At 52.9% G+C, this 230,686-nt stretch carries 201 protein-coding genes, 2 pseudogenes and 1 riboswitch (1 of these 204 cut by a window edge); of the genes and pseudogenes, 83 read left to right on the top strand and 120 right to left on the bottom strand.

Annotated features, from left to right (window positions below; genetic code table 11):
• Window positions 1-145: 145 nt before the first annotated feature.
• The gene (gmhB, locus tag OGX67_RS04870; protein ID WP_003829138.1) at window positions 146-712 is read right to left on the bottom strand and encodes a D-glycero-beta-D-manno-heptose 1,7-bisphosphate 7-phosphatase; all 567 of its coding nucleotides are present in this window, start codon (window positions 710-712) and stop codon (window positions 146-148) included.
• A 189-nt stretch (window positions 713-901) separates the two neighbouring features.
• On the opposite strand from gmhB, the gene metN reads away from it, so the two are divergent.
• The 6 genes from metN to proS all read left to right on the top strand — a co-directional run bounded on the left by metN (window position 902) and on the right by proS (window position 6,496).
• A complete protein-coding gene (gene metN, locus OGX67_RS04875) occupies window positions 902-1,933 on the top strand; it encodes a methionine ABC transporter ATP-binding protein MetN (protein ID WP_003018468.1) in 1,032 nt (343 codons plus the stop codon).
• Entirely contained in the window at window positions 1,926-2,579 is a 654-nt protein-coding gene (locus OGX67_RS04880) for a methionine ABC transporter permease MetI (protein ID WP_003018471.1), read from the top strand. Before metN ends, OGX67_RS04880 begins: the two co-directional genes overlap by 8 nt.
• A 44-nt stretch (window positions 2,580-2,623) precedes the next feature.
• A complete protein-coding gene (metQ, locus tag OGX67_RS04885; RefSeq protein ID WP_003018474.1) occupies window positions 2,624-3,439 on the top strand; it encodes a methionine ABC transporter substrate-binding lipoprotein MetQ in 816 nt (271 codons plus the stop codon).
• Between the two features lie 116 nt (window positions 3,440-3,555).
• A complete protein-coding gene (rcsF, locus tag OGX67_RS04890) occupies window positions 3,556-3,960 on the top strand; it encodes an envelope stress sensor lipoprotein RcsF (protein ID WP_003018477.1) in 405 nt (134 codons plus the stop codon).
• The gene (tsaA, locus tag OGX67_RS04895; RefSeq protein WP_049015783.1) at window positions 3,957-4,664 is read left to right on the top strand and encodes a tRNA (N6-threonylcarbamoyladenosine(37)-N6)-methyltransferase TrmO; all 708 of its coding nucleotides are present in this window, start codon (window positions 3,957-3,959) and stop codon (window positions 4,662-4,664) included. Before rcsF ends, tsaA begins: the two co-directional genes overlap by 4 nt.
• 113 nt (window positions 4,665-4,777) lie before the next feature.
• The gene (gene proS / locus OGX67_RS04900) at window positions 4,778-6,496 is read left to right on the top strand and encodes a proline--tRNA ligase (RefSeq protein ID WP_016149584.1); all 1,719 of its coding nucleotides are present in this window, start codon (window positions 4,778-4,780) and stop codon (window positions 6,494-6,496) included.
• Window positions 6,497-6,540: 44 nt separating this feature from the next.
• Here the strand turns inward: proS and nlpE are convergent, their stop codons facing one another.
• The 3 genes from nlpE to OGX67_RS04915 are packed head-to-tail and all read right to left on the bottom strand — an operon-like array spanning window position 6,541 to window position 8,234.
• Window positions 6,541-7,239, bottom strand: coding sequence for an envelope stress response activation lipoprotein NlpE (gene nlpE, locus OGX67_RS04905; RefSeq protein WP_085951559.1), 699 nt, complete (start codon window positions 7,237-7,239; stop codon window positions 6,541-6,543).
• A gap of 30 nt (window positions 7,240-7,269) precedes the next feature.
• Entirely contained in the window at window positions 7,270-7,692 is a 423-nt protein-coding gene (gene arfB, locus OGX67_RS04910; RefSeq protein ID WP_003018489.1) for an alternative ribosome rescue aminoacyl-tRNA hydrolase ArfB, read from the bottom strand.
• Complete coding sequence (locus OGX67_RS04915) at window positions 7,689-8,234, bottom strand: YaeQ family protein (protein WP_003018497.1); 546 nt, start codon at window positions 8,232-8,234, stop codon at window positions 7,689-7,691. Before OGX67_RS04915 ends, arfB begins: the two co-directional genes overlap by 4 nt.
• A gap of 188 nt (window positions 8,235-8,422) precedes the next feature.
• On the opposite strand from OGX67_RS04915, the gene OGX67_RS04920 reads away from it, so the two are divergent.
• Both OGX67_RS04920 and rof read left to right on the top strand, forming a co-directional pair.
• The gene (locus tag OGX67_RS04920; RefSeq protein ID WP_003018499.1) at window positions 8,423-8,623 is read left to right on the top strand and encodes a YaeP family protein; all 201 of its coding nucleotides are present in this window, start codon (window positions 8,423-8,425) and stop codon (window positions 8,621-8,623) included.
• Window positions 8,610-8,870 (top strand): Rho-binding antiterminator, encoded by a 261-nt coding sequence (rof, locus tag OGX67_RS04925; RefSeq protein WP_003018503.1) that lies wholly within the window; start codon window positions 8,610-8,612, stop codon window positions 8,868-8,870. Before OGX67_RS04920 ends, rof begins: the two co-directional genes overlap by 14 nt.
• 62 nt (window positions 8,871-8,932) lie before the next feature.
• Here rof and tilS read toward each other — a convergent pair whose 3' ends face one another.
• The 20 genes from tilS to rpsB all read right to left on the bottom strand — a co-directional run bounded on the left by tilS (window position 8,933) and on the right by rpsB (window position 32,410).
• On the bottom strand, window positions 8,933-10,225 hold the full coding sequence (gene tilS, locus OGX67_RS04930; RefSeq protein ID WP_003018504.1) for a tRNA lysidine(34) synthetase TilS: 1,293 nt from the start codon (window positions 10,223-10,225) through the stop codon (window positions 8,933-8,935).
• A gap of 61 nt (window positions 10,226-10,286) precedes the next feature.
• Complete coding sequence (locus OGX67_RS04935; protein WP_003018507.1) at window positions 10,287-10,676, bottom strand: VOC family protein; 390 nt, start codon at window positions 10,674-10,676, stop codon at window positions 10,287-10,289.
• A gap of 66 nt (window positions 10,677-10,742) precedes the next feature.
• A complete protein-coding gene (ldcC, locus tag OGX67_RS04940) occupies window positions 10,743-12,881 on the bottom strand; it encodes a lysine decarboxylase LdcC (RefSeq protein ID WP_032948560.1) in 2,139 nt (712 codons plus the stop codon).
• Window positions 12,882-12,980: 99 nt separating this feature from the next.
• Window positions 12,981-13,940: an acetyl-CoA carboxylase carboxyl transferase subunit alpha gene (gene accA, locus OGX67_RS04945; RefSeq protein WP_003018513.1), complete on the bottom strand. Its 960-nt coding sequence runs from the start codon at window positions 13,938-13,940 to the stop codon at window positions 12,981-12,983.
• Between the two features lie 12 nt (window positions 13,941-13,952).
• Window positions 13,953-17,435, bottom strand: coding sequence for a DNA polymerase III subunit alpha (gene dnaE, locus OGX67_RS04950; protein ID WP_003018516.1), 3,483 nt, complete (start codon window positions 17,433-17,435; stop codon window positions 13,953-13,955).
• A 24-nt stretch (window positions 17,436-17,459) separates the two neighbouring features.
• Window positions 17,460-18,056, bottom strand: a complete 597-nt coding sequence (rnhB, locus tag OGX67_RS04955; protein ID WP_003018518.1) for a ribonuclease HII — start codon at window positions 18,054-18,056, stop codon at window positions 17,460-17,462.
• Window positions 18,053-19,201: a lipid-A-disaccharide synthase gene (gene lpxB, locus OGX67_RS04960; RefSeq protein WP_003018522.1), complete on the bottom strand. Its 1,149-nt coding sequence runs from the start codon at window positions 19,199-19,201 to the stop codon at window positions 18,053-18,055. Before lpxB ends, rnhB begins: the two co-directional genes overlap by 4 nt.
• Complete coding sequence (lpxA, locus tag OGX67_RS04965; RefSeq protein WP_003018525.1) at window positions 19,201-19,989, bottom strand: acyl-ACP--UDP-N-acetylglucosamine O-acyltransferase; 789 nt, start codon at window positions 19,987-19,989, stop codon at window positions 19,201-19,203. Before lpxA ends, lpxB begins: the two co-directional genes overlap by 1 nt.
• Before the next feature lie 3 nt (window positions 19,990-19,992).
• Window positions 19,993-20,448 (bottom strand): 3-hydroxyacyl-ACP dehydratase FabZ, encoded by a 456-nt coding sequence (gene fabZ, locus OGX67_RS04970; RefSeq protein WP_003018528.1) that lies wholly within the window; start codon window positions 20,446-20,448, stop codon window positions 19,993-19,995.
• Window positions 20,449-20,551: 103 nt separating this feature from the next.
• Window positions 20,552-21,577, bottom strand: coding sequence for a UDP-3-O-(3-hydroxymyristoyl)glucosamine N-acyltransferase (gene lpxD, locus OGX67_RS04975; RefSeq protein ID WP_003018531.1), 1,026 nt, complete (start codon window positions 21,575-21,577; stop codon window positions 20,552-20,554).
• Window positions 21,578-21,580: 3 nt separating this feature from the next.
• The gene (gene skp / locus OGX67_RS04980; RefSeq protein WP_003018533.1) at window positions 21,581-22,066 is read right to left on the bottom strand and encodes a molecular chaperone Skp; all 486 of its coding nucleotides are present in this window, start codon (window positions 22,064-22,066) and stop codon (window positions 21,581-21,583) included.
• A 122-nt stretch (window positions 22,067-22,188) separates the two neighbouring features.
• Window positions 22,189-24,612 (bottom strand): outer membrane protein assembly factor BamA, encoded by a 2,424-nt coding sequence (bamA, locus tag OGX67_RS04985; protein WP_016149580.1) that lies wholly within the window; start codon window positions 24,610-24,612, stop codon window positions 22,189-22,191.
• A 29-nt stretch (window positions 24,613-24,641) separates the two neighbouring features.
• Entirely contained in the window at window positions 24,642-25,994 is a 1,353-nt protein-coding gene (rseP, locus tag OGX67_RS04990; RefSeq protein WP_044714937.1) for a sigma E protease regulator RseP, read from the bottom strand.
• A gap of 11 nt (window positions 25,995-26,005) precedes the next feature.
• Complete coding sequence (gene cdsA / locus OGX67_RS04995; protein WP_003018541.1) at window positions 26,006-26,863, bottom strand: phosphatidate cytidylyltransferase; 858 nt, start codon at window positions 26,861-26,863, stop codon at window positions 26,006-26,008.
• Window positions 26,864-26,875: 12 nt separating this feature from the next.
• Entirely contained in the window at window positions 26,876-27,634 is a 759-nt protein-coding gene (gene ispU, locus OGX67_RS05000) for a (2E,6E)-farnesyl-diphosphate-specific ditrans,polycis-undecaprenyl-diphosphate synthase (RefSeq protein ID WP_071696627.1), read from the bottom strand.
• A gap of 187 nt (window positions 27,635-27,821) precedes the next feature.
• Window positions 27,822-29,018, bottom strand: coding sequence for a 1-deoxy-D-xylulose-5-phosphate reductoisomerase (ispC, locus tag OGX67_RS05005; RefSeq protein WP_003845810.1), 1,197 nt, complete (start codon window positions 29,016-29,018; stop codon window positions 27,822-27,824).
• A gap of 110 nt (window positions 29,019-29,128) precedes the next feature.
• A complete protein-coding gene (gene frr / locus OGX67_RS05010; protein ID WP_003018547.1) occupies window positions 29,129-29,686 on the bottom strand; it encodes a ribosome recycling factor in 558 nt (185 codons plus the stop codon).
• A 139-nt stretch (window positions 29,687-29,825) separates the two neighbouring features.
• Window positions 29,826-30,551 (bottom strand): UMP kinase, encoded by a 726-nt coding sequence (pyrH, locus tag OGX67_RS05015; RefSeq protein WP_003018549.1) that lies wholly within the window; start codon window positions 30,549-30,551, stop codon window positions 29,826-29,828.
• A gap of 145 nt (window positions 30,552-30,696) precedes the next feature.
• Window positions 30,697-31,548, bottom strand: coding sequence for a translation elongation factor Ts (gene tsf / locus OGX67_RS05020; RefSeq protein ID WP_003018551.1), 852 nt, complete (start codon window positions 31,546-31,548; stop codon window positions 30,697-30,699).
• A 136-nt stretch (window positions 31,549-31,684) separates the two neighbouring features.
• Complete coding sequence (gene rpsB, locus OGX67_RS05025) at window positions 31,685-32,410, bottom strand: 30S ribosomal protein S2 (RefSeq protein WP_003018553.1); 726 nt, start codon at window positions 32,408-32,410, stop codon at window positions 31,685-31,687.
• Window positions 32,411-32,734: 324 nt separating this feature from the next.
• Here rpsB and map point away from each other — a divergent pair, with 324 nt between their 5' ends.
• From map to OGX67_RS05045, 4 genes are all read left to right on the top strand, one after another.
• Window positions 32,735-33,529, top strand: coding sequence for a type I methionyl aminopeptidase (map, locus tag OGX67_RS05030; protein ID WP_003018555.1), 795 nt, complete (start codon window positions 32,735-32,737; stop codon window positions 33,527-33,529).
• Between the two features lie 113 nt (window positions 33,530-33,642).
• Window positions 33,643-36,315, top strand: coding sequence for a bifunctional uridylyltransferase/uridylyl-removing protein GlnD (gene glnD, locus OGX67_RS05035; RefSeq protein WP_003837534.1), 2,673 nt, complete (start codon window positions 33,643-33,645; stop codon window positions 36,313-36,315).
• Window positions 36,316-36,346: 31 nt separating this feature from the next.
• Window positions 36,347-37,171 carry a 2,3,4,5-tetrahydropyridine-2,6-dicarboxylate N-succinyltransferase gene (gene dapD, locus OGX67_RS05040; protein ID WP_003837532.1) on the top strand — a complete coding sequence of 275 codons (825 nt, stop codon included), beginning with the start codon at window positions 36,347-36,349 and terminating at the stop codon, window positions 37,169-37,171.
• Between the two features lie 109 nt (window positions 37,172-37,280).
• Window positions 37,281-37,667 (top strand): DUF3461 family protein, encoded by a 387-nt coding sequence (locus OGX67_RS05045; protein ID WP_003018562.1) that lies wholly within the window; start codon window positions 37,281-37,283, stop codon window positions 37,665-37,667.
• Window positions 37,668-37,754: 87 nt separating this feature from the next.
• On the opposite strand, the gene cdaR is transcribed toward OGX67_RS05045, so the two are convergent.
• The 3 genes from cdaR to dgt all read right to left on the bottom strand — a co-directional run bounded on the left by cdaR (window position 37,755) and on the right by dgt (window position 42,140).
• Window positions 37,755-38,912: a DNA-binding transcriptional regulator CdaR gene (gene cdaR, locus OGX67_RS05050; protein WP_003018564.1), complete on the bottom strand. Its 1,158-nt coding sequence runs from the start codon at window positions 38,910-38,912 to the stop codon at window positions 37,755-37,757.
• A gap of 147 nt (window positions 38,913-39,059) precedes the next feature.
• Window positions 39,060-40,493 carry a serine endoprotease DegP gene (gene degP, locus OGX67_RS05055; RefSeq protein WP_257651216.1) on the bottom strand — a complete coding sequence of 478 codons (1,434 nt, stop codon included), beginning with the start codon at window positions 40,491-40,493 and terminating at the stop codon, window positions 39,060-39,062.
• A gap of 129 nt (window positions 40,494-40,622) precedes the next feature.
• Window positions 40,623-42,140 (bottom strand): dGTPase, encoded by a 1,518-nt coding sequence (gene dgt, locus OGX67_RS05060; protein WP_003845805.1) that lies wholly within the window; start codon window positions 42,138-42,140, stop codon window positions 40,623-40,625.
• An 83-nt stretch (window positions 42,141-42,223) separates the two neighbouring features.
• On the opposite strand from dgt, the gene mtnN reads away from it, so the two are divergent.
• Genes mtnN through OGX67_RS05075 form a run of 3 tightly spaced genes read left to right on the top strand, consistent with a single transcriptional unit; the run spans window position 42,224 to window position 44,376 of the window.
• Window positions 42,224-42,922: a 5'-methylthioadenosine/S-adenosylhomocysteine nucleosidase gene (mtnN, locus tag OGX67_RS05065; RefSeq protein ID WP_003018572.1), complete on the top strand. Its 699-nt coding sequence runs from the start codon at window positions 42,224-42,226 to the stop codon at window positions 42,920-42,922.
• Entirely contained in the window at window positions 42,915-43,715 is an 801-nt protein-coding gene (btuF, locus tag OGX67_RS05070; protein WP_003018575.1) for a vitamin B12 ABC transporter substrate-binding protein BtuF, read from the top strand. The genes mtnN and btuF overlap by 8 nt, the downstream gene beginning before the upstream one ends.
• A 37-nt stretch (window positions 43,716-43,752) precedes the next feature.
• Window positions 43,753-44,376, top strand: coding sequence for a TRIC cation channel family protein (locus OGX67_RS05075; RefSeq protein WP_003018578.1), 624 nt, complete (start codon window positions 43,753-43,755; stop codon window positions 44,374-44,376).
• Window positions 44,377-44,495: 119 nt separating this feature from the next.
• Here OGX67_RS05075 and erpA read toward each other — a convergent pair whose 3' ends face one another.
• The 3 genes and pseudogenes from erpA to clcA all read right to left on the bottom strand — a co-directional run bounded on the left by erpA (window position 44,496) and on the right by clcA (window position 46,343).
• Window positions 44,496-44,840 carry an iron-sulfur cluster insertion protein ErpA gene (gene erpA, locus OGX67_RS05080; protein ID WP_003018581.1) on the bottom strand — a complete coding sequence of 115 codons (345 nt, stop codon included), beginning with the start codon at window positions 44,838-44,840 and terminating at the stop codon, window positions 44,496-44,498.
• Window positions 44,833-44,898: pseudogene (yadW, locus tag OGX67_RS05085) on the bottom strand (small protein YadW). Before yadW ends, erpA begins: the two are co-directional and overlap by 8 nt.
• A gap of 23 nt (window positions 44,899-44,921) precedes the next feature.
• Window positions 44,922-46,343, bottom strand: a complete 1,422-nt coding sequence (clcA, locus tag OGX67_RS05090) for a H(+)/Cl(-) exchange transporter ClcA (protein WP_071696623.1) — start codon at window positions 46,341-46,343, stop codon at window positions 44,922-44,924.
• Window positions 46,344-46,511: 168 nt separating this feature from the next.
• On the opposite strand from clcA, the gene hemL reads away from it, so the two are divergent.
• The gene (gene hemL, locus OGX67_RS05095; protein ID WP_003837523.1) at window positions 46,512-47,792 is read left to right on the top strand and encodes a glutamate-1-semialdehyde 2,1-aminomutase; all 1,281 of its coding nucleotides are present in this window, start codon (window positions 46,512-46,514) and stop codon (window positions 47,790-47,792) included.
• Between the two features lie 73 nt (window positions 47,793-47,865).
• On the opposite strand, the gene fhuB is transcribed toward hemL, so the two are convergent.
• The 6 genes from fhuB to hrpB form a co-directional block, all read right to left on the bottom strand.
• On the bottom strand, window positions 47,866-49,848 hold the full coding sequence (fhuB, locus tag OGX67_RS05100) for a Fe(3+)-hydroxamate ABC transporter permease FhuB (protein ID WP_257651217.1): 1,983 nt from the start codon (window positions 49,846-49,848) through the stop codon (window positions 47,866-47,868).
• Complete coding sequence (gene fhuD, locus OGX67_RS05105; protein ID WP_003837517.1) at window positions 49,845-50,735, bottom strand: Fe(3+)-hydroxamate ABC transporter substrate-binding protein FhuD; 891 nt, start codon at window positions 50,733-50,735, stop codon at window positions 49,845-49,847. Before fhuD ends, fhuB begins: the two co-directional genes overlap by 4 nt.
• Window positions 50,735-51,532, bottom strand: coding sequence for a Fe3+-hydroxamate ABC transporter ATP-binding protein FhuC (gene fhuC, locus OGX67_RS05110; protein ID WP_257651218.1), 798 nt, complete (start codon window positions 51,530-51,532; stop codon window positions 50,735-50,737). The genes fhuD and fhuC overlap by 1 nt, the downstream gene beginning before the upstream one ends.
• Before the next feature lie 46 nt (window positions 51,533-51,578).
• Complete coding sequence (fhuA, locus tag OGX67_RS05115; RefSeq protein WP_044714923.1) at window positions 51,579-53,828, bottom strand: ferrichrome porin FhuA; 2,250 nt, start codon at window positions 53,826-53,828, stop codon at window positions 51,579-51,581.
• A gap of 303 nt (window positions 53,829-54,131) precedes the next feature.
• Window positions 54,132-56,669, bottom strand: a complete 2,538-nt coding sequence (gene mrcB, locus OGX67_RS05120; protein ID WP_003018611.1) for a bifunctional glycosyl transferase/transpeptidase — start codon at window positions 56,667-56,669, stop codon at window positions 54,132-54,134.
• Window positions 56,670-56,749: 80 nt separating this feature from the next.
• Window positions 56,750-59,179: an ATP-dependent helicase HrpB gene (gene hrpB / locus OGX67_RS05125; RefSeq protein WP_257651219.1), complete on the bottom strand. Its 2,430-nt coding sequence runs from the start codon at window positions 59,177-59,179 to the stop codon at window positions 56,750-56,752.
• A 73-nt stretch (window positions 59,180-59,252) separates the two neighbouring features.
• Here hrpB and thpR point away from each other — a divergent pair, with 73 nt between their 5' ends.
• The 18 genes from thpR to panD all read left to right on the top strand — a co-directional run bounded on the left by thpR (window position 59,253) and on the right by panD (window position 76,515).
• Window positions 59,253-59,783, top strand: coding sequence for an RNA 2',3'-cyclic phosphodiesterase (gene thpR, locus OGX67_RS05130; protein ID WP_204584088.1), 531 nt, complete (start codon window positions 59,253-59,255; stop codon window positions 59,781-59,783).
• A 15-nt stretch (window positions 59,784-59,798) separates the two neighbouring features.
• Window positions 59,799-60,503 carry a DNA/RNA nuclease SfsA gene (gene sfsA / locus OGX67_RS05135; RefSeq protein WP_257651220.1) on the top strand — a complete coding sequence of 235 codons (705 nt, stop codon included), beginning with the start codon at window positions 59,799-59,801 and terminating at the stop codon, window positions 60,501-60,503.
• A gap of 177 nt (window positions 60,504-60,680) precedes the next feature.
• Window positions 60,681-61,136: an RNA polymerase-binding protein DksA gene (gene dksA, locus OGX67_RS05140; protein WP_003018625.1), complete on the top strand. Its 456-nt coding sequence runs from the start codon at window positions 60,681-60,683 to the stop codon at window positions 61,134-61,136.
• A gap of 69 nt (window positions 61,137-61,205) precedes the next feature.
• A complete protein-coding gene (gene gluQRS / locus OGX67_RS05145) occupies window positions 61,206-62,102 on the top strand; it encodes a tRNA glutamyl-Q(34) synthetase GluQRS (protein WP_003837490.1) in 897 nt (298 codons plus the stop codon).
• A 71-nt stretch (window positions 62,103-62,173) separates the two neighbouring features.
• Entirely contained in the window at window positions 62,174-63,571 is a 1,398-nt protein-coding gene (pcnB, locus tag OGX67_RS05150) for a polynucleotide adenylyltransferase PcnB (RefSeq protein WP_204584345.1), read from the top strand.
• On the top strand, window positions 63,568-64,044 hold the full coding sequence (gene folK, locus OGX67_RS05155) for a 2-amino-4-hydroxy-6-hydroxymethyldihydropteridine diphosphokinase (RefSeq protein WP_071696616.1): 477 nt from the start codon (window positions 63,568-63,570) through the stop codon (window positions 64,042-64,044). Before pcnB ends, folK begins: the two co-directional genes overlap by 4 nt.
• A 601-nt stretch (window positions 64,045-64,645) precedes the next feature.
• Complete coding sequence (locus OGX67_RS05160; protein WP_071696615.1) at window positions 64,646-65,236, top strand: fimbrial protein; 591 nt, start codon at window positions 64,646-64,648, stop codon at window positions 65,234-65,236.
• Between the two features lie 453 nt (window positions 65,237-65,689).
• Window positions 65,690-66,274, top strand: coding sequence for a fimbrial protein (locus OGX67_RS05165; protein ID WP_071696614.1), 585 nt, complete (start codon window positions 65,690-65,692; stop codon window positions 66,272-66,274).
• A gap of 80 nt (window positions 66,275-66,354) precedes the next feature.
• Window positions 66,355-67,098, top strand: a complete 744-nt coding sequence (locus OGX67_RS05170; protein WP_081368684.1) for a fimbrial chaperone — start codon at window positions 66,355-66,357, stop codon at window positions 67,096-67,098.
• Window positions 67,099-67,127: 29 nt separating this feature from the next.
• Window positions 67,128-69,728 carry an outer membrane usher protein gene (locus tag OGX67_RS05175; RefSeq protein WP_071696613.1) on the top strand — a complete coding sequence of 867 codons (2,601 nt, stop codon included), beginning with the start codon at window positions 67,128-67,130 and terminating at the stop codon, window positions 69,726-69,728.
• Window positions 69,729-69,744: 16 nt separating this feature from the next.
• A complete protein-coding gene (locus OGX67_RS05180) occupies window positions 69,745-70,317 on the top strand; it encodes a fimbrial protein (protein ID WP_071696612.1) in 573 nt (190 codons plus the stop codon).
• A 15-nt stretch (window positions 70,318-70,332) separates the two neighbouring features.
• Entirely contained in the window at window positions 70,333-70,923 is a 591-nt protein-coding gene (locus tag OGX67_RS05185; protein WP_257651222.1) for a fimbrial protein, read from the top strand.
• A gap of 6 nt (window positions 70,924-70,929) precedes the next feature.
• The gene (locus OGX67_RS05190; RefSeq protein WP_071696610.1) at window positions 70,930-71,505 is read left to right on the top strand and encodes a fimbrial-like protein; all 576 of its coding nucleotides are present in this window, start codon (window positions 70,930-70,932) and stop codon (window positions 71,503-71,505) included.
• 548 nt (window positions 71,506-72,053) lie between these two features.
• The gene (locus tag OGX67_RS05195) at window positions 72,054-72,812 is read left to right on the top strand and encodes a fimbrial protein (protein ID WP_257651223.1); all 759 of its coding nucleotides are present in this window, start codon (window positions 72,054-72,056) and stop codon (window positions 72,810-72,812) included.
• A 217-nt stretch (window positions 72,813-73,029) separates the two neighbouring features.
• Window positions 73,030-74,268, top strand: a complete 1,239-nt coding sequence (locus OGX67_RS05200; protein ID WP_257651224.1) for a fimbrial protein — start codon at window positions 73,030-73,032, stop codon at window positions 74,266-74,268.
• Between the two features lie 116 nt (window positions 74,269-74,384).
• The gene (gene panB, locus OGX67_RS05205; RefSeq protein WP_071696607.1) at window positions 74,385-75,176 is read left to right on the top strand and encodes a 3-methyl-2-oxobutanoate hydroxymethyltransferase; all 792 of its coding nucleotides are present in this window, start codon (window positions 74,385-74,387) and stop codon (window positions 75,174-75,176) included.
• 9 nt (window positions 75,177-75,185) lie between these two features.
• Complete coding sequence (panC, locus tag OGX67_RS05210) at window positions 75,186-76,040, top strand: pantoate--beta-alanine ligase (protein WP_071696606.1); 855 nt, start codon at window positions 75,186-75,188, stop codon at window positions 76,038-76,040.
• Window positions 76,041-76,134: 94 nt separating this feature from the next.
• Window positions 76,135-76,515, top strand: a complete 381-nt coding sequence (panD, locus tag OGX67_RS05215; RefSeq protein WP_000621526.1) for an aspartate 1-decarboxylase — start codon at window positions 76,135-76,137, stop codon at window positions 76,513-76,515.
• Window positions 76,516-76,521: 6 nt separating this feature from the next.
• On the opposite strand, the gene OGX67_RS05220 is transcribed toward panD, so the two are convergent.
• The 4 genes from OGX67_RS05220 to OGX67_RS05235 all read right to left on the bottom strand — a co-directional run bounded on the left by OGX67_RS05220 (window position 76,522) and on the right by OGX67_RS05235 (window position 80,050).
• Window positions 76,522-77,751 (bottom strand): polysaccharide deacetylase family protein, encoded by a 1,230-nt coding sequence (locus OGX67_RS05220; protein WP_071696605.1) that lies wholly within the window; start codon window positions 77,749-77,751, stop codon window positions 76,522-76,524.
• 61 nt (window positions 77,752-77,812) lie between these two features.
• Window positions 77,813-78,253 (bottom strand): PTS sugar transporter subunit IIA, encoded by a 441-nt coding sequence (locus tag OGX67_RS05225; protein ID WP_003837482.1) that lies wholly within the window; start codon window positions 78,251-78,253, stop codon window positions 77,813-77,815.
• A gap of 103 nt (window positions 78,254-78,356) precedes the next feature.
• Window positions 78,357-79,127, bottom strand: coding sequence for an ABC transporter permease (locus OGX67_RS05230; RefSeq protein ID WP_003018647.1), 771 nt, complete (start codon window positions 79,125-79,127; stop codon window positions 78,357-78,359).
• Window positions 79,124-80,050 (bottom strand): ABC transporter ATP-binding protein, encoded by a 927-nt coding sequence (locus OGX67_RS05235; protein ID WP_003837480.1) that lies wholly within the window; start codon window positions 80,048-80,050, stop codon window positions 79,124-79,126. Before OGX67_RS05235 ends, OGX67_RS05230 begins: the two co-directional genes overlap by 4 nt.
• A 108-nt stretch (window positions 80,051-80,158) precedes the next feature.
• On the opposite strand from OGX67_RS05235, the gene can reads away from it, so the two are divergent.
• A complete protein-coding gene (gene can, locus OGX67_RS05240; RefSeq protein WP_003018654.1) occupies window positions 80,159-80,821 on the top strand; it encodes a carbonate dehydratase in 663 nt (220 codons plus the stop codon).
• Between the two features lie 93 nt (window positions 80,822-80,914).
• On the opposite strand, the gene hpt is transcribed toward can, so the two are convergent.
• The 3 genes from hpt to cueO form a co-directional block, all read right to left on the bottom strand.
• Window positions 80,915-81,451 carry a hypoxanthine phosphoribosyltransferase gene (gene hpt / locus OGX67_RS05245; RefSeq protein ID WP_003018658.1) on the bottom strand — a complete coding sequence of 179 codons (537 nt, stop codon included), beginning with the start codon at window positions 81,449-81,451 and terminating at the stop codon, window positions 80,915-80,917.
• A gap of 251 nt (window positions 81,452-81,702) precedes the next feature.
• Window positions 81,703-83,358, bottom strand: a complete 1,656-nt coding sequence (gene tcp, locus OGX67_RS05250) for a methyl-accepting chemotaxis citrate transducer (protein WP_003837476.1) — start codon at window positions 83,356-83,358, stop codon at window positions 81,703-81,705.
• Between the two features lie 184 nt (window positions 83,359-83,542).
• Entirely contained in the window at window positions 83,543-85,138 is a 1,596-nt protein-coding gene (gene cueO / locus OGX67_RS05255; protein WP_257651225.1) for a multicopper oxidase CueO, read from the bottom strand.
• Between the two features lie 153 nt (window positions 85,139-85,291).
• Here cueO and OGX67_RS05260 point away from each other — a divergent pair, with 153 nt between their 5' ends.
• Window positions 85,292-85,639, top strand: a complete 348-nt coding sequence (locus tag OGX67_RS05260; RefSeq protein WP_003018667.1) for a YacC family pilotin-like protein — start codon at window positions 85,292-85,294, stop codon at window positions 85,637-85,639.
• 30 nt (window positions 85,640-85,669) lie between these two features.
• Here OGX67_RS05260 and OGX67_RS05265 read toward each other — a convergent pair whose 3' ends face one another.
• The 6 genes from OGX67_RS05265 to acnB form a co-directional block, all read right to left on the bottom strand.
• Window positions 85,670-86,437 carry a DeoR/GlpR family DNA-binding transcription regulator gene (locus OGX67_RS05265; protein ID WP_008786221.1) on the bottom strand — a complete coding sequence of 256 codons (768 nt, stop codon included), beginning with the start codon at window positions 86,435-86,437 and terminating at the stop codon, window positions 85,670-85,672.
• Between the two features lie 9 nt (window positions 86,438-86,446).
• Entirely contained in the window at window positions 86,447-87,430 is a 984-nt protein-coding gene (locus tag OGX67_RS05270) for a D-threonate 4-phosphate dehydrogenase (protein WP_081368681.1), read from the bottom strand.
• On the bottom strand, window positions 87,420-88,691 hold the full coding sequence (dtnK, locus tag OGX67_RS05275) for a D-threonate kinase (RefSeq protein WP_257651227.1): 1,272 nt from the start codon (window positions 88,689-88,691) through the stop codon (window positions 87,420-87,422). Before dtnK ends, OGX67_RS05270 begins: the two co-directional genes overlap by 11 nt.
• Window positions 88,688-89,641 carry a 2-keto-3-deoxygluconate permease 1 gene (locus OGX67_RS05280; protein ID WP_032937563.1) on the bottom strand — a complete coding sequence of 318 codons (954 nt, stop codon included), beginning with the start codon at window positions 89,639-89,641 and terminating at the stop codon, window positions 88,688-88,690. The genes dtnK and OGX67_RS05280 overlap by 4 nt, the downstream gene beginning before the upstream one ends.
• 181 nt (window positions 89,642-89,822) lie before the next feature.
• Window positions 89,823-90,185, bottom strand: a complete 363-nt coding sequence (gene yacL, locus OGX67_RS05285; protein ID WP_020996227.1) for a protein YacL — start codon at window positions 90,183-90,185, stop codon at window positions 89,823-89,825.
• 174 nt (window positions 90,186-90,359) lie between these two features.
• Window positions 90,360-92,957 (bottom strand): bifunctional aconitate hydratase 2/2-methylisocitrate dehydratase, encoded by a 2,598-nt coding sequence (gene acnB, locus OGX67_RS05290; protein ID WP_003845763.1) that lies wholly within the window; start codon window positions 92,955-92,957, stop codon window positions 90,360-90,362.
• Window positions 92,958-93,405: 448 nt separating this feature from the next.
• Between acnB and OGX67_RS05295 the strand changes: the two genes are divergently transcribed.
• Entirely contained in the window at window positions 93,406-95,010 is a 1,605-nt protein-coding gene (locus tag OGX67_RS05295) for a DUF3300 domain-containing protein (protein ID WP_257651228.1), read from the top strand.
• Window positions 95,011-95,020: 10 nt separating this feature from the next.
• The gene (locus OGX67_RS05300; RefSeq protein ID WP_016149562.1) at window positions 95,021-95,815 is read left to right on the top strand and encodes a DUF2950 family protein; all 795 of its coding nucleotides are present in this window, start codon (window positions 95,021-95,023) and stop codon (window positions 95,813-95,815) included.
• A gap of 63 nt (window positions 95,816-95,878) precedes the next feature.
• Here the strand turns inward: OGX67_RS05300 and traT are convergent, their stop codons facing one another.
• The 6 genes from traT to pdhR form a co-directional block, all read right to left on the bottom strand.
• Complete coding sequence (gene traT, locus OGX67_RS05305; protein WP_003837465.1) at window positions 95,879-96,610, bottom strand: complement resistance protein TraT; 732 nt, start codon at window positions 96,608-96,610, stop codon at window positions 95,879-95,881.
• 197 nt (window positions 96,611-96,807) lie between these two features.
• Window positions 96,808-97,092 (bottom strand): hypothetical protein, encoded by a 285-nt coding sequence (locus OGX67_RS05310; RefSeq protein WP_060855471.1) that lies wholly within the window; start codon window positions 97,090-97,092, stop codon window positions 96,808-96,810.
• Window positions 97,093-97,361: 269 nt separating this feature from the next.
• The gene (gene lpdA / locus OGX67_RS05315) at window positions 97,362-98,786 is read right to left on the bottom strand and encodes a dihydrolipoyl dehydrogenase (RefSeq protein WP_003018686.1); all 1,425 of its coding nucleotides are present in this window, start codon (window positions 98,784-98,786) and stop codon (window positions 97,362-97,364) included.
• Window positions 98,787-98,961: 175 nt separating this feature from the next.
• Complete coding sequence (gene aceF / locus OGX67_RS05320; protein ID WP_003018689.1) at window positions 98,962-100,851, bottom strand: pyruvate dehydrogenase complex dihydrolipoyllysine-residue acetyltransferase; 1,890 nt, start codon at window positions 100,849-100,851, stop codon at window positions 98,962-98,964.
• A 14-nt stretch (window positions 100,852-100,865) separates the two neighbouring features.
• Window positions 100,866-103,529 carry a pyruvate dehydrogenase (acetyl-transferring), homodimeric type gene (gene aceE, locus OGX67_RS05325; RefSeq protein ID WP_003845758.1) on the bottom strand — a complete coding sequence of 888 codons (2,664 nt, stop codon included), beginning with the start codon at window positions 103,527-103,529 and terminating at the stop codon, window positions 100,866-100,868.
• A 163-nt stretch (window positions 103,530-103,692) separates the two neighbouring features.
• Window positions 103,693-104,457 (bottom strand): pyruvate dehydrogenase complex transcriptional repressor PdhR, encoded by a 765-nt coding sequence (gene pdhR / locus OGX67_RS05330; protein ID WP_003018699.1) that lies wholly within the window; start codon window positions 104,455-104,457, stop codon window positions 103,693-103,695.
• 564 nt (window positions 104,458-105,021) lie between these two features.
• Between pdhR and aroP the strand changes: the two genes are divergently transcribed.
• From aroP to OGX67_RS05345, 3 genes are all read left to right on the top strand, one after another.
• Complete coding sequence (gene aroP / locus OGX67_RS05335) at window positions 105,022-106,395, top strand: aromatic amino acid transporter AroP (protein ID WP_085951556.1); 1,374 nt, start codon at window positions 105,022-105,024, stop codon at window positions 106,393-106,395.
• 157 nt (window positions 106,396-106,552) lie between these two features.
• A complete protein-coding gene (locus OGX67_RS05340) occupies window positions 106,553-107,959 on the top strand; it encodes a glycoside-pentoside-hexuronide (GPH):cation symporter (RefSeq protein WP_257651229.1) in 1,407 nt (468 codons plus the stop codon).
• Window positions 107,959-108,909, top strand: coding sequence for a glycoside hydrolase family 43 protein (locus OGX67_RS05345; RefSeq protein ID WP_257651230.1), 951 nt, complete (start codon window positions 107,959-107,961; stop codon window positions 108,907-108,909). The genes OGX67_RS05340 and OGX67_RS05345 overlap by 1 nt, the downstream gene beginning before the upstream one ends.
• 92 nt (window positions 108,910-109,001) lie before the next feature.
• On the opposite strand, the gene ampE is transcribed toward OGX67_RS05345, so the two are convergent.
• Together ampE and ampD are read right to left on the bottom strand one after the other, a co-directional pair.
• Window positions 109,002-109,856, bottom strand: coding sequence for a beta-lactamase regulator AmpE (ampE, locus tag OGX67_RS05350; protein WP_003018711.1), 855 nt, complete (start codon window positions 109,854-109,856; stop codon window positions 109,002-109,004).
• Entirely contained in the window at window positions 109,853-110,416 is a 564-nt protein-coding gene (gene ampD, locus OGX67_RS05355; protein ID WP_003018719.1) for a 1,6-anhydro-N-acetylmuramyl-L-alanine amidase AmpD, read from the bottom strand. Before ampD ends, ampE begins: the two co-directional genes overlap by 4 nt.
• A gap of 87 nt (window positions 110,417-110,503) precedes the next feature.
• Here ampD and nadC point away from each other — a divergent pair, with 87 nt between their 5' ends.
• From nadC to hofC, 4 genes are all read left to right on the top strand, one after another.
• Window positions 110,504-111,397 carry a carboxylating nicotinate-nucleotide diphosphorylase gene (gene nadC / locus OGX67_RS05360; RefSeq protein ID WP_257651232.1) on the top strand — a complete coding sequence of 298 codons (894 nt, stop codon included), beginning with the start codon at window positions 110,504-110,506 and terminating at the stop codon, window positions 111,395-111,397.
• Window positions 111,398-111,640: 243 nt separating this feature from the next.
• Window positions 111,641-112,078 carry a prepilin peptidase-dependent pilin gene (ppdD, locus tag OGX67_RS05365; RefSeq protein ID WP_003018724.1) on the top strand — a complete coding sequence of 146 codons (438 nt, stop codon included), beginning with the start codon at window positions 111,641-111,643 and terminating at the stop codon, window positions 112,076-112,078.
• A 9-nt stretch (window positions 112,079-112,087) separates the two neighbouring features.
• Entirely contained in the window at window positions 112,088-113,470 is a 1,383-nt protein-coding gene (gene gspE / locus OGX67_RS05370) for a type II secretion system protein GspE (protein ID WP_257651233.1), read from the top strand.
• Window positions 113,460-114,662, top strand: a complete 1,203-nt coding sequence (hofC, locus tag OGX67_RS05375; RefSeq protein WP_032948529.1) for a protein transport protein HofC — start codon at window positions 113,460-113,462, stop codon at window positions 114,660-114,662. The genes gspE and hofC overlap by 11 nt, the downstream gene beginning before the upstream one ends.
• A 56-nt stretch (window positions 114,663-114,718) precedes the next feature.
• Here hofC and OGX67_RS05380 read toward each other — a convergent pair whose 3' ends face one another.
• Window positions 114,719-115,762: a GMP reductase gene (locus tag OGX67_RS05380; protein WP_003018732.1), complete on the bottom strand. Its 1,044-nt coding sequence runs from the start codon at window positions 115,760-115,762 to the stop codon at window positions 114,719-114,721.
• Between the two features lie 225 nt (window positions 115,763-115,987).
• On the opposite strand from OGX67_RS05380, the gene coaE reads away from it, so the two are divergent.
• The 3 genes from coaE to yacG are packed head-to-tail and all read left to right on the top strand — an operon-like array spanning window position 115,988 to window position 117,555.
• On the top strand, window positions 115,988-116,608 hold the full coding sequence (coaE, locus tag OGX67_RS05385) for a dephospho-CoA kinase (protein ID WP_016149556.1): 621 nt from the start codon (window positions 115,988-115,990) through the stop codon (window positions 116,606-116,608).
• The gene (gene zapD, locus OGX67_RS05390) at window positions 116,608-117,351 is read left to right on the top strand and encodes a cell division protein ZapD (RefSeq protein ID WP_003837445.1); all 744 of its coding nucleotides are present in this window, start codon (window positions 116,608-116,610) and stop codon (window positions 117,349-117,351) included. Before coaE ends, zapD begins: the two co-directional genes overlap by 1 nt.
• 9 nt (window positions 117,352-117,360) lie before the next feature.
• A complete protein-coding gene (gene yacG, locus OGX67_RS05395; protein WP_003018740.1) occupies window positions 117,361-117,555 on the top strand; it encodes a DNA gyrase inhibitor YacG in 195 nt (64 codons plus the stop codon).
• Window positions 117,556-117,643: 88 nt separating this feature from the next.
• Here yacG and mutT read toward each other — a convergent pair whose 3' ends face one another.
• The 23 genes from mutT to leuO all read right to left on the bottom strand — a co-directional run bounded on the left by mutT (window position 117,644) and on the right by leuO (window position 144,771).
• The gene (mutT, locus tag OGX67_RS05400; RefSeq protein WP_032950785.1) at window positions 117,644-118,033 is read right to left on the bottom strand and encodes an 8-oxo-dGTP diphosphatase MutT; all 390 of its coding nucleotides are present in this window, start codon (window positions 118,031-118,033) and stop codon (window positions 117,644-117,646) included.
• Between the two features lie 56 nt (window positions 118,034-118,089).
• A complete protein-coding gene (secA, locus tag OGX67_RS05405) occupies window positions 118,090-120,795 on the bottom strand; it encodes a preprotein translocase subunit SecA (protein WP_071696596.1) in 2,706 nt (901 codons plus the stop codon).
• Window positions 120,796-120,855: 60 nt separating this feature from the next.
• Entirely contained in the window at window positions 120,856-121,362 is a 507-nt protein-coding gene (gene secM / locus OGX67_RS05410; protein WP_071696595.1) for a secA translation cis-regulator SecM, read from the bottom strand.
• Between the two features lie 283 nt (window positions 121,363-121,645).
• Complete coding sequence (lpxC, locus tag OGX67_RS05415; protein WP_003018750.1) at window positions 121,646-122,563, bottom strand: UDP-3-O-acyl-N-acetylglucosamine deacetylase; 918 nt, start codon at window positions 122,561-122,563, stop codon at window positions 121,646-121,648.
• Window positions 122,564-122,663: 100 nt separating this feature from the next.
• Window positions 122,664-123,815: a cell division protein FtsZ gene (gene ftsZ / locus OGX67_RS05420; protein WP_003018753.1), complete on the bottom strand. Its 1,152-nt coding sequence runs from the start codon at window positions 123,813-123,815 to the stop codon at window positions 122,664-122,666.
• A 62-nt stretch (window positions 123,816-123,877) separates the two neighbouring features.
• Window positions 123,878-125,140, bottom strand: coding sequence for a cell division protein FtsA (ftsA, locus tag OGX67_RS05425; RefSeq protein WP_003018755.1), 1,263 nt, complete (start codon window positions 125,138-125,140; stop codon window positions 123,878-123,880).
• Window positions 125,137-125,970, bottom strand: a complete 834-nt coding sequence (ftsQ, locus tag OGX67_RS05430) for a cell division protein FtsQ (protein WP_003018758.1) — start codon at window positions 125,968-125,970, stop codon at window positions 125,137-125,139. The genes ftsA and ftsQ overlap by 4 nt, the downstream gene beginning before the upstream one ends.
• A gap of 1 nt (window position 125,971) precedes the next feature.
• On the bottom strand, window positions 125,972-126,892 hold the full coding sequence (locus OGX67_RS05435) for a D-alanine--D-alanine ligase (protein ID WP_003018760.1): 921 nt from the start codon (window positions 126,890-126,892) through the stop codon (window positions 125,972-125,974).
• Entirely contained in the window at window positions 126,885-128,360 is a 1,476-nt protein-coding gene (murC, locus tag OGX67_RS05440) for a UDP-N-acetylmuramate--L-alanine ligase (RefSeq protein WP_048236139.1), read from the bottom strand. Before murC ends, OGX67_RS05435 begins: the two co-directional genes overlap by 8 nt.
• A 51-nt stretch (window positions 128,361-128,411) precedes the next feature.
• Complete coding sequence (gene murG, locus OGX67_RS05445) at window positions 128,412-129,479, bottom strand: undecaprenyldiphospho-muramoylpentapeptide beta-N-acetylglucosaminyltransferase (protein WP_003018767.1); 1,068 nt, start codon at window positions 129,477-129,479, stop codon at window positions 128,412-128,414.
• Window positions 129,476-130,720: a cell division protein FtsW gene (ftsW, locus tag OGX67_RS05450; protein ID WP_003018770.1), complete on the bottom strand. Its 1,245-nt coding sequence runs from the start codon at window positions 130,718-130,720 to the stop codon at window positions 129,476-129,478. The genes murG and ftsW overlap by 4 nt, the downstream gene beginning before the upstream one ends.
• Window positions 130,720-132,036: a UDP-N-acetylmuramoyl-L-alanine--D-glutamate ligase gene (murD, locus tag OGX67_RS05455; protein WP_016149555.1), complete on the bottom strand. Its 1,317-nt coding sequence runs from the start codon at window positions 132,034-132,036 to the stop codon at window positions 130,720-130,722. The genes ftsW and murD overlap by 1 nt, the downstream gene beginning before the upstream one ends.
• A 2-nt stretch (window positions 132,037-132,038) precedes the next feature.
• A complete protein-coding gene (gene mraY / locus OGX67_RS05460; protein ID WP_003018774.1) occupies window positions 132,039-133,121 on the bottom strand; it encodes a phospho-N-acetylmuramoyl-pentapeptide-transferase in 1,083 nt (360 codons plus the stop codon).
• Window positions 133,115-134,473: a UDP-N-acetylmuramoyl-tripeptide--D-alanyl-D-alanine ligase gene (gene murF / locus OGX67_RS05465; RefSeq protein ID WP_071696592.1), complete on the bottom strand. Its 1,359-nt coding sequence runs from the start codon at window positions 134,471-134,473 to the stop codon at window positions 133,115-133,117. Before murF ends, mraY begins: the two co-directional genes overlap by 7 nt.
• Window positions 134,470-135,957, bottom strand: a complete 1,488-nt coding sequence (gene murE, locus OGX67_RS05470; protein ID WP_003018780.1) for a UDP-N-acetylmuramoyl-L-alanyl-D-glutamate--2,6-diaminopimelate ligase — start codon at window positions 135,955-135,957, stop codon at window positions 134,470-134,472. The genes murF and murE overlap by 4 nt, the downstream gene beginning before the upstream one ends.
• Complete coding sequence (ftsI, locus tag OGX67_RS05475; RefSeq protein WP_003018783.1) at window positions 135,944-137,710, bottom strand: peptidoglycan glycosyltransferase FtsI; 1,767 nt, start codon at window positions 137,708-137,710, stop codon at window positions 135,944-135,946. The genes murE and ftsI overlap by 14 nt, the downstream gene beginning before the upstream one ends.
• A 15-nt stretch (window positions 137,711-137,725) precedes the next feature.
• Entirely contained in the window at window positions 137,726-138,091 is a 366-nt protein-coding gene (gene ftsL, locus OGX67_RS05480; protein ID WP_000625651.1) for a cell division protein FtsL, read from the bottom strand.
• Window positions 138,088-139,029: a 16S rRNA (cytosine(1402)-N(4))-methyltransferase RsmH gene (rsmH, locus tag OGX67_RS05485; protein ID WP_003018789.1), complete on the bottom strand. Its 942-nt coding sequence runs from the start codon at window positions 139,027-139,029 to the stop codon at window positions 138,088-138,090. Before rsmH ends, ftsL begins: the two co-directional genes overlap by 4 nt.
• Before the next feature lies 1 nt (window position 139,030).
• The gene (mraZ, locus tag OGX67_RS05490; protein WP_003018792.1) at window positions 139,031-139,489 is read right to left on the bottom strand and encodes a division/cell wall cluster transcriptional repressor MraZ; all 459 of its coding nucleotides are present in this window, start codon (window positions 139,487-139,489) and stop codon (window positions 139,031-139,033) included.
• A 613-nt stretch (window positions 139,490-140,102) separates the two neighbouring features.
• Window positions 140,103-141,107 (bottom strand): catabolite repressor/activator, encoded by a 1,005-nt coding sequence (cra, locus tag OGX67_RS05495; RefSeq protein ID WP_003018794.1) that lies wholly within the window; start codon window positions 141,105-141,107, stop codon window positions 140,103-140,105.
• Window positions 141,108-141,286: 179 nt separating this feature from the next.
• Window positions 141,287-141,778 carry an acetolactate synthase small subunit gene (gene ilvN, locus OGX67_RS05500; protein ID WP_003829566.1) on the bottom strand — a complete coding sequence of 164 codons (492 nt, stop codon included), beginning with the start codon at window positions 141,776-141,778 and terminating at the stop codon, window positions 141,287-141,289.
• Window positions 141,779-141,780: 2 nt separating this feature from the next.
• Window positions 141,781-143,505: an acetolactate synthase 3 large subunit gene (gene ilvI / locus OGX67_RS05505; RefSeq protein ID WP_257651235.1), complete on the bottom strand. Its 1,725-nt coding sequence runs from the start codon at window positions 143,503-143,505 to the stop codon at window positions 141,781-141,783.
• A 318-nt stretch (window positions 143,506-143,823) separates the two neighbouring features.
• The gene (gene leuO, locus OGX67_RS05510; RefSeq protein WP_032948523.1) at window positions 143,824-144,771 is read right to left on the bottom strand and encodes a transcriptional regulator LeuO; all 948 of its coding nucleotides are present in this window, start codon (window positions 144,769-144,771) and stop codon (window positions 143,824-143,826) included.
• Window positions 144,772-145,424: 653 nt separating this feature from the next.
• On the opposite strand from leuO, the gene leuL reads away from it, so the two are divergent.
• The 5 genes from leuL to leuD all read left to right on the top strand — a co-directional run bounded on the left by leuL (window position 145,425) and on the right by leuD (window position 150,284).
• Window positions 145,425-145,511 carry a leu operon leader peptide gene (gene leuL / locus OGX67_RS05515; RefSeq protein ID WP_048998978.1) on the top strand — a complete coding sequence of 29 codons (87 nt, stop codon included), beginning with the start codon at window positions 145,425-145,427 and terminating at the stop codon, window positions 145,509-145,511.
• A gap of 91 nt (window positions 145,512-145,602) precedes the next feature.
• Window positions 145,603-147,174, top strand: coding sequence for a 2-isopropylmalate synthase (gene leuA / locus OGX67_RS05520; protein ID WP_061548362.1), 1,572 nt, complete (start codon window positions 145,603-145,605; stop codon window positions 147,172-147,174).
• Complete coding sequence (gene leuB / locus OGX67_RS05525) at window positions 147,174-148,265, top strand: 3-isopropylmalate dehydrogenase (RefSeq protein WP_003845728.1); 1,092 nt, start codon at window positions 147,174-147,176, stop codon at window positions 148,263-148,265. Before leuA ends, leuB begins: the two co-directional genes overlap by 1 nt.
• 2 nt (window positions 148,266-148,267) lie before the next feature.
• Window positions 148,268-149,668, top strand: a complete 1,401-nt coding sequence (leuC, locus tag OGX67_RS05530) for a 3-isopropylmalate dehydratase large subunit (protein WP_257651236.1) — start codon at window positions 148,268-148,270, stop codon at window positions 149,666-149,668.
• Between the two features lie 10 nt (window positions 149,669-149,678).
• Complete coding sequence (gene leuD / locus OGX67_RS05535) at window positions 149,679-150,284, top strand: 3-isopropylmalate dehydratase small subunit (RefSeq protein WP_204584110.1); 606 nt, start codon at window positions 149,679-149,681, stop codon at window positions 150,282-150,284.
• 45 nt (window positions 150,285-150,329) lie between these two features.
• Here the strand turns inward: leuD and idnR are convergent, their stop codons facing one another.
• The 5 genes from idnR to sgrT form a co-directional block, all read right to left on the bottom strand.
• Entirely contained in the window at window positions 150,330-151,322 is a 993-nt protein-coding gene (idnR, locus tag OGX67_RS05540; protein WP_032948520.1) for a DNA-binding transcriptional regulator IdnR, read from the bottom strand.
• A gap of 82 nt (window positions 151,323-151,404) precedes the next feature.
• Window positions 151,405-152,688, bottom strand: coding sequence for an MFS transporter (locus OGX67_RS05545; protein ID WP_032948519.1), 1,284 nt, complete (start codon window positions 152,686-152,688; stop codon window positions 151,405-151,407).
• A 58-nt stretch (window positions 152,689-152,746) separates the two neighbouring features.
• Window positions 152,747-153,511: a gluconate 5-dehydrogenase gene (idnO, locus tag OGX67_RS05550; RefSeq protein ID WP_257651237.1), complete on the bottom strand. Its 765-nt coding sequence runs from the start codon at window positions 153,509-153,511 to the stop codon at window positions 152,747-152,749.
• A 276-nt stretch (window positions 153,512-153,787) separates the two neighbouring features.
• Window positions 153,788-154,966, bottom strand: coding sequence for a sugar efflux transporter (locus OGX67_RS05555; protein WP_032948516.1), 1,179 nt, complete (start codon window positions 154,964-154,966; stop codon window positions 153,788-153,790).
• 373 nt (window positions 154,967-155,339) lie between these two features.
• On the bottom strand, window positions 155,340-155,468 hold the full coding sequence (gene sgrT, locus OGX67_RS05560) for a glucose uptake inhibitor SgrT (RefSeq protein ID WP_003018817.1): 129 nt from the start codon (window positions 155,466-155,468) through the stop codon (window positions 155,340-155,342).
• 99 nt (window positions 155,469-155,567) lie between these two features.
• On the opposite strand from sgrT, the gene sgrR reads away from it, so the two are divergent.
• The 4 genes from sgrR (at window position 155,568) to thiQ (ending at window position 160,662) form a co-directional block, all read left to right on the top strand.
• The gene (sgrR, locus tag OGX67_RS05565) at window positions 155,568-157,223 is read left to right on the top strand and encodes an HTH-type transcriptional regulator SgrR (RefSeq protein WP_210959171.1); all 1,656 of its coding nucleotides are present in this window, start codon (window positions 155,568-155,570) and stop codon (window positions 157,221-157,223) included.
• A 33-nt stretch (window positions 157,224-157,256) separates the two neighbouring features.
• Window positions 157,257-157,380: riboswitch (TPP riboswitch) on the top strand.
• A 30-nt stretch (window positions 157,381-157,410) separates the two neighbouring features.
• Entirely contained in the window at window positions 157,411-158,394 is a 984-nt protein-coding gene (gene thiB / locus OGX67_RS05570; protein WP_032937529.1) for a thiamine ABC transporter substrate binding subunit, read from the top strand.
• Window positions 158,370-159,980, top strand: a complete 1,611-nt coding sequence (gene thiP, locus OGX67_RS05575) for a thiamine/thiamine pyrophosphate ABC transporter permease ThiP (protein ID WP_003018826.1) — start codon at window positions 158,370-158,372, stop codon at window positions 159,978-159,980. Before thiB ends, thiP begins: the two co-directional genes overlap by 25 nt.
• Window positions 159,964-160,662 carry a thiamine ABC transporter ATP-binding protein ThiQ gene (gene thiQ / locus OGX67_RS05580; RefSeq protein WP_071696584.1) on the top strand — a complete coding sequence of 233 codons (699 nt, stop codon included), beginning with the start codon at window positions 159,964-159,966 and terminating at the stop codon, window positions 160,660-160,662. The genes thiP and thiQ overlap by 17 nt, the downstream gene beginning before the upstream one ends.
• 47 nt (window positions 160,663-160,709) lie before the next feature.
• On the opposite strand, the gene OGX67_RS05585 is transcribed toward thiQ, so the two are convergent.
• Window positions 160,710-161,477, bottom strand: a complete 768-nt coding sequence (locus OGX67_RS05585) for a DedA family protein (RefSeq protein WP_003837398.1) — start codon at window positions 161,475-161,477, stop codon at window positions 160,710-160,712.
• A gap of 119 nt (window positions 161,478-161,596) precedes the next feature.
• Window positions 161,597-162,442, bottom strand: a complete 846-nt coding sequence (gene araC / locus OGX67_RS05590) for an arabinose operon transcriptional regulator AraC (RefSeq protein ID WP_003018834.1) — start codon at window positions 162,440-162,442, stop codon at window positions 161,597-161,599.
• Window positions 162,443-162,781: 339 nt separating this feature from the next.
• Between araC and araB the strand changes: the two genes are divergently transcribed.
• The 6 genes from araB to rluA all read left to right on the top strand — a co-directional run bounded on the left by araB (window position 162,782) and on the right by rluA (window position 172,949).
• On the top strand, window positions 162,782-164,491 hold the full coding sequence (araB, locus tag OGX67_RS05595; RefSeq protein ID WP_268043212.1) for a ribulokinase: 1,710 nt from the start codon (window positions 162,782-162,784) through the stop codon (window positions 164,489-164,491).
• A gap of 10 nt (window positions 164,492-164,501) precedes the next feature.
• Window positions 164,502-166,004, top strand: a complete 1,503-nt coding sequence (gene araA, locus OGX67_RS05600; RefSeq protein ID WP_071696581.1) for an L-arabinose isomerase — start codon at window positions 164,502-164,504, stop codon at window positions 166,002-166,004.
• 97 nt (window positions 166,005-166,101) lie between these two features.
• Window positions 166,102-166,797: an L-ribulose-5-phosphate 4-epimerase gene (gene araD, locus OGX67_RS05605; RefSeq protein WP_003018841.1), complete on the top strand. Its 696-nt coding sequence runs from the start codon at window positions 166,102-166,104 to the stop codon at window positions 166,795-166,797.
• A 91-nt stretch (window positions 166,798-166,888) separates the two neighbouring features.
• Window positions 166,889-169,240 (top strand): DNA polymerase II, encoded by a 2,352-nt coding sequence (polB, locus tag OGX67_RS05610; RefSeq protein WP_257651239.1) that lies wholly within the window; start codon window positions 166,889-166,891, stop codon window positions 169,238-169,240.
• 131 nt (window positions 169,241-169,371) lie between these two features.
• Window positions 169,372-172,278: an RNA polymerase-associated protein RapA gene (rapA, locus tag OGX67_RS05615; RefSeq protein WP_016149538.1), complete on the top strand. Its 2,907-nt coding sequence runs from the start codon at window positions 169,372-169,374 to the stop codon at window positions 172,276-172,278.
• A gap of 11 nt (window positions 172,279-172,289) precedes the next feature.
• A complete protein-coding gene (gene rluA / locus OGX67_RS05620; RefSeq protein WP_032948503.1) occupies window positions 172,290-172,949 on the top strand; it encodes a bifunctional tRNA pseudouridine(32) synthase/23S rRNA pseudouridine(746) synthase RluA in 660 nt (219 codons plus the stop codon).
• 95 nt (window positions 172,950-173,044) lie between these two features.
• On the opposite strand, the gene djlA is transcribed toward rluA, so the two are convergent.
• On the bottom strand, window positions 173,045-173,860 hold the full coding sequence (djlA, locus tag OGX67_RS05625; RefSeq protein WP_003845702.1) for a co-chaperone DjlA: 816 nt from the start codon (window positions 173,858-173,860) through the stop codon (window positions 173,045-173,047).
• A gap of 255 nt (window positions 173,861-174,115) precedes the next feature.
• On the opposite strand from djlA, the gene lptD reads away from it, so the two are divergent.
• The 6 genes from lptD to apaH are packed head-to-tail and all read left to right on the top strand — an operon-like array spanning window position 174,116 to window position 180,858.
• Window positions 174,116-176,473 (top strand): LPS assembly protein LptD, encoded by a 2,358-nt coding sequence (lptD, locus tag OGX67_RS05630; RefSeq protein ID WP_257651240.1) that lies wholly within the window; start codon window positions 174,116-174,118, stop codon window positions 176,471-176,473.
• Between the two features lie 53 nt (window positions 176,474-176,526).
• Window positions 176,527-177,813 carry a peptidylprolyl isomerase SurA gene (gene surA / locus OGX67_RS05635; protein WP_003018860.1) on the top strand — a complete coding sequence of 429 codons (1,287 nt, stop codon included), beginning with the start codon at window positions 176,527-176,529 and terminating at the stop codon, window positions 177,811-177,813.
• Window positions 177,813-178,805 (top strand): 4-hydroxythreonine-4-phosphate dehydrogenase PdxA, encoded by a 993-nt coding sequence (gene pdxA / locus OGX67_RS05640; RefSeq protein WP_003018862.1) that lies wholly within the window; start codon window positions 177,813-177,815, stop codon window positions 178,803-178,805. The genes surA and pdxA overlap by 1 nt, the downstream gene beginning before the upstream one ends.
• A complete protein-coding gene (rsmA, locus tag OGX67_RS05645) occupies window positions 178,798-179,619 on the top strand; it encodes a 16S rRNA (adenine(1518)-N(6)/adenine(1519)-N(6))-dimethyltransferase RsmA (RefSeq protein ID WP_003018865.1) in 822 nt (273 codons plus the stop codon). The genes pdxA and rsmA overlap by 8 nt, the downstream gene beginning before the upstream one ends.
• 2 nt (window positions 179,620-179,621) lie before the next feature.
• Window positions 179,622-179,999, top strand: coding sequence for a Co2+/Mg2+ efflux facilitator ApaG/CorD (gene apaG / locus OGX67_RS05650; RefSeq protein ID WP_003018867.1), 378 nt, complete (start codon window positions 179,622-179,624; stop codon window positions 179,997-179,999).
• A gap of 10 nt (window positions 180,000-180,009) precedes the next feature.
• The gene (apaH, locus tag OGX67_RS05655) at window positions 180,010-180,858 is read left to right on the top strand and encodes a bis(5'-nucleosyl)-tetraphosphatase (symmetrical) ApaH (RefSeq protein WP_016149534.1); all 849 of its coding nucleotides are present in this window, start codon (window positions 180,010-180,012) and stop codon (window positions 180,856-180,858) included.
• A 96-nt stretch (window positions 180,859-180,954) separates the two neighbouring features.
• On the opposite strand, the gene folA is transcribed toward apaH, so the two are convergent.
• From folA to OGX67_RS05700, 9 genes are all read right to left on the bottom strand, one after another.
• On the bottom strand, window positions 180,955-181,434 hold the full coding sequence (gene folA, locus OGX67_RS05660; protein ID WP_003018873.1) for a type 3 dihydrofolate reductase: 480 nt from the start codon (window positions 181,432-181,434) through the stop codon (window positions 180,955-180,957).
• Between the two features lie 198 nt (window positions 181,435-181,632).
• Window positions 181,633-183,495, bottom strand: coding sequence for a glutathione-regulated potassium-efflux system protein KefC (kefC, locus tag OGX67_RS05665; RefSeq protein ID WP_003018875.1), 1,863 nt, complete (start codon window positions 183,493-183,495; stop codon window positions 181,633-181,635).
• Window positions 183,488-184,018 (bottom strand): glutathione-regulated potassium-efflux system oxidoreductase KefF, encoded by a 531-nt coding sequence (kefF, locus tag OGX67_RS05670; protein WP_003018878.1) that lies wholly within the window; start codon window positions 184,016-184,018, stop codon window positions 183,488-183,490. Before kefF ends, kefC begins: the two co-directional genes overlap by 8 nt.
• Before the next feature lie 103 nt (window positions 184,019-184,121).
• On the bottom strand, window positions 184,122-184,355 hold the full coding sequence (locus OGX67_RS05675) for a YgdI/YgdR family lipoprotein (protein ID WP_003018880.1): 234 nt from the start codon (window positions 184,353-184,355) through the stop codon (window positions 184,122-184,124).
• Between the two features lie 91 nt (window positions 184,356-184,446).
• The gene (locus OGX67_RS05680; RefSeq protein WP_257651242.1) at window positions 184,447-185,790 is read right to left on the bottom strand and encodes an MFS transporter; all 1,344 of its coding nucleotides are present in this window, start codon (window positions 185,788-185,790) and stop codon (window positions 184,447-184,449) included.
• Between the two features lie 147 nt (window positions 185,791-185,937).
• Window positions 185,938-186,225, bottom strand: coding sequence for a ferredoxin-like protein FixX (fixX, locus tag OGX67_RS05685; RefSeq protein ID WP_000203736.1), 288 nt, complete (start codon window positions 186,223-186,225; stop codon window positions 185,938-185,940).
• Window positions 186,222-187,508 carry an FAD-dependent oxidoreductase gene (locus OGX67_RS05690; protein ID WP_257651243.1) on the bottom strand — a complete coding sequence of 429 codons (1,287 nt, stop codon included), beginning with the start codon at window positions 187,506-187,508 and terminating at the stop codon, window positions 186,222-186,224. The genes fixX and OGX67_RS05690 overlap by 4 nt, the downstream gene beginning before the upstream one ends.
• A gap of 48 nt (window positions 187,509-187,556) precedes the next feature.
• On the bottom strand, window positions 187,557-188,498 hold the full coding sequence (locus tag OGX67_RS05695) for an electron transfer flavoprotein subunit alpha/FixB family protein (RefSeq protein ID WP_257651244.1): 942 nt from the start codon (window positions 188,496-188,498) through the stop codon (window positions 187,557-187,559).
• A gap of 15 nt (window positions 188,499-188,513) precedes the next feature.
• Window positions 188,514-189,284, bottom strand: coding sequence for an electron transfer flavoprotein FixA (locus OGX67_RS05700; protein WP_003018893.1), 771 nt, complete (start codon window positions 189,282-189,284; stop codon window positions 188,514-188,516).
• A 480-nt stretch (window positions 189,285-189,764) separates the two neighbouring features.
• Between OGX67_RS05700 and caiT the strand changes: the two genes are divergently transcribed.
• The 6 genes from caiT (at window position 189,765) to caiE (ending at window position 196,841) form a co-directional block, all read left to right on the top strand.
• Window positions 189,765-191,282 carry an L-carnitine/gamma-butyrobetaine antiporter gene (gene caiT / locus OGX67_RS05705; protein WP_003018896.1) on the top strand — a complete coding sequence of 506 codons (1,518 nt, stop codon included), beginning with the start codon at window positions 189,765-189,767 and terminating at the stop codon, window positions 191,280-191,282.
• 34 nt (window positions 191,283-191,316) lie between these two features.
• Window positions 191,317-192,459, top strand: a complete 1,143-nt coding sequence (caiA, locus tag OGX67_RS05710; protein WP_003018898.1) for a crotonobetainyl-CoA dehydrogenase — start codon at window positions 191,317-191,319, stop codon at window positions 192,457-192,459.
• Window positions 192,460-192,565: 106 nt separating this feature from the next.
• Entirely contained in the window at window positions 192,566-193,783 is a 1,218-nt protein-coding gene (gene caiB / locus OGX67_RS05715; RefSeq protein ID WP_044699018.1) for an L-carnitine CoA-transferase, read from the top strand.
• A 61-nt stretch (window positions 193,784-193,844) separates the two neighbouring features.
• Complete coding sequence (gene caiC, locus OGX67_RS05720) at window positions 193,845-195,398, top strand: crotonobetaine/carnitine-CoA ligase (protein ID WP_257651245.1); 1,554 nt, start codon at window positions 193,845-193,847, stop codon at window positions 195,396-195,398.
• A 54-nt stretch (window positions 195,399-195,452) separates the two neighbouring features.
• Window positions 195,453-196,238: a crotonobetainyl-CoA hydratase gene (gene caiD, locus OGX67_RS05725; RefSeq protein ID WP_003018906.1), complete on the top strand. Its 786-nt coding sequence runs from the start codon at window positions 195,453-195,455 to the stop codon at window positions 196,236-196,238.
• A gap of 6 nt (window positions 196,239-196,244) precedes the next feature.
• Complete coding sequence (caiE, locus tag OGX67_RS05730; protein WP_003845681.1) at window positions 196,245-196,841, top strand: carnitine operon protein CaiE; 597 nt, start codon at window positions 196,245-196,247, stop codon at window positions 196,839-196,841.
• A 75-nt stretch (window positions 196,842-196,916) separates the two neighbouring features.
• On the opposite strand, the gene caiF is transcribed toward caiE, so the two are convergent.
• The 5 genes from caiF to OGX67_RS05755 form a co-directional block, all read right to left on the bottom strand.
• Window positions 196,917-197,312 (bottom strand): carnitine metabolism transcriptional regulator CaiF, encoded by a 396-nt coding sequence (caiF, locus tag OGX67_RS05735; RefSeq protein WP_003018912.1) that lies wholly within the window; start codon window positions 197,310-197,312, stop codon window positions 196,917-196,919.
• 273 nt (window positions 197,313-197,585) lie between these two features.
• Window positions 197,586-200,813 (bottom strand): carbamoyl-phosphate synthase large subunit, encoded by a 3,228-nt coding sequence (gene carB / locus OGX67_RS05740; RefSeq protein ID WP_003018915.1) that lies wholly within the window; start codon window positions 200,811-200,813, stop codon window positions 197,586-197,588.
• 17 nt (window positions 200,814-200,830) lie between these two features.
• The gene (gene carA, locus OGX67_RS05745; RefSeq protein WP_003018918.1) at window positions 200,831-201,979 is read right to left on the bottom strand and encodes a glutamine-hydrolyzing carbamoyl-phosphate synthase small subunit; all 1,149 of its coding nucleotides are present in this window, start codon (window positions 201,977-201,979) and stop codon (window positions 200,831-200,833) included.
• A 456-nt stretch (window positions 201,980-202,435) separates the two neighbouring features.
• Complete coding sequence (dapB, locus tag OGX67_RS05750; protein WP_003018920.1) at window positions 202,436-203,257, bottom strand: 4-hydroxy-tetrahydrodipicolinate reductase; 822 nt, start codon at window positions 203,255-203,257, stop codon at window positions 202,436-202,438.
• A gap of 133 nt (window positions 203,258-203,390) precedes the next feature.
• Window positions 203,391-204,398 carry a LacI family DNA-binding transcriptional regulator gene (locus OGX67_RS05755; RefSeq protein WP_003837354.1) on the bottom strand — a complete coding sequence of 336 codons (1,008 nt, stop codon included), beginning with the start codon at window positions 204,396-204,398 and terminating at the stop codon, window positions 203,391-203,393.
• Between the two features lie 189 nt (window positions 204,399-204,587).
• Here OGX67_RS05755 and OGX67_RS05760 point away from each other — a divergent pair, with 189 nt between their 5' ends.
• The 5 genes from OGX67_RS05760 to OGX67_RS05780 are packed head-to-tail and all read left to right on the top strand — an operon-like array spanning window position 204,588 to window position 208,901.
• On the top strand, window positions 204,588-206,333 hold the full coding sequence (locus OGX67_RS05760; protein ID WP_257651246.1) for a class I mannose-6-phosphate isomerase: 1,746 nt from the start codon (window positions 204,588-204,590) through the stop codon (window positions 206,331-206,333).
• Window positions 206,334-206,337: 4 nt separating this feature from the next.
• Complete coding sequence (locus OGX67_RS05765; RefSeq protein WP_257651247.1) at window positions 206,338-206,766, top strand: PTS sugar transporter subunit IIA; 429 nt, start codon at window positions 206,338-206,340, stop codon at window positions 206,764-206,766.
• Between the two features lie 11 nt (window positions 206,767-206,777).
• The gene (locus OGX67_RS05770; RefSeq protein ID WP_003837349.1) at window positions 206,778-207,272 is read left to right on the top strand and encodes a PTS sugar transporter subunit IIB; all 495 of its coding nucleotides are present in this window, start codon (window positions 206,778-206,780) and stop codon (window positions 207,270-207,272) included.
• Window positions 207,273-207,282: 10 nt separating this feature from the next.
• Window positions 207,283-208,083, top strand: a complete 801-nt coding sequence (locus OGX67_RS05775) for a PTS mannose/fructose/sorbose/N-acetylgalactosamine transporter subunit IIC (RefSeq protein ID WP_071696570.1) — start codon at window positions 207,283-207,285, stop codon at window positions 208,081-208,083.
• A complete protein-coding gene (locus OGX67_RS05780; RefSeq protein ID WP_003837346.1) occupies window positions 208,083-208,901 on the top strand; it encodes a PTS system mannose/fructose/sorbose family transporter subunit IID in 819 nt (272 codons plus the stop codon). Before OGX67_RS05775 ends, OGX67_RS05780 begins: the two co-directional genes overlap by 1 nt.
• A gap of 40 nt (window positions 208,902-208,941) precedes the next feature.
• Here OGX67_RS05780 and OGX67_RS05785 read toward each other — a convergent pair whose 3' ends face one another.
• The 9 genes and pseudogenes from OGX67_RS05785 to OGX67_RS05825 form a co-directional block, all read right to left on the bottom strand.
• Window positions 208,942-209,724 (bottom strand): glucose-6-phosphate isomerase family protein, encoded by a 783-nt coding sequence (locus OGX67_RS05785; protein ID WP_257651248.1) that lies wholly within the window; start codon window positions 209,722-209,724, stop codon window positions 208,942-208,944.
• The gene (locus OGX67_RS05790; protein WP_003837342.1) at window positions 209,717-210,280 is read right to left on the bottom strand and encodes a glucose-6-phosphate isomerase family protein; all 564 of its coding nucleotides are present in this window, start codon (window positions 210,278-210,280) and stop codon (window positions 209,717-209,719) included. Before OGX67_RS05790 ends, OGX67_RS05785 begins: the two co-directional genes overlap by 8 nt.
• A 97-nt stretch (window positions 210,281-210,377) precedes the next feature.
• A complete protein-coding gene (rihC, locus tag OGX67_RS05795; protein WP_003018923.1) occupies window positions 210,378-211,292 on the bottom strand; it encodes a ribonucleoside hydrolase RihC in 915 nt (304 codons plus the stop codon).
• A gap of 66 nt (window positions 211,293-211,358) precedes the next feature.
• Window positions 211,359-212,309 (bottom strand): 4-hydroxy-3-methylbut-2-enyl diphosphate reductase, encoded by a 951-nt coding sequence (gene ispH, locus OGX67_RS05800; RefSeq protein ID WP_257651249.1) that lies wholly within the window; start codon window positions 212,307-212,309, stop codon window positions 211,359-211,361.
• Window position 212,310: 1 nt separating this feature from the next.
• Window positions 212,311-212,760, bottom strand: coding sequence for an FKBP-type peptidyl-prolyl cis-trans isomerase (fkpB, locus tag OGX67_RS05805; RefSeq protein ID WP_003018929.1), 450 nt, complete (start codon window positions 212,758-212,760; stop codon window positions 212,311-212,313).
• Window positions 212,761-212,877: 117 nt separating this feature from the next.
• Window positions 212,878-213,375, bottom strand: a complete 498-nt coding sequence (gene lspA / locus OGX67_RS05810) for a signal peptidase II (protein ID WP_003018932.1) — start codon at window positions 213,373-213,375, stop codon at window positions 212,878-212,880.
• Complete coding sequence (gene ileS / locus OGX67_RS05815; protein ID WP_016149528.1) at window positions 213,375-216,191, bottom strand: isoleucine--tRNA ligase; 2,817 nt, start codon at window positions 216,189-216,191, stop codon at window positions 213,375-213,377. Before ileS ends, lspA begins: the two co-directional genes overlap by 1 nt.
• 37 nt (window positions 216,192-216,228) lie before the next feature.
• Window positions 216,229-217,167, bottom strand: a complete 939-nt coding sequence (gene ribF, locus OGX67_RS05820; protein WP_003837336.1) for a bifunctional riboflavin kinase/FAD synthetase — start codon at window positions 217,165-217,167, stop codon at window positions 216,229-216,231.
• A 7-nt stretch (window positions 217,168-217,174) separates the two neighbouring features.
• Window positions 217,175-217,378 (bottom strand): annotated as a pseudogene (locus OGX67_RS05825) (DUF2575 domain-containing protein).
• 117 nt (window positions 217,379-217,495) lie between these two features.
• Here OGX67_RS05825 and rpsT point away from each other — a divergent pair.
• The 3 genes from rpsT to OGX67_RS05840 all read left to right on the top strand — a co-directional run bounded on the left by rpsT (window position 217,496) and on the right by OGX67_RS05840 (window position 221,676).
• Window positions 217,496-217,759 (top strand): 30S ribosomal protein S20, encoded by a 264-nt coding sequence (gene rpsT, locus OGX67_RS05830; RefSeq protein ID WP_257651250.1) that lies wholly within the window; start codon window positions 217,496-217,498, stop codon window positions 217,757-217,759.
• A 463-nt stretch (window positions 217,760-218,222) separates the two neighbouring features.
• Entirely contained in the window at window positions 218,223-219,596 is a 1,374-nt protein-coding gene (locus OGX67_RS05835) for an MFS transporter (protein ID WP_003837335.1), read from the top strand.
• 40 nt (window positions 219,597-219,636) lie between these two features.
• The gene (locus OGX67_RS05840) at window positions 219,637-221,676 is read left to right on the top strand and encodes a glycoside hydrolase family 31 protein (RefSeq protein ID WP_257651251.1); all 2,040 of its coding nucleotides are present in this window, start codon (window positions 219,637-219,639) and stop codon (window positions 221,674-221,676) included.
• A 49-nt stretch (window positions 221,677-221,725) separates the two neighbouring features.
• Here the strand turns inward: OGX67_RS05840 and nhaR are convergent, their stop codons facing one another.
• The 8 genes from nhaR to dnaK form a co-directional block, all read right to left on the bottom strand.
• Window positions 221,726-222,625, bottom strand: a complete 900-nt coding sequence (gene nhaR / locus OGX67_RS05845) for a transcriptional activator NhaR (RefSeq protein WP_204584133.1) — start codon at window positions 222,623-222,625, stop codon at window positions 221,726-221,728.
• Between the two features lie 38 nt (window positions 222,626-222,663).
• Entirely contained in the window at window positions 222,664-223,830 is a 1,167-nt protein-coding gene (gene nhaA, locus OGX67_RS05850) for a Na+/H+ antiporter NhaA (protein WP_003018952.1), read from the bottom strand.
• Between the two features lie 131 nt (window positions 223,831-223,961).
• Entirely contained in the window at window positions 223,962-225,221 is a 1,260-nt protein-coding gene (locus OGX67_RS05855; RefSeq protein WP_257651252.1) for an IS1/IS1595 family N-terminal zinc-binding domain-containing protein, read from the bottom strand.
• 26 nt (window positions 225,222-225,247) lie between these two features.
• Window positions 225,248-226,447 (bottom strand): anaerobic sulfatase maturase, encoded by a 1,200-nt coding sequence (locus OGX67_RS05860; RefSeq protein ID WP_071696634.1) that lies wholly within the window; start codon window positions 226,445-226,447, stop codon window positions 225,248-225,250.
• Between the two features lie 102 nt (window positions 226,448-226,549).
• A complete protein-coding gene (locus tag OGX67_RS05865; protein WP_257651253.1) occupies window positions 226,550-228,043 on the bottom strand; it encodes a sulfatase family protein in 1,494 nt (497 codons plus the stop codon).
• 20 nt (window positions 228,044-228,063) lie between these two features.
• Complete coding sequence (locus tag OGX67_RS05870; RefSeq protein ID WP_071696564.1) at window positions 228,064-228,828, bottom strand: outer membrane protein OmpK; 765 nt, start codon at window positions 228,826-228,828, stop codon at window positions 228,064-228,066.
• A gap of 353 nt (window positions 228,829-229,181) precedes the next feature.
• The gene (gene dnaJ / locus OGX67_RS05875) at window positions 229,182-230,315 is read right to left on the bottom strand and encodes a molecular chaperone DnaJ (RefSeq protein ID WP_201442871.1); all 1,134 of its coding nucleotides are present in this window, start codon (window positions 230,313-230,315) and stop codon (window positions 229,182-229,184) included.
• 85 nt (window positions 230,316-230,400) lie between these two features.
• Window positions 230,401-230,686, bottom strand: the final stretch of a protein-coding gene (gene dnaK, locus OGX67_RS05880) for a molecular chaperone DnaK (protein WP_286526126.1). The gene runs 1,637 nt beyond the window's last position; 286 of the gene's 1,923 nt are visible here — the last part of the coding sequence; the start codon falls outside the window, past its right edge — the gene reads right to left on this strand; it ends in the stop codon at window positions 230,401-230,403.

Below are 230,686 nucleotides of genomic sequence, written 5' to 3' on the forward strand. Positions count from 1 at the left end.
GTTTTTCTCTTCAACCGAACCGGCTGTTTGTGTGAAGTGATTCACATCCGCCGTGTCGATGGAGGCGCATTATAGGGAGTCGACTCAGGAAGACAAGCGGAAAAATGCATTTTTATTTCAACCGCTCACCTTTTGCCCACAACGCTTACTTTTGCTGCTTTTTTATCGCCATTGGCAGGTCTGCCAGACTATTTATGACCAAATCTGCCGCATTTTCTGCTTCCGGTGTGACGGGTTTGCCTGTGCGCACCAATACCTTCGTGCCAACATTTGCAGCTGCCGCCGCCTGCATATCTTCAATTTTGTCGCCTACCATATAAGAAGCGGCCATATCGATGTGCAAGAAGTCTCGGGCGGAGATAAACATGCCAGGATGCGGTTTACGACAGTCGCAGACCTGACGATACTCTTCCACGGTGCCTTGTGGGTGATGCGGGCAGTAGTAGATGCCATCCAGCTCAACATCGCGATCGGCCAGCGACCAGTCCATCCATTCGGTCAACGTTTCAAACTGCGCCTCAGTAAATTTACCACGCGCGATACCAGACTGGTTCGTCACAATAATGAGCGCGTAACCCATCTTTTTAAGTTCACGCATGGCATCAATAACGCCGTCGATAAACTCAAACTCGTCGATCTCATGTACATAACCGTGGTCCACATTAATGGTACCGTCACGGTCGAGAAAAATTGCGGGTACAGACTTTGCCACCTTTTATAGCTCCTGAATAAGGCATGTGGCTCTAGTATCGCATGTTTCAGCGGGCAAGAAAGTGCTCATCGCGCAAAGCCTGATTGATTTAGACGTCTGGATGCCTTAACATCCATCTTGTTGACGGCTTCGACCGTACCTGACAGACGAAAATGCCACGGCTAACTTAATTACGATAATAAATAACCAATGATTAAACTTTCGAATATCACCAAAGTGTTCCAGCAGGGGACTCGCACCATTCAGGCGTTAAATAACGTCAGCCTGCATGTTCCTGCCGGGCAGATTTATGGCGTTATTGGCGCCTCCGGTGCCGGTAAAAGTACGCTCATCCGCTGCGTTAACTTACTTGAACGCCCAACCGAAGGCAGCGTTCAGGTCGGCGGTCAGGAACTCACGACGCTTTCTGAGTCAGAGCTGACCAAAGCTCGCCGTCAAATCGGCATGATTTTCCAACACTTTAACCTGCTCTCTTCCCGCACCGTGTTTGGCAACGTCGCGCTGCCGCTGGAACTGGATAACACGCCAAAAGAAGAGATCAAACGCCGTGTAACAGAACTGTTGGATTTGGTTGGTCTTGGTGACAAGCACGATAGCTACCCGGCCAATCTTTCTGGTGGACAAAAACAGCGTGTGGCAATCGCCCGTGCGCTGGCAAGCAATCCCAAAGTGTTGCTGTGCGATGAAGCCACCAGCGCACTCGATCCGGCAACGACCCGCTCGATTCTTGAATTATTGAAAGACATTAACCGTCGTCTGGGACTCACCATTCTGCTGATTACCCATGAGATGGACGTTGTAAAACGCATTTGTGACTGCGTGGCGGTCATCAGTAATGGTGAACTGATTGAGCAAGACACCGTCAGCGAAGTTTTCTCTCATCCGAAAACGCCGCTGGCACAGAAATTTATCCAGTCCACGCTGCACCTGGATATCCCGGAAGATTATCTGGAACGGTTAAAAGCCGAGCCAGAAGCAGACAGTGTGCCAATGCTGCGCATGGAATTCACCGGTCATTCCGTTGATGCGCCATTGCTCTCTGAGACGGCCCGTCGCTTTAACGTGAATAACAACATTATTAGCGCGCAGATGGATTACGCCGGCGGTGTGAAATTCGGCATCATGCTGACTGAAATGCACGGCACACAGGAAGATACACAAGCAGCCATCAACTGGTTGCAGGAACACCATGTAAAAGTAGAGGTACTGGGTTATGTCTGAGCCGATGATGTGGCTGCTGGTTCGCGGCGTATGGGAAACGCTGGCAATGACCTTTGTGTCCGGTTTTTTTGGTTTTGTGATCGGTCTGCCGGTTGGCGTGTTGCTGTACGTAACGCGTCCGGGGCAAATCATTGAGAACGCGAAGCTCTACCGTACGCTCTCTGCGCTGGTGAACATTTTCCGTTCCATCCCGTTCATCATCTTATTGGTGTGGATGATTCCGTTCACCCGCATGATCGTAGGCACCTCTATCGGACTGCAGGCCGCTATCGTCCCGCTGACCGTCGGCGCCGCACCGTTTATCGCCCGTATGGTGGAAAACGCGCTGCTCGAAATCCCGACCGGGCTGATAGAAGCCTCTCGTGCGATGGGCGCCACGCCCCTGCAAATTGTACGTAAGGTATTACTGCCAGAAGCGCTGCCAGGACTGGTCAATGCGGCCACCATCACCCTTATCACGCTGGTTGGTTACTCCGCGATGGGTGGCGCCGTTGGTGCCGGTGGTCTTGGACAGATTGGTTATCAGTACGGCTATATTGGTTACAACGCTACAGTAATGAATACAGTACTGGTATTGCTCGTCGTTCTGGTTTATTTAATTCAGTTATCCGGCGATCGCATCGTCCGGGCTGTCACGCACAAATAACGTTGCACACAACACTAAAAACTCATTAAGAAAAGGAAATAAGCATGGCGTTCAAATTCAAAACCTTTGCGGCAGTTGGAGCCCTGATCGGTTCTCTGGCACTTGTGGGTTGCGGTCAGGATGAAAAAGATCCTAATCACATCAAAGTGGGCGTTATTGTTGGCGCAGAGCAGCAGGTTGCAGAAGTCGCGCAGAAAGTAGCTAAAGAAAAATACGGTCTGGACGTTGAGCTGGTCACGTTTAACGATTACGTTCTGCCTAACGAAGCGCTGAGCAAAGGCGATATCGATGCTAACGCCTTCCAGCACAAACCGTACCTGGATCAGCAGATCAAAGATCGCGGTTACAAGCTGGTTGCTGTAGGCAATACTTTTGTTTACCCGATTGCGGGCTATTCCAAAAAAATCAAATCACTGGATGAGCTGCAGGACGGTTCACAGGTCGCGATTCCAAACGACCCGACTAACCTTGGCCGTTCCTTGCTGCTGCTGCAAAAAGTGGGCTTAATCAAGCTGAAAGATGGTGTTGGCCTGCTGCCGACCGCGCTGGACGTGATTGAAAACCCGAAAAACCTGAAGCTGGTTGAACTGGAAGCGCCGCAGCTGCCGCGTTCTCTGGACGATGCTCAAATCGCACTGGCGGTCATCAACACCACCTACGCCAGCCAGATCGGCCTGACCCCGGCAAAAGACGGTATCTTTGTTGAAGATAAAGATTCTCCGTACGTAAACCTGATCGTGACGCGTGAAGACAACAAAGATGCTGAGAACGTGAAGAAATTCGTTCAGGCATATCAGTCTGATGAAGTGTACGAAGCAGCAAACAAAGTCTTTAACGGCGGTGCTGTTAAGGGCTGGTAATTTTAGGCTGTTTACAGAATATGTAATATCATCAGGACGGGCGCTTGCCCGTCTTGTCATTTATGCAAGCACCTGATTCAATATCTGACGTTTAGATCATTCATTGAGGAAATATTATGCGTGCTTTACCGATCTGTTTAGTAGCACTCTTGCTGAGCGGCTGTTCTATGTTAAGCAGATCCCCTGTTGAACCCGTTCAAAGCACCGCAACCCCGCCGAAAGCGGAGCCGGAAAAACCGAAAGCACCGCGCGCGACGCCGGTAAGAATCATTACTAACGCTGAAGATTTAGTAGGCAAGCCGTTCCGCGATCTTGGCGAAGTTAGCGGTGAATCCTGCCAGGCATCCAACCAGGATTCCCCTCCGAGCATTCCAACCGCGCGCAAACGCATGCAGATTAACGCATCAAAAATGAAAGCTAATGCGGTATTGCTGCACAGTTGCGAAGTGACCAGCGGAACACCGGGTTGCTATCGTCAGGCGGTTTGCATCGGTTCTGCACTGAACATTTCGGCGAAATGAGCCATTTTCAGTTCGAGCAAATAGGCGTTATCCGCTCACCATATAAAGAAAAGTTCGCCGTTCCACGCCAGCCAGGTCTGGTGAAAAGCGCCTGCGGCGAACTGCATTTGCTCGCACCTTATAACCAGGCCGATGCCGTTCGCGGCCTGGAAGCCTTCAGTCATTTGTGGGTGATTTTTGTTTTTCACCAGACAATGGAAGGTGGATGGCGTCCGACCGTGCGCCCTCCCCGTCTTGGTGGCAACGCCAGAATGGGTGTCTTTGCCACACGTTCAACGTTTCGTCCTAACCCTGTTGGCATGTCGTTGGTAGAGCTGCGGGGCATCCGCTGCCATAAAGAGCACGTAATCCTCGAACTCGGTGGACTGGACCTTGTTGACGGAACGCCAGTAGTGGATATTAAGCCGTATCTGCCGTTTGCCGAATCGCTGCCTGATGCTCGCGCCAGCTATGCCCAGGACGCACCTCAGGCCAGCGTCGAGGTGACGTTCAGTGAAGATCTCGCGGAGCAGCTACCAAAGCTCGAACAACGTTACCCGCGTCTTCGTCAGTTTATTACCGAAGTGCTGGCGCAGGATCCGCGTCCTGCCTACCGTAAAAATGAGGAAGAAGGCAAAACCTACGCCGTCTGGCTGCTGGACTTTAATGTCCGCTGGCGCGTCACACCGTCAGGATTTGAGGTCTTTGCTCTGGAAGCCCGCTAATTTGCGTCGCGTACTCTTTTGACATCCCTTTCTCGCTGGTAAACTAAACCACTTTTGTTTTGTGCCAGGCTCGTTTTGAGCCTGTTCGATCGTTCAACTGGAACCGTAACAACATGCGTACTAGCCAATATCTGCTCTCCACTCTGAAGGAGACACCTGCCGACGCCGAAGTCATCAGCCACCAGCTGATGCTGCGCGCCGGGATGATCCGCAAGCTGGCCTCCGGGTTATATACCTGGCTGCCGACCGGCGTGCGCGTCCTGAAAAAAGTCGAAAATATCGTGCGTGAAGAGATGAACAACGCCGGTGCGATCGAGGTGTTGATGCCGGTCGTTCAGCCTTCTGAACTGTGGGAAGAGAGCGGCCGTTGGGAACAATACGGCCCGGAACTGCTGCGTATTGCTGACCGTGGCGATCGTTCGTTCGTCCTCGGCCCAACGCATGAAGAAGTGATCACTGACTTGATCCGTAACGAGCTGAGCTCTTACAAACAGCTGCCGCTGAACTTCTATCAGATCCAGACAAAATTCCGTGACGAAGTCCGTCCGCGTTTCGGCGTGATGCGTTCCCGCGAATTCCTGATGAAAGATGCCTACTCTTTCCACACCTCTCAGGAATCCCTGCAGGAAACCTACGATGCGATGTACGCTGCGTACAGCAAAATCTTCAGCCGTATGGGGCTGGATTTCCGTGCAGTACAAGCGGATACCGGTTCTATTGGCGGCAGCGCCTCTCACGAATTCCAGGTGCTGGCGCAGAGCGGCGAAGACGATGTGATCTTCTCCGACTCCTCCGATTATGCGGCGAACATCGAATTCGCCGAAGCCGTTGCGCCGAAAGAGCCGCGCGCAGCAGCAACTCAGGAAATGACGCTGGTTGATACTCCGAACGCCAAAACCATCGCCGAACTAGTTGAGCAGTTCAACCTGCCTATCGAAAAAACCGTGAAAACCCTGCTGGTGAAAGCGGTTGAAGGCAGCAGCTACCCGCTGGTCGCCCTGCTGGTTCGTGGCGATCACGAGCTGAACGAAGTCAAAGCGGAAAAACTGCCGCAGGTTGCCAGCCCGCTGACCTTTGCCACCGAAGAAGAAATTCGTGCGTTGGTAAAAGCAGGTCCAGGCTCGCTCGGTCCGGTGAATATGCCGATTCCGGTGGTTATCGACCGTACCGTTGCAGTAATGAGCGATTTCGCTGCCGGTGCCAACATCGACGGTAAACACTATTTCGGTATCAACTGGGATCGCGACGTAGTCACCCCGGAAGTTGCAGACATCCGTAACGTGGTCGCCGGCGACCCGAGCCCGGACGGCAAAGGTACGCTGATGATCAAACGCGGTATCGAAGTCGGCCACATCTTCCAGTTGGGTACCAAGTACTCTGAAGCGATGAAAGCCGCCGTACAGGGCGAAGATGGTCGTAACCAGATCCTGACCATGGGTTGCTACGGTATCGGGGTCACTCGCGTGGTTGCTGCTGCTATCGAACAGAACTATGACGATCGCGGCATCGTATGGCCAGACGCCATTGCTCCGTTCCAGGTCGCGATTCTGCCGATGAACATGCACAAGTCCTACCGCGTGCAGGAACTGGCTGAAAAACTGTACGCTGAGCTGCGCGCTCAGGGTATTGAAGTGCTGATGGACGACCGTAAAGAGCGTCCGGGCGTGATGTTTGCCGATATGGAACTGATCGGTATTCCGCACACTATCGTGCTGGGCGACCGTAACCTCGACAACGACGATATCGAATACAAATACCGTCGTAACGGCGAGAAAGAGCTGATTAAAACCGGCGACATCGTCGACTTCCTGGTCAAAGCCATTAAAGGCTAATACCAACAAAAAGGCCCTGATTATCAGGGCCTTTTTTCTATCGATTAATTACACGCTTTACCGGGGATAAATTTCGCGTCTTTATCCGCCATCAACGTTTTCACTTTCTCACCCGTATCCGGGTTTGACTCCAGCGTGAAATGCGCCTCAAGCGTCAGCAATACGGACTGTCCGTTTTCCGCACGCGCAGCTAAATAGTCACGTTCAAGCTGGGCATTATTCGCCACCGGCATCCGTTTACCCGTTGCGCAGTCGGTAAAGATTGCCGCGTCAGCCATATAGAAATACATGCCTCGCATCGGCATTGGCGTCACCGGTAAGCTGGCGGAAACTGGCTGGAGCGTGTAGTTAAACTGTGACTCAATCGGGTTACCTTCACGATCGAGCATTTCCAGCGCCTCGCCTTTAGCCCGGTAGTACGACTTTTCACCTTTGCTGTCGGTCAGCACCAGCTTGTCGGCAGTGCGCGCCCATGTGCCATAAGAGGCAAACGAAGACGGTTCATCCCGCACGCCCTGATAACGTTCGTTCATCACCCATGTACCGTCTTTTTCCAGAAACAGAGAGGTTTCAATCCCTTCACAGTCCGCGCAAGGTAAGATGCCACGCCAGCTTTGCTGCATCGGTTTTAATTCTGCCGCCCGCGTCGGCTGTAGTACTTCAACTTCAGTACGGTTATTACAGCCGATCAAGGAAAAAAGCGTGCATGCAGCGACTACGGACAATATTGCTGTTTTCACTATCAATTCCTTATAAATTTTTATTCCCGCTCGTCAGTCTTGTGTTCGACGAACTCTCCCACGCAGTGCTTTCACTGTGGATTTTTGCGCCTTCGATGACAACCTGCGCTCTTTCGAGGCGCGTGTAGGGCGAGTTGCCTGTCGGCTTTTTTGCACTGCGGTTAATTCTTTTATCACCGCTACCAGCCGGGAGATTGCCGCTTCCCGATTAAGTTCCTGGCTACGGTATTCCTGCGCCTTAATGATAATAACGCCATCACCGCTAATCAGATGATGGCTGGCGGCAAGCAAACGTTCCTTGTAATACTCTGGCAGGCCAGAGGCCCGAATGTCAAAGCGCAAATGGATAGCCGTCGAGGTCTTGTTAACGTGCTGACCGCCCGCGCCCTGCGCCCGAATCGCCGTGATTTCCAGCTCATTATCAGGGATAGAGACGTTTCGGGAGATAACAATCATGAACGCGGCTGCCACGCGGTCAGATGAATTTCCAGATTGTTCTGAGAGTCAGACAGCCAGATAGCACCGTCCTGGATAGTTGCCTGCAGCGCCATTGTACGACCTGCAAAATCACTCAGTTGCGCCAGTTGTTCATCATCCAGATACCACACGGTCAGATTTTTAAACTGCGCGCACTTGTTCTGATTTTGCTGCCACCAGATCTGAGCCGCACGGCTGTTGTAAGCAAACAGGGCAACCTCTCCAGACTGGGTACAGGCTTTTTTAATACGGCGCTCATCCGGCAGACCCAGCTCAATCCAGAGATCGATACCCAGATGGTCGTTACGCAGCCATGCTTCAGGCTCGTCTTCCGCACTCAGACCACGCGTGAACTGCAGCCGTTCATCGGCATATTTGATCCAGGCCAGCAGGCGCAACATCATGCGCTCCTGGGTTTCAGAGGGGTGACGCGCCAGCGTCAAGGCCGCGTCAAGGAACTGGTTGCGGTCAAGATCCGCTACGTTGACGACGGCTTTATAAATTGTCGCTTTAAGCGCCATGAGAGAACTCCTTTCGAATCAGGCGCACATTGTAGCGAAAACTGCGGCAAAAGGCTGCTAACTGCTCCACTATCAAGGCGCTGATATTGCTTGAATGAGTATGGTATAGTCACCTTGCTAAACAGAGTTTATCTTCGTAGGCTTAGACTTGCATCCACGGTTAAGTCAGAGTGCTGACAGGAGGGCATGTGGAAAAATATTGTGAGTTAATACGCAAGCGGTACGCGGAAATCGCCAGCGGAGACTTAGGGTATATCCCGGATGCGCTGGGTTGCGTATTGAAGGTGCTTAATGAAGTGGCGGCAGACAGCGCCCTTCCAGAGTCGGTCAGGGAAAAAGCGGCGTATGCTGCCGCGAACTTACTGGTGAGCGATTATGTCAATGAATGAAACGTATCAACCCATCAACTGCGATGATTACGACAATCTTGAACTCGCCTGCCAGCACCATTTGTTACTGACGCTGGCGCTAAAAGATGGCGAAGTTTTGCAGGCGAAAGCGAACGACCTGGTTTCACGTAAAAACGTGGAGTATCTGGTCGCAGATGTCGCAGGTGAAACCCGGGAGCTTCGTCTCGACAAAATTGCCAGCTTCAGCCACCCGCAGATCGGTACCGTGGTGGTCAGCGAATCTTAACTTTTTTCGCCTTATCCGGCCTACTTTCCATGTGAAACGTAGGCCTGATAAGCGCAGCGCCATCAGGCATGCCATACCAGACTTACGCCTTCTTCACCTTCTGCCGTCCCCTCACGCGTCACGAAAACACCCGCAGCCGAAATCAACGTTTCGCCGTAAAACAGCAGCGGTGTGGTATCTCGTCGCCAGGGCGGGATCCCCTGCTCCTGCCAGATTTTCTTTAATTTCCGTCCGCCGTTACGCCCGACAATATGCAATAACCCTGGCGCTTTAAAACGGATACTGACGACTTCATCCGCTTGTGGCAAGCGCAAATCACCCGCAGAGATTAACTGAACCGAACCCAATCCGGTAGGCAGCGTCAACGGTGTTTTCCACTCTAACCACGGGATAACAGTTTCGCTTTGCCCATCGACTGACTTCACCCACCACAGCTGTGACTGATAACGACGGACCTCGTACTCACCGAGGCGAAAACTTGGTGACGCATCTTCCCGCGCCAGCGCCACTTCCTGCCAGATACGTTCCAGCCCATCACGGGAAGGCATCGGCGCATTTAACCCCGCCAGCCAGCGACGAAGCAGCGCGGCACGACGCACGCCACTCATCATCATTAATGGCGTCAGTAACAGTGTTCCGCGGGGTGTGATGCAATCGGCTAAATCGCTGGCCAGCAGTTCATCCAGTAAACTCTCCTGCTCAGCGCACAGCGCAGCGCTGCGGGCAACGGCTTGCGCGAAGTGCGGCCAGCGCTGTTGGAGCAATGGGGTAACGCGCAATCTGAGGAAATTGCGATCGTAGGTATCATCCTGATTACTTTCATCTTCAATCCAGCATAATTCATGCTGCTGTGCCCATGCTTCAAGCGCCTCTCGCGTTTGCGCCAGCAGCGGTCGAATCAGCTGGGTTCCGGCAAACGGAGAGCTTTCCCCCATGGCGGAAAGTCCGGCAGGACCACTGCCGCGCTTAAGCGCCAACAGAAAGGTTTCACACTGGTCATCGAGATGCTGTGCGGTCATCAGCACCTCGCCCGGTAGTAAGGTCTGCGCAAACGCCTGATAGCGCGCGCGTCGCGCCTGGGCTTCGATGCCCAGACCATCATCCTCAAGGTATACCCGCTCAACCACCAGCGGCACCTGCCACTGCGCGCATACCGACTCACAGTGCTGTACCCAACTGTCTGCGTGTGGGCTTAATCCGTGGTGAATGTGGATTGCGCGTAAAGCAACATCAGGATGCAGCGCTCGCCACTGCACCAACTGATGCAGCAATACGGTGGAATCCAGCCCGCCGCTAAAGGCGACCAGAATCGATTGAGAATTCAGCAGCGAAGTGTTCAGCGTGAGTGTCGTCATGATGGTTACTTACAATGGCATTGCCCGGCACGTTACCGGGCTAACGCCACAATGACAAGCCCTACAGCTCGTACAGTTCGAGGGGTAATCCGTCTGGATCGTTAAAAAACGTAAAACGTTTGCCGGTAAACGGATCGATTCGTACCGGCTCGCATTTCACATCATGGCTTTCCAGATGAATTATCGCCTTTTCCACGTCATCTACGCTGAACGCCAGATGACGCAAACCGCAGGCTTCCGGTCGGCTCGGACGGCAAGGTGGAAACGGGAAAGAAAAAAGCTCAATCACATACTGGCCGTTCAATGCCAGATCGCCTTTCCACGAGTCTCTCTCTTCCCGATAGGCTTCGCTCATCAGCGTAAAGCCAAGCACATCGCAGTAAAATGCCTTACTCGCCGCGTAGTCCGTCGCAATAATGGCAATATGGTGAACCTGTTTTAATCCCAGCATAGCGTCATCGCCTCTTTCATTTTTCTGTCAGAACGTTACTCGAACGTCTTGGGGTCAGGCAAGTCGTTATGCCATTTTTAAGACTCTCACGCGATACAGGCCATCCTCACCCAGTTTAGCGCCATGGATATCGGTTTCAAATCCAGGGTAGCGCTGCCCTACCGAGCACAGCATCAGAAGAAAATCGAGGACAGCCCGGCTTTTGGCAGTGATCATTTCCCCGGGCATCAAAAGCGGCACGCCGGGGGGATAAGGCAGGATCATATTGGCAGAAACGCGCCCCACCAGTTGATCAAGTGCTACCGTTTCGACTTCACCTTTGATCTGCCGCTGCCAGGCCTGGTGCGGCGTCATTTTCATTTCCGGCAAGGTATCAAATGCCCGCAGCATCAACCCGGAGAGATCGTGCTGGCGGATCAACTGATGGATCCCCTGCGCCAGATCCTGAATACGCATATTGCGATAGAAATCGGGATCTTCAGCATATAGATCCGGCAGCATATTTTTCACACGTAAATTCAGATCGTACGAGCGCTTAAATTCCGTCAGGCCACGTAGCAGCCCCATCGCCCGGGTTTTATCAATACCAATGCTGAACAGGAACAACAGGTTATACGGTCCCGTCTTCTCGACTACGACGCCGCGTTCATCAAGGAATTTCGCCACCAGCGCCGCGGGGATCCCCTCTTCGCTCATATTTCCCTGTTCATCCATTCCCGGCGTCAAAATCGTGACCTTCACCGGGTCAAGGAACATGTGGTCGGCATCAGCATCAACAAATCCGTGCCAGTCTTCACCTGGCGCTACCGGCCAACATTCTGCTTCATCTACCTTTTCCGGCTGCCAGATATCAAAGAACCAACCATCCGACTCTTCACGCAGACGCTGCACTTCTTTACGGAAATGCAGCGCCCGTTCCACCGAACGATTGATTAACCGCTTGCCTGAATTGCCACGCAGCATTGCCGCCGCCGTTTCTATCGACGCCACTATCGGATAGCTCGGAGACGTAGAGGTGTGCATCATAAAGGCTTCGTTGAACGTGTCTTCATCATAGTCGCCCTTAATGTGGATCAGCGAAGCCTGTGACAACGCCGCCAGCATCTTGTGGGTGGACTGGGTTTCAAAAATCACCTTTCCCGGTACCCGTTCGCCGCTCATCCCGCTTTTCCCCTGATAGATCGGATGAAAATGGGTATACGGCACCCAGGCTGAATCAAAATGGATGGAGGGCACATCCAGCGTTTGTTTGATCCAGTTGGTGTTATACAACAGGCCATCATAGGTGGAGTTGGTGATCACCGCGTGGACCGGCCATTGCGCCTGATTGGTTTCCTCAACTTTGCGTTCAATGCTTGCGTGGGTAAATTCCCGACGGGGTATACCGCCGAGGATCCCCAGCGCGTTACGCGTGGGCTTCAGCCAGATTGGCACCACATCACTCATCATCAGCAAATGCGCCAGTGACTTATGGCAGTTGCGGTCAATCAGGAGCGTACTGCCTGCAGGTGCAGCATACATACCGACAATCTTGTTCGATGTCGAGGTGCCGTTGGTCACCATATAGCTCTGCTCGGCACCAAAAGTACGCGCGATATACTCCTCCGCTTCCAGGTGCGGACCGGTATGATCAAGCAATGAGCCCAGTTCGGTTACGGAAATGGACACGTCGGCTTTCAGCGTATTACCGCCAAAGAAATCATAGAACAGGCAGCCGACCGGACTTTTCTGGTACGCCGTTCCCGCCATGTGCCCAGGCGTGCAGAAGGTATACTTCCCTTCCTTCACATAGGTAAACAGCGCTTTGGTGAAAGGAGGCGTGATGTTATCGAGGTATTCGCTGGTGTACTGGCGGATGCGGGTGGCAATGTCTTCAGACTGACCCAGCGCATACTCAAAAAACCACAGCGCCATGCGCAGGTCGTGCGCACTGACATCCATCGTCGAATGGGTATTAATAAAGGCGTAGAGCGGGAGATACTCGTTGAGCTGGTTGATGTCGCTGCACAGCTCCAGACTGTATTCATCCCAGTCAAAAATGACGCCGCAAATTCGCGGGTTATGTTCGATAAACTTCAGCAGATCGACGCTATTCTGCGGCCAGATAATCTGAAACCCCTGCTGCTGCAGCGCACATTCAAGTTCCTTGATGGGCTCATCTTTATAAAAGACGCCATGCGGTCCCATGATGGCAATGATATTCATGCGTTCCTCCTGGAAAAACCTTAGTTAATCATAGCCTGGCCAAACCACAGGTAAAAAAAAGGGCCACAGCATTGTGGCCCTTTTCAGAATTAATGCAGTTTACGCGTAACCGTAGCTCATCAGACGCTGGTAACGACGGTTTTTCAGATCATCTTTGCTTAACACGTCGAGATCGGCGAGATCGGCCAGCAGCTGTGCCTTCAGGGACGCAGCCATTACTTCAGGGTTGCGGTGCGCGCCGCCCAGCGGTTCCGGGATGATAGAGTCAATCAGCTTCAGCTCTTTCAGACGCGGCGCGATAATTCCCATTGCTTCTGCGGCCAGCGGCGCTTTGTCGGCGCTTTTCCACAGAATGGAAGCACAACCTTCCGGGGAGATAACGGAATAGGTGCTGTACTGCAGCATATTCACTTTATCGCCCACACCGATAGCCAGCGCGCCGCCGGAACCACCTTCACCGATAACGGTGCAGATTACCGGCACGCTCAGACGTGACATTTCGCGCAGGTTGCGCGCAATCGCTTCTGACTGACCACGTTCTTCCGCGCCCACGCCCGGGTAAGCCCCTGGGGTGTCGATGAAGGTAATGATCGGCATGTTGAAGCGCTCGGCCATTTCCATCAGGCGCAGCGCTTTGCGATAGCCTTCCGGCGCTGGCATGCCGAAATTACGGCGAATCTTTTCTTTGGTCTCACGGCCTTTCTGATGACCAATGATCATCACCGGACGGCCATCCAGACGCGCGATACCGCCGACAATAGCTTTATCATCCGCATAGGCTCGATCGCCCGCCAGCTCATCAAATTCATCAAACGCCAGGCGGACATAATCCAGGGTGTACGGACGCTGTGGATGGCGCGCCAGTTGGGCTACCTGCCATGCGCCAAGATCGGCGAAGATTTTACGCGTCAGTTCTACGCTTTTTTCACGCAGACGATGCACTTCTTCATCGATGTTAATATCCAGTTTCTCATCCTGACGGCTAACCGCAGTCAAAGAATCGATTTTTGCTTCCAGCTCTGCAATCGGCTGTTCAAAATCAAGGAAATTCAGACTCATAGTATTCCTGTATTAGTCAAACTCCAGTTCCACCTGCTCCGAACCAATAAGGCCACGGAGATCGTTTAGCAAACGATCGCTCGGAGAGACACGCCACGTCGCGCCAAAACGCAACCGCGCACGTGCATCCGCCCTCTGATAGTAGAGATGTACTGGAATTGTCCCCGAGCGGTGGGGTTCCAGAGACTGACGGAGTCGGTTTAAAAGCTGGTCATCAATTTGCCTGTCCGTCAGCGAGATAGCAAGCCCGCGAGCATATTTTTCCCGGGCTTCGTCAATATCCATGACTTCACGGGCCATCATTTTAAGCCCGCCACTGAAGTCATCAAAGCTGACCTGTCCGCTGACGATAAGTATGCGGTCTTTTTCCAGCAATTGCTGGTATTTATCCAGAGCATCGGTAAACAACATAACCTCCAGACGTCCGGAACGGTCATCCAGTGTACAGATGCCGATACGATTGCCGCGCTTGGTGACCATTACCCGCGCAGCAATGACGAGCCCCGCAGCCGTGGTGACTTTACCACGTTCTGTCGGATGCATGTCTTTCAGCCTGTAGCCTCCGACATAGCGCTCAATTTCTTTTAAATACTGGTTGATGGGGTGTCCCGTCAGGTAAAGCCCCAACGTTTCACGCTCACCGTCTAATACCACCTGCTCCGGCCACGGTTGGCAGCTGGCATAGGATTGTTCAATTTGCTCCGGTTCTTCCGCCAGCACGCCAAACATATCGGCCTGACCAATAGCTTCGGCTTTTGCATGCTGATCGGCGGCTTTTAGTGCGTCGTTGAGCGAATTCATCAACGCCGCACGATGCGGGCCAAGGCGATCAAACGCCCCGGACATGATTAGCTTTTCCAGCACCCGGCGGTTAAGTTTTTTGATATCCGTGCGCGCGCAGAGATCAAACAGCTCACGGAAGTAGCCGCCTTCGTTACGCGCCTCAATAATAGCTTCAATTGGCCCTTCACCCACGCCTTTTATCGCGCCGATGCCATAAACAATCTCGCCATCATCATTCACGTGAAAATGGTAAAGCCCGGAGTTGATATCCGGCGGCAGGATTTTGAGCCCCATGCGCCAGCATTCATCCACCAGTCCGACGACTTTCTCGGTGTTATCCATATCGGCGGTCATTACCGCCGCCATAAACTCGGCAGGATAATGCGCCTTCAGCCACAGAGTCTGGTAAGAAACCAGCGCATAGGCAGCGGAGTGCGATTTGTTAAATCCGTAACCGGCGAATTTCTCCACCAGGTCAAAGATTTTCATCGCCAGTTCGCCGTCTACGCCGCGCTTTTTCGCCCCTTCTTCAAAGGTGCCGCGCTGCTTGGCCATCTCTTCCGGCTTTTTCTTACCCATCGCACGACGCAGCATATCCGCGCCGCCAAGGGTGTACCCGGACAACTCCTGGGCAATCTGCATAACCTGTTCCTGATACAGGATAATGCCGTAGGTCGGCTCCAGTACCGGTTTCAGACACTCATGCTGCCATTGTACATCCGGATAGGAAATCTCTTCGCGACCATGCTTACGATCGATAAAGTTATCTACCATCCCCGACTGTAGCGGGCCAGGGCGGAACAGAGCCACCAGTGCGATCATATCTTCGAAGCAGTCAGGCTGCAGACGTTTGATCAGGTCTTTCATGCCGCGGGATTCAAGCTGGAAGACCGCCGTGGTCTCCGAGCGTTGTAGCATATCGAAGCTTTTCTTGTCATCCAGCGGGATAGCCGCAATATCCAGCGGTGGCTCACCGTTCTTTTCACGGCGCGCGTTGATCATTTCCAGCGCCCAGTTGATGATGGTGAGCGTACGCAGGCCGAGGAAGTCGAACTTCACAAGACCGGCATATTCCACATCGTTCTTATCAAACTGAGTAACCGGGTGCAGCCCCTGTTCATCGCAGTACAGCGGAGCAAAATCAGTAATTTTGGTCGGTGCGATAACCACACCACCGGCGTGCTTACCGGCGTTACGCGTGACGCCTTCCAGCTTACGCGCCATATCGATCAGCGCTTTAACCTCTTCATCTGCCTCATAGATTTCCGGCAGTTGGGGTTCGGCTTCAAAGGCTTTTGCCAGCGTCATGCCCGGATCGGGCGGTACTAGCTTCGAAATACGGTCAACGAAGCCGTACGGATGCCCCAGTACGCGGCCCACGTCGCGGATAACCGCTTTTGCTGCCATCGTACCGAAGGTAATAATCTGCGAAACCGCATCACGACCGTACATTTCCGCCACGTGCTCGATGACCTGGTCGCGTTTCTCCATACAGAAGTCAACGTCGAAGTCGGGCATTGAGACACGTTCCGGGTTAAGGAAACGTTCGAACAGCAGGTCAAATTCCAGCGGGTCGAGATCGGTAATTTTCAGCGCATAGGCAACAAGTGAGCCAGCACCGGAACCACGTCCCGGGCCTACCGGTACGCCGTTATCTTTCGACCACTGGATAAATTCCATAACGATCAGGAAGTAGCCCGGGAATCCCATCTGGTTGATAACTTTAAGTTCAACTTCCAGACGTTCATCGTAAGGTGGGCGCTTCTGCGCACGAACTTCAGGGTCAGGGAACAAAAATTCGAGACGTTCTTCCAGCCCTTCGCGTGATTTCGCCACAAGGAAATCTTCGGTGGTCATATCGCCGGTCGGGAACTGCGGCAGGAAATATTCGCCCAGACGCACCGTCACGTTGCAGCGTTTAGCTATCTCGACGGTGTTTTGCAGTGCTTCCGGAATATCGGAGAACAGCTCGCACATCTCATCTTCGCTGCGCATGTACTGCTGCGGCGAATAGTTACGCGGGCGTTTCGGGTCATCAAGGGTAAAGCCGTCGTGGATCGCTACGCGGATTTCATGCGCATCGAAATCTCCGGTTTCAAGGAAGCGGACATCGTTAGTCGCCACCACCGGTAGACCACGCGTTTCGGCCAGTGCTACGGCTGCGTGCAGATAATTTTCTTCATCTTGCCTGCCAGTGCGAATCAGTTCGAGGAAATAGCAATTGGGAAAATGTTCTTCGTAAAACGCCACGCACTCGTCAACCAGTGCGTTATTGCCGCGCAGCAGACTTCGTCCGACATCGCCCATGCGACCGCCGGAGAGCAAAATCAAACCTTCTTTTAACTCGACCAACCAGTCCCGGTCGATAACCGGTCCTTCTGCGCCATAGCCGCGCTGATAGGCTTTCGAAATCAACAACGTCAGGTTCTGATAGCCGGTATTATTTGCGGCCAGCACGGTAAGCTGCGTGAGTTCATCGCCCAACAGCTCACTGCGGACATGAAAATCTGCGCCAACTATCGGCTTGATACCCGCGCCATGGCCCGCTCCGTAAAACTTCACCAGACCACACAGGTTGGTAAAATCGGTGATCGCCAGCGCAGGCATGCCTAACGCGGCCGCCTTTTTTACCAGCGGTCCGGTTTTCGCCAGCCCATCGATCATGGAGTAGTCGCTGTGCACCCGTAGGTGGACGAAACGTGGTTCAGACATCTTCAGATTCCTTCGACACAAGAATCAGGACGAGAGTCCCAGTGCGCGTTTGACGGGGCCAAAGCTGCGGCGATGGTGCTCAGTCGCACCATGCAGTGCCAATTTTTCCAGATGAAATGCGGTTGGATAACCTTTGTGCTGTGCAAAACCATACTGTGGAAAAACCGTATCCAGCGCCGCCATTTCAGCGTCACGGGTCACTTTTGCCAGAATCGATGCGGCGCTGATCTCCGCCACACGGCTATCACCTTTGACCACCGCCATCGACGGTACCGGTAATGCCGGGCAACGATTGCCGTCAATCAGCACGTATTCGGGCGCAATATGCAGACCCGCAACCGCACGCTGCATGGCCAGCATGGTAGCATGCAAAATGTTCAGTTCGTCGATTTCATGCGGTTCCGCCCGACCCAGGCTCCAGCTTAACGCCTTTTCTTTAATTTCATCAAATAGCGCCAGGCGACGTTTTTCTGACAGTTTTTTTGAGTCGTTAAGACCGATAATAGGGCGAGCCGGATCCAGAATGACGGCAGCAGTGACGACCGCGCCGACCAAAGGGCCGCGTCCGACTTCATCCACACCCGCCACTAAATGCGTATGCGGATACACAAATTCAATCATTGCGCTAACTCCAGGACCGCATCCGCTGCCTGCTCATCAGCATTGCAACGGATCTGCTGGTGCAGTTCACGGAATGTGTCGTGCATCGCATGGCTGGTTTTACCCTTCGCCAGCAACGGCAACAGCGCTTGCGACAGCGCCTGCGGTTCACACTCTTCCTGCAACAGCTCTTTAACCAGTTCTCTTCCCGCCAACAGGTTAGGTAGCGAAACGTAATCAGTCTTCACCAGACGCTTCGCCAGCCAGAAGGTGAAGGGTTTCATACGGTAGCCAACCACCATCGGGCATTTTGCCAGCATACATTCCAGCGCGGCGGTACCTGAAGCCAGCAGTGCGGCGTCGCTGGCCACCATTGCTTCACGTCCCATACCATTGAGCAGATGTACGGAAAGCTCCGGTGCAACTTCCGCTTTAATGCGTTCAAACTGCTCGCGACGTTTGGCATTCACCAACGGCACCACCACTTCGAGATCCGGATAATGCTGGCGTAATAGCTGCGCCGTTTTCAGAAAATCGGCGCTGAGCATCTCCACTTCTGCACCACGGCTTCCTGGCAGTAGCGCCAGGCAGTGAGCGTCATGAGGAATGCCCAGAATATCACGTGCCGCGTTTTTATCCGGGTCCAACGGCATGGCATCCGCCATGGTATGACCGATAAAGCGGCACGGGACGTTAAATTTGTCATAAAACGCTTTTTCGAAAGGCAGAAAGGCCAGCACCATGTTGGTGGATCTGCCTATTTTGAAAACGCGTTTCTGTCGCCACGCCCAGACGGACGGACTGACATAATGAATAGTTTTAATGCCCTGTTTTTTCAAGTTCCCTTCGAGGGTAATGTTGAAATCAGGTGCATCAATGCCAACGAAAACATCCGGCTTTAAGTCGGTGAATCGGCGAGTGAGGTCGGCACGAATATGCAGTAAACGGCGCAGACGTCCGAGCACTTCAACAATGCCCATGACCGCCAGCTCTTCCATTTCGTACCAGGCTTCACAGCCTTCGGCCTGCATCAGCGGACCGGCCACACCAACAAAACGCGCATTGGGAACGCGAGCCTTGAGTGCACGGATTAACCCTGCACCAAGAATATCGCCGGAGGTTTCTCCGGCGACGAGGGCAATCGTTAAAGGACGCTGTTCAGTCATTAACGAATCAGGCCACGCGTTGAGCGCTCAAAGAAGTCGCTGAAAGCCTGAACTTCGGGGTACTGTTTCGCCAGTTCCGCGATTTCTGGTTTCACTTCTTCCAGAGTTTTACCACTACGGTACAACGCTTTGTAGGCGTTACGAATCGCGGTAATCGCTTCGCGGGTGAATCCACGACGCTTCAGACCTTCGATATTGACGCCAAACGGCGTCGCGTGGTTGCCCTGGGCGATAACGTACGGAGGCACGTCCTGGGCTACACCAGAACAGCCGCCAACCATCACATGAGCACCGATGATGCAGAACTGATGCACCGCAGTCATGCCGCCGATGATAACAAAATCATCCAGCGAAACATGTCCGGCAAGCGTGGCGTTATTCGCCAGAATACAGCGGTTTCCTACCGTACAATCATGCGCGACATGCGCATTAATCATCAGTAAGTTATCGCTGCCCACCTTCGTCACTCCACCGCCCTGCACTGTGCCACGATGAATGGTGACGCTTTCGCGGATGCGGTTGCGATCGCCAATTTCCACACGGGTCGGTTCGCCAGCATATTTAAGATCCTGGTTAACTTCACCGATGGAGGCAAACTGATAGATCTCGTTATCGCGACCAATTTTTGTATGGCCATTCACGACAACGTGAGACTTCAGTACGGTACCCTCACCAATTTCAACATGGGGTCCAACAATACAAAATGGGCCAATGTGAGCATTGGCACCAATGCTGGCGCCCTCTTCTACAATGGCGGTCGGGTGAATAAAGGCGGATTTATCAATCACGTATCAGGCCTCCCGGCTACGGGCACACATCATCGTTGCTTCGCACACAACTTTACCGTCGACCAGCGCAACCCCTTTAAAACGGGTCAGGCCACGGCGCGTTTTCTCGAAAGTCACTTCCATGATCATCTGATCGCCAGGCACGACAGGACGCTTAAAGCGTGCTTCGTCAATACCCGCGAAATAATACAGTTCGCCTGGTTCCAGTTTTCCTACGCTTTTAAACGCAAGGATACCGGTAGCCTGTGCCATCGCTTCCAGAATCAATACGCCAGGGAAAATAGGTTTACCCGGGAAGTGGCCCTGAAAGAAAGGCTCGTTAACGGATACATTTTTCACTGCGCGCAGAAAACGACCTTCTTCAAAATCCAGCACGCGATCAACCAGCAGAAACGGAAAACGGTGCGGCAGAAGTTCTAAAATCTCTTCAATATGCAGAGTATGAGTGTTAGTAGTCAAAATACTCTTCCTGTCAAAATATACTAAAAGGCAATAATAACACGGCCTGTCGCAATCGTATGAATGGGACAGGCCGAAAAGTCAGACATGCAAAAACGGTGCTTTAGTCTTGTTGATTAACCTTGCGCTCAATCGCTTTGAGGCGCTTGCTCATATCATCAATATTCATCACCAGTGCAGCTGTTTTACGCCATACCTTATTGGGTTGTAGCGGAATGCCTGAGGAATAGACGCCAGGTTCGGTGATAGGACGCATCACCATACCCATGCCAGTCACCGTGACTTTGTCGCATATTTCCATATGCCCATTGATCACGCTGGCGCCGCCAATCATGCAGTAACGGCCAATCTTCAGGCTACCCGCCATAATGACGCCACCGGCTACTGCCGTATTGTCGCCAATCACAACGTTATGCGCAATCTGGCACTGGTTATCAATGATAACACCATTACCGATCACAGTATCGTCCAGAGCACCACGGTCAATGGTGGTACAAGCGCCGATCTCGACGCGATCGCCGATAATCACGCGACCAAGCTGCGGGATCTTTACCCAGTTACCGCGATCGTTCGCGTAACCAAATCCATCAGATCCAACGACAGTGCTTGACTGGATCAGGCAATTCTCACCGATCTGAATGTCGTGGTAAATCGTCACATTCGCCCACAAGCGTGAACCTGCACCGATTTTAGTATTTTTTCCGACGAAGCAGCCTGCGCCGATAACGACGTTATCACCCAGTTCTACGCCAGACTCAATGACCGCATTTGCGCCCACAGAGACATTATTACCCAGCTTCGCCGTTGCATCGATCACTGCACTCGGTGCAATGTTCTGTGCAGGCTGAGGCGTGGTATCTAGAATTTGCGCCATACGTGCATAGGTCAGATAGGGATTCTTCACTACCAACGCGGCACTTTTAGCAAAAGGAAGATCGTCCTGCGTCATTACTACGGCAGAAGCCTGGCATACGCCTAAGTGTTCACGGTACTTAGGATTCACCATGAACGTGATATTGCCAGTTTGCGCAGATTGCATGGACGCTACGCCGGTGATGACGATATCGCCATCACCGTGTAATTCTGCATCCAACTGCTCTGCTAAATCAGCCAGTCGAATTGAAGGCATTACTTATTTAACCTGTTTCAGTACGTCAGCGGTGATGTCTTTTACATCGCTGCTGTTGTATGCAACGGTGTTTGCGTCAACGACCAGATCGATGCTCTGGCTGCTGGCAACAGATTTCACAGCAGTCTGGATACGAGTAACCAGTTTGCCACGTTCTTCGTTGGAGCGACGCGCACGATCCTGCTCAAAAGCCTGAGCTTTCTGAGAGAAAGTCTGGCGCTGAGCCATAACGTCTTTTTCCAGCTTGGTACGATCGCTACCTGCTTTCATTGATTGCAGACGCTGCATCTTAGATTGCAGATCGGATTCCATACGCTGCAGTTCGCTGGCACGGCCTTTGAACTCGTTTTCCAGCGTAGCAGAAACGCCTGTCTTCTGTGCAACCTGTTGGAACAGGCTACCCATGTTGACGATTGCAATTTTGTCAGCCGCTTGTGCGGACGTTGCCATCGCTAAACCGAGACCTGCAGCTAATAACCACTTTTTCACAATTAACTCCTTACCATCCCATTTGCACCCGAAGGTGCAGTTCTTTGCGTGGCCAGGCGATCCCATGCAAGATCGCCTAAAGTCATCGCTACACTACCACTACATTCCTTTGCGAAGAACAATTACCAGGTTTTACCAATGTTAAACTGGAACTGTTCCGCTTTGTCTCCATCGTACTTCTTGAACGGCTGGGCGTAGGAGAAAACCAACGGCCCCAATGGGGACATCCATTGTAAAGCGATACCCGCTGACATACGGATATTACTTGGATCACTGTAGTCCGGCACACCTATAGCACGTGTTTGAGCGCTATCCTGCCAGTTAGTATCCCAAACGGTACCCATGTCCCAGAAGAACGAGGTACGAACCGAGTTGGCATACTTGTCGCTAATGAATGGCGTTGGGGTAATAAACTCCAGGCTGGCGACAGCCATGGCGTTACCGCCCACTGCGTCATCCGATTTACAGTCCTTACCGTCTGCGTTGGAACACTCTTCGTAGTCACTATTATCAGAACCACTGGCGTAAGCACCGTTTTTGTAGACTGCTTTTGGACCGATAGTATTCGACTGGAAGCCACGCACGGTGCTGGAACCACCTGCATAGAAGTTCTCATAGAACGGCATTTCTTTGCTGCCAATGCCGTCGCCATAGCCTACCTTCGTACGTCCTAAAACCACCCACTTGTGATCGTCATCGATCGGCACATAGGTCGCGGTATCCATCGACACTTTGTAGTATTCGTTATCAGACCCCGGAATGGTAACTTTACCGTTCAGGTTGACGCGTGTACCGTCCGTTGGGAAATATCCACGGTCCAGTTTGTTGTACGTCCAACCGTAGTTAAAGGTGAAGTCATCAGCGGCAAAGCTGTTGGTATTGGTCTCGCCCATTGACTCAAGATAACGATCCATCGCAACCTGCGGCTGCATGTTGGACAGTTTGTTATGTACATAACCCAGGCCGGCACGCAACGTGTTGTATTCGTTTACCGGGAAGCCAAGCGTTACGTCTGTACCATAACTTTTGTTGGTATAGTCGGACAGATCCGCATCATTCGCTTCAAAGTCGTTATAGAAGACACGGCCACCCAGGCTCACACCATCAACGGTGAAGTACGGGTTAGTCACAGACAACTCAGTATAGGTCTGGTAGTCGTTTTTGGTGCCGTTGATGCCAACAGAATAACCGGTACCTAACCAGTTATCTTGCTGAACGCCAGCCTGGAAGCTCACACCGCTCTCGGTACCGTAACCGACGCCGAAGTTAAAGCTACCGGTATTACGCTCTTTGACCTTGTAGACTACATCAACCTGATCCGGGCTGCCCGGAACACGCTGAGTATCGGTATCAACTGTTTCAAAGTAACCCAGACGGTTCAGACGCTCTTTACCCTGGTCGACCAGATCGCTGCCCAACCATGCACCTTCCATCTGACGCATTTCGCGACGCAGAACGGAATCTTTAGAGGTGTCGTTACCTTCAAAACGAATCTTACGCACATAGAAACGGTTACCCGCATCCACGTTTACGCGTAATTTAACGGTTTTGTCAGCGTCGTTGATTTCAGGCTGCGACTGTACGCGCGGATAGGCATAGCCATAGCGACCCAGGAGCTTCTTGATATCATCTTCCATTTTGGTCACTTTGGTGCCGTTATAGAGTTCACCTGGCTCGATCTTCGTCAGGGTCTCAATTTCGGCGGAGTGACCGGCCAGGTTACCGCTCACCTGAACACCAGAAAGCTTGTACTGCTCGCCTTCTGTGATGTTAACGGTGATGTAGATACCTTTTTTATCCGGCGTCAGGCTGACCTGAGTGGAATCGATATTGAAGCGGGCATAACCGCGATCCAGATAGTAACTGCGCAGGGTTTCAAGGTCGCCCGCCAGTTTCTGTTTCTGGTATTTGCGATCGCCCACCACGTTCCACCACGGTACTTCATCACGCAACTGGAAGTGAGAGATAAGTTCGTCAGTCGTGAAGGCATGGTTGCCGACGATATTGATCTGTTGGATCTTCGCCGAAACACCTTCCTGGAAGACCAGCTTGAGGTCAACGCGGTTACGCGGCAACGGCGTCACCACCGCTTTCACACTGGCGCTGTACTTACCGACGCTATAGTAGAAATCTTCCAGGCCTTTTTCGATATCGGCAAGCGTGGTGCGATCCAGAGACTCGCCAACACGCACGCCAGACGCCTCGAGGTTTTGCTTGAGCATGTCATCTTTCACCGATTTATTACCGGAGAAAGTGATGCTGGCAATCGTCGGACGCTCTTTTACCTGAACCAGAAGGGTATCACCATCGCGCAGGACGCGGACATCCTCAAAGTTACCGGTGGCGAACAGAGCACGAATGGTATTACTGATGTCTTCATCATTAACCGTGTCGCCTGTGCGCACCGGCATACTGAGGAGAGCCGCACCAACGGCGACTCGCTGTAGGCCTTCGAAATGAATGTCCTTCACTACGAACCCTTCAGCACCGTATACGGTGGCGCTGCTAAACAGCAGCGACGCTATGAGCAACTTTTTCATCGCCATCGTTATTATGCGTTCTTCCTAACACTCTCTTACAACCGAGAGAAATCATTGAAAAGTGCAAGCCCCATTAACAACACCAGCAAGATAGAGCCAATGCGATAACTAAAGTCTTGAACCCGCTCGGATACCGGACCGCCCTTCAGCTTTTCTATCGCCAGGAACAGCAGATGCCCCCCGTCTAGAACGGGCAACGGAAACAGGTTGATTATCCCTAAGTTCACGCTGATAAGCGCAAGGAACATCAGGTAATAAATAATCCCGAATTCCGCTGACATCCCAGCCCCCTGGGCGATAGAAATCGGCCCACTGAGGTTGTTCAGTTTTACATCACCGGTAATCAATTTTCCCAGCATACTGACCGTCAGCTTCATCAACTGCCACGTTTTATCCGAGGCTTCGAGGACGGCGCTGAATGGCCCATACTGGCGTACAGTCTTATACTCATCAGGCAGAGGAATAACTTTAGGCACCACGCCCGCAAAACCTTCTGCCTTCCCGTTAACCTGTTTTGAATCTGGGGTTAACGTTAAAGACAAGGAACTTCCTTGTCTTTCAATATCTAGCGCTAACGGCTTATCCGGATTATCGCGCACCAGCGTCACAAACGTCATCCATTGCGTCAGCGGCTGACCATTGACTTTAACGATCCTGTCGCCTGCTTGCAAACCTGCCTTACTTGCAGCGGAGTTAACCTGCACTTCTGACAGCACCGGTTCAATCTGCGGACCGCGCGGACGAATCCCTAAACTGGAGACGGGATCCTCTTTGTCTGGCTCAAATGCCCACTGACGTAAATCCAGCGTTTTGTCCTGACGCTGGTTACTGCCAAACTGCGCTACGCTGAGAGTCGTATGCTCATCGCCAATTTTGGCTACCAGTTGCAATCTCACGGCATCCCAATCAGGGGTTTCGATACCATCAACCGCTTTTAGTTCCGTACCCGGCTGAATTTGCGCCTGCGCGGCAATCGAGTTGGGTGTTATTTCACCAACAACCGGACGAACGCCAGGGACACCGATGATAAACACTAGCCAGTAAGCGAAAATAGCAAAAAGGAAGTTTGCAATCGGACCTGCGGCGATGATGGCTGCGCGTTGTCCAACCGTTTTATTGTTGAAAGCGTAATGGCGCAGCTCTGGTGCGACTGGTTCAGCGCGCTCATCCAGCATTTTGACGTAACCGCCGAGGGGAATCAGGGCGATAACGTATTCCGTACCTAATTTATCGGTACGCCGCCAAAGCGCTTTTCCAAAACCAATGGAAAAGCGTTCGACGCGGACTCCGCAGCGCCGCGCAACCCAGAAATGACCAAATTCATGCACGGTGATAAGCACACCAAGTGCGACAATGAATGCAGCCAGATTCCAGAGAATACTCAGCATAAGACCATCCGTTAGAGCGTCCTGAATACCAGTAACAACAGGCAGGCAAAGACCGGTACCGCAGCCGTCAGGCTATCAATACGGTCCAGAATACCGCCGTGTCCTGGAATTAAGTGACCACTGTCCTTAATACCTGCTTCACGCTTAAACATACTCTCGGTCAGGTCACCCAGCACGGAGGCCAGGGCTGCAACGATGGAGCAAATGAGCAAGGTGACAGGCGCAACTTCAAGATTCGCCCACATGCCATAACCCCATGAGATCACGGCCGCAGTGGCGAGTCCGCCAATAAAACCCTGCCAGGTTTTACCAGGAGAAACCTTCGGTGCCAGCTTATGTTTGCCAAACAGCTTACCAAACATATACGCACCAGAGTCCGCTCCCCAAACGAGGATCATGACATACAGCAGCCATAGCGCGCCACTATAATGATTCTCATCATAGTGCCATGCACGTAGCGCCAGCATTCCCCAAAAGAACGGAACAATGGTTAACACGCCGAAAATTATGCGTAATGTTTTGGAATTACGCCAGACCGACGCAGAGCCGGGATAAAACAATACCAGCAACAGCGCCACGACCCACCAGCCCAGCGACGCCCACAGCGATACTTCAACCAGCGGCTGATGAATATTGCGATGGTATTCCGGCAGTAAGAACAGCATTAGCGCCAGCAATAGCCCGCACAAAACCGCCAGCCAAACTCGCTGTGTACGCGTGGTAAAACCGCTTAACTGTCCCCATTCCCAGGCGGCCAGCATACAAACGACCAGCGTGACAATGGCGAACCCCACCGGCGGCAGCAAAAACAGCGCCGCGATGACAACGGGTATTAAAACAAAAGCAGAAATCAGGCGATACTTCAGCAAAAGCGACCCCCATCAGGCTTTTTCATCACCGGGCTCGGTGCCGCCGAAACGACGCTCACGATTAGCAAAGGCATGCAGCGCACCTTCAAAGTCTTGTTCATCGAAATCGGGCCAGAGAACATCCGTAAAGTAAAGTTCGGCGTAGGCAATTTGCCACAACAGAAAATTACTAATTCGATGCTCTCCCCCAGTCCTTATCACTAAATCCACAGGAGCCAGTTCATGCATACAAATTTGCTGCCCAAGCATCTCTTCATCGATTTGCTCTGGATGCAGCAGACCATCCTGCACCTGTTGTGCCAGTTGCCTGACCCCCTGGACTATATCCCACCGTCCACCGTAATTCGCTGCAATATTCAGCGTCAACCCGGTATTCTGGGCAGTAATCGCTTCTGATTTGCGAATCCGTTCTTGCAAACGAGAGTTAAATCGACTGATATCCCCGATAATACGCAGACGTACGTTATGGCGGTGCAGGTTTTTCACTTCACTATCAAGTGCCCACACAAACAGTTCCATTAACGCGCTCACTTCCTGCGCAGGTCGGTTCCAGTTCTCACTGCTAAAGGCATACAGCGTTAACGCATCAATACCGTTATTGGCAGCAAAAGAGACAGCCCGGCGGACGGATTTTGCTCCGGCCTTATGCCCAAAGGCGCGAATCTTCCCTTGCTTTTTCGCCCAGCGGCCATTGCCATCCATGATAATTGCGACATGGCGACAACCATGTGCTGGCAAATTTTCGCTTAATGGTTTAGTTGCAGACAACATAACGCGTTATTAGTCCCTGAAAGGATTTACGGTACTCAGGAATACTGAAGCCCATCCACAAAAAAGCCGTGTCAAACCACGGCTTACCCGACCGAAAAAAAGCAAATACCCGCGATCGGGTGGCGCAGACTATATCACTGAAGCCCAACGCTAACAAATAGCACGATTCTCCGTAGAGGGATTATCATCAGCTTGAGAGTCGCATCACTTCTTTTCTGGCGACGTCCCGCGCGATGGCATCAACCTTCAGCACGTCATCAACGCTCTGCGGCTCCTGCAAATCCATCTTATCCAGCACGGATAAATTCAGGTCAGCAATATCGGTAAATCGGATCTGCTGCGCCAAAAACGCGGCAACGGTAATTTCATTCGCGGCATTAAGTGCAGTCGTCGCCGCCTGCCCTTGCTCAAACGCGTCCATCGCCAGCTTCAGGCACGGATAACGCTGGTAATCAGGTGCTGAAAACGTCAGCGCACTGAGTTTGCAAAAATCGACAGGCTTAACACCGGACGTCACTCGTTCTGGCCATGCCATGGTATGGGCAATAGGTGTACGCATGTCCGGTTCACCCAACTGCGCCAGAACACTACCATCCTGATAACGGACCATCGAATGAATAACCGACTGCGGGTGAATCAGCACTTCCATCTGGCTTGCACTGGCATTAAATAACCAACGCGCTTCAATGTATTCCAGACCTTTGTTCATCATGGTGGCGGAATCGACAGAGATTTTTCGTCCCATCGACCAATTCGGATGACGACATGCCTGATCGGGGGTCATAGAGACCAGATCGCGCAATGGCGTTTCACGGAATGGGCCACCAGACCCGGTAAGCAGAACTGACATAACGCCGTTTTGCTCAAGGTCAGCGTATCCCAGATTGTGTTGGATAGGTTGCGGTAAACTCTGAAAAATCGCGTTATGCTCGCTATCTACCGGCAAAAGCTGCGCTTTGTGACGTTTCACGTCGTCCATAAACAGACGACCGCAGGTCACCAGAGACTCTTTGTTCGCCAGTAAAATACTTTTGCTCGCACGAATTGCCGCCAGCGTTGGCAATAAGCCCGCTGCGCCGACAATTGCAGCCATGACCTGATCAACATCATCCAGCGCAGCCATATCACAGGCAGCCTGCTGACCGCTCATGACCTCAGTGCGACTGCCCTGCTCCAGCAGAGCTGCTTTTACCAACGCAGCGCTTTTTTCATCGTCCATTACCGCATAGCGAGGAGAAAACTCCAGGCATTGCTCTACCATGCGGGCGACATTTTTACCCGCCACCAACGCAGCAACACGAAATTTTTCCGGGTTATGGCGTACTACATCCAGCGTACTGCAACCAATGGAACCGGTTGATCCCAGGATGGTTAATTGCTTCATGAGACATCCAGAAGAATTTTACCCTTTAAGGTATATAGACAGAAAAAAGCAAAACGCCGCCATCCAGCCTTCTCAGGCCTTCTAAGCGGCGTTTTTAGCGTACAGGCGAATCAGAACTGCATCAGTTCCGCTTCTTTCTCTGCCAGCGCCGCATCAACTTTCTTGATTGCAGCGTCAGTCAGTTTCTGTACGTCGTCCTGAGAACGGCGATCGTCATCTTCGCTGATCTCTTTTTCTTTCAACAACGCTTTCACTTTGTCGTTTGCATCGCGGCGTACATTACGTACCGCAACACGCGCGCCTTCAGCTTCGCCACGCACGATCTTGGTCAGATCTTTACGACGTTCTTCGGTCAGCGGCGGCAGCGGAACGCGGATGTCGGAACCCGCAGAGCTTGGATTCAGACCGAGGTCGGAAGCCATGATAGCTTTCTCAACGGCTGGCCCCATAGAACGGTCAAACACGTTGATTTTCAGGGTACGGGAATCTTCAACCGTTACGCTTGCCAGCTGGCGCAGCGGAGTCGGTGTGCCGTAATATTCCACGACAATACCATCCAGCAGGCTGGGAGAAGCACGACCCGTGCGAATTTTGCTGATTTGGTTTTTGAACGCTTCGACGCATTTGTCCATGCGTACTTCAGCATCTTTTCTGATATCGTTGATCACGTTACGAATCCTTGAAAGCTTGTTTCAGTCAGACCATACCCGCCGCGCAAGATGTGACAAGTATAGTCTTGATTAATTTTGAGGGACGTATCCCGCGACATTAAAGCGGAATATTACCTGCATTTAGCCGCAACGGGAATTATTCCGTGATTAACGTGCCTTCTTTTTCACCCATAACAACACGGCGCAGTGCACCTGGTTTGTTCATGTTAAAGACACGAATCGGTAATTTGTGGTCACGAGCCAGCGTGAACGCAGCCAGATCCATGACTTTCAGCTCTTTATCCAGTACTTCAGTGTAGGTCAACTGTTCGTACATGGTCGCCGTTGGATCTTTAGCCGGGTCGGCAGTAAATACGCCATCGACTTTGGTGGCTTTCAGTACCACATCCGCTTCAATTTCAATACCACGCAGGCAGGCTGCTGAATCGGTGGTGAAGAACGGATTACCGGTACCCGCAGACAAAATAACAACGCGGTTGTTACGCAGCAGGCTAATAGCTTCAGCCCAACTGTAGTTATCACACACGCCGTTCAGAGGAATTGCGGACATCAAGCGAGCGTTCACATAGGCGCGGTGAAGCGCATCGCGCATCGCCAGACCGTTCATTACGGTGGCTAACATGCCCATGTGGTCGCCCACAACGCGGTTCATCCCTGCTTTCGCCAGACCAGCGCCACGGAACAGGTTACCACCACCAATCACTACGCCAACCTGAATACCCAGCTCAACCAGCTCTTTGATTTCCTGAGCCATACGGTCAAGGATGCTTGCATCAATACCGAAGCCTTCTGAACCTTGCAGAGCTTCGCCACTTAACTTAAGCAGAATACGTTTGTAGACGGGTTTTGCATTGGTAGCCATGTTTCTTTCCTGAGACTGTCAACGAATGAGATGAGTTAATTCCGGCGACATTGTATGTCGCTTTTCAGCAGGACCACTATAGCGGTTCGCTGAATTTACAAGCCAGACACAAAAAGAAGCCGCCCTCAGGCGGCTCCTTTCAAAATTAAGACTGCTTGGACATCGCAGCAACTTCTGCTGCAAAGTCAGTCTCAACTTTCTCGATGCCTTCACCCACTTCAAAGCGGATGAAGCCTGTTACGTCAGCGTTATGCTCTTTCAGCAGCTGACCAACAGATTTGCTCGGTTCCATGACGAAAGGCTGACCGGTCAGAGAAACTTCGCCGGTGAATTTCTTCATGCGGCCTTCAACCATTTTCTCTGCGATTTCTTTCGGCTTGCCAGACTGCATAGCGATGTCCAGCTGAACCTGGTATTCTTTTTCTACCACTTCAGCGGAAACGTCTTCCGGCTTAACGAATTCTGGTTTGCTTGCAGCAACGTGCATTGCCAGCTGTTTAACCAGTTCTTCGTCAGCGCCAGTTGCAGCAACCAGAACACCGATACGAGCACCATGCTGGTAGTTACCCAGAACTTCGCCTTCCAGGGAAGCAACGCGACGGATGTTGATGTTCTCACCGATTTTAGCAACCAGAGCAACACGTTCTTCTTCGAACTGTGCTTTCAGAACTTCAACGTCAGTGATTTTGCCAGCAACGGCAGCGTCCAGTACTTTGTCAGCAAATGCCTGGAAACCAGCATCTTTAGCAACGAAGTCAGTCTGGCAGTTAACTTCCAGAATGAAAGCGATGTTGCCGTCGATTTTGGTTTTGATTACGCCGTCAGCAGCAACGTTGCCTGCTTTTTTCGCCGCTTTGATTGCACCGGACTTACGCATGTTTTCGATTGCCAGCTCGATGTCGCCATTAGCTTCAGTCAGTGCTTTTTTGCAATCCATCATGCCTGCGCCAGTACGCTCACGCAGCTCTTTTACCAGGGATGCGGTAATTTCAGCCATTCTAAAATCCTCGGAAGATTTGATCTGCCCGGCATGAAACCGCACAGATTTAAAAGTGAAAAAGGGGGCCATATACAGGCCCCCTAACCAAACGTGATACTACCTGGTCTATAAGGGCTCTAACGAGCGTGCCTTATTATTCAGCTTCTACGAAGCTTTCTTCCGCCTGGGAAGCCAGATCCTGAGAACGGCCTTCACGAACGGTAGTAGCTACAGCGCCCAGGTACAGGGTCACAGCACGGATTGCGTCGTCGTTACCCGGGATAACGAAGTCAACACCGTCCGGATCAGAGTTGGTATCAACGATAGCAAATACTGGGATACCCAGGTTGTTTGCTTCTTTGATAGCAATGTGCTCGTGGTCAGCATCGATTACGAACAGAGCGTCCGGCAGACCGCCCATGTCTTTGATACCGCCCAGGCTGTTTTCCAGTTTCTCAAGCTCACGAGTACGCATCAGCGCTTCTTTCTTGGTCAGCTTTTCGAAAGTACCGTCCTGAGACTGAGTTTCCAGATCTTTCAGACGTTTGATGGACTGACGAACGGTTTTCCAGTTAGTCAGCATACCGCCCAGCCAGCGATGGTTCACGAAGAACTGGTCGCAGCTGTTAGCAGCTTCTTTCACCGCTTCGCTTGCAGCGCGTTTAGTACCAACGAAAAGGATTTTACCTTTACGAGCAGAGATCTTGTTCAGTTCAGCCAGAGCTTCGTTGAACATCGGTACAGTTTTCTCAAGGTTGATGATGTGAACTTTGTTACGCGCACCGAAGATGAACGGCTTCATTTTCGGGTTCCAGTAACGGGTCTGGTGACCGAAGTGAACACCAGCCTTGAGCATGTCGCGCATGGAAACAGTTGCCATGATTAAAACCTCTATATATAAAAGTTGGGGTTAAGCCTCCACGCATCCCATATTACCGACCCCAAAGGGCACCCCGGAATATGTGCCGATACGTGTGTGTTGTTACACAAAGTGAGATTTGTCGCTCCCGTCCATCGTGTGTAGTCTTCGAATGGATCGGAAGTCCGGCGCGCTTTATACCACAAATACGCCATAGACACCAATAATTGTTGGCACTGTGTGCTGTTAATGATTCTCAATTTGGCAGCACGTATGCGGGACTGATACCATTGGCAGCACTTAAACAATTATTGCCGATATCATCGGCACTGATGGACAGAATTCATGGCTATCTCAATCAAGACCCCTGAAGAAATCGAAAAAATGCGCGTCGCTGGCCGCCTGGCCGCTGATGTACTGGAAATGATCGAACCGTTTGTTAAACCGGGCGTCAGCACCGGCGAACTGGATCGTATCTGTAATGACTATATCGTGAATGAGCAGCAGGCCATTTCCGCCTGCCTGGGTTACCACGGCTATCCGAAGTCCGTGTGTATCTCTATTAATGAAGTGGTGTGCCACGGGATCCCGGACGACGCCAAACTTCTGAAAGACGGCGATATCGTCAACATCGATGTGACTGTGATTAAAGACGAGTACCACGGCGACACCTCGAAAATGTTTATCGTCGGCAAACCTACTATTCTGGGCGAGCGTCTGTGCCGCGTCACGCAGGAAAGCCTGTATCTGGCGCTGCGGATGGTGAAACCGGGCATTCGCCTGCGCACGCTGGGCGCTGCAATTCAGAAATACGCGGAAGGTGAAGGTTTCTCTGTCGTTCGTGAATACTGCGGTCACGGTATCGGTCGCGGCTTCCATGAAGAGCCGCAGGTTCTGCACTACGATGCAGACGACGGCGGTGTGGTACTGCAGCCGGGCATGACGTTCACCGTAGAACCGATGCTGAATGCCGGTGATTACCGCATCCGCACCATGAAAGACGGCTGGACGGTGAAAACCAAAGACCGGAGCTTGTCTGCACAGTACGAGCATACTATTGTAGTGACGGAAAACGGCTGTGAGATTCTGACGTTACGCAAGGATGACACCATCCCGGCGATCATCACACACGGCGAATAATGTTTTGCCTGATGGCGATGCATTCGCATCTTATCAGGCCTACAAATTGTACTACTTAGTAGGCCGGGTAAGGCGTTCACGCCATCATCCGGCTTTTTAATGGGTGGCGCATAATGAATACTCTTCCTGAACAGCACGCAAATACTGCCCTCCCCACCCTGCCTGGCCAGCCACAAAACCCAGGGACATGGCCACAGCACGACCTCAACTGCACCGGTATTAAAGCGCATATCGACACCTTCCAGAGCTGGTTAGGCGAAGCGTTTGACAGTGGAATTTCCGCAGAACAGCTCATTGAGGCCCGCACCGAATTTATTGATCAGTTGCTTCAGCGCCTGTGGATTGAAGCCGGTTTCGGTCAAATTGCCGACCTGGCGCTGGTTGCCGTTGGCGGCTACGGGCGCGGCGAACTGCATCCGCTCTCCGATATTGACCTGCTAATCCTCAGTCGTAAAAAGCTACCTGATTCGCAGGCAGAAAAAGTCGGTGAGCTGTTAACGCTGCTATGGGACGTGAGGCTGGAGGTTGGGCACAGCGTGCGTACGCTGGAAGAGTGTCTGCTGGAAGGATTATCAGATTTAACCGTCGCCACTAACCTGATTGAAACACGCCTGCTTATCGGCGATGTGGCGTTATTTCTTGAGCTGCAAAAGCATATTTTTAGCGAAGGTTTCTGGCCGTCCGATAAATTTTACGCCGCCAAAGTGGAAGAGCAAAATCAGCGCCACCAGCGTTATCACGGCACCAGCTACAACCTGGAGCCGGATATCAAAAGCAGTCCCGGCGGCCTGCGCGATATCCATACTCTGCAATGGGTGGCCCGTCGCCATTTTGGCGCCACCTCGCTGGACGAAATGGTCGGCTTCGGCTTTTTGACGCTGGCAGAACGCGCCGAACTGAATGAATGTTTGCATATCCTGTGGCGGATTCGCTTCGCCCTGCATCTGGTCGTTAGTCGTTACGACAACCGCCTGCTGTTTGACCGCCAACTCAGCGTGGCGCAACGGCTAAACTACGGCGGCGAAGGCAACGAGCCGATCGAGCGGATGATGAAAGACTATTTCCGGGTCACGCGACGGGTCAGCGAACTGAACCATATGCTGTTGCAACTGTTCGACGAGGCGATCCTCGCCCTGCCAGCCGATGAAAAACCGCGCCCGATTGATGACGACTTTCAACTGCGCGGCACATTGATCGATCTGCGCAACGACGACCTGTTTATCCGTAAACCCGAAGCGATATTGCGGATGTTCTACATCATGGTACGTAACAGCGCGATCAGCGGGATTTACTCCACCACGCTGCGCCATTTGCGTCATGCCCGCCGTCATTTAACCCAGCCACTCTGCTACATTCCGGAAGCGCGTTCGCTGTTTCTCAGTATGTTGCGCCATCCGGGCGCGGTGAGTCGCGGCCTGCTGCCGATGCATCGGCACAGCGTTTTGTGGGCCTATATGCCGCAATGGTCGCACATTGTCGGCCAAATGCAGTTTGACCTGTTTCATGCCTATACGGTGGATGAGCACACTATCCGTGTGATGCTCAAGCTGGAGAGTTTTGCTAACGAAGAGACCCGTCCGCGCCATCCGCTGTGCGTGGATCTGTGGCCGCGCTTGCGACAGCCGGAGCTAATTCTGATTGCCGCGCTGTTCCACGATATCGCCAAAGGTCGCGGCGGCGATCACTCGGTTCTCGGCGCCCAGGACGTGCTCAAATTCGCCGAGCTGCACGGTCTGAACTCGCGTGAAACGCAACTGATCGTCTGGCTGGTGCGTCAGCATTTGCTGATGTCGGTGACTGCTCAGCGCCGTGATATTCAGGATCCGGAAGTGATCAAGCAATTCGCTGAAGAAGTACAAACGGAACATCGTCTGCGCTTTTTAGTGTGCCTGACTGTCGCGGATATTTGCGCTACTAACGAAACGCTGTGGAATAGCTGGAAGCAAAGTCTGCTGCGCGAGCTGTACTTTGCGACGGAAAAACAGCTACGTCGTGGGATGCAAAACACGCCGGATATGCGCGAACGCGTTCGCCATCATCAGCTTCAGGCGCTGGCGCTACTGCGTATGGACAACATTGATGAAGAAGCGCTGCACCACATCTGGTCGCGCTGTCGCGCCAACTATTTCGTGCGCCACAGCCCAAATCAACTGGCCTGGCATGCGCGTCATCTGCTGCAGCACGATCTCAGTAAGCCGCTAATCCTGCTCAGCCCGCAGGCCACACGCGGTGGAACGGAAATTTTCATCTGGAGCCCCGATCGCCCTTACCTGTTTGCCGCCGTCTGCGCCGAACTGGACAGGCGCAATCTAAGCGTTCACGATGCGCAGATTTTCACTACCCGCGATGGGATGGCGATGGATACGTTCATCGTGCTGGAACCGGACGGCAGCCCGCTGTCTTCAGACAGACACGAAGCGATCCGTTTTGGACTGGAACAGGCCATCACGCAGCGCAGCTGGCAGCCACCGCAACCACGTCGTCAGCCGGCAAAATTACGCCACTTTACCGTCGATACCGAGGTTACTTTCCTGCCGACCCACACCGACCGAAAATCATTCCTTGAACTTATCGCTCTCGACCAGCCTGGACTGCTGGCGCGGGTCGGGCAGATTTTTGCCGATCTGGGAATTTCGCTGCATGGCGCCCGAATTACAACCATTGGCGAGCGAGTAGAAGATTTATTCATAATCGCCACCGCCGACCGGCGCGCCCTTAATAATGAGCTGCAGCAGGAAGTGCATCAACGGTTGACAGAGGCCCTCAATCCAAACGATAAAGGGTGATGTTTTTATTTATTATGGAAAGAGTTTAACAATGCAGCAGTTACAGAACGTTATTGAGTCCGCTTTCGAGCGCCGTGCCGACATTACTCCGGCAAATGTAGATACCGTAACCCGCGAAGCGGTGAATCAGGTTATTGCTTTACTGGATTCCGGTGCACTGCGCGTCGCAGAAAAGATTGAGGGTCAGTGGGTCACGCATCAGTGGCTGAAAAAGGCGGTCCTGCTCTCTTTCCGTATTAACGATAATCAGGTTATCGAGGGTGCGGAAAGCCGTTACTTCGATAAAGTGCCGATGAAATTCGCCAACTACGACGAAGCACGCTTCCAGAAAGAAGGTTTCCGCGTGGTTCCGCCAGCGGCCGTACGCCAGGGTGCGTTTATCGCCCGTAACACCGTGCTGATGCCGTCTTACGTGAACATCGGCGCTTATGTGGATGAAGGTACGATGGTTGATACCTGGGCGACCGTGGGTTCCTGCGCGCAAATTGGTAAAAACGTTCACCTGTCCGGCGGCGTTGGCATCGGTGGCGTACTGGAGCCGTTACAGGCTAACCCGACCATCATCGAAGACAACTGCTTCATCGGCGCACGTTCTGAAGTGGTTGAAGGCGTGATCGTCGAAGAAGGCTCTGTTATCTCTATGGGCGTGTACATTGGTCAGAGCACCCGTATTTACGATCGTGAAACCGGCGAAGTGCATTATGGCCGCGTTCCGGCGGGCTCTGTGGTTGTCTCCGGCAACCTGCCGTCGAAAGATGGCAAATACAGCCTGTACTGCGCGGTGATTGTGAAGAAAGTCGATGCCAAAACGCGTGGCAAAGTAGGAATCAACGAACTGTTACGCACCATCGACTAACAGTGATTTGAAAAAGCGGGCTTAGCCCGCTTTTTTTACATCTGCGAGTGGCATAAACAAGGCTTTTCGTTAATTATTCAATGGTTATGGTGAGCTTAAGGGTACCGCTATGTATGACAATCTGAAAAGTCTGGGCATTACTAATCCTGAAGAAATCGATCGTTACAGCCTGCGGCAAGAAGCCAACAACGATATCCTGAAAATCTATTTCCAGAAGGATAAAGGCGAGTTTTTTGCCAAGAGCGTGAAGTTCAAATATCCCCGTCAGCGTAAAACGGTTGTCGCCGATGGCGTCGGCCAGGGTTACAAAGAAGTGCAGGAGATCAGTCCCAACCTGCGCTATGTGATCGACGAACTGGATCAGATCTGCCAGCGCGATCGCAGCGAAGTCGATCTTAAACGCAAGATCCTTGATGATTTACGTCATCTGGAAAGCGTCGTGACCAACAAGATCAGCGAAATTGAAGCCGATCTGGAAAAACTAACGCGTAAATAACCGCGAGTGAATGTGTTCGTAGGCCGGGTAAGGCGAAGCCGCCCCCCGGCATTTTGCCTGATAAGCGTAGCGCCAACAGGCAAGGAATTAATGCTGCTCATCCAGTTGTAGCGCGACATACAGCAGCAATCGGTCATCAAAATTCCCTAAATCCAGCCCGGTCAGCTCTGAAATTCGATTCAGGCGATATTCCAGCGTATTACGGTGGATAAATAACGCTTTTGAGGTCGCCAGCGGCTGAACGTTATGCCGAAACCACGCCGCTAATGTTCGACGCAGTAAGCCGTTGTTATCCATTGCTTTCAGCCGTACCAACGGACGCGCCAGCTCGTTGGCCTGCCAGCCGCCGCGCAGGCTGTCCAGCAGAACTGGCAGCATCAAATCCTGGTAGAAATAGCTACGGCTTTCCGGCATCCGTTGCTTGCCGACCATCATGGTCGTGCGCGCCGTACGATACGAACGGGCAATACTGCCTGGCCCGGTAAAATAGTTGCCCAGCGACACGCGAAAACGCAGCTGTCCGTTCTCTTTCATGCGAGCAATGAGCTGCTCAACACGCTTGCGGTGATCTTCCGCGTCCCAGCGACCAAACTGATTGAGCGCCGGTTTCAGCACCACCATCTCGGTCAGGGAAACAATCGCAATCAGATTATTACGTTCAGGCGTAGTCAACGCGTTCTGCAATTGCTGTAGCTCCGCCATCGCGCTGTCAACGCCAAGCTGGCCACTATCAACCTCTACCACTGCCACCACGCGCGGCTGGTTCAAATCAATGCCTAAACGTTGCGCCCACTCCATCAGCGCCGGGGTATTCTCTTCCGCCTGAATCAGATTCATCACCAGCTCTTCACGCAGGCGGCTATCCTGCGCTAACAGATGCATCAGGCGCGACTGCTCCAGCATCATTTCGGCTGTCATGCACACCAGCTCGCCGTATTTACGCAGATGTTCCGGTTCACCGGTAAGCCCGATAACGCCAACGATTTCACCTTCCAGGCGCAACGGCAGGTTTATCCCCTGACGCACGCCGTGCAAATGCCTCGCCACTGCATCGTCAATGTCCACCACCCGGCCCTGCGAAAGCACCAGCAGCGCACCTTCGTGCAATTCACCAATGCGTTCGCGATCGCCACTGCCAATGATCCGCCCACGGGCATCCATTACGTTGATATTGGTATCAATGATGCGCATGGTTCGCGCCACGATATCCTGCGCCATTTTGGTATCAAGATGCCAGCCAGCCATAAACCCCTCCTGTGAGCAGAGCTCAAGCATAGGGAAGATAATAAGCGGCGACATTGTGCAAATGCACAAAGCGGAAGGGAGAAATATGGAGTTGTGGGAGGTATCACAAAAAGAACCCCTTCCTGTACAGGAAGGGGTTGAGGGAGATTACTGCATCAACAGATAGATGGAGCTGTCGCCACGCTGAATGTTCAGCGCCAGTACAGCGGGTTTGCTGTCGAGGATTTTGCGCAATTCGGCGATGTTTTTCACTGGCTGCTGATTCGCACCTATAATCACATCCCCTTTCTTCAGGCCGATCTGTGCAGCCGGAGAATTCGGTTTCACGTCGCTTACCACGACACCTTTATCCAGGCCTTTGTTGCTCATATCGGCACCTTCAATGCCTTTGAAGATAGAGCTGGAATCAACCTGAGTCTGGCTGCTCTGCTGCAATTCCAGGTTCACGGTGACCGGCTTACCGTCACGCAGCAGACCCAGAGTGATTTTGCTGCCGACCGGCATCGTACCCACCTGCGCACGCAGGGCGGCGAAGCTGCTGATAGGTTTGCCGTTCAGGGAGGTAATCACATCCCCGGCTTTAATACCGGCTTTCGCTGCGGAAGAGTTCGGCATTACCTGGCTGACGAATGCGCCACGCTGAGCGTCAACTTTCATCGCTTTCGCCAGCTCGGAGCTCAGTTCGGTCCCCATAATACCCAGCTCACCACGTTTAACCTGACCAAACTCAACCATCTGCGAAGTCAGGTTTTTCACCATGTTGCTTGGGATTGCAAAACCGATACCGATGTTACCGCCGTCCGGCGCGAGGATCGCGGTGTTAATGCCGATCAGCTCACCGTTCAGATTGACCAGCGCGCCACCGGAGTTACCCCGGTTGATCGCAGCATCCGTCTGAATAAAGTTTTCATAGTTCTCCGCATTCAGGCCGCTACGGCCCAGAGCAGAAACGATGCCGGAGGTCACGGTCTCACCGAGGCCAAACGGGTTACCGATTGCTACGGTGTAATCCCCCACGCGCAGCGCGTCGGAGTCTGCCAGCTTAATCGCCGTCAGGTTTTTCGGATCCTGAATTTGGATCAGCGCGATATCGGAGCGTGGATCTTTGCCCACGATCTTCGCGTCAAATTTACGGCCATCGCTCAACTGAACCTTAATTACCGTAGCGTTATCCACCACGTGGTTGTTGGTCACGACATACCCTTTCGCAGCATCAATAATTACGCCGGAACCCAGCGCCATAAATTTCTGCTGCTGGCCGCCGCCGTTACCAGCGCCCGGTGCGCCGCCCTGGCAGAACGGTGAACTCTGGAACGGAGATCCGTCCTGGCAGAACGGTGAATTATCACCAAAGAACTGCTGGAAATTACGCGGCATACGCGGCGTATTCACCGTCGTGCTCCCCTCGACGTTAATACTTACCACCGATGGCATCACTTTTTCGAGCATCGGGGCCAGGCTTGGCATCTGTTGGGCGGTCATTGCTGAAGACGACGTCTCAGCCGCAGTTGCAGACAGGGGGGACAACGCCAAACCTAAACTCAGAGCCAGTGCACTCATTGCTAATGTGGTTTTTTTCATGTGTTTCGTTCTCGATTAACAGGTAACGCAAAATTGCTGTATACGTCAGAGTCGTTTTATAACGCTAAGTTCCAGAATTGAGTTTAAGGAAAAAGTAAAATTTTATTGGCCGTCTTTACAAATGAGTATTTATTGTTCTACGGCCATCAAGCGACGATATTCATCCCAGGCATACAAATCTGTCATCCCGCTGATATAATCCTGGATCAACCTGCAGCGATAATAATATTCCAGAACCGAATACTCAGCGCACTCCGTCGATATTTTACTAACAGCCTCAACATACGCAAGACGATGGCGGGTAGACAACTTCTGAAATAAACGGGACTCGATAGGAAAACGTTTTACTCTTTCATTGTCGACCAGTTCAGTAAAATCTGACTGAGACATTTTCAATAACGGTTGATAGATCTCCAGCAACCCGCTGATCACCCGATAGCCCTGTAATTCCAGTTGCTCAACATCCGGATGGCTAAACACATGTTTTACCGCCACATTCTTATAAACGCCCAGTAACTGGCTGAAGCTACTGGCATCTTCTAACAGCGCATGATTAAAGCTGCCTTCATAAATCTGCGGCAAATTATCAATAAACCGCTGGGCCGCATACGGAACCAGTTTATTCAGCGTATTGACGCGTAAATACATAAAGAACTGATCTTCGGTGCTGCGGCTTAATGTATTTGAACGTGATTTTTCCCAGGCGTTCTCAACAACCTGACTAAACAGAGAGCCTTTTTCGTGATGCCCCCACGCTTCATGCAGATGATGGTAAAGTTGCTCGACGCTAAAGATTCTTTTCTCAACGGCATCTTCCAGGTCGGCCACGCAATATGAGATATCATCGGCAGCTTCCATAATCCAGGTTAATGGAAAACGACTGTAAGGTGCTAATGATAATTCTTTACGTAACCGCTCAATATACGGTTCCTCGGAAAGGTAATAACCAGGCTTCTTCATTAAATAGTTGTGCGTCTCGGGTGCACTGCCGCGCCACCATGCCGGACGGGTATATTTTAAAATACCGCCAACCTGCGCCCAGGTAAGGTTCATACGCATCAAAGTATGCACCAGACGAATACCCTGCGCATTGCCTTCAAAATGACACAAGTCCTGGCGCACCTTGCGGCGAATATCATTCAGCGACTCTTCACCTTCACGCAAACGTAATGCCGTCACCTGGCAGCGGTCATCACTCAGGGGCTGACTTTCCGCGTCGGCGGGATACAACCGCTGGCGAAACCAGTCATTAATCGCCGCTTCGCCAAAATGACCAAACGGAGGATTACCAATGTCATGCATCAGGCACGACATTTCGACAATACTCTCAAACGGTCCCGTCAGTTCATCCAGACCATACTGCTCCAGCAGCTTTAGCTCTTTCAGTCGGCTGAGGATCTCTTTCGCGATATAGCGCCCAACCTGCTGCACTTCCATCGAGTGCGTCAGGCGCGTACGCACCGCTGCATTACGCTCTAGCGGAAAGACCTGGGTTTTTTGTTGTAGCCGGCGAATAGCCGGAGAATTGATAATACGTCCACGATCGCTTTCAAAAATTCGCAGGATCTCATGCTCCGTCTTCACGCCCTGCGGCGAACGGTAACGGCGATGCCAGTTTATTTTTTTTCGGAAATCGATCTGTACCATATCCTCTCCCGCCTGAGAAATGCGCAACCCCTTAAGCGCATGATAGACTATGCCCTCAAATCTGGCTTATCGCGAGTAAATCTATGAAAATCGGCATCATTGGTGCAATGGAAGAAGAAGTTACGCTGCTGCGTGACAAAATCGAAAACCGTCAGACCATCACGCTCGGCGGTTGTGAAATTTACACCGGCCAACTGAACGGTACTGAGGTTGCGCTTCTGAAATCAGGTATCGGTAAAGTGGCTGCGGCGCTCGGCGCTACGCTGCTGCTTGAACGCTGCAAGCCGGACGCCATCATTAATACCGGTTCCGCGGGTGGCCTGGCCTCTACGCTGAAAGTCGGCGATATCGTAGTTTCTGATGAAGCGCGCTATCACGACGCCGACGTCACTGCCTTTGGTTATGAATTTGGTCAGCTACCGGGTTGCCCGGCTGGTTTTAAAGCCGATCCTGCGTTGATTGCAGCCGCAGAATCTTGCATCGCCGAACTCAATCTGAACGCTGTTCGCGGACTTATCGTCAGCGGCGATGCATTCATTAATGGTTCCGTGGGGCTGGCTAAAATTAAGCATAACTTCCCGCAGGCGATTGCCGTTGAGATGGAAGCGACCGCAATTGCGCACGTTTGCCATAACTTTAAGGTGCCATTTGTCGTGGTTCGCGCTATCTCTGACGTTGCCGATCAGCAGTCCCATCTCAGCTTTGACGAATTCCTGGTGGTTGCCGCGAAGCAGTCAAGCCTGATGGTTGAAACGCTGGTGCAGAAACTGGCGCATGGCTAAATTATTCTCCAGGGCGCTGGTCGCCCTGCTTTTCACTCTCCCGGCGTTCCTTTACGCCGCACCGCGTGTTGTAACGCTTTCTCCTGCCAATACCGAACTCGCTTTTGCCGCAGGCATTACCCCCGTTGGCGTCAGCAGCTACTCAAACTACCCGCCAGAAGCCAAAAATATTGAAGAGGTCTCAACATGGCAAGGTATGAATCTTGAGCGTATTGTGGCGCTGAAACCTGATTTGGTCGTCGCCTGGCGCGGGGGAAATGCTGAGCGGCAGGTGAATCAACTGACCTCCCTGGGAATTAAGGTCATCTGGGTGGACGCCGTTTCCATTGAGCAGGTTGCCGATGCGCTACGCCAGTTGGCTGCGTGGAGCCCCAAGCCTGAACAAGCTAAACAGGCGGCGCAAACCATGCTTGATGACTATGCTTTACTTAAATCTCAGTATGCCAACAAACCGAAAAAACGCGTGTTTCTCCAGTTTGGTGCCAATCCTCTGTTTACCAGTGGAAAAGGTTCTATTCAGCACGAAGTTCTTGAGGTATGCGGAGGAGAAAACATCTTTGCCGGTAGTCGGGTTCCCTGGCCGCAGGTTAGCCGTGAGCAGGTCCTGGCACGAGCCCCCCAGGCTATTGTTGCAACCGGCGGTCCGGGCGAAACTCTGAAAATTGAGCAATACTGGGGAAACCAGCTAAAAATACCCGTTATTACACTTAATAGTGACTGGTTCGAACGCGCGAGCCCGCGTATTATCCTCGCCGCAAAACAACTCTGTAATGCGCTTTCACAGATAAATTAGCGCCTGCCCCCACCAGGTCTGTTGTGAGGATTTAAAAATGCTCGTCTATTGGCTTGATATTGTCGGCACCGCGGTATTTGCAATCTCTGGCGTATTACTGGCCGGAAAATTACGTATGGATCCGTTTGGCGTCCTGGTCCTCGGCGTGGTTACCGCCGTCGGAGGTGGCACGATCCGCGATATGGCGCTGGATAATGGACCGGTTTTTTGGGTTAAAGATCCAACCGATCTGGTCGTAGCGATGATCACCAGTATGCTGACGATCCTGTTGGTACGGCAGCCAAGACGCCTGCCGAAATGGATCCTTCCGGTGCTTGATGCCGTTGGCCTGGCGGTGTTCGTGGGTATTGGCGTCAACAAGGCCTTTCTCGCAGGAACAGGACCCTTGGTTGCGATTTGTATGGGGGTGATTACCGGCGTCGGCGGTGGGATCATTCGCGATGTATTAGCACGTGAAGTCCCGATGATTTTGCGCACCGAGATCTACGCCACAGCCTGTATTATCGGCGGGATCGTGCATGCGACGGCGTTTTATACCTTTGATGTTTCACTGGAAAACGCCAGTATGATGGGGATGATTGTCACCCTGCTGATTCGGCTTGCCGCAATTCGCTGGCATTTGAAATTACCGACGTTTGCGCTGGATGATAACGGACGTTGACATGATGATGCAGAATATGTAGGCCGGATAAGGCGTTTACGCCGCCATCCGGCACATTGCCCGGTGGCGCTACGCTTACCGGGCCTACACCATCAGACCACTGGTATTACAGACAGCAATCAGATGCTGAAAGAAGAACCACACCCGCAGGTGCTTTTCGCATTCGGGTTAGTCACAACGAAGCGGGAACCTTCCAGACCTTCGGTATAGTCAACCGCGCCGCCCACCAGATATTGCAGGCTCATCGGGTCAACCACCAGACCAACACCTTGTTTCTCAATGGTCATATCACCATCGTTCACCTGATCGTCAAAGGTGAAACCGTACTGGAAACCGCTGCAACCACCGCCGGTGATATACACGCGTAATTTCAGATTCGGGTTATCTTCGTCAGCGATCAGGCTTTTTACTTTATTGGCTGCTGCTTCAGTAAATTGCAGTGGCAGCGCTACGTCATCACTCATATTTTGCTCCAAACGACATTGGCAATTGGGCAAATTATAACCCAATGGTTAAGGCCATTATCTAATACCCTGGTATTTCGTTCAAGTATTCTCGCCAGCGGCTGTACCCTGGCTTTTAGCCGCCTGCTCCGCTTCCTGTTTTGCCAGCGTACGGGCAAGGATAGTCGAGTATAGCGGCTTTCCGCCCATAAATTGGGCTAATAGTGTTGCGCCAAGACAGGTAATAATCATTGGCAAAATGAGCTGATAGTTATCGGTCATCTCCAGCACCAGCACAATACCGGTGAGCGGTGCCCTTACCGACGCCGCCAACAATGCCCCCATTCCGGCGATGGCAAAGGTCCCGGCCTCCAGATGATAATGCGGAAAAGAGGCCGCTGCCGCCATACCGAACGCGGTGCCAAGCAACGTGCCCAATGCCAGCATCGGGGCAAATATCCCGCCGGGCGCGCCGGACGAGAAGCACAGCAGCGTGGTAATGACGCGGGCAATAAAGATAAACAGCAGTAAACCAACGCTGAAATTCCCTGCCGCAGCGATAGGTATCAGGTTAAACCCGCCTCCAGCCGCTTCAGGTGTAATTAAGCCAAGAATCCCGCACAGACCGCCGATCGCCCCCCCCATCAGCACCCATTTTTTAATTTCACCGCCGTGGAAACGCTGGAACATATCCTGAGTCCGTAACACCATGGTGTTGAACAACGGTCCGACACAGCCAAAAATAATCCCCAGGACCAGATACAACCACAGCGTGTTCACCGGTGCATTGGAGAGCTTCCCAACTTCAATAAGCGGTGCCTCGCCGTTGAAAACACGAAACACAATGCTAGACATGATGACGCCGGTAAACACGGCTTTGATCGAGACAAGGTTATAGCGAAACTGCGGGCGCATCTCTTCAATAATGAACAGGATCCCCGCCAGCGGAGCGTTAAACGCCGCCGAAAGGCCCGCTGCCGCACCGGTAGCCAATAAGGTATGTCGCGCTTCTGCGCTACGCATGCGGAAAATATCCAGCACCATGCGCCCGAGGTTACCACCGATCTGTACGGTCGGCCCTTCGCGCCCGAGCACCATACCGGCACCCAGCGTACCCATACCGCCGAAAAATTTCACCGGCAGTACGCGCCACCAGCGCACAGGCCGCAGCTCTTCCAGCGCGCCTTCAATCTCTGGGATCCCCGAACCACCGGCTTCCGGCGCAAACTTACGCACCAGGAAATAGCCGACCATCGCCAGCAACGCAGAGAGAATAAATGCCAGCGGCCACAGCAGAATGGCATGGTCCGCAACCTGAGCCAGCGCGCCAATGCGCTGATTCTGCACCCAGGTCACCGCTTTCTCAAATGCCACGCCAACAAACCCTGTCACTGTACCCACTACGGCAGCCATCAACAGGATCGCCAACGGCGTTTTGTCTCGTTCCAGGAGTCGACGGATTTGATCCCTGCGGCGTAAACGCACAATTTGTTGTGCTTCAAAAGAGGGAGTGTCTGTCTTCATCAGATGATCATTAATTGGTAATACAAATACGGAATCGGCATTCTACTCGCACATTTCACGAAAATCCCCTGCAAATCGTATTGTTTCAAATGCGTAAAACTTTCATAACCTTCTCTGAATAACTAGAATAGCGGGCATTTACTTTTTCTACGAACCAGGACCCCATCCATGAGTAAGTCTGAAAATCTCTACAGCGCAGCACGCGAACTTATCCCAGGCGGCGTTAACTCCCCCGTTCGCGCCTTTACTGGCGTGGGTGGTACTCCGCTGTTTATCGAAAAAGCCGACGGCGCGTATCTGTACGATGTCGATGGTAAAGCCTATGTTGACTACGTCGGTTCCTGGGGACCGATGGTGCTGGGCCATAATCACCCAGCAATCCGTAATGCGGTGATTGAAGCTGCGGAGCGCGGTTTAAGCTTTGGCGCACCGACCGAAATGGAAGTGAAAATGGCGGAGCTGGTCACTGAACTCGTGCCGACCATGGACATGGTGCGCATGGTGAACTCCGGCACGGAAGCGACGATGAGCGCAATCCGTCTGGCGCGCGGTTTCACCGGTCGCGATAAGATCATCAAATTTGAAGGCTGCTACCACGGTCATGCCGACTGTCTGCTGGTCAAAGCGGGTTCGGGAGCGTTAACGCTGGGTCAGCCTAACTCCCCGGGCGTTCCGGCTGATTTCGCGAAACACACCCTGACCTGCACCTATAACGATCTCGCTTCAGTACGTGCGGCATTTGAACAATATCCGCAGGAGATCGCCTGCATCATCGTTGAGCCGGTCGCAGGCAACATGAACTGCATCCCGCCGCTGCCGGAATTCCTGCCGGGCCTGCGTGCACTGTGCGATGAGTTTGGCGCGCTGTTGATCATCGATGAAGTGATGACCGGTTTCCGCGTGGCGCTGGCCGGTGCACAGGATTATTACGGCGTCGTGCCGGATCTGACTTGTCTTGGCAAAATCATCGGTGGCGGAATGCCCGTTGGCGCATTCGGTGGCCGTCGCGATGTGATGGACGCACTGGCGCCGACTGGACCGGTTTACCAGGCGGGGACGCTTTCCGGTAACCCAATCGCGATGGCGGCAGGTTATGCCTGTCTGACCGAAGTCGCCCAGCCGGGTATTCATGAAACGCTGAACGAACTGACGACGCGTCTGGCGGAAGGTCTGCTGGAAGCTGCTGAAGAAGCGAATATTCCGCTGGTAGTTAATCATGTAGGCGGGATGTTCGGGATTTTCTTCACCGATGCAGAAACCGTAACCTGCTATCAGGATGTGATGGCATGCGACGTTGAACGCTTCAAGCGTTTCTTCCACATGATGCTGGATGAAGGAATTTATCTGGCGCCGTCCGCGTTTGAAGCAGGCTTTATGTCCGTGGCGCACAGTGAAGAAGATATCAATAACACCATCGACGCCGCGCGCCGGGTGTTTGCGAAACTGTAAAGGATGAATTGCCGGGTGGCGCTTACGCTTACCCGGCCTACATTCTACGCCGTAGGCCGGATGGCGGCATAACTTACCGGCTCTGCTTACGTAGCAGATAGATAAAGTACGGCGCGCCAATAAACGTCGACAGTAATCCCGCCGGGATCTGATACGGAAACAACACCATCCTGCCGCACCAGTCAGCAAAGACCAGCAACACGCCACCCGCCAGCGCCGAAATCAGCATATGCGGCATCGCCCGACGAAAACCCATCATCCGGGCAATATGCGGCGCCATCAGCCCGACAAAGCTCAACGGTCCAATGGTCATGGTGGCTGTCGCCGTCAGCCCTGCCGCCAGCAGCAGTAATCCCACGCGTGATGGCGTAATAGCCATACCGACAGCCCGCGCCGTATCGCCGCCGAGCGGTAAAATTGTCAGCCAACGGCGGCACAACGGCGTCATCGCCAGCAGGATAACCATTACAATCCCGGTGCGCAGCACCTGTTCGCCACTCGCGTTATAGGTTGAGCCGGAGATCCAGGTTAGCACCCCCGCCATACGCGGATCGCCGCTGGCCTGCAGCATCATCAGCAGCATTGTAAACGCCGTGCTGAGCGCCATCCCTGCCAGCAACATGCGGTGCGGTGAAAAGCCCCCGCGCCCGGCGGCAATCATAATGATAAGCAAGGTGGCTGCCGCACCGAGGCTCCCGGCCGGCAGCAGCCAGCCAAAGGCATTGCCGGGGACCAGAAATAACATTAGCACCACGCCAAATGCCGCCCCGGAGCTAATTCCTAATACTTCCGGACTGGCCATTGGATTTCCGGTCAGACGCTGAATAATACAGCCAGCTACCGCTAACATTACCCCGGCAATCAGCGCCGCCAGAACACGTGGCCAGCGCCAGGGCATGAGCTCGTCCAGCATCGCGCCGCTGGCCCATGTCCAGCCGTGCGCATCGCGGCCAAACGCGAGCGCCACAATAACGGTAAGCAGCAATATCGCCCCGCCCGCCAGGGCAAACATCAGTACATTCTGGCGCTCAGCAGCGATGCGGTTACTGGCATTCATATCCGGCGCGCTCATACTTCTAAGGCGCGGCAACAGCCACAGCAGCAATGGCGCGCCAATCAGCGCCGTCACCGAACCAGTGGAGACTTCCATCCATACGCGGGTCAGCCACAGAATGATTTGGTCGGAGAGCCAGAGGATCAACGCACCAATCAGAGGGGCCAGCATCAGACGCGCCAGCAGACGACGCGCGCCGAGCATTTTCGCCAGCAGCGGTGCAAACAGGCCAATAAAGCCGATAATCCCAACCGCGTTAACCAGTAAGGCGCTGATAACAATGGCCAGCGATAACGCCGCCAGACGTGCCAGCGACAGCGCCAGACCGAGGTTACGCGCCACGCCGTCATCCAGTCCCATCAGCGTCATTGGACGTAATAACAACAGCGTCAGCATCACACCGCCCAGCAGTTGCGGCCACAGACGCTGTACGCCGCTCCAGTCGGTCTGCGTTAGCGTACCGCTGCTCCATAAAAACATGCTTTGCAGTTGATCGTGATGGAAGATAACCATCAACTGGTTAATTGCCCCGCAGTACAGGCTGACCACCAGCCCGGCAAGGATTAACGTCACCGGAGAAAGACGTTTGCCCCAGGCAACGCCAAACACCAGAGCCCCAACAACACATGCTCCCGCCAGCGCCGCAAATTGCGTGGTCAGCGCACCGGGAATAGCCCACAGCGTGGTAACCGTAATGCCCAACTGCGCCCCGGTTGCAACACCTAACGTAGTGGGTTCTGCCAGTGGGTTACGCAGCACCTGCTGAAACAAGACACCGACCAGCCCCAGCCCGGTACCGACCAACAGCGAAATCGCCAGCCTCGGCAGCAGACTGTAGTGGAAAACCCTCTGCTCAATAGCATTGATATCCGGTGACCAGATAGCCTGTTGCCACTGACTGCGCGGTAGTGCAACAGAGAAGTTAACCCAGGTCAGCCAACAGGCAGCGACAAACAGAACCGCCAGAAGAAGGGTCGGGAATAGCGCAATTCGTTTACTCACGCTTTGCCTCCCAGCGCATTATCCAGAATGCGGGCAAAATGCATCGCCGAGAGCGTGGCGCCATAGAACCAGACGGCAGGCACACGCTGAAAACGTCCGCTGCGGACAAACGGCATCGCCTGCCATAATGGCGTAGACATCAGCGCAGCCATCTCTTTATCGTTGCCGTGGTCAAAACACAGCACATCGACATCCTTATAAGCAGCCAGACGGTCAATACTCACGGCAGTGCTGCCCCAAAAATTTGTCTCGCCCTGCCAGGCGTTGGGGATCCCATAATCATCCAGCACGTCCTGAAACAGGCTGTTTGGGCCAAACACCAGCATATGTCGTGAATCGAGCAGGGAAGTGAGAAGTACAGGGCGCGCGCCACGTTGAATGAAGCGCGGTTTCAGGCTGGCGATAAAACGATCGTACTCGGTCAGATGGCGTTCAGCAGAGGCTTGCAGATTGAACAATTGCGCCATTTCCTGTAGCGATTGTCGCGCAACGGCCAGCGGCTTTTTACCGTCACTGAAGTTAAATCCCCGGCCAGGCGCAATCCGCGCCAGCTTTTCAGGGGAAGGACCATAGCCTGCTGACCACAGCAAAAATGAGGGTTTCATTTCGGTCAACAGTTCGAGATTGGGCTCCGTACGTAGCCCGACGTCAATCACCGAATCCGGCAACGGGGGCTCACTGACCCACAGCTTGTAGTTAGGGATATCCGCGATACCATACGGCGTAATACCCAGCGCCAGCAGTAGCTCTACCGGTAGCCATTCCAGCGCCACAATGCGCTGCGTATCAACCGCCGCAGCGTGCGCCGTATTCATCCGCCACAACAGCGGCGACAGCGCCATCGCCGCAAGCAGCCGCCGACGGGTAATATGATGTAATTCAATCATTAATAGACAAAACTCACGGGTGCAGCACCAGCCGGATGCGGCAAAATGCCCATCGGGATACCGTAAATCTGTTCCAGAGTTTCACTGCGCATCAGTTCAGCAGGCGTCCCTTGTGCAATCATTTCACCACCGCGCAGCGCAACTAAGTAATCACAGTAGCGGGCCGCCATGTTGATATCATGCAGCACCGCAATCACCGTCAGCCCGCGCTGCTGACTTAAGCGATGCACCAGCGCCAGTACGTCAACCTGATGAGCGATATCCAGCGCGGAAGTCGGTTCATCAAGCAGCAGACAGCGGCTGTCCTGCGCTACCAGCATGGCAATCCACGCGCGCTGGCGTTCTCCGCCGGACAGACTATCAACCAAACGGTGCGCCAGCGGTTTTAAGCCAACCAGCGAAATCGCCTCTTCTACTTTCTCTCTGTCGGCAACGCCAAAACGTCCCAGCGCCCCATGCCACGGATAGCGGCCAATCGCCACCAGTTCGCGCACCGTCATCCCTTCGGCCTGCGGCAACTGTTGCGGCAGATAGGCGACCTTGCGGGCAAACGCTTTACTGCTCCAGTTCTCCAGTGGCTGTCCGTCGAGCAGGATGTCACCTTCTGACGGCGGCTGATGACGTCCCAGCATTTTCAATAACGTCGATTTTCCGGAACCGTTGTGGCCGATAAGGCCGGTCACTTTACCCGCAGGAAAAGTTAATGAGAGAGGATGCAAAAGCGTGCGGCCAGGCACACGAAAGGAGACATTACGCAACGCAAAAGTAGTGTCGGGATGGGATCTGTTTTCCTGCATAGCAGCCAACTTGTAAAACGGGCACGCAAAGCGTGCCCAAAAGAAATTAGAAACGGAAGGTTGCGGTTGCAACGACCTGACGTTCTGCGCCCCAGAAGCAGCCATAGGTATTGAAGCAGCTGGCGACGTATTCACGGTCAAACAGGTTGTTCACATGCAGCGCCACGTTGGAGCCCGCCATGCCGACGCGCGCCAGATCGTAACGTACTAACGCATCCACCAGCGTATAGCTCCCCACTTTAAAGGAGTTTGCCGGATCGCCATAACTGGAACCAGTATAACGAACGCCAGTACCCAACGTCAGCCCAGAAAGCGCGCCGTCATAAAGGGTGTAATCGCCCCACAATGATGCCATGTGTTTTGGCACCTGCGCAGGCGTATTGCCCTTGTAGTTGGTGTCGGTGGTGTATTCCGCGTCGGTGTAGGTATAAGAACCCACTACGTTGACGCTGGCAGACAGCGCCGCTTTCGCTTCAATTTCCACTCCGCGAGAACGAATTTCACCGCCTTCAACTGACCAGAACGATCCGTTCGGATCGGCCATCAGATTGTTGGTTTTAGTCAACTGATAGACAGCACCGGTGATCACGATTGGACGATCGTTCGGCACGTACTTCACGCCAGCTTCGTACTGCTTACCTTTGGACGGCGCAAAGATATTACCGCTTGCACCCGTCTGAGAAGCCGGTTCAAACGACTCGCTGTAGCTGAAATACGGGGTTACGCCGTTGTCGAACAGATAGTTAACCCCACCGCGCCAGGTGAATTGCTTATCATCGCGGGAATCCGTTACACCAGAAACACGGTTCAGAGAGTCCTGTTTAGCCCAGTCGTAACGACCGCCCAGAGTAACCAGCACCTTATCCCATTGCGCCTGATCCTGAACATACAAGCCAGTCTGCTTCTGTTTGTTCAGCACTTTGTAAGGACCTGAAGGGCCTGGGTGTGAGCCAAAATCGAAGTCGCTACGGTCGAGGTTATAGATATCGGACGGCGCAACAGAGCCCGCATAGCCAAACCAGGAGTTGATATCGTTCCGCATACGCATAAAGTCAACGCCGGTCAGCAGCGTGTGATCTACGTCGGCAGTAGCGAACTTGCTTTGCAGCTGAGTATCGACGGAGAAGTTCTGCAATTTCTCATTATCGATAACATACTGACGCGTCAGCGTATGATCCCAGTCGGCCTGAGGAACGCTGGCACAAGGGCTGTTAGCCGGATCCTTGGTATAGAGCGGATCGGAGCACATACCGTAGCCATACACGCTGTTCTGCGAGACTTTATTTTGCGCGTAACGCAGGTTCTGACGCACGGTAAAGGTGTCGTTAAATTCGTGATCGAAGCTGTAGCCCACCATCTTCTCGTTACGAGAATAGGTATTGTTGTTAGCCCCTTCGTTGAAATCGGTAGGCAGACGCTTGCCATTCGGCAACTCAGTCACCGTCCCTTCTTTCGGCAACCAGCCGTAATAACCGGTTTCCGGCTCGTTCTGGAAGTAGGAGAGGAAGGTGAAGTTTGTCTTATCGTCCGGACGCCATGAGAAAGATGGCGCGATGGCATAGCGTTGTTCTTCTGCGCCCTGCTGCTGCGCATTGGCGGAACGCGCCAGGCCAGTTAAGCGGTAAGAGTATACGCCGTCATCATCCAGCGCATCGCTGAAATCAAAACCGGTCTGGAACAGGCTGTCAGTGCCCATCTTGAACTGAATTTCTTTCAATGGTTCTGTGGTCGGGCGTTTGCTGACCATATTCAACAACCCACCTGGGTTGCTCTTTCCGTACAGAACGGAAACCGGACCACGCATCACTTCGGCGCGTTCCAGCATATAAGGGTCGATCACCGCATCATTGTAGAAGTTACCCTGCATCTTCAGGCCATTCAGATAGTTATTCTGACTTTGGCCATCGGCAGCGAAGCCACGGATGATCAGGTAATCATAGGTATTGGACGCACCACGCGTACCCACGGCAACGCCCGGGGTGTAGCTAAGCGCCTCTTTGACCGATTTTGGCTGATGCAACGCCATCTCTTCGGCGGTGACCACTGAAATAGACTGAGGAACTTTTTGAATCGGAGTGTCGGTTTTGGTCGCCGTAGCAGACTGTCGTGCGGCGATGGTTGCCGCTGGCCCCCATGCGCTTTCCTGCGGAGCAGGAGCTGCAGTTACGGTGATGGTTTCTTCTTTCGGGTCAACCGCCGCCTGTGCATAGACAGACATGCCGCTAACCGCTGTGGCTACCACTACTGCGATTTTACGCAGTGATGAACTTGGCTGAGCAGTTTTAAGACGCGCCATTGGTATTTCTCTGATGAAAGTGAATGATAACGTAAACGAGAATTATTATTATAACGGCAGCATAATATTCGAAACTCTGGCGAGATAGCAAGCAATACGCGCCCCTACTAAAACTGAGGGGTTAAGAAATAACCAGATGAAAAGAAAGGGTTAATAAATTAGGCTGAAATGTTTTAACGAATAATGTACCGGATGGCTACCTTAATGCCGCAGGCCTGATAAGCGCAGCGCCATCAGGCAAGGCAAAGTAAAACCATATAGCGCAAAAAGAAAAACCCGCCGAAGCGGGTTTTTAAGCTGGCGTTAGTTACCGCCAAACATATCTTTTATCCAACCAGCCACGCCATCGCTGTCTTTCTTCTCTTGCTGCGGCGGTTGCTGCTGTTGAGGCTGCTGCTGCGGCTGTTGAGAAGATTGATCGAACGGATTCCCCGACTGCTGCAGCATTTCACCCTGCTGACACAGCGAATCAGGATCGGTGGTCCATACCGGAAGCGTGCGCATCCCGCCGCTACACACAAAGTTACCATCATAGTCCACGCCCATATCCACCACATCTTCCGGCGGCGTCAGCACCAGCGGTGTTGGCGTCTGGTTAGCCAGATAACGCTGATAAATCGACATCGCGCCGCTGGCACCGTACAGCTTGGTTGGCTGGTTGTTATCGCGGCCCACCCAGGTGATGGTCACCTGGCTGCCGTCGATCCCGGCAAACCAGGTATCCACGTTGTTGTTGGTGGTCCCGGTTTTCCCTGCCAGATGCAAGCCAGGATATTTCGCGCCAAGCTGACGACCCGTACCACGCTGAACCACCTGCTGCATGGTCCACAGCGTCATATACGCCGCCTGCGCCGGAACGGCACGCTCAGCCTGCGGGAAGCTCTGGTACAGCACGGTACCATCTTCGGCAATAACCGAACGCAGCGCCGACAACGGCGCACGGTTCCCGCCGCTGGCGATAGTCTGGAACGCCTGTGCTACTTCGATTGGCGTCAGGTTCAACGCCCCCAGCAGCATGGCCGGAACCGGGTTAAGCTGATCTTTCGGCGCGCCCAGTTTCAACCAGGTATCGGTTACCGCAGGCAAGCCCAGCGCCATCCCCAGATTTACCGTCGGTACGTTCATGGAGCGGGTTAACGCATCCACCAGCATCACTCTTCCGCTTTCGCTATAGCGACGATCATCGTTCTGTGGCGACCAGACCTGACCGTTCGGCTGACGTAGCGCAATCGGCGCATCAGCAATCCAGGTATTCAGGCGGTAAAGCTTCGGCTGGCTGAGCGCAGTCAGATAGGTCGCCGGTTTCGCCAGAGAACCAATCGAACGACGCGCCTGCATCGCACGGTTATAGCCCGCGAACTGCGGCTCTGCCCCGCCAACCATGGCGCGAACTTCGCCACTGAATCGGTCAACCACCACAATCGCGGTTTCCAGATCGCTTAGCTTACGCTGTTTCTTCAGCACCGGAATGCCTTCCACCGCCGCTTTTTCCGCAGCGTCCTGCGCCACGGAATCAAAGGTGGTGAAAATTTTCACGCCGGAGAGATCTTTAACTTTATCGCCCAGCTTCGCCTGAAGCTCCTGACGCACCATCTGCATAAAGGCTGGCTGTGGCGAGATCACTCCACCACGCGGCTGTACGCCTAACGGACGCGCGCTCAGCATGTCATACAGATCCTGATCGATGATCTGCTGCTGTTGCAGCAAACGCAGCACGAGGTTACGACGCTCCAGCGCCAGCTTCGGGTTACGCCATGGGTTATAGATTGACGCCCCTTTAACCATCCCCACCAGCAACGCCTGCTGGTCGAGACTCAGTTCTTCCACCGGACGACCGAAATAATAGAGGCTCGCCAGCGGGAAGCCGCGAATTTCATTATCGCCGCTTTGACCGAGATAGACTTCGTTCATGTACAGCTCAAGAATGCGATCTTTGCTGTAACGCGCATCCATCAGCAGCGCCATGTAAGCTTCGTTGGCCTTACGCCAGTAAGAACGTTCGCTGGACAGGAACAGGTTCTTCACCAGTTGCTGAGTCAGCGTACTCGCCCCCTGCACCGTGCGACCGGCCGTCAGGTTGGCCAGCACCGCACGACCAATCGAGTAGAGGCTGACGCCATCATGCTCATAGAAGTGACGGTCTTCGGTTGCCAGCAGCGTATCTACCAGCAGATCCGGGAATCCACTGCGCGGGACAAACAGGCGCTGCTCGCCGTTAGGTGAAGAGAGCATGGTAATCAGACGCGGATCGAGACGGAAGAAACCGAACTGGCGGTTGTTATCCATATTCTCGATAGTGTCCAGATGATCGCCATCAAAGGTCAGACGTGCGCGCACCTGCCCTTCTTTACTGTCCGGGAAGTCAAACGGACGACGAATCATCTCAATGCTCTTCGCCTGTACCGTGAATTCGCCCGGACGCGTCATCTTCGAGACCTGACGATACTGCGTGGCCTCCAGCAGCTTCACCATCTCGTTCTTGCCGATGGGCATTTCTGGCTCAAGGTTAACCATGCGGCCATATACTGCCGCCGGAAGCTGCCAGACTTTACCGTCGATACGGCTACGGATTTTTTGGTCCAGATAGACGCCGTAAATGGCGATCAGCACCAAAAAAACAATCGACAGTTTTACCAGCAGCCAGAACCAGCCGCGTTTACCACGAGGCTTACGCCCTTTGCCTTTACCCTTACGCGGCATCGGTTCTTCATCCTCATAGTCATCATCATCATAATCGTCGTCATACTCTTCATCTCTGAGTTGACGACGGCTCACCTTTTGTTTCACTGGACGCGAGGGTTTCCCTTTACGTCCAATTGGCTCGCGGTCATTCCCCGCCATGCTTTTTCTCCGCAACATTCAGGCGCAAAGGCCCGATTCTCTGTTCTTCCGCCCTGCGACAGAAGAAGAAATCTCTCAATTTATGAATACTTTTTGGTGCGCCGCGTTGGCGCGGTATTCGCCGGATCGTCCGGCCAGACATGTTTGGGGTAACGCCCTTTCATCTCTTTTTGCACCTCACGGTACGATCCCTGCCAGAACGCACTCAAATCGCTCGTTACCTGTAGCGGTCGTTGGGCCGGAGACAGCAGCTCCAGTACCAGAGGCACGCGTCCCTGGGCGATGGTTGGGGTCTTCGCTTCACCAAACATTTCCTGCATCCGAACGGCCAATACCGGAGGATTATCCTCATGATAGCGAATGGCAATCCGGCTTCCCGTCGGCACAGTGTAATGCGCCGGCAGTTCACTATCCAGACGTTGCAGCATTGACCAGTCCAGCAAATCGCGCAATGCCTGACCCACATTTACTGCTTTTAACGCGCGTAGAGAGTGCACACCGCTCATGTGCGGCAGCAGCCAGCGCTCCAGCGTCGCCAGAAGAGAATCTTCATCTACCGCAGGCCAGTCGTACTCCGGCAACCAGATTGCCGCACATTGCAAACGCAGCCGAAACTGCTCGGCTTCCGGCGTCCAGTTGAGCACACTGAGTCCTTTATCGCGAATGCCATTCAACATCGCCTGGTGCAACTCCTCTTCCGAGGGTTTGGCCAGCGGCTGTACTTTTACCGTCAATGAGCCAATACACGACCGACGCAACGCCTTTAACGTTCCCTGAGTTTCATCCCATTCGATGGTGTCGGACTGTTGCAGCAGTTCAGGACACGTCTGCATCAACACTTCAATATCCAGCGGCAACGCTAACAAAATACGCGCATCCGGTGACGCGCTGCCCTGCAGTAACAGTGGTACTATCAGCCATTCATGGCGTCCAAGGGCGTCATCGACATCCAGCATAGCTCCCATGCCGTTGGCCAGTTGATAGCGCCCTTCTTGCCCACGTCGACGGGCGATCCGATCGGCAAACGCCTGCGCCAGCAACGAGGGAAGCAGCGCGCTGTCGGGCTGCCCGCTGCGTACGTTAAGCCGTTTCAATAATTGTTGACTGCGCTGCTGCCAGGCGGACTGATTTCGTGAAAACGCAACAGCTAAATCAGTGCTGCCCCCGCGCGGCGGTTCTTCCAGAATTGCTGCCAGTTTTGCCGCCGTTGCGGCTTCATTGTCATTGTTGGCGCTAACCAGCATAGCCGCTAAACGGGGATCATTACCCAATGCCGCCATTTTCTGCCCACGGGCGCTGAGCCTGTCGCCCTCAAGCGCACCCAGCATCTGCAACAGCCGTTTTGCCGCCTGCAGGTTGATAGCGGGCGGCGTATCCAGCCAGTTCAGTTGCTCAGGATCGGTACATCCCCATTGCAGCAGCTCCATCAGTAGTCCGGACAGATCGCTCTGTAATATCTCCGGCTCTCCCTGCGCCGTCGCTCTTTCCGCCTGCTCTTTGGCAAGCAAATGTACGCAGATACCTGGCTCCAGACGACCTGCACGCCCGGCTCGCTGTGTCATCGATGCCTGGCTAATGCGCTGGGTAATCAACCGCGTTAAACCGGTACGCGCGTCATAGCGCGCCACGCGCTCCTGGGCGCAGTCCACCACCAGCCGGATACCTTCAATTGTTAAGCTGGTTTCGGCAATATTGGTCGCCAGCACCACTTTGCGCTTACCTTGCGGCGCGGGCAAAATCGCCAGGCGCTGCTCGGCCAGCGTCAACGCGCCGTACAACGGACATAACACAACATCGCCGCCCACACGCGTTGCCAGTTGTTCCTGCACGCGCAGGATTTCCCCAACGCCCGGTAAAAACAGCAGCAGCGACCCGCTTTCATGGCGCAGTAGCTCCGCCGTGGCTATCGCCACCGCTTCGTCAAAACGCAGATGTGCCGCCAGCGGCTGATACCGTCGCTCGACCGGGAATGTGCGGCCTTCAGAGATAATCATGGGCGCATCGGGCAATAACTGCTGCAAGCGCCCGTTATCGAGCGTTGCGGACATGATCAATAGTTTCAGATCGTCACGCAGACCTTGCTGTACGTCCAGCAGCAAAGCCAGCGCCAGGTCGGCCTGCAGGCTCCGTTCGTGAAATTCATCGAGGATCACTAACCCGACGCCAGTGAGTTCGGGATCGCGCTGGATCATGCGCGTCAGAACGCCTTCCGTCACCACTTCCAGCCGGGTCTGCGACCCCACGCAGCTTTGCGCACGCATCCGGTAACCCACGGTCTCACCGGGCTTTTCGTTCAGCAACTCCGCCAACCGCTGCGCCACGTTGCGTGCCGCCAGACGGCGCGGCTCCAGCAAAATAATCCGCCCCTTGATGCCACCATGTTCAAGCAGTCGCAACGGCAGCCAGGTCGATTTCCCGGCACCGGTCGGCGCGGTCAGCAGCACCTGCGGCGAGGCATCAAGGGCGGTAAGCAGTTCAGGCACTACGGCGGCAACGGGCAACGACGTCACAAATAGCTCCAGAGGGTTAACATTCTTCGCGCTGCATTGTAGCATCGCGTTAATTCATAACCGAGTATCCATCATGTCTGAGCCAAAAAGGCTGTTCTTTGCGATTGAATTGCCAGGCGAGGTTCGGGAGCAGTTAATCCACTGGCGGGCCGCGCAGTTCCCTCCTGAAGCAGGTCGCCCCGTCGCCGCCGATAATCTGCATCTGACGCTGGCCTTTTTAGGCGACGTCAGCGCTGAGAAGCAGCAGGCGCTGTCGCAACTCGCGGGACGCATTCGCCAGCCGGGTTTTACGCTCAAACTCGATGATGCCGGACAATGGCTGCGCTCGCGGGTCGTGTGGCTGGGGATGCGTCAGCCGCCGCGCGGACTGTTACAACTGGCGAATATGCTGCGGGCGCAGGCCGCGCGCAGCGGATGTTATCAAAGCCCGCAGCCGTTTCACCCACATATCACGCTGCTGCGCGATGCCGGACACGCGGTTCCCATCCCCCCACCGGGCTTTGGCTGGTCATTTCCGGTCACGGAGTTCGCACTTTACTCCTCTTCATTCGCACGAGGACGCACGCGTTACACACAGTTGCAACGCTGGACGCTGACTGAATAATTAAAGGGACTGTTGATGCAATTTTCTCCACCTTTACAACCTGCAACGCTCATCCAGCGCTACAAGCGTTTTTTAGCGGATGTGATCACCCCGGATGGCTCAACGTTAACGTTACACTGCCCCAATACCGGCGCGATGACCGGATGTGCAACGCCGGGGGACACAGTCTGGTTTTCGACATCAGAAAATACTAAACGGAAATATCCTCATACCTGGGAATTAACACAAACGCAAAAGGGTGCTTTTATTTGTGTTAACACACTGTGGGCCAACAGATTAACGAAAGAAGCTATTCAGAATGAGCTTATTTCGGAAGTTTCAGGCTACAGTGCCTTGAAAAGTGAAGTAAAATACGGCGCAGAAGGGAGCCGTATCGACTTTTTGTTGCAGGCGGATTCCCGACCTGACTGCTATATTGAAGTGAAATCAGTCACGTTGGCGGAAAATGATCAGGGTTATTTTCCCGATGCCATCACTGAACGAGGTCAGAAGCATCTTCGGGAATTGATGAGCGTAGCGGCAGAAGGCAAGCGGGCGGTGATATTTTTCGCGGTGCTGCATTCAGCCATTACACGGTTTTCACCCGCGCGCCATATCGATGCAAAATATGCGCAATTGTTAGTTGAAGCACAGCTTAAGGGGGTAGAAATTCTGGTTTATAAAGCGGAACTTTCTGCCCATGGCATGACTCTTAAAGAGCCGTTGCCCATTACCTTGTAATGGTGTAAACATTTGGTTAATTAGTATTCTGGGCGCGTGGGCAAATACGCTTTTCCTCACAGGGTTGTCAAGTGTTACGTTTAGATAATTGCTATCCGGAAAAGCATCTGCTATTTATAGCGACCTGATTTTTCCCCCGAACATGGGGATCGATAGTGCGTGTTAAGGAGAAGCAACATGCAAGAAGGGCAAAACCGTAAAACATCGTCCCTGAGTATTCTCGCCATCGCTGGGGTGGAGCCGTACCAGGAGAAACCGGGCGAAGAGTATATGAACGAAGCCCAGCTGTCGCACTTCAGGCGTATTCTTGAGGCATGGCGTAATCAACTTAGGGATGAAGTTGATCGCACCGTATCTCATATGCAAGACGAAGCGGCTAACTTCCCTGATCCGGTGGACCGCGCCGCGCAGGAAGAAGAATTCAGCCTTGAGCTGCGTAACCGTGACCGTGAGCGCAAACTGATCAAAAAGATCGAGAAGACGCTGAAGAAAGTAGAAGACGAAGATTTCGGCTACTGCGAATCGTGCGGCGTAGAAATTGGTATTCGCCGTCTGGAAGCGCGTCCAACAGCCGATCTATGTATCGACTGCAAAACGCTGGCAGAAATCCGCGAAAAACAGATGGCAGGTTAATCCGGTCATTTTTACCACATTTACTACAGGCGGGAGTTTCTCCCGCCTTATTATTTGTCAGTCCGCAAAATGAGCGATTCACACTATATTGGCCGCTTCGCCCCTTCCCCCTCCGGCGAACTGCATTTCGGTTCACTGATTGCCGCCCTCGGCAGTTACCTGCAGGCTCGTGCCCGGCGCGGAATCTGGCGAGTACGCATTGAAGATATTGATCCCCCTCGTGAAGTTCCCGGTGCTGCAGATACGATCCTGCGTCAGCTGGAACATTACGGCCTGCACTGGGATGGCGATATTTTATGGCAATCCCAACGCCACGAAGCCTACCGCGAGGCGCTTACCTGGCTGCATCAGCAAGATCTGAGCTATTACTGCACCTGCACGCGAGCGCGTATTCAAAGCGTCGGCGGTATTTACGACGGTCACTGCCGTGAGTTACGCCTCGGGCCAGAACAGGCGGCCGTCCGTATTAAACAACGCCATCCCGTGATGCAGTTTACTGACCGGCTACGCGGTGTGATTCAGGCTGACCCGCAACTTGCTGGTGAAGATTTTATCATCCACCGCCGCGACGGGCTGTTTGCCTATAATCTCGCCGTGGTAGTTGATGACCATTTTCAGGGCGTAACGGAGATTGTTCGCGGCGCCGATCTCATCGAACCCACGGTGCGACAAATCTCTTTGTATCAGCAGTTTGGCTGGCAAGCGCCTGACTATATTCATCTTCCGCTGGCGCTCAACGAACAAGGCGCTAAACTTTCAAAACAAAATCATGCACCTGCGCTACCGCAAGGCGATCCGCGCCCGGTGATTATTGCCGCGCTACGCTTTCTCGGCCAGCGTGCCGATATCCCGTGGCAGGAGATGCGTGTGGACCAGATCCTGGAGTTTGCCGTTGAGAACTGGCGTCTGACAACAGTGCCAGAATCAGCGATCTTAAATCCGGCATTCTCAAATGCGCCACGCTGAGCTATGATTAGCCGCTATTTTTACACAGCAACACTTGTTCTGATTGAAGTTTGACACTACCGAGGTGCACTATTTTTACCCGAGTCGCTAATTTTTGCCGCAAGGTGCTAAGCCGCGAGGAGCGCGAGGCTGAGCTCGCCGTCACCCGTCCACATATGACGGTAATTCCGCGTGAGCAGCACTCTATCTCCCGCAAAGATATCAGTGAAAATGCCCTGAAGGTAATGTACAGGCTCAATAAGGCCGGATACGAGGCATGGCTGGTTGGCGGTGGTGTACGCGATCTTTTGCTGGGCAAAAAGCCGAAAGATTTTGATGTCACCACTAACGCAACGCCGGATCAGGTGCGCAAACTGTTTCGTAACTGTCGCCTGGTCGGTCGCCGTTTCCGTCTGGCTCATGTCATGTTCGGCCCAGAAATTATCGAAGTGGCGACGTTCCGCGGCCATCATGAAGGCAGCGAAGCCGATCGCACCACGTCGCAACGCGGGCAAAACGGTATGTTGCTGCGCGACAACATCTTCGGCTCCATTGAAGAAGATGCCCAACGTCGCGATTTCACGATAAACAGCCTGTATTACAGCGTGGCCGATTTCACCGTACGTGATTACGTCGGCGGTATGCAGGACCTCGAAGAGGGCATCATTCGCCTGATCGGTAATCCGGAAACGCGCTATCGCGAAGATCCCGTGCGTATGCTGCGCGCCGTGCGCTTTGCCGCCAAGCTCGACATGCGTATCAGCCCGGAAACCGCAGAGCCGATCCCGCGTCTGGCAACGCTGCTGAACGACATTCCTCCCGCACGCCTGTTTGAAGAAGCACTGAAGCTGTTACAGGCGGGCTATGGGTATGAAACCTATAAAAAACTGCGTGAGTACAGCCTGTTCCAGCCGCTGTTCCCAACCATTACACGCTACTTCACCGAAGACGGTGACAGCCCGATGGAACGCATTATCGCTCAGGTACTAAAGAATACCGATAACCGCATTAACAATGATATGCGCGTTAACCCGGCGTTCTTGTTCGCCGCGATGTTCTGGTATCCGTTACTGGAAGCCGCGCAGAAAATTGCGCAAGAAAGCGGTTTGGCTTACTACGACGCTTTCGCGCTGGCAATGAACGACGTGCTGGACGAAGCCTGCCGCTCGCTGGCGATCCCGAAACGTCTGACCTCGCTAACTCGCGATATCTGGCAGTTGCAATTACGTATGTCCCGTCGTCAGGGTAAACGCGCCTGGAAGCTGATGGAACATCCAAAGTTCCGCGCAGCTTACGACCTGTTAGCACTGCGTGCCGAAGTAGAACACAACGCTGAACTGCAACGGCTGGCGAAATGGTGGGGTGAATTCCAGGTTTCAGCGCCGCCGGAACAAAAAGGCATGCTGAACGAACTGGATGAAGAGCCTGACGTACGCCGCCGCCATCGTCGCCCGCGTAAGCGTGCACCGCGTCGCGAAGGTAGCGCGTGACCGTCGTTTATATCGCCATCGGCAGTAATTTAGCTTCTCCCCTGGAGCAGGTGAATGCTGCCGTGCAAGCGATCGGCGAAATCCCTGACAGCCGTATCGTTGCGGTTTCTTCGTTTTATCGTACCCCCCCGTTGGGTCCACAGGATCAGCCCGACTATCTGAACGCCGCCGTAGCGCTGGATACCGCTCTCGCCCCCGAAGCGTTGCTGGATCATACCCAACGAATTGAACTGCAACAGGGCCGGGTGCGCAAAGCTGAACGCTGGGGACCGCGAACACTGGACCTCGATATTATGCTGTTTGGCGACGAAGTGATTAACACCGAACGCCTGACCGTGCCGCACTACGACATGAAAAACCGTGGTTTTATGCTGTGGCCGCTGTTTGAAATTGCGCCCGAACTGCATTTCCCCGATGGACAGCTGCTGGCAGAATGCCTGCGTCAGCTGCCTCCCTGCCCCGCCCTCTGGTAAACCGCCCCTGTATTACCCTTCCAGGAATAAATCAGAAATTTAATGTGCAAAAGGCCCAGACACACCGAATGGGCGTTGTCTTCGTTATGCAGAAAAAAGGGCAACAGAAATCACAATAAAGTTATTTAAAACCATATTAAATAATATCTAACCCTTTTAATTCACATTATGGGAATAATTTAAAATCATTTCACATGATATTTTTTAAATTCAATATTTAAAATATCTAAAACAATAACACTCATCAATATCGGAAATAAATTAAATAAAAACCGTTCAATATACTCGCTATTGCCGATCAATTAACCATAACAATTCATTCAGCAAATCGTCTATATATTACGAAAAAAAACTCAAATCATTACATTATTCCATTTAATCAAAGGCAATCCATAACCAAAACAAATGACATACAAACAATTTCCTTACCGGAGAGATAAAACAACAAAATAAAATAGCCAATAAGAATAAATAAATTATTCTTATACGCGGGGTGAATTTTACAAATCTGCGCAATATCAGGTTTAATGCCCCTGAATTAAAATAACATTTTGTTACAGCTTCAATTCATCTATTACCACTCTATATAAGGATATTCGTTGTGAAGAAAAACATCATCGCGCTGTCGGTCGCGCTCTCTGCCGCACTGCTCTCCTCTTCTGCATTCGCCCTCGACGGCGGCCAGATCGATTTTGCCGGTCTGGTCAGCGACAATACCTGCATCCCACGCGTTAACGGCGGCAGCCAGGATGGCCAGGTTCAGCTGAACACGGCCAAAGTGGCAGATATCCAGGCCGATAGCGGCGTCCAGCTTGGCGCAGTCGGCGTACAGCCTGAATCGTTCTACATCACCGTCGACTGTGGTTCAGCCAACACCAACGCAAATGCCAACCTGAGCATGGCCTCTACGTTCTTCAGCAACAGCAACGGTACGCTGAATAACGATGATTCCATCTCCAGCCCGGCGGCTGGCGTGAACCTGGCGATTCATGAAGTTGACAGCTCCGGCGCGGCGCTGGCTTACAAGCAGGTTAAAATCAACAACACTAGCGACGTCCACAAACAAAAATTTGGTGCTGACGGCGTGGCGAAATTTAACTTCGTGGTTTCTTACGTTAAGCAGTCAACCGCAGTGCAGATCAAGGCGGGCTACGTGAAGTCCAATACCGCATATACTCTGGTTTACGATTAATTAAGCCCTTTCAAGGGGCTATTTTACGCCGTGAAGTAGCTCCTTTTTAAAGTACGGCGATTGATGAACGAAGGGATGGCGAACGCTCAAGCTTTTAAGTTCAACTTCAGCCACATTTCATTTTTTATAATAGTAAAAAATGAAATGTGATTATCAAACTCAATAAAAATAAAACATACTTAAATCAGATAATAGTGAGTAAAAAAACTCACCTCACAAATAAAACAATACAGATACTGTACAAAACACATTATTTACATAAAAAACAGCCTTACATTAAACAAGCATCACACTTAAACAACATAATTAGGCCTAACACAAACATAATATATTAACAAAATAAATAAGAAGCGAAGGAAATATCCATGTGAGTTATTTTTACACAGCGAGGGTATTCTCTATAATTGCGCCGGCTTGACGTAATATTTATTTTTTTAACAAGGATATTTCTAAATGAAATTAAAGTTAATTGCACTGTCTCTCGTTCTGTCTGCAGCCTCCACCTCGGCATTTGCCATTGATGGCGGCCAGGTTGATTTCGCCGGTCTGGTCAGCGATAACACCTGTGTTCCACACGTTAACGGCGGCAGCCAGGACGGTCAGGTTCAGCTGAACACTGCTAAAGTGGGTGATATTCAGGCCGATCTGGGCGTCCAGCTTGGCGCTGTTGGTGTACAGCCAGAGTCGTTCTACATCACCGTAGACTGCGGTTCAACGAATACCAACACCAAAGCTCACCTGAGCATGGCGTCCACCTTCTTCAGCAACAGCAGCGGTACGCTGAATAACGATGACTCCATCAGCAGCCCGGCAGCCGGCGTGAATCTGGCAATCCACCAGGTCGACGGTTCCGGCGCGACGCTGGCCTACAAACAGGTCAAAATCAACGATGCTGCCGATATCCATGATAGCGAATTCGGCGCCGACGGCGTGGCGAAATTCAACTTCGTCGTTTCTTACGTCAAGCAGTCCAGCGCAGTACAGGTTACGTCGGGCTACGTGAAGTCCAACACCGCGTATACCTTGACCTATAACTAATCGTTAATACCTAAGAGGGGGAATAGCGTGCGCTTAAACGCGCAATATTCCCCCTGAATCATCTCCATGGAGGAATCATAATGACCAGGATGCGTCGTTCTCTTTATTTCACTCTTTCTGCCGTTGCTGCCTGTTCAGTCATACCTTCAGCAATGGCAGATATCGTTCTGTCCGGCACGCGCGTTATTTATAAAGAAGCGCAAAAAGATATTTCTATCCGTCTGGAAAATAAAGGTTCCCGCCCTGCATTGGTACAAAGCTGGCTGGACGACGGTAACCAAAATGCCGACCCGAGCACAATCAACGTTCCCTTTAACGCCACGCCGCCGGTTTCCCGTATCGAGCCGGGCCGCGGGCAAACCGTCAAGTTTACCTACACCGGCAGCCGCTCATTGCCCAACGATCGCGAAAGCATCTATTGGTTTAACGTGCTGGAAGTGCCGCCCAAAATGAAAGACGAAGACGTTAAAGAAAAAAACATTCTTCAGTTAGCGTTCCGTACGCGCATCAAGCTGTTTTATCGCCCCAACGGTCTTGACGGCACCGCCGCAGAAGCCCCGCAAAAATTACAGTGGCGGATGCAGCAAAAAGCCGGAAAGCCGGTCGTTCATGTCACCAATCCCACCGGCTATTTCGTTTCCTTTAACAAAGTGGAGGCCATGGTCGGCGGGCGAAAATATACCGTTTCGGCCTCAATGGTCGCCCCCAAAGGCGAATCTGATTTCACTATTTTGGGGTTAACCGGTACGCCAGCCAAAACCAGCATTAGCTATGTCGCAATCAGCGATTTTGGCGGCGCCATTAATGGCAAGGTGGATATTTAACGCTTTTATTTAATACTTCGGATGCGCCAATGAAACAGCGGTCAACACAATTCAGGATAACATTCCTGACTCGTTTTATTGCCTTTACCCTCCTGTCCGGCAGTCTCTCTGCGCGGGCCGAAAATGAAACGCTAGAATTTGACAGCTCGTTTTTAATGGGGCCGGGCGCCAGCCAGGTCGATCTCAGCCGTTATTCCAACGGTAACGCGATCTCCCCCGGCGTCTACGAAGTGAGCGGCTACGTCAATAACGATCTGGTGACCACGCTAAAAGTCGAATTTATTGAAACCGCAAAAGGTAAAACACAGGCCTGTGTAACGCCGAAAATGCTAAGCCAGCTGCATATCCGCATGCCCGATGATCTGCCCGACAATGCGCTGCTGCTAACCCGGGAAGACAGTGCGGACAGCTGCCTTAACCTCGCATTAGCGATCCCTCAGTCTACGCTCAACTTCGACGGCGGCGACCAGCGGCTGGACGTGGGCGTACCGCAAATATGGGTGCAAAAAGGCTTCGCCAGCTATGTTGATCCATCGCTATGGGATGACGGCGTTCCGGCCGCGATGCTGTCTTATAACGTCAGCGCCTGGAAAAGCCAGAACGACTACGGTGACGAAGACAGCGTGTACGCAGGCTTTAACGGCGGCATCAACCTTGGCGCATGGCACTTCCGCGCACAGGGTAACTACTCGTGGCAAAAAGACGGCAGCAGCAATATTGAATACCAGAACCGCTACGTTCAGCGGGATATTGCCGCGCTGCGTTCTCAACTGGTGATCGGTGAAGCCAGCACCAGCGGCGAAAGCTTTGATACCGTCAGCCTGCGCGGCGTACGCCTGTACAGCGAATCGCAGATGCTGCCGCCGCAGCTTGCCAGCTATGCGCCAACGATTCGCGGCGTCGCCAAAAGCAACGCTAAAGTGACCATCACGCAGAACGGCTACAAAATCTACGAAACCACGGTGCCGCCGGGGCCGTTTTCGATCGACGATCTTTCGCCGTCCGGCTACGGCGCGGACCTTGAGGTCACCATTACCGAAGCCGACGGCTCGAAGCACAGCTTTAGCCAGGCCTTCTCGTCGCTGGTGCAAATGATGCACCCCGGCGTCGGCAGCTGGGATATCAGCATCGGCCAGGTCAACGACGACAGCCTGCATGACGAGCCGGGCCTCGCGCAGGGCACCTTCTACTACGGCCTCAACAGCACCTTCACCGGCTTTAGCGGCATTCAGGCCACCGACAACGGCTATTTTGCCGGGCTGCTGGGCGTCGGGATGAACACCCTCGTCGGCGCCCTCTCCTTTGACGTGACGCAATCGCAGGCGGAGATCCCCGATGACAAAACCTACCGTGGTCAAAGCTACCGTATTTCCTGGAACAAGTTCTTCGCCCCGACGGACACATCGCTGAACATTGCCGCCTATCGCTATTCCACCAAAGATTATCTGGGGCTGAGCGACGCGCTGAGCATTATTGACGATGCCGAACACAGCAGCGGCGACAACGCTCGCGGCATGAACGACTACTCGCGAATGAAAAACCAGTTCACCATCAGCCTCAACCAGAGCCTGAAGGATGAGGATATCAACTACGGTTCGCTGTACCTCACCGGCAGCTGGGCCGACTACTGGGTGACCAATGATTCGCGCAGCAGCTTCTCCGCTGGCTACAGCAACAGCATCGGCTGGGCCAGCTACAGCATCAACCTGCAGCGTACCTACGACGAAGACGATAACCGCGACGATTCGGTCTACCTCAGCGTGACCATTCCGCTGGATAAACTGCTGGGCACCGACCGCGACAGCGGCGGCTTCCGTACGCTGAACAGCAGCGTAAGCAGCGATTTCGACGGCAGCAACCAGTTTAATACCAGCGCCAGCGGCTACAGCGCCGACAACCGCTGGAGCTATAGCGTCAGCACCGCGTACAACATGGAAAAAGAGGGCAAAGACCTCTCCACCGTCAGTTCCTACGTCAGCTACGACTCCAGTTACGGCAATATCGCCGCCTCGGCGTCGGCCAGCAACGACAGCTCGCGTCAGTATTCATTAAATACCGACGGCGGCTTTGTGCTGCACAGCGGCGGCTTAACCTTCAGTAATCAGAGCTTTGGCGACAGCGATACGCTGGTGGTGATCGACGCCCCTGGCGCGCAGGGCGCGCGCATCGACTACGGCAACAGCACCGTTGACCGCTTTGGTTACGGTATCGGCAGTTCATTAACCCCGTACCGGGAAAATATCGTCTCGCTTGATGTCAACGAGCTGGATAACGACGTCGAAATGAAGAGCACCAGCGCCACCGTGATCCCCAGACGCGGCGCGGTAGTGGTCAGCAAATTCGAAACCGACCAGGGGAAATCCGCCATTCTCAACCTGGTGCGCAGCGACCGCCAGCCGGTGCCGTTCACCGCCGAAGTGTACGACCTCAGCAACAACCTGCTGGGCACGGTAGGCCAGGGTAGCCAGGCCTTCGTACGCGGCATCGGCGAAAGCGGCGAACTTGAAGTGCGCTGGAGTAAGCAGAATCAAACGCAGCGCTGCCGCGCGCGCTACCAAGTGGCGTCGGGCAACGACAAGCAGATGGGTAAAACCATCGTCCTGGGCGCCGTGCCCTGCCAAATGCAATAAATTGCGAGGATCAAGGATGAGAACTTACCGCGTAATCCGCTCGCTGACGCTCGCCGCCGCGCTGCTGGCGCCGCCGGGCTTCGCCACAACCCAGGGGTTAAGCCTGGATTTCACCGCGGTGATTGAAGAAACCACCTGCCTCATGAGCGTCGTCAGTCTCAATAACGCCTCGGTCAGCGGCAGCGGAACGCAATACGATCTCACTATTCCAAACTTCGGGATTGCCGAGCTGCTCAGCGCCACCGCCAGCACCGAGGCCAGCTTTAAATTGCTGCCGAAGGAGTGCAATAACGAGATCACCTCACTGAAGATGACCGTACAAGGCGTCACGCTGTCAAATACCCTTTTTATGCTGAAAAACACGCTAACCAGCGGCAACGCCGAAAACGTTGGGCTGGGCTTTAAACCGAACGGCAGCGATGAGGGCAGCCGCTTTAAGGTCGACGGCACGCAAAAAATCGACTGGAGCGCCGGCCAGATAGCCAACGGTATGGAGCTGAACGCTTTTTTCCGCCGCGCCAGTACCTCGCTGACCCCAACACCAGGCGACTTTCAGGCCAAGGCGCTCTTTACGTTTACCTATGAATAACCGAGGGCTGCATTGATGCGATATCTGTTACCGCCGTGTACCGCGCTGGTGCTGCTTCTGAACACGGCGCCAGGCTTTGCGGGCTCTAACTCGCTGGAGTTAACGGTTTCCACCACCATTACGCCCTCAACCTGCCTGGCTACCCTGCACGACGACAGCGGCACGGCGAATACGACTGTAGATATGGGCGACGTCTATATTCCTCAGATCGTCAATAAGAGCAAATCGCGCCCCTTTTCGCTGGTGTTCAGCGACTGCATAGGGCTTGCCAAAAAGCAGGCGACCGTCACGCTAACGGCCAAAACCGGCTGCGACGGCGCCTCCGGCGGCGGTAACGGTTTTCGCAACGCGCTGAGCGGCAGCGATGACGCCGCTGGCGTGTCAGCGGAAGTCTGGACGGGGGCCACGCCTGAAGCCAGCGGCAGCAAGCAGCTGCGCTGCGCCAGCCCGGCGCAGCAGTTAATCGATCTCGCCGAAGCCAGCGATACCACCACCGTCGTGTGGCCGCTCAGCGCGCGCATCGTGCTGGCTTCGGGCAGCACGATTGCTGATTTACACACCGGCTCGTTTTCGACCCAGGGCCTGTTTACCATTACCTATGAGTAACGTGCGATGAGCAAACTATTGTGCGGCGCAGCGGCGGTTGGCCTCTTGCTTCTGTCCCCCCAGATCCAGGCCGATACCGACGTCGAAATCAAAGCCAACGTCGTCAACACCACCTGTCAGGTCTCGGTCGACAATAACGGGCTGGTCAGCCTCGGCTCCTGGGGCATCGACTATTTTGCCAGCGGCATCACCGCAGAAGATCTCTATAAAGGCGGCAGCACCTTCTACGTACACGTCAAAGACTGCATGCCGGTTAGCGGTAAAACGCCCTCAACGCTCATCGTCCATTTTTCGCCGCTGTCCGGCAGCTTCGCCGTGGGCTCGACGCAAATTTTCGCCAACGACGAAGCCGACGGTGCCAAAAACGTGGGAGTGGTCATTTTCTCGGTTAACGACGCCAACAACGTTTACAACGTGATGAATACCGACGGGACGCCGCGCAGCCGCTATGACGTTACCGCCGCCAACTACGCCGACAGCCGCTATTCGTTTTACGCCCGAATGCAGAAAATACAGTCTGGCCAATCCATCGTCAGCGGCCCGGTAAAGTCCAGCGTGCTGGTGTCGGTGTATTACGAATAGTGGGTTTTCTGATTTTAAAAAAGGTTAGAACAATGAAATGGATATCAACCAGCCAATACGATCAACGCCAGAACAGATTCTGGCAAACCACACGTCAAATGACGATATCAATACTGCTCGCAACATTGGCGTTTATTTCAGGCGAGGCTTATGCCATACAGACTTTTACCCTGGGGAATTATGTTCCCCCCTCGGACCTTAGCGGGCCATCAGGCAATGGCAACAAAGTACTCACCTACCCTGGCGGCCGTACCGTCTATTTCAGCCAGACACCAGAACTGGCACCCGCAAACGTCATCATCAACTGGAACGGATCTCACGGTTCCTCAAGTTCAGAGACTGATAGTCTTTTTTGTACCCAGTCAGATCAAGGCTCGGGGAATGGATCACTATCTGTAGAATCAGGACTCATTACAGCGGGGAGCTATGGCGGTGTTGCAATATTTAAAACCAATATTACAGGCCTCTATTTTTCACTCGCCTTACGTTCTTTTAGTTCATATGCACTTATTGTAACGGCACCAACGCTGCAAATCCGGGATGGTGTTATGAAAAATGTTATTTCAGTACAAGATAATGGCCACCTTTGCAGCCAAACTAACGAAACTGGCGATATCAACTACAAATCGATGGGCACTTTAGGGTTTTACGCGGCCATTACGTTTTACACCGACCAAACCTATACACCCGGAACTTCAACAATCAGCTTACTCAAAAGCGGTGATTACCACGTGCGCATTTGGAATGAAAACCCTGGCGCAGGAATTACCGGCTATTACCAGAATGTGACCTTCGATATCAGCGCCGTGACCGTCGCCGAGCCTACCTGCACCACCCAACCGGTCGCCAGCGGCAACAGCGTGAGCGGCTCGACCGTCAACCTGGGTAGCTACAGCCCGAACGATATCATCAACGGGGCAACCGCCGTGCCGTTTGCCATCAACCTGGGAGGCTGTAAGGGGCTGCGCAATATTAACGTCACGCTCGCATCCACCAACGTCGCAACCGATGCTACCCTGCTCGGCAATATTCTCACCCTTAACCACGCCACCGGCGTCGGGCTGGAAATTCGCGGCGCGGCCAATAACTACAGCACAGAAACGCTAATCATTCCGAACGAGAGCACCTCGGTATATAACGACCAGCGCGACACCGCGAGCGATGACAATATTTACGGCTCCAGTGAAAACGGCAAGGTGCAAACCCATACCCTGAATTTCCTCGCCACGCTTAAGCGCGACAGCAATCAGAAAATCGGCTCCGGTAACTTTAAGGCCAACGGCATCTTTACGCTGGATTACCCCTGAGCACTGCCCCGGCGGCCTGCCGCCGGGAGGATATTGAACGCGGTGTCGCCCCGAACGCCGGCATTACAAAAATACACAGGTTACATATTTAGCGACAAAGTGCTCGAACGCCGCGGACCTTGTTGTGTCATGATAAGAAAAATCTCAAGCCCACTACTGAGGGAAGAGAAAGCTATTACGGACAATAGCGTTATCGTGGACAAGCAAGGATATAACGATGGGAAGGAGCCCTAACGTACCGTTTTACCGCCGCCTGATGGCCGTTTTACGCACGGCACTCATAATACTGCTGTTCTCTGCCAGCGCGCAGGCCGCGACGCAAACGTTCGTGCTGGGCGGCACCACCTACGCTTCGGACGGCGGGCCGGTTGGCGACGGTACGAACACTCTTACTTACCCCAGCGGGCGAACCGTCTACTTCAGCCGCAGCGACACGCTGGCCCCCGCCAACGTCACCATAAACTGGAACGGCTCACACGGCTCGTCCAGCGGCAAAGACCGCCTGTACTGTACCTCGACGGGCGCGGCCACCAGCAACCACTTATCCGTCGAGTCCGGGCTGGTGCCCGCTGGTCGCTATGGCGGCGCAGCGTTATTTAAAACCAATATTACCGGCCTCTACTTCTCGCTCACGTTGCGATCGTTCAGCTCATACACCCTCAGCGTGACCGCCTCAACGCTGCCCGTCGTGGACGGAATCATGCACAACGTGATTACGGTCAAAGATAACGGCCATGTTTGTTCCGACACCAGCGGCAGCGGTATGCAATACAACAGTCTGGGCGGGCTCGGGTTCTACGCGGCCATCACCTTCTATACCGACCAAACCTATACGCCAGTCAGTTCGAAGATTAGCCTGCTAAAAAATGGCGACTATCACGTACGCATCTGGAACGAAAACCCCGGCAGCGGTATCAAAAGTTATTATCAAAACGTCACAATTGATGTCAGCGCCGTTAGCGTCAGCGAGCCGACCTGCACCACGCAGCCGGTTGCCAGCGGCAGCAGCGTCAACGGCACCACTGTAAACCTGGGCAGCTACAGCCCAAACCAGATTATTCGCGGCGCCGCCGCGGTGCCGTTTGCCATTAATCTCGCCGGCTGCCGCGGCCTGCGCAATATTAACGTCACGCTGACCACCACTACGCTCGCCAGCAACCGCACGATGCTCGGCAACATCCTGACCATGAACCAGGCCACCGGCGTCGGCGTGGAGATCAGCGGCGTCGCCAACGGCTATAGCCCGCAGATGGTACTGCTGCCTAACGACACCACCTCAGTCTATAGCGAGCAGCGCGATACGTCGGGCGACGACAATATCTACGGCACCAGCGAAAACGGGAAAAACCAGTCGCTGACGCTCAACTTTCTGGCCACGCTCAAACGCGACGGCAATCAGAAAATTGGCTCAGGCAACTTCAAAGCCAACGGTATTTTTACGCTCGACTATCCCTGATGACGCCCGAAAGCGCCATCAGGATGGATATGCCCACAAAGGGCTAACGTTCCGTCCTCTCTTCCCCTACAATGCGCGCATTGCATTCATACAATTTATGACCAACAGGGGTTATGATGAAACCAACCACCATCGCCTTGCTGCAGAAATGCAAACAGGAAAAGAAACGCTTCGCCACCATCACCGCCTACGACTACAGTTTTGCCAAACTGTTCGCTGACGAAGGCATTAACGTGATGCTGGTTGGCGACTCCCTGGGGATGACCGTTCAGGGTCATGATTCCACCCTGCCTGTGACCGTTGAAGATATCGCTTACCACACCCGCGCCGTCCGTCGCGGCGCGCCGAACTGCCTGCTGCTGTCTGACCTGCCGTTTATGGCTTACGCCACGCCGGAGCAAACCTTCGAAAATGCCGCTACGGTCATGCGTGCCGGCGCCAATATGATCAAAATTGAAGGCGGCGCATGGCTTGCTGATACCGTCAAAATGCTGGCCGAGCGCGCGGTGCCGGTCTGTGGCCATCTGGGACTAACGCCGCAGTCGGTGAATGTGTTTGGCGGCTATAAAATTCAGGGTCGTGGCGATGCCGGAGACGTTCTGCTGGCAGATGCGCTGGCGCTGGAAGCCGCAGGCGCACAGCTCCTGGTACTCGAATGCGTACCGGTTGAGCTGGCGAAACGCGTCACCGAGGCACTGTCAATTCCGGTGATTGGTATTGGCGCAGGTAACGTCACCGATGGTCAGATTCTGGTGATGCACGATGCGTTCGGCATTACCGGTGGCCACATTCCAAAATTCGCCAAAAATTTCCTCGCCGAAGCGGGCGACATGCGCGCCGCAGTACGGCAGTATATTACCGAGGTTGAATCCGGCGTCTATCCGGGTGAAGAACACAGTTTCCATTAAGGAGTCAACGTGTTAATTATTGAAACTCTGCCGCTGCTGCGCCAGCACATTCGTCGTCTGCGCCAGGAAGGCAAACGCGTCGCGCTGGTCCCTACCATGGGCAACCTGCACGACGGTCATATGAAGCTGGTTGATGAAGCAAAGGCTCAGGCTGATGTGGTGATCGTCAGTATTTTCGTTAACCCAATGCAGTTTGATCGAGTGGAAGACCTGGTGCGCTACCCACGTACGCTGCAGGAAGATTGCGAAAAACTGAACAAGCGTAAAGTTGATATTGTCTTTGCACCGTCAGAGAAAGAAATCTATCCGCAAGGTACGGAAGGTCATACCTATGTTGATGTTCCGGGACTGTCTACCATGCTGGAAGGCGCCAGCCGTCCGGGTCACTTTCGTGGTGTTTCCACTATCGTCAGCAAGCTGTTTAACCTGATCCAGCCAGATATCGCCTGCTTTGGCGAGAAGGATTTCCAGCAACTGGCGCTGATCCGCAAAATGGTAGCGGATATGGGGTATGACATTGAGATCGTCGGCGTACCGATTATTCGCGCCAAAGACGGCTTAGCCCTAAGCTCGCGTAATGGTTATCTGACCACAGAGCAGCGTAAAGTTGCCCCGGGCTTGTACAAAGTAATGAGCCATATCAGCGAAAAATTGCAGGCAGGGGAACGCGATCTGGAAGAGATTATCGCCATTGCTGAACACGAGCTGAATGAAAAAGGCTTTCGCGCCGACGATATTCAGATCCGCGACGCCGACACGCTGCTCGAGCTGACAGAAACCAGTAAACGCGCAGTGATTCTGGTCGCCGCCTGGCTGGGTCAGGCACGTCTGATCGATAATCAAAGCGTTACATTAGCCCAGTAGACAGGGGTTAAAAATCAGGCAATACTGCCTGAAAATTCTCAAAGCAGGTCAGTAGCGCCTGCTTAGCCAAGATAAACGACAGGGTAAAGAAGTTATGATTCGCACCATGCTGCAAGGCAAGCTCCACCGTGTAAAAGTCACGCAGGCGGACCTGCACTATGAAGGCTCCTGTGCCATCGACCAGGATTTCCTTGATGCCTCCGGTATTCTGGAAAACGAAGCGATTGATATCTGGAACGTGACCAACGGAAAACGTTTCTCAACCTACGCAATTGCGGCTGAACGCGGCTCCAGAATCATCTCGGTGAACGGTGCTGCAGCGCATTGTGCAGAGGTTGGCGACATTGTGATTATCGCCAGCTTCGTCACCATGTCTGATGAAGAAGCCCGCACCTGGCGTCCGAAAGTGGCCTACTTTGAAGGCGACAATGAAATGAAACGCACCGCGAAAGCCATTCCGGTACAGGTTGCCTGACGACCCTTACCCCTGCGGCTGATTGACTATCAGCCGCGACATCGTCTCCAGCGAATCCGTCCTTAAAATATAAAGCCTTTTCAATAAGAACGGATTATCTCCCGGCTTAACCTTCCCCCTCACCGTAGTGACCGCCATGTGAAATCCCGCGTCACCCGCCGCTTTTACCGCCGTGGCGTTATAACCGCCAAACGGGTAAGACAAATACAGAACGTGAGGATTGAACTGGGACAGCGCCCGGCGCGAGCGAGCGAAATCGAACAAAATATTGTGATAGCTGCGACTCAGCAGGATCGGTCGGCGATTCGCGTCAACCCGATGTAAAAAATGGGTATGCGACTGGAAGTCGAACACGTCCCGGATCTCGTTCAGTTCAGAGAGGCTCATAAACTGCAGCGATTTCGGATCCCATTTCTGCGGGTGGCGTTTGATGCGTGATGAGATGATAAACGCCGTGGCCTTCATACCATGTTGTTTCAGAATCGGGTAAGCATAACGACTTACCGACTTCAGCCCATCATCAAAGGTCAGCACCACCGCTCGGGCCGGGAGATTCATGCTATTGCGGATATAGCCTTCCAGTTGGTACATCGTCAACGTGGTGTAGCCGCGATCCTGGAGCCAGGCCATCTGGTTGCTGAAAGCGCGTACGGAGGTGGTGGTGGAAGTATGGCGAAAGCGGGTATTCTCTTCATCGCGCAAAATATGATGATAGGTTAACACCGGGATGCCGTTGTCTTCCTGCGCATCCAGCGCGCTAACATAGGCCAGTCGGCCACCAATGCGGATCTGGTACCAGGTCTGGTTGAGTCGGTCTTTAAGCTTGCTGATGACCGGATAACGCAGATTATCCGCCAGCACGCCAAACGGGGCGCTACCGACATCCGGAGCGTTATAAACTGGCGTATCTTTCCAGGTTACCAGGCTTTGGTTGCTGAGCGGTTTATTGAGATCGCCCAGACCATCATCGACTTTCTGCCGCCCCTGAACGGGCTCCAGATGCCCCTTATCAATAAACCCGGTGCCAAAGCCGAAGGTAAATTCGTAATAGTCTGCGGCAATTGGCTCAACGGCGAGGATCTGCCCGGCGCGAATATTCCCTACCGTCACCATTTTATTGCCAATCTGCGCCCATACGGCGGCGGCTTCGGTGGTTTGCATATAACGAGCAGGCAAAGCCGCAGCGACGCTGCCAGAAAACAGGAGCAACAGAACAAACAGAACGCGCATAACCATATGAGATAACCGAGGCGAGTAACCTCGGCTATTGTAGCAAAAGCATAATCAATACCAATGATTAATACTCATACAAATCATGCTTCAACACGAAGGGGGGATTTTTTTGTTGTTGATGCCAGAGGCTGGATACTTCGGGGCCTCCAAGTGCGACGATGCAATCCCGAAACGCAGAACTACTCAGCGATTCCCGTGACGAAATCATTCGCTCAAGCAATGGATAGCTGATACCTGAAATCACTTCACACTGGGGATGTTTATGACTCATTAGCGACGCTACACGGTAAGGCGCAGCCCCAGCCATATCCGTCAGGAATACCACACCCTCACCTGAATCTGTAGCATGCAGAGCATGGCACATCATGCGGCTTAGCATATTCGAGCTGAGTCCACGCCAGAAACTTACAGCCTGACATTGGGCCAACGGGCCGTACTTTTTCTCCAGACGATGCAGCATATCCTGTGCCTTATCGTCATGACAGGTAATTACCCAACCTAACATTGCCTACCTCCTTAGCAGGCAAGTAGTTTATCAGTGTGATAAATCCGTAATGGTGACAAGCATCAAAAGTCTTCCTCTCCCAGGCAAGGAGAGGAAGAAAGAATTAGCTGCGCAGGCCGCGTCCGCGCTGAATCAGGTACCAGCACAGCAAATAAAACGCAGCGATAAACACCACCAGCACACCAAACGTGGTGACCAGCGGAACATCATGAATCCCCAGGAAGCCGTAGCGGAAACCGCTAATCATGTAGACAATCGGGTTCAGATGCGACAGCCCCTGCCAGAACGGTGGCAGCAGCGTTAGCGAATAGAACACGCCACCCAGATAGGTCAGTGGTGTCAGTACGAAGGTTGGGATCAGGCTGATATCGTCAAAGGTTTTAGCAAAGACTGCGTTAAGCAAACCGGCCAGCGAGAACAGTACCGCCGTTAACATCAGCGTAAGCGCCACAAAGACCCAGGAATGCACCTGGAAAGGCACGAAGAACAGTGAAATAGCCGTTACCAGAATGCCTACGCACAAGCCACGTGCCACACCGCCGCCGACGAAACCGGCGATGATCACGTGCGTTGGTACCGGGGCGACCAGCAGCTCTTCAATATTGCGTTGAAACTTGGCGCTGAAGAATGACGATGCCACGTTCGCGTACGAGTTGGTGATCACCGCCATCATAATCAGCCCTGGCACGATAAACTGCATGTAGCTAAAACCATGCATTTCGCCGATACGCGAGCCGATTAGGTTACCAAAGATAATAAAATAGAGCGTCATGGTGATGACGGGGGGAACCAGAGTCTGAACCCAGATACGCATAAAGCGGTGGATCTCTTTCGCCCAGATGCTTTTCAGCGCCACCCAATAAAGCTGCATCATGCGCGATCTCCTTGTTTTTCATGAACCAGAGAAACAAACAGTTCTTCCAGTCGGTTCGCTTTGTTACGCATACTCAATACCTGAATGCCCTGCGCGCTCAGCTGAGAGAAGACGCTGTTAACCCCCTGTTCACGCAGCACCTCCACTTCCAGCGTGGAAGTGTCGACCAGCCGGTACTGATAACCGTCCAGTTTCGGCAGCGGGCTTTTCGGCGCCAGATCGAGGATAAAGGTCTCGGATTTCAGCTTGGAGAGCAGCCCCTTCATCGAGGTGTTTTCCACCAACTCGCCGTGCTGAATAATGCCGATATTGCGACACAGCATTTCTGCTTCTTCGAGGTAGTGAGTGGTCAGAATAATGGTGGTGCCTTTGTCGTTTAAATCCTTTAAAAAGCCCCACATTGAACGACGCAGTTCAATGTCGACACCCGCCGTTGGTTCATCCAGGATGAGTAATTTTGGTTCGTGCATCAGAGCACGAGCAATCATCAGACGGCGTTTCATCCCGCCGGAAAGCATGCGCGCACGCTCGTTACGTTTTTCCCATAAATCGAGCTGCTTTAAATATAATTCGCTGCGTTTGACCGCCTCTTTATGCTCAACGCCGTAGTAACCCGCCTGGTTGACCACGATCTGCTGCACGGTTTCAAACGGGTTAAAGTTAAATTCCTGCGGTACCAGACCAAGCTGGCGTTTCGCGTTAACCGTATCTTTTTCGAGATCGTATCCGAAGACGCTCACCCGCCCGGAGGTTTTGTTCACTAGCGAGCTGATTATTCCAATGGTGGTGGACTTTCCTGCGCCATTCGGTCCCAAAAGCGCATAAAAATCACCCGCTTCGACTTGCAAATCTATCCCGCGTAACGCTTGAACGCCACCAGGATAGGTTTTTTTAAGTTGTTGAAGTTCCAGAGCAATGGTCATGTTTTTTTACTTACCTTACGTTCTGACATTTTATATATAGTTTAATTAATGCTGGAGTTACCCTATATTAGCCCATCGAATTTATCTGGCTTCGGGTCGTACAACTCCATGAAAGACATAGATACACTCATCAGCAACAATGCACTATGGTCAAAGATGCTGGTAGAAGAGGATCCCGGATTTTTTGAAACGCTGACGCATGCGCAGAATCCGCGTTTTCTATGGATTGGATGTTCCGATAGCCGCGTTCCCGCTGAACGATTAACCGGTCTTGAACCGGGCGAATTATTTGTTCACCGCAATGTTGCCAATCTGGTTATTCACACCGACCTGAACTGTCTCTCAGTCGTTCAGTATGCGGTGGATGTGCTGGAAGTGGAACATATTATTATATGCGGCCACTACGGATGCGGCGGCGTCCAGGCGGCGATTGAAAATAAAGAACAAGGGCTGATTGATAACTGGTTACTGCACATCCGCGATATCTGGTTCAAACACAGCTCACTGCTGGGCGAAATGCCGCAGGAACGTCGCATGGACACCCTATGCGAACTAAATGTCATGGAGCAGGTCTACAACCTAGGCCACTCAACCATTATGCGTTCAGCCTGGAAGCGCGGTCAGAAAGTTACTATTCACGGCTGGGCTTACGGTATTCATGACGGTCTATTACGCGATCTCGACGTCACCGCCACCAGCCGCGAAACGCTGGAGCAGCGCTATCGCCAGGGGTTGTCTAACCTGAGTCAGAAGCACAGCAACCATAAATAATGTGACATTGCCGGGAGGCGGAGACGCCTTACCCGGCCTACAAACCTACGCCGTAGGTCTGATAAGCGAAGCGCCATCAGGCGCTCCCGCCAATTACTCGTCCAGCAGCACCACTTTGCCAACATACGGCAGATGGCGATAACGCTGGGCATAGTCAATGCCGTAACCGACCACAAACTCATCTGGAATAGAGAATCCGATAAATTCGACCGGAACATTCACTTCACGACGAGAAGGTTTGTCCAGCAGCGTGCAGATAGCCAGGGATTTCGGCTCGCGCAGGCTCAGAATTTCACGCACCTTGGACAGCGTATTGCCGGAGTCGATGATGTCTTCGACAATCAGCACGTCTTTGCCACGAATGTCTTCATCCAGGTCTTTCAGGATTTTAACATCACGCGTAGTAGACATTCCGCTGCCATAGCTGGATGCCGTCATGAAATCGACTTCGTGGGAGACATGCACTTCACGGCACAGATCCGCCATAAACATAAATGAGCCACGTAACAGACCAACCAGCACCATATCGCTGCCGCTGTCTTTGTAACGTTCATTAATCTGGCGCCCCAGTTCAGCAATACGCGCTTTGATCTCCGCTTCCGGGATCATCACTTCAACAGTATGTTTCATAAACCCTATAACTCACTGATTTTTATCAGTTGACACATCATGCAGATCGAAAGAAAGCGCTTACGTTGATACACCGACTGACAGACGGCGACCCGCTCTAACCACAAAACTTGCGACAGCATACAAACAATTCAGTTGATGAAGTATACCAGTAAAGAGAGCGGGTTCCTCTGATAGTTCACAGGAGAACCCGTTTGCGTCGTTTTTTGTATGCTTATTAAGCAAAACCTGGTTCGCACGACAGCATGTGGCTAAAACGTTTCCCAATGCGGGTCTTGTGTCGTACTCCCCGCAGAGGTTGCTTGCGGAGCATCCTTAGGCGGTTTCCGATGCTCACTGTTGGAGGTATCGCGTGTGATGCGAAATGCTGCCACGGCCAGGCGTAACTGTTCAGCTTGTTGTTCCAACGAAGCAGCGGCGGCGGCAGACTCTTCTACCAGCGCGGCGTTTTGTTGTGTGACACTGTCCATCTGCGAGACCGCGAGACTCACCTGCTCAATCCCCCGGCTCTGTTCCTCTGAGGCTGAGGCGATTTCCCCCATGATGTCCGTCACGCGGGTGACCGCAGCGACAATCTCTTTCATCGTTTTACCCGCGTCCGACACCTGCTGAGATCCCATCCCCACGCTGTGAGTTGAGTTATCAATCAACGCTTTGATCTCTTTGGCTGCCTGAGCGCTACGGCTTGCCAGAGTACGGACTTCACCCGCTACAACAGCAAATCCTCGTCCCTGCTCTCCTGCTCTGGCTGCCTCAACCGCCGCGTTGAGCGCCAGGATATTGGTCTGGAAAGCAATACTGTCGATGACGCTGGTGATCTGCGCAATTTGCTGTGAACTACCGGCAATTTCACTCATCGTGTGCACGACAGTATCAACAACCCGTCCACCACGCGCGGCAGTATCAGACGCATTCTTAGCCAGTTGAGTCGCCTGTTTCGCATTGTCCGTATTTTGCTTCACGGTTGCAGTAAGCTGTTCCATGCTGGCGGCAGTCTCTTCAAGTGAAGCAGCCTGCTGCTCGGTACGCGAAGACAGATCGTTGTTACCTGACGAGATTTCCGCTGCACCGCTATGAATCGTTTCTGAGCTGTTACGCACCGACGTGACTGTCGAAATCAGCGACTGTCGCATTTCATCTAACCCCGTCGCCAAACGCCCCATTTCATTACGTCCCTGGACGTCGAGTTGATGGGTCAAATCACCGCGGGTAATAATGCGGATATGCTCCATAATCTGCGCCAGGGGTTTAAGCAGCATATGCTGCAACCCACTCCAGATCATGCCCAAAACGATGAGCACAGCGACGACAATCGCCCCTAATGTCCATTGCATGCGGGTAAAGCTGTGCTGATTCTCCGCCGCCGCGTGCTGAAGCAATGCGTTATTTTCGTTACGCCACTGGTCATAGCTGGCTTCCATTTCATCTTGCGCCTTCTGAGCATCAAGATCGCCATAGGCCTGATAGTTATTTGCGCGCAGATACTCTATCGATAACGCCATCACGTCGTGCATCTGCCGATACTGTTTTTCCATTTCAGATGCAATTTGCGGATTCTGCCCCGACACCTGCGGCAATGACTGATAATGCGCGAAGTATCCCTCAGCCTTCTTCATCGACTCACTCGCCGTTTTTAGCAAAGTATCAATTGCCGCCAGTGAGGCCGGATCGCGTTGGTTCTTTAAGAAACGAATTGCTACGCGGGTTACCGTTACCCGGGTTTTAATCAGCGTATTGACGCTATCACTCAGATTTTCCTGTTGGGCATTCAGGGTGCCTGAGTTCTGGAAATTATGGCGATCATTGTTTACTGCAGAATAAAAAAAACTTCCTGTCACGGCCTGTAGCAAACAGAAAATGGCGAGAACCAGAAGAATGCCGGTAATAACGCGCACATTTTTAATCATAGTATTTCATCCATTGAACTCACATTGGGTACCCAATGATTATCGGCTCTAAAGGCGATTACTTTATGTGCAATAGCAGAATTTGCAGGAGGTGGGAGTCGCGCGATGAAACACTGTAAAGAGACTGTGTCTCATCCGGCTTACGAGAGATTTCTGCAGGCCGGATAAGCACAGCGCGATTTGTTTAGACGGTGAAGCCGAGCATCATCCCGGTATCTTCATGCTCTAACAGATGGCAGTGCGCCATATAGGCATGCTCCTTTGGCGCGTCATGGTCAAACTTAACCAATACCTCGCTCACGCCGCCTTCTACCCGCACCGTGTCCTTCCATCCCGCACGGTGTGCGGCAGGCGCTTTGCCATTCTCAGACAGAATGCGGAACTGCGTGCCATGAATGTGGAACGGATGCAGCATCATGTCGCCCTGACCGGAAATCACCCAGCGTTCATGCTGCCCTTTTGCCGCGGCAAACATCGGTTTATTCATATCAAACGCCTGACCATTAATCCGGTTGGCATTATGGAAATCAAACGATCTGCCATGCTGCATATTCCCCATCTCACCGTGGTTCATATTGCCATGATTCATATTGCCGTGGTCCATATTGTCATTATTCATATGGCCCATCATCTTTCCATGATCCATACCCGCCATGGCCTGACCGCCGAATTTCTTCATCAGCATTTGCATGCCCATCATATCGAGCATCGGATCCATCGACAGCTGCAGCTTGCGCACCGTCAGACCTTCCAGTGACGGCAGCGATGGCATGGATGTCAGCGTATCCGGCAGCGTGCCGGAAGCGGTAATCAGCAGCGGCTGAACGCGCATCACCGGGTGCGGCTTATCAAATGGCGCAATTGCCATCCCCATCTGGCTGACCGGCAGAGTGACCAGATCAAAAGCTTTGCCGTCACTGACATCCACCAGCACTTCAAAGCGCTCGCCCATCAGCATAGGAAGCTCGGTCACTTTTACCGGTTCCGCCAACAGTCCACCGTCGCTGGCAATGACGTACAAAGGACGATTGTCGCTGGCCGCAATGTTCAGCGAGCGCGCGTTACAACCATTCAACAGACGCAGGCGCAGCCAGCCGCGCGGTGCGGCATGCTGAGGATAAATCGCCCCGTTGGTAAGCAGCGTATCGCCAAACCAGCCGACTGCGGCGGTCATGATGTCCAGTTGATAATCAACCTGCCCATCAGCAGAGAACTGTTTGTCCTGAATAATTACCGGCACATCATCAATTCCCCACTGCTTAGGCAGCATCAGCTTGCGAATCTCTTCGTCTTCAATCAGCACCAGTCCGGCCAGCCCCATCGCTACCTGATGACCGGTCTTTCCATGCTGATGAGGGTGGAACCAGCAGGTTGCCGCGCGCTGATCCGGCGTGAAGGTCACTGAACGTTTCCCGCCCGCCGGGATTATGCCTTGCGGCCCACCGTCGACTTCACCAGGGATTTCCAGCCCGTGCCAGTGCAACGTCGTCTCTTCGGCAAGCTGGTTATGGATATCCACGGTCACCGATTGCCCTTTGTTCAGCTTGACCGCAGGTCCAAGTAAATTGCCGTTATATCCCCAGGTCGTCGCTGTTTTACCAGCAAAACTCGACTGTCCGGCTTGCACCACCAACTGCATGCGATTAGATGCATCCGCGGTTAGCAGATCAGGAATGGGCAATACAGGGCGGTCTGCGGCAAATACGCTCCGGCTCCACAGAGGTAACGCTGACGCTACGCCCAGCGCCACGGAGTACTTTAAAAAGTCACGACGTTGCATAATCACTTCCTTATATTCAGCAGCTTAAGCAGGCTATCTTTTAAGCATAAGCCTTCCCCTTACGGGAAGGTCAAGTGAACGGCTAATAATAAAGGTCGTCGCTTCGCTCGCAGTATGCTAACGTTTAAATTCCGTGATGCAGTGGTAGAAGCAATGAAGACGTTTTTCAGAACAGTTTTGTTCGGCAGCCTGATGGCCGTATGCGCAAACAGCTACGCGCTCAGCGAGTCCGAAGCCGAAGATATGGCCGATTTAACGGCAGTTTTTGTTTTTCTGAAAAATGACTGTGGATACCAGAATTTGCCTAATGGGCAGATCCGTCGCGCACTGGTCTTTTTTGCCCAGCAAAACCAGTGGGACCTGAGTAATTACGACACCTTCAATATGAAAGCGCTGGGTGAAGACAGCTACCGCGATCTCAGCGGTATCGGCATCCCCACGGCAAAGAAATGCAAAGCACTGGCGCGTGATTCTCTGAGCCTGTTGGCCTACGTTAAATAATCTCCGGCGCAATCAGTATTGAGAGAGCCGTTACTCTGGCTGTACCAGCGTCAGGGCAACGGATTGCGCTTTTAATTCAGTCTGCGCGTTTGGCGGTAGATTCACATCGGTAACAACATCGGTAAAGCAACTAAGCGGCGCGACGTTAAATAACGAATGTGCACCGTACTTACTGCTATCCGCCAGTAATACCTTCCGTTGGGCATTCGCAATAATTTCCTGCTTTAATCCCGCTTTGTCTTCCGTTGGCGTGGTTACACCCTTTTCCATACTCCAGGTGTTACAACTCATAAAAGCGATATCTGGATAGACACTACGCAACATTTTCCGGCCAAACTCACCAATACAGGACTGGCTGCTGTCATCGATGCGCCCACCGACAATCGTCACCTCTATCTGACGGAATTCTGACAAAAACAGGGCAATGTGCAGATCAACGGTAATTACTCGCAGCGGCAAATGCGTCAGACATTTTGCCAGCTCCAGCATTGTGGTACCGGCATCAAGCACCACGGCATCGCCCGCACGCACCATTGAGGCGGCAAAACGCGCAATCGCCCGTTTCTCAGCAGGCGATCGCAGTTGCTTTTCGTTCGTGGTCGGCTGCGCCGCTTCAAAGCGCCGTAACGCAACACCGCCGTGGCTGCGGCTGATCACGCCCTGTTCATCCAGCTTGATGAGATCGCGCCTGATCGTTGCTGGAGAGGCGTCAACCGCGTCAACCAACTGTTCCACGGTAACCAGCGTATGATTTTTCAAATACGCCACAATCTTATCCAGACGATGTTGCCCTTTCATAACAGTAAATTACGCCAGTTGCATTGCCAGTTTGATCGATACGGCCATGCTCTCAGATTTTGCTTTTCCCGTCCAGGCGATATCAAATGCCGTACCGTGATCGGCAGAGGTACGAATAAACGGCAAACCTGCTGTGATATTTACACCGTCATAGAAACCAAGCAATTTCAGCGGGATATGCCCCTGATCGTGGTACATCGCCACCACCATGTCATACTGACCTTCATAAGCCTGTAAAAACACGGTATCCGGCGGGCACGGACCGTAAACATCCATCCCTTTCGCTTTCATATTCTCAATCGCGGGTCCGACAATACGAATTTCCTCATCGCCAAACAAACCATTCTCTCCGGCATGTGGATTCACCCCCGCAACGGCAATACGCGGATGTGCAAAGCCTACGCGCTTCAGGAAGGTATTCGCGATACCAATCACCGTTTCGACACGTTGCCCATTGAGCGTATCAAGGAATTTGCGCAGTGCGATATGCGTCGAAACATGGATAACTTTCAGCTTATCGGTGTACAGCACCATCGCGTAGTCACGGCTTTCGGTCAGCGTTGCCAGCAGCTCGGTATGTCCCGGATAATTGTGTCCGCCGAGATGCAGCGCCTCTTTGTTCAACGGCGCGGTCGCGATGGCATGCACATCCCCCTTCATCGCCAGTTCAGTCGCCCGTTTCACACAGCGATAGGCCAGATCGCCCGCCTGGGCCTGTACTTTTCCGGGAACAAGTTCTTCGGGTTGTGCCAACGGCTCATCAATCACATGAATCGTATCTGGCGTAAATCGGGCATCAGCAACCTGTTCGATTGCGCGAAATGTTACTCCGTCAGCCAGCCCCTGAGCCTGCAATCGCTGCAGCGTTTTCAGGCACCCGACCACCACCAGCGGTGCACCATTAAGTTCATCTTCGCGTAGCGCTTTAACAATAATTTCCGGACCAATCCCCGCCGGATCTCCCATCGTAATCGCAATTGTTTTAGTTACCACGGTACATCTCCTCAATAAAATACAGCGCATCGCAAAGGGTCGTATCAGAACCGAATCCACCCGCTTTGGTAATTACCGGCAAGTCGTCAATCTCGCTATTCACAAACGTTCCGCACGGAATACAGGGGGCAACCTCACTGTGGATGCGATACCCTTCAGCACCCAACGCACTGGCGACCGCCGTGGCAATATCGCCTCCGGTCAGGAACAAACCGCCGATACGTGCTTGTTCAATAATGCGCAGCGTTGTCTCCCCAAGACGCTGACTCAGCAGTTCTCCCAACTGCTGGCGACTCATCCCTATGTTGAAGCACAGCGTGTCAATCATGTCCCGGTCTTCTGCACACCGACTGGTACGCAGGATTGTGTGTTGCTGCTGGCTCAACTGCGCGCAAGCCTGTTCAATAACAGAGTCCATTTCCGGTGCAAATGACGATGCAACCAATCGCGCGGCATCGATATCAACAACTTTTGCCCGGCCCTGACACACTGCTTTTTCCACCTGACGTCGCGTTGCCTCACTCATTGAGCCAGCCACAACCAACACCGGTAATTCCTGCTTCTCTTGCATAAACGTTCCGGCCGGTAATGCATTGGCCAGCCCTGCCGCCCCTACGAGCAGCGGCATCTTTTTTTGCTCACAAACTGCCTGTGCAATGAGCGCGAGATCTCGCTCTTCCACAGCATCCACCACCACCATACATTCGCCGGCTTTTGCAAAAGCGCTCAGCAGCGCACTCAAACTTCCCCGACGCACATCCACCAGCGACACCTCATGTACAGGGATATCGCTTTGCAGCGCGACCAGTTCAGCAATACGCGAAGAGTGAATAGGCGTTTTTGGATCGCTGGCGAATTCCGTTTCCAGCAGTGGTACACCATGGACCAGGCACAAGCCATCCTGCGTGGTGCGCCCGGCAGCAGGAATCGCCGCCGCAATCACGGCCAGCGTCCGACCAGCTATACGCATGGCTGCAGTGACTTCAGCTCCCACATTGCCACGGAATGTCGAGTCAATTTTTTTGTATACCAGCGGTGTTGTTACGTCCCCACACCATGGCGCTAACGCTTGTTGTACAGCCGTAGCGGCCTGCATTGCTGGCATCGCCCGGCTTTCCGTATTGATGACCAGAACATCGGCGCGGCGCGACGGTTTCTGCGCTGGGGTCAGCATTACTTCGGTACGCGCCCCTTTTTTCGCCAGTTGTACGCCGGTATCGTTAGAGCCCGTAAAGTCATCGGCGATAACGATCATTTTCATGCTTTCTTCTCCTGCACGGTCTGACGCGCCTGTTTTTTCGCGACCCACGACGTAAGAATTGGCGTCAGAATGGCGGTTGTAATGACTGATGCAGCGATCAGCGGCGCTGCCGCAGCGGCAACCTCTGCCAGCGAGGGATCGGCCTGTGCTATGGCCAGTGGCGTCGCGACGGCGTTCCCCGCCGTACTGGATGCCGCAGCACCAGCAATACCACTCCCGCCAACCAGACGATCGGCACGAATGTTAAAGAAGCCGCCCACAAAGGTGGTCAGCACGCCCAACAGAATGCCCGCCAAACCGCCTTGCAGCAGCATTTCCAGGTTAATACCGGCTCCAAGGGCAAACGCAAAGAAAGGAATGAGCAGTGGGCCGCCTTTCGTCAGGAAGTCACGCATGTTGGCGTCGAGGTTACCAAGGATCATGCCAACCACCAGCGGAACAAGAACCGCCACCAGCGCCATGATAGGAATATTTGCCATACCCGCCGCGCCCAGCGCTATCATGGTAAAGAAAGGTCCGTCATTCAGAGACAAAATGGAGATCGCGCCGACATCGCGTTCATTGCCAAACTCGCCAACCAACGCCGCGTAAAGCCCACCATTGGAGTTACTCATTGCCGCAATAATGGCGACACCACTTAAGCCAAAGATGCCTTCCGCGCCAAACAGGTGTTCAACCCCGAGACCAATCGCAATCGCGACCAGTAACTTGGTCAGCGTAATCGTGCCGCCTTGTAGCAAAGCTTGCGGCGCGGCCTTTACACTAATTCCCGCGCCCATGCAAAGCAGGAACGCGCCAATCAAGGGAGCCGCGCCATTTTTAAATAAAGCAGTGGTGAATCCACCGATCTGCAACGCCTGCGGGGCAAAAGTGTTGATAATGGCACCGATAACCAACGGCACAACCATCATGCCGCCGGGTACGCGTTCTATTGCCTTCTTGATGTTCATGGTCTTCCCGCCTGTTGTTATGTTGTGATTAAATAAAATCATAACGATTATATTTAATCAAAATAAGATCACAAACGCGCCAGATCACAGTTTTAGAATGATTAATAAAAATCAAACAATCATTCCTGGCGAAAAAAAAGCCGGGATTGTCTCACCCGGCTTCATTGATATCTGAAATATCTCAGGATTGATGCACAAATTCGCGGTATGCCGCCACAACCTGAAGAAAGTCCTCTACACCACAAAGCGAAAAACTTTCTTCGTCGTAATAGCTCATCCCTTCTTCCATCTCATCTCCAGAGAACTCCAACTGATTAGCGCGAACCATCACTTCTTCGCCATCCAGCCAGAGCGTGTATTCATGCCCTGCTCGCTGCCAGGAGCGCTCACTGCCCTTAACCGCACGCGCCGCCTGTTCCACTTCATCAAGTAAGGCCAGGTTTTCTTTCACTTCTTCATTAAACCAGTGCCCCACCACCTCGTGGCCCATGGACATACGCACTTTTACCACCCCGGTAATATCGCGCAGAAATTCGTAATCCATAATGTCTTCCTCTACTCCCGGCAATGCGCCAATACCGCATCGCGCCTTGTTGTAATTATCGCAGCAGCGCGGCAGAAAAAAAGCGTAGTGGGTATAAGGAATAGAAATAAAAATGCCCGGAGAAGCAGACTTCTCCGGGCATTGATGTGTTTTTACACAAAACGCGTTAGCGCATTACACTGCGGTCTGGAAAATCACACCATCGGCTTTCTCCGTATACTGAGACAGCTGGTCGAAGTTCAGATAACGGTAAGTATCCACGGCAGTTTTATCCACCTGCGCCACATAGGTCTGGTACTCTTCCGCCGTCGGCAGTTTGCCGATCAGCGCCGCAACCGCCGCCAGCTCCGCAGAAGCCAGGTAGACGTTTGCCCCGGTACCTAAACGGTTCGGGAAGTTACGAGTAGAGGTCGAGACAACCGTTGCGCCGTCGGCGACACGCGCCTGGTTACCCATGCACAGAGAGCAGCCTGGAATTTCGATACGCGCACCGCTCTTACCGAACACGCTGTAATAACCTTCTTCGGTCAGCTGTGCCGCATCCATACGGGTTGGCGGAGCCACCCACAGACGCGTCGGCAGTTGGCCTTTGTGCGCATCCAGCAGCTTACCAGCGGCACGGAAGTGGCCGATGTTAGTCATACAGGAGCCGATGAACACTTCGTCGATCTTCTCACCCTGTACGTCAGACAGCAGACGCGCGTCGTCCGGATCGTTCGGTGCACACAGGATTGGTTCTTTGATGTCAGCCAGGTCAATGTCGATCACCGCCGCGTATTCTGCGTCAGCGTCGGCTTCCAGCAACTGCGGATCCGCCAGCCATTTTTCCATGCCCTGCACACGACGTTCCAGCGTACGGCGATCGCCGTAACCTTCCGCGATCATCCACTTCAGCAGAACGATGTTAGAGTTCAGATACTCAACGATCGGCTCTTTGTTCAGCTTGATGGTACAGCCCGCAGCAGAACGCTCTGCGGAAGCATCGGTCAGTTCGAACGCCTGCTCCACTTTGAGATCCGGCAGACCTTCGATTTCAAGGATGCGGCCAGAGAAGATGTTCTTCTTACCTTTCTTCTCAACGGTCAGCAGACCCTGTTTGATCGCGTACAGCGGAATGGCGTGAACCAAGTCACGCAGAGTGATACCCGGCTGCATTTTACCCTTGAAGCGCACCAGTACCGATTCCGGCATATCCAGCGGCATCACGCCGGTCGCTGCAGCAAACGCCACCAGGCCAGAACCTGCCGGGAAGGAGATCCCAATAGGGAAACGGGTATGGGAGTCACCACCGGTACCTACGGTATCCGGCAGCAGCATACGGTTCAGCCAGGAGTGGATAACACCATCGCCCGGACGCAGGGAAACACCACCACGGTTCATGATGAAGTCTGGCAGCGTGTGGTGCGTGGTCACGTCAACCGGCTTCGGATAGGCGGCAGTGTGACAGAAGGACTGCATCACCAGGTCAGCTGAGAAGCCCAGGCACGCCAGGTCTTTCAGTTCGTCACGGGTCATTGGACCGGTGGTATCCTGAGATCCCACGGAGGTCATCTTCGGTTCGCAGTACGCGCCCGGACGGATACCTTTCACGCCGCAGGCGCGGCCAACCATTTTCTGTGCCAGGGAGAAGCCACGGCTGCTTTCCGCCACGTCTTTCGCCTGACGGAAGACGTCTGAGTGCGGCAGACCCAACGCTTCGCGCGCTTTGGTGGTCAGGCCACGACCGATGATCAACGGAATACGACCACCGGCACGTACTTCGTCGATCAGGACATCGGTTTTCAGCTCAAAGCTTGCCAGCAGTTCGCCTGTTTCGTGGTTGCGTACTTCGCCTTTGAACGGGTAAACGTCAATCACGTCGCCCATGTTCATGTTCGACACGTCCACTTCAATCGGCAGTGCGCCCGCATCTTCCATGGTGTTGAAGAAGATAGGTGCAATTTTGCCGCCGAGGCACAGGCCGCCGCCGCGCTTGTTCGGCACATGAGGAATGTCGTCACCCATGAACCACAGCACGGAGTTGGTCGCGGATTTACGCGAAGAACCGGTACCGACAACATCACCCACATAAGCCAGCGGGTAACCTTTTTTCTGCAATTCTTCGATCTGTTTGATCGGGCCAACTACGCCCGGCTGATCCGGTTCGATACCTTCACGGGCGTTTTTCAGCATCGCCAGCGCGTGCAGCGGGATATCCGGGCGGGACCATGCGTCCGGTGCCGGAGAGAGGTCATCGGTGTTGGTTTCACCGGTCACTTTAAAGACGGTAACGGTGATTTTTTCAGCCAGAGCCGGACGGTTCAGGAACCATTCGGCATCGGCCCAGGATTGCATTACCTGCTTCGCATATTCGTTGCCAGCTTTGGCTTTTTCTTCCACATCGTAGAAGTTATCGAACATCAGCAGCGTTGAAGAGAGCGCTTTGGCGGCAATCGGTGCCAGTTTGGCGTCATCCAGCGCGTCGATCAGCGGATGAATGTTGTAACCACCCTGCATGGTGCCCAGCAGTTCAATGGCTTTTTCTGGAGTAACCAGCGGGGAGGTGGTGTCGCCTTTCGCGACGGCAGCGAGAAAACCAGCTTTAACATAAGCGGCTTCATCTACGCCAGGAGGAACACGGTTGATCAACAGGTCTAACAGGAATTCTTCTTCGCCCACAGGCGGGGTCTTCAGCAGCTCGACAAGTGCGGCCATTTGGGTTGCGTCTAAAGGTTTTGGCACAATCCCCTGGGCAGCACGCTCAGCTACGTGCTTACGGTATTCTTCTAGCACGACGATATCTCCTCGCTCTCATTGTCATAATGCGGCGCTTTTGTAGATGGGCGATTCTCTTCACGCTCCTGTGAGACAGTAGTTAGTAGGGTAAATGCCCGGTACCGCATAAGGCACAATAACAGGATTTTCATTAAGTGTTAATCCGTTTACAAAAAAGCAACATAAAAAATTGGCTGAATCGTTAAGAATGGTGTAGCGGCAAGGCGGAACGCAATTCAGGCTACCTAAAACCACCCTGAAACGGTTGATTTTCAAGCGCGAGATGCTGAATTTTCCAGCGACTTTTCAGCCATCAGATATAATTGTGTAATAAATCCTCACACTCTTTTTCCGGACCTACCGGGTGAATCCCCAATAAAAGTCAAAACTGTCTAACACGGGTGAATAATACTCGCGGCAACAGGAACGCCTCACGGCACAGCGCTTGTCTCGTTGGAGTCATTTTATGAAGTTGCCCCTTAAGCCACATCTGCTTGTTCTTTTGTGCAGTGTCGGGCTGTTTGCCGCCTCAGGCGTGATGTTCGTTAAAAGTCGTGCTACGGAGCCTGCAGTTCCGGCCCCCGTTGCACAGCAACCGTCAGCACCGGCTCCAGCGCCCGTAGCGGCCCCTGCCCCGGCCGACCAAACAGCGCCCGTCGTGGCACCAACCTACTCGGCAGCACAAATCGATCAGTGGGTTGCACCTATCGCACTCTATCCAGACTCGCTGCTGTCGCAAATTTTGATGGCCTCAACCTATCCGGCTAACGTCATCCAGGCCGCACAGTGGTCAAAAGACAATCCCAAAATGCAGGGCGACGCCGCCATTCAGGCCGTTGCCAGCCAGCCCTGGGATCCCAGCGTGAAATCGCTGGTCGCCTTTCCTCAGTTGATGTCGCTGATGGATGAAAATCCGCCGTGGGTACAAAGTCTGGGCGATGCTTTCCTTGCGCAGCCAAAAGATGTTATGGATTCCGTTCAACGCCTGCGTGCACTGGCGCAACAGACAGGTGCGTTGCAATCGACACCGCAGCAGACAGTCACCACCGTGACCAAAGCGGCGCCGGCTAAAACCGTCACCAGCGAGTCGACGACCAGTTCAGCGACCACAACAGCCACGACCGCCTCAACAAGCCCAACGGTAATCAAAATTGAATCCGCCGATCCGCAGGTGGTGTACGTTCCTACCTATAACCCGAATACGGTTTACGGTACCTGGCCGAACACCGCCTATCCGCCAACCTATCTGCCGCCAACGCCCGGCGAGCAGTTTGGTAACAGCTTCGTTAATGGTTTAGGCTTCAGCCTCGGTGTTGCCACAACCTATGCCATCTTCAGCAACATCGACTGGGATGACGACGACGATCACCATCATAATGATGACTGGGATAACCATGGCGGCTATAACCGTAATGGTGATAACAACATCAATATTAACGTTGATAACTTTAATAAAATCAGTGGACAACGACTGACAGACGCCAACCGTACCTGGCAGCACAACCCGGCCTATCGTGAGGGTGTGCCATACCCAAATAACCAGCTCAATAACCGCTTCCACTCCACTAACACGGCTACAGGTTTAAGTTCAACCCAGCAAAGACCGGTCAACCGTGATAGCCAACGCCAGGCTGCGATGAGCCAAATGGAAAAATCAACGGGAAAAACATTCCCGCAGACGGCGCGTACGGGCACGAAAGACGCCCAGCGTCAGGCATCCAGCCAACAGCTGAAGCAAATTTCCCAACGTAATAACTACCGTGGTTACGATACCAAACCGCAAACCGCGAAACGGACAAGCACACAGCAAGGTGAGAATCGTCAGGCAGCCGCCCAGCGACAGGAGAAACGGGTCACGCAACCGGCGCAGCAACGCAATGTGCAACAGCGCAATCTTCAACAACGGACCAGCCAGCCACGCGCCAATGCGCTGAGCGGGAACGACAGTCGCTCCGCCAACTGGCAGGCGCAGCAACAGCGAGGGGCACAGAGCCGGCAGGTCGCCCGTAATCAGTCATCGCGCCAGCCTTCTGGCGGGCGTGCTGAACACCGTGAATTCCGTCATCGTTAAGGGAACCGACATGAAAAATAAACTACTCAGTGGAATGGTGTTGTTCATGGTTTCGGCTGCCGCGATGGCACAACAATCCTTCAGCACACCAGACCAAGCGACCGATGCGCTGGCAAACGCGATTAGTGAGCAAAATGAAAGTGCAATGAGCAACCTGCTCGGGGAAAACTGGCGTGATTTTCTACCGCCAGAAGGCGTCGATCCTGATGCGGTTGATCGTTTCCTGCGCGACTGGAAGGTTCGCCATAATACCGTTGTCGACGGCAATACCGCGCATCTGGTGGTCGGGGATAGCGACTGGCAACTGCCAATCCCGGTCGTCAAAAACGCTTCAGGCTGGCAATTTGATATCAAGGAAGCGGCCGAAGAGATCCTGACCCGTGAGATTGGACGAAACGAACTCGCGGCTATCGAGGCGTTACACGCTTATGTAGATGCCCAGCAGAGCTATTTTGCGATGAACCAGAAATACGCGCAAAAGATTGTCAGTTCTGAAGGGAAAAAAGATGGTCTGTACTGGCCTGTTTCACCCGGCGAAGCGCCAAGCCCGCTCGGCCCGGCCTTTAGTCCACAGGAACCTGGCACGGGCTATCACGGCTATCATTTTCGTATCCTTCCCGACAAAACCAGCGGTTTTGCCATGGTGGCCTGGCCTGTTAGCTATGATCACACCGGCGTGATGAGTTTTATGATTAACGGTGATGATAAAGTCTATCAGGCCGATCTCGGCGTTGATTCTCAGCAAAAAGCACAGGCGTTAACCACATTCCATCCGGATAAAACCTGGCAGCCCGTAGCGCCCTGATACCAATTCGAAAGATTAGTTGGCCGGGTAAGGCGTAGCCGCCCCCCGGCAACCCACAGCAAATTACAGGATGTTAGCGACAGATTTCGCCAACTGAGCTTCCAGAACCGGCTTCGCTTCTTCGAACTTCAGATTCACTTTGTTAGCATTAGACACGACGCGAGTCTGATATTTTGCACGATCGCCTTGCGCGCTGCTGGTTTGCAACTTGATACCGGATGTCCCTTGACGCAACGCCGCAACGTTATCCGTTGTCACTTTCGCTTTGCTGCGTTCAGAGATCTGCAGGTCAGTGACCATGGTGTAGTTTACGTCTTCCACCATCGCATCCGCAGCCATGCCGATCAGCCCCGCCGCGATACCAACACCCAGCGCCGCACCAGAGGAGTTGCTATTATAGGCGGTAATCCCCGCACCCAACGCTGCGCCCATCGCGGCTCCTTCATAACCCGTTTTCAGGAAGCCCTGAGCTTCACGCAGATCCATTTTGTCCGCTTTCAATACGTTCGCCTGTACCCAGTAATAAGCGCTGTCTGGTGAGCTGGTCACTTTATAACCTTTCGCGGACAGGTCATTTGCCAGCAGGGTTTGCAGGTTACTCATGTCTTTGTCAGAGGTATTTTTTACCTGAATGTAGACGGTCTTCTCGCTGGAAGGCTCCAGCCAGATGGTTTCACTCATCTGCGTTTTCACTTCAAGGTTACGTTTTTTAACGGCGGTGGTCATCGCGCCACAACCGGTCAGTGTCATTGTCGCGACAATCATGCCAACAACCGCGATTTTTTTTAAAGACATGTATTTTCCTTTTTTCGTGTAATAGAGAGTCCAGAGCCTCTTAACCGCGCGGCCAGTAGCCACACAATGGCGAAAAAAGTATCGGCAGTTGCGCAATTTTTTTTAGTGGAGATATCAATAAGATGACTACCAGAACTGGTAGTTTGGGATTGGTGACGCTCACGTCAGCGTGGATTTGTCTGACGTGAGCGGGAGAGTTAATTCTGATGCGGCATTAATTCAGGATAACCTTTAAACGCCGGCTTCGTGCTGGTAAGTGCTACTTCGTCAGCTCGAATGCTGCCAGAGTTTGTGGCCCACACACCTTCCTGTGTCTGGCTAATCTGCTGATGCTGCGCATTCAAATTTTGTCCCATTGCCGCAATATGCGTGCTTTCAGTGCCACCGCTGTTGGTAGCCCATGGAATGACGGCATCCTGTGCCAGTGCCATGCCGGAAATAAACACAGTAGTCATTACTGCTGCTTTTAAAAAACGTTTCATCATTTCCCCTCTCAATTTGTTATCACACTATTAGTTTAGAGGGTTATTAATTTCATCTAATGACAAGATACGGTGATTTATTTCTTGTGAAACAGTACGTTGATTTGGAATGGCGATTTCATGCGGTTCGGGCGTATCGTGCAGTACGGGAAAAAATATTTTCTGGCAATTCGGTGATTTACCTTAATTTTTGCCAGATTTTGACACTATTGTGTAACAAACACATAAAAAAAGCGGCCATTCAGCCGCTTTTTATCATTTTGGAAAAATTACTTTTTCTTCGCTTTCGGGTTCGGCAGGTCGGTGATGCTACCTTCGAACACTTCAGCTGCCAGGCCAACAGACTCGTGCAGAGTCGGGTGAGCGTGGATAGTCAGCGCGATGTCTTCAGCGTCACAGCCCATTTCGATCGCCAGACCGATTTCACCCAGCAGCTCGCCGCCGTTGGTACCGACAATCGCACCACCGATCACACGGTGAGATTCTTTGTCGAAAATCAGTTTGGTCATACCGTCTGCGCAGTCAGAAGCGATAGCACGGCCAGAAGCAGCCCACGGGAAGGTGGCGGTTTCGTAGCTGATGCCTTTTTCTTTCGCTTCTTTCTCAGTCAGGCCAACCCATGCAACTTCTGGTTCAGTGTACGCGATGGATGGAATAACTTTCGGATCGAAGTAGTGTTTCTTACCGGCGATAACTTCAGCGGCAACGTGACCTTCGTGAACACCTTTGTGCGCCAGCATCGGCTGACCGACGATATCGCCGATAGCAAAGATGTGCGGCACGTTGGTGCGCAGCTGTTTGTCAACGCGGATGAAGCCACGGTCATCAACTTCAACGCCAGCTTTGCCCGCATCGAGGTTTTTACCGTTCGGTACACGACCGATAGCTACCAGCACAGCATCGTAACGCTGAGCTTCGGCAGGGGCTTTTTTGCCTTCCATGGAAACGTAGATACCGTCTTCTTTCGCTTCAACGGCGGTCACTTTGGTTTCCAGCATCAGGTTGAATTTCTTGCTGATACGCTTGGTGAAGACTTTAACCACGTCTTTGTCGGCAGCTGGGATAACCTGGTCGAACATTTCAACCACGTCGATCTCTGAACCCAGCGCATGGTACACGGTACCCATTTCCAGACCGATAATACCGCCGCCCATAACCAGCAGGCGCTTAGGAACAGTTTTCAGTTCCAGCGCGTCAGTGGAGTCCCACACGCGCGGATCTTCGTGCGGAATGAAAGGCAGTTCGATCGGACGGGAACCCGCCGCGATGATCGCGTTGTCGAAGTTGATTACGGTTTTGCCGTTTTCGCCTTCAACTTCCAGGGTGTTCGCCCCAGTAAATTTACCCAGACCGTTAACCACTTTCACTTTACGGCCTTTGGCCATACCAGCCAGACCGCCAGTCAGTTGAGTGATAACTTTTTCTTTCCAGGTACGAATCTTGTCGATATCGGTTTTCGGCTCGCCAAAAACGATACCGTGTTCAGCCAGCGCTTTGGCTTCTTCGATAACTTTTGCTACGTGCAGCAGCGCTTTAGAAGGGATACAGCCGACGTTCAGACAAACACCACCGAGGGTGCTGTAACGTTCTACGATGACGGTCTCCAGACCTAAATCTGCGCAACGGAAGGCAGCAGAGTAACCTGCAGGGCCTGCCCCAAGTACCACGACCTGAGTTTTGATTTCAGTGCTCATCATGACCTCTTAATTTATACCCGTCGTCCACCGGGTCGTTCTATCCGCCCGTATTTTACAAAATTGTTAACAATTTTGAAACAACAAACGGCAACCGATTTGTCTTTCGCACAATAACCTCACTGACTTCATGAGATTACCAGAAAAAAGCCGGCCGTCGGGCCGGCTTTTTCGCTTACATCACCAGGCGGCGAATGTCAGACAGCATGTTGTTGATGATGGTGATAAAGCGCGCACCATCCGCACCGTCAATTACACGGTGGTCGAAGGAGAGCGAAATCGGCATCATCAGACGCGGCATAAACTCTTTACCGTTCCACACTGGCTCCATAGAGGACTTGGAGACACCGAGGATAGCCACTTCCGGCGCGTTCACAATCGGCGCGAAGTGGGTAGTACCCAGGCCACCGATGCTGGAGATGGTGAAGCAACCGCCCTGCATTTCGCCAGCAGTCAGCTTGCCATCACGCGCTTTCTTGGAGATCACGGTCAGTTCACGAGACAGCTCGGTAATGCTCTTCTTGTTCACGTCTTTGAAGACCGGAACAACCAGACCATTCGGAGTATCAACCGCTACACCGATGTTGATGTATTTCTTCAGGGTCAGGCGCTGACCGTCTTCAGACAGGGAGCTGTTAAAGCGCGGCATCTGTTCCAGAGCTGCGGCAACGGCTTTCATGATGAAGACTACTGGGGTAAATTTCACGTCCAGTTTACGTTTTTCAGCTTCGGCGTTCTGCTGTTTACGGAACGCTTCCAGATCGGTGATATCGGTCTTATCGAAGTGAGTAACGTGCGGGATCATCACCCAGTTACGGCTCAGGTTAGCACCAGAGATTTTCTGGATACGGCCCAGTTCCACTTCTTCGATTTCACCAAACTTGCTGAAGTCCACTTTCGGCCAAGGCAGCATGCCCGGGATACCGCCGCCTGCTGCTGCAGCCGGAGCCGCTTCAGCACGCTTGATAGCGTCTTTCACGTAAGCCTGTACGTCTTCACGCAGGATACGACCTTTACGGCCAGAACCTTTCACTTTCGCCAGGTTCACACCGAATTCGCGCGCCAGGCGACGAATCAGCGGTGTTGCATGAACGTAAGCGTCGTTTTCAGCAAACTCAGATTTGCCTTCCGCTTTCGCGGCCGGAGCTGCGGCTTGCGCAGGCGCTGGTGCTGCGGCCGGAGCCGGAGCAGCTGCTTGTGCTGGAGCGGCTGCAGGTGCTGCGCCTTCGACTTCGAAGACCATAATCAGAGAACCGGTTTTAACTTTGTCGCCGGTGCTGATTTTGATTTCTTTCACGGTGCCCGCGAACGGTGCCGGAACTTCCATTGACGCTTTATCGCCTTCAACGGTGATCAGTGACTGCTCAGCGGCAATTTTATCGCCCACTTTAACCATCACTTCAGTGACTTCGACTTCGTCACCGCCGATATCCGGTACGTTAACTTCTTTCGAGCCGGAAGCAGCCGGAGCCGCCGCTGCTGCTGGAGCCGCCGCCTGAGCCGGTGCTGCAGCAGGCGCTGCGCCCGCCACTTCGAAGACCATAATCAGGGAACCGGTAGACACTTTGTCGCCGGTGTTGATTTTGATCTCTTTAACGGTACCCGCGAACGGTGCCGGAACTTCCATTGACGCTTTGTCACCTTCAACGGTGATCAGAGACTGTTCAGCCGCAACGGTGTCGCCCACTTTAACCATGATCTCGGTAACTTCAACTTCGTCGCCGCCGATGTCCGGTACGTGTACGTCTTTCGCCGCCGCAGCAGCAGGTGCTGCTGCCGGAGCCGCTTCTTTCTTCTCTTCTGCCGGAGCAGGTGCAGCTGCTGCTGCACCGTCGGCGGAATCGAAAATCATGATCAGTTTGCCGGTCTCAGTTTTATCGCCAACAGAGACTTTGATCTCTTTAACGATACCAGCCTGAGGAGACGGAACTTCCATAGAGGCTTTGTCGCCTTCTACGGTGATCAGCGACTGTTCAGCTTCAACTTTGTCGCCCACTTTGACCAGGATCTCGGTGATTTCAACTTCATCAGCCCCGATGTCCGGTACATTGATTTCGATAGCCATTATTCTTTTACCTCTTACGCCAGACGCGGGTTAACTTTATCTGCATCGATGTTGAATTTGGTGATTGCGTCTGCAACCACTTTCTTATCGATTTCGCCACGTTTAGCCAGTTCGCCCAGGGCCGCTACTACCACGTAGGAAGCATCAACTTCGAAGTGGTGACGCAGGTTTTCACGGCTGTCAGAGCGACCGAAACCGTCAGTACCCAGTACGCGATAATCATCAGCCGGTACATAAGTACGAACCTGTTCGGCAAACAGTTTCATATAGTCAGTAGATGCTACTGCCGGAGCGTCGTTCATCACCTGAGCGATGTACGGAACGCGCGGAGTTTCCATCGGGTGCAGCATGTTCCAGCGCTCACAATCCTGGCCATCACGCGCCAGTTCAGTGAAGGAGGTCACGCTGTAAACGTCAGAACCTACACCGTAGTCGTTCGCCAGGATCTGTGCTGCTTCACGCACGTGACGCAGGATAGAACCGGATCCCAGCAGCTGAACTTTACCTTTCTTACCTTCGAGGGTTTCAAGTTTGTAGATACCTTTACGGATACCTTCCTCAGCACCTGCTGGCATTGCCGGCATGTGGTAGTTTTCGTTCAGCGTGGTGATGTAGTAGTAAACGTTCTCTTGTTTCTCACCGTACATACGCTCCAGACCATCGTGCATGATGACCGCAACTTCGTACGCGTAAGACGGATCGTAAGAGATACAGTTCGGGATAGTCAGAGACTGAATATGGCTGTGACCATCTTCGTGCTGCAGACCTTCACCGTTCAGCGTCGTACGACCGGAAGTACCACCAATCAGGAAGCCACGAGCCTGTTGGTCGCCTGCCTGCCAGCACAGGTCACCGATACGCTGGAACCCGAACATGGAGTAGTAGATGTAGAACGGAATCATCGGCAGATCGTTGGTGCTGTAAGAGGTCGCAGCAGCCAGCCAGGATGCGCCAGCACCCAGTTCGTTGATACCTTCCTGCAGGATCTGGCCTTTCTCGTCTTCTTTATAGTAAGCAACCTGCTCACGGTCCTGCGGGGTGTACTGCTGACCGTTCGGGCTGTAGATACCGATCTGACGGAACAGACCTTCCATACCGAAAGTACGTGCTTCGTCAGCGATGATCGGAACCAGACGATCTTTGATCGACTTGTTCTTCAGCATCACGTTCAGGGCACGAACGAAAGCGATAGTGGTGGAGATTTCTTTGTTCTGCTCTTCCAGCAGCGCACCGAAGTCTTCCAGAGCCGGCAGTTCCAGCTTCTCAGTGAAGTTCGGCTGACGAGCTGGCAGGTAGCCATGCAGTTTCTGACGCTGAGCGTGCAGATAAGTGTGCTCTTCAGAACCTTCCGGGAAGGTGATGTAAGACAGGTTTTCAACCTGCTCATCGGTCACAGGAACGTTGAAACGGTCGCGGATATAACGCACGCCGTCCATGTTCATTTTCTTAACCTGGTGAGCGATGTTTTTACCTTCAGCGGTGTCACCCATGCCGTAACCTTTAATGGTATGGGCGAGGATTACAGTTGCTCTGCCTTTGGTTTCCTGCGCTTTTTTCAGTGCAGCGTAAACTTTCTTCGGATCGTGACCACCGCGGTTCAGAGACCAAATTTGCTCATCAGTCCAGTCAGCAACCAGTGCTGCGGTTTCCGGGTATTTACCGAAGAAGTGCTCACGTACGTATGCACCATCTTTGGATTTGAAGGTCTGGTAGTCGCCGTCAACGGTTTCGTTCATCAGCTGGATCAGTTTACCGCTGGTGTCTTTACGCAGCAGCTCATCCCAACGACCGCCCCACATGACTTTGATAACGTTCCAGCCAGCGCCCGCGAAGATGCCTTCCAGTTCGTTAACAATCTTGCCGTTACCGGTTACCGGGCCGTCAAGACGCTGCAGGTTACAGTTGATCACAAAGACCAGGTTGTCCAGTTTTTCACGGGTCGCGATGGTGATCGCACCTTTTGATTCTGGCTCATCCATCTCGCCGTCGCCCAGGAAGGCGTAAACGGTTTGTTTAGAGGTATCTTTCAGACCACGGTGTTCCAAATATTTCAGGAATTTAGCCTGGTAGATAGCACCGATTGGGCCCAGACCCATAGATACGGTCGGGAACTGCCAGAATTCTGGCATCAGTTTCGGGTGCGGGTAGGAAGACAGGCCTTTGCCATGAACTTCCTGACGGAAGTTGTTCATCTGCTCTTCAGTCAGACGACCTTCCAGGAATGCGCGTGCATAGATGCCCGGAGAGATGTGGCCCTGGAAGTACACCAGATCGCCGCCATCTTGCTCGTTGCGTGCACGGAAGAAGTGGTTGAAGCAAACATCATATACCGTTGCGGAGGACTGGAAGGATGCCATGTGGCCACCCAGCTCGAGGTCCTTTTTAGACGCGCGCAGTACGGTCATGATGGCGTTCCAACGGATAGCAGAACGAATACGACGTTCCAGCTCCAGATTGCCCGGGTATTCCGGTTCATCTTCAACGGCAATAGTGTTTACATAATTGCTGGCCCCTGCACCTGCCGCTACTTTCACGCCGCCTTTGCGGGCTTCTGAAAGCAGTTGGTCGATCAGATACTGAGCACGCTCAACACCTTCTTCACGGATGACCGATTCGATCGCCTGTAGCCAGTCGCGAGTTTCGATCGGATCCACGTCATTTGGGAAACGTTCTGACATGGGGGTATTCCTTATCTATCTAATACGTTGAGTTATCTGGAACCTGTCCCATTACGTTCTCGCCAGAGAGCGTAATAAGACAGGTTCTGCGTTTAGTTGCCGCGCACTTTATATGGCGCTTGATTTACAACATCTTCTGGTTAACGTTCTGCCAGAAAAATCACTAATTCTTTCGTTGCTCCAGACGGCGTAAGGCGCGTTCACGACGGCTTTCCTCACGGCTTCTGTCCAGCAGAATCTCTTCGATAAACGCCAAGTGACGGTGGGACGCTTCACGCGCCTCTTCCGGCTTCCCGGCAATAATTGCTTCAAAAATACGGGTACGGTGACTGCTAACCAGTGGCAGCATTTCACGACGCGCATACAGCAATTCGAAGTTTTGCCGAACGTTCTGGGCCAGCATCGGCTCCATACACCTTAGCAAATGGAGCAGCACCACATTATGTGCCGCTTCGGTGACAGCAATTTGATACTGGAGTACTGCATCAGATTCACCGTCAAGATCGCCGGACTGTTGAGCAAGCTCGATCGCATGGTGGAGTTCACGGATACGCGTTTTGTCTTCATCCGTGCTGCGCAGTGCAGCGTAATAAGCTGCAATACCTTCCAGCGCATGGCGCGTCTCAAGCAGGTCAAACTGGGATTCAGGATGGTCGGAGAGCAGCTCTACCAGTGGGTCGCTAAAGCTCTGCCACAGGCTGCTCTGAACAAAAGTGCCACCGCCCTGACGACGAAGCAGTAACCCCTTCGCTTCAAGGCGTTGGATCGCCTCGCGTAAGGAGGGGCGGGAGACGTCGAACTGTTTTGCCAGCTCGCGTTCCGGTGGGAGTTTTTCTCCGGGGCGAAGTGTCCCCTCAAGAATTAAAAACTCCAGCTGCTGCTCAATCACATCGGAGAGTTTTGGTTGGCGGATTTTGCTGTAGGCCATGATTTCCTGTCTTAAGCCATTTGCCCGGAGTCAATTGGTCTTACCAATTTCATGTTCTTGACGCTAAAGTAACAAAGTATTCACCTTCTGTCCATACAGGTTTTGATTGAAATCAGTAAAGGAGGCATATTTTAACAACATTACAGAAATAACGTTTCAAACATGTAACTATGCACAAATGTTAAATTTACCCACCTCGAGGTAGTTTTAACGGAATTGAAACGAAAAATTATCTCATCTGAACCGATTCACCTGCTTATTTATCGATACTTAAATCACTATTAATGAATAGAAATTCAAAATAGAAATTTTGTGGTAGATAAACTCGCATTTACAAATGGTTTCTTTTTATTCAACTCGTCATCTCCCCCGCATAAAGCAGGTGCATTCGCGCTCACATATCATTATTCTGATCAAGACAAAAGCATTAAGGCAACATTTCATCAAAAGCATCTGTAAACAAATTAATACAACAAACGGAATTGCAAACTTACACACGCATTGCTGCGTAGTTCAAAAAATAAGTACTCGAAATATGAAGAGTAAAACCACACACGAGGTTTCATGATGGAAAGTCAACAGCATGGCGATCAGCTCAAGCGCGGTCTTAAGAACCGCCATATACAGCTAATCGCGCTGGGCGGCGCGATTGGTACCGGGTTATTCCTCGGTAGCGCATCCGTTATCCAGTCTGCAGGACCGGGTATTATTCTGGGTTACGCTATTGCCGGCTTTATCGCCTTTTTGATTATGCGTCAGTTAGGTGAAATGGTGGTTGAAGAGCCGGTAGCAGGCTCCTTTAGCCACTTTGCTTATAAATACTGGGGCAGTTTCGCGGGTTTCGCCTCTGGCTGGAACTACTGGGTACTGTACGTGCTGGTTGCCATGGCTGAGCTGACTGCAGTCGGTAAATATATCCAGTTCTGGTACCCGGAGATCCCAACCTGGGCCTCTGCTGCAGCCTTCTTCGTGATTATCAACGCCATTAACCTGACCAACGTGAAAGTGTTTGGTGAGATGGAGTTCTGGTTCGCCATTATTAAAGTCATTGCTGTCGTCGCGATGATCATCTTCGGCGGCTGGCTGCTGTTCAGCGGCAACGGCGGGCCGCAGGCCAGCGTCAGCAACCTGTGGAACCAGGGGGGCTTCCTGCCGCATGGCTTCACCGGTCTGGTGATGATGATGGCGATTATCATGTTCTCTTTCGGTGGACTGGAGCTGGTTGGGATCACCGCAGCAGAAGCGGATAACCCGGAGCAAAGCATTCCCAAAGCAACCAACCAGGTTATCTACCGTATCCTGATTTTCTATGTGGGTTCGCTGGCGGTTCTGCTTTCCCTGATGCCGTGGACGCGCGTTACGGCTGATACCAGCCCGTTTGTCCTTATTTTCCACGAACTGGGCGACACGTTTGTTGCTAATGCCCTGAACATCGTGGTGCTGACTGCTGCCCTTTCTGTCTATAACAGCTGTGTGTACTGCAACAGCCGTATGCTGTTCGGTCTGGCACAGCAGGGCAATGCGCCGAAAGCGCTGATGAACGTCGACAAACGCGGCGTGCCGGTGAACACCATTCTGGTTTCCGCACTGGTGACGGCTCTGTGCGTGCTGATCAACTACCTGGCGCCAGAATCTGCCTTTGGCCTGTTGATGGCGCTGGTAGTTTCCGCACTGGTGATCAACTGGGCAATGATTAGCCTTGCGCACATGAAGTTCCGCAAAGCCAAACAGCAGCAGGGTGTTACCACCCGCTTCCCGGCGCTGCTCTATCCGCTGGGTAACTGGGTGTGCCTGATTTTCATGGCTGCAGTACTGGTGATTATGCTGATGACGCCGGGCATGGCGATCTCGGTGTACTTAATCCCGGTATGGATTGCTATTCTTGGCATTGGTTACCTGTTCAAACAGAAAACGGCCGGCACGGTTAAAGCACATTAATTTTTCCTCCCCCACCTGCGCCAGGTGGGGGTTGTTACCTGCCTCACACTTTCCCACTCACGACTGTTTAGTCCATATCAGCGGCGTTATCCTGCAACGCAAAAACACCGGTACCAGACAATAATTCTCTCCATATTTCATTCATGGAGTGCAGTTGATGGAAACCAGTAAGCTCACGGTGAAAGAAAAGATTGGCTATGGAATGGGCGACGCCGGATGCAACATCATCTTTGGCGCCATCATGTTGTTTGTTAACTATTTTTACACAGACATTTTTGGTCTGGCGCCTGCTCTGGTCGGCGTATTACTGCTCTCAGTACGCGTTATTGATGCCGTTACTGATCCCATTATGGGCGCAATGGCCGACCGTACGCGCAGCAAATATGGTCGATTTCGTCCATGGCTTTTGTGGATGGCTTTCCCGTACGCATTATTCAGCGTACTGATGTTTACCACCCCAGAATGGACATATAACAGCAAAGTTATCTATGCTTTTGTCACTTACTTCCTGCTCTCTATCACCTATACGGCGATCAATATCCCCTATTGCTCTCTCGGCAGCGTCATCACCAACGATCCGCAAGAACGCGTCGCCTGCCAGTCATATCGCTTTGTATTGGTAGGCATTGCAACTCTGCTGCTGTCACTCACCCTGCTCCCCATGGCCGACTGGTTCGGCGGGGAAGACAAAGCCAAAGGGTATCAAATGGCGATGGCGGTACTGGCCTTCATCGGCATGTGTATGTTCCTGTTCTGCTTTGCAACCGTCCGTGAGCGTGTCCGTCCTGCCGTCCCGACCACTGACGATTTAAAAGCCGATCTGAAAGACGTATGGAAGAACGATCAATGGGTAAAAATCCTGCTATTAACCTTGTGCAACGTCTGTCCGGGCTTTATTCGCATGGCTGCCACCATGTACTACGTGACCTGGGTTATGCAGCAGAGTACACAATTTGCGACGTTGTTTATCAGCCTTGGCGTTGTAGGCATGATGATCGGCAGCATGTTGGCGAAGGTGTTAACCGATCGCTGGTGCAAACTGAAAGTGTTCTTCTGGACCAATATCATCCTGGCGATTTTCTCCGCCGCGTTTTACTTCTTCGATCCGAAAGCCACCATGATGATTATGGTGCTCTACTTCCTGCTCAACATCCTGCATCAGATCCCATCCCCGCTGCACTGGTCGCTGATGGCGGATGTCGATGACTACGGCGAGTGGAAAACCGGTAAACGCATCACCGGGATCAGCTTCTCCGGCAACCTGTTCTTCCTGAAACTGGGTCTGGCGATTGCCGGAGCGATGGTCGGCTTCCTGCTCTCCTGGTACGGCTACGACGCTGGGGCGAAAACGCAAAGCGACTCCGCCATTAACGGTATTATGCTGCTGTTTACCATCATACCGGGCGCAGGCTACCTGATTACTGCAGGCGTGGTTCGTCTGCTGAAAGTTGACCGCGAGTTTATGCAGCAAATCCAGACAGATTTAGAAAAGCGCCGCGCCAACTACCGTGAACTGAATGAATACCACGATATAAAAACGACTGAAACCGTAAGGAAAGCCTAATGAATCAGTGGCCAAATCCCTTTATTGAACAGCGTGCCGATCCGTTTATCTTACGTGACGGTAGCCACTACTATTTCATTGCTTCAGTACCTGAATATGACCGGCTGGAGATACGCCGGGCCGACTCGCTGGAAGGGTTGCGCACTGCCGCCCCGGTTATCATCTGGCGCAAGCCAGAAAGCGGCCCCATGAGCCAACTCATCTGGGCGCCCGAAATCCATCATCTGGCAGGCAAGTGGTACATCTATTTTGCCGCCACCCACACACAGTCGCTCGACAAGCTGGGGATGTTCCAGCATCGCATGTTTGCGCTCGAATGTGCCGACACCGATCCGCTGACCGGAAAGTGGACGGAGAAAGGTCAGATTAAAACGCAGTTTGATACCTTTGCGCTCGATGCCACCACCTTTAACCATCAGGGAAAACAGTGGTATCTATGGGCGCAGAAATCGCCCGATATCGCCGGAAACTCCAATATCTATCTCGCAGAACTGGAAAATCCATGGACGATTAAAGGCGAGCCGGTCATGCTAAGCCATCCTGAATATGACTGGGAATGCCGGGGTTTTTGGGTCAACGAAGGTCCTGCCGTCATGGTTCACGGCGACAAGTTGTTTATCAGCTATTCCGCCAGCGCTACCGATGAGAACTACTGTATGGGATTATTGTGGATTGACTTAGACGCAGATCCGCTCACCCCGCAGAACTGGCACAAATCACCGCGCCCGGTCTTTACCACCAGCTATGAAAACCGCCAGTATGGGCCAGGACACAACAGCTTTACGCAAACGCCAGAAGGTGAAGATGTGCTGGTGTATCACGCGAGAAATTACACCGAAATCGAGGGCGATCCGCTGTACGACCCAAACCGCCACACTCGTCTGAAGCTCGTGCGTTGGGACGAAAACGGCATGCCAGATTTTGGCATCCCGCCTGCTGATACGAACTAAACTGTTGCACTGCCCGGTGGCGCTAACGCTTACCGGGCCTACACGTTTTTCCATTGTAGGCCGGATAAGCGTTAGCGCCATCCGGCACAACGCTATACTAATGCCCCATAAATGGTCAGCAATGCAATAATCACCACCACCACAAACGAGGTCTTCTTCGCCATCGAAACAGCCGCTTTTGGCGTTTCGACTTTATCGGTATGAGGTTCGCGCGCCAGCGAGAACTGCGCCAGACGCGTAAGCACCTGATATTGCGAAGTATGCAGATCAGCAAGCGACGCAAACCAGGCTGGCAACGCCTTCTCGCCGTGTCCTAACAGCGCATAGACCACGCCCGCCAGACGCACCGGGATCCAGTCCAGCACATGCAGGATCGCATCAATACCCGATTGCAGACGCTGGTGCGGTGTCTGATAGCGCGCCAGCCAGGACTGCCAGGCACGTAAAAAGGCATAACCAACCAGCGTCACAGGTCCCCACGGGCCACCGACAATCAGCCAGAATAACGGCGCCAGGTAAAAGCGAAAGTTGTTCCATAACAGCGCGTTCTGCAGTTCACGCAGGAACTCACGCTCGTCACAGTCCGGCGGAACACCATGGATAAGCGTCAGCTCGCTGGCCATCGCCTCACGAGCGTGAGCATCATCGCGAGCAGCCGCGTTCAGGTAAGCGTGATAGTGAAGGCGTGCCTTGCCTGCGCCGATGCACAGCAAGCCAATTAAGATCCACGCCACCAGCAACGGAACGTTAAACAGCAGCCCATGAAGTGCGCGCAGTAGCAGAAACGTCACTCCCATCGCAATAAGAGTCATGCCTACCGTACGCATCATCGAGAAATGCTTAATCCGGCGGAAAAAAGCTTCAACCCGGTGATCAAGCTGCCAGTGCTCACCCAGCTTAAACAGGCGTTCAACAATCAACACCAGTAATGTTGTAAACAGCGTCATGTCATCTCCTTGTGCGACGAGGGGGTGACCAGGGCGCGAAACCTTGCCCAGTCAAATGAGGGCCCGGGATCGGTCTTACGCTCGGGCGCAATATTGCAATGTCCTGTCATATTGTTAGCAATAGCCGGATAACGCGTAATCAGGGCATTGGTCACGGCTGCTAGTTGCTGGTACTGCGCGTCGGTATAGGCCAGCGTATCCGTCCCTTCCAGCTCAATACCAATTGAGAAATCATTACAGCGTTCACGGCCCTGATAGCTCGAGACGCCGGCATGCCAGGCGCGTTTATCAAAGGGGACATACTGCACGATTTCACCATCACGGCGAATTAAACAATGGGCCGAAACGCGCAAATGGGCGATTCCGGCAAAATAAGGATGGGCGTTGGGATCAATCGTGCCGGTAAACAGCGCGTCTATCCACGGGCCGCCAAACTCGCCGGGCGGCAGGCTGATATTATGCACCACCAGCAGAGAAGGGTTTTCGTCATCCGGGCGGCAATCGTAATGCGGAGAGGGAACGCGTCGCGCCTCTGCCAGCCAGCCCTCGTCTAACAACATGCAGAATCTCCTTATTGGTGGTGCTCATATCAGGTTCAGGGTAGCATGTTTCCACCTTATGATTCGTTAGCAATTTGGAGTTTTATCATGCCGCCTCGCCGCTATAACCCTGACTACCGACGTGACGCGCTGTTGGAACGCATAAATCTCGATATCCCTGCCGCTGTCGCTCAGGCGCTGCGTGAAGATTTAGGCGGAGAAGTTGATGCCAATAACGATATCACCGCACAGCTTTTACCCGAAGACATGCGCTCCCACGCTACCGTAATTACCCGCGAAGATGGCGTTTTTTGTGGGAAACGTTGGGTGGAAGAGGTCTTTATTCAACTGGCTGGCGATGATGTAAACATCACCTGGCATGTCGAAGATGGCGACAGCATTAAGGCTAATCAGCCACTGTTTGAACTGGACGGCCCTTCCCGCGTGTTACTGACCGGTGAACGTACCGCGCTTAATTTTGTGCAGACGCTTTCAGGTGTAGCAAGCGAGGTGCGTAAATACGTCGACCTGTTAGCTGGGACCAAGACCCAACTGCTGGATACGCGTAAAACCCTGCCAGGACTGCGTACCGCGCTAAAATACGCCGTATTGTGCGGCGGCGGGGCGAATCATCGTTTGGGGCTGTCCGACGCTTTCCTGATTAAAGAAAACCACATTATTGCTTCCGGCTCGGTACGTCAGGCCGTAGAAAAAGCATTCTGGTTGCACCCGGATGTGCCGGTTGAAGTCGAAGTAGAAAGCCTGGATGAGCTGGACGACGCGCTGAAAGTCGGGGCCGACATCATCATGCTCGATAACTTCGAAACCGACCAAATGCGCGAAGCGGTAAAACGCACCAACGGCCAGGCGCGTCTGGAAGTCTCGGGCAATGTCACCCATGAAACGCTGCGCGAATTTGCCGAAACCGGCGTGGATTTCATCTCTGTTGGCGCGCTGACCAAACATGTTCGCGCACTCGATCTCTCCATGCGTTTTCGCTAATTGCTGATTGTATTGCCCGATGGTGCTTCGCTTATCGGGCATCCTACACAGGTTTATTCTGTAAGCCGGATACGGCATCTACGCCACCATCCGGCAGTTTCTTCGAGCCTCTTAGCAAATACATTGTCTGATTCTGTAATTTCGTAAAAGTCCTCGGAATCCGCCTTCCCATTCTGTTTTTTGTCTCTCGCCGTCCTCCCGTCGGTTTGCCAAAGTAGCGCCAGCAAACTCAAGGAGTGAACAATGAACAAGCAACGAGGCTTTACGCTTATCGAACTCATGGTGGTGATTGGCATTATTGCCATTCTTAGCGCCATCGGTATTCCGGCATATCAAAACTATCTGCGCAAGGCCGCGCTGACAGACATGCTGCAAACCTTTGTCCCCTATCGCACAGCGGTTGAGCTCTGTGCACTGGAGCATGGAGGAACAGATACCTGCGATGCCGGAACGAATGGTATTCCCACGCCAACAACTACCCGTTACGTCTCAGCCATGAGCATTGAAAAAGGCGTTGTCAGCCTTAGTGGGCAGGAAAGCCTGAACGGGTTAAGCATCACCATGACGCCGGCTTGGGACAATGCCAACGGCATTACCGGTTGGAACCGTAACTGCATCATCCAGAACGACAGCGCATTGCAGCAGGCCTGTGAAGATGTTTTCCGCTTCGATACCCACTAAGGAACAGAGATGAATACCACCCAGCTTACAGCGCTATGCCAACGTTATCAGGGAATATTACTGGATGCAGACAATGAAGTGGTGCATATCGCCGTCGTAGACGCCCCATCACACGAACTGCTGGATGCACTGCATTTTGCCACCACCCGGCGCATCGACATTGTCTGCTGGACACGTCAGCAAATGGAAGGCCACACGCATACACCGCAGAAAATGCTCCCTGCAGTAGTCACAAAAAGCAGCGCCAGCGCAGCAGACTTGCTGAATCAGACGTTTCATTCCGCTCTGGAGAAACGGGCTTCTGATATTCATTTTGAGCCAGCGGAAAATCACTATCGGATCAGATTACGTGTGGATGGAGTACTCCACGCTTTACCGGAAGTCACGACCGAGATGGGCATTGCCATCACCGCGAGGTTAAAAGTATTAGGCAGTCTGGATATTGCCGAGCATAGGCTTCCACAAGACGGACAATTTACCGTTGAGATTTCAGGAGAACCTATCTCGTTTCGCATCGCCACCCTGCCCTGTCGCTACGGCGAAAAAGTCGTGTTGCGGCTACTTCATCAGGTCGATCAGTCACTGGAGATCGCCGAACTGGGAATGCAGGACGCGCAACTGGCCGCATTTTCGCAAGCCTTGCAGCAGCCTCAGGGGCTGATTCTGGTTACCGGGCCTACCGGAAGCGGTAAAACGATCACACTGTACAGTGCGCTGCAAACCCGAAACACCCCAGATGTAAATCTCTGTAGCGTGGAAGATCCGGTAGAGATCCCGATCGCAGGCCTCAACCAGACGCAAATTCACCCACGCGCCGGTTTGACTTTTCAGGGAGTCTTACGTGCTCTGTTGCGCCAGGATCCCGACATTATCATGGTGGGTGAAATCCGCGATGGAGAAACAGCAGAAATAGCCCTTAAAGCCGCACAAACCGGTCATCTGGTTCTTTCTACGCTGCATACCAATTCCACCAGTGAAACGCTGGTGCGTCTGCAACAAATGGGGGTCGCACGCTGGATGATCGCCTCCGCGCTGACGCTCGTCATTGCACAGCGGTTGGTCAGAAAGTTGTGCCCCCATTGCCGACAACGTCAGAGTACGCCTATCACACTCCCGAAAGCTGTCTGGCCTACACCACTACCGAATTGGCAGGCCCCTGGCTGCAAACATTGTTATCACGGATTTTATGGCCGTGCGGCATTGTTTGAAGTACTCCCTGTTACTCCGGCATTACGTCAGAGTATTGCCAGTGGCCCCCCCGTAGACGGAGTGGAACCTGATGCTCAGCTATCAGGGAGAACGCTTTTCGAGAATGGCTGTCAGGCCGTCGAGCAAGGATTAACGACATTTGAAGAGCTGATTCGTGTACTGGGCATGCCTCATGTCCGCTAAACAGCTTTGGCGCTGGCAAGGCATTAACAACAAAGGTAAATCGCTGGAAGGTACACTATGGGCCGATACCCGACCGTCATTAATGCTGGCTCTTGAGAAACAACAGATTACGCCGCTACGCATTAAGCGTATGCGTGTCAAAACCTCGCACTGGAGCCGTACAAGAAGTGCCGAAACCATACACCAGTTGGCGACATTGCTAAAAGCAGGGTTAACGCTCTCAACAGGGCTAGCTCTGCTTGCTGAACAGCATCCCAGCAGTCAATGGCAGGCGCTACTGCGTACGCTGGCTTACGATATGGAACAGGGCATTACCCTCTCCACCTCACTATCACAATGGCAACACGTTTTTCCGCCCCTTTACCAGGCAATGATCCGCACCGGAGAGCTTACGGGTAAGCTGGACGACTGCTGTTTTGAACTCGCCTACCAGCAAAAGAAACAACAGCAACTTGCTGATAAAGTTAAAAAAGCCCTGCGTTATCCGCTTATCATCATCACAATGGCGGTGTTGGTCGTATTTGCGATGTTGCAGTTTGTACTCCCTGAATTTGCCGCCATCTACCAGACATTCAACACCCCGCTACCGGCCCTCACTCAGTGGATTATTACCATCGCACACTATAGCAGCCAATGGGGATGGCTGGCGGTAGCACTTGGCCTGGTAGCGGTTGCGGCACATCATTTGATAAATCAGAAACCGTACTGGCTCGTTCTGCGCCAGAAATTGCTGCTCAGCCTCCCGGTCATAGGGCCGATGGTGAGAGGGCAAAAGCTCACGCAGATCTTCACCGTTCTGGCGTTAACGCAAAATGCGGGCATTCCCTTTTTGCAGGGTCTTGAGAGCGTTACCGAAACGCTGGCTAACCCTTTCTGGTCGCAGCGTTTAGCGCTGGTTCAGCACGACATTAGCGCCGGAAAGCCGGTCTGGTTAGCGCTTAAAAATAGCGGTGAATTCAGCCCATTGTGCATACAGCTGGTCCGAACAGGTGAAGCTTCCGGCTCGCTGGATGCAATGCTGCGCAATCTCGCGCATCACCATGGCGAGAAAACCCTGGCTCAAGCTGAGAATTTGGCTGCATTACTTGAGCCTGCGTTGCTGGTCATTACGGGGCTTATCATCGGTACGCTGGTTGTCGCGATGTATTTACCGATTTTCCATTTGGGAGATGCGATGAGCGGAGTGGGATAAATTCAAATGCCGGATGGCGACGTAACGCCATCCGGCATTTCACAGAACGACCTGTTTTACAGGCTATTGAATACGCGGTTCTCTTGTTCCTGTACACGAATAAACGTTGTACGTTTGGTCAGCTCTTTCAGACGGGATGCGCCTACATAGGTGCAAGCAGAACGCAAACCGCCGAGAATATCGCGAGCGGTATTATCAACCGGGCCGCGCAGTGGCAGCTTGACGGTTTTACCTTCTGCAGCGCGGTACTGTGCAACACCACCAACGTGACGCGTCATGGCTGATTCTGAGCTCATACCGTAGAACAGCATGAATTTCTCACCGTTTTCTTCAACAATTTTGCCGCCGCTTTCTTCGTGACCGGCCAACATACCGCCGAGCATAACGAAGTCTGCGCCGCCGCCAAACGCTTTTGCAACGTCACCCGGCATTGTGCAACCGCCGTCGCTGACAATCATGCCGCCCAGACCGTGGGCTGCATCGGCACATTCAATAACCGCAGAAAGCTGTGGATAGCCAACGCCGGTTTTTACACGCGTGGTACATACAGAACCCGGGCCAATACCTACTTTGACAATATCAGCACCGGAGAGCACCAGCTCTTCACACATTTCACCGGTGACCACATTGCCCGCACAAATCGTTTTTGTCGGCCATGCTTCACGCGCTTTCGACACAAACTGAACAAAATGCTCTGAGTAGCCATTTGCCACATCAATGCAGATAAAATTCAGCGCTGGGTTGAGCGCCAGAATCTGTTTGGTTTTTTCGAAGTCTGCGTCAGACGTGCCGGTTGAAACCATTACGTGTTTGAGTACATCGGCAGAAGTCTCTGCGATGAAGGCGGCCCAGTCTTCAACAGAATAGTGTTTGTGCACAGCGGTCAGGATGTCGAAGGATGCCAGCGCCGTTGCCATGGCAAACGTCCCGACAGTGTCCATGTTCGCGGCAATAATAGGTACACCGGACCAGGTCTGACCTGAATGCTTAAAGGTAAATTGACGTTCCAGCTCAACATCGGAACGGCTTTTAAGAGTAGAACGCTTAGGGCGGATAAGAACGTCTTTGAAACCTAACTTCAGATCTTCTTCGATACGCATGTGCGGATTCCTGGGGTTAATGGCGAAAAATCGAAACTCACAACTCCAGTGACGCTATCATACGCACTAATCAATGCCGCGCAAGACTGCGAAATTCTCTTTTTTTACGCTACAATCCCATAAATTTACCTGGCGAATAGTAGGTTAATCCTGCAACAGCCTCGCCTTCGCACGCTTAACTTTTAACTGTTTGATAATCAAACTTAAACTCCAGGATCGGCATCTATGAGGTATACGGTAGCCTTAACCGGCGGCATTGGCAGTGGTAAAAGCACCGTTGCAAATGCGTTCGCTGACCTCGGAATAAACATCATTGATGCAGATATTATTGCGCGCCAGGTGGTTGAACCCGGCACACTTGCTCTTAAGGCGATCGAAGAACATTTTGGTTCCGAGGTTATCGCCGCAGACGGATCGTTGCAGCGGCGCATTTTACGCGAACGCATTTTTTCCGCCCCAGAGGAGAAAAGCTGGCTGAATGCCCTGCTCCATCCGCTTATTCAGCAGGAAACGCAGCGCCAGTTTCAGCAAGCGACCTCACCTTACCTGTTATGGGTTGTCCCTTTGCTGGTGGAAAATTCGCTGTATAAAAAAGCCGACCGCGTACTCGTGGTGGATGTCACGCCCGAAACCCAGCTCAGACGCACCATGCAGCGTGATGACGTCACACGTGAGCATGTTGAACAAATTCTTGCTGCCCAGGCAACGCGTGAAGCGCGGCTGGCCGTGGCAGACGATGTTATTGATAATAATGGCGCACCGGAAGCCATCGCCTCGGATGTCGCCCGCCTGCACGCGCTCTATTTGCAATGCGCGTCGCAGTTTGTCTCACAGGAAAAACCGTAATGCACACCCAGGTCCTTTTTGAACACCCTCTCAATGAGAAGATGCGTACATGGCTGCGCATTGAGTTTTTAATCCAACAGCTCTCCGTTAATTTACCCATTGCTGACCATGCCGGCGCTCTGCATTTTTTCCGCAATATCGGAGATTTACTGGATGTATTTGAACGCGGCGAAGTCCGTACCGAACTCCTCAAAGAACTGGAGCGACAGCAGCGTAAACTCCAGGCCTGGGTCGAAGTTCCCGGCGTCGATCAAAGCAGAATCGACTCTTTGCGCCAGCAGTTAAAAAGTGCAGGCAGCATTCTGATTTCTGCCCCGCGTATTGGACAGACGCTGCGCGAAGATCGTCTGATTGGTCTCGTACGTCAACGTTTAAGTATTCCTGGCGGGTGCTGCAGTTTCGATCTGCCGACTCTGCATATCTGGTTACACCTGGCGCAATCGTATCGTGACGCGCAGGTTGAAACCTGGCTTGCCAGCCTGAATCCGCTCAATCAAGCGCTGTCGCTGGTGCTGGATTTAATTCGCAACTCAGCGCCGTTTCGTAAGCAAACCAGCCTGAATGGTTTTTATCAGGACAACGGCGAAGATGCAGATCTGCTGCGCTTGCAGCTGCCGCTAGATTCGCAGCTTTATCCGCAAATTTCTGGTCATAAGAGCCGTTTTGCCATCCGCTTTATGCCGCTGGATAGCGAGAATGGTCAGGTGCCTGAGCGCCTCGATTTTGAACTGGCGTGCTGTTAAGGAGTCAACATGTCTGAACAAACCATCGTCAACTGCCCAACCTGTGGCAAACCTGTAGTATGGGCTGAAGTCAGTCCGTTTCGCCCATTCTGCAGCAAGCGCTGCCAGTTAATCGATCTGGGAGAGTGGGCTGCAGAAGAGAAACGCATCCCAAGCTCAGGCGATCTGTCGGAAAGCGACGACTGGAGTGAGGAGCAGAAGTAATTGTGCTAATACGTAGGGCGGGCAAGCGTAGCACCCCCGCCATAATTTGCCGGATGGCGGTGTTGCCTTATCCGGCCTACGAACACCATTATCCAGTAATCAGCTTTTCAATGACCGGTGCATTCGCCGGCGGGAAATCTTCCGCATTCAGAGCATATTGCGCAATCCACTGCGCCGGTTGCCCCTCTTTTCCCCACGGCTCGCCTTCCCAACTTTCAACCAGCCAGAACCACAGAGTGATATGCCTGTCCGGAAACTGATACTCCAACTTTTCGAACAATGAACTTTTAGTCGGCGTGATCCCTACTTCTTCCTGTAGTTCGCGAATCAGCGCCTGCTCCGGCGTTTCGCCCGCTTCAATTTTCCCGCCGGGGAACTCCAGCTTATTGGCCATGTGGGCATCAGCCGCACGCTGGGTGATAAAAATTTCATTGTGCTGATTACGAATAATCCCGACGGCGATCTGCAATATTTTCATTTTCATCGTCCATAAAAAAGGCGCAGAAGTCTGCGCCTTTTCAATAAGTTATTTTCTTAGCTCAGACGGCCATGACACTGTTTGTATTTCTTGCCGGAACCGCAAGGACACGGATCGTTACGACCCACTTTACGATCGCCGGTTTGTGCCGCCAGCTCTTCTGCCGCAGCAGAATCATCACCTTTATGGCTCAACTGCTGCATCTGCGCTAAACGCTCAGCTTCTTCGCGACGCTGCTGCTCCATCGCTTCTACTTCTTCAGGCATACGCACCTGAACTTTGCTCAGAGTGCTGATCACTTCGTACTTCAGTGATTCCAGCATTGATGCAAACATAGAGAAGGATTCACGCTTGTATTCCTGCTTCGGATCTTTTTGCGCGTAACCACGCAGGTGGATACCCTGACGCAGGTAATCCATCGCCGCCAGGTGCTCTTTCCACAAAGAGTCGAGCGTTTGCAGCATCACGCCTTTTTCGAAGTGACGCATCATCTCCGCGCCCACAACTTCTTCTTTGCGCTGATAAACTTCTACTGCGTTTGCCAGAATACGTTCGCGCAGCGTTTCTTCGTGCAGCTCAGGTTCTTTATCCAGCCACTCTGAAATCGGCATATCCAGCTCGAAGTCGTTTTTCAGGCGCTCCTGCAGACCCGGAATATCCCACATTTCTTCCAGAGACTGCGGTGGAATATAGGCATCAATCGTCGCTTTGAAGACGTCTTCGCGAATGCTGTTAATGGTTTCGCTAACATCAGTTACGTCCAGCAGTTCGTTACGCTGGGTGTAGATAGCACGACGCTGGTCGTTGGCAACATCATCATATTCCAGCAACTGCTTACGAATATCGAAGTTGCGGCTTTCCACTTTACGCTGCGCGTTAGCAATTGCTTTGGTCACCCATGGGTGTTCAATGGCTTCACCAGGCTTCATACCCAGTTTACGCATCATGCCGGACACGCGGTCAGAGGCAAAAATACGCATCAGCGCATCTTCCATCGACAAATAGAAACGAGAAGAACCCGCATCCCCCTGACGACCCGAACGACCACGCAGCTGGTTATCGATACGACGAGATTCGTGACGCTCAGTACCGATAATATGCAAACCACCAGCAGCTAACACCGCGTCGTGGCGAACCTGCCACTCGGCTTTGATCTGCGCGATTTGTTCCGGAGTTGGGTTTTCCAGCTCGGCAACTTCTGCCTGCCAGCTACCGCCCAGCACGATATCGGTACCACGACCCGCCATGTTAGTAGCGATTGTCACGGCAGACGGGTAACCCGCCTGTGCGACGATATCCGCTTCGCTGGCATGGAACTTGGCGTTCAGAACGTTATGTTTGATGCCTGCCTTGGTCAGCTCGTTAGAGACTACTTCAGATTTTTCAATGGAGATAGTACCCACCAGCACCGGCTGGCCATTTGCAGTACGCTCTTTAATATCTTCAATGATCGCCTGAATTTTTTCCGCTTCGGTCATGTACACCAGATCCGGTAAATCCTTACGGATCATCGGACGGTTAGTTGGTACAACTACGGTATCCAGCTTGTAGATGGAGCTAAATTCAAAGGCTTCGGTATCTGCTGTACCGGTCATACCGGCCAGTTTTTCGTACAAACGGAAGTAGTTCTGGAAGGTAATAGATGCCAGCGTCTGGTTCTCGTTCTGGATCTCTACGCCTTCTTTAGCTTCAACAGCCTGGTGCAGACCATCAGACCAGCGACGCCCCTGCATGGTACGGCCGGTGTGTTCATCAACGATGATAACTTCGCCGTCTTTCACGATGTAGTCAACATCGCGGGTAAACAGCACGTGCGCACGCAGTGCGGCAGTCACGTGGTGCATCAGCATAATGTTGCCTGGAGAGTACAGAGACTCGCCCTCATCCATAATGCCTTCGTTAACCAACAACTCTTCAATCAGTACCAGACCACGTTCGGTCAGGTTAACCTGGCGCGCTTTCTCATCAACAGAGAAGTGGCCTTCCCCCTGGAACGTGTCGGAATCTTCCTTCTCCTGACGGATCAGGTGTGGGATGATTTTGTTCACTTTTTTATACATTTCCGAGCTGTCTTCAGCCGGGCCGGAAATGATCAGCGGCGTACGCGCTTCATCGATCAGGATGGAGTCAACTTCATCGACCAGCGCATAGTGCAGTTTACGTTGAACACGCTCTTCCGGACTAAACGCCATGTTGTCGCGCAGGTAGTCAAAGCCGTATTCGTTGTTGGTACCGTAAGTAATATCGGCGTTGTAGGCTTCACGCTTGGCTGGCGCTGGCAGGCCAGACATGTTGATACCAACGGTCATGCCGAGGAATTCAAACAGCGGGCGGTTATTTTCGGCATCACGCTGAGCCAGGTAGTCGTTCACGGTAACCACGTGCACGCCCTTCCCGCTTAATGCGTTCAGGTAGGCTGGCAGCGTCGCGGTCAGGGTTTTACCTTCACCAGTACGCATTTCCGCGATGCAGCGATCGTTAAGCACCATACCACCCAACAGCTGAACATCGAAGTGGCGCATACCGAACACGCGTTTACTCGCTTCACGCACCACTGCGAACGCTTCCGGGATCAGGCTCTCAACGCTGGCACCTTTTTCCAGACGGGCGCGGAATTCAGCGGTCTTCGCTTTCAGTTCATCATCGGAGAGTTTTTCCATCTCCGGTTCCATTGCGTTGATGACATTGACCACTTTACGCATACGACGCAGCGTACGCTCATTCCGGCTACCGAATACTTTGGTTAATAATTTGATTAGCATAATAAAATCTCAAACGCCCCGCGATGCGGAGTCAAAAATTATAAGTTGGAAGGTTCTTTTTTAGCTGAGGCGTTGAGGACCAGCGCGGATACCCTGCAGCTGGCTGATCCAGACCGGAACGCTAAACGCGGCCTGAGAAGTAAAGTGGGCGTATGTCACGCGACTTACTGTCGCGGGCGGAGTGCCTTCTTGCGTCAGCATCGCGCTGAGCGTATTCAGTAACGCAAGATGGTGCGCCTGGATTGGCAACGGCTCTTCGGCAACAGGCAACGCCTGAGGCGCCATGGCAAAAGAAAGATGGCGGATAACCGTACGAATGGCATGTTGATGCCAGTAATCGACGGTAAAATTTGGGCGGCGATTAGTCGCTTCCAGCAAAGCAAGCTGGCTAAAGTTAACTTTAGCGGATTGATCGTGATTGCTGGCAGTCGCCTTCGCGGGGGGATTGGGTTCAGCAGCATTACCGAGCGCGGGCAGGCCAAAACTCGCCGCGACCATCCCCAACAGGAGATGCGGCCAGAAGTACCGTCTGCCTAACTGTCGCCAACGCGTCAGTATTCCACTCACGTTTTTGCCACCTGATATACCCTGCGTTTGGGGTTACGAATGCAAAACATTTTTTTTGCGCACGAATCTTATCATTAAAGCGTACGCTCCACAGCAGTAATGACAACCGGCCATGGGTAAATATGCTCAAGAAAGCAGCGATCGCACACTATTTTAACCTAGTGGCAGGGAAATATTTGCGTTGGAAAAGGCTGCGTTAATGAGTACATAAAAAAACGACTGGTTCACCTGGCCGGAGAGAGTGCCAGATTTACCAGTCGAATTTATACGACAGCGTATGTCGTTATGCCAGTACGGTCGAAGGTGCTTTGAACGCCAGAGGCAGTTCTGCATCGTCCTGGAAGGTCACATATTCCCAGGCTTCCTGTTTTGCCAGGACCGCCTGCAACAGTTTGTTATTCAATGCATGACCGGATTTATACGCGGTGAATGCACCAATAATGTTGTGACCACACATGAACAAGTCACCAATCGCGTCGAGCATTTTGTGACGAACGAATTCGTCTTCAAAACGCAGACCGTCTTCGTTCAATACGCGATAATCGTCAACAACGATGGCACAATCGAAGCTGCCGCCCAAGGCCAGGCCACGGGACTGCAGATATTCGATATCACGCATGAAGCCGAAAGTACGCGCACGGCTGATCTGGCGCATGAACGCATCTGCAGAGAAGTTCATCGCGTAGCGCTGCGTGCTGGCATCAATCGCTGGATGGTTAAAGTCGATGGTAAAATCCAACGAGAAACCATTAAACGGTTTGAATTCAGCCCACTTATCGCCATCTTCGACACGAACGGTCTCTTTGATGCGAACAAATTTCTTAGCGCTGTTCAGTTCTTCAATACCCGCATCAAGCAGCAGGTATACGAACGGAGCAGCACTACCATCCATGATCGGGATTTCCGGGGCGTTAACTTCAATAACAATGTTATCGATACCTAAGCCCGCCAGAGCAGCATTCAGGTGCTCTACGGTTGAAATCCGCACATCATGCTCATTGACCAGACACGTACAGAGCATGGTATCACGCACAGATTTGGCATCGGCCGGGAAATCTACCGGAGGATTCAAGTCGGTGCGACGATAGATGACCCCGGTGTTGGCCGGCGCAGGGCGTAGCGTCAGCGTGACTTTTTTGCCGGTATGTAAACCGACGCCAGTCGCCTGAACGATACGTTTAAGTGTCCTTTGTTTGATCATCGTATAATCTCGCCAAATTAACTATCCAACCGAAGTGTACTATACATTCGGCGGGCCAGTTTAGCACAAAGAGCGCAGATTCCCAAATTCCAGCTAATTCTTAATCAGCTTGCTTACGCAGGAATGCAGGGATATCCAGATAATCCGGCTCTTTAGTGGTTTGCGGCGTATTGTCGTTAACCACTTTCGCTACCGGCTTCTGTTCTTGCGTCAACGGCGCCATGCCGTGTTGCTGGTAACGATCCATTACCGGCTGCTGTACCTGCTTGTTGGTTACCAGAGTGATTTCAGGACGCTTGTCCATACCAATTCCAGTCGCAACAACGGTCACACGCAGTTCGTCGTTCATATCCGGGTCCAGAGAGGTACCGATTACCACGGTCGCGTTATCCGATGCAAAGGCACGGATGGTGTTACCCACGGTTTCGAACTCATCCAGACGCAGGTCGAAGCCCGCAGTAATGTTGACCAGCACGCCGCGTGCGCCGGACAGATCGATGTCTTCCAGCAGCGGAGAAGAGATAGCCATTTCAGCCGCTTCTTCTGCACGGTCTTCACCGCTCGCCACGCCAGAACCCATCATCGCGTAGCCCATTTCGGACATCACGGTGCGCACGTCTGCAAAGTCGACGTTCATCAGGCCCGGACGAGTAATCAGTTCAGCAATACCCTGAACTGCGCCTTTCAGTACGTCGTTCGCTGCGCCAAACGCATCCAGCAGGGAGATACCGCGACCCAGTACTTTCAGCAGTTTGTCATTCGGAATAGTAATTAGAGAGTCCACATGTTTGGACAGCTCGGTGATACCCTGCTCCGCGAATGCCATACGCTTCTTGCCTTCAAAGTTGAAAGGCTTAGTCACGACAGCAACGGTCAGAATACCTAAATCTTTTGCTACTTCAGCAACCACTGGCGCTGCACCGGTACCGGTACCGCCGCCCATGCCTGCTGCGATAAACACCATGTCTGCCCCGTCAAGCGCTGCACGCAGAGCTTCACGATCTTCGTCTGCCGCATTACGGCCGACTTCCGGGTTCGCACCCGCGCCCAGACCTTTGGTGATGCCGCTACCAATCTGAATGGTCTGTCCAACCGCCGTTTTACGCAACGCCTGAGCGTCGGTATTCACCGCGAAGAATTCAACACCTTCGATGCGCTCACGCACCATGTGTTCAACGGCATTACCGCCACCGCCGCCGACGCCGATGACTTTAATCACCGCGTCATTGGTAAGTTCCATAGGTTCAAACATAGTTTCTCTCTCCGTTGTGCCTGTCGCCTGAGACCGTTAATGTGCGATGGTCTCTTTAAAAATTAAAACTCTTTTCGCAGCCAGCTATTGAGTCGTTTGATCCACGAGCCAACTGATGCCGTTACGCGTTTTTCTACTTCAGCCTCACCACTCAAATGGGATTCTTTTCCGTAGTGAAGCAGCCCCACTGCCGTTGAATAATACGGCTCCTGAGCATAATCCGTCAGACCAGTGATATTCAGCGGCGCGCCAATACGTACTTGCGTATGGAACACGCGCTGTGCGCAGGCCGCCAGACCTTCAATTTGCGCAGCACCACCGGTTAACACAATCCCCGCCGCCAGATGATGTTTCACACCCTGCTGGCGAAGCTGTTCTTGTAATTGCAAAATTTCTTCGTTGACCAGGTTGAGCAGCTCGGTATAACGCGGCTCAATGACTTCTGCCAGGGTCTGACGTTGCAGGCTGCGCGGTGGACGACCACCTACGCTTGGCACTTCAACGCTTTCGTCTTTACCCACGATGGACCCCAGCGCACAGCCATGGCGCACTTTAATGGCTTCAGCATCGCTCGGCGGCGTACCAAAGGCATACGCGATATCACTGGTCACTACATTCCCTGCATAAGGGATAACTTTAGTGTGGCGCAACGCCCCGCCAGTATAAACGGCGATGTCCATTGTACCACCACCAATATCCACCACGCAGACACCCAGCTCACGTTCATCTTCCGTCAACACGGAATAACTGGCTGCCAACCCGGCAAAAATCAGTTGGTCAACTTTCAGACCACAACGTTCAACAGCTTTGACAATGTTCTTCGCCATGTCGTTGTGGCAGGTAATAAGGTGGACTTTTGCCTGCATACGTACGCCGGAAAGACCTACCGGATTTTTAATGCCTTCCTGGTAGTCAATGGCGTATTCCTGCGGAATAACGTGCAGAACACGATGTTCGTCGCGAACGCGTACGGATTTTGCCGTATGTACCACGTTTTCCACATCTTCCTGCGTCACTTCCTCTTCGGAAATGGGCACCATACCAATTTCATTTTGACAGCTAATATGTTTACCGGAAAGTGCCAGATACACCGAGGAAATCTGGCAATCTGCCATCAGTTCAGCCTGGTCAATGGCGCGCTGTACGCACTTCACCACTGACTCAAGGTCATTCACCCCGCCTTTATCCATACCTCGCGATGGGCAACTGCCCACGCCAATGATATTGACCATACCGTCGGGCAGAACTTCCCCTACTAAAGCGGCTACCTTCGCGGTGCCAATCTCCAGTCCAACTACCAGTTTTCTGTCCGTCGCCTTGATCATTGTTGTTCTGCCTGTGCCTGATTCTGTTGCTGATTAGATTCCTCAGGAGGCAAGGGAACCCAGCCTACTGCCGCTCCTGAGTCATAACGCAAATCAACGTAGCTAATCCGTTTGCCATCGGTTTGCGCCTGCTGCTGTAAAACCGGGTAGAGTTCCACAAAGCGAGCCAAACGTTTTATCGTATCGCCCCTGCCCAGATTGAGCTTAATATCGTTATTCAGCGTCAACTGCCAGGAACGACGAGCGGTCATCGCCGCTTCCTTCAGGGTGAATCTATCCTTAGCCAGCACCTGCCCCATATCACGGAACCCTTGCAACACTTCACTTGCGCTGCCTTCCGGTCCGTACAACATAGGTAATACCTGCTTATTGGCCCGACCGGTTGGGACGCTGAACGTATTGCCTTCGGCATCCACCATATGCTGGTCATTCCAACGCGCAATGGGCACATATTCAACCAGATGAATCTTCAATTCATCGGGCCATTGCTTTCTGACGCTCGCCTGTTTAATCCAGGGGAGACGTTCAATTTGACTCTGAATGATGTTCACATCCTGAGTCATAAAGGTTCCCGGAGCGCCCAGAGCCAGAATGGACTGACGAATATCGTCATTGCGCGTGTAATGCCGTTCGCCGGTTAACACCAGCTTTGACAATGGCAACCGCTGCGCATCTTCCATCCACCCCAACACTACCCAGCCGCTGACAAACACGGTGCACAGCACTGTCAGCAGGAACAGTATTCCTGCAAGACGCGTTCCATTATTGCGGCGTGAGGAGTTTACTTCTTCTTCATCACCGTTTCGCGTGTTCAGCGCAGCCTGCGACATATCAGTCCGCCAACTCCAGAATTCTTACCACCAACTGCGAGAAGCTCAGGCCAGCCTGACGTGCCGCCATCGGCACCAGGCTGTGGCTGGTCATACCCGGAGAGGTATTCGCTTCCAGCAGATAAAACTGGCCATCGCTGTCCAGCATGACGTCAATGCGCCCCCAACCTTTACAGCCCAATGCGGTCCATGCTTTCAGGACTAATTCCTGCAAACGGGCCTCTTGTTCAGCTTCCAGACCTGCAGGGCAGAAATATTGTGTCTCATCAGAGAGATACTTCGCCTCATAATCATAGAAGGTTCCCGCGGGTTGGATACGTATTGACGGTAAAATTTCTTCACCAAGTATCGCAACTGTAAATTCCGGGCCACTGAGCCATTTTTCGATCAGTACTTCTTCATCATGCTGAAAAGCCAATGCTAATGCACCCTGCAAAGCATTTTCTTCTTCAACTTTTGACATCCCTACGCTGGAGCCTTCACGGCTTGGCTTCACAATCAGCGGCAAACCTAACGCAGAGATTTTTGTAACCGCTTCATCGCTAAGACCTTTTTCGAACTCAGAGCGGGTCAATGCAACCCAGGGCGCGACGGGTAAACCTGCGCCCTGCCACAGCAGCTTGCTGCGCAGTTTGTCCATCGAAATTGCGGACGCCATGACGCCGCTGCCGGTATATGGCAGGCCAATTTGCTCCAGCATGCCCTGCAACGTGCCATCTTCCCCGCCACGACCGTGCAGCGCAATAAACACCTTCTGAAAACCCATAGATTTCAGAAGAGTGACATCAATATCTTTAGGGTCAACCGGATGGGCATCGACACCACCTTCGCGTAACCCTGCCAGTACGGCCGCACCGGAATTCAGCGAAACTTCACGCTCTGCGGAGGTTCCTCCTAACAGGACCGCGATTTTATCAGCCATGTTGTTCTTCCTCCGGGTTTTGCGGCTTCAGTTTGATTTCAGCTAAGGAACGCGCGATTTTGCCGATATTTCCAGCGCCCTGCACCAAAATCAGATCATTGCCGGTTAATACCGGCGCCAGCATGTCTGCCACCTGAGCCGGATCGGATACCAGAATCGGGTCGATCTTACCGCGACCACGGATCGTACGGCACAGCGAACGGCTGTCAGCCCCCGGAATCGCGGCTTCACCCGCGGCGTATACATCCAGCATCAACAGCGCATCGACCTGAGTCAGCACGTTGGCAAAGTCGTCATACAGATCGCGTGTACGCGTAAAGCGGTGCGGCTGGAACAGCATTACCAGATTTTTGTCCGGCCAGCCCGCGCGTGCAGCTTTAATCGTGGCATCCACTTCCGTTGGGTGATGACCATAATCATCAACCAGCATCGCCGTCCCGGTTTTACCGTTTACCGGCTCAAGCGGAAATTCGCCGAGGAAGTCAAAACGGCGTCCGGTGCCCTGGAAACTTTCCAGCGCGCGCAGAATTGCGTCGTCTTCAATGCCTTCTTCTGTTGCAACTGCCACCGCCGCCGCCGCGTTCAGCGCATTGTGGCGGCCCGGTGCGTTCAATGTCACACGTAAATCGGCCATCCCCTGACGCAGCAGCGTGAAGTGCCCTTGTGGACCAATCTGCTGGTAATCTTCAACGCGCACATCAGCATCATCGCTGAAACCATAGGTTGTGGTTTGACGACCGACCCGCGGCAACAACTCGCGGATCACCGGATCGTCAACGCACATCACCGCACGACCATAAAACGGTAAGTTATGCAGGAAATTAATAAACGTCTGCTTTAAATTTTCGAAGTCGCCATGGTAGGTATCCATATGATCGGCTTCGATATTGGTAACAATCGCCACCATCGGCTGCAAATGTAGGAACGACGCATCGCTCTCATCTGCCTCCGCAATTAAATAACGGCTATGACCCAGACGCGCATGGACGCCTGCAGCCTTCACCAGACCGCCGTTGACAAACGTCGGATCCAGCCCCGCTTCCGCGTAGATACTGGAGACCATCGCTGTGGTCGTGGTTTTACCGTGCGTCCCGGCAATGGCGATACCGTGACGAAAACGCATTAATTCAGCCAACATTTCAGCACGACGGATCACCGGAATACGTGCTTCATGCGCCGCAACAATTTCCGGGTTATCCGCAGAAATGGCGCTGGATACCACCACCACGCTCGCATCACGCACGTTTTCCGGGCGATGGTTGAAGAAAATCGTGGCGCCCAGATTCGTCAACTGCTGAGTCACCGGATTCGGCGCCAGGTCAGAGCCGCTGATCTGATAACCTTCGTTGGCCAAAACTTCGGCAATACCGCCCATACCAGCACCACCGATGCCGACAAAGTGAATGTGCCGAACGCGACGCATTTCGGGCACTATGGAACGCAGTTTTGCCAGTTGTTGTGTATTCATTCTTTAGCCATTAACTTCTTAGTTCATGCGATGCAAAAGGCATCACCACAATTACGCCCGGGCAGCCCGGCTCACTTCATTAGCAACACGCTCTGTGGCATCCGGTATGGATGCGGCGCGCGCACGTTCTGCCATGGTTAATAAGGTTTCTCGCGACCACCCGGAAAGGGTGTTAGCGACGGCATCCACAGTAAACTGCGGCTGCTCAAGAATTTTGGCGGCGCCCGCTTTCTCTAGCGGCAGCGCATTCCAGTACTGCTGTCGGTCTTTGTGCTGGAAAGGCACAAACAGCGCAGGCAAACCTGCGGCAGCAATTTCACTTACCGTCAGCGCACCTGAGCGACAAACTACGACATCCGCCCACGCGTAGGCGGCTGCCATATCATCAATAAACTCAGTGACCTTGTGCTGCGGTTGTCCCGCGTCAGCATATGCCTGTTCAACGGTTTGCTGCGCACCTTTGCCGCTCTGATGCCAAATAGTCACCGCGTCACCAAGCTCTGCGGCAACCTGCGGCATCGTCTGGTTCAATACGCGTGCTCCCTGAGACCCCCCGACGACCAGCACGCGAACCGGGCCTTCACGCCCTGCCAGACGTACTTCGGGCGACGGCAGCGCCAGAACGTCGGTGCGTACCGGGTTACCCACCACTTCCGCATTCGGAAAAGCGCCAGGAAAAGCCTGCATCACCGTAGTGGCAATTTTCGCCAGCCACTTGTTGGTTAATCCCGCAATGCCATTCTGCTCATGCAGTACAACCGGAATGCCTAATGACCAGGCTGCCAGACCGCCAGGGCCGGACACGTAGCCGCCCATACCCAGCACCACATCAGGCTTAAACTGCTTCATGATGGCGCGCGCCTGGCGCCAGGCATTAAAAATACGCACGGGGGCGGCAAGCAGCGCGTTGACACCTTTGCCACGCAAACCGGAGATGCGAATAAAGTCAATTTCAATGCCATGCTTCGGCACTAAGTCCGCTTCCATACGATCGGCGGTGCCCAGCCAACGAACTTGCCAGCCCTGAGCCATTAAATGATGCGCGACCGCCAGCCCCGGGAACACATGCCCGCCGGTACCGCCTGCCATCACCATTAACCGCTTCGGTTGACCACTCATCGTGCACCTCGTGTAAACGCCTGGGCTTTTTCCAGACGCGTTTCATAATCAATACGTAACAAAAACATGATGGCCGTCGACATAATCAACAAACTGGAACCACCATAACTGATCAGCGGTAACGTCAGACCTTTGGTTGGCAGCATACCAGCTGCCGCACCTACGTTTACCAGCGCCTGGAAGCTAAACCAAATCCCGATGGAGCAGGCTAAAAAGCCTGAAAAACGGTGGTCAATTTCCAGCGCTTTGCGGCCAATCGACATCGCGCGAAAAGCGACGAAGAATACCATTAAAAGTGCCAATACCACACCGATATAACCCAGCTCTTCCCCAATGATGGCGAAGATGAAGTCGGTGTGCGCTTCCGGTAAATACTCCAGTTTTTGCACCGAATTACCTAAACCCTGCCCCCAAATCTCACCGCGACCAAAAGCCATCAGCGATTGCGTTAACTGGTAGCCGCTGCCAAACGGATCTTCCCATGGGTTCCAGAAGGAGGTTACGCGGCGAATACGATATGGTTCGGCAAGGATCAGCAGCACTACCGCCGAAATCCCCATACCGATAATGGCAATGAACTGCCACAGTTTCGCTCCAGCGAGAAACAGCATCGCCAGCGTCGTGACAAACAGCACCACTACCGTACCAAGGTCAGGCTGCGCCAGCAGCAAGATTGCCAGCACCAGAATCACACCCATCGGTTTTAAGAAGCCGCGCAGGTTGTTACGCACTTCATCGACTTTACGCACCAGGTAGTTGGCGAGATAACAGAACAGCGACAGCTTGGTGAATTCCGCAGGCTGAATACGCAGTGGACCCAGCGCGATCCAGCGCGATGCCCCGTTAACGGAGCTCCCCACCACCAGAACGATCAACAACATGATGATCGAGGCGATCAGCATTGTCGTGCTGTACTTTTGCCAGAACTCCATCGGCAGACGTAACGTCACCATCGCCAGACAGAACGCGAGGAAGATATACAGCGCGTCACGTTTAGCGAACAGGAAGGGATCGCCTGCCAGGCGTTGCCCTACGGGCATCGATGCCGATGTCACCATCACAAAACCGATCGCTGCCAGACCAAAAGTCAGCCACAGCAGCATGCGGTCATACATGATCAGGCTGTCCGCGTCTTTATCACGCGAAGCCATCACCCAGCCTTTAAGTGCCGCGAAGATCCACGCCAGGACACCCAGTCCCGGTACGCGCGGCATTTTCAGACGAGGGAGAGAGAAGCGCATCAACCCAACTCCTTCGCCAAACGGGTAAAGACGTCACCACGTTGCTCAAAGTTCTTGAACTGGTCAAGGCTGGCACAGGCTGGCGACAGCAGCACCATATCACCCGACTTCACACGCGGTGCGAGCAGACGCATTGCCTGCTCCATGGTTTCAGTGTGTTCCGCAACCTCAGGACGCAGAGCGGCAAGCTGTGCGCCATCGCGACCAAAGCAGTACAGACGAATGTTGTCGCCAGTCAGGTAACGTTGCAGCGGCATAAAGTCGGCGGATTTCCCGTCACCGCCCAGCAGCAGGTGCAGCGTACCCTCAACGTGCAGACCATTCAGTGCCGCTTCGGTGCTGCCGACGTTGGTGGCTTTTGAATCGTTGATCCAACGCACACCGTTATGATTCAGTACCAACTGGAAACGATGCGCCAGACCGGTAAAGGTAGTCAGCGCTTTCAGGCTGGACGCCCGCGGCAGACCCGCAGCATCCGCCAGCGCCAGCGCCGCCAGGGCGTTGGTATAGTTATGCTGGCCGGTAAGCGTCATCTCTTTCACGTTCAGGACTTTTTCACCCTTCACCCGCAGCCAGGTTTCACCCTGCTGACGATTGAGATGATAGTCACCCATGTTGATGCCAAAGCTCACGCAGCGCTCATCCGCCCCGCGAATCGGCATGGTCAGCGCATCATCAGCATTGACCACACACACTTTCGCATTCTCATAGACACGCAGTTTGGCCGCACGGTACTGCTGCAAGCCAAACGGATACCTGTCCATATGATCTTCGGTGACGTTCAAAATGGTGGCGGCTACGGCCTGTAAGCTGGAGGTTGTCTCCAGCTGGAAGCTCGACAGCTCGAGAACATACAGCTCGCGTTCGTCATCAAGCAGCATCAACGCGGGTAAGCCGATATTTCCGCCAACACCCACGTTCACGCCGGCCGCTTTCGCCATCTCGCCGACCAGCGTAGTGACGGTACTTTTCCCGTTGGACCCGGTGATCGCGACGATCGGCGCCTGTGCTTCGCGACAGAACAGCTCGATGTCACCGACAATTTCGATCCCTGCATCAGCGGCGGCGCTCAGCGAAGGATGCGCCAGGGCAATACCAGGGCTGGCGACGATGAGATCGGCGGCCAGCAGCCAGTCATCATTCAGGCTGCCAACATGACGCTCAACTGCTTCCGGCAATTTATCCAGACCAGGCGGCGTCGCACGGGTATCCATCACACGCGGCGTCACGCCACGCGCCAGAAAGAAATCCACGCAGGACAGCCCGGTCAATCCCAGACCGATAATGACGACTTTTTTACCCTGGTAATCAGCCATGATTAACGTACCTTCAGCGTTGCCAGGCCAATCAGCACCAGCATCAGCGAAATAATCCAGAAGCGCACAATGACGCGCGGTTCCGGCCAGCCCTTCAGTTCATAGTGGTGGTGAATCGGCGCCATACGGAAGATGCGCTGTCCGCGCAGCTTAAAGGAGCCAACCTGCAGAATGACCGACAGCGTTTCTACAACAAATACGCCGCCCATGATTACCAGCAGGAACTCTTGACGCAGCAGCACGGCAATAATGCCCAGCGCGCCACCCAGCGCCAGCGAACCTACGTCACCCATAAAGACCTGCGCCGGATAGGTGTTAAACCACAGGAAACCTAACCCCGCGCCGACAATCGCCGTACAGACGATCACCAGTTCGCCTGCATGGCGTAAATAGGGAATGTGCAGATAGTTGGCAAAGTTCATGTTACCGGTAGCCCATGCCACCAGCGCAAAACCCGCTGCTACGAACACGGTCGGCATAATCGCCAGGCCATCCAGGCCATCGGTGAGGTTTACCGCATTGCCCGTACCCACAATCACGAAGTACGCTAGCAGAACATAGAACAGACCCAGTTGCGGCATCACGTCTTTAAAGAATGGCACCACCAGCTCGGTAGCCGGGGTATCTTTACCTGCGAGGTACAGCGCAAAGGCAACACCCAGCGCAATCACCGACATCCAGAAGTACTTCCAGCGGGCAATCAGGCCCTTGGTATCTTTGCGCACCACTTTGCGGTAGTCATCGACAAAACCGATAATGCCGTAGCCAATCAATACCACCAGCACGCACCATACGTACGGGTTCGACGGATATGCCCACAGCAGTACGGAGATAACTATCGCGGTGAGGATCATGATCCCACCCATGGTTGGCGTACCGCGTTTACTGAAGTGCGATTCCGGACCGTCGTTTCGTACGACCTGTCCAAAGGACATTTTTTGTAAGCGGGCAATCATGCGCGGGCCCATCCACAAAGAGATGAACAGCGCGGTCAGCAGGCTGACGATGGCGCGAAACGTCAGATAGGAAAAGACGTTAAAGCCGGAATAATATTTGACCAAATGTTCGGCCAGCCAAACTAACATGTCCCATTCTCCTGTAATGCGCGTACTACCTCTTCCATGGCGGCACTACGTGAACCCTTCACTAAAATCGTCATGACCTGATGTTCTGCAATCAATGCTTTAAGATGCGCGGCCAGCGCACTTTTATCCGCAAAATGTTCGCCAACGCCACTGGCGTCGCTAATTGCCTGACTCAGTTTTCCCGTACTCAGTACACGGTCGATGTCTGCGGCTTTCGCAGCAACACCCACCTGTACATGGCATGCTTCGCTTTCTGCGCCAAGCTCTGCCATATCGCCAACGACCAGTACGCGATAGCCCGGCATTTCAGACAGCACCTGCACCGCTGCGGTCATCGAACCGACGTTCGCGTTATAGGAGTCGTCCAGCAGCAGCTGATTTTCCGCGAGTTGAATCGGGAACAGACGCCCCGGTACCGCTTGCAGATCCTTCAAACCCGCTTTGATCGCCTCGTGCGTCGCGCCTACCGCCATAGAGAGCGCCGCCGCCGCAAGGGCGTTAGCGATATTATGGCGACCCGGTAACGGCAGCAGGACATCAATGCTTCCGGTCGGCGTTTGCAGAGAAAATTCCGTGCCATGCGAGGTCACATGAACGTTGGTCGCCGAAAAGTCGCTATTGGCTGCATTCGGGGAGAAACGCCAGACTTTGCGATCGCCGATGATGCTTTGCCAGTTCAGCCAGTCGTTGTTGTCGGCATTCATAATGGCGATACCGTTCGCTGACAGGCCGGTAAAAATCTCACCTTTTGCCTTCGCAACGCCCGCCAGAGAGCCGAAGCCTTCCAGGTGCGCGGCGGCCAGGTTGTTCACCAGCGCCGCTTCCGGACGCGTCAGGCCGACGGTCCAGGCGATTTCGCCCTGATGGTTGGCACCGAGCTCAATCACGGCATAGTCGTAATCGTTGTTTAAGCGCAGCAGCGTCATCGGTACACCGATGTCGTTATTCAGGTTGCCCGCGGTATATAGGGTGTTACCACACTGGCTCAGAATGGCAGCCGTCATCTCTTTGACGGACGTTTTACCGGATGAGCCGGTCAGCGCGACAACGCGCGCCGGAACCTGGGCGCGAACCCACGCAGCCAGTTCACCAAACGCCAGACGCGTATCGTTAACAATCAGTTGCGGCAGGTTGGTATCCAACGGGCGGCTGACCAACAGCGCACCGGCCCCGCCCTCTTGCGCTTTGTCTGCAAAATCATGGGCATCAAAGCGTTCGCCTTTCAGTGCCACAAACAGGCAGCCCGGCGTCACTTTACGCGTATCGGTTGTTACGGCATCAAGGGTCAGATCGGCCCCTTTCAATTCGCCACGGAGGATCTCCGCCAGTTGGCTGAGCGTTACGCTAATCATGCGATAACCCCCAGCAGACGCGCTGCCGTGACGCGGTCAGAATAATCGAGGCGCTGTGAACCAACGATCTGGTAGTCTTCATGACCTTTACCGGCCACCAGCACCACATCATTTTCTTTCGCCTGCATAATGGCGTTTGTCACCGCTTCTGCGCGACCTTCCATCACCTTCGCCTGTCCGGCATCCAGCATCCCCGCCAGAATGTCGTTAATAATGGCACGCGGCTCTTCGGTACGCGGGTTGTCATCGGTCACCACAACAACATCGGCAAACTGCTCGGCAATTGCGCCCATCAACGGACGCTTGCCTTTATCGCGATCGCCGCCGCAGCCAAAGACGCACCACAGTTTGCCAGTACAGTGCAGACGTGCCGCCTGTAGCGCTTTTTCCAGCGCATCTGGCGTATGGGCGTAATCAACCACCACGGTGGTTTTACCCGGCGCGCTGAACACTTCCATACGCCCGCAAACCGGCTGCAATTGTGTCGCCGTTTTCAGTAAATCAGCTAACGGATAGCCAAGTGCCAGCAGCGTTGCCAGCGCCAGCAGCAGATTGCTGACGTTAAACGCCCCCATCAGGCGGCTTTCAATTTCGCCGTCGCCCCATGAGGAGGTAAAACGAATCGTTGCCCCGCTGTCGTGATACTTCACGTCAACCGCTTTTAACCAACGACCGTGACAGTTCGGGTTGATGTGGTCTTCCATCGAAACGGCAACCGCATCCGGGAGTTTCGCCAACCAGCGACGACCGACTTCATCATCCGCATTGACGATGGCCTGACCGCAATGGTGCGTGGAATACAGCAGCCATTTCGCGGCTTCGTAATGTTCCATGTCGCCGTGGTAGTCGAGATGGTCACGGCTTAAGTTAGTAAATACTGATGCGGCAAACTTCAGCGCCGCCACGCGATGCTGAACCAGACCGTGTGAAGAGACTTCCATCGCACCAACCGTTGCGCCCTGCGCAACCAGCCCCGCCAGCACATGCTGGACATCAACGGCTGAACCGGTGGTATTTTCCGTCGGGATCACTTTGCCCAGCAGGCCATTGCCTACTGTTCCCATCACCGCGCTGGTTTCGCCAAGCAGTTGGCTCCACTGTGCCAGCAATTGGGTGGTGGTGGTTTTACCGTTGGTCCCGGTCACGCCGACCAGGCGCATTTTCTCAGAAGGCTCGTGGTAAAAACGGCCTGCCAGTGCAGATAAACGTTCGTTAAGCTGACTAAGATAGATGACCGGAACGCCGTGCATTTCACGGATTTCACCATCAGTAGCTTCATCTTTTGCTTCTGCAATAATGGCAGCCACACCTTGCGCTATCGCCTGCGGGATATACCGACGCCCGTCCGCCTGATGACCTAATACTGCGACAAAGAGATCGCCCGATGCAGCCACACGGCTGTCAAGCGTCATCTCCCGCAGTGCTCGCTCCGGTGCACCCGGCACCCATGGAGCAAGAAGGTCGCGCAAATTACGATCTGCCACCTGTTGCCTCGCCTTGGTTATTCACAAATTCATTTTTATCGCCCGTTGTCAGCGCATCCGGCTCGATGTTCATGGTACGCAATACGCCGCCCATGATGGCACCAAAGACCGGCGCGGAAACGGCGCCACCGTAGTATTTACCCGCCTGCGGATCGTTGATAACAACAACCAGCGCGAAGCGCGGCTGACTCGCAGGCGCAACACCTGCGGTATAAGCAATGTATTTGTTGATGTAGCGGCCATCTGGCCCTACTTTTTTCGCCGTACCGGTTTTAATGGCGATGCGATAGCCTTTAATCGCCGCCTTCACGCCGCCGCCACCGGGCAGCGCCACGCTTTCCATCATGTGCACCACGGTGCGTACGGTCGCTTCCGGGAAGATACGCTCGCCCGGAACTGGAGGGTCAACTTTGGTAATCGACAGTGGACGATAAACGCCGTAACTGCCGATCGTTGCATAGACTCGCGCTAACTGTAACGGCGTTACCATTAGCCCGTAGCCGAAAGAGAAGGTGGCCCTCTCTATGTCAGACCACCGTTGTTTTTGAGGATATAAGCCACTGCGTTCTCCGACCAACCCCAAATTGGTCGCTTTTCCCAGCCCAAAACGTGAGTAAGTATCTACTAACGCTGAGGACGGCATCGCTAACGCCAGCTTGGAAACACCGACGTTACTCGACTTCTGCAAAACCCCGGTGAGGGTTAATTCGCTATAACGTGCCACGTCTTTGATTTCGTGACCATTAATTCGGTAAGGGATAGTGTTGAGGACCGTATTTTCGCGTACCACACCGCGCTGCAGCGCGGTCATCACCACCATCGGTTTAACGGTAGAACCCGGTTCAAACACGTCGGTAATGGTGCGGTTACGCATCGCGTCTTTTGGCGTACCAGTGAGATTGTTCGGGTTGTAGGACGGACTGTTGGCCATTGCCAGCACTTCACCAGTGTTCACATCCACCAGTACCGCACTGCCTGACTCCGCCTTGTTGAACGCCACGGCGTTATTCAGTTCACGGTAGACCAGTGCCTGTAAACGCTCATCAATGCTCAACGCGAGGTTATGCGCCGCCTGGCTGTCGGTAGAGGAGATATCTTCAATGACGCGGCCATACCGGTCTTTACGTACAATACGCTCGCCCGGTTGTCCGGTGAGCCACTTGTCGAAGCTCTTCTCAACGCCTTCAATGCCCTGGCTGTCGACGTTCGTAAATCCGATGAGGTGAGCAGTCACTTCCCCGGAAGGGTAGTAACGGCGGGATTCTTCGCGCAGATGGATACCTGGCAGCTTCAGTTTTTTGATGTAATCAGCCATGTCAGGGTTTACCTGACGCGCCAGATAGATAAAGCGCCCTTTCGGATTCGCGTTAATGCGGGAAGCCAGTTGATCGAGCGGGAGATTCAGCGCGGTTGACAGCGCTCTCCAGCGTTCGCCAACGCTCACTCCGCCGGCATCATGTACTTCTTTCGGGTCGGCCCATATAGCTTTAACCGGAACACTCACCGCCAGCGGACGACCAGAGCGGTCGGTAATCATTCCGCGCGATGTAGACACTTCCTGGACGCGTAGAGAGCGCATATCACCCTGACGCACCAGCATGTCCGGCGCGATGATTTGCAGCCAGGCAACGCGACCCAGCAGAAAACCCAGTGCCAGCAAAATACAGCCGCACAGTAACGCAAAACGCCAACTGATAAAGTTGGCTTGTTCTTCCTGGCGTTTTGGTTTGTGCGTTTTTGCCGCTGCTTTCATGCGTCGCGTTTATCCTTATTTTTGTACTACGATATTTTCTTGTGAGGGATCGACATGCTGCATTTGCAGCTTTTCCGTTGCGATCCGTTCAACACGGCTATGGTCGCCGAGCGCGTTCTCCTCAAGGATCAAGTTACGCCATTCGATATCCAGCGCATCTCGCTCCAGGACCAGCTGCTCACGCTGCGCAGTCAGTAACCGCGTATGGTGCGCTGTTGTCACGACGGTAACCGCCGTCAAAATAATGCAAATGAACAGGCAGAGTGGCAGCTTCCCAAACCGCAAAAGATCGTCACCGATCACGCCAGGCAATGCATGGCGCTCGTTGCTTCCTATCGATCCTTTAACTTTGCTGAGGGCTTCTGTCACTCTGCTGATCATGCGTTCGTCCTCTCTGCAATACGCAGAACTGAACTACGGGCACGAGGATTCTCAGCGACCTCTTCTTCACCCGGCATCATCTTGCCTAGTGCTCTTAACTCACGGCCGCCCAGTTTTTTGATCTGCGCTTCGGTCATCGGTATTCCAGCCGGTACCTGAGGGCCACGGCTTTGTTCACGCATAAAGCGTTTCACAATGCGGTCTTCAAGCGAATGGAAACTGATGATCGAAAGGCGACCACCTGGAGCCAGCACGCTGAGCGAGCTTTTTAGCGCCTGCTCTATCTCCTCCAGTTCACTGTTCACCCAAATGCGCACCGCTTGGAAGGTACGGGTCGCGGGATGTTTGAATTTGTCCTTCACCGGCATTGCCGCCGCAATAACTTCCGCCAGTTCTTTGGTGCGGGTCATCGGTTCGATGCGGTTACGCTCCACGATGGCGCGCGCAATGCGTTTGCCGAAGCGCTCTTCGCCAAAGGTTTTAATCACCCAGGCAATGTCTGCTTCATCGGCGGTTTGCAGCCATTCGGCCGCTGACTGACCGCGTGTTGGGTCCATACGCATATCTAACGGACCGTCACGCATAAACGAAAAACCGCGCTCTGCGTCATCGAGCTGCGGTGAAGAAACGCCCAGATCGAGAAGAATCCCGTCGATCTTACCGGTCAGTCCACGCTCAGCGACATAGTCAGCCAGCGCAGAGAAAGGTCCATGTACGATGGAGAAGCGAGGATCGGTAATCGTTTTAGCAACGGCAATAGCCTGCGGATCGCGATCGATTGCCAGTAAACGCCCCTCTTCGCCAAGCTGGGAGAGGATCAGACGTGAGTGACCACCGCGACCAAATGTCCCGTCAATGTAGATGCCGTCTGGACGAATATTCAGGCCGTTTACGGCTTCATCCAGCAACACCGTTGTATGTTTATAATTTTCCGTCATTTTATAGAGACAAATCCTGCAATCGTTCCGACAACGCGCCAGTAACAGACTGCTCAGCGTCGATATCTTCCTTGACCTGTTGATACCAGGTCGTTTCATCCCACAGCTCAAACTTATTGAACTGCCCAACCAGCATCACTTCTTTCGTTAGCCCTGCGTGTTGCCGCAGAATGGGCGCTATCAGTAATCGACCAGCGTTATCCATCTGACATTCGCTGGCATGACCCAACAATAAGCGCTGTACGCGACGCTCAACTGGATTCATGCTCGACAGACGCGATAGCTTCTGCTCGATTATTTCCCATTCAGGCAGGGGGTACAGCAGCAGGCACGGGTGATGGATGTCAATGGTGCAAACCATTTGACCGGTAGCGCTCTCAAGCAGTTGATCCCGATAACGGGTAGGCACGGATAAGCGCCCTTTACTGTCGAGATTAACTAACGTTGCTCCCCGGAACATGCCAGTCTCACCCCCGATTACCACTTTATCCCACAAATTCCCACTTAAAGGAGTTTACGGAGCGGAGGAAAACCTTGTCAAGCAAGTCGCGGCGCTTAGCGGAGCAAAAAACCCATTGTTTACGGCTAATATCAGCGTTGAACAAAATCCGTACAGCAAACGAAGCAAATTAACGTCATGAATATTTGTAAGAAAAAAATCCAACAACTCATCATTGTTTAAAACAACTGAATATCATCAGAAGAAAATATAAAGTGTCAGTTTGCGACGCGAGCGGCATTTTAGGACAATATGCAGCGAGTTAACAGTACCAGTTAATCGGTCTGTACGCCGCGCAGGACCAAGGTAAGCACCAGATGGCCGCAATACGAGAGCAAAGTGTTTGTTAATTCGGCAAATCCACACATGCATGTAACAAAATAATACAACCGTAACGCGTCGTTACGTATCAATAACCCAAAAATGGATAGTTGCATTTTTAATTCGGGGTATTTCAAGAATACATTTCAGATAATTCTAAAGAATATTCTTAAATATAATGCGGTTATTTCTGAGAATAGAAAAACTGAAGACGTCAGAGGCTTATCCCGCCGACGTCATCAATTGAGGGAACTTAGTTACGGCTGAGAATACCGCGACGGTACAGATTACGCCGTATACGCGTTAAACCTGGTTTTGGTTTACGCGGTTCGTCCAGACTTGCCAGTACAATCTCCAGCACGCGTTCCGCGACATCACGATGGCGCTGTGCCACTGCCAGTACAGGGCACTGCAGGAAGTCGAGCAGTTCGTGATCGCCAAAAGTCGCAATCGCTAAATCAGACGGCAACTGCCCATCACGACGCAGGGTCACATCCATCACCCCCTGCAACAGGGCAAACGACGTGGTAAACAACGCCTGAGGCATTGGGTGCGTTTCCAGCCATTTATCAAACAGCTGCGCTGCAGCTTCCCGCTCATAGCTGTTGGCGTACAGGAAATGGACTTCACGCGGATCGTCCTTCCACGCGGTACGAAAACCCTGTTCGCGCAGGAAACTGACGGATAATTCAGGAAGCGCGCCCAGATAGAGGACGGTTTCAGCAGGGAATTTGCGTAACTCTTCCGCCAGCATTTCCGCATCATCCTGATCTGCACCCACAACACTGGTAAAATGTTCGCGATCCAGTGCACGATCCAGCGCCACAATCGGGAATGAACTGTTTGCCCAGCGTTGGTAGAACGGATGTTCAGGCGGCAAGGAAGTCGACACAATAATGGCATCGACCTGGCGCTGTAAAAGATGCTCAATACAGCGCATTTCGTTATCTGGCTGATCTTCAGAGCAGGCAATCAACAGCTGATACCCACGTTGACGCGCCTGGCGCTCCAGATAGTTTGCGATCCGGGTATAGCTCGTGTTCTCAAGATCCGGGATCACCAGCCCGATAGAACGTGTGCGTCCAGCACGCAGCCCGGCCGCCACGGCATTCGGGTGGTAATTATGCTCGCGCACCACCGCCATGACTTTTTCAACCGTTTTGTCGCTTACGCGATATTGCTTTGCTTTGCCATTAATAACGTAGCTTGCAGTCGTTCGCGAAACGCCGGCCAACCGAGCGATTTCATCCAGTTTCACAATTGCCCCTTGCGTAAAATGTACAAACCATAACCTTTGTGATGGCATGGGTTAAATTTATTAACATCTAAGCGCAGAATAATGACTCCGGCAACCGCTTTTGTCTCTGGTTACCGCTGATTTCGCAAAAAAAGCCCAACCTGAGTCGTTGGGCTTGCGAATTAAGAACCCGATCATGATTAACGCATGATTTTATCGCCGCGGGAAAGCCCCACCACGCCGGAGCGAGCAACTTCCACAATTTTAGCGACTTCACGCAGCGTTGCCAGAAACGCATCCAGCTTATCGCTGGTGCCCGCCAGTTGTACGGTGTAGATAGACGGCGTGACATCGATGATTTGCCCGCGGAAAATCTCCGTGTTGCGTTTCACTTCTTCCCGGCCATAACCGCTGGCCTGGATTTTCACCAGCATGATTTCTCGTTCAACGTGGGCGCCCTGCCCCAGCTCGCTAACGCGCAGAACATCCACCAGTTTGTGGAGCTGCTTTTCGATCTGCTCAAGGACTTTCTCATCCCCTACCGTCTGAATCGTCATCCGCGATAAGGTCGGATCGTCGGTCGGCGCGACGGTCAGGCTTTCAATGTTGTAACCACGCTGGGCGAAGAGGCCAATCACACGCGATAATGCACCTGACTCGTTTTCAAGCAATACTGATAATATCCGGCGCATAATCAGGTCCTCTCCGTTTTGCTTAACCACATTTCATCCATCCCACCCCCACGAATCTGCATCGGGTAGACATGTTCACTACCGTCGACGGTGACATCGACAAACACCAGACGATGGTTACGCACATGTTCCAGCGCTTCGCCCAACTTGCTCTCAAGTTCTTCAGGCCGATTAATCTGGATACCGATATGTCCATAAGCCTCAGCAAGGCGCACGAAATCGGGCAGCGACTGCATGTAAGACTGTGAGTGACGCCCGGAGTAGATCATGTCCTGCCACTGTTTGACCATGCCGAGATAACGGTTGTTAAGGTTGAGTACCAGCACCGGCAGTTCATATTGCAGCGCCGTCGACAGCTCCTGGATATTCATCTGAATGCTGCCATCCCCGGTGACGCACACTACCGTTTCATCCGGCAAAGCCATTTTCACCCCTAACGCCGCAGGTAAACCGAATCCCATAGTCCCGAGGCCGCCTGAGTTAATCCAGCGACGCGGTTTATCGAACGGATAGTAATGTGCGGCAAACATCTGGTGTTGGCCAACGTCAGAGGTCACATACGCCTCCCCTTTCGTCAGACGCCAGATGGTTTCAATCACCGCCTGTGGCTTAATACTTTCGCTTTGCGTGTCGTATTTCAGACACTGACGGGCACGCCAGTGCTCAATCTGTTGCCACCAGTCACGATTATCATCCAGCGGCTGCTGAGATTTCTCCTGCTCCAGTAGTTCGAGCATCTGATCCAGCACCAGGCGGGCATCCCCCACAATCGGAATATCCGCAGTAACGGTTTTGGAAATAGAGGTCGGATCGATATCGATATGCAGCACGGTCGCATTCGGACAATATTTTGCCAGGTTATTCGTCGTTCGATCGTCAAAGCGAACGCCAACGGCAAAGATCACATCGGAATGATGCATGGTCATATTGGCTTCGTAGGTACCGTGCATGCCCAACATGCCCAGCGCCTGACGATGCGTGGCCGGAAACGCGCCCAACCCCATGAGCGAGGAGACAACCGGCAGATTCAGCGCTTCAGCAATCTGAGCTAACTGCTCATGGCAAGCGGCATTGACCGCGCCACCGCCCACATAAACAACCGGTTTCTTCGCCGCGACCAGCGTCTGCAACGCCCGTTTTATCTGTCCTTTATGTCCCGTCGTCGTCGGATTATACGAGCGCATACTCACCGAGTCCGGCCAGCTATAAGGCAGTTTCTTCGCCGGATTCAGAATATCCTTCGGCAAATCCACCACCACTGGCCCCGGACGACCGCTTGCTGCCAGCCAGAAGGCTTTTTTCAGCACCTGCGGGATATCTTCCGTTTGTTTGACCAGGAAGCTATGTTTCACCACCGGGCGGGATATACCTACCATGTCGCACTCCTGGAAGGCATCGTAGCCAATCAGCGACGTTGCGACCTGTCCGGAGAGGATCACCAGCGGAATGGAATCCATGTAAGCCGTTGCGATCCCGGTAATCGCGTTGGTCGCCCCCGGCCCTGAGGTGACCAATACGACCCCCACTTCTCCCGTGGCACGCGCAAGGCCATCAGCCATATGTACCGCCGCTTGTTCATGGCGGACCAGCACATGATCAATACCGCCGACCGTATGCAGGGCATCATAAATATCGAGGACGGCCCCCCCGGGATAACCGAATACCTGCTTCACACCCTGATCGATGAGCGATCGGACGACCATCTCGGCTCCAGACAACATCTCCATGGCTTGCCTCACTCTTATAATGAATTGCGGTTTAACAACACATTAACCGCTGACGATGACGCATGGCAATTGACTCCGAAGGGGTGGCACTGGAGTAAATAAGAATAAAAAGGAGGAAAGACGCGAATAAACGGAGAATTAAACCAGCATAAGCAATCAGTATGATAAATAATCGCTTAAAAATGGGGACTTACAGCGATTACTCTATTTTTTGACACTTTTGGACAGACGTAAAAAATAGAGTTCAGCATAAAATTTCAGTTATAAAGTTAAAAGCAGAATAAACAGGATGCACCGTCCGGTTTACTCTGCTAAATGCTACTGCTTACAAACGGAGACTAACAACTCTTCCATCCATTGATGTCCTTTATCCCGGCCTGCGGCTTCATGCCATGAAAGATAGCATGTGCGGCTGTTCAATTTTAACGGTAAAGGCAAGATCTGTAGTTCTAAAGAATCGGCAAATTCTTCTACTAACCAACGCGGCGCAATAGAGACCAAATGCGTTTGCGACACAATATTTAGAACACTAATTAATGCCATGCCCTGATAAGCCACGCAGGATTGTTTATCCGGTGTGTCATACCACGGTTGACTGAATGATGCGAAGCGATCAAGTGACACCACCGCATGCTGTTCATTATAGACATTGCTTTCCAGTAAAGGACCACTAATGCGCGGATGCTTTTTACTTGCCACTAACACCATTTCGTCATTGAATAACGGAATACTGGTAAATTCAGGACGTCGGAACTCTTCATAACTAATAACGAATTCAGTTTCCTGGTAACGTAATTGATGCTCTGTATTTTGATTGAGTGAAGATTTAAATACGACATGAATGTTTGGTGCAACTTGCTCAACTCTATTATAAATCAACGAGGTCAGAATATTATCCAATGGGCTGCATACGCAAAGATTGAATACGCGCTCGCTGCTGGCTGGCTCAAAACCCGATCCAGGCAGTTCATTCTGCACTAATTGCAATGCCTGGCGAACAGAACCAAATAGCTGGAAGGCTCTTGCTGTCGGCTGGATACCGCGTCCATAACGAACAAAAAGCTCATCATTAAACATAATTTTCAGGCGCGCGACCGCATTACTGACAGCAGGTTGCGACATCCCCAAAGTATGCGCGGCACGGGTAATGTTTTGTTCTTGCATCACCGCATCAAAAACGGTTAATAAATTAAGATCAACCATGCGAAGCTGTGGTTTCCCAATATCTATAATATTTGTTTTATCTGTTATTTTTACTTCTGGCATATTTAACTCCACTGTCACTCTAAACTCCCTTTTCCCAGACGGAGTGAAGAAATAATCTCCGTTAATATGATTTACCATACATATAAGATGAGAAAAAGAAAAAACATTAAAATTAGGAAAACATAAAGGCACAAACCTAAATGAACAAAGACCAATGCGATCGCAGTGTGGCTGGTGTCACTGCACGGTGATTCATATGTTTAAATTTCAAAAACAATATAACCATAAGCATGGCGAATATACAATCATACGCATCGTGAATGTGTATTTAAGTTTTAATTAAATGTTTATATTATTAATACATTAAAAGTTAACATTAATTTATCAATTTTGTGGTGTCACACCCCCCATAGCCATTCATAATTACTATAAAAACAGATAAATCATTAAGATATGAAATCCCAAGAGCGACTCTTCCTTCAGTTCGCCGTTACAATAAATGCAAATAACTATGCTCAAATATGTCAAACCATGAAAATTATGTACAACCATCAACTGATTAATTTTATGTACCCCGAAAAATTCAGCACAATTCGCTTAAGTTTTGCAGAAACTTTCCCCCTCTCACGAGGCATTTGCTGGGGTGAGGGTTGACATCAGTCTTCATATCCAGTACCACTAAAAGCATATCGCATTCGCCTGGAGCTTAATTGATGACTTACATTGCTCGTTTCAACGGTCTACTACTACTAAACGCATCTTCGTTGCGCGGTAGACTGGTGGACGACATTCAGCATTAAGTCAGCTCCAGTTAAGACAAAAAACCCGCGCCGTTGCGCGGGTTTTTTTATGCTCGAAGCAAGGCGCCCTAAGAAACCAAGGACCTAAACCATGAGCCAGCAAGTCATTATTTTCGATACCACCTTACGCGATGGTGAACAGGCGTTACAGGCAAGCCTGAGTGTGAAAGAAAAACTGCAGATTGCGCTGGCCCTTGAGCGTATGGGCGTTGACGTGATGGAAGTGGGTTTCCCCGTTTCTTCACCGGGCGACTTTGAGTCAGTTCAGACTATCGCTCGTCAGGTTAAAAACAGCCGCGTTTGTGCCTTAGCTCGCTGCGTAGAAAAAGATATCGACGTTGCCGCAGAATCTCTGAAAGTCGCTGAGGCTTTCCGTATTCATACGTTTATCGCCACCTCGCCGATGCACATCGCGACGAAATTACGCAGTACGCTGGATGAGGTCATTGAGCGCGCGGTCTACATGGTTAAGCGTGCGCGTAATTATACCGATGACGTGGAGTTCTCCTGCGAAGATGCAGGCCGTACCCCTATCGCCGATTTGGCTCGCGTGGTTGAAGCTGCCATTAACGCGGGAGCCAAAACCATTAACATCCCCGATACCGTCGGTTACACCATGCCTTTCGAATTTGGGGCAATCATTTCTGGCCTGTATGAACGCGTACCAAATATCGATAAAGCCATCATCTCCGTACACACCCATGATGATTTAGGTTTGGGCGTAGGCAACGCACTGGCAGCCGTTCACGCCGGAGCGCGTCAGGTGGAAGGCGCGATGAACGGTATCGGCGAACGCGCCGGTAACTGCTCACTGGAAGAAGTGATCATGGCGATCAAGGTGCGTAAAGATATCCTGAATGTACAGACCCGTATCAATCACCAGGAGATCTGGCGCACCAGTCAATTAGTCAGCCAAATCTGCAACATGCCTATTCCGGCTAACAAAGCCATTGTCGGTAGCGGCGCCTTTGCCCACTCTTCCGGCATCCATCAGGACGGTGTACTGAAAAATCGTGAAAACTACGAAATCATGACGCCTGAATCCATCGGCCTGAACCAGGTACAGCTGAACCTGACCTCCCGTTCCGGACGTGCCGCGGTGAAACACCGTATGGACGAGATGGGATATAAAGAAAATGAATACAACCTGGACAACCTGTACGACGCATTCCTGAAACTGGCGGACAAAAAAGGTCAGGTATTTGATTACGACCTGGAAGCGCTGGCCTTCATTAATAAACAGCAGGAAGAACCGGAGCATTTCCGTCTGGATTACTTCAGCGTGCAGTCCGGCTCAAACGACATCGCCACCGCCTCCGTCAAGCTGGGCTGTGGTGAAGAAGTCAAAGCCGAAGCGGCGAACGGTAACGGTCCGGTCGATGCCATTTATCAGGCAATCAACCGTGTAACTGAGTACAACGTCGAACTGGTGAAATACAGCCTGACCGCCAAAGGGCACGGTAAAGATGCGCTGGGTCAGGTGGATATCGTTGCCAACTATAATGGTCGTCGTTTCCACGGCGTCGGTCTGGCGACAGATATCGTCGAATCTTCCGCTAAAGCGATGGTTCATGTGCTGAACAACATCTGGCGCGCCGAAGAAGTCGAAAAAGAATTGCAACGCAAAGCTCAGAACAACGAGAACAACAAGGAAACCGTGTGATGTCGAAGAATTATCATATTGCTGTTTTGCCGGGTGACGGTATTGGCCCGGAAGTGATGGCGCAAGCCCTGAAGGTACTGGACGCAATCCGTAACCGCTTTAACATGCGCATTACCACCAGCCACTACGACGTGGGTGGTGCCGCTATCGATAACCACGGTCAGCCGCTGCCGCCTGCAACGGTTGAAGGCTGTGAACAAGCTGACGCCATTCTGTTTGGCTCCGTTGGCGGTCCGAAATGGGAAAACCTGCCGCCAAACCAGCAGCCAGAGCGTGGCGCACTGCTGCCATTGCGTAAGCACTTCAAGTTATTCAGCAATCTGCGCCCGGCTAAACTCTATCAGGGTCTGGAAGCGTTTTGCCCTCTGCGCGCAGATATTGCCGCGAACGGTTTTGACATCCTGTGCGTACGCGAACTGACTGGCGGAATTTACTTCGGTCAACCAAAAGGCCGCGAAGGCAGCGGACAACATGAAAAAGCCTTTGATACCGAGGTTTATCACCGTTTCGAGATCGAGCGTATTGCGCGTATCGCGTTTGAATCCGCTCGCCAGCGTCGCCGTAAAGTCACGTCGATAGATAAAGCCAACGTGCTGCAAACATCGATTCTGTGGCGCGAAATCGTCAATGAAATTGCGAATGAATATCCGGATGTTGAACTGGCGCATATGTACATCGACAACGCGACGATGCAATTGATCAAAGATCCTTCCCAGTTCGACGTGTTGCTGTGCTCTAACCTGTTTGGCGACATTCTGTCTGACGAGTGCGCCATGATCACCGGTTCTATGGGCATGTTACCGTCCGCCAGCCTGAATGATCAGGGCTTCGGTTTGTACGAGCCTGCTGGCGGCTCCGCTCCGGACATCGCCGGGAAAAACATTGCCAACCCTATCGCCCAGATCCTGTCGCTGGCGCTGCTGCTGCGCTACAGCCTGGATGCCAATGATGCGGCAACCGCAATTGAGAGCGCCATCAACCGCGCATTAGAAGAAGGCATCCGCACCGGTGACTTAGCCCGTGGCGCTGCCGCAGTCGGTACCGATGAAATGGGCGACATCATTGCCCGTTACGTCGCAGAAGGGGTGTAATCATGGCCAAAACGTTATACGAAAAATTGTTTGATGCGCACGTCGTCTTTGAAGCGCAAAACGAAACCCCGCTGTTGTACATCGACAGACATCTGGTGCATGAAGTGACCTCTCCGCAAGCGTTTGACGGCCTGCGCGCGCATGGCCGTCAGGTACGCCAGCCGGGTAAAACCTTTGCCACCATGGATCACAACGTCTCTACCCAGACCAAAGACATCAACGCGTCGGGTGAGATGGCACGCATCCAGATGCAGGAGCTGATTAAGAACTGTAACGAATTTGGTGTCGAGCTGTATGACCTGAACCATCCGTATCAGGGTATCGTTCACGTGATGGGGCCAGAACAAGGCGTGACGTTGCCGGGTATGACCATCGTCTGCGGCGATTCCCACACCGCTACACACGGCGCGTTCGGCGCGCTGGCGTTTGGTATTGGCACCTCTGAAGTTGAACACGTTCTGGCGACGCAGACCCTGAAACAGGGGCGCGCCAAAACCATGAAGATTGAAGTCAACGGTAAAGCAGCCCCTGGCATTACCGCCAAAGATATTGTGCTGGCGATTATCGGTAAAACCGGTAGTGCAGGCGGTACCGGACACGTAGTTGAGTTTTGTGGTGAAGCCATCCGCGCGCTGAGCATGGAAGGCCGCATGACCCTGTGCAATATGGCCATTGAAATGGGTGCCAAAGCGGGCCTGGTCGCACCGGATGAAACCACCTTTAACTATGTGCAAGGGCGTTTACACGCACCGAAGGGCGAAGATTTTACCCACGCAGTTGAGTACTGGAAAACGCTGAAAACCGACGACAACGCCACCTTTGATACCGTCGTCACCCTTCAGGCAGAAGAGATCGCGCCACAGGTCACCTGGGGAACGAATCCGGGTCAGGTCATTTCGGTGAACGATATTATTCCCGACCCGGCGTCATTTGCCGATCCGGTAGAACGCGCATCGGCTGAGAAAGCGTTGGCTTACATGGGATTAAAACCGGGTATTCCGTTAACAGAAGTCGCTATCGATAAGGTATTTATCGGTTCCTGCACCAACTCGCGTATTGAAGATTTACGCGCTGCGGCAGAAATCGCCAAAGGACGTAAAGTTGCGCCAGGCGTACAGGCACTGGTGGTGCCGGGCTCTGGTCCGGTGAAAGCGCAGGCGGAAGCAGAAGGTCTGGACAAGATCTTTATCGAAGCAGGATTCGAATGGCGTTTACCAGGCTGTTCCATGTGTCTGGCCATGAACAATGACCGCCTGAATCCGGGCGAGCGCTGCGCCTCCACCAGCAACCGTAATTTTGAAGGCCGTCAGGGCCGCGGTGGCCGCACGCATTTAGTCAGCCCGGCCATGGCCGCCGCTGCCGCCGTTAACGGTCATTTTGCCGACATTCGCAGCATCAAATAAGGAAACTACCATGGCAGAGAAATTTACCCAGCATACCGGCCTGGTTGTCCCACTGGATGCCGCCAACGTTGATACCGACGCAATCATTCCCAAACAGTTTTTGCAGAAGGTTACGCGCACCGGTTTTGGCGCTCATCTGTTCAACGACTGGCGTTTTCTGGACGAAAAAGGGCAACAGCCAAATCCTGAGTTCGTTTTGAACTTCCCGGAATATAAAGGGGCATCAATTCTGCTGGCGCGCGAAAACTTCGGCTGCGGTTCGTCACGCGAACATGCGCCGTGGGCGTTGACCGATTACGGTTTTAAAGTGGTGATTGCCCCAAGCTTCGCCGACATCTTCTACGGTAACAGTTTCAATAACCAACTGCTGCCGGTGACTCTGAGCGACGCGCAAGTAGATGAAATGTTTACCCTGGTGAAAGCCAATCCGGGCATTAAATTTGAAGTTGATCTGGAAGCGCAGGTGGTGAAAGCAGGCGATAAGTCCTACAGCTTTAAAATCGACGCCTTCCGCCGCCACTGCATGCTGAACGGTCTGGACAGCATCGGGCTGACGCTGCAGCATGAAGCGGCCATCACCGAGTACGAAGACAAGCAGCCAGCGTTTATGCAGTAATCTCTCCCGCTGGTCACCGCACGGTGGCCAGCCTCTACTCTTCGCCTACAACGTATCGCCGTAATAGATTTGGTAGCCAAGATTAACGCTGCCCGGCGCATCTTTCCCGTTCAAACGCTTAATCAGAATGTCCGCCGCCGTTTTGCCAATCTCAAAGCGTGGTGTAATCACGCTGGCGATTTTTTGCAGCCGCGCACGGCCAATTTCCAGCCCGTGGAAACCGGCAATCGCCATTTTTCCCGGCACGTCGTACCGCTGTGCCTGACACTCCAGCAGCACGCCAACCGCCAGGTCATCGTTGGTACAGAAAATAGCGTCAATATCCGGCTTTTCCGCCATCGCCTGCTGAAACATCTTGCGGCCCAGCGCCACCGACGAAATCGTTTTTGGCGCAAGGTGGTACGCTTCCAGCCCCTGCGCTGCCAGCGCTTTCCCGGTACCGCGAAAACGGCTAAGGTCGCGGGGGTCGTCCATCGAGCCAAAGAAAGCAATGCTGCGTTTGCCGCTGTCGATAAAAGCCTGCGTCATTTCAAACGCGGCTTTTTCGTTATCAAACCCAACCTGAATATCAAGATACTGGCCGCTAATATCCATCAGTTCCGCCACCGGTACGCCGCTGGCGCGCACGTACTGGATCATCCGCTCGGTATGCAGCTTTCCCGTGAGGATCAGGCCGTCGATATTGTAAGAGAGCAGATTCAGCACCTCGCGTTCTTCACGCTCGGCGTCATATTCGTAGTTGGCGATCAACGTCTGGTACTGGCAAGCCGAGGTGACGGATTCAATTCCCGCCAGCACGTCGGCAAAAATCTGGTTACGAAAAGAAGGGATCAACACGCCGATGGTTTTACTGCGCGCATTGAGCAATATTTCCGGCGCGCGGTTAGGAATGTAGTTGTTCTCTTCCATCACTTTCGAAATCAATTCACGGCTGCGTTGCGACACCTGATTCGGGTCACGCAGATAACGGCTGACCGTCATCTTATTCAGACCGGCCAGATTAGCGATATCCTGTAATGTCATCCGATTGTTTTTCATGAGGTTCTCTACGACCAACATCCCATTATGCTCGCAGAGAACCTTATCACAGCCGGTTAGCGACTGCACTCCTCGCTCAACCTTAACGCGTTACCACCTCAGCCGACGGCGACGTGGTTTCATTTTGCGCACGAACGCAGTACATCAGCACCACCGATGACAGCAGAGCAATCGCCATGAAGGTGTAGGAGACGCCCGGCCCGCCGGTCACGCCGTTGAGGTAACCCACCAGCCACGCGCCGAGGAATGCCCCTAACGCGCCAAAACTGTTGATCATTCCCATCGACACGCCGGAGACGTTGCGCGGCAGCAGTTCGGGGATCAGCGCAAAGAACGGTCCGTAAGGCGCATACATACAGGCGGCGGCCACGACCAGCAGCGCATAGGAGAGCCAGAAGGACTGGTTGCCCAACAGCCACGAGGCAAAGAAAGCGATGGCGGCAATCAGCAGCAGCGGCCAGATAAACAGCTTACGGTTCTGGTATTTATCGGATAGCCAGGAAACCGTCAGCATCAGGCAGATCGCCGCCAGATACGGCACTGCCGCCAGCCAGCCCACCGCCACAATATCCATCTGCGCCGCGTTTTTCAGAATCGACGGCATCCACATCATGAAGCCATACACCCCGATGCTCCACAGCGCATGCACCGCGCACAGCATAATGACGCTGCGTGAACGCATCGCTTCACCGTAGTTGCGCATCGGTTTGATGTCCCGCTGCTCGCGGTCCATCGCCTGCTGTAACGCCTGCTTCTCCTGCTCGCTCAGCCAACCCGCATCCGCCGGTTTGTCGCGCACCAGAATCACCCAGCAGAAAGCCCAGATCACCGCTGGGATGCCTTCGAAAATAAACATTTCGCGCCAGCCCCAGGCTTCAATCAGGTAGCCAGAGACGATCGACATCCACAGCACTGTGACCGGGTTACCGAGAATTAAAAAGGTGTTGGCGCGCGAGCGTTCAGTTTTGGTAAACCAGTTGCTGATATAAATCAGCATCGCGGGCATCACCGCCGCTTCGACGATGCCGAGAATAAAGCGGATCGCCATCAGCATCGGGATATTGCTGACAAAGCCGGTCGCCGCGGCACAAAGCCCCCAGAGGATCAGGCTGTAGAAAATCATTTTGCGCACGCTATGCTTGACGGCGTACATCGCGCCCGGCACCTGGAAGAAGAAGTAGCCCAGGAAGAACAACGCGCCAATTAACGATGCAGTTCCCTGAGTAATCCCTAAATCGTGTTCGATACCAGCGGCAGCGGCAAAGCCGTAATTCGCGCGATCAAGGTAGGCTAAGCTGTAGGTAATAAAAATAATCGGCATTAAATACCACCAGCGGCGCGCCGGCAGTTTTGCGAGCATATTCATACTCACTCCTCGGATTATCATTAAAGGATGAGGTCGCTTCCCGCGGCCTCGTTAGCGATCAAACCGCGGCCAGCATGCCGCCGTCGACAAACAGAAGATGCCCATTCACAAAGTCAGAGGCCGGTGCAGCAAGATAAACCGCCGCGCCGATCAACTCTTCCGGGTTACCCCAGCGAGCGGCGGGCGTGCGCTGGAACAGCCAGGCGGAGAATGCTTCATCGTTGACCAGCGCGGTAGTCATGTCGGTAGCGAAATAGCCGGGAGCAATGCCGTTGACCTGAATATTGTATTCCGCCAGTTCCACGCACATGCCACGGGTTAACATTTTGACCGCGCCTTTTGACGCCGCGTAGGGGGTAATGGTTTTACGGCCTAATTCGCTTTGCATTGAGCAGATATTAATAATCTTCCCGCAGCGGCGTTGCACCATGTAGCGGGAAACCTGCTGCGATACCAGAAAGACCGATTTCTGGTTTACATCAATCACTTTGTCCCATTCAGCCTCCGGGAATTCGGTGAAGGGATAACGACGCTGGATTCCGGCGTTGTTAATTAAAATATCAATGGCCCCAACGTCCTTTTCAATTTGCGCGATGGCGCACGCCACCTCTTCCCCGTTGGTAACATCAAATCCATAGCCAACCGCGCGATAGCCTTCGGCCACCAGTTTGTCCGCCGCCGCCTGCGCCCGCTGCTGGGTAATGTCGTTAATAACAATCTCAGCACCGTGCGCCGCCAGACCGCTGGCCAGCAGGTTACCGATCCCCTGCGCGGAGCCGGTAATCAGCGCACGTTTGCCGCTAAGATCGAATAGGTTTTTCATAAAAACTCCTTTTTTGATAACTGTTACGCGTAACTGTATACGCGTAACAGTAGAAAAAAGAAGATCCAGGAAGAGGAAAATGATCGTTATGTGATCAACGTTACATTTACGTGCAAGATAAAAAAAGAGGGATAGGCCTGATAAGCGTAACGCGTTCAGGCCGTAGGGACAGGTTGCCTGATGGCGGCGTAAACGCCTTATCCGGCCTACAAAAACGACAAAAACTAATGCAAAATATCGCCAGTCCGGGCACTGCGACGCCTGGACTGCGCCGGACTAAACGTCCTTCACCCGCCCGGTCATCCACAGCGTAACCACCGAAATCACCGCAATCACCCAATAGACGGCATAGTGACCGTAGCTTTGCGCAACTGCCCCCTGAATCACCCCTGCCAGAATGACTCCCGTTGAAATACTGTTGGTAAATAATGTGGTCGCTGACCCCGCACGTCCGGGCATCAGATCCTGAAACCACAGCATGCCTATCCCGGCGATAATACCGATAAATACCGCGTTAAACAGTTGCAGCACCAGCAGCGCCGTACGGCTGTGAAAGAAGATCAAACCAATATAAAACAGCACGCCTGCCGCTACGGCCGCGATCATCATTCGCCGTTTACCAAAGCGCTTCACGTAATAACCTGCCAGAATCATCGCCGGAATTTCCAGCCCAGCCGCCGTCCCCATCAGGATCCCGGCCAGCTTGTCCGGCAAGCCCAGTTCAAGACTTATCCACAGTGGCATATCAATGATGTACATGGTGTTGCAGGTCCACATCAGCGTGGAGGCAATAAACAACATACGCACATTTTTGTCCTGCCAACCGCCGGTCTGTTCCAGCGGCACGTCTACAGGCTGCTCCACCCGCGCGACAGACGGCAGTATCAGCGCAATCAGCACCAGGCTAATGGCAAAAATCCCTGCGGCAATGGAAAACATCGCCGTAAAGCCGTAATTCAGCGCCAGCATGAATGCCAGTGGCGGTCCTATCACCCAGGCCAGCGAAAGCTGCGCACGCATCACCGAGCTAAACATCACCACTTCACGCGCGGAGTTATCAGCATATTCTCGCGCCAGCGCAAACAGCTGCGGCATGGCGGTGTTCGCCAGCGAGGCCAGCAGCACACCGCAGGTGATCAGCGTGAGATAGTGGCGATTAAAGGCAAACAGCAGCGCATTGCCAATTGCCATCAGACAGCAGAACATGATCAACTTACGCCGATCGCCCTGGCTGTCGGATCGTTTCGCCAGGCCAAGGCTGACGACGATCCCGACAATCGCATTGACGGTGTAAAACAGCCCGACCCAAAATGGCTGCGCCCCGACTTCACGGCTCAGGAACAGACTCAGAGTGGGTGCCTGCAATGCCCCCGCCACGCCCATCATAAAAGCGACCAGCATAAATGCCGCGTAAACGCCGTTGAGGCGCCGTCCCATGGTCATAATCCAGAGCATATCTTTCCTTTTAAGCGCAGCTGAAACGAAAAAAGCCAGCAGATAATACCTGCTGGCGGGTGAACGAGGCTGTATCCTGCCATTATATCTGGCATCGACGCTGGGTAAAAAACGCATAATCCAGGCGGAGGGCGCTGGGTATAGAAATCTATTCCCAAGCCTGACAACGCAGAGTATGCGTTTTTTACACGCGTCCCGGAGGGACGGGGCCATTTTTTCACATAGCTGTGTTGCTCACACCTTATTTGGTTCACCAAATTTCACTGTTCGCGCCTTGCCGTGTGAAAAAATAGCCACCAGCGATGCTCAGATATAATGGCAGGATACAGCCTGCACCAATACTCAGTCACACATGATGTCTGCAATTTCCAATTCAGGAGTCAGATGTCATCTCCCACTGCATCAGCTCTTCGAGCATCTTTAAGCGCTGCGGTGCGCTCAGGCAAGCCAACCAGGACGATTTTTCCGTCGTGGTAAAGTACTTCAACCAGAACTGACGCATAGATGACCCCTTCGTTGTCTCATCGCTTCATCGGAATCTATTATTGGCTTAATATAGGGATTATAAAATTGCTGAGTTTTCCGCAGGAGTTCCCCTTTTATGTCTTCTGGTCGTTTGCAACAACAGTTCATCCGTCTGTGGCAATGCTGTGACGGCAAAACGCAAGACACGACGCTCAACGAGCTGGCGGATCTGCTGAGCTGCTCGCGCCGCCATATGCGTACGCTGCTTAATACCATGCAAGATCGCGGCTGGTTAACGTGGGAAGCTGAAGTTGGACGAGGTAAACGTTCGCGACTGACATTCCTCTATACCGGGCTGGCGCTCCAGCAGCAGCGCGCGGAAGACCTACTGGAACAGGATCGCATCGATCAACTGGTGCAACTGGTCGGTGATAAAACGGCCGTACGGCAAATGCTGGTCTCCCATCTGGGTCGCAGCTTTCGCCAGGGTCGGCATATCATGCGCGTTCTCTATTATCGCCCCATGCACAACCTGCTCCCCGGCACGGCATTACGCCGCTCCGAAACCCATATCGCCCGGCAAATCTTCAGCGCCTTAATTCGGGTAAATGAGGAAAATGGGGAACTGGAAGCGGACATTGCCCATCACTGGCAGCAAATTTCACCTTTACACTGGCGATTCTTCCTGCGTCCAGGGATCCATTTTCATCATGGCCGCGAACTGGAAATGGCAGATGTTATCGCCTCACTGATGCGCATTAACAGTCTGCCGCTGTACTCACACATCACGCAGATCGTCTCTCCCACGGCCTGGACGCTGGATATCCATCTGGCCCAGCCAGACCGCTGGCTTCCCTGGCTATTGGGGCAGGTCCCCGCCATGATCCTGCCGCGAGAATGGGAAACGCTAAACAACTTCTCCAGTCACCCGATTGGTACCGGTCCGTATGCGGTAATACGAAACACCAATAACCAACTGAAAATTCATGCATTTGATGATTACTTTGGCTACCGGGCCCTGATCGACGAAGTTAACGTTTGGGTATTACCCGACATCGGAGAAGAGCCTGGCGGCGGGTTAACGCTAAAAGGTCCCACAGAGGATGAAAAGGCGATCGAAAGCCGCCTCGAAGAAGGTTGCTACTACCTGCTGTTTGATGCGCGTAGCCACCGTGGCACTAACCAGGAGGTCCGCGAATGGGTAAGCCGCATTCTCTCGCCAACGAATTTAATCTGCCACGCTGACGAACAGTACCAGCGACTGTGGTTTCCCGCGTATGGTTTACTCCCCCGCTGGCATCACGCAAAACCCGGCCATGGTGAAAAACCCGCCGGGCTGGAAACGCTGACTATCACTTACTATCGCGATCACATCGAACACCGGATTATCGCGCAGATCATGAAGACATTGCTGGCTGCGCATCAGGTGCAGTTGAATATTCAGGAGATCGACTACGATCAATGGCATGCAGGTGAAATCGTCAGCGATATCTGGCTCAACAGCGCCAACTTTACCCTACCGCTCGACTTCTCACTGTTCGCCCATTTGTGCGAAGTCCCGTTGCTGCAAAACTGTATCTCGCGGGACTGGGAAAACGATGCGGCTCGCTGGCGAACGGGCGAAATGAGCCTGGCAGCATGGTGCCAACAGCTGCTCGCCACAAAGGCCATTGTGCCATTAATCCACCACTGGCTGATCATTCAGGGACAGCGCAGTATGCGCGGGCTGCGCATGAATACCCTTGGCTGGTTTGATTTTAAATCGGCGTGGTTTGCTCCGCCGGATCCTTAATTGCTGCTAAGCAACAAAATCATTACACTAACGCCGTTCTCAACGGGGTGCTAAATAAAAACATACACAGAATCATTCGATCTGCGTATGGGCTGAGAGATACCCGTCGAACCTGATCCGGATAATGCCGGCGAAGGGATTTGAGGCTTATCTCAAGTCCTTTGCCACCCAACTCTTGAGGTGCAAAGTGTTTAAAAAATGTCTTCCGCTTTTACTGCTGTGCGCAGCGCCTGTCTTCGCCAAACCTGTACTGACCGTCTATACCTACGACTCGTTCGCAGCTGACTGGGGCCCGGGCCCAACAATCAAAAAAGCTTTTGAAGCTGACTGCAATTGCGAGCTGAAACTGGTCGCGCTGGAAGATGGCGTCTCGCTGCTTAACCGCCTGCGCATGGAAGGAAAAAACAGCAAAGCCGACGTCGTGCTGGGTCTGGATAACAACCTTCTGGAAGCCGCCACACAAACCAAACTGTTTGCCAAAAGTGGGGTAGCCAACGACACCGTTAACGTACCCGGCGGCTGGAAAAACGATACCTTCGTGCCGTTTGACTACGGTTATTTCGCCTTCGTTTATGATAAGAATAAGCTGAAGAATCCGCCCAAAAGCCTGAAAGAACTGGTAGAGAGCGACCAAAAATGGCGCGTCATTTATCAGGATCCGCGCACCAGCACGCCAGGTCTGGGTCTGCTGCTATGGATGCAGAAAGTCTATGGTGATAAAGCGCCAGAGGCGTGGCAGAAACTGGCAGCCAAAACCGTCACCGTCACCAAGGGCTGGAGCGAAGCCTACGGCCTGTTCCTGAAAGGTGAAAGCGATCTGGTGCTCAGCTACACCACCTCTCCGGCCTATCACATCATCGCCGAGAAAAAAGACAACTACGCCGCCGCTAATTTTAGTGAAGGCCACTATTTGCAGGTGGAAGTCGCCGCCCGCACCGCGGCCAGCAAGCAGCCGGAACTGGCCGAGAAATTCCTGAAGTTCATGGTGTCTCCGGCATTCCAGAATGCGATTCCGACCGGCAACTGGATGTATCCCGTGACGCAAGTCGCCCTGCCGTCAGGATTCGAGCAACTGAATAAACCGACCACCGCGCTGGAATTTACGCCGCAGCAGGTTGCGGCTCAACGTCAGGCATGGATTAGCGAATGGCAACGCGCCGTCAGCCGTTAATCCCCGGCTGGCTGGTTCCAGGGCTTACCGCCGCCACGCTGATGGTGGCCGTTGCCCTGGCCGCGTTTCTGGCACTGTGGTTTAACGCCCCGCAGGGAGAGTGGTTCTCGCTGTGGCAAGATGACTACCTGTGGCACGTGGTGCGCTTTTCTTTCTGGCAGGCTTTTCTATCCGCTGTGCTGTCGGTTGTCCCGGCAATTTTCCTTGCCAGAGCGCTCTATCGTCGCCGTTTTCCAGGACGTCTGGCGCTGCTGCGTCTGTGCGCAATGACGTTAATCCTGCCGGTGCTGGTCGCGGTATTCGGTATTCTTAGCGTCTACGGTCGCCAGGGATGGCTGGCCTCACTCTGGCATACATTCGGGCTGGAGTGGACGTTTTCGCCATACGGTTTACAGGGCATTCTGCTGGCGCATGTCTTTTTCAATCTGCCGATGGCCAGCCGCCTGCTGTTACAATCGCTGGAGAGTATTCCCGGCGAACAGCGGCAGTTAGCCGCTCAGTTGGGTATGCGTGGCTGGCATTTCTTCCGTTTTGTTGAATGGCCGTGGCTGCGTCGTCAGATCCTGCCCGTCGCAGCACTCATCTTTATGCTGTGCTTCGCCAGCTTCGCCACCGTTCTGTCGCTAGGCGGCGGGCCACAGGCCACGACTATCGAGCTGGCTATCTATCAGGCGCTGAATTTTGATTACGATCCTGCCCGCGCAGCCATGCTGGCGTTGATCCAGATGGTTTGTTGTTTGGCGCTGGTGCTCCTCAGTCAACGTCTGAGCCGCGCAATTGCTCCCGGTGCTACCCTGGTACAAGGCTGGCGCGATCCTGACGATCGCCTGCACAGCCGACTAACTGACGCAATCCTGATTATTCTGGCCCTGTTGCTGTTGCTGCCGCCGCTGCTGGCGGTGATTGTCGATGGCTTAAACCGCCATATTCTGGATGTACTGATGCAGCCAGTGCTATGGCAGGCGCTGGGAACCTCGCTGCGCATCGCATTAGCAGCAGGAGCGTTATGCGTCATACTCACCATGATGCTGTTATGGAGCAGTCGTGAACTTCGTGCACGACAGCAGGTGCTGGCAGGTCAGATGCTGGAACTGAGCGGCATGATGATCCTCGCCATGCCGGGTATCGTGCTGGCAACCGGCTTCTTTCTGCTACTCAATAACACTATTGGGCTTCCCGAATCTGCCGACGGCATTGTCATTTTTACCAATGCGCTGATGGCGATCCCTTATGCATTGAAGGTGCTGGAAAACCCAATGCGTGACGTCACTGCGCGCTATAGTATGTTGTGCCAGTCGTTGGGCATTGAGGGATGGTCGCGCCTGAAAGTGGTTGAACTGCGCGCCCTGAAGCGCCCGCTGGCACAGGCGATGGCGTTTGCCTGCGTGCTGTCGATTGGCGATTTTGGCGTAGTGGCGTTATTTGGTAATGAAGATTTCCGCACCCTGCCGTTTTATTTATATCAGCAGATTGGCTCTTATCGCAGTCAGGATGGCGCAGTTACGGCGTTATTACTGCTGATCCTGTGCTTTACGCTGTTTACCGTTATTGAGAAATTGCCGGGTCGAAATGTTAAAACTGATTGATATCACATGGCTTTATCACCATCTGCCCATGCGCTTTACGCTGTCGGTCGCGCACGGTGAGCAGATAGCGATACTCGGGCCCAGCGGCGCCGGGAAAAGTACGCTGCTGAATCTGATTGCCGGCTTTCTCACGCCTGCCAGCGGTAACATGGTGATTGACGGTGAAGATCACACCACGACACCACCCTCGCGCCGTCCTGTTTCTATGCTGTTTCAGGAAAACAACCTGTTCAGCCATCTGAGCGTACAGCAAAACATCGGCCTGGGCCTGAATCCTGGATTGAAGCTTAACGCATCGCAGCGGGAGAAAATACTCCACATCGCCCAGCAAATGGGGATCGACTCTCTGCTGGAACGCCTCCCCAGTGAGCTTTCCGGCGGGCAGCGGCAGCGCGTGGCGCTGGCGCGTTGTCTGGTGCGGGAACAACCTATTTTACTGCTTGATGAACCGTTCTCTGCACTTGATCCCGCGCTGCGCCAGGAGATGCTAACGCTGGTGGCCGAAGTCTGTCGCGAGAAAAAGCTGACGTTACTGATGGTTTCCCACAGCGTAGAAGATGCGGCGCGAATTGCGCCCCGCTCGATTGTGGTCGCCGACGGGCGCATCGCCTGGCAGGGCGATACGGACGATCTGTTAAGCGGCAACGCTAGCGCCTCGGCGCTATTGGGCATTAAAGCATAATGCGTTGCCGGATGACGGCGTGAACGCCTTATCCGGCAAAGGAATCGTCAGTAACCCACCACTTTGCGCAGAATATCGATATACACCGGCATCAGCGGATGGCGCAGTAACGCCACCAGAGCGACCACGCCGATCCCAAGCGTCAACGGCGCCAGATACAGCAAACGGCTGCGGGGGAAATACGCCGTTAAGCGATCGACAGCCGCTTTGCCACTGCGCCATAGCCGCCAGCAAAACCAGCCGCCCACCCAGAGCAACACCGCCGTCGCCAGCAGCAACCATTTGAAATCCCCGCTCTGCATATCAGAAGGAATATCAATTGCCGCTCCCGCCAGGATCCCTGGCAGGAAGTAGAACGGTGGCCACAGCACGCAGCCGATAATATTCGGGACGATAAATTTAGCGACAGGCAGATCCAGCATGCCTGCTACCATCGGCACCAGCGGACGCGTCGGTCCGACAAAACGCCCCACCAGAATAGTAAACATGCTGTGCTGATGCAGGGCGTGCTCGGTTTTATCCAGCAACGCCTTGTTCTTTTTCATGAACGACCAACGGTGCAATGGCTTTTTAAAGCGCCAGCCCAGCCAAAAAGAGATCCAGTCCCCCAATAAGCAACCTATAATGCCCGCAAGCCAGGCATGCCAGAAGTTCAGTTCGCCGCTGCCAATCAGCGCACCCAGCCCCGCCATCATCACGGTCCCGGGTAGAATCAGGCCAACCAGCGCCAGCGACTCCAAAAAAGCCACCAGAAGTACGGCGATCAGAGAGTACAGGGCGGACTGGAGAATAAAGTGTTCCAGCAATGCTTGCATAATGTGTCCGTCAAATTTACGAAGCAGGGATTTTGATAACCCCTCTCAACTTCGTCAAGCCATCAATTGTCTGAATAGATTGCGAGTTATGACAACTTTCAGGATACATCATTCACTTTTTATTCACATCCAGCACGAAACTCGCTCGGACTGGCGCCGGTACATTTTTTGAAAACACGAGAGAAATAGAGCTGGTCGTCAAAGCCAACATTGCGACCTACGGTGGCAATGGGCATACGTGTGGTACTCAGTAATAGCTTCGCCTGGCTGATGCGCTGGTCCTCACGCCAGCTTAATACGCTGATACCTAACTGCTGACGGAACAGATGCGACAAACGGGAAGGCGACAGGCAGACGTGCTGCGCGACGCTGGCGATATCAAAATTGCTGTCCGCCAGGTGATCGCTGATGTACTGGCAGGCATCGCGGACGCGGTTGTCCATGGGCGGGTGTAGCGATTCATTGATGGCTTCCATACGTCGGAGCAACAACTGTTCCAGTAAATTAATCGCCAGCAGTTCGGAATAACGACCTTCTCCCTGCCCGGCGTTAATTATCTGCCCAAACAGCTCGTTAAAATGCGGCTGATGCGCTTCATCCGGGCGGAAAAAACCGGTCTGGGCAAAAATGGCTGGCCAGGTCAGCCACTCCTGCCAGTAGGCGCGCGGGCGAAAGTAAACCCACTGGTGATACCACTCGCTGGCGTCAGGGTGGCGTCCGTAGTGGTGAATTTCTCCAGGTGGAAACAACAGAATATCGCCAGGCCGGCAGACAAACTGCTTGCCCTGATTATTGATAACCCCTTCGCCACGGATGGTGAGATTGAGGATATAACCCTTCATACCCAGCGGCCTGTCGATAAAAAAATCCAGGTATCCGTTCGCCTCAATGGGGGTTAATCCGGCCACCAAATGCGCGTTAAACGAATAACCTGGCAACAGGGGATCGTTTTGCGTTTCAGCCATAATTTCAATACTCCCTATGTCCTGCCAAGAAACAATTTGTCCATATTACGCCAGACATCATCGCTGTCGCCCCTGCGGGCCGCTGTATTTGCGGTAATGGACCACCAATCCCGCTTGTGAAAAGCTCTTTGTAAAAAACATGTACTACGCCAACGTCAAAATCGGCTAACAAAAGTGTCTATAACTACGGCAGGAATGTCCACATTGATTATTTGCACAGCGTCACACTTTGTGATGCCACAGCATTTTAATCCATAAGATTAGCGGATCCTGCCTGACGGTTTTTATCGCTACTCACTACTGTTTATCCATACCCGTATTTTTGGATGGAGTAAGACGATGGCGATTGCAATTGGCCTCGATTTTGGTAGTGATTCAGTACGCGCTTTGGCGGTGGAATGTGCCACCGGCGAAGAGATCGCCACCAGCGTTGAGTGGTATCCACGTTGGCAAGAAGGGCAGTATTGCGATGGCCCAAACAACCAGTTTCGCCATCATCCGCGCGACTACATTGAATCCATGGAAGCGGCGCTGAAAACCGTATTGGCCGAACTGAGCGCTGAACAGCGCGCGGAAGTGGTCGGGATAGGCGTTGACAGTACCGGCTCAACCCCGGCCCCCATCGATGCAGACGGTAACGTACTGGCACTGCGTCCGGAGTTCGCGGAAAACCCGAATGCAATGTTTGTCCTGTGGAAAGATCACACCTCAGTAGAAGAAGCGGAAGAAATCACCCGCCTGTGCCACACGCCGGGCAAGATTGATTACTCCCGCTATATCGGCGGCATTTATTCCAGCGAATGGTTCTGGGCCAAAATCCTGCATGTAACCCGCCAGGACCATGCGGTAACCGAAGCTGCGGTCTCGTGGATTGAGCTATGCGATTGGGTTCCGGCCCTGCTCTCCAATACCGTACGCCCACAGGATATTCGTCGCGGTCGCTGCAGCGCCGGACATAAATCACTGTGGCATGAAAGCTGGGGTGGTCTGCCGCCAGCCAGTTTCTTTGACGAACTCGACCCCATCCTCAACCGCCATCTGCAATACCCAATGTTTACCGATACCTTCACCGCGGATCTGCCGGTTGGCACCCTATGCGCCGAGTGGGCACAGCGCCTGGGGCTACCGGAAAGCGTGGTGATTGCAGGCGGTGCTTTTGACTGCCATATGGGCGCGGTTGGCGCAGGCGCACAGCCTAACACGCTGGTGAAAGTCATCGGCACGTCGACCTGCGACATTCTGATTGCCGACAAACACAGCGTTGGCGAACGCGCGGTGAAAGGCATTTGCGGCCAGGTTGATGGCAGCGTAGTGCCTGATTTTATTGGCCTCGAAGCTGGCCAGTCCGCATTCGGCGATATCTATGCCTGGTTTAGCCGCGTGCTGAGCTGGCCTCTGGAACAGCTTGCCGCACAGCATCCGGAACTGCAGCCCCAGATTAAAGCCAGTCAAAAACAGCTGCTGCCTGCACTCACTGAAGCCTGGGCGAAAAATCCATCACTGGAGCATCTCCCGGTGGTGCTCGACTGGTTCAACGGTCGCCGTACGCCCAATGCCAACCAGCGTTTGAAAGGGGTAATTACCGATCTGAACCTGGCAACTGACGCGCCAGCGCTGTTCGGTGGGCTGATTGCCGCCACGGCCTTTGGCGCACGCGCCATTATGGAATGCTTCACCGAACAAGGCATTGCGGTTAACAACGTAATGGCGCTTGGCGGTATCGCGCGCAAAAACCCGGTCATCATGCAGGCCTGCTGTGACGTGCTGAACCGCCCGCTACAGATTGTCGCTTCAGACCAGTGCTGCGCACTCGGTGCGGCTATCTTCGCTGCCGTTGCCGCGAAAGTACACGCGGATATCCCAGCCGCTCAGCAGCAAATGGCAAGCGCCGTGGAAAACACGCTGCAACCTCGCCCAGAGCAGGCTCAACGTTTTGAACAACTCTACCGCCGCTATCAGCAGTGGGCGGTAAGCGCTGAACAACAATACCTTCCGACTGCCGCTCCGGCGCAACAAGCCCCGGTAGACCTGGCAACCCTGACACATTAAGGACACGACAATGACGATTTTTGATAACTATGAAGTGTGGTTTGTGATTGGTAGCCAGCATCTGTATGGCCCTGAAACCCTGCGTCAGGTAACCCAACATGCGGAGCACGTCGTTAACGCACTGAATACTGAAGCCAAACTGCCCTGTAAGCTGGTATTAAAGCCGCTGGGCACTTCCCCTGACGAGATTACCGCTATCTGTCGTGACGCTAACTACGACGATCGCTGTGCAGGGATGGTGGTCTGGCTGCATACCTTCTCCCCGGCCAAAATGTGGATTAACGGCCTGACTATCCTCAACAAACCGCTGATGCAGTTCCACACCCAGTTCAACGCCGCCCTGCCGTGGGACAGCATTGATATGGACTTTATGAACCTGAACCAGACTGCGCACGGCGGTCGTGAGTTCGGCTTCATCGGCGCACGTATGCGTCAGCAGCATGCCGTGGTCACCGGCCACTGGCAGGATAAACAAGCGCATGAACGCATTGGCTCCTGGATGCGCCAGGCCGTGTCCAAACAGGATACTCGCCACCTGAAAGTCTGTCGCTTTGGCGACAACATGCGTGAAGTTGCGGTCACCGATGGCGATAAAGTCGCTGCGCAGATCAAGTTCGGCTTCTCGGTAAACACCTGGGCCGTGGGCGATCTGGTGCAGGTAGTGAACGCAATTAGCGACGGCGAAATCAACGCGCTAATCGATGAGTACGAAAGCACCTACACCATGACGGCGGCGACGCAAGTCCATGGTGAAAAACGTCAGAACGTCCTGGAAGCGGCCCGTATTGAACTGGGGATGAAGCGCTTCCTGGAACAGGGTGGATTCCACGCCTTCACCACCACATTTGAAGATTTACACGGCCTGAAACAGCTCCCAGGTCTGGCCGTACAGCGTCTGATGCAGCAAGGCTATGGCTTTGCTGGCGAAGGCGACTGGAAAACCGCCGCTCTGCTTCGCATCATGAAGGTGATGTCAACCGGTCTGCAGGGCGGCACCTCATTTATGGAGGATTACACCTACCACTTCGAGAAAGGCAACGATCTGGTACTCGGTTCGCACATGCTGGAAGTTTGCCCGTCCATCGCGATGGAAGAGAAACCGATCCTCGACGTACAGCACCTCGGTATTGGTGGTAAAGACGATCCCGCCCGTCTGATCTTCAACACCAAAACCGGCCCGGCCGTGGTTGCCAGCCTGATCGATCTCGGCGATCGTTTTCGCCTGCTGGTTAACTGCATCGACACGGTACAAACACCGCACTCCCTGCCGAAACTGCCTGTAGCTAACGCGCTGTGGAAAGCTCACCCGGATCTTCCAACTGCATCTGAAGCCTGGATCCTGGCCGGTGGCGCGCACCACACCGTGTTCAGCCACGCGCTGGATCTGAACGATATGCGCCAGTTCGCTGAAATGCACGATATCGAGATCGCGGTGATCGATAACGATACCCGCCTGCCGGCCTTTAAGGACGCGCTGCGCTGGAACGAAGTGTATTACGGGTTCAAACGTTAATTGTCGAAACGGATTGCCCGGTGGCATTTCATTTACCGGGCCTACAAATCACCGTAGGCCGGATAAGCGAAGCGCCATCCGGCATTCAGGAGTTAACATGCTAGAAGATCTTAAACGTCAGGTACTGGAAGCCAATCTGGCGTTGCCTAAGCACAATCTGGTCACCCTGACCTGGGGGAACGTCAGCGCCGTCGATCGCGAGCGCGGCGTGTTTGTGATTAAACCTTCCGGGGTCGATTACAGCGTAATGACCGCAGACGATATGGTGGTAGTCAGTATCGCCACGGGTGAAGTAGTCGAAGGCCAGAAGAAGCCCTCTTCCGATACCCCAACGCACCGACTGCTGTATCAGGCATTCCCGACCATTGGCGGCATTGTTCACACCCATTCGCGTCATGCAACCATCTGGGCGCAGGCGGGTCAGTCGATTCCGGCCACGGGTACCACCCATGCGGACTATTTCTACGGTTCGATTCCCTGCACACGGAAAATGACCGACGAAGAAATCAACGGCGAATATGAATGGGAAACCGGCAATGTGATCGTTGAAACCTTTGAGAAACAAGGTATTGACGCCGCGCAGATGCCTGGCGTGCTAGTGCACTCTCACGGTCCGTTTGCCTGGGGAAAAAATGCCGAAGATGCAGTGCATAACGCCATCGTGCTGGAAGAAGTCGCCTACATGGGGATCTTCTGTCGCCAGCTCGCGCCGCAATTGCCAGATATGCAACAAACATTGTTAGATAAGCATTACCTGCGTAAACACGGTGCTAAAGCCTACTACGGGCAATAGTCCCTGCTGACACATAACACCTGTATAAAATCACAGCCAATCTATCAGAACCAGGCTATAATAATGCCTGGTTTTTTAATGGATACACAGCGTGGCGCAGGCAGGCTTTATTCTAACCCGACACTGGCGGGACACTCCGCAGGGAACTGAGGTCTCATTCTGGCTGGCTACAGACGATGGGCCGCTGCAGGTCACGCTTGCGCCTCAGGAGTCAGTCGCGTTTATTCCCACCAGTCAGGTTCCTCGCGTCACGTCATTATTACGTACTGAAAACGGCTATCGCCTGACGCCTCTTCAGTTGCAAGACTTCCACCGCCAGCCCGTTTCCGGCCTGTATTGCCGCTCACATCGCCAGCTTATGCGGCTGGAAAAACTGCTGCGCGAAAACGCAGTCACCGTCTACGAAGCCGACGTACGGCCGCCGGAGCGGTATCTGATGGAGCGCTTTATCACCTCCCCTGTTTGGGTCGAAGGCGACAGACATGACGACATGCTGGTTAATGCCCGCCTGAAGCCGAACCCTGACTATCGACCACCGCTAAAATGGGTATCGCTGGATATCGAAACCACGCGCCACAGCGAACTCTACTGCATCGGTCTTGAGGGCTGTGGGCAGCGTATTGTCTATATGCTCGGCCCGGCAAACGGTGATGCCTCTGCGCTGGATTTTGAACTTGAGTACGTTGCAAGCCGCCCGCAGTTGTTGGAAAAGCTCAATGATTGGATTGCCCGTCACGATCCTGATGTGATAATCGGCTGGAACGTCGTGCAATTCGATTTACGCGTCCTGCAAAAGCACGCCGAACGTTACCGCATTCCCCTGCGTTTTGGTCGTCACAATAGCGAGCTGGAGTGGCGCGAGCATGGCTTCAAAAACGGCGTGTTCTTCGCGCAGGCTAAAGGTCGCCTGATTATCGACGGCATTGAGGCGCTCAAATCCGCATTCTGGAATTTCTCGTCATTTTCGCTGGAGACGGTGTCGCAGGAGCTACTGGGCGAAGGGAAGTCAATTGATAATCCCTGGGACAGGATGGACGAAATCGATCGCCGGTTTGCCCAAGATAAGCCCGCGCTCGCCACCTACAATCTCAAAGACTGTGAGTTGGTCACGCGTATTTTTCATAAAACCGAGATCATGCCATTTCTGCTGGAACGGTCAACGGTCAACGGTCTGCCGGTCGACCGGCACGGTGGTTCAGTTGCCGCCTTCGGACATCTCTACCTGCCACGAATGCATCGGGCGGGTTATGTGGCACCGAACCTGGGTGAAGTCCCCGCTCACGCCAGCCCCGGTGGCTACGTGATGGACTCGCGCCCCGGCTTATACGACTCGGTACTGGTGCTGGATTACAAAAGCCTGTACCCCTCAATAATACGTACTTTTTTAATCGATCCGGTGGGGCTTATCGAAGGAATGGCGCAGCCGGATCCGGAGCACAGCACCGAAGGGTTCCTTGACGCCTGGTTCTCACGTGAAAAGCACTGCCTGCCGGAAATCGTGACCCGGATCTGGCATGGTCGCGATGAAGCAAAACGCCGCGGCAATAAGCCGCTCTCGCAGGCGCTGAAAATCATCATGAACGCATTTTACGGCGTGCTGGGAACCACCGCCTGTCGCTTTTTCGACCCGAGACTGGCCTCGTCCATTACCATGCGCGGCCATGCGATCATGCGCCAGACAAAAGCGCTGATTGAAGCTCAGGGTTACGACGTTATCTATGGCGATACCGACTCGACCTTTGTCTGGCTGAAAAAGGCGCACTCAGAAGATGATGCCGCCCGGATTGGCCGTGAGCTGGTGAGCTACGTCAACGACTGGTGGGCGCAGTCGCTGAAACAACAAAACCTGACCAGTGCGCTGGAGCTGGAATTTGAAACCCATTTTTGTCGCTTTCTGATGCCGACCATTCGCGGTGCAGATACCGGCAGTAAAAAACGCTATGCAGGGATGATTCAGGACGGCGCTGAACAACGTATGGTGTTTAAGGGACTGGAAACGGTACGAACCGACTGGACGCCGCTAGCCCAACAGTTTCAGCAGGAGCTATACCTGCGAATTTTTCGTAACGAACCTTATCAGGAGTTTGTTCGCGAGACTATTGACCGTCTGATGACCGGTGAAATGGATGAACAACTGGTGTACCGCAAGCGCCTGCGCCGCCCGTTAAGCGAATACCAGCGAAATGTTCCACCACACGTGCGTGCCGCGCGACTCGCCGATGAGCAGAATGTAAAGCTGGGGCGTCCACCGCAGTATCAAAATCGCGGTACCATAAAATATGTCTGGACGGTCAATGGCCCAGAACCTGTTGATTATCAGCTATCTGCGCTCGATTACGAGCATTATCTGACACGCCAGATCCAACCCGTTGCCGAGGGAATTCTTCCCTTTATTGACGATAATTTTGCTACACTACTCACAGGGCAACTGGGGTTATTTTGACGCGTGACGAAACCGTCGCCATCCAGTACCATAGCGCCCTTTCCATTCCTGGACCCCAATACACTTGCTGCCACTTTACTCTGGCAGAGGGTGAGTATTGCCTGCAACTAAAGATATAGAGCCGAACATATATGCCTTTTACACTTGGTCAACGCTGGATCAGCGATACAGAAAGCGAATTGGGACTTGGTACCGTTGTCGCCATGGATGCGCGAACCGTCACATTACTTTTCTCATCGACGGGCGAAAACCGTCTGTATGCGCGCAGTGATTCCCCCGTGACCCGCGTGATGTTCAATCCTGGCGATACGATAACAAGCCATGAAGGCTGGCAACTGCATGTCGATGAAGTAAAAGAAGAAAACGGCCTGCTTGCCTATATCGGAACCCGCCTGGATACCGAAGAAACCGGTGTCATGCTGCGTGAAGTACTACTCGACAGCAAACTGGTATTCAGCAAACCACAAGATCGCCTGTTTGCCGGCCAGATTGACCGCATGGATCGCTTTGCTCTGCGCTATCGCGCGCGTAAATTTCAGAGCGAACAATACCGTATGCCGTGGAGTGGGTTGCGTGGTCAACGTACCAGCCTGATCCCTCACCAACTGAACATTGCCCATGATGTTGGCCGTCGTCATGCCCCTCGCGTTTTACTGGCAGACGAAGTGGGTTTAGGTAAAACCATTGAAGCCGGGATGATCCTGCATCAACAACTGCTGTCCGGCGCCGCAGAGCGCGTGCTGATCATCGTCCCGGAGACATTACAGCACCAGTGGCTGGTCGAAATGCTGCGTCGCTTCAACCTGCGTTTTGCACTGTTTGATGATGAGCGTTATGCAGAAGCGCAGCACGATGCCTACAACCCATTTGAAACCGAACAACTGGTCATCTGCTCGCTTGACTTTGCCCGTCGCAGTAAACAGCGCCTGGAGCATCTGTGTGACGCCGAATGGGATCTGCTGATCGTCGATGAAGCCCACCACCTGGTGTGGAGCGAAGACGCGCCCAGCCGCGAATATATGGCCATTGAACAACTGGCAGAACGTGTGCCGGGTATCCTGCTGCTAACCGCTACACCTGAGCAGCTGGGCATGGAAAGTCACTTTGCGCGCCTGCGCCTGCTGGACCCTAGCCGTTTCCACGATTTCGCCCAGTTTGTTGAAGAACAGAAAAATTACCGTCCGGTCGCCGACGCCGTCGCTATGTTACTGGCAGGCAACAAGCTGAGTAACAATGAGCTGAACATGTTAGGCGACATGATTGGCGAGCAGGACATTGAGCCGCTATTGCAGGCGGCAAACAGCGACAGCGAAGATGCCCAGAGCGCGCGTCAGGAGCTGGTTTCGATGCTGATGGACCGCCATGGCACCAGCCGCGTGCTGTTCCGTAACACCCGTAATGGTGTGAAAGGCTTCCCAAAACGCGAGCTGCACACCATCAAGCTGCCGCTGCCGACCCAATACCAGACGGCGATTAAAGTCTCCGGCATTATGGGTGCGCGTAAAAGCGCGGAAGACCGGGCGCGCGATATGCTCTACCCGGAACAGATTTATCAGGAATTCGAAGGCGATACCGGCACCTGGTGGAACTTTGACCCGCGCGTGGAATGGCTGATGGGCTATCTGACCAGCCACCGCTCGCAAAAAGTATTAGTTATCTGTGCAAAAGCCACCACCGCGCTTCAGCTGGAGCAGGTTCTGCGCGAGCGCGAAGGTATCCGCGCTGCCGTGTTCCATGAAGGGATGTCGATCATTGAGCGTGACCGCGCCGCAGCCTGGTTTAGCGAAGAAGATAGCGGCGCCCAGGTAATGCTGTGTTCTGAAATCGGCTCCGAAGGGCGTAACTTCCAGTTCGCCAGCAATCTGGTGATGTTTGACCTGCCGTTCAACCCGGACCTGCTGGAACAGCGTATTGGCCGTCTGGATCGTATTGGTCAGGCACATGATATTCAGATCCACGTTCCGTACCTGGAAAAAACCGCACAATCCGTGCTGGTGCGCTGGTACCATGAAGGTCTGGATGCGTTTGAACATACCTGCCCGACCGGCCGTACCATCTACGACACGGTCTATAACAATCTGATCGGCTACCTGGCTGAACCAGAAAATACCGATGGCTTTGACGATCTGATCAAAACCTGTCGCGAACAACATGACGCGCTGAAAGCTCAGCTGGAGCAAGGTCGCGATCGTCTGCTGGAGATCCACTCTAACGGCGGTGAAAAAGCGCTGGCACTGGCTGAGAGTATTGAAGAACAGGACGATGATACCAGCCTGATCGCCTTCGCCATGAACCTGTTTGATATCGTTGGTATTAATCAGGATGACCGTGGTGACAATTTGATCGTGCTGACACCGTCCGATCATATGCTGGTGCCAGATTTCCCGGGATTGCCGGAAGATGGCTGCACCATTACGTTCGAGCGCGATGTCGCCCTGTCGCGTGAAGACGCACAGTTTATTACCTGGGAGCATCCGTTAATCCGTAATGGTCTGGATCTGATCCTCTCCGGCGATACCGGAAGCAGCACCATTTCATTGTTGAAAAACAAAGCATTACCGGTCGGAACTCTGTTGGTTGAGCTGGTGTATGTGGTTGAAGCGCAAGCGCCGAAACAGCTGCAGCTGAACCGCTTCCTGCCACCAACGCCAGTACGCATGCTGCTGGATAAAAACGGCAATAACCTCGCTGCACAGGTTGAGTTCGAAACCTTTAACCGTCAGCTCAGCGCCGTTAACCGCCACACCGGCAGCAAACTGGTTAACGCCGTGCAGCAGGATGTTCATGCCATTCTGCAACTCGGTGAAGCGCAGGTTGAAAAATCAGCCCGCGCGCTGATCGACGCGGCGCGTAAAGAAGCGGACGAAAAACTGACTGCGGAACTCTCCCGTCTGGAAGCGCTGCGTGCCGTTAACCCGAACATCCGTGATGACGAACTCAGCGCAATTGAAAGCAACCGTCAGCAGGTGATGGAAAGCCTGGATCAGGCGGGCTGGCGTCTGGATGCCCTGCGCCTGATCGTCGTGACGCATCAGTAACGGAGCCATACATGGGGATGGAAAACTACAATCCGCCGCAGGAACCCTGGTTGGTCATCCTGTATCAGGATGAGCACATTATGGTGGTCAACAAGCCGAGCGGTTTGTTGTCTGTGCCGGGTCGTCTGGATGAGCATAAAGACAGCGTGATGACGCGTATTCAGCGCGATTATCCGCAGGCTGAATCCGTCCATCGTCTGGATATGGCCACCAGCGGCGTGATTGTAGTCGCGCTAACCAAAGCGGCAGAGCGCGAGCTAAAACGCCAGTTTCGCGAGCGCGAACCGAAAAAACAGTATGTTGCACGCGTCTGGGGGCATCCCGCTCCGGCCGAGGGTCTGGTTGATTTACCGCTGATTTGCGACTGGCCGAACAGGCCAAAGCAAAAAGTGTGTTATGAGACCGGGAAATCAGCGCAGACAGAGTATGAGGTGGTGGAGTTCACGGCGGATAACACCGCCCGGGTTGTGCTTAAACCGATTACCGGACGCTCCCACCAGCTGCGTGTGCATATGCTGGCGTTAGGGCATCCAATCCTCGGCGATCGCTTCTATGCTCCGCCGGAAGCGCTGGCGTTAGCACCGCGCCTGTTGCTGCATGCAGAGATGTTAACCATCACGCATCCCGAATACGGCAACAGTATGACGTTTAAAGTCCCGGCGGATTTTTAAATTCTGAGCCAATTTATGCCGGGGGCGCTTCGCTTGCCCGGCCTACATTCATTACCGTAGGCCGGATAAGGCGCTAGCCGCATCCGGCATAATTATTATTTAAAGCCTTTTTGTTCTTTGATTAACTCGTAAGCCTTCTGGATTTCCTGCGCTTTTTGCTTCGCCATTTCCATCATCTCTGGCGGCAGACCTTTCGCGACCAGTTTGTCCGGATGGTGCTCGCTCATCAGCTTACGGTAAGCGCGCTTTATGGTAGTCGCATCATCGGTCGTTTTCACACCCAGCACATTACAGGCGTCTTCCAGCGTCGGGCCGCGTTGCGCCTGCTGCCAGCCACCGCCGCCAGACTGCTGTTGATAACCGCCGCCAAACTGTGCGCCGCCCTGCATCATGCGCAGGAACTGATCAAATTGGGTACGTGAGATCCCCAACTCTTCAGCAATCACATACAGCACTTCACGCTCATTAGGATGTAACGACCCATCGGCAAATGCAGCCTGGATTTGAATTTCCAGAAACATGCGGATCAGATCGAATCGACCAAAACAGACGCTGCGAAACTGACGCATCTTTTCACGTAATGGATAATTATCCGATTTTCCTACCCGGAAGGCGTGTTGTGCAGCCGTTCGCGAATCACCGTGCAAATTCATCCGATCCATCAACTGGCTGGCGATATGAATATCGGCTTCCGTGACGCGACCTTTGGATTTGGTCAGATGTCCCATCACCTCAAAAGTGGTGGCAAAAAACAGCGCCTGGCGTTCACGTTGGTTGGCAAACCACGCCATTTTGCGCATGCGGGCTTTGTCGAACATGTGGCCAACTAACAGCCCCAGAACCACACCCCAGAAGCCGCCACCCATCATTAAGGCCACGGCTACACCAATTATCTTTCCCCAATACTGCATAGACTCCCCAAATCTTTATGCTCTCAGCCAGGCTATGTCCCACAATATAAGGTGCTTTTACCGATTTACGGCTGCGGTCAATTGTGGGACATCGCCTATAATTTGCATTATCATACCTGTCATTCAATGCCGTGCCTAACACCACGGATGCCTAAATGGGCAGGATTAACACTAGCGCAGTGAAGATGAGATAAGTTAGGCTGTGACCGTTTGTCACGCGCGACGCTACTGATGATGGAACAATAAATACAACGTATGAAAAAACGTATTCCCACTCTTCTGGCCACCATGATTGCCAGTGCCCTCTATAGCCATCAGGGCCTGGCAGCCGATCTCGCCTCACAGTGTATGCTGGGCGTGCCGAGCTATGACCGTCCTCTGGTACAGGGCGAGACTAATGAATTACCCGTCACCATCAATGCCGACAACGCTAAAGGGAATTATCCCGATGACGCGGTGTTTACCGGCAACGTGGACATCGCACAGGGTAACAGCCGCCTGCAGGCCGACGAAGTACAGCTTCATCAGAAGCAGGCTGAAGGCCAGCCGGAGCCAATACGTACCGTCGATGCGCTGGGCAACGTCCATTATGATGACAATCAGGTTATTCTGAAGGGACCGAAGGGCTGGTCTAATCTGAATACCAAAGATACCAACATCTGGGAAGGTGATTACCAGATGGTAGGTCGTCAGGGGCGCGGGAAAGCCGACCTGATGAAACAGCGTGGGGAAAACCGTTATACCATTCTGGAAAACGGTAGCTTTACCTCTTGTCTGCCGGGTTCCGATACCTGGAGCGTCGTCGGTAGCGAAGTGATCCACGACCGTGAAGAACAGGTCGCAGAGATCTGGAACGCCCGTTTTAAACTGGGTCCGGTTCCGGTCTTTTACAGTCCTTATTTACAGTTACCCGTCGGCGATAAGCGCCGTTCCGGTTTCCTGATCCCGAACGCAAAATATTCCACCAATAACTATTTTGAGTTCTACCTGCCGTATTACTGGAACATTGCGCCCAACATGGACGCCACCATCACGCCACATTATATGCACCGTCGTGGCGGGATCATGTGGGAGAACGAATTCCGCTACCTCACCCAGGCGGGTGCGGGCCTGATGGAGTTCGACTATCTGAACTCAGATAAAGTGTATGAGGACGAACATCCGAAGGATGACAATTCACGTCGCTGGTTGTTCTACTGGCAGCACGCCGGTGTACTGGACCAGGTGTGGCGTTTCAACGTCGACTATACCAAGGTCAGCGACACCAGCTATTTTAATGATTTCGATAACAAATACGGTTCCAGTACCGACGGCTACGCCACGCAAAAATTCAGCGTCGGCTACGCAGTACAGAACTTTGATGCCACGGTTTCGACCAAGCAGTTCCAGGTCTTCGACGCGCAAAACAGTAACAGCTACTCTGCGCAGCCGCAGTTAGACGTCAACTACTACCAGAATGACGTTGGTCCGTTTGATACCCGTATTTATGGTCAGGCGGTGCACTTCGTTAACACCAACGACAACATGCCGGAAGCGACGCGCGTTCACCTTGAACCGACGATCAACCTGCCGTTATCGAATAACTGGGGAAGTATCAATACCGAAGCGAAACTGCTGGCAACGCACTATCAGCAGACCAATCTGGACTGGTATAACAACAACCCGAGTAACGTTAACAAGCTCGATGATTCAGCCAACCGCGTCATGCCGCAGTTTAAAGTTGACGGCAAGATGGTGTTTGAGCGTGACATGCAAATGCTGGCGCCGGGTTATACCCAGACGCTGGAGCCGCGCGCGCAGTACCTGTACGTACCGTATCGCGACCAAAGTCATATCTATAACTATGACTCGTCCCTGCTGCAATCTGACTATAGCGGCCTGTTCCGTGACCGTACCTATGGCGGTCTGGACCGCATTGCCTCCGCCAACCAGGTCACGACCGGAGTCACATCTCGCGTTTATGATGACGCAGCCGTTGAACGTTTTAATATTTCTGTGGGTCAAATCTACTATTTCACCGAGTCTCGCACCGGCGATGACAACATTAAATGGGAGAATGACGACAAAACGGGCTCACTGGTATGGGCGGGTGACACCTACTGGCGCATCTCCGATCGCTGGGGTTTACGCAGTGGGATCCAGTACGATACCCGTCTGGACAGCGTTGCAACCAGTAGCAGCAGTATCGAATACCGCCGCGATGAAAACCGTATGCTGCAGTTGAACTACCGTTATGCCAGCCCGGAGTATATCCAGGCGACACTGCCAACATACTCTACGGCAGATCAGTATAAAAACGGGATTTCACAGGTCGGTGCAGTGGCAAGCTTCCCAATCGCCGACCGTTGGTCGATTGTCGGCGCTTACTACTTCGATACCAATGTGAACAAAGCAGCGGATTCAATGCTGGGCTTGCAGTACAACTCCTGCTGTTACGCCATTCGCTTCGGTTACGAACGTAAGCTGAACGGCTGGGATAACACCCAGAAACACGCGATTTATGACAACACGATCGGCTTTAATATCGAACTGCGCGGCCTGAGCTCCAACTACGGTCTCGGCACCAACCAAATGTTGCGTTCAAACATTTTGCCGTATCAAAGCTCTTTATGATCTGATTGATTTACAACGTAATCCGCATCGCGGTTAATTGAAATGGAAAAAGTATGAAGAACTGGAAAACGCTGCTTCTCGGTATCGCCATGATCGCGAATACCAGTTTCGCTGCCCCACAGGTAGTCGATAAAGTCGCAGCCGTCGTCAATAACGGCGTCGTTCTCGAAAGCGACGTCGATGGCTTAATGCAGTCAGTAAAACTTAATGCGGGTCAGGCTGGTCAGCAGTTACCGGACGACGCCACGCTGCGTCATCAGATCCTGGAACGTTTGATCATGGATCAAATCCTCCTGCAAATGGGTCAGAAGATGGGTGTTAAAATCTCTGACGAGCAGTTGGATCAGGCTATTGCCAACATCGCCAAGCAGAACAACATGACGTTGGATCAGATGCGCAGTCGTCTGGCACAGGATGGTTTAAGCTATTCGACCTATCGTAGCCAGATCCGTAAAGAGATGACCATCTCTGAAGTGCGTAACAACGAAGTTCGCCGTCGCGTCACTATCCTGCCTCAGGAAGTGGATGCCCTGGCGCAACAGGTAGGCAACCAAAACGATGCCAGCACCGAACTGAACCTGAGCCACATTCTGATCCCATTACCGGAAAACCCAACTTCCGACCAGGTTAACGCGGCTGAAAGCCAGGCGCGCTCTGTTGTTGATGAAGCGCGTAACGGTAGTGATTTCGGCAAACTGGCTATTACTTATTCCGCTGACCAGCAGGCGCTGAAAGGCGGCCAGATGGGTTGGGGACGTATTCAGGAGCTGCCGGGTATCTTCGCCCAGGCGTTAAGCACTGCGAAAAAAGGCGATATCATCGGCCCAATTCGTTCAGGTGTCGGCTTCCACATCCTGAAAGTCAATGATATGCGTGGCCAAAGCCAGAGCATCTCCGTGACTGAAGTTCACGCCCGCCATATTCTGCTTAAGCCGTCGCCGATCATGACCGATCAGCAGGCGCGTCTGAAGCTGGAACAAATCGCGGCAGATATTAAGAGCGGTAAAACTACCTTCGCAGCAGCCGCTAAAGAGTTTTCTCAGGATCCAGGCTCTGCCAACCAGGGCGGCGATCTGGGTTGGGCTGCAGCGGATATTTTCGACCCAGCTTTCCGCGATGCGCTGACCAAACTTCATAAAGGCCAGATGAGCGCCCCGGTGCACTCCTCTTTCGGTTGGCATCTGATCGAACTGCTGGACACGCGTAACGTTGATAAAACTGACGCGGCGCAGAAAGACAGAGCTTACCGTATGCTGATGAACCGTAAATTCTCGGAAGAAGCAGCAACCTGGATGCAGGAACAGCGCGCCAGCGCTTACGTTAAAGTTCTGAGCAACTAATGGCTCGTACTCAACGCGTTGTTATCACTCCCGGCGAACCCGCCGGGATTGGCCCGGACCTGGTGGTTCAGCTCGCCCAGCGCGATTGGCCTGTAGAACTCGTTGTCTGTGCGGATGCAGGACTTCTCAGTGACCGGGCAGCAATGCTCGGTTTACCGCTTTCACTCCTCCCCTACTCTCCAGATACCCCAGCCAGACCGCAATCAGCAGGCACATTGACGCTGTTACCGATTGCGCTGCGGGCACCTGCTGTCGCGGGTCAGTTGGCGGTAGAAAACGGGCAATATGTAGTGGATACGCTGGCTCGCGCCTGCGATGGTTGTCTGCAAGGTGAGTTTGCGGCGTTGATCACCGGTCCGGTTCACAAGGGCGTAATCAATGACGCAGGCGTTCCGTTTACCGGGCATACCGAGTTTTTTGAAGAGCGCTCACAGGCAAAGAAAGTTGTTATGATGCTGGCGACCGAAGAGCTGCGCGTTGCCCTGGCAACCACGCATTTGCCGCTCAGAGCCGTTGCCGACGCCATTACGCCCGCCCTGCTTCAGGAAGTGATCGGCATTTTGCATCATGATTTACGCACTAAGTTCGGCATTGCCGATCCACATATTCTGGTGTGCGGTCTTAACCCGCATGCTGGTGAAGGCGGCCATATGGGAACGGAAGAGATAGACACCCTCATTCCGGTACTCGATGAACTGCGTGCGCAGGGGATGAAATTAAACGGCCCGCTGCCCGCAGATACGCTTTTTCAGCCCAAATATCTCGACCACGCGGATGCCGTGCTGGCAATGTACCACGATCAGGGTCTACCCGTGCTAAAATACCAGGGATTTGGTCGCGGTGTGAATATCACGCTGGGCCTGCCCTTTATTCGCACATCCGTCGATCACGGCACCGCACTTGAACTCGCGGGCCGTGGACAAGCAGATGTCGGCAGTTTTATTACGGCGCTTAATCTCGCCATCAAAATGATTGTTAATACCAATGAATAATCGAGTCCATCAGGGCCATTTAGCCCGAAAACGTTTCGGGCAGAACTTCCTCAACGATCAGTTTGTGATCGAAAGTATTGTCTCTGCTATCAACCCGCAGAAAGGTCAGGCTATGGTCGAAATCGGCCCAGGCCTGGCGGCATTGACCGAACCAGTAGGCGAACGTCTGGACAAGCTCACGGTCATTGAACTGGACCGCGATCTGGCAGCACGCTTACAGACACACCCGTTTTTAGGGCCTAAGCTGACGATTTATCAGCAAGATGCCATGACCATGAACTTCGGCGAACTGGCACAAACGATGGGTCAGCCGCTGCGCGTATTCGGCAACCTGCCGTACAACATCTCCACGCCACTCATGTTCCATCTTTTTTCCTATACTGATGCCATTGCCGACATGCATTTCATGTTGCAAAAAGAGGTGGTCAATCGTCTGGTTGCAGGGCCAAACAGTAAAGCGTATGGTCGATTAAGCGTCATGGCGCAGTATTACTGCAATGTGATCCCGGTACTTGAAGTACCGCCTTCCGCATTTACGCCAGCGCCTAAAGTTGATTCAGCTGTTGTGCGTCTGGTCCCTCACGCGACGATGCCGTACCCGGTTAAAGATGTTCGTGTGCTGAGCCGTATTACCACCGAAGCGTTTAATCAGCGGCGTAAAACGGTACGTAACAGTCTCGGCAACCTATTTAGCGTTGAAGTACTGACAGAGCTGGGCGTTGATCCGGCGATGCGAGCGGAAAATATCTCTGTCGCGCAATACTGCCGGATGGCTAACTATCTGTCAGAAAACGCGCCATCGAAGGAGAGTTAAACATGATCAATTCGCCCCGAGTGTGCATTCAGGTACAAAGCGTCTACATTGAGGCGCAATCCTCACCTGATGATGAACGTTACGTTTTTGCTTACACCGTAACTATCCGCAATTTGGGGCGAGCGCCTGTGCAGCTGTTGGGGCGTTATTGGTTAATCACTAATGGTCATGGCCGCGAAACAGAAGTCCAGGGTGAAGGCGTGGTTGGCGTCCAGCCCCATATCGAACCCGGCGAAGAGTACCAGTATACCAGCGGTGCGGTGATTGAAACGCCGCTGGGCACCATGCAGGGTCACTACGAAATGATCGATGAACAAGGCATCGCCTTTACCATCGACATTCCCGTATTCCGACTCGCCGTTCCAACACTCATTCATTAAAACAATAACTATGGCGACATACCTTATTGGCGACGTTCACGGTTGTTACGATGAACTGGTAGCCTTGCTGCATCAGGTAGACTTTAATTCCCAAAAAGACACCCTATGGCTCACCGGCGATCTGGTCGCTCGTGGGCCGGGCTCGCTGGACGTTTTGCGCTACGTGAAATCACTGGGCGACAGCGTACGGTTGGTATTGGGTAATCACGATTTACACCTGCTGGCCGTATTTGCTGGTATCAGTCGTAATAAACCTAAAGACAGGGTCACATCGCTGCTCGAAGCACCGGATGCCGACGAATTACTTAACTGGCTCCGCCGTCAACCGCTGTTGCAGGTGGACGAAGAGAAGAAGCTGGTGATGGCACATGCCGGTATCACCCCACAGTGGGACCTGCAGACGGCAAAAGACTGTGCTCGCGATGTTGAAGCCGTGTTGTCGAGTGACTCATATCCCTTCTTCCTTGATGCGATGTACGGCGACATGCCCAATAACTGGACCCCGGAACTGACCGGGCTGGCACGCCTGCGTTTTATTACCAACGCCTTTACCCGCATGCGTTACTGCTTCCCCAACGGTCAACTGGATATGTATAGCAAAGAGTCACCAGAAGACGCACCTGCCCCGCTGAAGCCGTGGTTTGCCATTCCTGGACCTGTCAGTGAAGCGTACAGCATTGCATTCGGGCACTGGGCATCGCTGGAAGGCAAAGGCACACCAGAAGGTATTTACGCGCTGGATACGGGGTGTTGCTGGGGAGGCGATCTCACCTGTCTGCGCTGGGAAGACAAACAGTACTTTGTGCAGCCATCAAATCGCCATCTGAATCTGGATCCTGGCGAAGCGGTCAACGCCTGAGAGATTTATGCCTGATGGCGCTACGCTTATCAGGCCTACATCTGGCACAAGAGTAGGCCGGATAAGACGTTTCGCCGCCATCCGGCACTTACAGGATTAACGACGCTCCAGAATCTCGAAGCAGTAGCTGTGAGAGTTTTGCGCGTCGGCATCGTGGAATTCACTGAACACCGACTCCCAGTCATCCGGTTCGTAGTCCGGGAAATGCGTATCCCCTTCGACTTCAGCATCAATGTGCGTCAGATACAGCTTCTGCGCTTTTGGCAGGAACTGCTCATACACGCGCCCACCGCCAATCACCATAATCTCTGGTTCATCACCGCAGGCCGCAATGGCTTCATCAACAGACTTCACCCACTGCACACGATCGTCAGTGCCAGGCTTGCTGCTGATGACGATATTTTTACGCCCAGGTAACGGTCGCCCAATGGATTCCCAGGTGTGGCGTCCCATGACAACCGGCTTGTTTAAGGTATTACGTTTAAACCAGGCGAGATCGGCAGGGAGGTTCCACGGCATGGCGTTCTCCATACCGATGACGCGATCTACCGCTAACGCCGCAATCAGACTGATCATTGAATATTTCCCGGATACAAAAAAATTGTCGCCACTATACGGAAAGCGCAATCTTTCGTCGACTGGCGGAAAGAGGATGAACAGGAAAATTTTCCGTTCTGCTGGCGAACCGACCTATTTAAGGTGGTACGCCAGCATTACAGTAGTTCAAAAACAGCCAATTAGCAGTAAAGTTTGCAGAACATCACATTTTTTACCCTATGCTGACGGTTTCACTTCCGGCTCATCGGCGACGTCGCCCGTATGCTTACCTTCATCCGTGCCTTGCCAGCCATGGCGTTGAATTAACGATAAGTGCTGACGATCTTCCGCAATAATTTCACTCAGCATTGCGCTGGTGCGTTTATAAACGGCCGCGCGGGAAGTCGCGTCATTTTCCCCTTTCACCATCTCCTCTACCATCATGGTATTGAATCGGCGGAATACGTCGGCCCGCTCACGTGCCTCATAGCGCCCAAGCCCGAGCCCCTCCAACGCCAGACGTCCGGTCTTCAGTGCACCTTCAAAGGTTTCGCGTTCCGGCATATCCACGCCCGCCTGGCGCAGGCGGATGTAATGATCCACATCGCGCGCACGAGCAATAATTTGCAGATGCGGGAAATGCTCTTTCACCATTTCGGTTAACTGCAGGCTGGTTTGCGGATCGTCAATGGCATTAATAATGACTTCAGCTTTCGCCGCCCCGGCAGACTCCAGCAGATCCATCCGGGTCGCATCGCCATAGAAAACCTTCATCCCGAATTTACGCAGAGTTTCGATATGGTCCGGGTCATGATCAAGAACCACCATTTTGACCCCACTCGACAACAACAGACGACCGGTTATCTGGCCAAATCGTCCAAATCCAGCGATGATCACCCGCGGTTGCTCCTCATCGATTTCATCGGCTTCCCGCTCTTCCGAAGTCGCCGATTTTTCCAGACGCGTCAAAATCACCAGCAAAATCGGCGTAGCCGCCATCGACAACGCCACCGCCAGTGTCAGCGATTTCGCCCAGTCAGGATCGAGCACATTTGCCATTTGCGCCGCACCAAACACCACAAAGGCAAACTCACTGCCCTGCCCTAACAATACGGCAAACCAGCGACGCTGCTTGTTCGGCACCTGCAACGGTTTCGCTATCAACCACAGCATGACGGTTTTGATAACCAGGAAACCGACCAGCAAAATGATAATGCGCAAGGGATTATCAATCAGCGTACCAAAGTCGATAGACATCCCCACGCCAATGAAAAACAGTCCCAGCAGCAATCCTTTAAATGGCTCAATGTCGCTTTCCAGCGCGTGGCGATACTCAGAGCTTGCCAGCAGCACTCCGGCCAGAAAGGCCCCCATCGCCATCGACAGGCCAACCTCTTCCAGGAGCAGACCGAAGCCAAACACGAGGAACAGCGCAACGGCACTGAATACTTCCCGCAGGCCCGAACGCGCAACAAAACGCAAGGCCGGACGTGTGACATAACGCCCCAATACCACCACTAATACCAGTGCGCCCGCTACCTTCAGGGCTGACAATGCAAACGCCCCAAGCGTAGTCGATGCGCCGCTCGCCGCCAGTAACGGGATCATCGCCACCAATGGAATAGCGGCGATATCCTGGAACAGCAGCACGGCAAACGCGCTGCGGCCCATTTGCGAAACCATCAGGTTGCGTTCATTCATTGCCTGCATAGCGATAGCCGTTGAGGAAAGCGCCAGCGTCATGCCGATCAGTTCCGCTACCTGCCAGCGCAGGCCAAGGAACATACAGAACAAACCAATTAAGCCGCCGCAAACCACCATCTGTAGCGCACCGCCGCCGAACACCGATGCCCGCAATTTCCACAAACGTTGCGGATCCAGCTCCAGACCGATGACAAACAGCATCAGTACCACACCGATCTCCGCAAAATGCAGGATGGATTCGGCGTCCGTTACCAGCCTCAGACCCCAGGGTCCGATAATACATCCGGCGATGAGATACCCCAGTACCGACCCTAATCCCAGCCGTACGGCGATGGGTACAATCAGCGCCGCCGATCCGAGATAAATCAGCGCCTGTATCAGCGTATGGCTATCCATGGTGTGCCTCCTGCCATTCCATCAGACGCTGTTTGTAGTGACGCGCCTGCGCTTGCAGCGTTTCATCATCACAGATAAACGTACAGTGCATCGCAAACGGCGGCAGCCATTTGAGGCCGCAATAGAGCGCTGTTGCCTGTAAAGGCTGAGAAAGCACATCAAATCCGGGATGGGAGCCAATATCGAAGTGGTTTTCACCGCCGCCGGTCGTCACCGCCCACAGCAGTTGTTTACCGTGCAGCGCAGTACCACCATGGCCATACGCCCAGCCGTGCGAAAGGACTTTATCCATCCACAGCTTGAGTAATGGAGGTGTGCTGTACCACTGCATCGGATGCTGCCAGATGATCAAATCAGCGCGCGCCAGCGCATCCTGTTCAGCGGCAATATCGATATTGAAGTCGGGGTAGAGCTGGTATAGCGAGCGTATCTCCACGCCCTCCAGCGTCCTTGCCTGTTCAAGCATCCGCTTATTCGCATGCGAATGTTGCGGATAGGGATGCGCATAAATGATGAGAATCATGATTAGCCTGTGTCACTGCATTATTGTAATAACAGTGAGTTTAGTCACTTAATCCACAGGCTAACAGTCAATATTATTGAGTGGCTGAATGGAGAAAACTGAACTAGTTGTCCAGTTCGCTCATATCCTTAACCTGATCGCGGTTAATCTGTTCCGTCTTACCCGTCTGGGCATTTTTGTACGACACCAGACCAGTATCATCATCAACCTGCGGTTTGCCGTCAGTGACGATTGTTTTGCCATCGGTGGTTTTAACCGCCTGGTTTGAGGAACAACCGGCCACGGTAAACAGTGCTGCTGCGGTAAAAATTGAGGTGATCAGGATATGTTTTTGCATGGTGTTCTCCCTGCTTTTCAGTTGTTTTCTGTGATATACCCAGTTAACTGTAGGCTAACTGACTGAGTTGCAGGGAAAATACAGAACACTCCTAATAGCCCGCCCTGGTCACGGGCTTACTGCGAATCGTCATTTGACTGGTTTGCGCCAGCGTCAGACCTCGCGTTTCCGGGGCGAAAGCGATGGACACAAGCAGGCCAATCAGCGAAATTCCTGCGCCCATCAGCATGACATTGCTGATACCGTATTTGGTGATGAATACCGGCAGCGCCCAGGTTGAAACAATAGTACCGATGCGGCTTAAGGACATAATCACCCCGACGGCAGACGCGCGAATGTCGGTAGGGAACAGCTCGTTTGGGTATAGCCACTGCAGGTTTCCCGGTCCCCCCGAGAAAAACGCGTACACGGCAAATGCCAGCACCACCAGCCACGCCCCCATATCAGGAATTAACCCCAGTACAGCCAGCGCCAGCGTCATCATAATAAAACTGCCAATCAACAGCGGTCGGCGACCCGCGCTATTGAGCCAGAACATGGGCGGAATGCACCCCAGCATAAAGCACAGGCTTATCACCACATTGCCCAACGCGGCGCTTTTCCCGGCACCAAGCCCCAACAGTCCAACAATCTGCGGACCAAAGGTATAAATGGCGAACATCGGGATCACCTGACAGGTCCAGATAGCGGCAACAAACAGGACAAACGGGAAATGACGGCGGTTAAACAGCTGGAGAAAACGCGTCTCCTGCGGCGCCTCTTCGTCGAACACCACCGGTTCGCCGAACAGTTTGATCATCATCGCTTCACACTCTTTCGCCCGACCTTTACGCAGCAGCCAGCGCGGCGATTCAGGAAGATCGAAGCGCCCAATCAGGATCAAAATACAGGGGATCACCGCGCTGCCCAGCATCCAGCGCCATCCTCCCTCAACATCATACAGCCAGTAACCGACCAGATCGGCACAGGTGGCGCCGACATACCACATCGCGGCGATAAAACCGATGGAGAAAGCGCGCTGGCGGGTATTGGAGAACTCGGTAATCATCGAGGTAGCAATCGGATAATCGGCACCAATCACAATGCCGATCAGCACGCGCATCACCAACAGCTCAACGGGCGAGGAAACAAACATGGTTGCTGCCGATATCACGCCAATGGCGATAATATCGATGATGAACATTTTGCGCCGCCCGACTTTATCGGAAATGTAGCCAAACAGCGACGTCCCCACAAACAGACCGGCGAGCGTGCCGGCACCCAGCAGACCAATCCACTGTGCGTCCAGTTTCAATGCTGGCGTGAGCTGTTCCAGCGCTACGCCAATCATCACCAGCACATAACCATCCAGAAATGGCCCACCGCTTCCCCACAGCATTATCCGGCGGTGAATAGAGGTAAATTTGATGTCATCAAAGTTCCTGGGCTGCTGCATAGCGACTTCCTGTTTCAACACGGGCAAAGCGTCATCTATAGGCCGGATAAGGCGTTTACGCCCCCATCCGGCACTGGCGTCACATGATTGCCGGATGGCGACGCTAGCGCGTCTTATCCGGCCTACGGGTGCACAACCTCGTACTTATTAACCGTAGCGAAACTCCACGCCAAATGTCCCTCGCGGGTATTCCCACTTTTCCAGCGCTGTATCGAGCCCGAGAATGCGGCACGTTCCGCACTCCAGGCATCCGGCGTAATCAAACCGTACGCTGCCGTCGTCCTGCTTTTTATACAGCCCTGCTGGACAGGCCTTAATCAGCACTTCCAGCGCCTGTTTATCAGGATCGGTTTTGAGAATGATATGTGGGCTGTCTTCATCGACATTGAACTTATTGACGCCCAGTTTGACGTCCACATTGACGGGAGATGTCATAATACGGTCACTCCTTTCAGGCCATCTTTCATCAGGTTGATGAAGCCCACTTTCTTCGCATGGCGCAGGATTTTTTTACGCATTGGCACCGGGGCGGAACCATCTACGGTGAACAGGTCGCGTGCGATACTGACCGCCATTTCGGGATAGGCGGTAAACATGCGCGGGTTATCAAGAAAAGCAGGAAGCTTCTGGTACATACGCATATCGCGCATCGGGCCATCGTCCAGATGCTGACGGTATTCACCCAGCGACTGCTTGCTAAAGTCGTCGCGCTTCATCGCTGAAAGCACCGTTTTCGCCGCCGCTTCGCCTGCGGAAATGGCGAGATCCATACCGCGAATGGTAAAGCCGAGGTTCATACACATTCCGGCAGCGTCACCGGCAATCAGCACACCGTCCCCCACCAGTTCAGGTTGCATATTCATACCGGCTTCAGGTACCACGTGCGCGGCATATTCCACCAGCTTGCCACCGGCGATCAGTGGGGCAACCGCCGGATGCTGTTTGAAATCTTCCAGCATTTGCGGGACCGATTTTTTCGCGTCTTTCAGGTGATGAAGGCCGCAGACCAGCCCCAGAGAAAGGGTCGTTTCATTCGTATAGAGAAAGCCACCGCCCATCAATCCATCGGTTGGCGATCCGGCAAACAGGCAGGCTGCACCTTCGTTCCCCTGTAACTGGAAACGATCTTCAATTACCGATTTTGGCAGTTCGATCAGCTCTTTTACGCCGACGGCAACATACGATGCCTCGACGCGCTTTGCCATACCCAGCTTTTCAGCCAGCAGAGAATTCACCCCGTCGGCGAGGATCACCACTTTGGCTTCCAGAATATCGCCGTCGGCTTCCACGCCCACGACTTTACCCTCGCGCTGCACAACGTTATCCACACGAATACCGGTGATAAGCTGGGCGCCAGCCTCCTCGGCCTGCTCCATCAGCCAGGCGTCAAATTTGCTACGTAAGACGGAATAAGAAACCTGCGACGATGCGGCCTCTTCACCATTGCAATAGTCGATGGTCATCGCCCCTTTGTCGGTCATAAAGGCGAGCTTTTCGTGGGTGATTATGCGTTCAATGGGGGCCTGCTCAGCAAAACCGGGAATGATGCGCTCCAGGCTATGCGCATACATGCGCCCACCGGTGACATTCTTCGCGCCAGCAGAATTGCCGCGCTCGATAACCAGCACCTGTGCACCTTCCCGAGCCAGCACCAGCGCCGCAACCGAACCAGCCAGACCTGCACCCACGATGATGGCATCAAAGATATCTTCGGACATACGTACTCCTGTCAGCGGCAGGATACCTTCGCATCCTGCCCGAATGGTTTAACGCGCTAAGGCAGCCGTCAGCGCAGGCAGGATCTTCAGCGCATCGCCAACAATGCCATAATCTGCATACTGAAAAATCGGCGCATTTTTGTCTTTGTTGATGGCGAAAATCGTCTGTGCGCCGTTGGCACCGACCATATGTTGGATCTGCCCGGAGATCCCCACGGCCAGATACAGTTCAGGCTTAAGCATCAGGTTGGAGATGCCGACGTAGCGTTCATGCTCCATCCACTTCTCGTTTTCCGCCACCGGACGGGAACAGGCCAACTCAGCGCCAATCGTCTGGCACAGCGCTTCTGCCAGCGAGATATTTTCTTTGCTACCAATACCGCGTCCCACGCTGACCACCAGACGGGCTTTGTCGAGATCGACGCTGTTGCTCTGACGCGCCTGAGTTGCCGTACGGGTTACGACAATGGCCGGAGCCTGCCACTGTACGGTATGCATCTCGCCGCTGCGGGTGGTATCCGGTTGCTGCGCGTCAAACGTTCCGCTACTGAGAGTGATCACGGCAAACGGTGAAGCGATTGTTTCTGCTCCCATCGCCAGGCCGCCGTAGACCATATGTTTGATCGCCGCTTTTCCATCCTGCACCGCGACTGCGCTGGCATCATTTGAGACTGCAGCCGACAAGCGAAAGCCCAGCTTTGCCGCTAACAGCTTTCCCCGACGTGTATTCGGCAGCAGCACCGCGCCGCCCTCGCTCTGCTGACGAATGGTCTGAGCCATCACATCGGCGTAGTCTTCAACCATACGGTCTTCTGGTTTGCCGCTGAGCAGCCAGACATGATCCGCGCCTAAATGACATGCCGTTGCGCTGTCCGCATCGCTGAGCACAAACGTGTTAACTTTTTCACCTAAAGCCTGCGCACCATTCATCAGTTCCGGCAGACGAGAAGGGGTATCGCTGAATACCCAGATACTGGAAAATTTGTTCATAACATCCCCTGATAATTAAATGATTTTGCGAAGATTCTCGACAAACGCGGCAATCTGTTCTTCACCGTCACCTTCAATTACAACGCGCTGACGCTCGCGCTGTTTCGGCGCAGCAACCTGTTGTGCGGAATACGCCTGCACGCTGTTCAGCCCAATGTCTGCAGGTGACCAAACCTGAACCGGTTTTTTCGCCGCACCAAGAATGGCTTTCATGGAAGGGATTTGAGGGGTGTTGATGTCAGTAGAGACCGCGATAACCGCCGGAAGCGGGATACTCAGGGTTTCAACTTCATCTTCCAGTTCACGCTCTACCGTCAGAGTGCTGTCGGTAAGAGAGAGGATTTTGCTCACGCCGTTTATCGCCGGCACGTCCAGCATTTCGCCCACCAGCAGACCAACCTGCTGAGCATAAAGATCGGAAGAACCGTCGCCGCAAATAAGCAGATCAAAACCGGATTTTTGCACGGCGGCAGCCAGCGCAGTGGCAGTTTGTTGCGGCAGCGCCTGTTCAAATTGATCGTCAATGACAACAATCAGTTCATCAGGGCCACGGGAAAGCACATCTTTGCGCCCTTTTGCATTGGTCAGCGCTTTGCCTCCGACGCTCATGGCCACAACCTGAGCCTCTCCCACCTGCTGTTTTAACTGGCAAGCCGCTTCGATCGCATTCAGATCATATTGGCTGATTTTGCCATCTGCTTTGCTGAAATCGAGTGTTCCATCAGCATTATTAATCGCAATATCCTGCTCATCAGGTACGCATTTGTAGCAAGTAATTATCTTCATTGCATCTCCAGAAATCATGAAGGAAACGTATTTATATCGGCGGTGTTAAATACAGATATCACGCTCTTTAATTCGGAAATAAAACCTTAATCACCAATATTGAAAATGTCACACATTGAAATTCGTAACTTTCAATAGTGTTACATGCCTCACCAATATTGAAAGAATCACGTCAAATATGAAAATTTTCAATATTGTCTGCTGGTTCAACAATATTGAACGCCAGTCACTTAAAAAAGTTAAAAAACCAATGTCAATATCATGATTAATAAAGAAATTATCTAGATTTCCAGACAAAATAACCAGCATGAAAAAGTGTGACACAGATAACAGAATAGCCGGAAATGAATACCCATTATGAGTTACTCACTGAGGCGCCCCAGAGGTTAAAAAGTCATCAACAAATCATTAATAATAAATAAACAAACGATCACATACGGGCACGCTAAATAAATTTCGTTTTCACACTGGAATTCACTTATGAAAAATGAAAAGAGAAAATCGGGAATTGAACCGAAGGTTTTTTTTCCGCCATTAATAATTGTTGGGATACTTTGTTGGCTAACAGTAAGAGATCTTGATGCCGCTAACGTCGTTATTAATGCGGTATTCAGTTATGTCACCAACGTCTGGGGTTGGGCATTCGAATGGTATATGGTCGTCATGCTCTTCGGATGGTTCTGGTTAGTCTTTGGCCCGTATGCCAAAAAGAAATTAGGCGACGAAAAACCCGAGTTTAGTACCGCCAGCTGGATTTTTATGATGTTCGCCTCCTGTACATCCGCCGCGGTGCTGTTCTGGGGTTCCATCGAGATCTACTACTATATCTCTACCCCGCCGTTCGCTTTGGAGCCCAATTCCACGGGTGCGAAAGAGATCGGTCTGGCGTACAGCCTGTTCCACTGGGGGCCGTTGCCGTGGGCAACCTACAGCTTCCTTTCTGTGGCCTTCGCCTATTTCTTCTTTGTGCGCAAGATGGACGTCATCCGTCCCAGCTCCACGCTGGTACCGTTAGTGGGCGAAAAGCATGCGAAAGGGCTGTTCGGCACCATCGTTGATAACTTCTACCTGGTGGCGCTGATCTTCGCGATGGGTACCAGCCTCGGTCTGGCGACGCCGCTGGTAACCGAGTGTATGCAATGGCTGTTCGGTATTCCGCATACGCTGCAATTAGATGCCATCATCATTACCTGCTGGATCATTCTGAACGCCATTTGCGTAGCCTGTGGCCTGCAAAAAGGAGTCAGAATCGCCAGCGACGTGCGTAGCTACCTGAGCTTCCTGATGCTGGGCTGGGTGTTTATCGTCAGCGGCGCCAGCTTCATCATGAACTACTTCACCGACTCGGTCGGCATGCTGCTGATGTATCTGCCGCGCATGTTGTTCTATACCGATGCCATCGGCAAAGGCGGATTCCCGCAGGGCTGGACTGTTTTCTACTGGGCGTGGTGGGTCATTTACGCCATCCAGATGAGTATCTTCCTGGCGCGTATTTCTCGTGGTCGTACCGTACGTGAACTGTGCTTTGGGATGGTGCTGGGCCTGACCGCTTCCACCTGGATCCTGTGGACAGTCCTTGGCAGCAACACGCTGCTGCTGATGGATAAAAACATTCTCAACATCCCGCAGCTGATTGAACAACACGGCGTGGCGCGCGCCATTATCGAAACCTGGGCCGCCTTGCCATTCAGCACCGCCACCATGTGGGGCTTCTTTATCCTCTGCTTTATTGCCACCGTCACGCTAATTAACGCCTGCTCCTACACCCTGGCGATGTCCACCTGTCGCGAAGTTCGTGATGGTGAAGAACCGCCGCTGTTGGTGCGTATCGGTTGGTCCGTTCTGGTCGGCGTCATCGGCATCGTTCTGCTGGCGCTGGGTGGGCTGAAGCCCATTCAGACCGCAATTATCGCCGGAGGATGCCCGCTGTTCTTCGTCAACATCATGGTGACGCTGTCCTTTATTAAAGACGCCAAAGTGCACTGGAAAGACAAGTAATTCTTATTAACCCAATTGATCAAGAGGCTGAAAGATGGATTTCAACTTAAATGACGAGCAGGAACTGTTTGTCGCCGGTATTCGTGAACTGATGGCCAGTGAGAACTGGGAAGCTTATTTTGCCGAGTGCGATCGCGACAGCGTCTACCCTGAGCGTTTTGTAAAAGCACTGGCAGATATGGGCATCGATAGCCTGTTGATCCCGGAAGAACACGGCGGGCTGGAAGCCGGTTTTGTCACCGTTGCCGCCGTCTGGATGGAACTCGGACGTCTTGGCGCACCAACCTATGTGCTGTACCAGTTACCGGGGGGTTTTAACACCTTCCTGCGTGAAGGGACTCAGGAACAAATCGATAAAATCATGGCGTTCCAGGGAACAGGTAAGCAGATGTGGAACTCTGCAATTACCGAACCGGGAGCGGGATCGGATGTTGGCAGTCTGAAAACCACTTATACACGCAAAAATGGTAAGGTTTATCTTAATGGCAGTAAGTGCTTTATCACCAGTAGCGCCTATACCCCGTACATTGTAGTGATGGCGAGAGATGGTGCATCACCGGATAAACCTGTTTATACCGAGTGGTTTGTTGACATGAGCAAAGCGGGTATCAAGGTCAACAAACTGGAGAAACTCGGTCTGCGCATGGATAGCTGCTGTGAAATCACCTTTGATGACGTTGAACTGGACGAGAAAGACATGTTCGGTCGGGAAGGTAATGGCTTCAACCGCGTGAAAGAAGAGTTTGACCATGAACGCTTCCTCGTCGCACTGACCAACTACGGTACGGCAATGTGCGCTTTTGAAGACGCAGCGCGTTATGCCAACCAACGCGTACAGTTTGGTGAAACGATCGGCCGTTTCCAGCTGATTCAGGAGAAGTTCGCGCACATGGCGATCAAACTGAACTCCATGAAAAACATGCTGCTGGAAGCCGCATGGAAAGCAGATAACGGCACTATTACCTCGGGCGACGCGGCCATGTGCAAATACTTCTGCGCCAACGCGGCATTTGAAGTGGTAGACACCGCCATGCAGGTGCTGGGTGGCGTGGGTATCGCGGGTAACCATCGCATCACGCGCTTCTGGCGTGACCTGCGCGTTGACCGTGTTTCTGGTGGTTCTGACGAAATGCAGATCCTGACGTTGGGTCGTGCGGTATTGAAGCAATACCGTTGATTCGTTCGTTTCGTAGGCCGGATAAGGCGTTTACGCCACCATCCGGCAATATGCCCGGTGGCGCTGCGCTTACCGGGCCTACAAAAAAAATGCCAGGAGAAAAATGATGAATCATTTACCAATGCCAGCCTTCGGCCCGCTTTCCGGGGTACGCGTTGTCTTTTCAGGGATCGAAATTGCCGGTCCGTTCGCCGGACAGATGTTCGCCGAATGGGGTGCTGAGGTTATCTGGATTGAAAACGTCGCATGGGCCGATACCATCCGTGTGCAACCTAACTATCCGCAGCTCTCACGCCGTAATCTGCATGCCCTGTCGCTGAATATTTTCAAAGATGAAGGCCGGGAAGCGTTTCTGAAGCTGATGGAAACCACCGATATTTTCATTGAAGCCAGTAAAGGCCCGGCCTTTGCCCGCCGCGGTATTACCGATGAAGTGCTGTGGGAACATAACCCGAAACTGGTTATCGCCCACCTTTCCGGCTTCGGTCAGTTTGGTACCGAGGAGTACACCAATCTTCCGGCGTATAACACCATCGCACAGGCATTTAGCGGCTATCTGATCCAAAACGGTGACGTGGATCAGCCAATGCCAGCCTTCCCGTACACCGCCGATTACTTCTCCGGGATGACCGCGACGACAGCGGCGCTGGCGGCTCTGCACAAAGTCCGCGAAACGGGTAAAGGTGAAAGCATCGATATCGCCATGTACGAGGTGATGCTGCGCATGGGTCAGTATTTCATGATGGATTACTTCAACGGCGGCGAAATTTGCCCACGCATGACCAAAGGCAAAGACCCGTATTACGCTGGCTGCGGCCTGTATAAATGCGCCGATGGCTATATCGTCATGGAGCTGGTCGGCATCACGCAAATCAACGAGTGCTTCAAAGATATTGGCCTCGCCCACATTCTTGGCACGCCGGAAGTTCCGGAAGGTACCCAGCTTATCCATCGCGTGGAATGCCCTTACGGTCCGCTCGTGGAAGAGAAACTGGACGCGTGGCTGGCAACACACAGCATCGCCGAAGTCCAGGCGCGCTTTGCTGAGCTGAATATCGCCTGCGCGAAGGTGCTGACCATTCCGGAACTGGAAGGCAACCCGCAGTACGTTGCCCGTGAATCCATTACTCAGTGGCAAACAATGGATGGCCGCACCTGCAAAGGGCCAAACATCATGCCGAAATTTAAAAACAACCCGGGGAAAATCTGGCGTGGCATGCCGTCACATGGCATGGATACTGCCGCCATTCTGAAAAACATTGGTTATAGCGAAGCAGACATAAATGAGCTGGTCGGCAAAGGCCTGGCCAGAGTTGAGGAATAAACGCGACGCGCTGACCGCTCATTGGTTAGCGCTCACGCCTGATTTCAGTGGATAAAGCAATATGGATATCGTTGGCGGACAAAACTTACGTCAGATGTGGGACGACCTGGCCGGGGTGTACGGAGATAAAACGGCGTTAATTTTCGAATCCTGCGAAGGAGTCGTTCGGCAGTTTAGCTATGCCTCGCTCAATGAAGAGATTAACCGCACGGCAAACCTTTTCCATTCCTTAGGGATCCGCAAGGGCGATAAGGTCGCATTGCATCTGGATAACTGTCCGGAATTCATTTTTTGCTGGTTTGGGCTGGCAAAAATTGGCGCCATTATGGTACCGATTAATGCCCGCTTACTGGGCGAAGAAAGTGCCTGGATCCTGCAAAACAGCCAGGTAAGCCTGCTGGTCACCAGCGCCCAGTTTTATCCTATGTACCGCCAGATACGGCTGGAAAATACCACACCGCTTAATCATATCTGTCTGATTGGCGAACAGCTTCCGGTTGACGACGGCGTGAGCCACTTTACCCAACTGCAATCCCGCCAGTCGACTACGCTGTGCTATACACCTGCGTTATCCACTGACGATACGGCGGAAATTCTGTTTACCTCAGGCACCACTTCACGGCCTAAAGGGGTGGTGATTACCCACTACAACCTGCGTTTTGCAGGCTACTACACTTCCTGGCAAATCGCTCTGCGCGATGATGACGTCTACATGACGGTGATGCCCGCTTTTCATATCGACTGTCAGTGTACCGCCGCAATGCCCGCATTCTCCGCTGGCAGCACCTTTGTGCTGCTAGAGAAGTACAGTGCCAGGGCGTTCTGGAATCAGGTGCATAGATATAAGGCGACGGTTACCGAATGCATTCCGATGATGATCAGAACGCTGATGGTACAACCTGCCGCGCCAACCGACAGACAGCATCACCTGCGCGAAGTAATGTTCTATCTCAATTTATCAGCACAGGAAAAAGACGCCTTTACCGAACGCTTTGGCGTCAGGCTGCTGACCTCCTACGGTATGACTGAAACCATCGTCGGTATTATCGGCGACCGTCCCGGTGACAAACGACGCTGGCCCTCCATTGGCCGCGTGGGATTTAGCTATGAAGCCGAAATCCGTGACGATCACAACCGTCCCCTGCCCGCCGGAGAAATTGGCGAAATCTGTATTAAAGGCGTGCCGGGCAAAACAATCTTCAAAGAGTACTATGCCCAGCCGGAGGCTACCGCCAAAGCGCTGGAACCTGAAGGCTGGTTACATACCGGAGATTCGGGCTATCAGGATGCGGATGGCTATTTTTATTTCGTCGACAGACGCTGCAACATGATTAAACGCGGCGGAGAAAATGTCTCCTGCGTCGAGCTGGAAAATATTATTTCTACGCATCCGAAAATTCAGGACATTGTGGTTGTCGGTATTAAAGATTCAATCCGTGATGAAGCCATTAAAGCGTTTATCGTCCTTAATGAAGGTGAAACATTAAGCGAAGCCGAGTTCTTCAGCTTCTGCGAAAACAATATGGCGAAATTCAAGGTTCCCTCGTTTATGGAGATAAGAACCGACCTGCCGCGCAATTGTTCAGGAAAAATAATCAAAAAAAATCTGAAATAACCCTCCCGGTAGGAATTCCTCCTGCCGGGAAATCTATTTATCTGGAGATGAACTATGAGTGAATCATTACATCTGACCCGTAACGGCCCGATTCTGGAAATTACCCTCGACCGGCCTAAAGCCAATGCCATTGATGCAAAAACCAGTTTTGCCATGGGTGAAGCGTTTCTTAATTTTCGTGATGACCCGGAATTACGCGTAGCGATAATCACCGGCGGCGGTGAGAAATTCTTTTCTGCGGGCTGGGACTTAAAAGCGGCAGCTGAAGGTGAAGCGCCGGATGCCGATTTTGGCCCAGGCGGCTTTGCCGGTTTAACCGAAATTTTCGACCTCAATAAACCGGTCATCGCTGCGGTAAACGGCTATGCGTTTGGCGGTGGTTTTGAATTAGCGCTGGCGGCGGATTTTATCGTCTGCGCGGAAAATGCCAGCTTCGCGCTACCGGAAGCCAAGCTCGGGATCGTACCTGACAGCGGAGGCGTTCTGCGTCTGCCGAAGCTACTGCCACCGGCTATCGTCAACGAAATGGTGATGACTGGCAGACGAATGAGTGCCGAAGAAGCGCTGCGTTGGGGTATCGTCAACCGCGTTGTCAGCCAGAGCGAACTGATGGATAGTGCGCGCGAACTGGCGCAGCAGCTAGTGAATAGCGCCCCGCTGGCGATCGCCGCGCTGAAAGAGATTTATCGTGCGACCAGCGAAATGCCGGTGGAAGAAGGCTACCGCTACATCCGCAGCGGCGTGCTGAAGCACTATCCGTCAGTGCTGCACTCCGAAGATGCGCTTGAAGGACCGCAGGCGTTTGCAGAAAAACGCGATCCGGTGTGGAAAGGACGCTGATAACCGATGAGCTATTACGCCTTTGAAGGCCTGATTCCGGTAGTGCATCCAGAGGCGTATGTTCATCCCAGCGCCGTGTTGATTGGTGATGTGATCGTGGGGGCTGGCGTCTACGTCGGCCCGCATGCCTCACTGCGCGGTGACTATGGTCGCCTGATTCTGGAGGCAGGTTCTAACTTGCAGGATGGCTGCATCATGCACGGTTATTGCGACACTGACACCATCGTGCATGAGAATGGGCATATCGGCCATGGCGCAATCCTGCACGGTTGCGTAGTGGGCAGAGATGCGCTGATCGGCATGAACAGCGTCATTATGGACGGCGCAGTGATTGGTGAAGAGAGCATTGTCGCAGCCATGAGCTTTGTCAAAGCCGGATTTCAGGGGGAGGCAAGGCAGATGCTGGTGGGCTCACCCGCTCGCGTATTGCGTGAAGTCACGGACCAGGAACTGCACTGGAAACGGTTAAACACCAAAGAGTATCAGGATCTTGCGGTCCGCTGCCGGACAGGTTTACGCGAAACGCAGCCATTAACGCAAGTCGAAGAACACCGGCCGCGCCTGAAAGGCACGACGGACGTAAAACCCAAATCAGCACAGTAATTGATGCCGGATTCGCTCACGCTTATCCGGCCTACGCGTCAACCACCGTTTATGCCGCCATCAGGCAACTGACAATTAGCGACGCATACTCTTGGAGAGCATCATCTGCCATTTCTGCTCACGGTTGAGCTCTGTTGGGGGAACGGCAGACAGCCGCGGCGTTTTCGCCACACTCACCTTTTTTTCCTGCAAATTGTGGCTCAATCGGTTGTAGAGGTGAGAATCAATACTGATGACTTTTACCAGACGCTGGCACTGGCAGCCCCGGCCTGCAATCTGATTAGGGATCATCTTAACTTCACAAACAATTTCTCCCACTTCCGACAGAATATAAGAGAGCGTATTAATTGCTTTGCAGTGTTCAATATCAAAATGGCGGGAAATTTCTTTTGCGGTGATCCAACGATCTTCAGCCATCATCCAGTCAGCAATTAACAAATAAAGCGGTCTTTCAACATATTTTTCACACATAAGCACACCATTTCACAAATTAAAAATCTGGCTACGGCCTGTCCAAATTAATAAAAACTAAGCCATATTAAAATTGTGGATATAAAAGATAGTATGCGACTTGAATGTTGATTAGTGTGAGCAATATCGTGCTTATTACATTGAAAATGTGGTTATGAAACTGCATTTGGCCAGGAATGACCTTACGAGAGATAAAAAAAGGGTTTCTTTACAGAAACCCTTTCAAGATTATATTGCAGGTCCGGTTAACGCAATTATCACCGGACTCTTTGTTTATGACTTTTTGATCTGCGCGTGCATTTCCTGTACCGAGGTCACCTTCTCAGTGGCATCGGCATTCAGCGCCATCGCCGTCGCGAAACCGCCGTTCAGGGTAGTGTCATAATGCACTTTGTACTGCAGGGCGCTACGGCGAATCAGCTTAGAGTCTTCAATCGCCTGACGACCTTCGGTGGTGTTGATGATGTAAGTGTACTCGCCATTCTTGATACGGTCCTGAATGTGCGGACGCCCTTCATGCACCTTGTTCACCAGACGTGGATTGATACCCGCTTCGCCCAGCACAATCGCCGTGCCGTGCGTTGCATCCAGCTCAAAACCAAACTTCAGCAGTTTCGCCGCCAGGTCAACCACACGCTCTTTATCGCCTTCGCGAACGGAGAGCAGCGCACGCCCCTGTTTTTTCATGGTGGAGCTGCTGCCCAGCTGTGCCTTGGCGAACGCTTCCGCGAAGGTACGGCCTACGCCCATCACTTCCCCGGTAGAGCGCATTTCTGGCCCTAACAGCGGGTCAACGCCCGGGAATTTGTTGAACGGCAGCACCACTTCTTTTACTGAGTAGTACGGCGGGATAACTTCTTTGGTTACGCCCTGCTGTGCCAGTGTTTTCCCGGCCATCACGCGCGCCGCAACTTTCGCCAGCGGTACGCCAGTTGCCTTGGAGACGAACGGAACGGTACGCGCCGCACGCGGGTTCACTTCAATCAGGTAAACTTCGTTATTCTTCACCGCAAACTGAACGTTCATCAGACCGCGAACCTGCAGTTCGAAGGCCAGTTTCTGCACCTGCTGACGCATCACATCCTGAATTTCCTGGCTCAGGGTGTACGCTGGCAGTGAACATGCGGAGTCACCGGAGTGTACACCCGCCTGTTCGATGTGCTCCATGATGCCGCCAATCAGCACCATTTCGCCGTCGCAGATAGCGTCCACGTCCACTTCAACCGCATCGTCAAGGAAACGGTCCAGCAGTACCGGCGCATCGTTAGAAACGCTGACCGCAGTCTGGAAGTAGCGACGCAGGTCGGCTTCGTCGTAGACAATTTCCATCGCGCGGCCGCCGAGAACATACGACGGACGCACCACCAGCGGGTAGCCAATCTCTTTCGCCTTCTCAACAGCCTGTTCGATAGCCGTTACGGTAGCGTTCGCCGGTTGCTTCAGCTTCAGACGGTCAACCGCCTGCTGGAAACGCTCACGGTCTTCCGCGCGGTCGATGGCATCCGGGCTGGTGCCGATAACCGGTACACCTGCCGCTTCCAGCGCACGCGCCAGCTTCAGCGGGGTCTGGCCGCCGTACTGTACGATGACGCCTTTCGGCTTCTCAATGCGCACGATTTCCAAGACGTCTTCCAGGGTTACCGGCTCAAAGTACAGGCGGTCGGAAGTGTCGTAATCAGTAGAGACGGTTTCCGGGTTACAGTTGACCATGATGGTCTCGTAACCGTCTTCGCGCAGCGCCAGAGAGGCGTGTACGCAGCAGTAGTCGAACTCAATGCCCTGACCGATACGGTTTGGACCACCACCCAGCACCATGATTTTATCGCGGTCGACGGACGGATTCGCTTCACACTCATCTTCATAAGTGGAGTACATATAAGCAGTGTCGGTCGCGAATTCCGCCGCACAGGTATCCACGCGCTTGTAGACCGGGTGCAGGTTATATTGGTCACGCAGTTTGCGGATTTCCGCTTCGCGAACGCCGGCCAGTTTTGCCAGACGCGCATCAGCGAAGCCTTTGCGCTTCAGTACGCGCAGGAAGTCAGCATCGAGGCCGTTGATGCCAAGGTCAATGACTTTTTCTTCCAGACGCACCAGCTCTTCAATCTGCACCAGGAACCAGCGGTCGATGTTGGTCAGGTTGAACACACCATCGACGGACAGGCCAGCACGGAAGGCATCGGCGATGTACCAGATACGCTCAGCGCCAGCGTCTTTCAGCTCGCGACGGATTTTAGTCAGTGCTTCCGGGTCGTCCAGGCTGACTTTCGGGTCGAAGCCGGTCGCGCCCACTTCCAGACCGCGCAGCGCTTTCTGCAGCGATTCCTGCTGGGTGCGGCCAATCGCCATCACTTCACCAACAGATTTCATCTGCGTGGTCAGACGGTCATTAGCACCAACGAATTTTTCGAAGTTGAAGCGTGGAATTTTCGTCACAACGTAGTCGATGGACGGCTCAAACGAGGCCGGAGTACGGCCGCCGGTGATGTCGTTCATCAGTTCGTCGAGGGTGTAACCTACGGCTAGCTTGGCGGCGACTTTCGCAATCGGGAAGCCGGTAGCTTTGGACGCCAGCGCCGAGGAGCGGGATACGCGCGGGTTCATCTCGATGACAATCAGGCGACCGTTTTTCGGGTTTACCGCAAACTGGACGTTAGAACCGCCGGTTTCCACGCCAATTTCACGCAGTACCGCCATCGAGGCGTTACGCATGATTTGATATTCTTTGTCTGTCAGCGTCTGGGCAGGTGCTACGGTGATGGAGTCACCGGTATGGATGCCCATCGCGTCGAAGTTTTCGATGGAGCAGACGATGATGCAGTTGTCGTTTTTATCACGCACCACTTCCATCTCGTACTCTTTCCAGCCAATCAGCGATTCATCAATCAGCAGCTCGTTGGTTGGGGAAAGGTCCAGACCGCGTTCGCAGATTTCTTCGAACTCTTCGCGGTTGTAGGCGATACCGCCACCGGTGCCGCCCATGGTGAAGCTAGGGCGGATAATGCACGGGAAGCCAACGTCAGCGGCAACCGCCAGCGCTTCTTCCATGGTGTGAGCGATGCCTGAACGCGCGGTGTCGAGACCAATCTTCTTCATCGCGATATCGAAGCGACGACGGTCTTCCGCTTTATCAATGGCATCCGCCGTTGCACCAATCATGGTCACGCCGAATTCAGCCAGTACGCCCTGGCGCTCCAGCTCCAGCGCACAGTTCAGCGCGGTCTGGCCGCCCATGGTTGGCAGCACCGCGTCCGGACGTTCTTTCTCAATAATTTTGCGTACTACTTCCCAGTGAATTGGCTCGATGTAGGTGGCATCGGCCATTTCCGGGTCGGTCATGATGGTTGCCGGGTTGGAGTTCACCAGAATAACGCGGTAACCCTCTTCACGCAGGGCTTTACACGCCTGTGCACCGGAATAGTCAAACTCACACGCCTGACCGATAACAATCGGACCCGCGCCCAGAATCAGGATACTTTTTATGTCTGTACGTTTTGGCATGGCTCTTTTACTCCTGATTATTTCGCGGACTGACGGTATTGCTCAATTAACTCGATAAAGTGGTCGAACAGCGGTGCAGCGTCGTGCGGACCCGGACTCGCTTCAGGGTGCCCCTGGAAGCTGAATGCCGGTTTGTCGGTACGATGAATCCCCTGCAAGGTGCCGTCGAACAGTGACTTGTGGGTCACGCGCAGGTTGGCAGGCATGGAGGCTTCATCTACAGCAAAACCGTGGTTCTGCGCGGTGATCATCACGGTGTTGTTATCAATATCTTTTACCGGATGGTTACCGCCGTGGTGGCCAAACTTCATCTTAATGGTCTTCGCACCGCTCGCCAGCGCCAACAGCTGATGGCCGAGGCAGATGCCAAATACCGGAATATCGGTTTCGAGGAATTTCTGAATCGCGGTAATCGCATAGTCGCACGGCGCCGGGTCGCCAGGGCCGTTGGACAGGAAGATACCGTCCGGATTCATCTTCAGAACGTCTTCTGCTGAGGTTTTCGCCGGTACAACCGTCAGGCGGCAGCCGCGGTCCGCTAACATACGCAGAATGTTACGTTTAGCGCCGAAATCGTAAGCCACAACGTGGAACGGCAGTTCATCGGCAGATTTTGCTTCCGGCAGGTCACCCGCCAGCGTCCAGCTCCCCTGCGTCCAGCTATAAGGCTCCGCGGTGGTCACTTCTTTCGCCAGATCCATACCGTTCAGGCCAGGGAAAGCTTTTGCTTTTTCCAGTGCCAGCGCCGCATCCGGGTTATCGCCCGCGATGATGCAGCCGTTCTGTGCACCCTTTTCACGCAGCAAACGCGTCAGCTTACGGGTATCGATATCAGCAATCGCCACAATGTTATGGCGCTTCAGGTAAGAAGAGAGGTCTTCGGTATCGCGGAAGTTGCTGGCAATCAGCGGCAGGTCGCGGATGACCAGGCCTTGCGCATGTACCTGTGAAGATTCTGCATCGGCTTCATTGGTGCCGACATTACCGATATGAGGATAAGTAAGAGTGACGATTTGGCGGGAATAGGAAGGATCAGTGAGGATTTCTTGATAACCGGTCATTGAAGTATTGAAAACGACTTCCCCAACCGCCGAACCTGTTGCCCCTATGGCCCGACCGTGAAACTGGGTTCCGTCTTCCAGAACCAATAGCGCTGACTTAATCAAAACACCCTCCAGAGAATATTCACTCACTTTATTTGCATATTAATTCATTAACACCTCATGAATCAATGCAAATTTGCTTACCTATGGATTTCTGGCAAACGGCGGCATTCTAGAGATAGCCCACGTAAAAGTCTACCCAAAAGGGTAATTTTTATTATTATTTTGCGCCACTGGGATAAATCATACGATTTAACAGGCAAAAAGATCAGCTAACTCGGGGTAGAAAACGCTTGCGGTAGGCAAAGAGTGTAAAAACAGAATACGGGAGAGAAAAAAGTGGACCATTTGGTCAAAATTTACATTGAGATAACATAAACACCCAACAAAACATATACAAACACTCATTTAAAAGAAAAAACACATTCAAAAGCTAAAAAATAAAAGGGCAATAAAATATTGCCCCATGTAATCAATTAATTATGATTACAATAACCACATCACGAAGGGTAGTAAAAGCTATAAATTACGTAAATCAAGCACATCTTTCATATCAAAAAGACCATTTGACTTTGATTTTAGCCAAATTGCCGATCTCACCGCGCCGTTAGCAAAAGTCATGCGGCTGGACGCTTTATGCGTGATCTCAATACGCTCGCCAATATCAGCAAACATCGCGGTATGCTCACCAACGATATCCCCCGCCCGCACCGTGGCAAAGCCGATCGTGCCCGGTACGCGCTCGCCGGTGTAACCTTCACGCGAATAGACTGCGCAGTCTTTCAGATCTTTATCCAGCGCCCCGGCAATCGCCTCGCCCATCGCCAGCGCAGTGCCTGACGGCGCATCAACTTTATGGCGGTGGTGGGCTTCAATAATCTCAATATCGGTGTAATCGCCCATCACTTTCGCCGCTTTCTCCAGCAGCTTAAGCATAACGTTCACGCCGACGCTAAAGTTCGCGGCGAAAACAATAGCAATCTCCTGCGCGGCATCACGAATAGCCTGTTTACCCGCGTCATCAAAGCCGGTGGTGCCAATCACCATCCCTTTACCGTGTTGGCGGCAAAACGCCAGATGCGTCAGCGTGCCTTCCGGGCGGGTAAAATCGATGAAAACATCGAAATCATCTTTCACCGCTTCAAGGCTACTTTGTACGGTAACGCCCGTTTTCCCGGCTCCCGCTAACTCTCCGGCATCGCTTCCTAATAAGGAGGAACCTTCGCGCTCCAGCGCCGCGCCCAGCTGTACGCCTTCCATGCCGAGAGTGGCCTGAATCAACTGACGCCCCATGCGTCCTCCGGCTCCCGCGATGGCAACGCGGATTTGTGCATCATGCATAGCTATTCTCTTTTGTTAATTTTACGTAAATCGTTTTCAGATTAACCAGCGCAACGCTGCGCCGCCAGCCGAAAACGTCGATAATTAGAATTTAATGATAAACAGGCAGAGATATCAGTAAAAGGCATGACGATCAGCTAAAACCACATGATTCTCTGACCACCAGCGCAGGTGGCAGAATAATACGTTTCGGTGGTTCGTCATTTCCCTGAATGCGACTGTAAAGCAGCTCCCCAGCCTTGCGACCAATCTCTTTTGCCGCCACCGACACAGTGGTGAGCGCAGGTTGTACCAGCGCCGCTTCGGTGATGTCGTCGAACCCCACCAGCGCAAAATCGCGCCCTGGTTCACGCCCCATTTTACGTAATGCCTGCATGACCCCAAGCGCCACGATATCCTGATAACAAACGGCAGCGGTAATTTGCGGGAAGCGCAGAAGAAGAGACTCCGCCGCTTTTGCGCCATCAATTTGGCTGGCCTGCGTCGCCACTATCCATTCCGGATTAGGCGATATTCTATGCTCCAGCAACGTGCTGGTGAATCCACCTATACGCTGCGCCCGGCTCCCGGAACTTGGGCTCCCCCCAATAAACGCAATATTCTTGTGCCCCATTTTGACTAAATGGGTGGTGGCCATTTGCGTACCGAGAAAGTTATCGGTGCCCACAAAATCAAAATCAGGATCGCTAAGGGGACGGACCACCATGATGGCGGGAATATTGCGCCGTTTCAGCGCTTCGAAGAAGGATGTCGGCGTTTCACGCGCCGCGCAGAGCACCATGCCGCAGGCATTATTGCGCATCAACGAGTCGACAAATTTTTGCTGCCGTTCTCCTGACTCTTCGCTGTTTGCCAGAAACAGCAGCAGGTCATGCCGCTCCATCTCATGGCTCAGCCCTGCCGTCATCTCACCGTAAAAAGGGTTAGTGATATCGTGTAACAACAATCCGACCTGATTACTGCTCCGGTTACGCAGGTTGGCGGCGGTTTGATTATAAACGTAGCCAGTATCGTCCAGCGCTTTGAGCACGCGGTCACGCGTGGCCTGAGAAATGCGCCCCCGGTTACGCAATACCATTGAAACGGTTGCCGTGGAGACTCCCGCGCGTTCCGCTACCTGCGCCAACGTGACTGTTGTCATGACTTCTCCTGAATTTATTGCAAAGGTTAATCGAATAACCGAAATCTTGTCTTTTTACGTGTGATTCACATCACGCTAACGTGCTTTTCACCGCACTGGATCCTGAATATGGCGGGTTAATCGCGTTAACCACACTATGAAAATAAGGTTAATCGATTAATCTTAAATAAGCCAACACGGAGACAGAAAATGCGTACAACCTATAATAAATTCCCTGAGGTTATCATTCAGGGCTATGACAACCACGCCTGGCTGGGTTGGTCGTCGATCCATTCAGTGATTAACACCAAAGTATCTGGCGCAGCCAAAACCGTATTGATCGTGGATTGCTATCCGGGCGTGCGGCTTGACGAGCTGGAGCAACAGCTCGTTACGACATTAGATGCCGCACTGGTGCTGAATATTGAATCCGCCCGCCGCGATGAGCAGGCCCTGCATGATTTACTGGCGCGTAACCTGACCGACGATCGCGTATTCGGCGTGCTTTCCTGTCATCACCTGGATGAATTTTTTGATAGCGACAAACTCAGCCAGCTCCGCCAACAGATTGATGCCATTAGTGAAGGGTTGGTCGTGGTATACGGCTCTGGCGCTGCATTGGCACACCCGGGTGACGTGCTGGTTTATGCTGACCTTCCGCGCTGGGAAATTCAGCAGCGCATGCGCCATGACGGGCTGGGTAACTGGGGGGCAAAAAACCAGGATGAAGATATTCTTCGTCGTTACAAACGTGCTTTTTTCATTGAATGGCGGGTCTTCGACAAACACAAAACGCCGTTACTCAAACGTGCCGATTATTTGCTCGATACCACGGTAGAAAATAGTCCCGCGATGGTCAGCGGCGACGCGCTACGCGCCGGTCTGCAACAAACCACCCAACAACCGTTTCGCGTTGTCCCTTTCTTTGACCCTGGCGTCTGGGGCGGGCAATGGATGAAACAACGCTTCGATCTCGATCCCTCAGCCCCCAATTACGCGTGGTGTTTTGATTGCGTGCCCGAGGAAAACAGCCTGTTACTGCGTTTTGGCAACGTGCGGATCGAGATCCCCTCTCAGGATCTGGTGCTGACCTGTCCCCGCCCACTGCTGGGCGAAAAAGTCCATGCGCGCTTTGGCGCGGAATTCCCGATCCGTTTTGACTTTCTTGACACCATTGGTGGCCAGAATTTGAGCTTTCAGGTTCATCCGCTCACCGAATACATTCAGCAGCAGTTTGGCATGCACTATACCCAGGATGAGAGCTATTACATCCTCGAAGCCGAGCCGGACGCCGTGGTGTATCTCGGCACCAAAACCGGGATCGCGCCGCAAGATATGCTCGACGATCTCCGGGCAGCGGGGCGTGGTGAAAAAACGTTTGATGATGAACGATTCGTGAACCAGATCCCTGCGCATAAACACGATCACTTCCTGATCCCCGCCGGAACCGTCCACTGTTCAGGAGCAGGCACCATGGTGCTGGAGATCAGCGCAACGCCGTATATTTTCACCTTCAAACTGTGGGACTGGGGTCGCTTAGGATTAGACGGCTTACCGCGTCCGGTGCATCTGGATCACGGCCAACAGGTTATTGACTGGCAACGTGACACGCAATGGGTACACGACAATCTGGTCAACCGTATTGACCCCATCGCTGAAGGAGAAGGTTGGCGAGAAGAAAGAACCGGGATGCACGAACGCGAATTTATCGAAACGCGTCGCCACTGGTTTACGGCACCGGTCACTCACCATACCCATGGCGGCGTAAACGTCTTTAACCTTGTCGAAGGAGCTCAGGCCGTTGTCGAAAGCCCGAGCGGCGCGTTTGCCCCGTTTGTCGTCAACTATGCAGAGACCTTTATCATCCCAGCCGCCGTTGGAGAGTATCGCATTTCGCCGTTTGGCAAAGGCATCGGTCAACAGCTTGCCACGATTAAAGCCTGGGTCAGAGGATAAGCGCATGATTAACGTTATTGTTGCCACCCATGGTCCCCTGGCGGAAGCGCTTCTCGCCAGCGGTCGTATGGTTTACGGAGAATTACCGCATGTTTATCCCGTCACGCTGAGTGAACAGGCAGGTATCGAAGGGTTTAAGCAGACGTTTTCTCAGGTCCTCGCCAGAGCCGGGAAAGGCGCTGACGGCGTTCTGGTGCTGTGTGACATGCAAAGCGGTACTCCCTGGAATGTCGCCTGCCATCATGCGTTTTCTGCACAAACGGTTCCTCCTGTTGCCGTTGTGGCGGGAGTCAATTTCCCAATGTTGTTACAAAGCGAAGAGATCTGCCATTTAACGGACGTTCATGCCGCAGCCGTCGAGCTGTTGACGTTGACGGTACCCACGCTGATTAAAGCCGTCCCGGTTTTATCCGTTCAGTCCGACGATTTTTAAAGGAAACCACTATGAGTATTTCTTTTGTACGTATCGATGACCGCGTAATCCATGGGCAGCTCGTGACACGTTGGGCCAAAGAGCTGCCCTGTGACGGAATTGTCGCTATAGACGACGCCGTCGCGGCCGACCCTCTGCTCTCTTCGGTGATGAAAGGTGCTGTGCAGGACACCAAAGTCTGGTTGTTTGATACGGCCACCGCAATTGAAAAACTGCCGAAAGTCATTGCCAGCGAGAAACGTTATTTCGTCATTGGCAAATCCCCCGTGACGCTCAAACGCATTGAAGAAGCTGGTATCAGCCTGAAAAATGCCAACGGCAAGATTAATGTGGGTCCAATGAGTGCTCGTGCTGATACCACCACCATCGGCCCGAATCAGTCGGTCAACGGGGATGAAATTGCCGCCTTTGACTGGCTGACACAGCATGGCCACCTGGTTGAGTTTCGCCTGGTGCCTGATGCCAGTTGCTACAGCTGGCAGGACGCACGTCAGAAGCTGAAATAAGGAGCGCACGATGATTATCGAAGCTACGTTGATTGGCATACTTTGCTATCTCGGCGCCCTCAGCAGCCCCTGGTTGCTGGGACTGACCGGCGGCTGGTACCTGATCACCCGCCCGCTGATTTCCGGAATGCTGGTCGGGATTATCCTCGGCGACATTAAAACCGGGATCATGATTGGCGTCGCGGTTCAGGCGGTGTATATCGCGATGGTTACACCCGGCGGTTCGATGCCCGCCGACCTCAACTTTGTGGCTTACCCGGCAATTGCTTTAGGGATCCTTTCCGGAAAAGGCCCCGAGGTCGCGGTCGCGCTGGCGGCAACTATCGGTATAGCCGGAACCATTTTGTTTAACGCGATGATGGTACTGAACTCCTTCTGGAATCACCGGGCAGATGTGGCGCTGGAACGGGGCGACGAACGCGGCATTTACCTGAACAGCGCCATCTGGCCACAGGTGACAAACTTTGTCCTGCGTTTTGTACCGACCTTTATTGCGGTTTACTTCGGGGCACAATACATCAGCGGCTTTATGGACAGTTTACCGAAAATTGTTCTGTCGACGATGAACGTACTGGGCGGCATTTTACCTGCAGTCGGGATCGCGATTTTGCTCAAGCAGATCATCAAAAACTACACCATGCTGATCTACTTCCTCGTCGGTTTTGTCTGCATCGTCTTTTTAAAACTCAACATGGTCGCGCTGGTGATCGTCGGTTCGCTGCTGGCGTTGATCCATTACAACTACAAACCGGAACCGCCGCAGGCCGCGACTGCAAAGTCGGTAGCCGATGATGATGAGGATGAATTCTGATGGAAGAACGTACACTTACGCGTAAAGATCTTCGCCGCTGCTGGCGCGCATGGATGATGCACAACTTGTCATCGATGAGCTTTGAGCGTCTGGAGTCTTTTGGCTTTTGCCTGAGTATGCTCCCGGTGGCGAAAAAGCTCTATCCCGACGCAACTCAACGTACTGAGATGCTGCGCCGCCACGCCTCGTTTTATAATACGGAACCCCAGATAGGCGCGATCGTAAATGGCATGGTGCTGGGGCTGGAAGAGAAAAAAGCGAACGGTGAGCCGATCGATGGCGAGACCATCAATACCTTGAAGGTTGGTCTGATGGGCCCTATTGCCGGGATCGGCGATTCAATGATCCCCGGCATGTTGATCCCTATCCTGCTCAGCATCGGCATGGCCCTGGCGGCCGGCGGTAATATTCTGGGGCCGCTGTTTTATACCGTTGCCTGGCTGGCTATCATCATTCCCGGCTCGTGGTTCCTGTTCCTGAAAGGCTACAAGATGGGTTCCGGCTCGGTGGAAATGCTGGTGAGTAGCAAGTCTGCCCGTCTGCGTGAAGCATTATCGCTGCTGGGCGTGTTTGTCATGGGGGGCGTGGCGGCAAGTTACGTTAAGCTTGGTACCGGGCTGGAATTTATTACCAAAGATGGGGTGAATATCCATGTTCAACAAATGCTGGACGGTATCTTCCCGCAGTTACTGCCGCTGATAGTGGTACTTGGCACCTGGTATCTGATGGCCAAGCGTGGTGTGTCGCCAGTGAAAGCGATGGTATTGCTGCTGGTCCTGGCGGCGCTTGGCGTCGCCACGGGCCTGTTTGCGGGGTAATACACAGAAAACGATACAACCGGGGCTATGCCCCGGCTCTTTATGGGTGAAAGTTTTGCCACAGCTCGGGATATTTGTCCGGGCGTGAGATAAATTGAAAGCGCGCCGGGTCCTCGATGAACTGCTGGTAAACAGGTGCAGAACTAATTGAGAACTCCGTATATTGTCGGGGCGTTACGGCCTGCAATCGTCCGGGAATGTAACGCGGATTATGCTGCCAGATAACGTTGTTTCCATGCAGTAACGGGTACCACGCCAACCCTTTATGCGCACGCACGGCGTCGTACTCAAAACCATATTCACGATCGCACCACGCGCCAAAAGTTAACGGGACATCCGGATCTGCGGATATGGTCGCATGCCCCCAGCCGGGTGGTACCAACACTTTCTCACCGGGTCCGGCAATTACAGCAAAACAGCGGCCAGGATCATCCTCAACATACTCCTGCATATAGATTATCGCTTTTCCCTGCCAGATTTCGTAAAGCTCCGGCGGGGACCAGCCGCTGTGCTGACTGATACGATGAATATGTCCCTGACTACGCACCGGCTCTTCCCCCAGTCGTCCCGCCGCATAAGTCACCACGCCAAATAACAGCATCCGCTTTTTCAACTCTTCGCGATCCTGCATTCGCGCCACATCCATCGCAATGGCATACACCTCTTGCGGCCCTTCACAGTGCGGATCGCGCAGCGAGGCGCGGATGTCATCGAGTTGACGAATTTCCGGCATCGGCCCGGTAACCTCATCCCCATAGCTAAAGCCAAGCGGGCGATGATGAACCGTCATATCGAGGCCGTAAGAATGCGCTAAGTCAGCCATTCTGTACCTCCTTCGCCTGAACCCGATTATTTTCCTCAAAGACTCTTATTCTGAAGCCCCTGGCGAGCGCCGCATAATCATGACCCGCAATCCCCGGCCATACGGCGAGCGCCGACAGTACCTCTTCCCCGGTGTTGATTAACCGGTGCGCGGTAAAGCCGGGGATAATGTGGATGGATCCGGCGAATACCTTTTCCAGCCTCGTGTCGCCCTGTTCGGTTTGCAACAGCAGCAAACCAGCGCCACGCAGACCGAAATAGACTTCCCCCTGTTCGCGGCGCTCATGGAAATGCCCGCGGGTCATAAAATACTCGCAGCCGACCCGGCCAGGATAAAGATGGGTAACGCCGGTGTAGAGTTCACCTTCAGCGGAAGACGTATCCAGCATCTCAACGTCATACACGACCTGCTCACCAGCCAATTGCTGACGGGCGTTTTCATCGGCAAAAACGTCAGTAAGATCCTGAATACGGGTAGATTTGCGCAATAACGGGCCATCGGCCAAAGCGCCGCTTGCCCACGCCACCTGCGGTGGCTGGATAAAAGAAAGGTTCATATGTGTCTCCGGCCCGAGGAGAACAACAGGATCAGATTAGCAGATTAATCGATTAACCTGCTAATTCTGTCTGCATATTGCGGGCCGGATCACAGCCTCAAGGGGCCAGTGCAAGCACCTCTGCCACCCACTGCTGGAAACCTTCAACGTTCAGACCCAGCGCAACCTGCGCATTTGCTGGATGCCCCAGACGTCCTTCGATGTCCACCACCGTCGTACCTGAGGTATATTCGCCCTGGGTTTCAACCGCTACGAAACACGACTGCAGGGTAAACAGTTCCGGACGCACCAGCCAGGCAATGGCACACAGATCGTGCATTCGCAGCCCCGTATTCATACTGCCGCTACGGTAATGGCTAAACAGCGCGTGCAGCATTTTTCCCGTCTGGTTAAGCTGGGGGAGCGTCGCCAGATAGTCCGGGGCGAGCATGGCCTGGTTAGTAACATCTAGCCCACACATCACAATATCCAGCCCGCTCTGGAAGACTTTCGCGGCAGCCTCGGGATCGATAGCAATATTAAACTCGGCGTTGGGTGTGAAGTTCCCGCGCCCGGCAGAGCCGCCCATAATCACCAGACGGTGAATGTTGAATACGCATTCAGGATAATGGGTCAGCAGCAGTGCAATGTTGGTCAGCGGGCCAATTGCCACCAGCGTCACGGGCTGCGGGGCATGCATCAGCGCATCGCGAATCGCCTGGAAGGCGGGTTTTGCCATCGCCTGGCGGTCGTGTTCGACAAATTCATACCCTTCCATACCGGACTCGCCGTGCACGGAAGCGGCATCACGCAGTGGCCGCACCAGCGGCATTGATGCTCCCTGCGCCAGTGGAACATCCGCATTCCAGAAGTGCAGCAGTTGCAACGCATTACGGGTGGTTTTTTCCACCGACACATTGCCTGCTACCGTGGTCATCAGTTGCAGATCCAGCTCAGGGGCAAACAGCGCGGCGGCAATGGCGGCGGCATCATCAATGCCGGGATCGGTATCAAGAATGATCGGTAAGCGCATGGTTTCTCCATAAAAAAATGCCAGACGTTAAGTCTGGCATCTTCTCATAATCGTAACCGGAAAGACTTACTCTACTTCACGAACATCCACACGCAGCTCTTTCGGCACTTCGAAAACGATGTTCTCTTCGCGGCCTTCCAGCGAAATAGCTTCCCCACCGCCAAGCTCCTGCAGGCGAGCAATCACGTTTTGCACCAGGATATCCGGCGCCGAGGCTCCGGCCGTCACACCTACGCACTTCGCCTCTTTCACCCACGCTTCCTGGATGTCGGTCGCATCGTCAATCAAATACGCCGCTTTCCCCATTCGCTGTGCCAGTTCAGCCAGACGGTTGGAGTTAGAGGAGTTCTTCGAGCCGACCACCAGCACAACATCAGCCTGTTCCGCCAGCGCGCGAACCGCTTCCTGACGGTTGGTGGTGGCATAACAGATATCATCTTTGCGCGGTCCGACAATTTTCGGGAAGCGTTGACGCAGAGCATCAATAACGTCAGAAGTGTCGTCAACGGAGAGCGTGGTCTGCGTCATGAAGGATAATTTGCCTTCATTTTTCACATTCAGTTTCAGCACATCTTCCGGTGATTCAACCAGGTACATTCCCCCTTGCGGGTTGCTGTACTGACCCATCGTGCCTTCGACTTCCGGGTGACCGGCGTGACCAATCAGAATGGATTCTTCGCCACGACGGCTGGCGCGGGCAACTTCCATATGCACTTTCGTGACTAGCGGACAGGTTGCATCAAAAACCGTGAGGTCGCGGCCTTTGGCTTCGTTACGCACAGCCTGAGACACGCCATGAGCGGAGAAAATCAGGATCGCGCCATCCGGCACTTCGCTGATTTGCTCGATAAAAATAGCGCCGCGCTCGCGCAGGCTATCCACCACATAACGGTTATGTACCACTTCATGACGGACATAAATCGGCGCGCCGTAAATAGCCAGCGCGTTTTCCACAATGCTGATAGCGCGGTCTACGCCAGCGCAAAAACCGCGCGGGTTGGCCAACAGGATCTGCATTTTACGCCTCCAGTGCCGGTTCGACTTCCAGCACTTCAATATCAAAATGAACGGTATGCCCGGCCAGCGGATGGTTGAAATCAACCGTGATCGAGTCACCGTTGATTTCGCGGATCACGCCTGGCATCTCACTGCCGTCCATTGCGGTAAAGAGCATGATAGCGCCAATTTCTGGCTCTCCCGCGTCCATAAATTCCCGACGCGAGAAATACTGAATTAAGTCCGGACTTGATACGCCAAAGGCGGCATCCGGCTCCAGAGCAAAGGTGGTTTTATCGCCTTCTTTTAGCCCCAGCAGGTGTTGCTCCAGTCCTTCAGACAGAGAACCGTCGCCCAGGCGAAACAGCGCAGGCTTGCCGTTATTGCGGGTTGACTCTGCGGTGGAGCCATCGTCGAGCTTAAGGGTGAAGTGCACCAGCACCGCACTGTTACTCTGTACTGATTTAGACATGCAGGTTGCTCTTTAAAATTGCTGCCGCCTGTCTGCCCGGTGGCGCTACGCTTACCGGGCCTACAAGGATCGCAGTAAATTGTAGGCCGGATTAGCATAGCGCCATCCGGCATTTTTTTATGCGGCTTTTTTCTCTTTCGACGGCAGGAAGCCTTCGAGAACAATCAATGCCGCCCCGATACAAATAGCTGTATCGGCCAGATTGAAGGTCGCGAAATGCCAGTCGCCGACGTAAAAGTCAATCATATCAACCACGAAGCCGTGCCACAGGCGATCGAACAAGTTGCCCAGCGCACCGCCAATGATTAACGCATACGCGATGTTGTTCAGCTTCTGCGTCGCCTTCGAGCGATACATCATCACCATCAGGATGACGCAAATACCGATAGCGATACCGGCAAAGAACCAACGTTGCCAGCCGCCGCTGTCAGCTAAGAAGCTAAACGCCGCACCATAGTTACGCGCGTAGTGCAGATTAAGCGACGGAAACAGCGACACCGTATCCCCCAGAGCAAAGTTCTGGAGGATCAGGTATTTGCTGCCTAAATCGATAATCAGCACGACTACCACCAGCCACAGCCAGCGTAGTCCTGTTGAACAAAGAGGCTTACTCATCAGGCAAACTTACGTTGTTCGCCATCACCGGCGATGTTGCTGACACAGCGTCCGCAGATATCTGCATGTTCCGCCACCTGGCCGACGTCGGTAGTGTAATGCCAGCAGCGCGGGCATTTCTCACCTTCGGCTTTGCTCAGTACGATTTTCAGACCTTTGAGCAGTTCGCTCTGCTGAGCATCAGCAGGAGCCGCTGCATAATCCGCAACCGTCGCACCGGAGGTCAGCAGAACAAAACGCAACTCTTCGCCCAGCGCGGTCAGTTTCGCCGCCAGTTCTGGTTCAGCGTACAGGGTCACTGCCGCCTCCAGAGAACCACCGACTTTCTTATCCGCACGCGCCTGCTCGATGACCTTGTTCACTTCGCCGCGCACTTTCAGCAGCTCGTCCCAGTAGGCGTCATTCATCGCTTCGGTTTCACCTAAACCAAACAGACCTTCGTACCATTCCCCGGTAAAGACGTACTTCTCACGATCGCCCGGCAGGTAGCCCCAGATTTCATCGGCGGTGAAGGACATGATCGGCGCCATCCAGCGAACCAGCGCTTCTGCAATATGGAACAGCGCAGTCTGGCAGCTACGACGCGCCACACTGTCCGCTTTCGCGGTGTACTGACGGTCTTTGATGATGTCGAGGTAGAACGAACCCATTTCTACGGAGCAGAAGCGCATCAGGCGCTGTACCACTTCGTGGAAGTCATAGGCTTCATAGGCTTTCAGGATTTCGTCCTGCGCCGCTTGCGCACAACCTACCGCCCAACGATCCAGCACCACCATCTCTTCCGGTTTCACCATGTCTTTAACCGGATCGAACCCGTTCAGGTTCGCCAGCAGGAAGCGCGCGGTGTTACGGATACGACGATAGCTGTCGGCAGCACGTTTCAGGATTTCGTCAGAAACAGCCATTTCGCCAGTATAGTCGGTAGAAGCAACCCACAGACGCAGAATATCCGCGCCCAGTTTGTTCATCACGTCCTGCGGAGAAACGGTGTTACCGATAGATTTGGACATCTTACGGCCCTGACCATCAACGGTGAAACCGTGGGTCAGTACCTGGCGATAAGGTGCTTTGCCTTTCATGGCGGTGGAGATCATCAAAGAAGACATGAACCAGCCACGGTGCTGGTCAGAACCTTCCAGATACATATCTGCCGCATGGCCCGCAAACTCAGGACGCACATCCACGACGGATGAGTGGGTTGAACCGGAGTCGAACCACACGTCCAGCGTATCCGGGACTTTGACATACTGGTCAGCTTCGTCGCCGAGTATATCTTTCGGATCGAGATCCCACCACGCCTGGATGCCGTCAACTTCAACGCGTTTAGCCACTTCTTCCATCAGTTCGATAGCGCGCGGATGCAGCTCTTCGGTGTCTTTGTGAACAAACAGAGACATCGGCACACCCCACGTACGCTGACGGGAGATACACCAGTCAGGACGGTTGGCAACCATCGATTCAATACGCGCCTGGCCCCAGTCCGGGATCCACTGCACGCCTTTGATCTCTTTCAGCGACTGCGCGCGCAGGCCTTTCTGATCCATGCTGACGAACCACTGCGGGGTCGCACGGAAGATGATCGGTGACTTGTGACGCCAGCAGCATGGGTAGCTGTGCTGCATCTTCTCAACGTGCAGCAGCGCGCCTTTTTCGCTCAGCAGCGCAACGATTTTGTCGTTGGCTTTAAAAACGTTCACACCGTCCAGATCCGGATAGGTACCCGCCAGGTATGCGCCGTCCGGGCCAACCGGGTTAGCGATTTCCAGACCGTATTTCTGGCTGATGACGTAGTCATCCGGACCGTGACCGCCAGCGGTATGGACCGCACCGGTACCCGCGTCCAGCGTAACGTGATCGCCAAGGATAGCCGGCACGTCAAAGCCCATAAACGGATGGGTAAAGCGCAGCAGTTCCAGCTCAGCGCCTTTCACGGTGCCGAGAATGGTGTATTCAGCCGCGCCAATACGCTGCATGACGCTTTCAACCAGATCTTTCGCCAGAATCACAGCCTGGCCGTCAATCTGCACCAGCGCATAGTCAAAATCAGGTGCCAGAGAGATTGCGCGGTTCGCCGGTAACGTCCACGGGGTAGTGGTCCAGATAACCAGAGAGATCGGGCCGTTGACGTCAGAAACGCCAAATTTCGCTTTCACCGCATCCTGATCGGCAGCGTGGAACGCCACGTCGATGGACGGGGAGGTTTTGTCATAATACTCAACTTCCGCTTCCGCCAGCGCGGAACGGCAGTCAACGCACCAGTGTACCGGCTTCGCACCTTTGTGCAGGTGACCGTTGCCGATGATTTTACCCAGCGCACGAATGATGTTGGCTTCAGTTTTGAAGTCCATGGTCAGGTACGGATGCGACCAGTCGCCCAGTACGCCAAGACGGATAAAGTCTTTACGCTGACCATCAACCTGGGTCGCTGCGTATTCACGGCACTTGGCGCGGAACTCAGCAGCGGTGAACTTCTCGCCCGGCTTGCCGTATTCCTGCTCTACTTTCAGCTCGATCGGCAGACCGTGGCAGTCCCAGCCCGGAACGTACGGCGAGTCATAGCCCGTGAGTCCTTTGGACTTCACGATAATGTCTTTCAGAATCTTATTAACCGAGTGACCAATATGAATGCTGCCATTCGCATAAGGAGGACCATCATGCAGAATGAAGGTTTTTTTGCCTTTTTTGGCCGCACGAATGATGCCGTACAGGTCATCATCAGTCCAACGCGCCAGCATTCCCGGTTCGCGCTTGGCGAGATCGCCGCGCATCGGGAACCCTGTTTCCGGCAAATTCAGGGTTGATTTATAGTCACTCATCAGATTCTCGGTTCCGTATTTAAAACTCGTATAGGCATTAAGCCGGTTTTGTTAGCCCAAAAAATTCACGGGCAGTCAACTCATCACGCGCAATCTGCGCTTTTAGTTCATCCAGCGAGGCAAATCGCTGTTCGCTGCGTATTTTTTTACGCAGTACTACATCTATATGGCGACCATACAGGTCCATTACAACGTCCAATAGATGCACTTCCAACTGCTGGCGTACGCCTGCTACCGTCGGGCGGGTGCCGATGTTGGCGACGCCGGGCAACGGTTTGTCACCCAGTCCCATCACTTCAACCGCATAAACACCTTTCACCGGAGAAACCTGACGACGAAGCGGTAAGTTTGCCGTCGGAAAACCGATTGTGCGCCCTAACTCATCACCGTGAACGACGCGTCCTGAGATAGTAAAAGGATGCCCAAGCAGGCTTTCGGCCAGTTGCAGGTTATCTTCTGCCAGCGCCTGACGTACTGCGGTGCTGCTGATACGCACACCGCCTTCACAGAAGGTTTGGGTGCTGGTGATATCAAAACCATACTCAGCGCCCGCTTCCTGTAATAACAAGAAATCGCCCGCACGGCTAGCGCCAAAGCGGAAATCATCGCCAACGGCAAGAAATTGTACACCAAGGCGCTTCACCAGCAGGTCGCTGATGAAGGTCTGCGCCGTTAATGCGGCGAAACGCCTGTCAAAACGCACACACAGCACGTAGTCCACACCGCATTCGGCCAGATAACGCAGTTTTTCCCGCAGGCGGGTAAGGCGCGCAGGTGACTTGTCCGTCGCAAACAGTTCCAGCGGCTGTGGCTCGAAAATCATTACCACCACCGGTAAATTGCGTTTGCGCCCTTCTTCCCGTAAGCCTTGCAGCAACGCACGGTGGCCACGGTGCACACCGTCGAAATTACCAATAGTCAGCACACACCCATGCGGGGCCTGGCTGAGATTATGTATGCCTCGTATCAGCTTCATGTCTGGCTCAAAACAGTGAAAATCGTGAAAGTATACCCTGTACCGCGGTCAAGGTTAACCGGCGATTGTTTCTACGAAACAGAAAGAGGATGGTTTTCATTGTTATGAAACAAATTGACGCCCTTCACGGGTACACCAATGCAATTTTTCTCGTCGAAAAGCTGTATTCACGCCACGCAAGCTGGTAGAATCCTGCGCCATCACTACGCAACGAGTGCTGGAATTTAAACGGCGCTTATTTGCACAAATCCATTGACAAAAGAAGGCTAAAAGGGCATATTCCTCGGCCTTTGAATTGTCCATATAGAACACATTTGGGAGTTGGACCTTGGCTAATATCAAATCAGCTAAGAAGCGCGCCGTTCAGTCTGAAAAGGCCCGCAAGCACAACGCTAGCCGTCGCTCTATGATGCGTACTTTCATCAAGAAAGTATACGCAGCTATCGAAGTTGGCGACAAAGCTACTGCACTGAAAGCATTTAACGAAATGCAACCAATCGTGGACCGTCAGGCTGCTAAAGGTCTGATCCACAAAAACAAAGCTGCACGTCATAAAGCAAACCTGACTGCACAGATCAACAAACTGGCTTAATCGCCTGCTTGTTGACGCTTTGTGAAAAAACCCGCGAAAGCGGGTTTTTTTATGCCTGCTATCTGGCGTTTTTCTCTTCAACCACTGATGTTGTTCTCACTCGCCCACGCTCTTCCTGACCAGCCTGTTTTTTCAGCTATCCCTCCCTTAGTTAGTCGCGTCGCGTAATACTTGAAAGTTATTTTCTTTCACTGTTTTCCTTTTTTTATTTCATTATTAAAAAAACTGTGACCACCTTAGCAAATAGAAACATCGCTCATTCAAAAACGAATAAACGCAATCCTGATGTAAGATTTGATAATTGATTGCTGCGGTAGGGTCAACTACTTTCCATGTACACCTTACTCACTCATTTTAATCTGAGGTTAAATTCAGTAACGACATAAAAAATAATATTTAAAACTTGCTTGGAAAGTAAAAGTTGTTTTTCTGGGCGTATCGCACCAATATCGGAGTTATTATTATGAGTTCTGTTATTGAGGATACCCAGTCTTGCGGGTCAGCATCATTATCTTTACTACAGCGTATTAGCTACGGCTCTTTGGATGTGGCAGGTAATCTACTGTACTGTTTCGGCTCAACCTACATCTTATATTTCTACACTGACGTTGCGGGTATTAGTCTCGCCGTAGCAGGTGTCATCCTGCTGTTGGCGCGTATCGTAGATGGTATAGATGCCCCAATCTGGGGGATCATTATCGATAAAACACGTTCACGTTACGGTAAATGTCGTCCCTGGTTCTTATGGCTGCCGCTGCCTTTTGGTGTATTCAGCGCGCTGTCATTTTGGTCTCCAGATATCAGTATGACAGGAAAAGCCATATATGCAGCAATATCCTACATGATTGCCAGCATTTTATTTACCGGACTCAACACACCGCTCAGCGCAATATTACCTCTAATGACGCTATCCCCTAAGGAACGGCTGGTATTAAATTCCTGGAGAATGACCGGGGGACAAATTGGGGTTTTATTAATGAATGCCACAGCATTACCCCTGGTTGCATTTTTAGGTAACGGAAATGATCATGCTGGGTTTATTTACACAGCGATTCTGTTTGCCGCAATATCCTGTTCGCTAACGCTTTTCGCCTTTAAAAATATCCGCGAAATGGATGCGGATAAAATACAGCAAGAACCCAAACTGCCGATGAAAAAAAGTTTCACGGCAATGAAAGGTAACTGGCCATGGATCCTGATGGTGCTGGCCAATCTGATCTTCTGGATTGCCCTACAACAGCGGTCCACAACCATTGTTTATTATCTGACCTACAACCTCGATCGCAAAGACCTGGTTCCGCTGATTAACAGTCTGGCGACGATTCAGATCCTGTTCATCATCGCCATCCCTTTCTTTAGCAAATTCCTGGCTAAAACCTGGATATGGGTAGGTGGCTTGCTGGTCGCCACATTCGGCGGCGTCTTGATGTGGCTGGCGGCGGACAACATACCTTTCCTCATCGCGGCCTGGGTGCTCGGCAATATCGGTAGCGGAATCGCCTGCTCAATGCCGTTTGCCATGTTGGGCTTTGCCGTCGACTTCGGTGCCTGGAAAACGGGCATTAAGGCCACGGGCATTCTTATCGCCTTCGGCAGTACTTTCTGCATCAAGATGGGCAGTGGTCTGGGTACCGCTTTCGCCGCCTGGATCATGAACAGTTTTGGCTATGTCCCGAACCATGCCCAAAGCGCTGCGGGCCTGGAAGGCATTACCTGGGCTTTTATCTGGGCGCCCGCCCTACTCTTCGCACTCGCGGCGATCCCGCTACTTTTCTTCCGTAAGTACGAAGCAATGGAAGAGACGATTCGCCACGATCTGGAAACCATCACCCAATAACTTTCTTAATCTTTACCCTCAAAATATGGGAGGCACCACCATGCCATTTGTGCAACATGACCCGCGTCGTCTGGTCTGGCAGCAAAACGATCGCTATTTGTGGATTGAACCCTGGGGCGAGAACAGCCTGCGCGTACGCAGTGGTCGTCATCTGCCGGTAATGAGAAATGAAGACTGGGCATTGACTGAGCCAGTCGCAGAAAGCCACTGCCACATCGATTATGAGCACCACCAGGCGACACTGACCAACGGCAAAATTATCGCTATCGTCAATCAAAAAGGACAAGTTACCTTTTACCGTCATCCACACAAACCCCTGTTGCAGGAGTTCTGGCGCCTGCGGGGCGAAATTGGCGAGGATGAATCTTCTCACGGCCAGTACGTCAGCGCACTCAACCTTGAGGGACGCGAATTCCGCCCTATTCAGGGTGGGAAATATTCACTTAAAGCCCGCTTCGAAGCCACCGAAGGGGAAAAAATTTACGGCATGGGCCAATATCAGCAGGCCAATCTGGATCTCAAAGGATGCGTGCTCGAACTGGCCCAGCGCAACTCTCAGGCCTCGGTGCCCTTTATGCTCTCAAGCCTGGGCTACGGATTTTTATGGAACAACCCGGCGGTCGGCCGCGTGACGTTCGCCCACAACGTGACCGAGTGGGAAGCTCAAATCAGCGAGCAGCTGGACTACTGGATCACCGCTGGCGATACCCCGGCAGAAATTAGCCGGGCGTATGCGCTCGCCACGGGCACGCCACCAATGATGCCGGATTACGCCATGGGCTTCTGGCAGTGCAAGTTACGTTATCGCACTCAGGAGGAGTTGCTCGCCGTCGCCCGCGAGTACAAACGGCGCAACCTCCCCATCTCGGTCATCGTGATCGATTTCTTCCACTGGCCAAATCAGGGGGACTGGATGTTCGACTCGCGGGACTGGCCCGATCCCGATGCCATGATCGCCGAGCTAAAATCGCTAGGTATTGAGCTAATGGTCTCCGTGTGGCCAACCGTGGATAGCCGAACCGAGAGTTATCGGGAGATGCGCGAAAACGGCTGGCTGGTGCAAACAGAGCGCGGATTGCCGATTAATATGGATTTCCTCGGCAATACCACTTTCTTTGATGCCACCCATCCCGGCGCTCGCGACTACGTCTGGGGTAAAGCAAAACGCAACTATTACGATAAAGGCGTGAAGCTCTTCTGGCTAGACGAAGCCGAGCCGGAGTTCAGCGTTTACGACTACGATAATTATCGCTACCACGCCGGACCGGTGCTGGAAGTGGGCAATATCTACCCGCGAATGTACGCCAAAACCTTTTTTGACGGCATGAAAGCCGATGGCGAAGACCAGGTGATCAACCTGCTGCGCTGCGCCTGGGCCGGAAGTCAGAAATACGGCGCGCTGGTCTGGTCAGGTGATATCCACTCATCGTTTCGTTCTCTGCGCAATCAGTTTGCCGCCGGGATGAATATGGGGATTGCAGGTATCCCGTGGTGGACAACAGATATTGGCGGCTTTCATGGCGGCAATATTCACGACCCACACTTTCATGAGTTGCTGATTCGCTGGTTCCAGTGGGGCGTGTTTAGCCCAGTGATGCGCCTGCACGGCAACCGCGATCCGCAAATTTTACCAGAACATCCTTACCGTGATGGTATTGCCCAGTGTCCGACCGGTGCGGCAAACGAAGTGTGGAGCTATGGTGAAGAGGTGTGCGAAGTGTTGACTGGCTGTCTGACGTTGCGAGAAAAGTTAAGGCCGTACATCAAAGCGGTGATGGCGGAAACACACCAACGCAATGCCCCAGTTATGCGCACCCTGTTTTTTGAATTCCCAGAACAGACAAGGAGTTGGGAGATTACCGACCAGTACTGTTTTGGTCCCGATCTGCTGATTGCTCCGGTGATGCATGAAGGCATGCGCGAGCGTGACGTTTGGCTACCGGAAGGGGAAACATGGACGGATCTTGCAACCGGCGAGAGCTATCAGGGAGGACAAACGCTGCGCTATGACGCTCCCCTGAACAGAATTCCGGTATTTATCCGCGAAGGCGGGCAGTATCGTAATATGTTGAAACTGTAGTCACAGTCCGGCTGCGGTTAGTACACCGCAGCCGGCAACATGAAGGCGTTTAGACCTGTGGCGACTTGAACAGTGCTGAGTAGTCCGCATTGCAAATACGCTGCACCGCCGGATGCTGGATCATCCTTTCCGCAAATATGGCGTGATACTCCTCCATCACATTCTCTACGCGTCCAATTTCAACAATAGAATCATCGGCATAGAAATTGTGTGAATACAGCGTAGGCGCAACAAAAATGGCATTATGCGTTGCGCCAAACGCTTTCATCAGCGCAGCGTCATCAAACTCGCCGAGGATTTCGACATTCAATCCTTGTGAGTTGATCCAATTCAGCAGCTTACGACCGAGCATTGAACGACGTCCAGGGATCAGTAATCGACGCTCCTCAAGGCAGGCCGGGAAGGTTTTTTCAGGCAGCGGTTTGGTGCACCAAAAACTCACGCTGCATTCGCCTATCCGCACCGAGAACAGCCCTTCCTGCTGTGTAGAATCGATCGGGCAGTCGGAGATAATCATATCCAGCTTATGCTGGCTGAGTTGATCCAACAGCATCTCATGTGTTGACTCAAAACAACGCAGATGGATTTGTTCATCTTCAACCACAGCGGCATCCAACACGCTACTGACCAGCTGCTTCGATAGCGCATCCGCCACGCCGACATCAAACAGTAAATTAGACTCTTTGCGGTAGTTCACGATATCCAGCATTTCCTGGCTTAAGGTGAACATCTTATCCGCATAACGAAAAACCAATTCGCCTAACTCACTAGGCTCCAGTCCACGCCCCTTGCGCTTGAACAGCTTTCCCTGCAAACGTTCCTCAAGCGCTTTAATCTGCCCGGTAATGGTCTGCGGTGTCAGATAAAGCGCTTCAGCTGCGCCAACCACCGAACCTTCTTTATAGACATGCCAAAAGTAGTACAGGTGGTTGTAATTTATATGAGACATACTCTCTCCCTGAAAATTGTCACGAAAGGGCTATCCCGTCAGGCTGACGCGTTCAACCGGGTGCGTAACCAGCAGTAACCAATTACCGCCGACAGTAAGGAGCCAATCAGGATCCCCAGTTTCGCCCAGTTAATCAGCTCAGGATCGACGTTCCCAAACGCCAGGCTGGCGATAAAAATCGACATCGTAAAGCCAATGCCGCACAGAATGCCGACCGCCATAATCTGCTGGAAATTCGTTCCCTCTGGCAATTGCGCCACCTTGAGGCGTAACGCCAGCCAGCAAAACAGACTGATACCCAACGGTTTACCGATCAACAAACCAGCAATGATCCCCAGCGGTAATACCGAGGTCAGTCCATCAATAGTGACGCCCTGCAGTGAAACGCCCGCGTTGGCGAAGGCAAACAGTGGCAGGATCAGGTATGCCACCCATGGATGCAGAACATGCTCCAGTCGCTTCGCCGGTGAACGCCCGTGTTTTTCCTTCAACGGAATAAAGAAGCCCACGATCACACCCGCCAAAGTTGCATGCACGCCCGACTTCAGTACGGCAGTCCACAGCACCACGCCAACCAGAATATAAATCCCGGTACGTCTCACTCCGCACAGATTCAATGCCGCCAGAACGAGGATCGCGCACGCGGCAACCCCCAGCGACAACAGCGAGAGATCGCTGGTATAGAACAGCGCGATAATTACGATAGCACCGAGGTCATCGATAATCGCCAGCGCCATCAGGAATATTTTCAACGCCAGCGGTACACGGCTGCCCAACAGCGCCAGCACGCCTAATGCAAAAGCGATATCCGTTGCCGCCGGGATCGCCCACCCTTCACGGGTGATGGGATCGGCATAGTTGAATGCCAGGTACAGCAGCGCCGGGACAATCATGCCCCCGATAGCGGCAATGATCGGAAACGCTGCCTGACGCAGACTGGCCAGCGAGCCTTGCATCAACTCGCGCTTCACCTCCAGACCAATCAACAGGAAGAACACCGCCATCAACGCGTCGTTGATCCACAGCAGCATATTTTTGTTGATCTCAAGCGCGCCAACCCGCAGTTGAACGGGCGTTTCCAAAAAGGCGTGGTACCATCCACTGGTTACCCCGATGTTTGCCATCAGCATAGCGACCACGGCAGCGATGATCAGAATGATGCCCCCCGAGGCGTCACTACTAAAAAAACGATGCAGATGTTTCACTTTTATTCTCTCTATTGGGTGAATACTTCGTAAATACTATCTTACACCCTCAAAAAGCTCGTTAAAATTAGATTATTCATGATGAATAGATCGTTTTTCTCGAGCTTTATAATAAGAGAATGCTGTATCAGTTAACCTTCACTTGGGTGATGTCGCGCATTAAACGCGTATCTGAGATGGTCCAGCGTTGCCGTCACATTTGCCGGAGACATACGGTTGAGGTGTGCCAGAAAAGGATGTGTATCGATAAAATGGATAAAACGGGTCGCACTCGCAAGCGTGGCGCTGCGCTGCATACTCGTTTTCCGGTTCTCCGTTAAGTTACATACCGCCAGCGCGTAGTCACGCGTGGAGAATGTTCGCCAAACGTTATTACGGATGCCGCCTCCCAGGAACAGCCTTGGCGGAATATCTTTTTGCGGTGCTGATTCTCCGCGTTCTCTCACAAAAGCAATATGACAACGCCCTTGCTGAACATGCTGTATATTCGCCATCATGCATCCTCCCAGGATAAAACATTCCTGATCGAGGTAATGCTGAATGTTGAGAGAGCGTTCATCCGTAAGCATTTTAACCAACTCGAAATGGCGATAAGCGGGTAAAACGGGTTTAACTAACATCCCCGGATCATTTTTGTGCAATATTGCGGGGCCGTAATCCACATCAAAAAGCACCTCCCGCCGCATCGTTATCACTTCTTTACGTTGCACAATATGCGCCAACGTACCGGGAGGCAGGCGTTCTTCATAGTCAGAATGATACTGATACTCAGCTTCTACGGGATGAGCTGAGTAATTTGTGGTCACGGCAACAATTCGACCGGTATTTTCTTCTGCAGTGACCAACACATACAGGAAACTATCACCGCCGTTAAATTTGATCCGAAAAGCGCGCGTGCTCATAGTGATATCGAACGTAGGAAAAATAAATTCGCGTTCTACCAGATTTGCACTGCGAGAGAGTTTCCGTAACTCCCGGCTTAACCCGGTGCTATCCAGCGCAAGCGTGGTGCGAATATCCGCCAGTGTCGCGCCTTCCTGAATCAGCGTGGCGAGAAAACCCTGACGTGCATCTGTTTTCTGCCTGACAGGAGATATAAATGTTTTATGACAGCGCTGACAGTAAATACGCGGTTCTCCTTGCGCGGAAAAACCGTACTTTTTAAGTGAAATCCCCCCGCAATAGGGGCAGGATTTAATCAACCCTTTCCATGCCTGATTGACCGACTGACGAAAGCGGTTGAGTGACCGTTCCGAAATAATGGGGAAGAGAAAACCGCAGGCCCGGCAGAGTATATTTCTCCCCTGATGTTGGTAATCCGGGCTGTTCAACACGCCCACATTTTTGCAACCAGGCGTTTTGCAGCTATCGACATTAACCCAAGAAAACATATTCACTCCCTGCGAATACGATACGTTCAAGCAAATACTGATTTTATTTCTACAGGTGAAAAACCATTTTCATAGAGTGTTCTCATGGCGCTCATCGTCATTGCAGTATGAGAGAAAAACGCCTTATAACCCGCACACAAATAGTTGTGATTTCTTTTACCTGACGTTGACGGCAAGAAGCGGTGCTTAGGGCAGCCGCCATAACAGGCGAACTGCCATTGGCAGGAGTAACATTCTTGTGCCATTGTGCGATTTTTATCTTCGCCAAACTGCCGGTTTTGTTCGCTATTGTTCATCGCGCGCAGCGTCGAATCTTGAATATTCCCCAACTTGTTCTGCGGATAGACAAAATGATCGCAATTATACACATCGCCATTCATTTCCATGGCAAATGCGCTACCGCAGGTTGATGCAAACACGCATACCTGCGGCGGTAAACCACACCACGCGGCAAGCGTCTGCTCAAACATCTGTATGCCGATATCGCCAATATCGTTACGGATCCAGACATCAAAAATAGCGTTGAGAAAATGACCAAATTGCAGTGAATCAACCGACCACGGCATCATTCTCGTTTGTCCGTCTTCAGGATGCGTCAGACCAATACCGTCTCCTTCAGCGCTTCTTTCGACAAGCGGAATAAATTGCATATAACGACTGCCGATGCTTTTCAGATAGTCATAGACTTGCAATGGGTGATGCATATTCGTGTGATTCACTACCGTCAGCGTATTAAATTCCACACCGTGGCGTACCAGGCATTTAACGGCCCGTTCAACTCTCTCATGCGTTGGTTTACCCGAACGAGTAACCCGCCATTCATCATGTAACGCGGCATCACCATCAATAGAAACGCCCACCAGGAAGGCGTGTTGCTTAAAAAAAATAGCCCATTCGTTATCAATCAAAATACCGTTGGTCTGGAACGTATTGATTATTGTCTTTTCACCCGCGTATATCTGCTGAAGTTCGACCGCCCGTCGAAAAAATGGCAGCCCCATCAACGTTGGCTCCCCTCCTTGCCAGGCAAAAATCACCTCATCCACATCCTGCGCGGCGATATGCTGTTTGATAAACAATTCAAGCGTATCTTCAGACATCCTGTAATTGGCTTTTCTCTGCGGATAGAGCTTCTCTTTCTCCAGGTAAAAACAGTATTTACAATCCAGATTGCATACCGAACCCGTCGGTTTAATCATGACTTGACAACTTTTCCTGCTCATCATCATTCAAGCCTATAAATAAAAGAACCTGGCTCAGAGCTAAAACGCTGAGCCAGGCGGGCAGAGCCCTAAGTGGCATACATGGTATTTCTTATAATTATTCGATTAGCCCCAGGTGACCGACGTAGGCTTATCACCGCGTGCTTTCATTAACGAGTCGTTATCAATATCCTGTTTATATTTCAGGAATTTACCGTAGAGTTGTTTCTCAATATCAGGCTGTTTGCCGATCTGGTTCAGTGTCTCGAAACGATCTTTTTTCAAGTTATAGAGGTACTTGGGTTTATTCTCACGATCGATGATCATTTTCCAGTCGCCATCACGAATAGCCCATTCATCAGTAGGGTCATCCTGGAATGGCATATCGATACCGAAAATCAGCGGTTTTTCACGTTTTAAGGTTTTCTGTTCCAGCAATGGAATCAAAGACTGCCCATCATAGGTGCGATCGGTAGGGAGCTTGAAGTTCATCATGTTTGCCAGCGTCGGCAACCAGTCGAGGCCATAGACAGGCGTATCTGTCACCATTCCCTGCGGAATATGCTTACCATATTTGATAATTGCCGGAACGCGGATCCCGCCCTCCCACAGATTATCTTTACGACCGCGAAGACCATCCGTTTCACCCGCCAGGTTTAACTCATACACTTTACGCGCTTCACGAGTGACAGGTCCGTTATCACTAGTAAAGATAACAATGGTGTTATCTTCTTCACCCATTGCCTTTATCTTATCCATTACTTTACCAACCTGAGCATCCATATAACTGACGTTGGCGTAATACTCACCTGTGCCACGCCAAGGTTTATCAGCCCAATCACCGTAGAACAGATCCGGATGCTGTTTCTGGTAGGCACTCATATATTGCGAATACATATCGAGGTACTTTTTCGGTGAGGCCAGCGGGCTATGGACCTCGGTAAATGCAACGTATAAGAAGAACGGTTTATCGTCTTTCTTGTTATCCAGCCAGTTAACGACTTCTGAACTAACCAGTTCACCGCTAAATGTTTCTGCTCTGCCAATCGGTTTGCCATTACGCGCGAATCCGGTCGGATGCACGGTGCCATAGCGTGGGCGCTCTTTCGCGTTATCTAAAGTGGAATCGGTCACAAACCCGGCTGTATTCACCAGGCCATAGTCAAACCCCATATCCTTAGCTTGCGGTTGGTCTGTTCGATCACCGCCGGCATTGAGGTGTAATTTACCCATCATCGCCGTGTCGTAGCCTTGCGCTTTCAGCAGATTAGCAATCGTCAGCTCATTACGGCCCAATGCCACATCTTTCCCTTCCGGGATCCAGGAACGGATCCCCGTGCGGAACGGCATACGTCCAGTCAATAACCCAGCACGAGAAGGGGAGCAAAGCGGAGCTGGCGCATAGTAATCCGTAAATCTCACACCATCCTGAGCCAATTTATCGATATTCGGTGTTTTAACGATTTGATGACCATAAACCGCCAGATCGCCATAACCCAAATCATCCGCAAGAATGATGACTAAATTAGGGCGTTTATCCGCAGCAGCCTGCGCGGTTTGTAATGTGCTCCCGGCGCACAGTGCCAGCCCAATCATGCTGGCAATGACTGTTCTTTTCATTTCAGTTCCTTTAATTTTAATTAAAATGAATATCCGACCATATAAATCATCTGATCCCCATATCCGTCATAACCTAATTTGTTCTCAAAATAACGATACGTTACAGATGCCTTCCATCGTGGATAAAACTTCCATGCCAGCGTTAATCCTCCATTTAAACCATTTCGACCGAATTGCTGCTCCGTGTAAGCATCATTTCTATCAATCTCGACTTCATTCCAGTCAGATAAAACAAAGCTTTCACCAAATAAAGAGAAGTTATAAACAGCAGTCCAACCAATAACATATCCATTCCATCCACTGGTCTGTCCATATTTCGGTGATACATAGTCACCTGATTGGTTATGCAAGCCGATATAAGGTTTAAAGAAACCCCAATCTCCACTCCACCCCAGATAACCGAGTCCATAAAACATATCCAGATCGTCACCCCATGAGTTGTCCCATTGACCGTATATCTTGCCAAAGAAGGTATAGTCAGAATCAAAAAGACGCACATGGGTCATAGCAGAGACGGTATGGTTACGGCCCGCCACTGCATGGTTTAATACGTTGCTTTCAATAAAAGAATAGAATTCAGCTTCTCTAAAATTGACGCCAAAATCAGCCGTTGCTTTCCAAACTTCACCGCGGTGCACATTCACAAAACCGCTATTCCAGTCTGCATAACCAGCGTTAATTGACCCAAAAGAGTTTTTATATTCCAGAGCTTGTACATTTTGGCTAAAAAGAGCTGGAGTGGCTAATACAAGACTAGCCAGTAGTATTTCCTTTATCCGAGGCATTGAATTTATTCCCCATAATTATAATTTTTTCATCAATGAATGAAGGTTCGCTGCGGTGATAAATATTAAACAAATGTAATTACAAGATAGTGATGTAAATCTCACATCAGAATAGATAATGACTGCTTAAAATAATGTGTCAAATAATGTTGCTGTAGATATGATAAGTTCATATTTGTTAGTAAGCGCATCAATATCTTCTAACTAAACCACCCCTAATATATTTACCTGACATGTTAGAAAACTCACATTCAAGGCCATCCAACTCACTTTTATCCTTGACAATAAAAAACCGGTATTCCCTTAAAAGGGAATACCGGTTTTTTCAAACGAGAAAGTTTTTTGGCTTGTCGTTAGCGAGTCAGATCGTCAAAGAACTTCTTCACACCGTCGAAGAAGCTTTTGGAACGCGGGCTGTTGTTTTCGCCGGTAGGACCGCCGAAGCTTTCCTGCAGATCTTTCAGCAACTGCTTCTGCTTGTCGTTCAAACCTACCGGGGTTTCAACAACTACACGGCACAGCAGATCGCCCTGAGCGCCACCGCGTACAGACTTGACGCCCTTTCCACGCATGCGGAACAGTTTGCCGGTCTGCGTTTCGCCCGGAATTTTTAACTTCACGCGACCGTCCAGCGTCGGGACTTCAATCTCGCCGCCCAGCGCTGCCATTGAGAAGTTAATCGGCACTTCACAGTACAAGTTGTTACCTTCACGCTCAAAGATGGCGTGCTGTTTCACCTGCACCTGAACGTATAAATCGCCTGCTGGTGCGCCATGCTCACCGGCTTCACCTTCACCAGACAGACGAATACGATCGCCGGTGTCAACGCCTGCCGGGATTTTAACGGACAGCGTTTTGCTTTTCTCAACGCGACCATGGCCATGACATTTGTTGCACGGATCTTTGATCAGCGTACCGCGGCCCTGACAGTGTGGACAGGTCTGCTGTACGGCAAAAAAGCCCTGACGCATCTGTACCTGACCAGAACCGTGACAGGTTGGACAGGTCTGCGGCTGAGTGCCCGCCTTCGCGCCGCTACCGTGGCAGACGTCACACTCTTCCAGAGTCGGAATACGGATCTCTTTGGTGACGCCACGCACGGCTTCTTCCAGAGTGAGATCCATGTTGTAACGTAAATCAGCACCACGTGAGGCGCGCTGACGACCACGACCGCCGCCAAAGATATCGCCAAACACGTCACCAAAGATATCGCTGAAATCAGCCCCGCCGCCAAAACCGCCGCCGCCGCCCATGCCGCCTTGCTCAAACGCAGCATGACCGTACTGATCGTAGGCCGCACGTTTTTGCGCATCGGTCAGGATCTCGTACGCTTCTTTGATCTCTTTAAACTTGGCTTCGGCCTCTTTATCACCCTGGTTGCGGTCCGGGTGATATTTCATGGCCAGGCGCTTGTAGGCCTTTTTGATTTCACGCTCTTCCGCTGATTTGGAAACGCCTAAAATCTCGTAATAGTCTTGCTTAGCCATCTCTTTTTATCTGCCCCTAACATGCGTGCACGGGCGGAGAGGAAACCTCTTCGCCCGTGCCAGTAATTACCCGTTCAAAGGGCGATTATTTTTTGTCTTTCACTTCTTCAAACTCGGCGTCGACAACGTCGTCATCTTTCGCATTATTTGCAGAAGCATCAGCGCCTGCTGCACCAGCCTGTTGCTGTGCGTGCTGCTGCTGAGCGATTTCCATCAGTTTCTGGGAAACCTGTGCCAGCGCCTGCATTTTCGCTTCGATATCCGCTTTATCTTCACCTTTCAGAGAAGTTTCCAGCGCGGTCAGTGCAGACTCGATGGCAGTTTTGTCGTCAGCCGGCAGTTTGTCGCCTGCTTCTTCAACCTGCTTGCGA

Origin of the sequence: Citrobacter sp. Cf118 (genome assembly GCF_030334095.1) — a bacterium.
Taxonomy (GTDB): domain Bacteria; phylum Pseudomonadota; class Gammaproteobacteria; order Enterobacterales; family Enterobacteriaceae; genus Citrobacter; species Citrobacter freundii.

Bases quoted from the DNA above. Each gene is read 5' to 3' on its own strand.
- metN (WP_003018468.1), top strand. From the start codon at position 902: ATGATTAAACTTTCGAATATCACCAAAGTGTTCCAGCAGGGGACTCGC.
- OGX67_RS04880 (WP_003018471.1), top strand. From the start codon at position 1,926: ATGTCTGAGCCGATGATGTGGCTGCTGGTTCGCGGCGTATGGGAAACG.
- metQ (WP_003018474.1), top strand. From the start codon at position 2,624: ATGGCGTTCAAATTCAAAACCTTTGCGGCAGTTGGAGCCCTGATCGGT.
- rcsF (WP_003018477.1), top strand. From the start codon at position 3,556: ATGCGTGCTTTACCGATCTGTTTAGTAGCACTCTTGCTGAGCGGCTGT.
- tsaA (WP_049015783.1), top strand. From the start codon at position 3,957: ATGAGCCATTTTCAGTTCGAGCAAATAGGCGTTATCCGCTCACCATAT.
- proS (WP_016149584.1), top strand. From the start codon at position 4,778: ATGCGTACTAGCCAATATCTGCTCTCCACTCTGAAGGAGACACCTGCC.
- arfB (WP_003018489.1), bottom strand. From the start codon at position 7,692: ATGATTGTTATCTCCCGAAACGTCTCTATCCCTGATAATGAGCTGGAA.
- OGX67_RS04915 (WP_003018497.1), bottom strand. From the start codon at position 8,234: ATGGCGCTTAAAGCGACAATTTATAAAGCCGTCGTCAACGTAGCGGAT.
- rof (WP_003018503.1), top strand. From the start codon at position 8,610: ATGTCAATGAATGAAACGTATCAACCCATCAACTGCGATGATTACGAC.
- tilS (WP_003018504.1), bottom strand. From the start codon at position 10,225: ATGACGACACTCACGCTGAACACTTCGCTGCTGAATTCTCAATCGATT.
- OGX67_RS04935 (WP_003018507.1), bottom strand. From the start codon at position 10,676: ATGCTGGGATTAAAACAGGTTCACCATATTGCCATTATTGCGACGGAC.
- ldcC (WP_032948560.1), bottom strand. From the start codon at position 12,881: ATGAATATCATTGCCATCATGGGACCGCATGGCGTCTTTTATAAAGAT.
- accA (WP_003018513.1), bottom strand. From the start codon at position 13,940: ATGAGTCTGAATTTCCTTGATTTTGAACAGCCGATTGCAGAGCTGGAA.
- dnaE (WP_003018516.1), bottom strand. From the start codon at position 17,435: ATGTCTGAACCACGTTTCGTCCACCTACGGGTGCACAGCGACTACTCC.
- rnhB (WP_003018518.1), bottom strand. From the start codon at position 18,056: ATGATTGAATTTGTGTATCCGCATACGCATTTAGTGGCGGGTGTGGAT.
- lpxB (WP_003018522.1), bottom strand. From the start codon at position 19,201: ATGACTGAACAGCGTCCTTTAACGATTGCCCTCGTCGCCGGAGAAACC.
- lpxD (WP_003018531.1), bottom strand. From the start codon at position 21,577: ATGCCTTCAATTCGACTGGCTGATTTAGCAGAGCAGTTGGATGCAGAA.
- bamA (WP_016149580.1), bottom strand. From the start codon at position 24,612: ATGGCGATGAAAAAGTTGCTCATAGCGTCGCTGCTGTTTAGCAGCGCC.
- rseP (WP_044714937.1), bottom strand. From the start codon at position 25,994: ATGCTGAGTATTCTCTGGAATCTGGCTGCATTCATTGTCGCACTTGGT.
- ispU (WP_071696627.1), bottom strand. From the start codon at position 27,634: ATGTTGTCTGCAACTAAACCATTAAGCGAAAATTTGCCAGCACATGGT.
- ispC (WP_003845810.1), bottom strand. From the start codon at position 29,018: ATGAAGCAATTAACCATCCTGGGATCAACCGGTTCCATTGGTTGCAGT.
- pyrH (WP_003018549.1), bottom strand. From the start codon at position 30,551: ATGGCTACCAATGCAAAACCCGTCTACAAACGTATTCTGCTTAAGTTA.
- tsf (WP_003018551.1), bottom strand. From the start codon at position 31,548: ATGGCTGAAATTACCGCATCCCTGGTAAAAGAGCTGCGTGAGCGTACT.
- rpsB (WP_003018553.1), bottom strand. From the start codon at position 32,410: ATGGCAACTGTTTCCATGCGCGACATGCTCAAGGCTGGTGTTCACTTC.
- map (WP_003018555.1), top strand. From the start codon at position 32,735: ATGGCTATCTCAATCAAGACCCCTGAAGAAATCGAAAAAATGCGCGTC.
- glnD (WP_003837534.1), top strand. From the start codon at position 33,643: ATGAATACTCTTCCTGAACAGCACGCAAATACTGCCCTCCCCACCCTG.
- dapD (WP_003837532.1), top strand. From the start codon at position 36,347: ATGCAGCAGTTACAGAACGTTATTGAGTCCGCTTTCGAGCGCCGTGCC.
- OGX67_RS05045 (WP_003018562.1), top strand. From the start codon at position 37,281: ATGTATGACAATCTGAAAAGTCTGGGCATTACTAATCCTGAAGAAATC.
- cdaR (WP_003018564.1), bottom strand. From the start codon at position 38,912: ATGGCTGGCTGGCATCTTGATACCAAAATGGCGCAGGATATCGTGGCG.
- degP (WP_257651216.1), bottom strand. From the start codon at position 40,493: ATGAAAAAAACCACATTAGCAATGAGTGCACTGGCTCTGAGTTTAGGT.
- dgt (WP_003845805.1), bottom strand. From the start codon at position 42,140: ATGGTACAGATCGATTTCCGAAAAAAAATAAACTGGCATCGCCGTTAC.
- mtnN (WP_003018572.1), top strand. From the start codon at position 42,224: ATGAAAATCGGCATCATTGGTGCAATGGAAGAAGAAGTTACGCTGCTG.
- btuF (WP_003018575.1), top strand. From the start codon at position 42,915: ATGGCTAAATTATTCTCCAGGGCGCTGGTCGCCCTGCTTTTCACTCTC.
- OGX67_RS05075 (WP_003018578.1), top strand. From the start codon at position 43,753: ATGCTCGTCTATTGGCTTGATATTGTCGGCACCGCGGTATTTGCAATC.
- erpA (WP_003018581.1), bottom strand. From the start codon at position 44,840: ATGAGTGATGACGTAGCGCTGCCACTGCAATTTACTGAAGCAGCAGCC.
- clcA (WP_071696623.1), bottom strand. From the start codon at position 46,343: ATGAAGACAGACACTCCCTCTTTTGAAGCACAACAAATTGTGCGTTTA.
- hemL (WP_003837523.1), top strand. From the start codon at position 46,512: ATGAGTAAGTCTGAAAATCTCTACAGCGCAGCACGCGAACTTATCCCA.
- fhuD (WP_003837517.1), bottom strand. From the start codon at position 50,735: ATGATTGAATTACATCATATTACCCGTCGGCGGCTGCTTGCGGCGATG.
- fhuC (WP_257651218.1), bottom strand. From the start codon at position 51,532: ATGCAGGAAAACAGATCCCATCCCGACACTACTTTTGCGTTGCGTAAT.
- fhuA (WP_044714923.1), bottom strand. From the start codon at position 53,828: ATGGCGCGTCTTAAAACTGCTCAGCCAAGTTCATCACTGCGTAAAATC.
- mrcB (WP_003018611.1), bottom strand. From the start codon at position 56,669: ATGGCGGGGAATGACCGCGAGCCAATTGGACGTAAAGGGAAACCCTCG.
- thpR (WP_204584088.1), top strand. From the start codon at position 59,253: ATGTCTGAGCCAAAAAGGCTGTTCTTTGCGATTGAATTGCCAGGCGAG.
- sfsA (WP_257651220.1), top strand. From the start codon at position 59,799: ATGCAATTTTCTCCACCTTTACAACCTGCAACGCTCATCCAGCGCTAC.
- dksA (WP_003018625.1), top strand. From the start codon at position 60,681: ATGCAAGAAGGGCAAAACCGTAAAACATCGTCCCTGAGTATTCTCGCC.
- gluQRS (WP_003837490.1), top strand. From the start codon at position 61,206: ATGAGCGATTCACACTATATTGGCCGCTTCGCCCCTTCCCCCTCCGGC.
- OGX67_RS05165 (WP_071696614.1), top strand. From the start codon at position 65,690: ATGAAATTAAAGTTAATTGCACTGTCTCTCGTTCTGTCTGCAGCCTCC.
- OGX67_RS05170 (WP_081368684.1), top strand. From the start codon at position 66,355: ATGACCAGGATGCGTCGTTCTCTTTATTTCACTCTTTCTGCCGTTGCT.
- OGX67_RS05175 (WP_071696613.1), top strand. From the start codon at position 67,128: ATGAAACAGCGGTCAACACAATTCAGGATAACATTCCTGACTCGTTTT.
- OGX67_RS05180 (WP_071696612.1), top strand. From the start codon at position 69,745: ATGAGAACTTACCGCGTAATCCGCTCGCTGACGCTCGCCGCCGCGCTG.
- OGX67_RS05185 (WP_257651222.1), top strand. From the start codon at position 70,333: ATGCGATATCTGTTACCGCCGTGTACCGCGCTGGTGCTGCTTCTGAAC.
- OGX67_RS05190 (WP_071696610.1), top strand. From the start codon at position 70,930: ATGAGCAAACTATTGTGCGGCGCAGCGGCGGTTGGCCTCTTGCTTCTG.
- OGX67_RS05195 (WP_257651223.1), top strand. From the start codon at position 72,054: ATGAAAAATGTTATTTCAGTACAAGATAATGGCCACCTTTGCAGCCAA.
- OGX67_RS05200 (WP_257651224.1), top strand. From the start codon at position 73,030: ATGGGAAGGAGCCCTAACGTACCGTTTTACCGCCGCCTGATGGCCGTT.
- panB (WP_071696607.1), top strand. From the start codon at position 74,385: ATGAAACCAACCACCATCGCCTTGCTGCAGAAATGCAAACAGGAAAAG.
- panD (WP_000621526.1), top strand. From the start codon at position 76,135: ATGATTCGCACCATGCTGCAAGGCAAGCTCCACCGTGTAAAAGTCACG.
- OGX67_RS05220 (WP_071696605.1), bottom strand. From the start codon at position 77,751: ATGGTTATGCGCGTTCTGTTTGTTCTGTTGCTCCTGTTTTCTGGCAGC.
- OGX67_RS05225 (WP_003837482.1), bottom strand. From the start codon at position 78,253: ATGTTAGGTTGGGTAATTACCTGTCATGACGATAAGGCACAGGATATG.
- OGX67_RS05230 (WP_003018647.1), bottom strand. From the start codon at position 79,127: ATGATGCAGCTTTATTGGGTGGCGCTGAAAAGCATCTGGGCGAAAGAG.
- OGX67_RS05235 (WP_003837480.1), bottom strand. From the start codon at position 80,050: ATGACCATTGCTCTGGAACTTCAACAACTTAAAAAAACCTATCCTGGT.
- can (WP_003018654.1), top strand. From the start codon at position 80,159: ATGAAAGACATAGATACACTCATCAGCAACAATGCACTATGGTCAAAG.
- hpt (WP_003018658.1), bottom strand. From the start codon at position 81,451: ATGAAACATACTGTTGAAGTGATGATCCCGGAAGCGGAGATCAAAGCG.
- tcp (WP_003837476.1), bottom strand. From the start codon at position 83,358: ATGATTAAAAATGTGCGCGTTATTACCGGCATTCTTCTGGTTCTCGCC.
- cueO (WP_257651225.1), bottom strand. From the start codon at position 85,138: ATGCAACGTCGTGACTTTTTAAAGTACTCCGTGGCGCTGGGCGTAGCG.
- OGX67_RS05260 (WP_003018667.1), top strand. From the start codon at position 85,292: ATGAAGACGTTTTTCAGAACAGTTTTGTTCGGCAGCCTGATGGCCGTA.
- OGX67_RS05265 (WP_008786221.1), bottom strand. From the start codon at position 86,437: ATGAAAGGGCAACATCGTCTGGATAAGATTGTGGCGTATTTGAAAAAT.
- dtnK (WP_257651227.1), bottom strand. From the start codon at position 88,691: ATGAAAATGATCGTTATCGCCGATGACTTTACGGGCTCTAACGATACC.
- OGX67_RS05280 (WP_032937563.1), bottom strand. From the start codon at position 89,641: ATGAACATCAAGAAGGCAATAGAACGCGTACCCGGCGGCATGATGGTT.
- yacL (WP_020996227.1), bottom strand. From the start codon at position 90,185: ATGGATTACGAATTTCTGCGCGATATTACCGGGGTGGTAAAAGTGCGT.
- OGX67_RS05295 (WP_257651228.1), top strand. From the start codon at position 93,406: ATGAAGTTGCCCCTTAAGCCACATCTGCTTGTTCTTTTGTGCAGTGTC.
- OGX67_RS05300 (WP_016149562.1), top strand. From the start codon at position 95,021: ATGAAAAATAAACTACTCAGTGGAATGGTGTTGTTCATGGTTTCGGCT.
- traT (WP_003837465.1), bottom strand. From the start codon at position 96,610: ATGTCTTTAAAAAAAATCGCGGTTGTTGGCATGATTGTCGCGACAATG.
- OGX67_RS05310 (WP_060855471.1), bottom strand. From the start codon at position 97,092: ATGAAACGTTTTTTAAAAGCAGCAGTAATGACTACTGTGTTTATTTCC.
- lpdA (WP_003018686.1), bottom strand. From the start codon at position 98,786: ATGAGCACTGAAATCAAAACTCAGGTCGTGGTACTTGGGGCAGGCCCT.
- aceF (WP_003018689.1), bottom strand. From the start codon at position 100,851: ATGGCTATCGAAATCAATGTACCGGACATCGGGGCTGATGAAGTTGAA.
- aceE (WP_003845758.1), bottom strand. From the start codon at position 103,529: ATGTCAGAACGTTTCCCAAATGACGTGGATCCGATCGAAACTCGCGAC.
- pdhR (WP_003018699.1), bottom strand. From the start codon at position 104,457: ATGGCCTACAGCAAAATCCGCCAACCAAAACTCTCCGATGTGATTGAG.
- aroP (WP_085951556.1), top strand. From the start codon at position 105,022: ATGATGGAAAGTCAACAGCATGGCGATCAGCTCAAGCGCGGTCTTAAG.
- OGX67_RS05340 (WP_257651229.1), top strand. From the start codon at position 106,553: ATGGAAACCAGTAAGCTCACGGTGAAAGAAAAGATTGGCTATGGAATG.
- OGX67_RS05345 (WP_257651230.1), top strand. From the start codon at position 107,959: ATGAATCAGTGGCCAAATCCCTTTATTGAACAGCGTGCCGATCCGTTT.
- ampE (WP_003018711.1), bottom strand. From the start codon at position 109,856: ATGACGCTGTTTACAACATTACTGGTGTTGATTGTTGAACGCCTGTTT.
- ampD (WP_003018719.1), bottom strand. From the start codon at position 110,416: ATGTTGTTAGACGAGGGCTGGCTGGCAGAGGCGCGACGCGTTCCCTCT.
- nadC (WP_257651232.1), top strand. From the start codon at position 110,504: ATGCCGCCTCGCCGCTATAACCCTGACTACCGACGTGACGCGCTGTTG.
- ppdD (WP_003018724.1), top strand. From the start codon at position 111,641: ATGAACAAGCAACGAGGCTTTACGCTTATCGAACTCATGGTGGTGATT.
- gspE (WP_257651233.1), top strand. From the start codon at position 112,088: ATGAATACCACCCAGCTTACAGCGCTATGCCAACGTTATCAGGGAATA.
- hofC (WP_032948529.1), top strand. From the start codon at position 113,460: ATGTCCGCTAAACAGCTTTGGCGCTGGCAAGGCATTAACAACAAAGGT.
- OGX67_RS05380 (WP_003018732.1), bottom strand. From the start codon at position 115,762: ATGCGTATCGAAGAAGATCTGAAGTTAGGTTTCAAAGACGTTCTTATC.
- coaE (WP_016149556.1), top strand. From the start codon at position 115,988: ATGAGGTATACGGTAGCCTTAACCGGCGGCATTGGCAGTGGTAAAAGC.
- zapD (WP_003837445.1), top strand. From the start codon at position 116,608: ATGCACACCCAGGTCCTTTTTGAACACCCTCTCAATGAGAAGATGCGT.
- yacG (WP_003018740.1), top strand. From the start codon at position 117,361: ATGTCTGAACAAACCATCGTCAACTGCCCAACCTGTGGCAAACCTGTA.
- mutT (WP_032950785.1), bottom strand. From the start codon at position 118,033: ATGAAAATATTGCAGATCGCCGTCGGGATTATTCGTAATCAGCACAAT.
- secA (WP_071696596.1), bottom strand. From the start codon at position 120,795: ATGCTAATCAAATTATTAACCAAAGTATTCGGTAGCCGGAATGAGCGT.
- lpxC (WP_003018750.1), bottom strand. From the start codon at position 122,563: ATGATCAAACAAAGGACACTTAAACGTATCGTTCAGGCGACTGGCGTC.
- ftsZ (WP_003018753.1), bottom strand. From the start codon at position 123,815: ATGTTTGAACCTATGGAACTTACCAATGACGCGGTGATTAAAGTCATC.
- ftsA (WP_003018755.1), bottom strand. From the start codon at position 125,140: ATGATCAAGGCGACGGACAGAAAACTGGTAGTTGGACTGGAGATTGGC.
- ftsQ (WP_003018758.1), bottom strand. From the start codon at position 125,970: ATGTCGCAGGCTGCGCTGAACACGCGAAACGGTGATGAAGAAGAAGTA.
- OGX67_RS05435 (WP_003018760.1), bottom strand. From the start codon at position 126,892: ATGGCTGATAAAATCGCGGTCCTGTTAGGAGGAACCTCCGCAGAGCGT.
- murC (WP_048236139.1), bottom strand. From the start codon at position 128,360: ATGAATACACAACAACTGGCAAAACTGCGTTCCATAGTGCCCGAAATG.
- murG (WP_003018767.1), bottom strand. From the start codon at position 129,479: ATGAGTGGTCAACCGAAGCGGTTAATGGTGATGGCAGGCGGTACCGGC.
- ftsW (WP_003018770.1), bottom strand. From the start codon at position 130,720: ATGCGCTTCTCTCTCCCTCGTCTGAAAATGCCGCGCGTACCGGGACTG.
- murD (WP_016149555.1), bottom strand. From the start codon at position 132,036: ATGGCTGATTACCAGGGTAAAAAAGTCGTCATTATCGGTCTGGGATTG.
- mraY (WP_003018774.1), bottom strand. From the start codon at position 133,121: ATGTTAGTTTGGCTGGCCGAACATTTGGTCAAATATTATTCCGGCTTT.
- murF (WP_071696592.1), bottom strand. From the start codon at position 134,473: ATGATTAGCGTAACGCTCAGCCAACTGGCGGAGATCCTCCGTGGCGAA.
- ftsI (WP_003018783.1), bottom strand. From the start codon at position 137,710: ATGAAAGCAGCGGCAAAAACGCACAAACCAAAACGCCAGGAAGAACAA.
- ftsL (WP_000625651.1), bottom strand. From the start codon at position 138,091: ATGATCAGCAGAGTGACAGAAGCCCTCAGCAAAGTTAAAGGATCGATA.
- rsmH (WP_003018789.1), bottom strand. From the start codon at position 139,029: ATGACGGAAAATTATAAACATACAACGGTGTTGCTGGATGAAGCCGTA.
- mraZ (WP_003018792.1), bottom strand. From the start codon at position 139,489: ATGTTCCGGGGAGCAACGTTAGTTAATCTCGACAGTAAAGGGCGCTTA.
- ilvN (WP_003829566.1), bottom strand. From the start codon at position 141,778: ATGCGCCGGATATTATCAGTATTGCTTGAAAACGAGTCAGGTGCATTA.
- ilvI (WP_257651235.1), bottom strand. From the start codon at position 143,505: ATGGAGATGTTGTCTGGAGCCGAGATGGTCGTCCGATCGCTCATCGAT.
- leuO (WP_032948523.1), bottom strand. From the start codon at position 144,771: ATGCCAGAAGTAAAAATAACAGATAAAACAAATATTATAGATATTGGG.
- leuL (WP_048998978.1), top strand. From the start codon at position 145,425: ATGACTTACATTGCTCGTTTCAACGGTCTACTACTACTAAACGCATCT.
- leuA (WP_061548362.1), top strand. From the start codon at position 145,603: ATGAGCCAGCAAGTCATTATTTTCGATACCACCTTACGCGATGGTGAA.
- leuB (WP_003845728.1), top strand. From the start codon at position 147,174: ATGTCGAAGAATTATCATATTGCTGTTTTGCCGGGTGACGGTATTGGC.
- leuC (WP_257651236.1), top strand. From the start codon at position 148,268: ATGGCCAAAACGTTATACGAAAAATTGTTTGATGCGCACGTCGTCTTT.
- leuD (WP_204584110.1), top strand. From the start codon at position 149,679: ATGGCAGAGAAATTTACCCAGCATACCGGCCTGGTTGTCCCACTGGAT.
- idnR (WP_032948520.1), bottom strand. From the start codon at position 151,322: ATGAAAAACAATCGGATGACATTACAGGATATCGCTAATCTGGCCGGT.
- OGX67_RS05545 (WP_032948519.1), bottom strand. From the start codon at position 152,688: ATGAATATGCTCGCAAAACTGCCGGCGCGCCGCTGGTGGTATTTAATG.
- idnO (WP_257651237.1), bottom strand. From the start codon at position 153,511: ATGAAAAACCTATTCGATCTTAGCGGCAAACGTGCGCTGATTACCGGC.
- OGX67_RS05555 (WP_032948516.1), bottom strand. From the start codon at position 154,966: ATGCTCTGGATTATGACCATGGGACGGCGCCTCAACGGCGTTTACGCG.
- sgrT (WP_003018817.1), bottom strand. From the start codon at position 155,468: ATGCGTCAGTTCTGGTTGAAGTACTTTACCACGACGGAAAAATCGTCC.
- sgrR (WP_210959171.1), top strand. From the start codon at position 155,568: ATGTCTTCTGGTCGTTTGCAACAACAGTTCATCCGTCTGTGGCAATGC.
- thiP (WP_003018826.1), top strand. From the start codon at position 158,370: ATGGCAACGCGCCGTCAGCCGTTAATCCCCGGCTGGCTGGTTCCAGGG.
- thiQ (WP_071696584.1), top strand. From the start codon at position 159,964: ATGTTAAAACTGATTGATATCACATGGCTTTATCACCATCTGCCCATG.
- OGX67_RS05585 (WP_003837398.1), bottom strand. From the start codon at position 161,477: ATGCAAGCATTGCTGGAACACTTTATTCTCCAGTCCGCCCTGTACTCT.
- araC (WP_003018834.1), bottom strand. From the start codon at position 162,442: ATGGCTGAAACGCAAAACGATCCCCTGTTGCCAGGTTATTCGTTTAAC.
- araB (WP_268043212.1), top strand. From the start codon at position 162,782: ATGGCGATTGCAATTGGCCTCGATTTTGGTAGTGATTCAGTACGCGCT.
- araA (WP_071696581.1), top strand. From the start codon at position 164,502: ATGACGATTTTTGATAACTATGAAGTGTGGTTTGTGATTGGTAGCCAG.
- araD (WP_003018841.1), top strand. From the start codon at position 166,102: ATGCTAGAAGATCTTAAACGTCAGGTACTGGAAGCCAATCTGGCGTTG.
- rapA (WP_016149538.1), top strand. From the start codon at position 169,372: ATGCCTTTTACACTTGGTCAACGCTGGATCAGCGATACAGAAAGCGAA.
- rluA (WP_032948503.1), top strand. From the start codon at position 172,290: ATGGGGATGGAAAACTACAATCCGCCGCAGGAACCCTGGTTGGTCATC.
- djlA (WP_003845702.1), bottom strand. From the start codon at position 173,860: ATGCAGTATTGGGGAAAGATAATTGGTGTAGCCGTGGCCTTAATGATG.
- lptD (WP_257651240.1), top strand. From the start codon at position 174,116: ATGAAAAAACGTATTCCCACTCTTCTGGCCACCATGATTGCCAGTGCC.
- surA (WP_003018860.1), top strand. From the start codon at position 176,527: ATGAAGAACTGGAAAACGCTGCTTCTCGGTATCGCCATGATCGCGAAT.
- pdxA (WP_003018862.1), top strand. From the start codon at position 177,813: ATGGCTCGTACTCAACGCGTTGTTATCACTCCCGGCGAACCCGCCGGG.
- rsmA (WP_003018865.1), top strand. From the start codon at position 178,798: ATGAATAATCGAGTCCATCAGGGCCATTTAGCCCGAAAACGTTTCGGG.
- apaG (WP_003018867.1), top strand. From the start codon at position 179,622: ATGATCAATTCGCCCCGAGTGTGCATTCAGGTACAAAGCGTCTACATT.
- apaH (WP_016149534.1), top strand. From the start codon at position 180,010: ATGGCGACATACCTTATTGGCGACGTTCACGGTTGTTACGATGAACTG.
- folA (WP_003018873.1), bottom strand. From the start codon at position 181,434: ATGATCAGTCTGATTGCGGCGTTAGCGGTAGATCGCGTCATCGGTATG.
- kefC (WP_003018875.1), bottom strand. From the start codon at position 183,495: ATGGATAGCCATACGCTGATACAGGCGCTGATTTATCTCGGATCGGCG.
- kefF (WP_003018878.1), bottom strand. From the start codon at position 184,018: ATGATTCTCATCATTTATGCGCATCCCTATCCGCAACATTCGCATGCG.
- OGX67_RS05675 (WP_003018880.1), bottom strand. From the start codon at position 184,355: ATGCAAAAACATATCCTGATCACCTCAATTTTTACCGCAGCAGCACTG.
- OGX67_RS05680 (WP_257651242.1), bottom strand. From the start codon at position 185,790: ATGCAGCAGCCCAGGAACTTTGATGACATCAAATTTACCTCTATTCAC.
- fixX (WP_000203736.1), bottom strand. From the start codon at position 186,225: ATGACATCTCCCGTCAATGTGGACGTCAAACTGGGCGTCAATAAGTTC.
- OGX67_RS05690 (WP_257651243.1), bottom strand. From the start codon at position 187,508: ATGTCCGAAGATATCTTTGATGCCATCATCGTGGGTGCAGGTCTGGCT.
- OGX67_RS05695 (WP_257651244.1), bottom strand. From the start codon at position 188,498: ATGAACAAATTTTCCAGTATCTGGGTATTCAGCGATACCCCTTCTCGT.
- OGX67_RS05700 (WP_003018893.1), bottom strand. From the start codon at position 189,284: ATGAAGATAATTACTTGCTACAAATGCGTACCTGATGAGCAGGATATT.
- caiT (WP_003018896.1), top strand. From the start codon at position 189,765: ATGAAAAATGAAAAGAGAAAATCGGGAATTGAACCGAAGGTTTTTTTT.
- caiA (WP_003018898.1), top strand. From the start codon at position 191,317: ATGGATTTCAACTTAAATGACGAGCAGGAACTGTTTGTCGCCGGTATT.
- caiB (WP_044699018.1), top strand. From the start codon at position 192,566: ATGAATCATTTACCAATGCCAGCCTTCGGCCCGCTTTCCGGGGTACGC.
- caiC (WP_257651245.1), top strand. From the start codon at position 193,845: ATGGATATCGTTGGCGGACAAAACTTACGTCAGATGTGGGACGACCTG.
- caiD (WP_003018906.1), top strand. From the start codon at position 195,453: ATGAGTGAATCATTACATCTGACCCGTAACGGCCCGATTCTGGAAATT.
- caiE (WP_003845681.1), top strand. From the start codon at position 196,245: ATGAGCTATTACGCCTTTGAAGGCCTGATTCCGGTAGTGCATCCAGAG.
- caiF (WP_003018912.1), bottom strand. From the start codon at position 197,312: ATGTGTGAAAAATATGTTGAAAGACCGCTTTATTTGTTAATTGCTGAC.
- carB (WP_003018915.1), bottom strand. From the start codon at position 200,813: ATGCCAAAACGTACAGACATAAAAAGTATCCTGATTCTGGGCGCGGGT.
- dapB (WP_003018920.1), bottom strand. From the start codon at position 203,257: ATGCATGATGCACAAATCCGCGTTGCCATCGCGGGAGCCGGAGGACGC.
- OGX67_RS05755 (WP_003837354.1), bottom strand. From the start codon at position 204,398: ATGACAACAGTCACGTTGGCGCAGGTAGCGGAACGCGCGGGAGTCTCC.
- OGX67_RS05760 (WP_257651246.1), top strand. From the start codon at position 204,588: ATGCGTACAACCTATAATAAATTCCCTGAGGTTATCATTCAGGGCTAT.
- OGX67_RS05765 (WP_257651247.1), top strand. From the start codon at position 206,338: ATGATTAACGTTATTGTTGCCACCCATGGTCCCCTGGCGGAAGCGCTT.
- OGX67_RS05770 (WP_003837349.1), top strand. From the start codon at position 206,778: ATGAGTATTTCTTTTGTACGTATCGATGACCGCGTAATCCATGGGCAG.
- OGX67_RS05775 (WP_071696570.1), top strand. From the start codon at position 207,283: ATGATTATCGAAGCTACGTTGATTGGCATACTTTGCTATCTCGGCGCC.
- OGX67_RS05780 (WP_003837346.1), top strand. From the start codon at position 208,083: ATGGAAGAACGTACACTTACGCGTAAAGATCTTCGCCGCTGCTGGCGC.
- OGX67_RS05785 (WP_257651248.1), bottom strand. From the start codon at position 209,724: ATGGCTGACTTAGCGCATTCTTACGGCCTCGATATGACGGTTCATCAT.
- OGX67_RS05790 (WP_003837342.1), bottom strand. From the start codon at position 210,280: ATGAACCTTTCTTTTATCCAGCCACCGCAGGTGGCGTGGGCAAGCGGC.
- rihC (WP_003018923.1), bottom strand. From the start codon at position 211,292: ATGCGCTTACCGATCATTCTTGATACCGATCCCGGCATTGATGATGCC.
- ispH (WP_257651249.1), bottom strand. From the start codon at position 212,309: ATGCAGATCCTGTTGGCCAACCCGCGCGGTTTTTGCGCTGGCGTAGAC.
- fkpB (WP_003018929.1), bottom strand. From the start codon at position 212,760: ATGTCTAAATCAGTACAGAGTAACAGTGCGGTGCTGGTGCACTTCACC.
- lspA (WP_003018932.1), bottom strand. From the start codon at position 213,375: ATGAGTAAGCCTCTTTGTTCAACAGGACTACGCTGGCTGTGGCTGGTG.
- ileS (WP_016149528.1), bottom strand. From the start codon at position 216,191: ATGAGTGACTATAAATCAACCCTGAATTTGCCGGAAACAGGGTTCCCG.
- ribF (WP_003837336.1), bottom strand. From the start codon at position 217,167: ATGAAGCTGATACGAGGCATACATAATCTCAGCCAGGCCCCGCATGGG.
- OGX67_RS05835 (WP_003837335.1), top strand. From the start codon at position 218,223: ATGAGTTCTGTTATTGAGGATACCCAGTCTTGCGGGTCAGCATCATTA.
- OGX67_RS05840 (WP_257651251.1), top strand. From the start codon at position 219,637: ATGCCATTTGTGCAACATGACCCGCGTCGTCTGGTCTGGCAGCAAAAC.
- nhaR (WP_204584133.1), bottom strand. From the start codon at position 222,625: ATGTCTCATATAAATTACAACCACCTGTACTACTTTTGGCATGTCTAT.
- OGX67_RS05855 (WP_257651252.1), bottom strand. From the start codon at position 225,221: ATGTTTTCTTGGGTTAATGTCGATAGCTGCAAAACGCCTGGTTGCAAA.
- OGX67_RS05860 (WP_071696634.1), bottom strand. From the start codon at position 226,447: ATGATGAGCAGGAAAAGTTGTCAAGTCATGATTAAACCGACGGGTTCG.
- OGX67_RS05865 (WP_257651253.1), bottom strand. From the start codon at position 228,043: ATGAAAAGAACAGTCATTGCCAGCATGATTGGGCTGGCACTGTGCGCC.
- OGX67_RS05870 (WP_071696564.1), bottom strand. From the start codon at position 228,828: ATGCCTCGGATAAAGGAAATACTACTGGCTAGTCTTGTATTAGCCACT.
- dnaJ (WP_201442871.1), bottom strand. From the start codon at position 230,315: ATGGCTAAGCAAGACTATTACGAGATTTTAGGCGTTTCCAAATCAGCG.